Annotated in this window: 152 protein-coding genes and 2 pseudogenes; 63 read left to right on the top strand and 91 right to left on the bottom strand. The window is 71.3% G+C overall.

Annotation, left to right across the window (positions count from 1 at the left end; translation table 11 throughout):
• Nucleotides 1-139 precede the first annotated feature (139 nt).
• The gene (locus tag AB0I83_RS11165; protein ID WP_363304379.1) at nucleotides 140-2,344 is read right to left on the bottom strand and encodes a transglycosylase domain-containing protein; all 2,205 of its coding nucleotides are present in this window, start codon (nucleotides 2,342-2,344) and stop codon (nucleotides 140-142) included.
• A gap of 221 nt (nucleotides 2,345-2,565) precedes the next feature.
• Here AB0I83_RS11165 and AB0I83_RS11160 point away from each other — a divergent pair, with 221 nt between their 5' ends.
• Nucleotides 2,566-3,537: an SPFH domain-containing protein gene (locus AB0I83_RS11160; RefSeq protein ID WP_356535198.1), complete on the top strand. Its 972-nt coding sequence runs from the start codon at nucleotides 2,566-2,568 to the stop codon at nucleotides 3,535-3,537.
• On the top strand, nucleotides 3,534-3,803 hold the full coding sequence (locus AB0I83_RS11155) for a hypothetical protein (protein WP_363304377.1): 270 nt from the start codon (nucleotides 3,534-3,536) through the stop codon (nucleotides 3,801-3,803). The genes AB0I83_RS11160 and AB0I83_RS11155 overlap by 4 nt, the downstream gene beginning before the upstream one ends.
• A 42-nt stretch (nucleotides 3,804-3,845) precedes the next feature.
• On the opposite strand, the gene AB0I83_RS11150 is transcribed toward AB0I83_RS11155, so the two are convergent.
• Nucleotides 3,846-4,802: a LysR substrate-binding domain-containing protein gene (locus AB0I83_RS11150; protein WP_363304376.1), complete on the bottom strand. Its 957-nt coding sequence runs from the start codon at nucleotides 4,800-4,802 to the stop codon at nucleotides 3,846-3,848.
• Nucleotides 4,803-4,934: 132 nt separating this feature from the next.
• Between AB0I83_RS11150 and AB0I83_RS11145 the strand changes: the two genes are divergently transcribed.
• A complete protein-coding gene (locus tag AB0I83_RS11145; RefSeq protein WP_356535201.1) occupies nucleotides 4,935-5,489 on the top strand; it encodes a peroxiredoxin in 555 nt (184 codons plus the stop codon).
• A gap of 12 nt (nucleotides 5,490-5,501) precedes the next feature.
• On the top strand, nucleotides 5,502-6,035 hold the full coding sequence (locus AB0I83_RS11140) for an alkyl hydroperoxide reductase (protein ID WP_363304375.1): 534 nt from the start codon (nucleotides 5,502-5,504) through the stop codon (nucleotides 6,033-6,035).
• A gap of 83 nt (nucleotides 6,036-6,118) precedes the next feature.
• Here AB0I83_RS11140 and AB0I83_RS11135 read toward each other — a convergent pair whose 3' ends face one another.
• The 4 genes from AB0I83_RS11135 to AB0I83_RS11120 form a co-directional block, all read right to left on the bottom strand.
• Complete coding sequence (locus AB0I83_RS11135; protein ID WP_363304374.1) at nucleotides 6,119-7,510, bottom strand: AI-2E family transporter; 1,392 nt, start codon at nucleotides 7,508-7,510, stop codon at nucleotides 6,119-6,121.
• Nucleotides 7,511-7,641: 131 nt separating this feature from the next.
• Nucleotides 7,642-8,355, bottom strand: a complete 714-nt coding sequence (locus AB0I83_RS11130) for a transglycosylase SLT domain-containing protein (RefSeq protein WP_356535204.1) — start codon at nucleotides 8,353-8,355, stop codon at nucleotides 7,642-7,644.
• Nucleotides 8,356-8,746: 391 nt separating this feature from the next.
• The gene (locus AB0I83_RS11125) at nucleotides 8,747-10,069 is read right to left on the bottom strand and encodes a PhoH family protein (RefSeq protein WP_363304373.1); all 1,323 of its coding nucleotides are present in this window, start codon (nucleotides 10,067-10,069) and stop codon (nucleotides 8,747-8,749) included.
• Nucleotides 10,070-10,404: 335 nt separating this feature from the next.
• Nucleotides 10,405-11,166 carry an isoprenyl transferase gene (locus tag AB0I83_RS11120; protein ID WP_356535294.1) on the bottom strand — a complete coding sequence of 254 codons (762 nt, stop codon included), beginning with the start codon at nucleotides 11,164-11,166 and terminating at the stop codon, nucleotides 10,405-10,407.
• Nucleotides 11,167-11,421: 255 nt separating this feature from the next.
• Here AB0I83_RS11120 and mgrA point away from each other — a divergent pair, with 255 nt between their 5' ends.
• Entirely contained in the window at nucleotides 11,422-12,411 is a 990-nt protein-coding gene (gene mgrA, locus AB0I83_RS11115; RefSeq protein ID WP_356535295.1) for an L-glyceraldehyde 3-phosphate reductase, read from the top strand.
• 747 nt (nucleotides 12,412-13,158) lie between these two features.
• On the opposite strand, the gene AB0I83_RS11110 is transcribed toward mgrA, so the two are convergent.
• The 3 genes from AB0I83_RS11110 to AB0I83_RS11100 all read right to left on the bottom strand — a co-directional run bounded on the left by AB0I83_RS11110 (nucleotide 13,159) and on the right by AB0I83_RS11100 (nucleotide 15,408).
• On the bottom strand, nucleotides 13,159-13,614 hold the full coding sequence (locus AB0I83_RS11110) for a hypothetical protein (protein ID WP_356535206.1): 456 nt from the start codon (nucleotides 13,612-13,614) through the stop codon (nucleotides 13,159-13,161).
• 103 nt (nucleotides 13,615-13,717) lie between these two features.
• Nucleotides 13,718-14,536 carry a class I SAM-dependent methyltransferase gene (locus tag AB0I83_RS11105; protein WP_363304372.1) on the bottom strand — a complete coding sequence of 273 codons (819 nt, stop codon included), beginning with the start codon at nucleotides 14,534-14,536 and terminating at the stop codon, nucleotides 13,718-13,720.
• Between the two features lie 80 nt (nucleotides 14,537-14,616).
• A complete protein-coding gene (locus tag AB0I83_RS11100; RefSeq protein ID WP_363304371.1) occupies nucleotides 14,617-15,408 on the bottom strand; it encodes an A24 family peptidase in 792 nt (263 codons plus the stop codon).
• Nucleotides 15,409-15,512: 104 nt separating this feature from the next.
• Between AB0I83_RS11100 and AB0I83_RS11095 the strand changes: the two genes are divergently transcribed.
• Entirely contained in the window at nucleotides 15,513-15,911 is a 399-nt protein-coding gene (locus AB0I83_RS11095) for a DUF192 domain-containing protein (RefSeq protein ID WP_363304370.1), read from the top strand.
• Here AB0I83_RS11095 and AB0I83_RS11090 read toward each other — a convergent pair.
• The 4 genes from AB0I83_RS11090 to AB0I83_RS11075 form a co-directional block, all read right to left on the bottom strand.
• Nucleotides 15,883-16,014: a hypothetical protein gene (locus AB0I83_RS11090; protein ID WP_363304369.1), complete on the bottom strand. Its 132-nt coding sequence runs from the start codon at nucleotides 16,012-16,014 to the stop codon at nucleotides 15,883-15,885. The genes AB0I83_RS11095 and AB0I83_RS11090 overlap by 29 nt on opposite strands.
• Before the next feature lie 152 nt (nucleotides 16,015-16,166).
• The gene (locus AB0I83_RS11085) at nucleotides 16,167-17,354 is read right to left on the bottom strand and encodes a hypothetical protein (RefSeq protein ID WP_363304368.1); all 1,188 of its coding nucleotides are present in this window, start codon (nucleotides 17,352-17,354) and stop codon (nucleotides 16,167-16,169) included.
• Between the two features lie 31 nt (nucleotides 17,355-17,385).
• The gene (locus AB0I83_RS11080; protein WP_363304367.1) at nucleotides 17,386-17,829 is read right to left on the bottom strand and encodes a hypothetical protein; all 444 of its coding nucleotides are present in this window, start codon (nucleotides 17,827-17,829) and stop codon (nucleotides 17,386-17,388) included.
• A 189-nt stretch (nucleotides 17,830-18,018) separates the two neighbouring features.
• Nucleotides 18,019-18,438, bottom strand: coding sequence for a DUF6188 family protein (locus tag AB0I83_RS11075; protein WP_363304366.1), 420 nt, complete (start codon nucleotides 18,436-18,438; stop codon nucleotides 18,019-18,021).
• A gap of 297 nt (nucleotides 18,439-18,735) precedes the next feature.
• Between AB0I83_RS11075 and AB0I83_RS11070 the strand changes: the two genes are divergently transcribed.
• The 4 genes from AB0I83_RS11070 to rph all read left to right on the top strand — a co-directional run bounded on the left by AB0I83_RS11070 (nucleotide 18,736) and on the right by rph (nucleotide 25,215).
• Nucleotides 18,736-20,730 (top strand): hypothetical protein, encoded by a 1,995-nt coding sequence (locus AB0I83_RS11070; protein ID WP_363304365.1) that lies wholly within the window; start codon nucleotides 18,736-18,738, stop codon nucleotides 20,728-20,730.
• 29 nt (nucleotides 20,731-20,759) lie between these two features.
• Complete coding sequence (locus tag AB0I83_RS11065) at nucleotides 20,760-21,341, top strand: hypothetical protein (protein WP_363304364.1); 582 nt, start codon at nucleotides 20,760-20,762, stop codon at nucleotides 21,339-21,341.
• Between the two features lie 20 nt (nucleotides 21,342-21,361).
• Complete coding sequence (locus tag AB0I83_RS11060; protein WP_356535215.1) at nucleotides 21,362-21,805, top strand: DUF3592 domain-containing protein; 444 nt, start codon at nucleotides 21,362-21,364, stop codon at nucleotides 21,803-21,805.
• Nucleotides 21,806-22,617: 812 nt separating this feature from the next.
• Nucleotides 22,618-25,215 (top strand): rifamycin-inactivating phosphotransferase, encoded by a 2,598-nt coding sequence (rph, locus tag AB0I83_RS11055; RefSeq protein WP_363304363.1) that lies wholly within the window; start codon nucleotides 22,618-22,620, stop codon nucleotides 25,213-25,215.
• A gap of 49 nt (nucleotides 25,216-25,264) precedes the next feature.
• On the opposite strand, the gene AB0I83_RS11050 is transcribed toward rph, so the two are convergent.
• The 15 genes and pseudogenes from AB0I83_RS11050 to AB0I83_RS10980 all read right to left on the bottom strand — a co-directional run bounded on the left by AB0I83_RS11050 (nucleotide 25,265) and on the right by AB0I83_RS10980 (nucleotide 38,428).
• The gene (locus AB0I83_RS11050) at nucleotides 25,265-26,491 is read right to left on the bottom strand and encodes a hypothetical protein (protein WP_363304362.1); all 1,227 of its coding nucleotides are present in this window, start codon (nucleotides 26,489-26,491) and stop codon (nucleotides 25,265-25,267) included.
• Between the two features lie 68 nt (nucleotides 26,492-26,559).
• Nucleotides 26,560-27,216 carry an OmpA family protein gene (locus AB0I83_RS11045; RefSeq protein ID WP_356843440.1) on the bottom strand — a complete coding sequence of 219 codons (657 nt, stop codon included), beginning with the start codon at nucleotides 27,214-27,216 and terminating at the stop codon, nucleotides 26,560-26,562.
• An 8-nt stretch (nucleotides 27,217-27,224) separates the two neighbouring features.
• A complete protein-coding gene (locus AB0I83_RS11040; protein WP_363304361.1) occupies nucleotides 27,225-27,842 on the bottom strand; it encodes a hypothetical protein in 618 nt (205 codons plus the stop codon).
• Nucleotides 27,843-28,439 (bottom strand): annotated as a pseudogene (locus tag AB0I83_RS11035) (pilus assembly protein TadG-related protein); the annotation flags it as partial.
• Nucleotides 28,440-28,474: 35 nt separating this feature from the next.
• Nucleotides 28,475-28,699: a hypothetical protein gene (locus AB0I83_RS11030; RefSeq protein WP_363304360.1), complete on the bottom strand. Its 225-nt coding sequence runs from the start codon at nucleotides 28,697-28,699 to the stop codon at nucleotides 28,475-28,477.
• A gap of 251 nt (nucleotides 28,700-28,950) precedes the next feature.
• Nucleotides 28,951-30,012: a response regulator transcription factor gene (locus AB0I83_RS11025; protein WP_363304359.1), complete on the bottom strand. Its 1,062-nt coding sequence runs from the start codon at nucleotides 30,010-30,012 to the stop codon at nucleotides 28,951-28,953.
• Between the two features lie 82 nt (nucleotides 30,013-30,094).
• Nucleotides 30,095-31,405, bottom strand: a complete 1,311-nt coding sequence (locus AB0I83_RS11020) for a histidine kinase (protein ID WP_356843421.1) — start codon at nucleotides 31,403-31,405, stop codon at nucleotides 30,095-30,097.
• A 10-nt stretch (nucleotides 31,406-31,415) separates the two neighbouring features.
• Nucleotides 31,416-32,303: a DUF5936 domain-containing protein gene (locus AB0I83_RS11015; protein ID WP_356535222.1), complete on the bottom strand. Its 888-nt coding sequence runs from the start codon at nucleotides 32,301-32,303 to the stop codon at nucleotides 31,416-31,418.
• Between the two features lie 13 nt (nucleotides 32,304-32,316).
• Entirely contained in the window at nucleotides 32,317-33,252 is a 936-nt protein-coding gene (locus AB0I83_RS11010; protein ID WP_356843420.1) for a type II secretion system F family protein, read from the bottom strand.
• 10 nt (nucleotides 33,253-33,262) lie between these two features.
• Nucleotides 33,263-34,600, bottom strand: a complete 1,338-nt coding sequence (locus tag AB0I83_RS11005) for a CpaF family protein (protein ID WP_356843418.1) — start codon at nucleotides 34,598-34,600, stop codon at nucleotides 33,263-33,265.
• Nucleotides 34,601-34,671: 71 nt separating this feature from the next.
• Complete coding sequence (locus AB0I83_RS11000; RefSeq protein WP_363304357.1) at nucleotides 34,672-35,067, bottom strand: TadE family protein; 396 nt, start codon at nucleotides 35,065-35,067, stop codon at nucleotides 34,672-34,674.
• 4 nt (nucleotides 35,068-35,071) lie between these two features.
• Nucleotides 35,072-35,473 carry a pilus assembly protein gene (locus tag AB0I83_RS10995; RefSeq protein WP_356535226.1) on the bottom strand — a complete coding sequence of 134 codons (402 nt, stop codon included), beginning with the start codon at nucleotides 35,471-35,473 and terminating at the stop codon, nucleotides 35,072-35,074.
• Nucleotides 35,470-36,747: an AAA family ATPase gene (locus tag AB0I83_RS10990; RefSeq protein ID WP_363304356.1), complete on the bottom strand. Its 1,278-nt coding sequence runs from the start codon at nucleotides 36,745-36,747 to the stop codon at nucleotides 35,470-35,472. Before AB0I83_RS10990 ends, AB0I83_RS10995 begins: the two co-directional genes overlap by 4 nt.
• Before the next feature lie 7 nt (nucleotides 36,748-36,754).
• Nucleotides 36,755-37,459: a Flp pilus assembly protein CpaB gene (cpaB, locus tag AB0I83_RS10985; protein ID WP_356843414.1), complete on the bottom strand. Its 705-nt coding sequence runs from the start codon at nucleotides 37,457-37,459 to the stop codon at nucleotides 36,755-36,757.
• Nucleotides 37,460-37,543: 84 nt separating this feature from the next.
• Entirely contained in the window at nucleotides 37,544-38,428 is an 885-nt protein-coding gene (locus tag AB0I83_RS10980; RefSeq protein ID WP_363304355.1) for a hypothetical protein, read from the bottom strand.
• A 549-nt stretch (nucleotides 38,429-38,977) separates the two neighbouring features.
• Between AB0I83_RS10980 and AB0I83_RS10975 the strand changes: the two genes are divergently transcribed.
• The gene (locus AB0I83_RS10975; protein WP_363304354.1) at nucleotides 38,978-40,711 is read left to right on the top strand and encodes a glycoside hydrolase family 18 protein; all 1,734 of its coding nucleotides are present in this window, start codon (nucleotides 38,978-38,980) and stop codon (nucleotides 40,709-40,711) included.
• 69 nt (nucleotides 40,712-40,780) lie between these two features.
• On the opposite strand, the gene AB0I83_RS10970 is transcribed toward AB0I83_RS10975, so the two are convergent.
• The 8 genes from AB0I83_RS10970 to AB0I83_RS10935 form a co-directional block, all read right to left on the bottom strand.
• Nucleotides 40,781-41,263, bottom strand: a complete 483-nt coding sequence (locus AB0I83_RS10970) for a hypothetical protein (protein ID WP_363304353.1) — start codon at nucleotides 41,261-41,263, stop codon at nucleotides 40,781-40,783.
• A 92-nt stretch (nucleotides 41,264-41,355) separates the two neighbouring features.
• Nucleotides 41,356-43,146 (bottom strand): alpha/beta hydrolase, encoded by a 1,791-nt coding sequence (locus AB0I83_RS10965; RefSeq protein ID WP_363304352.1) that lies wholly within the window; start codon nucleotides 43,144-43,146, stop codon nucleotides 41,356-41,358.
• The gene (locus tag AB0I83_RS10960; protein ID WP_363304351.1) at nucleotides 43,143-43,559 is read right to left on the bottom strand and encodes a hypothetical protein; all 417 of its coding nucleotides are present in this window, start codon (nucleotides 43,557-43,559) and stop codon (nucleotides 43,143-43,145) included. The genes AB0I83_RS10965 and AB0I83_RS10960 overlap by 4 nt, the downstream gene beginning before the upstream one ends.
• Nucleotides 43,560-43,664: 105 nt before the next feature.
• Nucleotides 43,665-45,017 (bottom strand): Nramp family divalent metal transporter, encoded by a 1,353-nt coding sequence (locus tag AB0I83_RS10955; protein ID WP_363304350.1) that lies wholly within the window; start codon nucleotides 45,015-45,017, stop codon nucleotides 43,665-43,667.
• A gap of 94 nt (nucleotides 45,018-45,111) precedes the next feature.
• On the bottom strand, nucleotides 45,112-46,584 hold the full coding sequence (locus AB0I83_RS10950) for a gluconate:H+ symporter (protein ID WP_356535235.1): 1,473 nt from the start codon (nucleotides 46,582-46,584) through the stop codon (nucleotides 45,112-45,114).
• 168 nt (nucleotides 46,585-46,752) lie between these two features.
• A complete protein-coding gene (locus tag AB0I83_RS10945) occupies nucleotides 46,753-47,163 on the bottom strand; it encodes a RidA family protein (protein ID WP_356535236.1) in 411 nt (136 codons plus the stop codon).
• A gap of 6 nt (nucleotides 47,164-47,169) precedes the next feature.
• Nucleotides 47,170-47,928, bottom strand: coding sequence for an IclR family transcriptional regulator (locus tag AB0I83_RS10940; RefSeq protein WP_356535237.1), 759 nt, complete (start codon nucleotides 47,926-47,928; stop codon nucleotides 47,170-47,172).
• Nucleotides 47,925-49,097, bottom strand: coding sequence for a sugar kinase (locus AB0I83_RS10935; protein WP_363304349.1), 1,173 nt, complete (start codon nucleotides 49,095-49,097; stop codon nucleotides 47,925-47,927). Before AB0I83_RS10935 ends, AB0I83_RS10940 begins: the two co-directional genes overlap by 4 nt.
• Nucleotides 49,098-49,236: 139 nt before the next feature.
• Here AB0I83_RS10935 and AB0I83_RS10930 point away from each other — a divergent pair, with 139 nt between their 5' ends.
• Entirely contained in the window at nucleotides 49,237-50,634 is a 1,398-nt protein-coding gene (locus AB0I83_RS10930) for an alanine racemase (protein WP_363304348.1), read from the top strand.
• 50 nt (nucleotides 50,635-50,684) lie between these two features.
• Entirely contained in the window at nucleotides 50,685-52,307 is a 1,623-nt protein-coding gene (locus AB0I83_RS10925) for a D-aminoacylase (protein WP_363304347.1), read from the top strand.
• 18 nt (nucleotides 52,308-52,325) lie between these two features.
• Here the strand turns inward: AB0I83_RS10925 and AB0I83_RS10920 are convergent, their stop codons facing one another.
• On the bottom strand, nucleotides 52,326-53,165 hold the full coding sequence (locus AB0I83_RS10920) for a serine protease (RefSeq protein ID WP_363304346.1): 840 nt from the start codon (nucleotides 53,163-53,165) through the stop codon (nucleotides 52,326-52,328).
• A gap of 192 nt (nucleotides 53,166-53,357) precedes the next feature.
• Between AB0I83_RS10920 and AB0I83_RS10915 the strand changes: the two genes are divergently transcribed.
• From AB0I83_RS10915 to AB0I83_RS10905, 3 genes are all read left to right on the top strand, one after another.
• Nucleotides 53,358-54,176 carry an arylamine N-acetyltransferase gene (locus tag AB0I83_RS10915; protein ID WP_363304344.1) on the top strand — a complete coding sequence of 273 codons (819 nt, stop codon included), beginning with the start codon at nucleotides 53,358-53,360 and terminating at the stop codon, nucleotides 54,174-54,176.
• Nucleotides 54,177-54,416: 240 nt separating this feature from the next.
• Nucleotides 54,417-55,628, top strand: coding sequence for a pyridoxal phosphate-dependent aminotransferase (locus AB0I83_RS10910; protein ID WP_356535242.1), 1,212 nt, complete (start codon nucleotides 54,417-54,419; stop codon nucleotides 55,626-55,628).
• A gap of 91 nt (nucleotides 55,629-55,719) precedes the next feature.
• The gene (locus AB0I83_RS10905; RefSeq protein WP_356535243.1) at nucleotides 55,720-56,109 is read left to right on the top strand and encodes a hypothetical protein; all 390 of its coding nucleotides are present in this window, start codon (nucleotides 55,720-55,722) and stop codon (nucleotides 56,107-56,109) included.
• Between the two features lie 217 nt (nucleotides 56,110-56,326).
• On the opposite strand, the gene AB0I83_RS10900 is transcribed toward AB0I83_RS10905, so the two are convergent.
• A complete protein-coding gene (locus AB0I83_RS10900) occupies nucleotides 56,327-58,162 on the bottom strand; it encodes a phosphoenolpyruvate carboxykinase (GTP) (protein WP_356535244.1) in 1,836 nt (611 codons plus the stop codon).
• A gap of 207 nt (nucleotides 58,163-58,369) precedes the next feature.
• On the opposite strand from AB0I83_RS10900, the gene AB0I83_RS10895 reads away from it, so the two are divergent.
• Nucleotides 58,370-59,053: a hemolysin III family protein gene (locus tag AB0I83_RS10895; protein ID WP_356535245.1), complete on the top strand. Its 684-nt coding sequence runs from the start codon at nucleotides 58,370-58,372 to the stop codon at nucleotides 59,051-59,053.
• A 90-nt stretch (nucleotides 59,054-59,143) separates the two neighbouring features.
• Here AB0I83_RS10895 and AB0I83_RS10890 read toward each other — a convergent pair whose 3' ends face one another.
• A complete protein-coding gene (locus tag AB0I83_RS10890) occupies nucleotides 59,144-61,168 on the bottom strand; it encodes a thioredoxin domain-containing protein (RefSeq protein ID WP_363304343.1) in 2,025 nt (674 codons plus the stop codon).
• Between the two features lie 230 nt (nucleotides 61,169-61,398).
• On the opposite strand from AB0I83_RS10890, the gene AB0I83_RS10885 reads away from it, so the two are divergent.
• Together AB0I83_RS10885 and AB0I83_RS10880 are read left to right on the top strand one after the other, a co-directional pair.
• A complete protein-coding gene (locus tag AB0I83_RS10885; protein ID WP_363304342.1) occupies nucleotides 61,399-61,965 on the top strand; it encodes a Uma2 family endonuclease in 567 nt (188 codons plus the stop codon).
• A gap of 317 nt (nucleotides 61,966-62,282) precedes the next feature.
• Nucleotides 62,283-65,507, top strand: coding sequence for a tetratricopeptide repeat protein (locus tag AB0I83_RS10880; protein WP_363304341.1), 3,225 nt, complete (start codon nucleotides 62,283-62,285; stop codon nucleotides 65,505-65,507).
• A gap of 39 nt (nucleotides 65,508-65,546) precedes the next feature.
• On the opposite strand, the gene AB0I83_RS10875 is transcribed toward AB0I83_RS10880, so the two are convergent.
• Complete coding sequence (locus AB0I83_RS10875; RefSeq protein ID WP_356535249.1) at nucleotides 65,547-65,810, bottom strand: hypothetical protein; 264 nt, start codon at nucleotides 65,808-65,810, stop codon at nucleotides 65,547-65,549.
• 1 nt (nucleotide 65,811) lies between these two features.
• On the bottom strand, nucleotides 65,812-66,693 hold the full coding sequence (gene mca, locus AB0I83_RS10870; RefSeq protein ID WP_356535250.1) for a mycothiol conjugate amidase Mca: 882 nt from the start codon (nucleotides 66,691-66,693) through the stop codon (nucleotides 65,812-65,814).
• A gap of 97 nt (nucleotides 66,694-66,790) precedes the next feature.
• Between mca and AB0I83_RS10865 the strand changes: the two genes are divergently transcribed.
• Together AB0I83_RS10865 and greA are read left to right on the top strand one after the other, a co-directional pair.
• Nucleotides 66,791-67,195, top strand: a complete 405-nt coding sequence (locus AB0I83_RS10865; RefSeq protein WP_356535251.1) for a DUF4307 domain-containing protein — start codon at nucleotides 66,791-66,793, stop codon at nucleotides 67,193-67,195.
• Nucleotides 67,196-67,386: 191 nt separating this feature from the next.
• Nucleotides 67,387-67,884 (top strand): transcription elongation factor GreA, encoded by a 498-nt coding sequence (gene greA, locus AB0I83_RS10860; protein ID WP_356535252.1) that lies wholly within the window; start codon nucleotides 67,387-67,389, stop codon nucleotides 67,882-67,884.
• Nucleotides 67,885-67,949: 65 nt separating this feature from the next.
• Here the strand turns inward: greA and AB0I83_RS10855 are convergent, their stop codons facing one another.
• The 3 genes from AB0I83_RS10855 to ilvA all read right to left on the bottom strand — a co-directional run bounded on the left by AB0I83_RS10855 (nucleotide 67,950) and on the right by ilvA (nucleotide 71,216).
• Nucleotides 67,950-68,753, bottom strand: a complete 804-nt coding sequence (locus tag AB0I83_RS10855; RefSeq protein WP_356535298.1) for an ABC transporter permease — start codon at nucleotides 68,751-68,753, stop codon at nucleotides 67,950-67,952.
• A 53-nt stretch (nucleotides 68,754-68,806) separates the two neighbouring features.
• The gene (locus AB0I83_RS10850; protein ID WP_356535253.1) at nucleotides 68,807-69,811 is read right to left on the bottom strand and encodes an ATP-binding cassette domain-containing protein; all 1,005 of its coding nucleotides are present in this window, start codon (nucleotides 69,809-69,811) and stop codon (nucleotides 68,807-68,809) included.
• A gap of 175 nt (nucleotides 69,812-69,986) precedes the next feature.
• Complete coding sequence (gene ilvA / locus AB0I83_RS10845; protein ID WP_356535254.1) at nucleotides 69,987-71,216, bottom strand: threonine ammonia-lyase; 1,230 nt, start codon at nucleotides 71,214-71,216, stop codon at nucleotides 69,987-69,989.
• A gap of 157 nt (nucleotides 71,217-71,373) precedes the next feature.
• Here ilvA and AB0I83_RS10840 point away from each other — a divergent pair, with 157 nt between their 5' ends.
• Nucleotides 71,374-71,904: a MarR family transcriptional regulator gene (locus AB0I83_RS10840; protein WP_356535255.1), complete on the top strand. Its 531-nt coding sequence runs from the start codon at nucleotides 71,374-71,376 to the stop codon at nucleotides 71,902-71,904.
• A gap of 97 nt (nucleotides 71,905-72,001) precedes the next feature.
• A complete protein-coding gene (locus AB0I83_RS10835) occupies nucleotides 72,002-72,193 on the top strand; it encodes a DUF1059 domain-containing protein (protein WP_356535256.1) in 192 nt (63 codons plus the stop codon).
• 58 nt (nucleotides 72,194-72,251) lie between these two features.
• Here the strand turns inward: AB0I83_RS10835 and AB0I83_RS10830 are convergent, their stop codons facing one another.
• Nucleotides 72,252-73,397 (bottom strand): cystathionine gamma-synthase, encoded by a 1,146-nt coding sequence (locus AB0I83_RS10830; RefSeq protein ID WP_356535257.1) that lies wholly within the window; start codon nucleotides 73,395-73,397, stop codon nucleotides 72,252-72,254.
• Between the two features lie 79 nt (nucleotides 73,398-73,476).
• Between AB0I83_RS10830 and AB0I83_RS10825 the strand changes: the two genes are divergently transcribed.
• The 3 genes from AB0I83_RS10825 to msrA all read left to right on the top strand — a co-directional run bounded on the left by AB0I83_RS10825 (nucleotide 73,477) and on the right by msrA (nucleotide 75,543).
• Complete coding sequence (locus AB0I83_RS10825) at nucleotides 73,477-74,580, top strand: hypothetical protein (protein WP_356535258.1); 1,104 nt, start codon at nucleotides 73,477-73,479, stop codon at nucleotides 74,578-74,580.
• A 30-nt stretch (nucleotides 74,581-74,610) separates the two neighbouring features.
• Nucleotides 74,611-74,769, top strand: a complete 159-nt coding sequence (locus AB0I83_RS10820; protein ID WP_356535259.1) for a hypothetical protein — start codon at nucleotides 74,611-74,613, stop codon at nucleotides 74,767-74,769.
• Nucleotides 74,770-74,838: 69 nt separating this feature from the next.
• Entirely contained in the window at nucleotides 74,839-75,543 is a 705-nt protein-coding gene (gene msrA, locus AB0I83_RS10815) for a peptide-methionine (S)-S-oxide reductase MsrA (protein ID WP_356535260.1), read from the top strand.
• A gap of 68 nt (nucleotides 75,544-75,611) precedes the next feature.
• Here the strand turns inward: msrA and AB0I83_RS10810 are convergent, their stop codons facing one another.
• The 6 genes from AB0I83_RS10810 to AB0I83_RS10785 all read right to left on the bottom strand — a co-directional run bounded on the left by AB0I83_RS10810 (nucleotide 75,612) and on the right by AB0I83_RS10785 (nucleotide 82,457).
• On the bottom strand, nucleotides 75,612-76,358 hold the full coding sequence (locus AB0I83_RS10810) for a lipase (protein ID WP_363304340.1): 747 nt from the start codon (nucleotides 76,356-76,358) through the stop codon (nucleotides 75,612-75,614).
• A 268-nt stretch (nucleotides 76,359-76,626) separates the two neighbouring features.
• Nucleotides 76,627-78,006, bottom strand: coding sequence for an NADP-specific glutamate dehydrogenase (gene gdhA / locus AB0I83_RS10805; RefSeq protein ID WP_356535262.1), 1,380 nt, complete (start codon nucleotides 78,004-78,006; stop codon nucleotides 76,627-76,629).
• Between the two features lie 293 nt (nucleotides 78,007-78,299).
• Nucleotides 78,300-78,983, bottom strand: coding sequence for an ABC transporter ATP-binding protein (locus AB0I83_RS10800; protein WP_356535263.1), 684 nt, complete (start codon nucleotides 78,981-78,983; stop codon nucleotides 78,300-78,302).
• A 48-nt stretch (nucleotides 78,984-79,031) separates the two neighbouring features.
• Complete coding sequence (locus tag AB0I83_RS10795) at nucleotides 79,032-80,501, bottom strand: ABC transporter permease (RefSeq protein ID WP_363304339.1); 1,470 nt, start codon at nucleotides 80,499-80,501, stop codon at nucleotides 79,032-79,034.
• A 149-nt stretch (nucleotides 80,502-80,650) separates the two neighbouring features.
• The gene (locus AB0I83_RS10790) at nucleotides 80,651-81,919 is read right to left on the bottom strand and encodes an Ig-like domain-containing protein (protein ID WP_363304338.1); all 1,269 of its coding nucleotides are present in this window, start codon (nucleotides 81,917-81,919) and stop codon (nucleotides 80,651-80,653) included.
• Nucleotides 81,920-82,100: 181 nt separating this feature from the next.
• Nucleotides 82,101-82,457, bottom strand: coding sequence for a hypothetical protein (locus AB0I83_RS10785; protein WP_356535299.1), 357 nt, complete (start codon nucleotides 82,455-82,457; stop codon nucleotides 82,101-82,103).
• Nucleotides 82,458-82,611: 154 nt separating this feature from the next.
• Here AB0I83_RS10785 and AB0I83_RS10780 point away from each other — a divergent pair, with 154 nt between their 5' ends.
• Nucleotides 82,612-82,920, top strand: coding sequence for a hypothetical protein (locus tag AB0I83_RS10780; RefSeq protein WP_363304337.1), 309 nt, complete (start codon nucleotides 82,612-82,614; stop codon nucleotides 82,918-82,920).
• A gap of 54 nt (nucleotides 82,921-82,974) precedes the next feature.
• Here the strand turns inward: AB0I83_RS10780 and hutH are convergent, their stop codons facing one another.
• The 5 genes from hutH to AB0I83_RS10755 form a co-directional block, all read right to left on the bottom strand.
• Nucleotides 82,975-84,531, bottom strand: a complete 1,557-nt coding sequence (gene hutH / locus AB0I83_RS10775) for a histidine ammonia-lyase (RefSeq protein ID WP_356535300.1) — start codon at nucleotides 84,529-84,531, stop codon at nucleotides 82,975-82,977.
• 64 nt (nucleotides 84,532-84,595) lie between these two features.
• Nucleotides 84,596-85,762, bottom strand: coding sequence for a GGDEF domain-containing protein (locus tag AB0I83_RS10770; RefSeq protein ID WP_363304336.1), 1,167 nt, complete (start codon nucleotides 85,760-85,762; stop codon nucleotides 84,596-84,598).
• 82 nt (nucleotides 85,763-85,844) lie between these two features.
• Nucleotides 85,845-86,657 carry an enoyl-CoA hydratase-related protein gene (locus AB0I83_RS10765; protein WP_356535268.1) on the bottom strand — a complete coding sequence of 271 codons (813 nt, stop codon included), beginning with the start codon at nucleotides 86,655-86,657 and terminating at the stop codon, nucleotides 85,845-85,847.
• Between the two features lie 139 nt (nucleotides 86,658-86,796).
• Nucleotides 86,797-87,996 (bottom strand): adenylate/guanylate cyclase domain-containing protein, encoded by a 1,200-nt coding sequence (locus tag AB0I83_RS10760; RefSeq protein WP_356535269.1) that lies wholly within the window; start codon nucleotides 87,994-87,996, stop codon nucleotides 86,797-86,799.
• A 153-nt stretch (nucleotides 87,997-88,149) separates the two neighbouring features.
• Nucleotides 88,150-89,022, bottom strand: a complete 873-nt coding sequence (locus AB0I83_RS10755; RefSeq protein ID WP_356535270.1) for a biotin--[acetyl-CoA-carboxylase] ligase — start codon at nucleotides 89,020-89,022, stop codon at nucleotides 88,150-88,152.
• 173 nt (nucleotides 89,023-89,195) lie between these two features.
• On the opposite strand from AB0I83_RS10755, the gene AB0I83_RS10750 reads away from it, so the two are divergent.
• From AB0I83_RS10750 to AB0I83_RS10735, 4 genes are all read left to right on the top strand, one after another.
• Nucleotides 89,196-90,776, top strand: a complete 1,581-nt coding sequence (locus AB0I83_RS10750; protein WP_356535271.1) for an acyl-CoA carboxylase subunit beta — start codon at nucleotides 89,196-89,198, stop codon at nucleotides 90,774-90,776.
• A 14-nt stretch (nucleotides 90,777-90,790) separates the two neighbouring features.
• Nucleotides 90,791-90,997, top strand: a complete 207-nt coding sequence (locus AB0I83_RS10745; protein ID WP_356535272.1) for an acyl-CoA carboxylase epsilon subunit — start codon at nucleotides 90,791-90,793, stop codon at nucleotides 90,995-90,997.
• An 83-nt stretch (nucleotides 90,998-91,080) separates the two neighbouring features.
• The gene (locus AB0I83_RS10740; protein WP_356535273.1) at nucleotides 91,081-91,209 is read left to right on the top strand and encodes a hypothetical protein; all 129 of its coding nucleotides are present in this window, start codon (nucleotides 91,081-91,083) and stop codon (nucleotides 91,207-91,209) included.
• A 20-nt stretch (nucleotides 91,210-91,229) separates the two neighbouring features.
• A complete protein-coding gene (locus tag AB0I83_RS10735; protein WP_356535274.1) occupies nucleotides 91,230-91,841 on the top strand; it encodes a nucleoside triphosphate pyrophosphatase in 612 nt (203 codons plus the stop codon).
• A gap of 12 nt (nucleotides 91,842-91,853) precedes the next feature.
• Here the strand turns inward: AB0I83_RS10735 and AB0I83_RS10730 are convergent, their stop codons facing one another.
• On the bottom strand, nucleotides 91,854-92,294 hold the full coding sequence (locus AB0I83_RS10730; protein ID WP_356535275.1) for a hypothetical protein: 441 nt from the start codon (nucleotides 92,292-92,294) through the stop codon (nucleotides 91,854-91,856).
• A gap of 426 nt (nucleotides 92,295-92,720) precedes the next feature.
• Here AB0I83_RS10730 and AB0I83_RS10725 point away from each other — a divergent pair, with 426 nt between their 5' ends.
• Together AB0I83_RS10725 and AB0I83_RS10720 are read left to right on the top strand one after the other, a co-directional pair.
• Nucleotides 92,721-94,475, top strand: coding sequence for a biotin carboxylase N-terminal domain-containing protein (locus AB0I83_RS10725; protein ID WP_356535276.1), 1,755 nt, complete (start codon nucleotides 92,721-92,723; stop codon nucleotides 94,473-94,475).
• A gap of 93 nt (nucleotides 94,476-94,568) precedes the next feature.
• Nucleotides 94,569-95,189, top strand: coding sequence for a helix-turn-helix domain-containing protein (locus tag AB0I83_RS10720; RefSeq protein WP_356535277.1), 621 nt, complete (start codon nucleotides 94,569-94,571; stop codon nucleotides 95,187-95,189).
• Between the two features lie 42 nt (nucleotides 95,190-95,231).
• On the opposite strand, the gene AB0I83_RS10715 is transcribed toward AB0I83_RS10720, so the two are convergent.
• Nucleotides 95,232-96,203: a DeoR/GlpR family DNA-binding transcription regulator gene (locus tag AB0I83_RS10715; RefSeq protein ID WP_363304334.1), complete on the bottom strand. Its 972-nt coding sequence runs from the start codon at nucleotides 96,201-96,203 to the stop codon at nucleotides 95,232-95,234.
• 121 nt (nucleotides 96,204-96,324) lie between these two features.
• Nucleotides 96,325-97,764, bottom strand: coding sequence for an NAD(P)H-quinone dehydrogenase (locus tag AB0I83_RS10710; protein ID WP_363304332.1), 1,440 nt, complete (start codon nucleotides 97,762-97,764; stop codon nucleotides 96,325-96,327).
• 254 nt (nucleotides 97,765-98,018) lie between these two features.
• Here AB0I83_RS10710 and AB0I83_RS10705 point away from each other — a divergent pair, with 254 nt between their 5' ends.
• From AB0I83_RS10705 to AB0I83_RS10695, 3 genes are all read left to right on the top strand, one after another.
• Entirely contained in the window at nucleotides 98,019-98,456 is a 438-nt protein-coding gene (locus AB0I83_RS10705) for a gamma-glutamylcyclotransferase (RefSeq protein ID WP_356535280.1), read from the top strand.
• Nucleotides 98,457-98,559: 103 nt separating this feature from the next.
• Complete coding sequence (locus AB0I83_RS10700) at nucleotides 98,560-99,384, top strand: purine-nucleoside phosphorylase (RefSeq protein ID WP_356535281.1); 825 nt, start codon at nucleotides 98,560-98,562, stop codon at nucleotides 99,382-99,384.
• 176 nt (nucleotides 99,385-99,560) lie between these two features.
• Entirely contained in the window at nucleotides 99,561-101,204 is a 1,644-nt protein-coding gene (locus tag AB0I83_RS10695; RefSeq protein WP_363304331.1) for a phospho-sugar mutase, read from the top strand.
• 68 nt (nucleotides 101,205-101,272) lie between these two features.
• On the opposite strand, the gene AB0I83_RS10690 is transcribed toward AB0I83_RS10695, so the two are convergent.
• From AB0I83_RS10690 to AB0I83_RS10680, 3 genes are read right to left on the bottom strand one after another with little or no spacing between them, the layout of a single operon-like run.
• Entirely contained in the window at nucleotides 101,273-102,040 is a 768-nt protein-coding gene (locus AB0I83_RS10690) for an FAD:protein FMN transferase (RefSeq protein WP_363304330.1), read from the bottom strand.
• Complete coding sequence (locus AB0I83_RS10685) at nucleotides 102,033-102,455, bottom strand: FMN-binding protein (RefSeq protein ID WP_356843976.1); 423 nt, start codon at nucleotides 102,453-102,455, stop codon at nucleotides 102,033-102,035. The genes AB0I83_RS10690 and AB0I83_RS10685 overlap by 8 nt, the downstream gene beginning before the upstream one ends.
• An 11-nt stretch (nucleotides 102,456-102,466) precedes the next feature.
• The gene (locus AB0I83_RS10680) at nucleotides 102,467-103,828 is read right to left on the bottom strand and encodes a ferric reductase-like transmembrane domain-containing protein (RefSeq protein WP_363304329.1); all 1,362 of its coding nucleotides are present in this window, start codon (nucleotides 103,826-103,828) and stop codon (nucleotides 102,467-102,469) included.
• 173 nt (nucleotides 103,829-104,001) lie between these two features.
• Here AB0I83_RS10680 and AB0I83_RS10675 point away from each other — a divergent pair, with 173 nt between their 5' ends.
• Both AB0I83_RS10675 and AB0I83_RS10670 read left to right on the top strand, forming a co-directional pair.
• Nucleotides 104,002-104,736 (top strand): response regulator transcription factor, encoded by a 735-nt coding sequence (locus tag AB0I83_RS10675; RefSeq protein WP_363304328.1) that lies wholly within the window; start codon nucleotides 104,002-104,004, stop codon nucleotides 104,734-104,736.
• On the top strand, nucleotides 104,733-106,193 hold the full coding sequence (locus AB0I83_RS10670) for a HAMP domain-containing sensor histidine kinase (protein ID WP_363304327.1): 1,461 nt from the start codon (nucleotides 104,733-104,735) through the stop codon (nucleotides 106,191-106,193). Before AB0I83_RS10675 ends, AB0I83_RS10670 begins: the two co-directional genes overlap by 4 nt.
• Nucleotides 106,194-106,232: 39 nt before the next feature.
• Here the strand turns inward: AB0I83_RS10670 and AB0I83_RS10665 are convergent, their stop codons facing one another.
• Entirely contained in the window at nucleotides 106,233-106,871 is a 639-nt protein-coding gene (locus AB0I83_RS10665) for a PH domain-containing protein (RefSeq protein ID WP_363304326.1), read from the bottom strand.
• 123 nt (nucleotides 106,872-106,994) lie between these two features.
• On the opposite strand from AB0I83_RS10665, the gene deoC reads away from it, so the two are divergent.
• The 3 genes from deoC to AB0I83_RS10650 are packed head-to-tail and all read left to right on the top strand — an operon-like array spanning nucleotide 106,995 to nucleotide 110,325.
• On the top strand, nucleotides 106,995-107,942 hold the full coding sequence (gene deoC, locus AB0I83_RS10660) for a deoxyribose-phosphate aldolase (RefSeq protein ID WP_356535301.1): 948 nt from the start codon (nucleotides 106,995-106,997) through the stop codon (nucleotides 107,940-107,942).
• 6 nt (nucleotides 107,943-107,948) lie between these two features.
• A complete protein-coding gene (locus AB0I83_RS10655; protein WP_356535285.1) occupies nucleotides 107,949-109,385 on the top strand; it encodes an aldehyde dehydrogenase family protein in 1,437 nt (478 codons plus the stop codon).
• The gene (locus AB0I83_RS10650; protein WP_363304325.1) at nucleotides 109,378-110,325 is read left to right on the top strand and encodes an aldehyde dehydrogenase family protein; all 948 of its coding nucleotides are present in this window, start codon (nucleotides 109,378-109,380) and stop codon (nucleotides 110,323-110,325) included. Before AB0I83_RS10655 ends, AB0I83_RS10650 begins: the two co-directional genes overlap by 8 nt.
• A gap of 58 nt (nucleotides 110,326-110,383) precedes the next feature.
• Here AB0I83_RS10650 and AB0I83_RS10645 read toward each other — a convergent pair whose 3' ends face one another.
• On the bottom strand, nucleotides 110,384-110,809 hold the full coding sequence (locus AB0I83_RS10645; RefSeq protein ID WP_363304324.1) for a hypothetical protein: 426 nt from the start codon (nucleotides 110,807-110,809) through the stop codon (nucleotides 110,384-110,386).
• A 63-nt stretch (nucleotides 110,810-110,872) separates the two neighbouring features.
• Between AB0I83_RS10645 and AB0I83_RS10640 the strand changes: the two genes are divergently transcribed.
• Nucleotides 110,873-111,613, top strand: coding sequence for a uridine kinase (locus AB0I83_RS10640; protein ID WP_356535288.1), 741 nt, complete (start codon nucleotides 110,873-110,875; stop codon nucleotides 111,611-111,613).
• Nucleotides 111,614-111,841: 228 nt separating this feature from the next.
• On the opposite strand, the gene AB0I83_RS10635 is transcribed toward AB0I83_RS10640, so the two are convergent.
• Nucleotides 111,842-112,588: a SigE family RNA polymerase sigma factor gene (locus AB0I83_RS10635; RefSeq protein WP_356535289.1), complete on the bottom strand. Its 747-nt coding sequence runs from the start codon at nucleotides 112,586-112,588 to the stop codon at nucleotides 111,842-111,844.
• Between the two features lie 193 nt (nucleotides 112,589-112,781).
• On the opposite strand from AB0I83_RS10635, the gene afsQ1 reads away from it, so the two are divergent.
• From afsQ1 to AB0I83_RS10610, 5 genes are all read left to right on the top strand, one after another.
• Entirely contained in the window at nucleotides 112,782-113,459 is a 678-nt protein-coding gene (afsQ1, locus tag AB0I83_RS10630) for a two-component system response regulator AfsQ1 (protein ID WP_015578482.1), read from the top strand.
• A complete protein-coding gene (locus AB0I83_RS10625) occupies nucleotides 113,456-114,988 on the top strand; it encodes a HAMP domain-containing sensor histidine kinase (protein ID WP_363304323.1) in 1,533 nt (510 codons plus the stop codon). The genes afsQ1 and AB0I83_RS10625 overlap by 4 nt, the downstream gene beginning before the upstream one ends.
• On the top strand, nucleotides 114,985-115,641 hold the full coding sequence (locus AB0I83_RS10620; RefSeq protein ID WP_363304322.1) for a hypothetical protein: 657 nt from the start codon (nucleotides 114,985-114,987) through the stop codon (nucleotides 115,639-115,641). Before AB0I83_RS10625 ends, AB0I83_RS10620 begins: the two co-directional genes overlap by 4 nt.
• A 164-nt stretch (nucleotides 115,642-115,805) precedes the next feature.
• Nucleotides 115,806-116,381 carry a VanZ family protein gene (locus AB0I83_RS10615; protein ID WP_356843986.1) on the top strand — a complete coding sequence of 192 codons (576 nt, stop codon included), beginning with the start codon at nucleotides 115,806-115,808 and terminating at the stop codon, nucleotides 116,379-116,381.
• 92 nt (nucleotides 116,382-116,473) lie between these two features.
• The gene (locus AB0I83_RS10610; RefSeq protein WP_356535293.1) at nucleotides 116,474-116,677 is read left to right on the top strand and encodes a PspC domain-containing protein; all 204 of its coding nucleotides are present in this window, start codon (nucleotides 116,474-116,476) and stop codon (nucleotides 116,675-116,677) included.
• 77 nt (nucleotides 116,678-116,754) lie between these two features.
• Here the strand turns inward: AB0I83_RS10610 and AB0I83_RS10605 are convergent, their stop codons facing one another.
• Together AB0I83_RS10605 and AB0I83_RS10600 are read right to left on the bottom strand one after the other, a co-directional pair.
• Complete coding sequence (locus AB0I83_RS10605; protein ID WP_356536295.1) at nucleotides 116,755-117,057, bottom strand: hypothetical protein; 303 nt, start codon at nucleotides 117,055-117,057, stop codon at nucleotides 116,755-116,757.
• A gap of 134 nt (nucleotides 117,058-117,191) precedes the next feature.
• Complete coding sequence (locus tag AB0I83_RS10600) at nucleotides 117,192-118,379, bottom strand: adenosine deaminase (RefSeq protein WP_356536296.1); 1,188 nt, start codon at nucleotides 118,377-118,379, stop codon at nucleotides 117,192-117,194.
• A 103-nt stretch (nucleotides 118,380-118,482) separates the two neighbouring features.
• Between AB0I83_RS10600 and AB0I83_RS10595 the strand changes: the two genes are divergently transcribed.
• Complete coding sequence (locus AB0I83_RS10595) at nucleotides 118,483-119,235, top strand: alpha/beta fold hydrolase (RefSeq protein ID WP_363304321.1); 753 nt, start codon at nucleotides 118,483-118,485, stop codon at nucleotides 119,233-119,235.
• A gap of 19 nt (nucleotides 119,236-119,254) precedes the next feature.
• On the opposite strand, the gene AB0I83_RS10590 is transcribed toward AB0I83_RS10595, so the two are convergent.
• Nucleotides 119,255-120,208, bottom strand: a complete 954-nt coding sequence (locus tag AB0I83_RS10590; RefSeq protein WP_363304320.1) for a LysR family transcriptional regulator — start codon at nucleotides 120,206-120,208, stop codon at nucleotides 119,255-119,257.
• A gap of 62 nt (nucleotides 120,209-120,270) precedes the next feature.
• On the opposite strand from AB0I83_RS10590, the gene AB0I83_RS10585 reads away from it, so the two are divergent.
• The 3 genes from AB0I83_RS10585 (at nucleotide 120,271) to AB0I83_RS10575 (ending at nucleotide 123,471) form a co-directional block, all read left to right on the top strand.
• A complete protein-coding gene (locus tag AB0I83_RS10585) occupies nucleotides 120,271-121,578 on the top strand; it encodes an MFS transporter (protein ID WP_363304319.1) in 1,308 nt (435 codons plus the stop codon).
• Between the two features lie 90 nt (nucleotides 121,579-121,668).
• Nucleotides 121,669-122,385: a L,D-transpeptidase family protein gene (locus AB0I83_RS10580; protein WP_363304318.1), complete on the top strand. Its 717-nt coding sequence runs from the start codon at nucleotides 121,669-121,671 to the stop codon at nucleotides 122,383-122,385.
• 96 nt (nucleotides 122,386-122,481) lie between these two features.
• Nucleotides 122,482-123,471, top strand: a complete 990-nt coding sequence (locus AB0I83_RS10575; protein ID WP_363304317.1) for a sigma-70 family RNA polymerase sigma factor — start codon at nucleotides 122,482-122,484, stop codon at nucleotides 123,469-123,471.
• A gap of 60 nt (nucleotides 123,472-123,531) precedes the next feature.
• Here AB0I83_RS10575 and AB0I83_RS10570 read toward each other — a convergent pair whose 3' ends face one another.
• The 13 genes and pseudogenes from AB0I83_RS10570 to AB0I83_RS10510 all read right to left on the bottom strand — a co-directional run bounded on the left by AB0I83_RS10570 (nucleotide 123,532) and on the right by AB0I83_RS10510 (nucleotide 137,965).
• Nucleotides 123,532-123,876 (bottom strand): STAS domain-containing protein, encoded by a 345-nt coding sequence (locus AB0I83_RS10570; protein ID WP_363304316.1) that lies wholly within the window; start codon nucleotides 123,874-123,876, stop codon nucleotides 123,532-123,534.
• 21 nt (nucleotides 123,877-123,897) lie between these two features.
• A pseudogene (locus tag AB0I83_RS10565) lies at nucleotides 123,898-124,481 on the bottom strand (Uma2 family endonuclease).
• Between the two features lie 98 nt (nucleotides 124,482-124,579).
• Nucleotides 124,580-125,857 (bottom strand): thymidine phosphorylase, encoded by a 1,278-nt coding sequence (locus AB0I83_RS10560; protein ID WP_363304315.1) that lies wholly within the window; start codon nucleotides 125,855-125,857, stop codon nucleotides 124,580-124,582.
• A gap of 157 nt (nucleotides 125,858-126,014) precedes the next feature.
• Entirely contained in the window at nucleotides 126,015-126,413 is a 399-nt protein-coding gene (locus AB0I83_RS10555; protein ID WP_363304314.1) for a cytidine deaminase, read from the bottom strand.
• Nucleotides 126,410-127,672, bottom strand: coding sequence for an ABC transporter permease (locus AB0I83_RS10550; protein ID WP_356536306.1), 1,263 nt, complete (start codon nucleotides 127,670-127,672; stop codon nucleotides 126,410-126,412). Before AB0I83_RS10550 ends, AB0I83_RS10555 begins: the two co-directional genes overlap by 4 nt.
• Nucleotides 127,669-128,787, bottom strand: coding sequence for an ABC transporter permease (locus AB0I83_RS10545; RefSeq protein WP_363304313.1), 1,119 nt, complete (start codon nucleotides 128,785-128,787; stop codon nucleotides 127,669-127,671). The genes AB0I83_RS10550 and AB0I83_RS10545 overlap by 4 nt, the downstream gene beginning before the upstream one ends.
• Complete coding sequence (locus AB0I83_RS10540; protein ID WP_356536344.1) at nucleotides 128,784-130,370, bottom strand: ABC transporter ATP-binding protein; 1,587 nt, start codon at nucleotides 130,368-130,370, stop codon at nucleotides 128,784-128,786. Before AB0I83_RS10540 ends, AB0I83_RS10545 begins: the two co-directional genes overlap by 4 nt.
• Before the next feature lie 235 nt (nucleotides 130,371-130,605).
• Complete coding sequence (locus AB0I83_RS10535) at nucleotides 130,606-131,652, bottom strand: BMP family ABC transporter substrate-binding protein (RefSeq protein WP_363304312.1); 1,047 nt, start codon at nucleotides 131,650-131,652, stop codon at nucleotides 130,606-130,608.
• Between the two features lie 138 nt (nucleotides 131,653-131,790).
• Nucleotides 131,791-133,023 carry an amidohydrolase gene (locus tag AB0I83_RS10530; protein ID WP_363304397.1) on the bottom strand — a complete coding sequence of 411 codons (1,233 nt, stop codon included), beginning with the start codon at nucleotides 133,021-133,023 and terminating at the stop codon, nucleotides 131,791-131,793.
• A gap of 291 nt (nucleotides 133,024-133,314) precedes the next feature.
• Nucleotides 133,315-134,355: a hypothetical protein gene (locus AB0I83_RS10525; RefSeq protein WP_363304311.1), complete on the bottom strand. Its 1,041-nt coding sequence runs from the start codon at nucleotides 134,353-134,355 to the stop codon at nucleotides 133,315-133,317.
• 11 nt (nucleotides 134,356-134,366) lie between these two features.
• Entirely contained in the window at nucleotides 134,367-135,308 is a 942-nt protein-coding gene (locus AB0I83_RS10520) for an N-acetylneuraminate synthase family protein (RefSeq protein WP_363304310.1), read from the bottom strand.
• A gap of 12 nt (nucleotides 135,309-135,320) precedes the next feature.
• The gene (locus AB0I83_RS10515; protein ID WP_356536311.1) at nucleotides 135,321-136,559 is read right to left on the bottom strand and encodes an acylneuraminate cytidylyltransferase; all 1,239 of its coding nucleotides are present in this window, start codon (nucleotides 136,557-136,559) and stop codon (nucleotides 135,321-135,323) included.
• Nucleotides 136,560-136,579: 20 nt separating this feature from the next.
• Nucleotides 136,580-137,965, bottom strand: a complete 1,386-nt coding sequence (locus AB0I83_RS10510; protein ID WP_363304309.1) for a DUF6716 putative glycosyltransferase — start codon at nucleotides 137,963-137,965, stop codon at nucleotides 136,580-136,582.
• 208 nt (nucleotides 137,966-138,173) lie between these two features.
• Here AB0I83_RS10510 and AB0I83_RS10505 point away from each other — a divergent pair, with 208 nt between their 5' ends.
• Nucleotides 138,174-139,157 (top strand): glycosyltransferase family 2 protein, encoded by a 984-nt coding sequence (locus tag AB0I83_RS10505; protein WP_363304308.1) that lies wholly within the window; start codon nucleotides 138,174-138,176, stop codon nucleotides 139,155-139,157.
• The gene (locus AB0I83_RS10500) at nucleotides 139,154-140,491 is read left to right on the top strand and encodes a polysialyltransferase family glycosyltransferase (protein WP_363304307.1); all 1,338 of its coding nucleotides are present in this window, start codon (nucleotides 139,154-139,156) and stop codon (nucleotides 140,489-140,491) included. Before AB0I83_RS10505 ends, AB0I83_RS10500 begins: the two co-directional genes overlap by 4 nt.
• 32 nt (nucleotides 140,492-140,523) lie before the next feature.
• Here AB0I83_RS10500 and AB0I83_RS10495 read toward each other — a convergent pair whose 3' ends face one another.
• The 4 genes from AB0I83_RS10495 to AB0I83_RS10480 form a co-directional block, all read right to left on the bottom strand.
• Nucleotides 140,524-141,630, bottom strand: coding sequence for an acyltransferase (locus AB0I83_RS10495; protein WP_363304306.1), 1,107 nt, complete (start codon nucleotides 141,628-141,630; stop codon nucleotides 140,524-140,526).
• A 132-nt stretch (nucleotides 141,631-141,762) separates the two neighbouring features.
• On the bottom strand, nucleotides 141,763-143,112 hold the full coding sequence (locus tag AB0I83_RS10490; RefSeq protein WP_363304304.1) for a polysialyltransferase family glycosyltransferase: 1,350 nt from the start codon (nucleotides 143,110-143,112) through the stop codon (nucleotides 141,763-141,765).
• Between the two features lie 3 nt (nucleotides 143,113-143,115).
• Nucleotides 143,116-144,081 carry a glycosyltransferase family 2 protein gene (locus tag AB0I83_RS10485; RefSeq protein ID WP_356536317.1) on the bottom strand — a complete coding sequence of 322 codons (966 nt, stop codon included), beginning with the start codon at nucleotides 144,079-144,081 and terminating at the stop codon, nucleotides 143,116-143,118.
• A 148-nt stretch (nucleotides 144,082-144,229) separates the two neighbouring features.
• On the bottom strand, nucleotides 144,230-145,819 hold the full coding sequence (locus AB0I83_RS10480; RefSeq protein ID WP_363304303.1) for a methylmalonyl-CoA mutase family protein: 1,590 nt from the start codon (nucleotides 145,817-145,819) through the stop codon (nucleotides 144,230-144,232).
• A 246-nt stretch (nucleotides 145,820-146,065) separates the two neighbouring features.
• On the opposite strand from AB0I83_RS10480, the gene AB0I83_RS10475 reads away from it, so the two are divergent.
• A complete protein-coding gene (locus AB0I83_RS10475) occupies nucleotides 146,066-146,965 on the top strand; it encodes a L,D-transpeptidase family protein (RefSeq protein WP_363304396.1) in 900 nt (299 codons plus the stop codon).
• Nucleotides 146,966-147,137: 172 nt separating this feature from the next.
• Here AB0I83_RS10475 and AB0I83_RS10470 read toward each other — a convergent pair whose 3' ends face one another.
• The 5 genes from AB0I83_RS10470 to AB0I83_RS10450 form a co-directional block, all read right to left on the bottom strand.
• Nucleotides 147,138-148,229 carry a hypothetical protein gene (locus AB0I83_RS10470; RefSeq protein WP_363304302.1) on the bottom strand — a complete coding sequence of 364 codons (1,092 nt, stop codon included), beginning with the start codon at nucleotides 148,227-148,229 and terminating at the stop codon, nucleotides 147,138-147,140.
• Entirely contained in the window at nucleotides 148,229-148,909 is a 681-nt protein-coding gene (locus tag AB0I83_RS10465; protein WP_363304301.1) for an RNA polymerase sigma factor, read from the bottom strand. Before AB0I83_RS10465 ends, AB0I83_RS10470 begins: the two co-directional genes overlap by 1 nt.
• Nucleotides 148,910-149,176: 267 nt before the next feature.
• Nucleotides 149,177-149,779, bottom strand: coding sequence for a hypothetical protein (locus AB0I83_RS10460; protein WP_356536321.1), 603 nt, complete (start codon nucleotides 149,777-149,779; stop codon nucleotides 149,177-149,179).
• Nucleotides 149,780-150,304: 525 nt separating this feature from the next.
• A complete protein-coding gene (locus AB0I83_RS10455; protein ID WP_363304300.1) occupies nucleotides 150,305-151,099 on the bottom strand; it encodes a DUF4328 domain-containing protein in 795 nt (264 codons plus the stop codon).
• A 112-nt stretch (nucleotides 151,100-151,211) separates the two neighbouring features.
• Complete coding sequence (locus AB0I83_RS10450; protein WP_363304299.1) at nucleotides 151,212-152,801, bottom strand: glycoside hydrolase family 20 protein; 1,590 nt, start codon at nucleotides 152,799-152,801, stop codon at nucleotides 151,212-151,214.
• 403 nt (nucleotides 152,802-153,204) lie between these two features.
• Between AB0I83_RS10450 and AB0I83_RS10445 the strand changes: the two genes are divergently transcribed.
• The 9 genes from AB0I83_RS10445 (at nucleotide 153,205) to AB0I83_RS10405 (ending at nucleotide 160,027) form a co-directional block, all read left to right on the top strand.
• The gene (locus AB0I83_RS10445; RefSeq protein ID WP_363304298.1) at nucleotides 153,205-153,735 is read left to right on the top strand and encodes a 2-oxo-4-hydroxy-4-carboxy-5-ureidoimidazoline decarboxylase; all 531 of its coding nucleotides are present in this window, start codon (nucleotides 153,205-153,207) and stop codon (nucleotides 153,733-153,735) included.
• A 167-nt stretch (nucleotides 153,736-153,902) separates the two neighbouring features.
• Nucleotides 153,903-154,283, top strand: a complete 381-nt coding sequence (gene sdhC / locus AB0I83_RS10440; RefSeq protein WP_356536325.1) for a succinate dehydrogenase, cytochrome b556 subunit — start codon at nucleotides 153,903-153,905, stop codon at nucleotides 154,281-154,283.
• 5 nt (nucleotides 154,284-154,288) lie between these two features.
• Nucleotides 154,289-154,771, top strand: coding sequence for a succinate dehydrogenase hydrophobic membrane anchor subunit (locus AB0I83_RS10435; RefSeq protein ID WP_356536326.1), 483 nt, complete (start codon nucleotides 154,289-154,291; stop codon nucleotides 154,769-154,771).
• 29 nt (nucleotides 154,772-154,800) lie between these two features.
• Entirely contained in the window at nucleotides 154,801-156,555 is a 1,755-nt protein-coding gene (gene sdhA, locus AB0I83_RS10430) for a succinate dehydrogenase flavoprotein subunit (protein ID WP_356536327.1), read from the top strand.
• Complete coding sequence (locus tag AB0I83_RS10425) at nucleotides 156,555-157,322, top strand: succinate dehydrogenase iron-sulfur subunit (protein ID WP_356536328.1); 768 nt, start codon at nucleotides 156,555-156,557, stop codon at nucleotides 157,320-157,322. Before sdhA ends, AB0I83_RS10425 begins: the two co-directional genes overlap by 1 nt.
• Before the next feature lie 173 nt (nucleotides 157,323-157,495).
• Entirely contained in the window at nucleotides 157,496-158,089 is a 594-nt protein-coding gene (locus AB0I83_RS10420) for a hypothetical protein (protein WP_356536329.1), read from the top strand.
• Between the two features lie 298 nt (nucleotides 158,090-158,387).
• Nucleotides 158,388-158,822, top strand: a complete 435-nt coding sequence (locus tag AB0I83_RS10415; protein WP_363304297.1) for a hypothetical protein — start codon at nucleotides 158,388-158,390, stop codon at nucleotides 158,820-158,822.
• A gap of 7 nt (nucleotides 158,823-158,829) precedes the next feature.
• Nucleotides 158,830-159,267, top strand: a complete 438-nt coding sequence (locus tag AB0I83_RS10410; protein WP_363304296.1) for a DUF393 domain-containing protein — start codon at nucleotides 158,830-158,832, stop codon at nucleotides 159,265-159,267.
• Nucleotides 159,268-159,298: 31 nt separating this feature from the next.
• On the top strand, nucleotides 159,299-160,027 hold the full coding sequence (locus AB0I83_RS10405; RefSeq protein WP_363304395.1) for a TetR family transcriptional regulator: 729 nt from the start codon (nucleotides 159,299-159,301) through the stop codon (nucleotides 160,025-160,027).
• Here the strand turns inward: AB0I83_RS10405 and AB0I83_RS10400 are convergent.
• A complete protein-coding gene (locus tag AB0I83_RS10400; RefSeq protein WP_363304295.1) occupies nucleotides 160,014-161,567 on the bottom strand; it encodes an ABC transporter substrate-binding protein in 1,554 nt (517 codons plus the stop codon). The genes AB0I83_RS10405 and AB0I83_RS10400 overlap by 14 nt on opposite strands.
• Between the last annotated feature and the right edge of the window lie 564 nt (nucleotides 161,568-162,131).

Raw genomic sequence — 162,131 nt, 5'->3', positions numbered from 1 at the left:
GTTTTCTTGTTGTTTGTAGTGTCTTTATTCGTTGTGCACTGCCCACACGTATTGGGGCCCCCCCTCGGGGGCGGGGCCCCCGGACACGGGTGAGGGGGTGGGTGCCGGCCGGCACCCACCCCCTCACCCGTCGCTGCCGCTACTGGCCCAGCAGGCCCTCATCGCCCGGCCGCTCGCCGGGCGGCTGGTCCCCGCCCTCGGGATCCCTGGTCGTGCTGGGCGTTCCGCTCGGTGTTCCGGAGGGCGTCCCGCTGGGTGTCCCGGACGGAGTCGGCTCCTCGCTGGGTGTCTCGGACTGCGTCTCGGAGGGTGTCGGCTCCGCGCTCGGCGTCTCGGACGGCTCCTCGGTCTCGGACGGGGTGACCGAGGGCGTCTCCGGCACGGGCACCTCGCCGCGCTCCACGCCCCGCAGGTCGAAGGCGGCGTCCGAGCCGCCGCCCAGCGCGCCGAGGGTGTAGTCCGCCCAGATCTTGGCGGGGAACCCACCGCCGTTGGCCCGGCCGGAGTTGGCCGTACCGGTGAGGCTGACCTGGCCGCCGCCCTCCTTGGTCGACTCGCCGTACAGGGCGACGACGGTCGAGAGCTCGGGGGTGTACGCCGCGAACCAGGCCGCCTTGTTGTCCTCCGAGGTACCCGTCTTGCCCGCGGCGTCGTACGCCGAGGTGTTGGCCTCACGGCCCGAGCCGATGTCGACGACCTCGGTGAGCGCCTTCGTCACCGTGTCGGCGGACGCCCGGCTGATCGCCTGGCCGCCGGTGCCGTCGACGGGCTCCATGGTGCGGTCACGGTGGACGGCGGACTTGACGACGGTCGGGGTGACCTTCTTGCCGTGGTTGTCGAGGGTGGCGTACACCCCCGCCATGTCCCAGGTGGAGGCGTTCATGGTGCCCAGGGTGATCGCGGGGCGCTCGGGGAAGTTCTTGTCCGGCACGCCCATGGCGAGCGCGGTCTTCTTCACGGCGGCCGGGGTGACGTCGACGACCATCTGCGCGAAGACCGCGTTGATCGACTTGTCCATCGCCCTCTGGACGGTCGGGCTGTCGTAGCTGATGTCGTCCTCGTTCTGCGGGGCGAACGGGGTGTCGCTGCCGACGACCGGGCGCTTGCTGGTGCCGTCGTAGACCGTGTCGAGGCCTATCCGGTCACCGTCCTGGGTCGTCGACTCGTTCTCCAGCGCGGAGGCGAGGACGAGCGGCTTGAACGTCGAGGCGGGCTGGTAGTCCCTGCGGGTGGCGTTGGATATGTAGTGCTCGGTGGCACCGACTCCGCCGTACAGCGCGACGACCTTGCCGGTCTTCGGGTCCACGGACGTCGCACCCGCCTGGACGGTCGCGTCGACCTGGCTCTTGTCCCGGTCGAGCTGGTTCTCCAACTGCCGGTCGACCGACTTCTCGAGCTGCTTCTGCCTCTTCTTGTCGATGTTCAGGGTGATGGTCCAGCCGCCGGCCCTGCGCATCTCCTCGGTGACGCCCTGGCGCTCCATCTCCTGGTTGGCGGCCTCGACGAGGTAGCCGGTCTGTCCTTGCATGCCGGAGGCGGCCTTCGGGGCGTCCGGGACGGGGAACGTCAGCTTGTCGCGCTCCGCCCGGTCGAGCCAGCCCTCGTCGACCATGTTGTCCAGCGTGTAGGCCCAGCGCTGCTTGACGAGCTTCTTGCCGGTCGGGGAGGCGTTCGCCCAGTCGTACTGGCTGGGGGCCTGGAGCAGCGCCGCGAGGTAGGCGCCCTGGGAGACGTCGAGGTCCTTGGCGTCGACCCCGTAGTAGGCCTGTGCCGCCGCCTGGATGCCGCTCGCACCGCGTCCGTAGTACACGGTGTTGAGGTAGCCGGCGAGGATCTCGTCCTTCCTCATGCGCTGGTCGACCTTGAGCGAGATCACCAGTTCCTTGAGCTTGCGGGTGACCGTCCGGTCCTGCGTGAGGTAGTAGTTCTTCACGTACTGCTGGGTGATCGTGGAGCCGCCCTGCTTGCCCTTGCCGGTGAGCGTGTTGAGCACACCGCGGGTGGTGCCCTTGAGGTCGACGCCCTGGTCCCGGTAGAAGGACTTGTTCTCGGCGGCGACGAAGGCGTGCTGGACCTTCTTGGGCACGACGGCGAGGTCGACTATCTCCCGGTTGGCGCCGGAGCCGGTGCGGGCCAGGACCGAGCCGTCGCTGTACTTGTAGACGTTGCTCTGCTCCTGCGCCTGGGCGTTGGCCGCGGGCACGTCGACGAACAGGTAGAGCGCGGCGAAACCGCCCATCACCAGCAGGCACAGCCCGAAGAACGTGCCCAGCAACTTCCGCCAGGTGAAGAGCCGGCGTCTGCCGCCGCTCCTGGCAGCCCTGCGCGCATCCGCTCGCCCCATCGCCGTGGTGCTCCTCTTCCTCTGCTCGAACCGCTCAGGTCAGACCAGCCAGCTAACACCGAAGGCATGGACAAAAGGCAAGCGATCCGGTCTTTTCCGGACGTGACAATCAGCACCCGCTCTCCATGGAACCGACTCCCGAGGGGTGCACAAGGTTGCTGCGCACGTTAATGTGTAATCACATTGCTAGCGCGGCTTCGGCCGTACGAAACGGGGGACCCATGTCCGCACCGCACGACCTTCCCGGCACCACCGGCCCCGGCGCCGACCTGACACCGGACGCACCCGAGATGCCCGAGCCGCAGGTCAGGGAGACCACGGCGCACTCCATCCCCGGAGGCCTGGGGCTGCTGCTGACCGTCCTCGGGGTCCTCCTCGGCGTCGCCCTGTGCATCGTCGGCGGCGTCCTCGGCTCCAACGGGCACAACGGCGCCGGAGTCCCGCTCTTCGTCCTCGGACTGCTGCTCGCCATCGCGTCACTCTTCTGCATGAGCGGTGTGAAAATGGTCGCCCCGGGCGAGGCCCGGGTCATCCAGCTCTTCGGCAGGTACGCCGGCACGATCCGCGAGGACGGCCTGCGCTGGATCAACCCGCTGACGTCCAGCCGGAAGATCTCCACCCGGGTCCGCAACCACGAGACGGCCGTACTGAAGGTCAACGACGCCTACGGCAACCCGATCGAGCTCGCCGCGATCGTCGTCTGGAAGGTGGAGGACACCGCGCAGGCGCTCTTCGAGGTGGACGACTTCCTGGAGTTCGTCGCGACCCAGACCGAGGCGGCCGTCCGGCACATCGCGATCGAGTACCCGTACGACGCCCACGAGGAGGGCGGGCTCTCCCTGCGGGGCAACGCCGAGGAGATCACCGAGAAGCTCGCGGTCGAGCTCACCGCACGGGTCCAGGCGGCCGGCGTACGCATCATCGAGTCCCGCTTCAGCCACCTCGCGTACGCACCCGAGATCGCGTCGGCCATGCTCCAGCGACAGCAGGCGGGAGCGGTCGTCGCCGCACGCCAGCAGATCGTCGAGGGCGCCGTGGGCATGGTCGAGATGGCACTGACCCGAATCGCGGAGCAGGACATCGTCGAGCTCGACTCGGAGCGGAAGGCCGCGATGGTCAGCAACCTGATGGTCGTGCTCTGCGGCGACCGTGCCGCGCAGCCGGTCCTGAACACGGGCACGCTCTACCAGTGACCGACGACGAGGCCCCCTCGGCGGGCGGGGCGCCCCGGCGCGCCCGAGCCCGCAAGCAGATGCTGCTGCGGCTGGACCCCGCGGTGCACGACGCGCTGGCCCGGTGGGCCTCGGACGAGCTGCGCAGCGCGAACGCGCAGATCGAGTTCCTGCTGCGGCGGGCGCTGGCCGAGGCCGGGCGCCTGCCGGGCGGGACGGCCCCGATCCCCCGGCGGGGCCGTCCCTCGAAGTCCCCGCCCGCACAGCCGCCGGAAGCGACGGAGTGACGGTGTGGTGCGACCCCTACGGAGGCGGGCCGCACCACACCGTCACCCGGCCGCGACCCGCACCGGCAGCGCGCCCATCGCATCCCGCAGCGCGGCCGCGAACTCCTCGAACTCCTGCTGCCGCGCCGATCCCGTGCGTACGGCCAGCGCCACCCGCCGCGAGGGGGCGGGGTCGCAGAAGTACCCGGTGGACAGCGCCTCGTCGCGCCCGGTCTCCACCGTCACCGCCGTACGCGGCAGCAGGGTCACCCCGAGACCGCCCGCGACGAGCTGCACCAGGGTGGAGAGCCCGGCCGCCGTCGTCGTCACCGGTGCCCCACGGGTGCGCCCCGCCTCGCGGCAGATGTCCAGCGCCTGGTCCCGCAGGCAGTGCCCCTCGTCGAGGAGGAGCAGCGGCAGGTCGCGCAGCGTCTCGCGCGGGAGCCCGGTGCTGCCGGCGAGACGGTGCCCCTTCTCCATGACGAGCACGAAGTCCTCGTCGAAGAGCGGGAGTTCCGTGACACCGGGCACCCCGAGCGGCACGGCGAGCAGCAGGAGGTCCAGCCGCCCGGCCGCCAGCCCGTCCACCAGCGAGGAGGTCTGCTCCTCGTGCACCTGGAGCTCCAGCTCCGGGTAGCGCTCGTGGACCAGCCTGAGCACGGCGGGCAGCAGGTACGGCGCGACCGTCGGGATCACCCCGAGCCTGAGTATCCCGGTGAACGGCGCCCGCACCGCCTCGGCCTCCTCCATCAGCTCGCCCAGCGCCTCGAGCACCGCCCGGCTCCGGACCGCGAGCCGTTCCCCGGCGGGCGAGAGCAGCACCTTGCGCGTCGTACGTTCGATGAGCTGGACACCCAGTGCCACCTCCAGCGCGGACACGGCTCCGGAGAGTGCCGGCTGACTCGTACCGATTGCTGCCGCCGCGTCCCGGAAGTGCAGATGCTCCGCCACGGCCGTGAAGGCGCGCAGCTGCGAGAGGCTGGGCTGCTTGACCCTGTTCGCCTGATTTGCATACGCCACTGATAGGCACCTCCGATCATCCGGACCGAGTGTAGCTATTTCCCCGATCAATGCACTCTGTGCCAAGGTGGGAGCCGTCCAACCCCCAGGAACGCCCCCAAAAAGGGATTTCCTACGCTGCAAGGAGAGCGCGTGCTCACTGTCGGTGACAAGTTCCCCGAGTTCGACCTGACCGCTTGCGTGTCGCTTGAGAGCGGCAAGGAGTTCGAGCAGATCAACCACAAGACGTACGAGGGTCAGTGGAAGATCGTCTTCGCGTGGCCGAAGGACTTCACCTTCGTGTGCCCCACCGAGATCGCCGCCTTCGGCAAGCTGAACGAGGAGTTCGCCGACCGTGACGCCCAGGTCCTCGGCTTCTCCGGTGACTCCGAGTTCGTGCACCACGCCTGGCGCAAGGACCACCCGGACCTGACCGACCTGCCCTTCCCGATGCTGGCCGACTCGAAGCACGAGCTCATGCGTGACCTCGGCATCGAGGGCGAGGACGGCTTCGCCCAGCGCGCCGTCTTCATCGTCGACCAGAACAACGAGATCCAGTTCACGATGGTGACCGCCGGTTCCGTGGGCCGTAACCCCAAGGAGGTCCTGCGGGTCCTCGACGCCCTGCAGACCGACGAGCTCTGCCCCTGCAACTGGACCAAGGGCGAGACGACCCTCGACCCGGTCGCGCTCCTCTCGGGCGAGTGAGCTGATACCGACATGGCACTCGACGAACTGAAGTCCGCCATACCGGACTTCGCCAAGGACCTGAAGCTGAACCTCGGTTCGGTCATCGGCAACAGCGAGCTCCCGCAGCAGCAGCTCTGGGGCACCGTCCTGGCCTGCGCGATCGCCTCGCGTTCGCCGAAGGTGCTGCGCGAGCTGGAGCCGGAGGCGAAGGCGGTCCTCTCCGCCGAGGCGTACACCGCGGCGAAGTCGGCGGCGGCGATCATGGCGATGAACAACGTGTTCTACCGCACCCGCCACCTGCTGTCGGACCCCGAGTACGGCAACCTCCGTGCGGGCCTGCGGATGAACGTCATCGGCAAGCCGGGCGTGGAGAAGGTCGACTTCGAGCTGTGGTCGCTCGCCGTCTCCGCGATCAACGGCTGCGGGCAGTGCCTGGACTCGCACGAGCAGGTGCTGCGCAAGGCCGGCGTGGACCGTGAGACCATTCAGGAGGCCGTGAAAATCGCTTCGGTGATCCAGGCGGTCGGCGTGACCCGCGAAGCCGAGGCCGTGCTCGCCGAGTAGTACCCGTGTACGAGAAGGGCCCCGTGGACGACCGACCGTCCGCGGGGCCCTTCTTCATGTCCGTTCGCCGTGCCGTCCCCGCCTCACTTGGGCGGTTCCTCTCCGGAGTCCGACCGCTCGCGCGGCTCCACCGGCTCCTCGGCGGGCCGGGGGGCGACGGGCGGCGGCGTCGGGGCGACCGACACCGCCGTGGCGCCGTGCGGCCCGGGCCCGTGGAGCTGGGAGGCGCCCTGGCCGTACGAACGCAGGTAGCCGACCACCGTGTTGGTCACCGCGACCAGCGGCACGGCGACGACCGCGCCGCCGATGCCCGCGACCATGCCGCCCGCCGCGACCGAGAGGACGACGGCCAGCGGGTGGACGCGCACCGCGCGGCCGAGGATGAAGGGCTGCAGGATGTGGCCCTCGATCTGCTGCACCGCGAGCACCACGATCAGCACCATCAGCGCGGTGAAGACGCCCTGGGTGACCAGCGAGACGACCACGGCGAGTGCCCCGGAGACCACGGCGCCGACCAGTGGGATGAAGGCGAACAGGAAGATGAAGACGGCGAGCGGGACCGCCATCGGCACGTCGAGGAAGTAGATCCCGAGTCCGATGAAGATCGCGTCGATCAAGGCGACGATGACGGTGCCCCGCACATAGGCGGTCAGCGTCCGCCAGGCACGCGGCCCGGCGCCCGCGACGCCCGGGCGGGCCTGGGCGGGGACCAGCTTGAGCACCCACTGCCAGATGCGCTTTCCGTCGTAGAGCAGGAAGAGCGTCGAGAACATCGCCAGCAGGAGCCCGGTGAGGAACTCGACCATGACGGTGACGCCCTGGAGCCCGGCGGAGGTGATCTCCTCGGTGTTGGTGCCGATGGTGTCGCTGAGGTTCTTGGCGATGTCGTTGATCTGCGACTCGGTGACGTGGAACGGGCTGTCGAGGAGCCAGCGCTTCAACTCGTCGATACCGTCGCGTACCCGGTCGGAGAGCGTGTCCAGGTTGTCCATCACCTGCCATACGACGAACCAGCCGACCAGCCCCATGATGACGAAGCCGAGGACGGCGGTCACCGCGGTGGCGAGCCCGCGCGGCAGACCGACCCGCCTCAGCCGTACGACGGTGGGCTGGAGCATGGCGGTCACGAGCAGGGCGGCGACGAAGGCCAGGACGACCAGCTGCACGGCGCTGATGATGCGCATCAGCACCCAGAGCGTGCCCGCCAGGACCAGCAGCCGCCAACCGGCCTCCGCGGCGACGCGCATCCCCCAGGGGATCGCGGCCACCGGCTCGGGCTTGGCGGCGACGGAGGGGGCGTACGCCGGAGGGCGCGGCACCTGCTCGGCGGCGGCCGTGGACAGCGTGGAGGACGAGCCGCTCGCGGCGACCTCGTCCGCACGGCGTTCACCCTCGGCGCGGCGTGCTTCCAGGCGCGCCCCTATCTCGGTGAGGTCGGCACCCAGCCGCCCGAGCCAACCCGGAAGTTTCGACATGCAATTCCCCTTTCCCCCGTTCACCCCCAACACGCCCCCGGAGTGGTCCGGATCGACCGTACACGCGAGAAGCCCCGCACCGTCGGACGGTGCGGGGCTTCTCGGGGTGGTGGGTGGAACCTCTCGGGCTCCTAGTACCAGTGGTTGGCCTGCCAGAACGACCAGGCGGCACAGGGGCTGCCGTAGCGGTCGCTGTTCATGTAGCTGAGGCCCCACTTGATCTGGGTGGCGGGATTGGTCTGCCAGTCCGCCCCGGCCGAAGCCATCTTGGAGCCGGGCAGCGCCTGCATGATGCCGTAGGCACCCGAGGACGGGTTGCTCGCCTGGTAGTTCCAGCCGGACTCGCGGTCCACGATGTTGCTGAAGCACTGGAACTGGTCGGCCGGCATCATCTGACGGGCCATGGCCTGGACCTCGGCCACGCTGTAGGAGCCCTTCGCCGAGAAGGAGGTGGCGTCGCGGACGGAGGACCGGCTGGCGCGCTCGGCGTCGTCCTTCTTCTCCTTGGCCTCGCGCTCGGCCTTCACCTTGTCCTCGGCGGCCTGCTTCTTGGACTTGGCGTCCTTGGCGGCCTGGATGCGGGCCGTCTCCTCGGCAGACTTCCTGGCCGCGGCGTCCGCGGCGGACGCCTGGGCGTCCGCCTGTTGCGTCAGCGAAGCGGTCTGGACCTGGGCCTGCTGGCCCGCGGGGATGTCTGCGAGCAGCGTGGTGTCGGCTGCGGCCGCCTCGAAGTTGTTGTCGTCGACAGCGGGAGTGCTGCCCGACGCAACGCCTACGACGGCGCCTACGGTGGTTACGGCGGTGGCGGATGCCACGGCGAACCCCCGGACCGAGATCCGGCTCACACGGTTTCCCTTCCAGCATCGCCCGCATAGGTGACCTCGCGGGCGCGATCGTGCCCTCGACACTGGCCTCCCTACTGCTTCGGTCACGGGGAGGCACGGGCCCGGTGGGCAACTCCCTTGCGGGAGTGCCGCGTGGTGCTCGCGGGCGGCATACGGTCGGCAAGTGTTGAGTTGTGTGGTGCGTGGCGCCTCTGGAGGTGCCCATGTGCCGTATGCGGGGCCTGACGGAAGCAAGACTCTGCCGGACGGACACGGCGTGTTGCAATTCTGTGTTGCGTGGGAAAGGTCACACCTCGTTTGGAGCACGACTTTTTCGGAAATGACGGCGCAGCACGATGCCGCCCGGCTAAGCTCCTTCGCTCGCCGGGCGGCACCTATGGGGTGTTGCGGGTCAGATGTGCCCGTCCTCCAGCATTTCGGTCACCAGGGCGGCGATCGGGGAGCGCTCGGACCGGGTGAGCGTGATGTGCGCGAAGAGCGGATGCCCCTTCAGTTTCTCGACCACGGCGACGACTCCGTCGTAGCGGCCGACCCTGAGGTTGTCCCGTTGCGCCACGTCGTGGGTGAGCACCACCCGCGAGTTCGCCCCGATCCTGGACAACACGGTCAGCAGGACGTTCCGCTCCAGCGACTGCGCCTCGTCCACGATCACGAACGCGTCGTGGAGCGAGCGGCCCCGGATGTGGGTGAGCGGCAGGATCTCCAGCATGCCGCGCCCCAGCACCTCTTCGATGACCTCGCGGCCGGCGACCGCCGACAGCGTGTCGAAGACGGCCTGCGCCCAGGGGCTCATCTTCTCGGACTCGCTGCCGGGGAGATAGCCGAGCTCCTGTCCGCCGACCGCGTACAGCGGGCGGAAGACCATCACCTTCTTGTGCTGGCGGCGCTCCAGCACGGCCTCCAGTCCCGCACAGAGCGCCAGGGCCGACTTGCCGGTGCCCGCCCGGCCGCCCATCGACAGGATGCCGACGTCCGGGTCGAGGAGCAGGTCGAGCGCGATGCGCTGCTCGGCGCTGCGGCCGTGGATGCCGAAGGCCTCCCGGTCACCGCGTACGAGCCGGACGCTGCCCTCGGCCGTGACCCTGCCGAGGGCCTTGCCGCGTTCGGACTGGAGGACCAGTCCGGTGTGCACGGGGTGTTCGGCGGCCTCGGGGATGTAGAGGGTCTCCTCCGCGAAGAGCAGGTCGACCTGTTCGGCGGAGACGGTCAGCTCCGACATCCCGGTCCAGCCGGAGTCGGTGATGGCGAGTTCGGCGCGGTACTCCTCGGCGAGGAGGCCGACCGACGACGCCTTGATCCGGAGGGGCAGGTCCTTGGAGACGACGGTGACGTCGTACCCCTCGGCCTGCAGGTTGCGTGCGACCGCGAGAATCCGTGAGTCGTTGTCCCCCAACCGGTAGCCGGCGGGCAGTACGCCGGGGTCGGAATGGTTGAGTTCGACACGGAGCGACCCGCCCAGATCCCCGAGCGGGATCGGGGCGTCCAGGCGGCCGTACCGGACACGGAAGTCGTCCAGCAGGCGCAGTGCCTGCCGGGCGAAGTATCCGAGCTCGGGGTGGTGCCTTTTGGCCTCCAGCTCCGTGACCACGACGATCGGGAGCACGACTTCGTGCTCGTCGAACCGGGCCATGGCGTTGGGATCGGCCAGCAGGACGCTGGTGTCGAGAACGTAGGTGCGCCTGTCGGGCATGCGGCGCTTAGTGCTGGTCACCACGGAAGGACGTACCCCCTCGGACGAGGTCGGGGAGTGCGACGGAGGTCGCGGAACTTCCCAAAGGGAGAGGACGGACCGGGTTCGGCCCCGAGCGCGGGCCGGACTCCGGCCCTCCGCGTCGGCCGCGTGTGATGCGGTCCTTCGTGTGCAAAGGGCCTCCCGGGCGAGCGGCCTGGGTGCCGCTCACTTGGATGCGACGTCCGCCTGGTTGGTGACCGGACGTCGACCTGAGAGGGGTATTCCCTCGAACACGCGAAGCCATGCCCCCGCCTGCGACGAGGTGCGCCGGAGCGGGTTCTGTGCGGTCCTCACGCCCGCCGGGCGCGCCGTGTGCCTCAGGCCCCGTAGCGCCGGTGCCGTGCCGCGTAGTCGCGCAGGGCGCGCAGGAAGTCGACCTTGCGGAACGCGGGCCAGAAGACCTCGCAGAAGTAGTACTCCGAATGGGCGCTCTGCCAGAGCATGAAGCCCGACAGCCGCTGTTCCCCGCTGGTGCGGATCACGAGGTCCGGGTCGGGCTGTCCGCGGGTGTAGAGGTGCTCGGAGATGAGGTCCGTGGAGACGACCTCGGCGAGTTCCTCGAAGGTCGTGCCCTTGGCGGAGTGCTCCAGGAGCAGCGAGCGCACGGCGTCGGCGATCTCCTGGCGGCCGCCGTAGCCGACGGCGACGTTGACGATTATTCCCTCGATGCCCGCCGTGGCCTGCTCCGCCTCCTTGAGGACGGTCTGGGTCCTGGCGGGCAGCAGGTCGAGGGTGCCGACGTGGTGCAGCCGCCAGCGCCCGTCCGCGGCCAGGTTGCGCACGGTGTTCTCGATGATGCCGAGCAGGGGCGCGAGCTCCGCCTCCGGCCGGTCGAAGTTGTCCGTGGACAGGAGCCAGAGCGTGACGACCTCGACGTCGGTCTCGCTGCACCAGCCGAGAAGTTCGGAGATCTTGTCCGCTCCGGCCTGGTGCCCCTGTACGGCGGAGCCGCCGGACGCCTTCGCCCATCGCCGGTTGCCGTCGAGGATGACGCCGATGTGCTTGGGCACCTGATCGTGATCCAGGCGGCCTTCCACCCGGCGTGCGTAGAGCCCGTACACCAGGTCGCGCAAGTTCACTGAGTTCACCCTCTCGGTTCCGTACGGGCGCGAGGCCCGCGCTCCCCCTCACCGGGGGTCCGGGGCCGCCCCCCGGGGGATCGCCGTGCAGTCCGCACAGCGCGCTTCAGCGCCGCGGATCGGCAGTTCCCGAAGCGGCCACATTACTGCGGACGGGTCACGGGGGCCCAACCCGGTCTGTCACAAGTCCGTGATAAGGAGTGAAACGTGACTGATTCCCTCTCCTACCTCGCCGACTCCACCCGCTACGACTCGATGGAGTACCGCCGCACCGGCCGCAGCGGACTCAAGCTGCCCGCCGTGTCGCTCGGCCTCTGGCACAACTTCGGCGACGACCGCGCGCTCGCCACGCAGCGGGCGATCCTGCGGCGCGCCTTCGACCTGGGCGTGACGCACTTCGACCTGGCCAACAACTACGGGCCGCCGCCCGGCTCGGCCGAGCTGAACTTCGGCAAGCTCTTCCGCCAGGACTTCGCCCCGTACAGGGACGAGCTGGTCGTCTCCACGAAGGCCGGTTACGAGATGCACCCCGGCCCGTACGGGGAGTGGGGGTCCCGTAAGTACCTGCTGTCCTCGCTCGACGCGTCGCTGGGCCGGATGGGGCTCGAGTACGTCGACATCTTCTACTCGCACCGCTTCGACCCGCACACCCCGCTGGAGGAGACGATGGGGGCGCTCGCCTCCGCCGTGCACCGGGGCAAGGCGCTGTACGTCGGGGTGTCCTCCTACAACGCGGCGCAGACCGTGGAGGCCGCCCGGCTGCTGCGCGAGATGGGTGTCCCCGCCCTCATCCACCAGCCGTCCTACTCGATGGTCAACCGCTGGGTGGAGGCCGACGGGCTGCTCGACACCCTGGAAGCGGCGGGTATGGGCTGCATCTCCTTCGCGCCGCTCGCCCAGGGCCTGCTCACGGACAAGTACCTGTCGGGTATCCCGGAGGGGTCGCGCGCCAGTCAGGGCAAGTCCCTGGACCCGGGGCTGCTCTCCGACGAGATGGTGCGGCGGCTGCGCGGGCTGAACGACATCGCGCGGCGCCGTGGGCAGTCCCTGGCCCAGCTGGCGCTGAACTGGGTCCTGCGTGACAGCCGTATGACGTCGGCCCTGATCGGCGCGTCGAGCGTGGGGCAGCTGGAGCAGAACGTGGCGGCGCTCGGCGCGCCGGCGCTGACCGCCGCCGAGACGGAGGAGATCGACACCTTCGCCGTGGACACCGCGAGTACGAACATCTGGGCCAACCGGGGCTGACAGGGCCCTGCCCGGACCGGTTTCCCGGTTGCCCGGACCGGGCCTTCGCCGGCTCCTCGCAGGGGCGGCCCCGGACGCCGGACTCCGGGCACAAAAAACGGGCCGGTCCGTGGGGGGGGATACGGACCGGCCCGAGGGGGGGGTTTCCACCATAACCCTTCGTAAGTGATGTCGCATGCCACGGCGCTCGACAATCACTCTCCGAATTCTTCGGACTGCGCTGCGAGCACGGCGCGGGCCCGGTTCCCGGCCGCTTCCCGGGCTCCGGAGATCTTCGTGCGGGAAGGCCGTGTCCTGTTGACGTCCCGGGTTCGGTCCAGGACGACACGAGCCCGCACCACGACCACGAGCTGGTCGGAGACGAGCGTCCGAGCGCTTGACCGGCGGTTTCGCTCCGGGGGTGCGCTTCCGGCCGCTGACACAGCCAGCGCCGTCACCGCCTTGCCGGGGCCCGCGCCCAGGCGCGGTCCGCGGCCGAGCTCTCCGCCGGGTTCCGCACGACCGATGTGACGCGCACGGATGTGCGGACGGCCCGGTGGACCGAACGGGCCCTGCCGGACGCGGGCGGTCTCCGGGCGCCGGAGGCACCGGAGGCACCGGAGGCACCGGAGGCACCGGAGGCACCGGAGGCACCGGAGGCGCAGGTGGAACGGCTGGGCGAGGCGACGGCGGCTGTGCTGACGGCGGAGAGGCGGCCGTGGGCGGTCACGCGTGATCCGGAGCGACAGGACCTGCGGCACCCGCGGATCAGCGGCGTACGAAGCGGATCGCCAGGGTGTCTCCGCCGACGACCACGAAGTCGCCGTCCTCGCACCGGATGACGGCCTCGCGCACCTCGCCGTACTCGTCGCGCCGCTCCTGTGTGCCGATGACCGTCCACGCCCCGCCGTACGGGGGTGGAGGCAGCCGGCCCGGGGGTGCGAACTCCCACTGGCCCGCGGGCACGCACCAGTCGGGGAGGCCGGGCCAGGCGCCCGAGGTGATGTTCAGGGTGCGGTCGGAGGCACAGGTCAACAGGACCGACTGGCCGCCGTCCAGCACGAATTCGATGGCTTCCGGCTCTCCCGCCCGGCCCTCGGGCCGGTAGAACAGGCCGTGCACGGCGGTGATCCGCGCGCCCGTGAGCCAGTCGGCCTTCCCGTGGCGCGGCCGGCCGGACGGTCGGCTCAGCTCCTCGCCCGGCATTTCCCTTCCCACCGACATGACCTGCTCCTTCGTTGTGCGCTCAACCACCAGGGTCGCACTACTCATGGGTAGGACGGAGGTGCGGGTGATGTCGTTGCATCCCCGAATCGCGAGGCCGCCCTCAGGGTAGGGCCGTTGGCGCCCTTTCCGGCTTGCGCGCCTCGATCAGGAATCGGGCGCTGTGGGCGACGAACGGCCCTTCGGCCTCGATCAGCCGGTGCAGGGTGCGGAGTTGGGGCAGGTAGGCGTCCACCGTGAATCCCGGAACCATCCAGACGACCTTGCGGAGGAAGTGGACGACGGCGCCGATGTCGAGGAACTCGACGCGCAGCCGTTCGGCACGCAGGTCCGTCACCTCGAGCCCGGCGGCCTCGGCGGCCCGCCGCGCGCACTCAGGATCCCGGGCACCGCGCTCCTCCGGGGTGCGCGGGCCGAGGAAGTACTCCACGAGCTCGAACACGCTCTCCCGGCCGACCTGTTGGGAGAAGTACGTGCCACCCGGGGCCAGCACCCGGGCGATCTCGTCCCACCACGTGGTCACCGGATGCCTGCTGACCACCAGGTCGAAGGCGCCGTCGCCGAAGGGCAGCGGTGGCTCGTCGGCGTCCGCGACGACGACGGCGCCGCGCGGATGCAGCAGCGCGGTGGCGCGGGCGATGTTGGGCGGCCAGGACTCGGTGGCCACCGTCAGCGGCGGCAGCACGGGCGCGGAGGCGAGGACCTCACCTCCGCCGGTCTGGATGTCGAGCGCGGCGCGGGCGTTCGCCATCCGGTCCGCCATGGTGCGTGCGTATCCCCACGACGGGCGCTCCTCGGTGGCCCGTCCGTCGAACCACGAGAAGTCCCAGCCGTCGACGGGGACGGCGTCCGCCTCGGCGACGAGGGCGTCGAAGCGGGCGTCGGAGGCGCCGGTTCCGGGGGGCATGGCTGATCCGTTCATACCTCGGATGGTGTCAGCCGACGGCAGCACCACGCGAGTGCATATACCCGGTATCCGCACGTCCGTACGTCCGGTGACCATCAGGCGGCCAGGCCCCCGAACAGCAGACCGACCAGCGCGCCGGCGATCATGAACGGGCCGAACGGGATGCCCGTCCTGCGCCCGGCCCCGCGCAGCAGCATCAGGCCGGCCCCGTACAGGGCACCGAACAGGAACCCGGCGAAACCACCCGCGCAGAGAACGGCCCAGCCGTACCAGCCCAGTGCGACGCCCAGCGCGAGGGCGAGCTTCACGTCTCCGAATCCCATGCCGTTCGGGTTGATCAGGAAGAGCACGAGGTAGAACCCGCCGAGCGCCGCTCCGCCGAGCAGCGCCGCGATCCAGGATCCGCCGTGCTCGGGGAGCAGCGCCGCACCCCCCAGGAGCACGGCCGCGGCACCGGCCAGGGGCAGTGTCAGCCGGTCGGGGAGCCGGTGGACCCGGCGGTCGACGACGGCGAGCAGCACCGCGACGGGGGCGAGCAGCAGCCATACGACGACCTCGGGCCGGGTGCCCGTGGCGGCGGCGAGCGCCGTGCAGGCGAGCGCGGTGACGACGGGGGCGACGACTCCGGGGGCGTAGCGGCCGGGCCGGGCGGGTGGCGGGTCCGCGGGAGCGGCACCCGCGGGGAGGGAGGGGACGGGCACGGCGCAGGCCGCGCACCGGGTCGCGCCCAGCCAGCCGCCGGCGGGGCCGGTGAGCGCGTGCCCCGCCGGGCACGCGTCCCGCCAGAGCTCCTCGGGCTCGACCGAGAAGCGGTACGCGGCGCGCGGGATCAGCATCCCGGCGGCGGCGCCCCAGAGCACGGCGAGCGCAATCAGTGTGGCGTCCACAGGACCGACCCTAATCCGGCTTCCAGGGCCGGGTCTTGGGCCCTGGGGCCCACTGCGGACGGTTCCGGACCCACGCGCCGGTCCCGGGGGTACGGTCGGTGCCCATGGGGAAGTGGCGCGACGGCGGCGGGACACTGACGGTCGGGACAGGCTCGCGGGCGATGGACGTGCCGCTGCAAATAGCGGCGTCGTACCGTGCGCGGGCGCGAGGGCTGCTCGGTGTCGACGGGGTGGACGGGGTGGACGGCGCGCTGCTGATCACCCCGTGCGGGAGCGTGCACACCTTCCGGATGCGGTTCACCATCGACGTGGCCTATCTGGACCGGGAGTTCAACGTCCTCGCGGTGCGCACGATGAGACCGGGCCGGCTGGGCCTGCCCAGGCCGCGTGCCCGTCACGTCGTGGAGTCCGAGGCCGGGACGATGGAGCGGTGGGGGCTGCGGCCGGGGGCGCGCGTGCGGGTCGAGGCCGCCGCTACGGGAGTCTCGCCGCCCGCGCGGTGACGAGTGCGGCCGGGGTCCTCGGTGCGGTGCCGCCGAGGAAGTCCGCGGCGCTGATGGTGACGACGGTCGACCCGGTCCGCACGAGGTGGAGGACGAGCGGCATCGTGGCCCCCTTCCGGGCTGCCCGTCACCTGGTGGCCGGCGATTCCTGGCCGGCCTTCCGCGCGGGCGGTGCCTCGCCTCCGGTGCAGGTGGACGGCCCGTCCCCGCTCGTCGTGCGGAACCCGCCCGCGCGGGCCCGCACCGCGCCCGGCATCAGGGCGGTCCCGGCCCCAGCAGCGTCCACGCCCCGTACGCGGCGGAGCCGACGGCGAGCGCTGCGACGACGGCGGCCGGGCCCCACGGGGTGCGCAGCCGGGCCAGCGCGACGGCGGGCGGCAGGAGCAGGGGGAACGCGGGCATCATCAGGCGGGGGCGGGAGCCGAAGTATCCGGAGCCGATGAGCGAGACGACGACGATCCCGATGCCGTACACCAGCACGGGCAGCGGCTGCCTCTGCCGCACGCACAGGTACACGAGCCACGCCAAAAGGCCCAGCGCGGCGCACAGTCCCAGGGCGGCGGGGAGCGGCAGACCCGCGATGAAGCCGGCCAGTGCCCTGCCGCCGTCGATGCTGTTGCCCCACTGGGCCTGGACCTCGAAGTAGGCGAACGGGCTGCCCTGCCGCACGGCGACGAACACCACGTACGCCAGCCAGCCCAGCGGGGCGAGCAGGACCCCGAGCACCATGCGCGCGTTCCGGCGCAGCAGGCCGTCACGGCCGTCTTCCCCGTACTGCCGCAGGAGGCCGGCGGCTCCCGCGAGTGCCAGCGCGGCGACGAGGGCCGCGGCCGATGGCCGGGTCAGACCGGCGAGGACGCACAGGGCGCCCGCTCCGATCCAGCGGCCTCTGAGCACGGCGTACAGGGACCACGCGGCGAGCGCGGTGAACAGGGTCTCCGTGTACGCCATCGACTGCACGAACGCCGTCGGGTACGCGCCCCAGAGCGCGGCCAGCAGCACCCCGGCGCGCCGTCCGTGCAGCCGTGCCCCGACGGCGTAGATCCCCCAGGCGGCGAGGAGGCCGGCCAGCCAGGCGACGGTGATCCCGGCGCCCCGGACGGTGAGCGGTGTCACCGCGGCGACGGCCCGCTCCAGGGCGGGCAGGAGCGGGAAGAACGCCAGGTCGGAGTGGACGCCGCCGTCGGGCAGGGTGACCGTGTGGCCGTAGCCGTTCTCGGCGATCCGCTGGTACCAGACGGAGTCCCACCGGCCGCCGAGCAGACGCGGGGCGTCCTTCCCTGCGAGCGATGCCGACACCTGGAGGACGAGCAGCCCGACGGCCCGGACCGCCGCGTAGGCGCCCAGGGCGGGCGCGGCGGCCGTGAGCAGGGCCGTCGCGCGGTGCCGGGTGCTGCGGGTGTCGGGCGCCGCCGGGCGGGGGCGCGTCTGCTGATCGGGCATGCGGCCGATTATGGGCCCGCCGCCGAGGAGGTCACCACGCCGGGCTGGGCGGGGGCGCTCCACCCGCCCGCAGCACTTCCGGGTTCGCGGCCCGCCTGGTGCCGAGTCCCCGGCCGACCAGTGGGGCGACGGTGCGGATCAGCTTGAGCTGGGCCGAGCGCAGGACGCGTAACGTGCTGTCGTCGGACCAGCCGGTCGTGGTGGACCACTCGTACCCCGAGCCGACGACCTCGCTGGCGAAGGCGAGCTCCGTCGCCAGCAGGGCCCGCGCCCAGTCCATCGGGTCCAGTGCCTCGTTCGCGGCGAGGACTCCGTGGATCGACATGCCCCGGCGGCCGAGGTCCTGCGCACTGTCGAAGCCCATGGCCACGGCGAACTCCTCCGTGCAGCGGGCGGGGCCGCACCACTCCATCAGGCCCTGTTGCAGGAGCCGGGACTCCTCGTCGGTCAGGGTCAGTTGTTCAGCCGTGGGCACGGGTGGCCACCTTCCGGTCTCGGTCCGGCCCGGCGCCGTGGGGGGTGCGCCGGGACGGACGTCCTTCACCTGCTGCGGTGACGCTATTCGCCGGGCGGCCGGACGTCTTGGGCCCAGGGGCCCAACTAGGTTCTCCCCCAGGACCCCGGCCTCGGCCACCGACCCGGAGGGCTCGGCCCGGGGGCTGGGCTAGAGGCCCTGGTCGAGCGGGGTCAGGACGCCGGCGCCGTCGCCGCTCACCCACTCGAACGCGCCCGGCCTGCGCACACGGATCCGTATCCCGGGGTCGTCCCCCCGGACCGCGACCTGATGGCCGGTGCTGAACACGAGGCGCAGCGAGCCCGTGTGGGAGCCGGTGGCCGACAGCACGGTCGCGTCGACCAGCGCCCCGCACTCCGCCGTGACCGGCAGGCCGACCGCTCCCGGGGCGGTGGCGGGACCGTTCGTCATCCGCACGGCTCCCTCGACGGCGACCTCGGTGACCGCGCCGAGTACGAGCGCGAACCGGGGCGGATCGTTGCCCGCCGGGTCCGAGGACGCGGTCACCTGCCGCACGGGCAGCCCGCGCAGATCGAGGACCCAACGGTCCGCCGTACTCTCCTTCGTCATCACTTCCTGTCCTCCGCTCACCGGTGATCTCGCTGTCAGGCTCCCGACGCTAGCCACCGCGGCGCACAGCCGTCGTGGGCCCACGGGCCCAACCGCATGTTCCGGCGGTACCGGGACGGACGTCTGAGGAGCCGCCGTCCGGTTCGGTCCCGGTGCGCGGCAGCGCGAGCAACCCCCCTCGCCGGCCGCGAGGTTGGGCCCGTGTTTGGGGCCAGGGGCCCAGGTCGGGCACCGCTCCCCGGCCGTACGCTCACCCCCGTCAGGCAGCAGGACAGGGCGGCGGCGAGAGGGCGGACCGTGAGCGGTGGCAGCGATTGGGGAGACCGGGGCCCGGGCCGCATACCGCCGGGGCCCACCGGGGGGCAGGGCGGCTGGTTCCTCCCCCTGAGCCGTAGCTGGGCAGCCGGCGCCCTCGTCTACGTCATCACCGGGTTCCTGACGACGCGGGCACTCGTCGAGACGCTCGCCACCGACGACCGGCTGGACCAGTTCGGCTGGCGCCTCGCCCTGCTGCACCTGCCCAGCGTCCTCATCACCGTGCTGACGGTCCTGGCGAGCGCCCGCACGCTCCCCGGCCGGCTGCGCGACTCCCGCCTCTTCCACCCGCTCGGCACGCTCACCGTCCCGGTCACCGGACTCGCCTTCGGATACGCGGTGACATGGGACGTGGTGGACACCGAGGGCCTCCTGATGCCCGCGGTCGCGATGGTGACCGGCGGCGCCCTGGGCCTGGCGCTGGACCGGCTCCTGGCGGAGCGCGGCACCGGGGCCGCGCCGGCGCCGCCGGCGCGCACCCGCTCGTACGACTGGCGCGAGAGCGGTGCCACGGCCACCGAGTACCTCGGCGTCATCGTCCTCGTCGTCGCTCTCATCGGCGCCCTCGCCATGGCCGGCATCGGAGGCCGGATCGGCGAGGGGATCCGCTGCGCCATCGCCTCGCTCACCGGGGGCGGCAGCGGCTGCACGACCGGTACGGACGGCACCGCGCGGCCGAAGACCGACGCCGACTACGAACCCAAGCTCTGCCAGATCTCGAACATCTCCGACACTGCGGGCGGCAAGGTCAAGATCGGCTGGTTCGAGTGGGGCGAGGAGTACGGCTTCCAGCAGAAGGTGGCCCAGGCCAACACCGATGTTAACGAGGACGGAAAGGTCGACGAGAACGACAAGCTCGTCTACATGACGTTCACCGACGCCGCCTCGGCGGGCGTCAACGCCAGCACGCCGGGGGTCAAGCTCGGCAGCCTGGGCAAGGCGGACGTCGACATCGGCGGCGGCATCAAGATCACCAACGGAGACACCTGGGTGTTCAAGAGCGAGGCCGACGCCCAGAAGATGCGGGACGACATCGAGGAAATGAAGATGTGGGAGACCTCGATGAAGCACAGCGGCGGCTACGGCGGCGGCTGGTACTCCGGCATGAAGTGGGCGGAGAAGATGGAGGACATCGAGAAGAAGATCGGCGACAAGAAGATCTCCTACTCGACCATCGGCATCAACGTCTACGCGGACGGCGGCCTGTCCATCAAGGCCGGTGACGAGGACAAGCTGGGCGCAAAGCTCGGCGGCAAGGCCAAGTTCTCGCCGGACGTGACCATCACCAAGGACGACGTCAACGGCAACGAGTCGTACACCTACACCGCCAAGCTCGAACTGGAGGGCAAGGTGGGCGGCAACGCCGGTCCGCTCGGTGGCACGGCCGGCGCGAAGGACACCCGTACCGGGGCCGTCACCGTGACCCGCGACCAGAAGACCGGGAAGATCGTCCGGATCGACATGACCCGGACGGTCGAGAAGACCGCCACGTCCGACAAGGGCGAGGCCGGCGGCGACAACGGTCAGAAGGACAAGGACAAGCGGGGCGGCAAGGGCGGCGTCACGGACTCCTCCGGGGAGACGGGCATCGAGGTGCGTACGAACTCGGTCGTCTTCGGCAAGGAGACCGACAAGGCCACGGAGGACAAGCGCGCCGTCGCCGAGCAGTGGCTGGATGGTTCGGGCAACAACACCGCTCCGTTCGAGTACATGTTCGGTGACAGGTCTCCGGAGCAGAAGCCCACCGGGAACGACCCCTTCGAGCAGATGATGTTCCAGGACGGCCTGTCCAGCACGCTGCGGTACCTGGGTGAGACGGACGCCCAGGAGTTCGGGTTCGAGGTCTCCCTGGGTATGAGTCTGGGGTTCTCGATCTCCGACGAGCACAAGAAGGAGTCGCTGACGGAAGCGAGGTTCCTCGGAGCCCCGCAGGGCGACAAGCGCACCTACCTCCCGTACAGCTACTGCGCGCAGTGAGAGCGCGCGACCAACGCGACCAAGGGGCGATGACGTTGACGAAGTCCAAGGCGCTCGGCACGGCTGTGGCCGCCACCCTCGGCCTGGCACTGCTCGGCGGCTGCGGCGGCACCGACACCGCAGCGACCCCGGACGGCTGGGGCACGCTGGACACCAGGAGCGTGTCCGTCGGCTACCCCGAGGACCAGGGGTACGCCCCCCAGCCGGCCGCCGAGCGCGCCGAGGCGAACGCCGCCGTGGCACTGAAGGAGGAGAAGGGGCTGCGCACGGGCATGGTCTCCGTCCAGCTGGACTTCGCCACCGGCATCAGCGACGCCGGTGAGGCCGCCGCCGCGGCGGGGGCGGGGATCGGGCTGGGCACGACGCGCAAGGGCACCCGGGACGTACGTCTCGCGGGTGCGGAGAGCGCCCGCGAAGCACGCAGGATCGACTACGAGTTCACCTCGTCGGGAGAGGACGCGACCCCGGCGAAGGGAACCCGGATGACGGGGGTCGTGGTGGCCGGGGTCGACTCGAAGGACGTACCGTTCGCCATCCGGGTCAATGCGGTGAAGGGCGCCCTGAGCCCGGCTGACCTGGATACGTTCGTCAGGTCCATCACGGTCAAGTAACCACCTGCGGAGCCTCGTTCATGGACGTACTGCCCGGTGGCACGCCCACCTTCCTGCTGCTGTTCGGCCTGTTCCTCGGCGCGTTCGCGGTCCGCTCCGGCCTGCGGCTGTACCGCGTGCTGCGCCTGGTCAGGCGCGGCGAGCGGGCCGAGGGCCGGTGCTCGGACCGGCGCGTGACCGACCGGGGCTCCGGCACGGAGAACCGCTACCGCACGGAGTACGTCTTCGCCTTCCGCGCCCCGGACGGCCGCGAGGTGGAGTTCACCGACCACGCCCCGGGGCCCTTCGGCTTCGAGGTCGGCGCGCCCGTCCGCGTCTCGTACGACCCCACGGATCCGGCTGGGCGGGCGACGGTGGCGGGGCCGGGTGCGTGGGGGCCGATACTGATGCCGACGGTGTTCGCCGTGGTGCTCGGGCTGTTCTCGCTGGGGCTGCTCCTCGCGTTCGTCGCGGTGCGGTTCTGAGGGACGGCTCGCCGGCGGGTGCCGCTTCGGCAGGTGCCCGCCTCCGCGGCCGGCGCCGCCTCGGCGTCGCCGAGGCCGCCCTCAGCACGGGGTTGGGCGGGCGAGAGCCCACCCGGGAACGGCTCGCGAGAACGTCGAAGTCCGGGTCGTTCCGGTTGACCGTGGAGCATTCCCAGGCGCGGGACACGCGCTTCTTCACGCCCACGGCGCCGTGCCCCCATCGGACACGGTGCAAATGAATTCCGCGCGCGGTGCGGAGTTCACGCACGCGGAGGCTGATCGACCGGGAAGATCCCTTCTGCGGGGAGGGTGGGAACCGCCTCCGAATAAGGCACCGACGGCCGGGGCGACGGATACGTGGCCCTGCTCCGGGCCGGGGACCGACCTCTCGCCGACACGCGCGAAGCGCGGCGGCAGATGGTCCGGGACATCAAGGCCGGAAGGCCGACCACCTGCTCCAGCCTTGATCCGCGTGCCCCGGGACGGCGGCCAACGCCTGGTCCGGGATTCGTAAGGCGCGACGGCCGCCGGGAAATGGGGGCTCGCTCTCGAATCGCGCTCTCGACCTGCTCGGGCCTCGCAGAAGGGAAATAGCAAAGGCGAGGAGATCCCTCTCCTCGCCACTCTTAATTTATAGCGCACAGGGGGGCTTGCGGCAAGGCCCCCGTCATGACGCAGAATCGTCGGCCGAAGCCACAACCTGCGGAAACGAGGCACGAAGTGCGTGTGTGTTGTTGCCGACCCACGGGGGACCCGGTGATTCGATCAACCGATGCGGTGCGACGGAGCTCGGCCGGCCCGGAGGTGTCGCGGTGACGGAGACGTACGTGCGGGACCTTCGAGAGGTCGACGAGACCCAGATCGCGGCCGTCGGCGGCAAGGGCGCGCATCTGGGCGGGCTGTCGCGGATCGAGGGCATCCGCGTACCGCCGGGCTTCTGCGTGACGACCGGTGCCTTCCGCCGGATCATGGCGCAGGCGCCGTCGCTCGACGGCCGGCTCGACCGGCTGGCGCGCCTGGACCCGGACGACCGGGAGTCCATCCGCGCGCTCAGCGCGGAGATCCGCCGCACGATCGAGGAGATCACCGTCCCCGCAGATCTCGCGGAGGCGATCACCGGCGCGCTCGCCCGGCTCGGCGAGCGGGAGGCCTACGCCGTCCGGTCCAGCGGGACGGCGGAGGACCTGCCGACCGCCTCCTTCGCCGGGCAGCAGGACACGTATCTGAACGTCATGGGGCCTGCGGCGGTCCTCCAGCACGTCAGCAGGTGCTGGGCCTCGCTGTTCACCGAGCGCGCCGTGACCTACCGCCGGCGGAACGGCATCGACCACCGCTCGGTCCACATGGCCGTGGTCGTGCAGCGGATGGCCTTCCCGCACGCGGCCGGCGTCCTGTTCACCGCCGACCCCGTCACGGGCAACCGGAGGGTCGCCACCGTGGACGCCGGCTTCGGCCTCGGCGAGGCACTGGTCTCCGGCCTCGTGAACCCGGACGTCTTCAAGGTGCGGGACGGCGCAGTCGTGGCCAGGACGATCGCCTCCAAGCGGCTTGCCGTCCAAGCCCTCCCGGCGGGCGGTACGCGGGAGGTGGCGATCGACTCGCGGCGGCAGGGGGAGCCGGCTCTGACGGACGCGCAGGCCGTACGTCTCGTGCGGCTCGGACGGCGGATCGAGTCGCACTTCGGCAGCCCGCAGGACATCGAATGGTGCCTGGTCGACGACGACTTCCGGATCGTCCAGAGCCGGCCGATCACGACGCTGTTCCCCGTCCCCGAGAGCGGCGACCAGGAGAACCACGTCTACGTCTCCGTCGGTCACGGGCAGATGATGACCGACCCCATGAAGCCCCTCGGGCTCTCCATGTGGCAGCTGACGGCCATGGTGCCGATGCACGAGGCCGGCGGGCGGCTGTTCGTCGACGTCACCGCGCGCCTGGCCTCGCCCGCGAGCCGCGCCGGGCTCCTGGACGCCATGGGGAAATCCGATCCGCTGGTCAGGGACGCGCTGGAGACCGTCCTCGACCGCGACGGCTTCGTGCCGTCGCTCCCGGACGCGGGTCCCGGCGGGCCGCCGGCCGGCGCGGCGCCCGCACCGGTCGAGACCGGTCCGGCCGTCGTCACCGAACTGATCGAGCGCAGCCGGGCTTCCATCGCCGCGCTGGAGCGCGACATCGGCACGAAGACCGGGCCTGCGCTGTTCGACTTCCTGCTGGAGGCCTTCGAGGAGCACAAGCGGGTCCTCGGTGATCCGCTGAACATCCAGGTGATCATGGCGGGGATGGAGGCCACCTGGTGGCTCAACGAAAAGCTGCGGGAGTGGCTGGGCGAGAAGAACGCGGCTGACACGCTCACGCTCTCCGCCCCCGGCAACATCACGTCCGAGATGGGACTGGAGCTGCTCGACGTCGCAGACGTGATCCGCCCGTATCCCGAACTCGTGGCGTTCCTGCGGGGTGTCGAGGACGAGGGTTTCCTGGACGAGCTGGTGGAGTTCGAGGGCGGGACCGAGGCGCGTGACGCCATCGAGGCCTACCTGGACCGGTACGGCATGCGCTGCGTGGGCGAGATCGACATCACGAGACCGCGTTGGCGCGAGCGCCCCAGCACCCTCGTGCCCGTGCTCCTCGACAACATCAGGATCTTCGAGCCGGGCGCCGCCGAGCGGCGCTTCGAGCAGGGGCTGCGGAAGGCCCGGCAGAAGGAGCAGGACGTGCTGCGCCGTCTGCGGGCCCTGCCGGACGGGGAGCGGAAGGCCGACGGGACGAAGCGGATGATCGACCGGGTCCGCACCTTCATCGGGTACCGGGAGTACCCGAAGTACGGCATCGTCAGCCGCTCCTTCGTCTACAAGCGGGCCCTGCTGGAAGAGGCGGAGCGCCTCGTGCGGGCCGGCGTGCTCCCCGAGAAGGAGGACGTCTTCCACCTCACCTTCCAGGAGTTCCACGACGCCGTACGCTCCAACCAGGTGGACGACCGGCTCATCCGGCGGCGCAGGGAAGCGTTCCGCTCGTACCACCAGCTCACACCGCCCCGGGTGCTCACGTCGGACGGCGAGGCCGTCACCGGGGCGTACCACCGCGACGACGCGCCGGACGGTGCCCTGCTCGGCCTCCCGGTCTCCGCCGGGACCATCGAGGGCAGGGCCCGCGTCATCCTCGACATGGCCAAGGCCGACCTCGAGGCGGGCGACATCCTGGTCACCGCCCACACGGACCCCAGCTGGTCTCCGCTGTTCGTCGGAATCGCCGGCCTGGTGACGGAGGTGGGCGGGCTGATGACCCATGGCGCGGTGATCGCCCGGGAGTACGGCCTGCCGGCCGTCGTGGGTGTGGAGCAGGCCACCCGGCTGATCCGGGACGGACAGCGGATCCGCGTGCACGGAACCGACGGGTACGTCGAGATCCTGCCCTGAGCGACCACGCCGGGAAGCGCGTCCGCCGCGCGCGCCGAACCGTCGGAGGTCAGACGGCGGGCGAGCGGCGCCTGCCGACGTAGTACCAGGCGGCCATGACCAACACCAGGACGGCGCCGGCACCGATGCCCGCGATGCCCACCACCCGCATCGTGGAGTCCGTGCCGGCGGCCTCCGCCGGGTCGTCCAGGCCGAATCCCGCCGCCGCCGCGTCTCCGTCGTACGGCGGGCCGGGCCGCGCCGTTCCCCTGAGGTCGACCTTCAGCGTCAGGGGAACGGCGGCCGGGACCTCGGGGGAGAGCGTCACCTGGACGTAGTACCAGCCCTGGAAGCGCATCGCGCCCACCGCGTCCGTCTTGCCCGTGGAGCGGTTGGCGTACGCCGCGGGGGCCGTGCCGAGCTCCACCCCGGTGGGCTCGCCCGTGTAGCCGGTGGCGTTGCCCGCGACCTGGCCCCGCGCGGTGTTGTACAGCTCCAGGCGCAGGCCGTAGACGGAGAAGAACGTGCTGCCCGCACCGGAGTTGGCCAGCTGCGCCCGTAGGAACAACTGCTTTCCCCAGGCGACGGGTACGCGGTAGAACCGGCTCTCGCCGGGCTCGATGTCGTCACGCCACACGCCCTCGTCGACGGGCTCGGCGTCGTTGAAGCCGGTTCCTCCCCGGGCCTTGCGCGCGCTGGTGGAGCTGGGCGAGGCCGGGGCCTTCGAAGACCAGTCGGTGGGCTCCCGCTGGTCGTCCCCGCCGGACTTCAGCCCGGGCTCGGCCATGTAGGTCAGCTCGACGGGCCAGGCACCGGACGCGGAGCCGACCCGCTCCACGGTGTAGAAGTACTCCCCTGCCTCCTGGCAGCTGCGGCCACGCTCGATGCGCCGGGACGCGTACCCGGCGAGGGGGCGGGCGGTCTCGTCGCCGAACGCCAGGCTCAGGTCCGTACTGCACTTCGTGCCGCCGTCTGCCGAGGCCAGCGAGACACGGACGCCGTCGGTGAAGTCGGTCGCCGTGCCGGACGGCGGGGCGACGACGGTCGAGACGAAGGCGTCCGACGAATCGTCCAGCTGAACGCGGTAGTACTTCTTCTCGCCCGGACCGATCGTGTCCGTGTAGACGGCCGCCGGCTCGATCAGGGGGCCGTCGATGCTCGACTCCGTGCCCTTGATCGGCTTCGCGCCGGAAGCGGGGCGGTAGTCAGGAGGGCCCTCGGCGACTGCCGCTCCTGGGACGAAGCCGACGCAGAGCGCCGCCGCTCCGAGGACGGCGCCCACTCGGGACCACTGCATCTTTCCGCTCCTCGCTCCCGGCGCCGTGACCGCACCCGGCCACGGCGCCGGACCCCCGTGCGTGGGGGTCAGCTCTGCGAACCGGTGGTACGGGGGAAGGAGACCTCCACCCGGCGGTTCTTCTTACGGCCGTCTTCTGTGTCGTTACTGGCGATCGGGTACTCCTCGCCGTAGCCACGGATCTCGAAGGTGACGCTCGGGATCTTCTGGACCAGCACTCCCTGCACGGCGTTCGCCCGCTCCTTGGAGAGGACATCGCCGTGCGCCGACGAGCCGAGGTTGTCCGTGAACCCGAAGACCCGCACCTTCGGGGCGTTCTGCGTCTGGATCTCGGCGGCGATCGCGTTGATCCGGGCGGTGGCCTCGCCACTCAGCTTGGCACTGTCCTTGCCGAAGAGGACCTCGGCCTGTAGGGCGAAGGTGATGTCCGCGTTGGTGTCCTCGCGGCGTTCCTCGCCACCCATGTCCTCGACGATGGACTTGATGTCGAGCACACGCACATCACCGAGGGTCGCCCCGTCACCGAGCATCAGCCCGGGCGAGTTGGCGTCGACCTCCACGGGCGGTGACGCGCTCGGTACGGCGGTGGGGTTGTCGTCGGCGGCGGCGGTACCGGCGCCCCAGAGCGTCGAGGTGCCGAGGACGACGGCTGTCGCGGCGCAGAGTCCGATACGGGAGCGGAGTGCGCCTCGCCTTGGCACGGGGGTGCGGGAGGGTGGCTGCATGGCGGTCGTCACCCCGAGATCTTGATGGATGCGGTGGGCATGGTGGGGAGCTGGAAGTCGACGTCGGTGGTGCCTGCCGGGGGTGCCGGGAACTGAACGAAGAACGGAGCAGTCGCTCCGGGCGCGATGCCCGTCGTGAACTTCGTGCAGAGGCACCTTCCGTCCGTGTCACGAAGCGCCAGGTACCGCTTCTTCCCGGTCTGGTCCACCAAGCTGGCCCCGGCAACCGAGGCCCCGTTGCCCACCATCTCCTGTTCGTTGCCCTGCCATCCTTGTGCGGCGAACTGCTGCTGCGAGCCGTTTTTCACACTGCCCTTCACCGTGACGAACCCACCGGAGTCCCTCTGAGCCGAGTTGATGACCACATCGACGCCGTCGGGCCCCTTCACGCTGGCAAGGACCACTGACGGATCAGCGCTCTCCTCGGCATCCGGGGCCTCGGGCTTCTCCGAGGCAGAGGAGTCGGGCTTCTTCTGTCCGCCTTCAGCGTCGTCCGATCCTCCGTCACCTCCACAGGCCGTCAACACGACGGCCATGGCTACAGAGGCGGCAGCGACGGCGGCCCCCTTGAAGCGGATCCGGGTCATGGCTGCACGCATCTGCGCGTTCCTCTCGGTGACGTTCACTTACTTGTCGGCCAGGTGGACGGAGAACAGATCTGCCAGGTCAGGCAGAAGGTCGAGATTCTCAGGATCGATCTTGAAGTCTTTGCCATCGTCATCACAGACGACTTTGTACGACTTCCGGTCGTCGTCCTCGTCCGTGTCGCCGTCGTCCTTCGAGGGGCTCGGTGCGGGACTCATGTCCTCTTCCACCCGGCAGCGTGGCTCGATCACCGCTCTCGCGGTCGCTTCGGCCCTCTTCGTCTCGGTGCCGTCTATCACCGAGCTGCCGACGGTCCCGTTGGTCTTCACCGTGACCGTGTAGGACGCCTCGAACGGGTCCCAGTGACAGTCGGTCCTGGTGGCATCGTTCGCAGAGGCGAGGAGCGAGGCTGCGGCACACGACCTCCCGTCGACGTCCCGGCCGTTCAGCAGGTCGTCCCACTCGTCGAGGTCGAACACACCCGGCCAGCTCCACTCGTCGCGCGCGTCCTGCGCGGCGGCCAGCGCGGCGGCGTCGGCCGCTGTCTGGGCCTCGTTCTTCTTCATCGAGGCCTGTCCGACGGCGAAGTAGGCGAACGCGAGGAAGAGCAGGCCCGCCACCACCGCGATGTAGATGGGGAAGGCCTGCCCTGCCTCGCGCGCCTGGCGGAGGGCTACTTGGTACCGGTGATCTTGTTGATCTGTGTAGTGATCGCACCGGCGATCGCGTTGCCGAAGTTCGTCGTCATGAGCACCCCGATGATCGCCACGACCACCACGATGATGCCCAGGTACTCCACCGCGCCCTGTCCCCGGTCGGCCCGGGCCCTCATGCGCTCGACGGACGTGTTCGCCCAGACCTTGGCGTTGACGGAAGCCTTCAGCATCGGGTTGGTCATGGTGTTCCCCTCCGGTTTCGGCCGACCGGTCACCGGCCGACGCGTAAGTCCTCGTGTTGTCGTCACCGTTACCGGCTTCCTCCTGGCCGGTGCCGCTGGCGACATGAGCAACGTACGGCGGGCCGCACGGCCCCGAGCAGGGTCCCAGGGCCCAAAACCGGGCCCAAAACCCTGGTTGGGCCCGTCTCCCTGCCCGTATACCCGCCCGAATCCCGGCGAGCGCGCCCGCGCGCGGACCCGTCCTCCTCCGTTCAGCCATGGCGGCCTGCCCCCCTCGCCCCAGGTCCCGATCCCGGCGCCGTGCCGAGCCAGCGTGCGATCGCCTCGCTGCGGCTGGTGCTGTGCAGCTTGGTGAAGATCCTGTTGATGTGGTTCTTGACGGTCTTCTCGCTGATGAAACAGGTGGCGGCGATCTGGTGGTTGCTCATCCCCGACGCGATGAGTTCCATGACCTCCGCCTCCCTCGAACTCAGCCCGAACTGCTGCCTGTTGGGATCGGAGGGACGCCCGTCCCCTCCGTCAGTCGAAGACTGTGCCACAACGGGTTGCAGGTGCGAAAGGCCTTCGGGATCCACGGCAGGTCGCGGGCCCGACGGCCCGGGGTCCGCGGGCACGTGGGTGCCGTCGCCCGGCTGCACGGGACAGGCCGCGCCCACGTACGGACCACCGACTGTCAGCGCGTCCCCCAGCCCTTCGGGGAGATGCCTCGGCCCCTGCCCGGACCCTTGGCGCATATGGGCGAGGAGTGCGTTGGCGGCGGTGGCGGTGAAGTGGGGCAGGCCGTTCCTGGTGTCCCGTACCGCCTGCACCAGCTGGTCCGCCGTGAACTCGCCGTGGACCAGGTAGCCACCCGCGCCGAGTCGCAGCGCCTCGTGGACGATGTCGCTCTCACGGCTGTAGGTCAGCATCATCACGGGTGCAACCTTCACCAGGTGGGGCAGGGCGGAGATGCCGTCCACGCCGGGCATCCGGACGTCGAGCAGGACGACGTCCGGCCGGTGGCGTACCGCCGCGTCGTAGGCCTCTCGGCCGTCCACGGCCTCGGCCACGACCTCGATGTCGGGACGTCCGCTGAGCAGGACGCCGAGTCCGGCCCGGACGACCGGGTTGTCGTCGGCGACCACGACCCGCAACGGGCCCGCGGGGGGCATGTCCGGGCCGCTGGGGAACGGCGGGAGCTCCGCGGGTGCCGGGGGCTGCCCGGGTGCCTGGATTCCGGCAGAGCCGCGGTCCGTGCCGACGGGGTCGGAGTGCGGGAAGTGGTACGGGGAGGCTTGGTTCCGGCCCGGAACGCGGGGGACGTCGTCCGGCATTCTGCGGCCTCCTCTCGGATGTGGTGGGAGCGGTGGGTGGGGGACTGCGGTGCGGGGAGGCGGTGCCGGACCAGGGGCCCGTTCAGTCCGGCCGCGGCCCCAGGTCGGGTACGAGTGCGGCCAGGGGCAGTTCGAGGCGTACCTCCGTGCCCTTGGCCGCCTTGCCCCTGCCGATACGGATCCGGGCGCCGATCGACGCCGCGCGCTCGACCATGCCGACGAGCCCGAAGTGCCCGGCGCGCCTGAGGTCGTCGAGCGTGGTGCCCGCGGGCAGCCCGTCGCCGTCGTCGTACACGCTGACGCGCAGGACGTCGCCCTTGATTCCCGCGAGGACGGCGAGGTAGGTGGGGTGGGCGTGCCGGTGGGCGTTCTCCATCGCCTCGGACGCGACGGTGAGCAGCTGTCGGGCGACCACCTGCGGGACGGGGGGCACCGGGGCATCGCCCAGGGTGCGGAAGACGGTGCCGGTGCCGTAGCGGCGCATGAAGTCCGCTGCCCGCGCGCGGAGTTCGGCGATGATGTCGACGCCTCCGTCCAGGCCGGAGTCCCGGCGCAGGTCGGAGAGCAGCTCGCGGGACTCGGCGGCGGCCCGGCGGGCGGAGCGGGCCACCAGTTCGGCCTGGTGCCTGACCGTCGAGGGATCCATCCGGCCGGCGGAGTGGGCCAGGCCCTCGGCGGCCAGCGCAAGGCCGTGGAGGGTCTTGGCCACGGAGTCGTGCATCTCGCGTGCCAGCCGCTCGCGCTCGTTCTCCACGGCGACGCTGACGGCGAGCCGCGCCCGGGTCTCGGTCAGTGCCTGGCTCGCGGAGCCGACGCGGAGCATCAGGTTGCGCAGGGCCACACCGACGGCCCCGGCGAGGACGCAGAAGCCGGGCAGCAGCAGCGCGCTGGACAGGCCGGCCCCGATCTGGTCGTCGGCGCTGTAGGCGGCGGCCAGGATCAGGCTCTGCAGGGCGGCGAAGACTCCTGCCGAGCGCCAGCCGTAGAGCAGGCCGGCCAGCAGCGGGGTGCAGACGACCGCGTATCCGAGGGTCGATTCGGGTGTGGCGGTGAACAGGAGCAGGGCGCCGAAGAGCGTGTCGGCGCCGAGCAGCAGCGGGTGGCGTACGAGCAGCGGGCCGAAGCGCTCCCAGTCCCGGTAGAGGGCGTACGAGGCCACGAAGGTCACCAGCACGGCGGAGGCGACCAGCCAGCCGGCGACGCCCGGGGCGCTGTTGTCTAGCGCCTGCGGTGTGCCGATGGCGATCATGGCCAGACGGAAGAGGAACACCTGGCGGGCCAGCGCGGACAGGGCGTTGACCTGGATGGAGACCGTGGGTGCGGGGCCGGCGGGGGTGGACAGGGTGGCACGCTCGGGCTCGTCGAGTCGGCCCGGCTGAAGGAAGATGGTCATCGCCGCGCGCTCACTCCCCCGTGAGGGATCCGAGGTCGGTGTCGGATCCGAGCAGCATGGCGGCGCCCATGAGGATCATGGTGGCCGGAATCATGAAGGTGGTGACCATCAGGGTCGCCTTGGGGACGGCCTTGGCCGCCTTGCGCCGGGCGTTCTGCGCGTCGGTGCGCCGCATGTCGTTGGCGATGGCGATGAGGGTGTCCACGATCGGCGCACCGAGCTCCTCGCCCTGCTGGAGTGCGGTGACGAACATGGCGACCTGGTCGGAGTCGTTGCGCCTGCGCAGCTCTTCGAACGCCTGCCGCCGGCTGACGCCCATGTCCATCTGCCTGAGCGTGATGCGCAGTTCGTCGGACCACGGGCCCTGGTACTTCTCCGCGACCCGGTCGAGGGCCTGGCGGAAACCGAGACCGGCGGAGACGACGACGGCGAGGACGTCGAGGAAGTCGGGGAGCGTGCGGTCGATGTCGTCACGGCGCTTGCGCACCGCGGCCCAGATGCCCACCTCGCCCCAGAACAGGCCGAAGGCGATCATGAAGAGGGACATGAGGACCTTGCCGCTGCTGAGCATCGCGAAGGCGGCGAAGCCTCCGAGGGCGCTGTAGACGGCGCGGCGGGCGGCGTACCGGTCGATGGTGAGGCCGCCGGGGTTGCCGGCCATGTCGATCTTGCGGCGCTTCTCGTTGACCTTCTTTGGCCCCATGAGCCGCAGCACCAGGGGCGCCCAGCGCATACCCAGCCGGTCGATGCCCGAGCCCACCGCGGTGGTGCGTGTGGAGCCCACCTCCAGGGCGAGTGCGAGGTCACCGGGGAGCGTGGCCTCGGCCCGGTACATCCGTATGCCCTTGAAGACGCCGAACACGCTGAGGCCGACGACGAGTGCGAGCAGCAGTTCCATGCCGGGCCCCTCCTCAGATATCGATCTTGGAAATGCGGCGGATGGCGACGAAGCCGAGGGCGTAGAGGCCGAGCGAGACGATCACCGCGATCTGGCCGGCGACCGATCCGGTCATCCGGTCGAGCGCTCCGGGGAGGATCGAGTTCACCAGGAGCATCGCACCGATTCCGATGGCCGGGACGGCGTAGGCCGTGGTGTTGACCTGCGAGAGCTGGGTGCGTACCTCGCGGCGGGTCTCCTTCCGCTCCTCGAGGGTGACGGTGAGGTTGCGCAGCGAGGAGACCACCTGGCCTCCGGCCCGGTTGGAGAGGATCAGCGTCGACACGAGGACGACGAGCTCACGCGAGGGCAGTCGCCGGGCGAGTTCGTCGAGGGCGTCGTCGAGGGTGCGGCCGACGGCCAGCTGGTCCGCCACGACACGGAGCTCGTCCCCGGCGGGCGCCTCGAGTTCGTCCGCGGCCATGGCGATCGACGTACGGAGGGACAGCCCCGCCTGGGTGGCGTTGGCCAGTACCCGGGAGATCTCGGGGAGTTGGCCGATGAAGGCCTCGGTGCGCTTGGTCCGGTGCCAGTTGAGGAAGGTGTTCGCACTCCAGAGCCCGACGATCGCGGCCAGCGGACCGAAGAACGAGGCCAGGACGGAGGCCGCGATCAGCCACAGGGCGGCGACGGAGCACAGGACGTAGAAGAGGAACTCGCCCGGTGTGAGGTCGAGGCCGGTGGCGGCGAGCTTCTGCTCGATCCTCCTGCCCAGCTTCGTCCGGCGCAGCCTGCGGTCGAACCCCCGGAACCGGCGCTGCGGGCCGGGCTCGATCTGGCCCGTCGACGAAAGGCGGTCGACGAGGGCTTCGCGCTGCGCCCTGCCCGAGCTGTAGGCGTGCTGGCCCAGCACACCCAGTACGCAGCACAGCAGCGTGACGCCGATGGTGAGGAGTGCGAGGTTGTCCATGTCGGGGTACCTATCTGGCCTCTCGGGTGGCGAGATACTCGTCGGAGGGGGCGACCCCGAAGGCCTGGGGGATCGGCTGCCCCGCCATGTGGAGCCGGTCGGCGACACGGCGCGGGAGCGGGAGGGCCTGGAACTCGCCGTGGACCACGCCGTCGGCGTCCATCGGCCGGGCGTTGAAGCGGGCCACGGTGACGATCCGGTACGGGTCTCGGCCGTGCGAGTCGAGGACCGCGACCTCGGTGACCTTCCTGGTGCCGTCGGCGTGCCGGGTGAGCTGGACGATGACGTCGACGGCGCTGTTGATCTGGTCGTGCAGCGCCTCGAACGGGATCTTGATCTCGGACATCGAGGCGAGCGTCTGGAGACGCATCAGGGCGTCCTCGGCGCTGTTCGCGTGGACGGTCGCGAGCGACCCGTCGTGCCCGGTCGACATCGCCTGGAGCATGTCGAGGGACTCGCCGCCACGGACCTCACCGACGACGATCCGGTCGGGGCGCATACGCAGGGAGTTGCGGACGAGGTCCCGGATGGTGACCTGCCCCTTGCCCTCCACGTTGGCCGGGCGGGTCTCGAGGCGGATCACGTGGTTCTGCTGGAGCTGGAGTTCGGCCGAGTCCTCGATGGTCACGATGCGTTCGCCGTCCGGGATCAGCCCGGAGAGCGCGTTGAGCAGTGTGGTCTTGCCCGTGCCGGTGGCCCCGGAGACGATCACGTTGAACTTGGCCTGTACGAGTCCGGCGAGCAGCAGCAGCATCTGCTGGTCCAGGGAACCGAAGGCGATCATCTCCTGGAGCGAGAAGGAACGCGGGAAGCGGCGGATGGTGAGAGTGGCGCCCGTGAGCGAGAGCGGGGGGATGATCACGTTGACGCGCTCGCCGCTGGGCAGGCGGGCGTCGACCATCGGGTTGGCCTCGTCGACCCGCCGGTTGACGGTGGAGACGATGCGCTCGATCGTCTGCATGAGCTGCTCGTGGCTGGCGAACCGCATCGGCAGCTGCTCGACCCTGCCCGCCCGCTCGACGAAGATCTGGTCCGGGCCGTTGACCATGATCTCCGTGATGGAGGCGTCCTCCAGGAGCGGTTCGAGCACGCCGAGCCCGAGCGCCTCGTCCACGACCCGGCGGATGAGCTGGGAGCGCTCGATCGTGGAGAGGACCGGGCCCTCCCGGCTGATGATGTGGCCCAGGACGCGTTCCAGCCTGGCCCGGCGGTCGGCGGCCGCGAGCGAAGACATCTCCGCGAGGTCGATCTCCTCGAGGAGTTTCGCGCGGTAGGCGGCGACCAGATGGCCGTCCTCCCGTCCCCCTCCTCGTTCCTCGGGGGCGGTGATGCGTGCCCGCAGGCTCATGTGTGGTCACTCCTCCGGTGGGGCGGACGCGTGGGCTGGTCGCGTGCGGTGGACGCGTGCGGTCGACGGGCTCAGTCGCGTGGCATCGTGGCGGACTTCTCCACGGTCCGGTCGCCCAGCAGACCGAGGAGCACGTCCGGGATGTCGACCGTGACGCTCACCGTCACCGTCTCGCCTCCGGTCGGCGGGCCGATCCGGGCCCGCTCGGCCACCCAGCCGGTCATGGACGCCCTGCCGACGCGCTCGTAGGCGCCGTACAGCTCGTCCTGCGAGGCGGTGCGGGCGGCCGCCCTGGCGCCGGTGCCCGCCTGCTGCGCGGTGTAGGCGACCAGGCCCAGCTGGATGCCGGCCAGGCCGATGAGGATGAGCACGGGCAGGAAGCCGAGGTACTCGATCGCGGTCGAACCGCGGTCGCGGTCGCCGCCGGTCCCCGGCCGGGCCGGGCGTTGGATGCGTATCGGTGCCATGGCGTCACTTCCCTTCCGCGGCCGCGCCGGCCACCGCCGTGACCGGAACGGGCAGTTCGGCGAGGCCCGGGAAGAGGACCGGGGCCTTCAGCGTGACCGTGACCTTGACCATGTCGTCGGCCACGGGACCGCAGTCGATGCTCGCCGGTCCGTCCCAGGCGTCCGGGAGCCGTTCGTGCACCGCGGCCGCGCAACCGCCGCCGCTGCCCCCGGCGACGGCCTTGCGCACGCCCTCGTCGGCGGCGCCGCTCGCCAGGGTGAAGGTGTAGCCCACCAGGACCGCCTGCCAGAGCAGCGCGAGTGTCACCAGGATGATCGGCACCATCCCGGTGAACTCGACGATCAGCTGCCCCCGGTCGTCCCTCAGCCGCGCCCGTACGGTGCCCGCCGCTCCCGTGGTCCTCAACGCTCTCGGCCTCCCCCGCCCGCCGGGCCGCCCTTGCGCCGGCGGCCGCCGATCGAACCTCTGTCACCGCGCAGCAGGCCGCCGCGCGGTTCCGTCCCAGGGGAAGGCTTCACCAGTCCGAGCTCTCCCGCCAGGGCCCACAGGGCCTGTTTCACGGTGGAGCGTGCGTCCAGCTCGTGCATACGGCCCGAATCGACCGCGCCCTGGAGCTCCTTGAAGTTCGCCGGCACCGCCGTGGCCGCCATCCGGGTGCCGGTGATCCGCTGGATCAGCGGCGGCTGGATCTCCGTGTTGCGGTTGAAGCGGTTGACGAGTGTCACCGTCTCCTCCGCCTTGCGGATCTGGAGCCGGTCCCACATCCGTACGATGCGCTTCGCACCCCGCACGGCGACCACGTCGGGCGTGGTCACCAGCAGCGCGATGTCGGCCATCTCGACGGCGGCCGCGCTGGCGCCGTTCATCTGGCTCCCGCAGTCGATGACGACGATTCCGTAGCGCGAGCGCAGGGAGCTGACGATCTGCCGCGCGGACCGGTCGCTGACCTCCTCCCCGCGTTCGCCCTCACCGGGTGCCAGGAGCAGGGAGAGACCCGTGGTGTGCGAGAACACCGCGTCGGACAGGACCCGGGGCGATATGTCGCTGATGGCCGCCAGGTCGACGACGGAGCGCCGGAACTGCACGTCGAGGTAGGACGCGATGTCGCCGGTCTGGAGGTCCAGGTCGAGGAGTGCGGCGGAGTGCCCGGAGGCCTGTGCCGCGAGTGCCAGCTGGACGGCCACCACGGTGGCGCCGACGCCGCCCTTGGCGCCGGTCACCGTGACGACGGTGCCGCCCGGCCCGGCGAAGACGTCGGCACCGGTGCCGAGGTGACGTCGTACGCCGGTGGACCACTGCCCGGCGGCCTGGACCCGGTTGGCGAGTTCCTCGTATCCCAGTGGCAGGGTGACGAGACCACGGGCTCCGGCGTCCATGGTCGCGGCGAACAGGACCTGGCTCGCGTCCGAGGTGATCAGCACCACCCCGACGGCGGGGAAGCGCAGGGAGACCTCCCGGATCAGTTCCAGTGCGGGCACCGGGCCGATCCGCTCGTGGACCAGCACGACCTCGGGCAGTTCTTCGACGGACTCGCCCGCCAGCCGGGAGAGTGTGTCGATGAGCTGGGTCGAGTCGCCGACCGGAGCGGCCGGCTCGGCGTCGGGGAGCTGGCTGAGCAGGGTGGTCACGGACCGTGCCGCGTCGGCGTCACCGACGGCAGGGAGGATCCTCACGGTCATCCGGTCCTCACTTGTCCTTGTCGAGCGTGTAGGTGCGGTCGCCGGGACGGATCGTGCCGTCGCTGCCGGGCGCGATCAGTGCGAGGCGGACGTGCTCGGCGAAGGACTCCGCGTACGCGACCCGCTGGGTGTCGAGGGTGTTGAGCGCGAAGGTGATCGGCACGACCTCGGATGCCTGGTTCCTGTTGTCGTCGCGCGGTTCGAGCGCGGTCAGTTCGCCGACGTCCAGGACCTTGGCGTTGGAGACGATGACCTTGGACTGGGCGACCTCGCCGTCGCGCTCGCCCGCGAAGGTCGCGTAGATGTTCACCTTGTCGTCCGCGTTGATCTTGCCGGCCACCCCGGTCGCCGCGTCGATCATGATGGCGATCTCCTGCTCACCGGGACGCAGCTCAGGGCGCTCGGCCATCATGTCGGACTGCATGAGGGAGCCCTTGCGCAGTTGCGTGACGGCGATCTTGCCGTCGACGTCGTCCAGCTCCGTGACGGCGTTGACCGACAGCCAGCGTTTGGGCATGGACACCTTCTCGAACTGCCGTGAGGACAGGAGCGTGTACGGCGCGACGTCGGCCTTGAGCCGGTACGCGCCGACCTCGGGGCCGACCTTCGAGTTGACGTCGCTGATCACCGAGAGCACACCGGCGAAGGCGCCGAAGGCGCACAGGATCGACAGGAGCAGGAGTATCACGCCTCGGCGCTGGCGGGAGTTCATGGGCCGGACAACCTCGTTCGAATCGGATGCGTGGAGCAGCGGACGGAGAGAGATGCGCGGGTTCTGCGGATCGGGCCGCGGACGCTACGAGTTGGGTGGCACGGGCGTTCCGTGGCTCAGGACACCTGCGGAGTGCGTTCGGTTCTCGGGCGGGGCCAGCGGGGAGGAGCAGAAGCCGCAGCGGTCGCCGATGAGCTCCATCCCGCACCAGTGGCAGTTCTCCCGGCGTACGGAGGAGACCAGTTGGTAGATCACCGAGATGTCGGGCAGGAAGGAGGCGAATTCCACCATCTTCCCGGTCCCCCACCAGCGTGGCGAGACGGACGGCAGCGGGCACTCGTGGACGGCCTGGACCTTCCAGGCGGGTGCCAGGGTCTGCTGGACCCATTCCGAGCTCAGCTGCCCCTTGGCGAGCATCAGATGGGTGGCGAACTCCGGCCCGGACGGCGGCTCCGCGGACGGGCCGATCCTGACCAGCTCGGGGCTGGGGCCGGCCAGTACGGCGAACTGCGAGCCGGGCACCCAGGACTTCGCGTGGGTCTTGAGGCTGACGGGCACCCGGTCGAGCCTGGCCACCGAGTTCAGCAGCGCCCCTGCGTGGATGTAGTGGGCCAGCAGCCGGGCGGCCGAGGCGATCACTCCCGGGCTGAAGTCGCAGACGGACAACTGGCGTAGCTGGCGGACCAGTACGGCGACACCCAACGGCGGGAGGTCGATCCCGAGCAGGGCGATGCGATCGCTCTCCAGCACCGAGCGGATGGCGTGCAGCCTGCGTTCGTGGGCGGCGCCGATCCCCGTCGGGTAGACGACCACCACGTGGCCGTGCTGATCCAGGAGCAGGTTCACGTCGCCGATCGCGAGATCGAGGGGCTGGGCTTCGGGAGCCTGCAGCAGGGCCGCCGTGGGGGTCTGCTGATCGGTCGGCGGGAGCACCAGATCGGCGCTGGTCACTGCTATTGCGGTCGGCACGCTCTTCCCCGTTCGGCTCCGGCCTTCGTCCGAGGGGACTCCGGCCGCAATCGCTCCTGCTCCGTGCTTCTTCCCAGCACTTTAGCCACGTCATACCGGACAGAGAACAGATATCGGAACCCAGTACGAAGTCGTGCGGCACAGGCGTTCACCACGCCTCCGTACGAAATCGGATGAAAAGCAGACTCGTCAACTCCTGTATCACTGCGGAGGGTTACGTGGGTGGGTCGGGTTTGGGATCCGAAGGAATTCGTCCGCGCACGTCAGGGCGGCCCACCGGCGTATTCCCGGGCGCTTCGGGATATCCGCTCCGTCACGTTCCGGGTATCGCGGCCACCTCACCCGCGCGGGTGGATCCCGACGGCCCGGGAAGCGTCACCCGAACGTGAAAACAGGCCGGTGGGCGTCGGTCCCGTTCGACCTCGGGGCACCTTTCACACAGGTCGGGCCGCCAGAGGTCTTGACAACTCGATTGGTCTGGACCAGTTTATCGGCCAACGGTGGCCACCGTTCCCGCCAGACCCCCAACTCCCCCACCGGAGGCAGCAAGTGGAACGCTCCGCAGGCAGCAGCAGACACAGAAGGAGCCGGGTCCGGCCCGTACTCGGCGGGGCGGTCGCCGTCGTCGCGGCCGGGGCACTTGCCGTCACCGGACTCGTGAGCAGTGCACAGGCCGCGGACATCAACGTGGCCAAGAACGCCGGTTTCGAGTCGGGGCTGGCCAACTGGACCTGTTCCGGCGGCAGCGGCACCGCCGTCTCCTCCCCCGTGCACGGCGGCACCTCCTCGCTCAAGGCCACCCCGGCCGGGCAGGACAACGCCAAGTGCACGCAGACCGTGGCCGTGAAGCCCGGTTCCACCTACACGCTGACGTCCTGGGTGCAGGGCGGTTACGCCTACCTCGGGGCGAGCGGCACCGGGACCACGGACGTCTCCACCTGGACGCCCGGCTCCAGCAGCTGGACCCAGCTGAAGACCAGCTTCACCACCGGCCCCTCCACCACCTCCGTGACCGTGTACACCCACGGCTGGTACGGCCAGGCCGCCTACTTCGCGGACGACGTGACGGTGACCGGCCCCGACGGCGGTGGCGGCTCCGACCCCGAGCCCGCGATACCCGGAGCACCCGCCGGACTGACCGTGGGCGCCACCACCAGCTCGTCGGTAGCCCTGACCTGGAACGCCGTCCCGGGCGCCACCGGGTACACGGTGTACCGGGGCGGCGTGAAGGCGACCACCTCCACCGGCACCTCGGCGACGGTGACCGGGCTGAGCGCGGACACCGCGTACCAGTTCACGGTCAGTGCCACCAATGCCGCCGGTGAGTCGGTCAAGTCCGCCACGGTCAGCGGCCGTACGGCGAAGGCCACCGGCCCGGGCCCCGGCCCCTCGACCTCGGTGCCCAAGCACGCGGTGACCGGGTACTGGCAGAACTTCAACAACGGCGCGACCGTCCAGAAGCTCAGCGACGTCCCGGCGAACTACGACATCATCGCCGTCTCCTTCGCCGACGCCACGGCGACGCCCGGCGCGGTCACCTTCAACCTGGACTCGGCGGGGCTGAACGGCTACACCGTCGCCCAGTTCAAGGCCGACATCAAGGCCAAGCAGGCGGCCGGGAAGAACGTCATCATCTCCATCGGCGGTGAGAAGGGGACCATCGCGGTCAACAGCGACGCCTCCGCGACCGCCTTCGCCGACTCGGTGTACGCGCTCATCCAGGAGTACGGCTTCAACGGTGTCGACATCGACCTGGAGAACGGCCTCAACTCCACCTACATGACGAAGGCGCTGCGCTCGCTGTCCTCGAAGGCGGGCTCCGGCCTCGTCATCACGATGGCACCGCAGACCATCGACATGCAGTCGACCTCCGGTGAGTACTTCAAGACGGCGCTCAACGTCAAGGACATCCTGACCGTCGTCAACATGCAGTACTACAACAGCGGTTCGATGCTCGGCTGCGACGGCAAGGTCTACTCCCAGGGCACGGTGGACTTCCTCACCGCGCTCGCCTGCATCCAGCTGGAGGGCGGCCTCGCCCCGTCGCAGGTCGGCCTCGGCGTCCCCGCCTCCACCCGCGGCGCGGGCAGCGGCTACGTCGCCCCGTCCGTCGTGAACGCGGCCCTGGACTGCCTGGCCAAGGGCACCTCCTGCGGCTCCTTCAAGCCGAGCAGGACCTACCCGGAGCTGCGCGGCGCGATGACCTGGTCCACGAACTGGGACGCCACCGCCGGCAACGCCTGGTCCGGCGCGGTCGGCCCGCACGTCCACGGCCTGCCGTAACCCTGTTCCGCCTTCGGCCCAGCAGCGCCGCCGCTCCCCCGGCGGCGCTGCTGCGTCGGGCCGGTCGGGTCAGTAGATGCCGTTGAGGTCCGTGCCCTCGGGGGCGCGGAAGCAGCCGGAGACGACGCGCACCTGGATCGACGACTTCTTGGTCGCCGACGGGTGGTTCTTCGTGGGATCGGTGTCCACCCGCAGCTCCGCGTTGACCGCGTAGTGGTCCTTGCCTGAGTCCGCGGTCAGTTCCAGGGTCTTGGCGGCGCTGCTGTTCGGGCCGTACTCGACGATCTTCCAGCCGCGCTTGGGCAGATTCTCCTTGAGCCTCGCGAAGCCCGCGGTCAGCTCCTCGTCGGAGACCCCGAAGAGGCCCCACGGGTGGCGGGACGAGAAGAGGTGGTCGGGGTCCTCCTCGCAGGTCGACACCTGGGCCCCGGTCTCGGTCGTCCTGCCTCCCTTGATTCCGATCATGTCGAAGATCTCGCTGGAGACACCGACCGTCTTCTTCCGCGCGTCCTCGACGCCGAGGGTCGTGGGCGTGTAACCGAGGTCGTCCATGTCTTTCGCACATCCTGTCGAAACGAATGCCAGAACAAGGGTGGAGGCGAACGTGCCCGCGACGCGGCGGTGCCTCCTGCGAGTGCTGGGGGTCACTGGTCGCCTTCCACACGGGAGTAGTTTCCGGTCACGACGAGTGCCTGGTTCTTCAGGCTCTGGGAGTCGCGGTTCCAGTAGTCGCTGTGCCCGCTGGTGTCCACGTCCATCCGGTGGGCTCCGAACGACTCGTCGGAGGGCACGTTCTGTATGTATCCGGCGTTGAACGGGATGCCGTGGTACGTCTCCACGTCCCATTTGTACCCGCCGAGTCCGGCGAGCTTCCCACCGGCCGGCACGGGGTCGTTCCACGCGGCCTCGGACCACACGTGGTCCTTGCCGACGTCGAGGTCGTCCGCGTCACCGGTCATCATGCCGGGGCTGCCCGCGACCACGATGTCGTCGGCCGAGAGGTCCCCCTTGTTGGAGGCGTCACCGACGACCGTCGAACCGTAGCTGTGCCCGATGACCGTGGTGTGGCTGCCGTCCGGGCCCCCCTGTGCCGTCTCCAGGCCGTCCATGAAGGCGTTCAGCTTGGGCGAGCCGTCGTACGCCCACTGCTTCTCCATGGCCTCGGGCACGATGCTCTGCGGGGCGTCGTAGCCGAGCCAGGTGATGGTGGACACGGACTCACCGCCGGCCTCCGCGTTGGCGTCGGCCCACAGGTTCGTCATCCGGTTGATGTCGCCGCTGATGCCTTCGAGCTTCGACGTGGTGCCCGGCACGTAGACCGCCGTGTGGTCCGCGGTGTCCGGGTTGCCGTTCGCGATGACGGCCCGACCGGTCCCCTTCTCGTCGAAACCCAGCAGAAAGGCCGGTGGCAGGCTGGACGAGGGCGGGGCGTCGAAGCGCTTCTGGATCGCGTCCATGCCCTTCAGTTCGGCTGTGAGCCGCGTGCCACCGGCCTTCTCCCAGATGTCCCAGGCAGGGTTGCGGAGGACGGCGGGGTAGGTTCCGCTCGTGTTCGGGATGGTCTTCGGCGGCTCGGGGCCCAGGCTGCTCAGCTCGGTGGAGACCCGGGCGTGGGTCTCGGCGAGGACCGTACGGTTGGCGTCGTCGCGCACCGTGCTGGGGATGCCGTCGAGTGCGCCGACGGTTGCGGGGTGGAGCGTCGCGTACTCGTCGCGCTCCTCCTGGGTCAGGCCGTTCCACCACCGGGCGTTGTCGGCCGCCGATCCGCCCTTCGGGATGTCGGCGGCGTCCGCGTACTTCCCGGCAGCCTGCTGAAGCGCCTTGGTGTCCGCGGCGGCGTCGGCGAACATCTCCTCGGTGACCTCCAGGCCGCCCGTGGTCTTCAGGCGCCGCAGGACACCCGCGTACCGGCCGTCGACCTCGGCGGCGTCGCGGACCGCGCCGGCGATGCGCTCGGCGATGTCCTCGGCCTTGCCCTTGTTGGGGTCGATGCCGCCCTCCGACGAGCCGGGCAGGTACGGGACGGGAGCGCCGGGAGTCGCCGTGCCGGTGCCGGGCGCCAGGGGCACGATCGGGGAGACCGGGTAGGACACCGAGCCGTCGGGACGCACCGTGAACTTGAGCTCGCCCGCGTCCTCCAGCGCCTGCTTCAGCTTCTGCTGGGAGGGGGCCAGCTCGGCCGCCAGACCGTTGAGCGCCGTGCGTATCAGCCCGCATTCGGCGTATACGTACTGGTAGTTGCGGCTGAGCCGGGTGAGGTCGCGGAGGGCCGCGTCGGCCGTCTCGCCCGTCTGCGTCTCCCGGAGCCTGCCCAGCATCTCGTTGTCGACGCGGTCCTTGGCGGCACCGGCCCGGCTGGAGACCTTGCCCCAGCCGTCCGCCGCGTCCTCGTACTCCGAGAGCTTCGCGTCGCGCAGCTGCTTCCAGGTGATCACTTCTTCTTCACCGCGCCGAACGACTGCTCCGTCCTGACCTCCTGCTCGCCGAACTCCTTGGCCGCGGAGAGGAGCGAGCCCTTCAGCCGGGAGCTCTCCTCGCGCACGGAGGTGAGCCGCTTCTGCCAGGACGTGAGGACTTCGGTCAGCGCGGTGGTGCCGGTGAATCCCTCCGTGCCCGCGGACACGCCCTCGGACGCGGTCGCCAGTTCGGTGAGCGCGGAAGCCGAGGCGGTGTGCAGCTCACCCGCCACACCGGAGGCGCTGGTCCACGGCCCGTGCATCACCTTGAGGTCCGCCTGGCCTCCCGGCCCGCCACCGCCGGGTGGGGCGGCCGAGGCCAACGTCATCCCGGCGGGGGCGTCACCGGTGCCGGGCCCCAGCAGCGCTTCCCACTTCTCACTGAGCGCCATGCGCTCCCCCGTTCCCGACGTATGGCGGTCGTTGCAGTACGACGACCAAGCTACCGCCCCCGTCCGGACGCCCGGCAGCTCGGTACGGGGACGGGGACGGGCCTGCTACCAGGGCAGATCGCGTACCTGCTGGACGCACAGCACGACGAACAGCAGCCCCGCCGCGCCCAGCATGCCGTTGCTGAGCCAGCCGTTGCGCCATTCGCGCGGCGTCCGGGAGGAGTTGAGCAGCCACAGCAGGGTGAGGGCGAGGAACGGCATGAAGAAGGCGCCCAGCACGCCGTATCCGATGACCAGGCCGAACGGCTCGTCCAGCCAGAGCAGGGTCATCGGCGGGAAGGTCAGCCACAGCAGGTACGCGCGGAACGGCACGGAACGCTCGTGCCTGCCGACCGCCTCGCCGCCCGCAGCCGTACCGCCCGCGGTCCCCTGTTCGACGGAGCCGGCCCGCGCCGCGCGAACACGCTGCACGAAGTCGGCGAACATCAGGCTCACGCCGTGCCACACGCCGATGAGCGAGGAGAACGAGGTGGCGAAGAAGCCGACCAGGAACAGCTTCGCGGTGGCCGTGCCGAAGCGGTCCTCCAGGACCTTGCCGAGGTCGATCAGTCCGCGGTCGCCCTGGGTGAGGGCGATCTGCGAGGAGTGCAGCAGCTCGGCGCCGACGACGAGCATGGCGACGACGAAGATCCCGGTGGTGATGTAGGCGGCGCGGTTGTCGAGCCGCATCACCTTCATCCACGAGGAGTCGCTCCAGCCCTTGGCGTTCACCCAGTACCCGTACGCCGCCATGGTGATGGTGCCGCCGACCCCGCCGATCAGCCCGAGCGTGTAGACCAGCGATCCGTCCGGGAGCACGGGGAGCAGCCCCGCGAAGGAGGCGCCGGCGTCCGGGGCCACCCGGATCGCGACGTAGACCACGACGACGAACATCACGCCGATCAGGACCGTCATGACCTTCTCGAAGACGGCGTACTGGTTGAACCAGACGAAGACCAGGCCGATCAGCCCGGTGATGATCGCCCAGGTCTTCAGACCGGGCCCGTCGGGGAAGAGCGCCACGATGGGCAGGGCGCTGGAGGACATGGCCGTCGCGCCGTACACGAAGCCCCAGACGACGACGTACACCGCGAAGTAGCCCGTGGTCCAGCCGCCGAGGGTGCGCCAGCCGTCGAAGAGGGTCCGCCCGGTCGCCAGGTGCCAGCGGCCCACCGCCTCGGCGAGCGAGATCTTGACGAGGCAGCCGATCACGGCCGCCCACATGAGGGTGTAGCCGAACTTGCTCCCCGCGATGAGCGTCGCGACCAGGTCGCCGGCGCCGACGCCCGTCGCCGCGACGACGATGCCGGGGCCGATGTACTTCCAACTGGACTTCCGGGGACCGGCACCCGGTTTCCCGGCCGTCGGCCCGGTTCCCGCCCCGGGCGCTGACTCTGTGGTTCCGCTCGTCTCCGCCATGTCGATCAACGAAGCGCAAAGAAGGGGATCGCACAAGGGTGCGCGCACGCCCCGTTTCACCGTCACGGGGCGTGCGCGCCAGGAGCGGCGGACCCTAGATGACCAGGCTGAGCGCCGCCGCCACCACGAATCCGGCGACCGAGAGCACCGTCTCCAGGACCGTCCAGGACTTCAGGGTGTCCCGCTCGGAGATGCCGAAGTACTTCGAGACCATCCAGAAGCCGCCGTCGTTGACGTGGGAGGCGAAGATGGAGCCCGCGGAGATCGCCATGATGATCAGCGCGAGGTGCGCCTGCGACATGTCCTGGCCCTCGACGAGCGGGACGACGATCCCGGCGGTGGTGACGATCGCGACCGTCGCCGAGCCCTGGGCCACGCGGAGCACGACGGAGATCAGCCAGGCGAGCAGGATGACCGGCAGGCCGACGTCGTTGAAGGTGTCGGCGAGCGCGTCGGCGATGCCGCTCCCCTTCAGCACGGCGCCGAAGATGCCGCCGGCGCCGACGACCAGGAGGATGTTGCCGACCGGCTTCAGCGAGGCGGTGGAGACCGTCTCCAGGGACTTGCGGGACCAGCCGCGCCGGATGCCCAGCAGGTAGTACGCGAGCATCAGGGCGATCGTCAGGGCGACGAAGGGGTTCCCGAAGAACTCGATGACGGAGCGGAGGGTGGAGGGGTCGAGCGCGATGGAGGAGAAGGTCGCGGCGAGGATCAGCACGAGCGGGGTGCCGATGATCGCGAGTACGGTGCCGAGCGCGACGGGCCGCTCGTGCGGTGTGACGCCGGAGGCGCGCTGTTCGGCGACGACCGCGGCCTTCGACTCCTCTGCGGCCTCGACCATGTCCTGCGGCACCTCGACGAAGAGGCGCTTGCCGATCCAGGCGGCGTAGACCCAGGCGGCGAGTACGGACGGGATGCCGACGACGACGCCCATCAGGATGACCCAGCCGAGGGAGACGTTGAAGAGGCCCGCGGCGGCGACCGGTCCGGGGTGCGGGGGCAGGAACGCGTGGGTCATCGAGAGGCCGGCCAGCAGCGGCATCGCGTACAGGATGATCGACTTGCCGGAGCGCTTGGCGGCGGCGTACACGATCGGCGCGAGGACGAAGATGCCGACGTCGAAGAAGACCGGGATGCCGAAGATGAGGCCGGTGAGGCCCATGGCGAGCGGGGCCCGCTTCTCGCCGAAGAGGTTCAGCAGGCGGGTGCTCAGGACCTCGGCCCCGCCGGACACCTCGAGGATCGCGCCGAGCATCGTGCCGAGCCCGATGATGATCGCGACGTGCCCGAGGATGCCGCCCATGCCGGATTCGATGACGGACACGGCGGCGGACTTCTGGACCGTGCCGAAGAGTTCGGTGACGGAGAGACCGGCACCCAGGCCGACGGCTATGGATACGGCGAGCAGCGCGACGAACGGCTGCAACCGGACCTTGATGATCAGGAAGAGCAGGAGCACGATCCCGAGCACGGCGACGGTCAGCAGACCGGGGGTACCGCCGATCAGGAGGAGGAGCCCTCCGGTGTGGGGTGGCACCTCGGGGGCGGGGGCGGCGGCGAGCAGCATGAGCGGTCAACTCCGTTGGTGACGGGGTCCTTCGGGGCAGGGGGGAGCGCGGCACGGCGTTCCCGTACGGGACCTGTGGGACGCCGGGCCGTGCTGCGCGGTGGTGCGTGGGGTCGTGCGGATCAGGGGGTCCGCCGTCCAGGGGGGTGGGGGCGGCGGGCCGGGGGATCAGCCGAGGACGGCGAGGGCGTCGATCTCGATGAGCAGTCCGCGGGGGAGTCCGACGTAGACCGTCGTACGGGCGGAGGCCGGGGCCTTGAGGCCCTGCTCCTCGAAGTACGCGTTGTAGATGGCGTTCATCTCGGCGAAGTGGTCGACGTCGGTGAGGTAGACGCGCATCATCATCACGTCGTCCCAGCTCGCGCCGCCCTCCTCCAGGATCGCCTTGACGTTGGCGAAGGTCTGGAGGGTCTGCTCGCGCAGTGTCGGGCCCGCCGGGGTGGGCGCCTGGCCCTCGACCGCGGGCAGGAAGCCGACCTGACCGGCGACCTGGAGGATGTTCCCCTTCTTCACGCCGTGCGAGAACTTCGCGGGCGGCGCGGTGTGGGTGCTGGGGGTGAGGGAGGTCTTCTCGGTCATGACGGTTCAGGCTTTCTTGGTGGGGGTGGTGCCGGAGTACTCCCGGCTGACGGTGTCCGCGGTGCGGCGCACCAGCGGGAGCAGGGTGAGGAGTTCCTCGGCCGTGACGACCACGTTCGGCGCGGACACCGACATGGCGGCGACGACCCGGCCGTCCGCGCCCCGGATGGGGGCGCCGACGCAGTTGATGGACTCCTCGTGGCCACCGAGGTCGGTGGCCCATCCCTGTTCGCGTACGACGGCGAGCTCCTTGAGGAAGGCGCCGGCGTTCGGGACCGAACGGGACGTGTACATGGGGTAGTCGAGCCGTTCGGCGATCGCGCGCCGTTCGGGCTCGGTGAGGTCGGCGAGGAGCAGCTTGGCGACCGCGGCGACGGTGATCGCGACGGGCTTGCCGATCCGCGAGTACATCCGCACGGGGTAGCGGCTCTCGACCTTGTCGATGTAGAGGACCTCGTTCTCCTCGTACACGGCGAGGTGGACGGTGTGCCCGCACTGCTCGTTGAGCGCGACGAGGTGGCTGTGGGCGATCTCGCGCACGTCGAGGTTCTCGACGGCTTCCTGCGCGAGCGCGAAGAGCCGGGCGCCCAGGCGGTAGCGCTGGTCCTCCTGGCGGTAGACCAGGCCGTGTTCGTGGAGCGTACGGAGCAGGCGCAGCGCCGTGGACTTGTGGACGCCGAGCCGTATCGAGACCTGGCCGAGGTCGGCGGGGCCCTGGGCGAGCAGCGGCAGGATGCTCAGCGCGCGGTCGACGGTCTGGCTCATGTGACTCGTACCTCCTCGTTCGCCCCGGCGGCGAGTGTCCAGCCGGGGCCGAGACGAAGTGTGCCCCAGGCGTCGTCGTCCAGGGCCGCGAGCCGGTCGGCGTGCGCGCGGGGCGGGGGGCCGGTGAGGTCGCCGGGGACGGTGAGGACGGCGGCGGCCATGAGGTGGCCGTGGCGGGCCCTGTCCCGCACGGGCAGATCGCGCAAAGTGGCGGAGAGGAATCCGGCGGCGAAGGCGTCGCCGGCCCCGACCGCGGCGACCACGTCGACGCGGAGGGAGGGGACGGTGGTGACGGTGTCCTCCGCCGCGCCGGCGGCGCCCTCCGCCGCACCGTGGCCGGTGGCCCCTGCCGCGTCGTGGCGGGCGGCCACCCCCGTGTCGCGGCCGGTGGCCCCCGCGGTGTCGTGGCCGGCGCCGTGCGCGCCGCCACCGGTACGTGAGAAGACCGTGACGCCGTCCGCGCCCCGCTTGACGACCAGGACGTCGGGCTCGGGCAGGGCGGCGCGGATCTCCTCGGTCCCGTGGACCCCCCAGGCCTCCTCCGCCTCGTCCTCACCGACGAAGACCAGGTCGCAGCGGCGGGCGAGGTCGAGCAGCACCCGCGGGCCGGCGTGGCCGTCGCGCCACAGGCCGGGCCGGTGGTTGACGTCGAAGGAGACGAGCGGCCGGCTGTCGCGGGGGGCGGTGAGGTCGTGGAGGAGGGCCAGGCAGTCGGCGGACAGCGCCGCGGTGATGCCGGACAGGTGCAGGACGCGCCCGGAGAGGAGGTCCTCGTACGGGACGTTGTGCGGGGACATCGCGGAGGCGGCGGAGCCCGCCCGGTAGTACGCCACCTCGTGGGTGTCGGTGGCGCGGTCCGTCGCCGTGCGGAAGTAGATCCCGGTGGGGCGGTCCGGGTCTCGGCGCACCGCGGAGGTGTCGACCCCGTAGGCGGCGATCGCGTCGACGAGGTGGTCACCGAAGCCGTCGGCACCGACCCGTCCGACCCACTTCGTCCGGTGGCCGGCCGCGGCGAGCGCGCAGGCGACGTTGGACTCGGCGCCGCCGATGCCCCGGCCGAAGGAGGGGACGTCGGCGAGGCGGCCCGGCTGCGAGGGCAGGAACGTCACCATGGACTCGCCGAGGCAGACGACGTCCGCGGTGGCTGTCCTGGCTGCGGATCCGGACACGCTGGGCTCCTCATGGTCGGCCGTGGGCGCCGGTGCTCACCATTGACCCGGCATCGGCCAGGATGTTAGACAGCGTTAAGCGATATGCGCAATGGCCGTTGCAGATAATGCAACGGGTCACGTCTCCGAGGAGGATCCCTTGGCCGCCCAGCAGCCCGCCGAACAGTCCGTGACGGCACCCGCCGGTGAATCCACGACGGCGACCGCCGGTGAATCCGCTGCGGCACTCCCGGGCGGGCCCACTGCGGCACTCGCCGGCGGGCCCACGGCCGCGCTCGCCGACGAAGTGGTCGACCACCGCTTCAAGGGGCTGCCGCCCGACGCGCAGGGGCTGACGGTCGGCGCGCTGGCCGCCGAGCGCCGCAACCTCTTCACGGGCGGATTCACCACTCCGGTGCTCGCCCTGTCCGCCGAGCCGCTGGAGGTCAACCTCGCCCTCCTGGAGACGTACGCGGAGCGGCACGGACTGGCCTTCGCACCGCACGGCAAGACGTCGATGTCCCCGCAGCTGTTCGCCCGTCAGCTGGCGTACGGCGCCTGGGGCATCACCGCCGCGGTCCCCCACCAGGCACGGGTCTACCGCGCGCACGGCATCCGGCGGATCTTCCTGGCCAACGAGCTCGTCGACGCGGTGGCCCTGCGCTGGCTGGCCGGCGAGCTGGACGCCGACGCGGACTTCACGTTCGCCTGCTACGTCGACTCCGTGCGCGGCGTCGAGCTGATGGACGAGGCCCTGCGCGCGGCGGGCGCGGTGCGCCCGGTCGACGTCGTGGTGGAGCTGGGCGCGGGCCAGGGCGCCCGCACCGGCGCACGCACGGAGGAGGACTGCGCGGCCGTGGCCGACGCGGTGGCGGCGGCGTCCGCCCTGCGGCTGGTGGGCGTCGCCGGCTACGAGGGCGAGGTGCCGGACGCCTCCCCCGAGCGGGTACGCGCATGGCTGCGCCGACTCGTCGCACTGGCCGCGGACTTCGACGCCGCCGGACGCTTCGCCGCGCTCGCCGACGGCGAGAGGATCGTGGTCAGCGCCGGCGGCAGCGCCTGGTTCGACGCGGTCGCCGACGTCTTCGCCGAGATCCCCTCACTGAGCGCGCCGGTCCTCAGGCTGCTGCGCTCGGGCGCGTACGTCAGCCACGACGACGGCCACTACCGCCACCTCACCCCCTTCAACAGGATCCCCGAGGAGGGCGCGCTGCAACCCGCCTTCCGGCTCTGGGCCCAGGTCGTCTCGCGTCCCACGTCCGAGCAGGCGTTCGTCAACGCGGGCAAGCGCGACGCCGCGTACGACCTGGACCTCCCCGAGGCGCAGGTCGTGCGCTCCGCACGCGACGGCTCGGTGCGCCCCGCCACCGGTGTCTCCGTGACCGGGCTGTCCGACCAGCACGGCTGGGTGCGCACGGAGGCGGACGCCGAGCTGGAGGTCGGCGACTGGATCGGGATGGGCCTCTCGCACCCCTGTACGTCCTTCGACAAGTGGCAGCTCATCCCACTGGTGGAGGCGGACGGCACGGTCACCGACTACATCCGCACCTTCTTCTGATCGCGGCGGGAGCGGCGGAGCCCCTCCCCCACCCCGAAAGGCGACACCCCATGGACCTGGTCATCCGCGACGCCACCGTCGTAGACGGCACCGGCGCCCCCTCCTACCGCGCCGACGTGGGCGTCACGGACGGCCGGATCTCCGAGATCCGGCGCGAGGGGGGCGGCCCCCGCCCCACCGCCGCGCGCACCCTGGACGCCGACGGCCTCGCACTCTCCCCCGGCTTCACGGACATGCACGCGCACAGCGACCTCGCCCTGCTGCGCGACCCCGACCACAGCGCCAAGGCCGCCCAGGGCGTCACCCTGGAGGTCCTCGGCCAGGACGGCCTGTCGTACGCCCCCGCCGACGACCGCACCCTGGCCGAGGTGCGCCGCTCCATCGCCGGCTGGAACGGCGACGGGGGCGACATCGACTTCGACTGGCGCACCGTCGGCGGCTACCTGGACCGCCTGGACCGGAACTTCGGCGGCCAGGGCATCGCGGTCAACGCCGCCTACCTGATCCCGCAGGGCACGGTCCGGATGCTCGCCGTCGGCTGGGACGACCGCCCGGCGACCGACGCCGAGCTCGAACGCATGAGGGAGCTCGTCGCCCAGGGCATGGCCGAGGGCGCGGTCGGCATGTCGTCGGGCCTGACGTACACCCCGGGGATGTACGCGAAGGACGCCGAACTCACCGAGCTGTGCCGGGTGGTGGCCGCGCACGGCGGCTACTACTGCCCGCACCACCGCTCGTACGGAGCCGGGGCCCTCCAGGCGTACGCGGAGATGGTGCAGCTCACCCGCGACGCGGGCTGCCCCCTCCATCTCGCCCACGCCACCATGAACTTCGGCGTGAACGAGGGGAAGGCGCCCGATCTCCTCGCCCTCCTGGACGACGCGCTCGCCGACGGCGCGGACATCTCGCTGGACACCTATCCGTACACCCCCGGCTGCACGACCCTCGTGGCGATGCTGCCCAGCTGGGCGAGCGAGGGCGGGCCCGAGTCGGTCATGACCCGGCTCGCGGACGAGGCGACGGCGGAGCGGATCAGGCACCACGTGGAGGTCCTGGGATCCGACGGCTGCCACGGCGTCCCGATCGAGTGGGACAGGATCGAGATCTCCGGCGTCGGCTCACCGGAGCTGTCCGGCTACGTCGGCCGCACGGTGGCCGAATCGGCCCGGCTGCGCGGCGAGGAGCCCTGGGTGACGGCCCGCCGGGTGCTCGTGGAGGACCGCCTCGGCACGACGATCCTCCAGCACGTGGGCCACGAGGACAACGTCCGGCAGATCATGCGCCACCGGGTCCACACCGGCGGCAGCGACGGCATCCTCCAGGGCGACAAGCCGCACCCCCGCGCCTACGGCACGTTCCCCCAGTACCTCGGGCGCTACGTCAGGGAGCTGGGCATCCTCTCGCTGGAGGAGTGCGTCGCGCACCTCACGTCGAGGCCGGCCGCGCGGCTGCGCCTGCCGGACCGCGGGTACGTCCGCGAGGGCTACCGCGCCGACCTCGTCCTCTTCGACCCGGCCACGGTCGCGGCCGGGTCGACGTTCGAGAAGCCGCGCGCGCTCCCGGTGGGCATCCCGCACGTCCTCGTCGACGGCCGCTTCGTCATCGAGGACGGGAAGCGGACGTCCGTGCTGGCGGGCCGTGCGGTGCGCGGCGGCGGCCGGCCGGTGAGCTGACCGGCCACCGCCCCGTCCTCACGGCTTGGGCAGGGCGCAGCCCGTCCGGTTCAGGTCGATCTGGTTGCCGGTGCCGATGCACGGCACGATGCCGTACGTCTGCTGGGCGTAGTTGATGCCCTTGCGGACGGTCACGGTGCCGCTCTCGTCCACCTCGCACGGGTTGTTGTCCGTGCACCGCTGCCCGTCCTCGTTCCCGGTGTTGTTGACGGCGACGACCTTGCCGGTCGCGTTGTCGATCACCGGGGACCCGGACGTGCCGCCGATGGTCTGGCAGGCGGAGGTGTAGCGGACCGAGTCCTTCCAGGTCCAGGCGCCCTCCTTGAGGCGGTACGCGAACCCGTCGACGGCGCAGCTGTAGGTGCGCTTCCAGTAGCCGGAGGCGACCGTGATCGCGGTGCCCTTCACCGGGTGGGCGGCGTCGAGTTCCAGGGCCTTGATGCCGTAGGAGCTCTCGATCTGGGCGTAGGTGCGGGTCAGCTGGTACAGCGAGACGTCGGTGTCCGTCATCGTCCCGTACGCGATCTTGGAGGCCTTCAGCGTGCCGACACCGCTACCCGCGGCGTTCAGCAGGGTGAAGCTGCGGGTCGACGCCTTGTTGAGCAGGACCTCGCCGGGGCCCGGGAAGCCGGTCTCCAGGCAGTGCCCGTTGGACAGGACGAGCGCCGGGTCACCGGGCTGCGACGAGGGCGCCCGGACGACCGAGCCGGAGCAGTTGCTGAGTGCCACCGTGCCGGCGAAGGTGACCGCCTTGGCGCGGACTCCGGCCGTGTCCGTGTCCGTGGCCGCGGTGGCGGGTGCGACGCCGGCCCCGAGGAACAGGACGGAAAGAAGTGCGCCGACGAGAGGCTTGTTCATGTGGGGGTCCCCTCCAGATGCGTCTGTCACCGGAGTTCTTCCGGCTTTTGACATGCGCATGGTGTCGCATGAAGGGAGATCCAACAAGGGGCGGAAACAAGCCGCGTCCCGTGTCCACCGGGCGCCGCCCCGCGCCCCCCGCGCCGCCACCGCATCTGAGAAACCCGGGAGTTGTCTGCGTAGGGTCGGGGCATGACACTCGACCTCGACGCCTACTTCGCCCGCATCGGCTGGGCGGGGAACACGGACCGCCGCCCCACCGTGGAGGTGCTGCGGTCCGTGCACCGCGCCCACATGCTGGGCATCCCGTTCGAGAATCTGGAGCCCCTCCTCGGCAGCGCCCCCTCCCTCGCCCTCGGCGACCTGGAGGAGAAGCTCGTCCGCGGCGAGCGCGGCGGGTACTGCTACGAGCACAACACCCTCCTCGCGGCCGTCCTGACGCAGCTCGGGTTCCGGGTGACGCTGCTGACCGCCCGAGTGGTCCTGGGCGCCGCGCCCGGTGACATCCGGCCCCGTACGCACATGCTGATGCGGGTGGAGACCGAGGACGACGCCGGCTCGTGGCTCGCCGACGTCGGCTTCGGGGCGAACGGCGCGCTGCTGGAGCCGATCCGGCTCGTGGAGGACGCCGAGCTGCTCGACACGCCGCGCCGCCACCGGCTCGTCCACGCCCCGCACGACGGGCCGCTGGAGATGTGGGAACTGCAGACGGACAAGGGCGGCTACTGGGAGCCGCAGTACGAGTTCACCCTGGAGCCGTTCGAGACCCCGGACTACGACGTCATCGACTGGCACATCGCGACGAACCCGCGCTCACCGTTCCGGCAGGCGCTCTACGCACAGCGCACCCTGCCGGGCCGCCACCTGGCCCTGTCCGGGCGCACCCTGGTGGACACGGCCGACGACGGCACGGTCGAGGAGCGGGAGCTGAGCGACTCCGCCGAGGTGCTGCGGGTCCTGGCCGAGGACTTCGGCGTACGGCTCCCGGCGGGCACCGTCCTGCCGGGCTGAGACCCGGAGCGGGCACGGGGTGCGCCCGGCAGCCGTCGGCCCCGCGTGGCGCATCTCACCCGGCAGCCGCCCCGGGCCCGCATTCCAAGCCGCGACGCCGCCCCGACCGGTCGATCCCACGGTCCCCGGCCGGGGCCGCATGCCGATGGAAGAGCGGGCGCACCACCGAGGGGCCCCGGAGGGAGCAACCGGCGCGCGAACCGGGAGCAGTGCGCGAAACACGGTCGTAAGCTCGCAGACATGCAGGTCATCCAGTCCACGAAGCTCTCCGGCGTCTGTTACGAAATCCGCGGCCCCGTGCTCGAGGAAGCCATGCGGCTCGAAGCCGCAGGTCACCGCATCCTCAAGCTCAACACGGGCAACCCGGCGGCGTTCGGGTTCGAGTGCCCGCCGGAGATCCTCGAGGACATCCTGCGCAACCTCTCGGGGGCGCACGGCTACGGCGACGCGAAGGGCCTGCTGTCCGCGCGCCGCGCGGTGATGCAGCACTACCAGACCAAGGGCATCGACCTCGACGTCGAGGACGTCTACCTGGGCAACGGCGTCTCCGAGCTGATCCAGATGTCGATGCAGGCGCTGCTCGACGACGGTGACGAGGTGCTCGTGCCCGCGCCGGACTACCCGCTGTGGACGGCCTCGGTCTCACTGGCCGGCGGCACGGCGGTGCACTACCGGTGCGACGAGCAGGCCGACTGGATGCCCGACCTCGCCGACATCGAGCGGAAGATCACCGACCGCACCAAGGCGCTCGTGATCATCAACCCGAACAACCCGACCGGCGCGGTGTACGACGACGAGATGCTGCGCGGGCTGACGGACATCGCCCGGCGCCACGGCCTGGTCGTCTGCTCCGACGAGATCTACGACCGGATCCTCTACGACGGCGCGACCCACACCCCGACCGCCGCGATCGCCCCCGACCTGATGGTGCTCACCTTCAACGGGCTGTCCAAGAACTACCGGATCGCGGGGTACCGCTCCGGCTGGATGGCGGTCTGCGGCCCGAAGGCGCACGCGTCCTCGTACATCGAGGGGCTGACGATCCTGGCGAACATGCGGCTGTGCGCCAACATGCCCGCACAGCACGCGGTGGCGACGGCGCTCGGCGGCCGGCAGTCGATCAACGAGCTGGTGCTGCCGGGCGGCCGGATCCTGGAGCAGCGGGACGTGGCGTACGACCTGCTGACGCGGATCCCCGGGGTGACCTGCGTGAAGCCGAAGGGGGCGCTGTACCTCTTCCCGAGGCTCGACCCGAAGGTCTTCAAGATCAAGGACGACCGGCAGATGGTCCTCGACCTGTTGCGGGCCGAGAAGATCATGGTGGTGCAGGGCACGGGCTTCAACTGGCCGGAGCCCGATCACTTCCGGGTGGTCACCCTGCCCCCGGCCAAGGAGCTGACCGACGCCGTGACGCGTATCGGGAACTTCCTGGACGGTTACAGCCAGCCCTGACGGCCCCGGGGGCAAGCCCTGCCCGGATCGCACACAACTTTAGACTGAATCCAAGTTAGGATGGATCTACTGCACCACCAGGAGGCCATCCATGTACGAGCCGATCCGCACCAAGTCGGTCCACACCCCGGCCGACGACGCCGGCTTCCCGCACCGCACGCGCGAGGAAGAACTGGACATCCAGCTCGCCGGGCACCTGGCCGCGCTCCTCGCGGTCACCGACGAACTGCGCCTCTCCGCCATGGGCGACCGCATAGCCGGGCAGGTGGCCCGCCTCCGCGGCGCACCGCCCGCCCGGCACGCCGGACTCAGCGAGGCACCCCCCGCCACCCTCCACCGCCGCGCCCACGCCCTCGCGGGCCGGGTCCTCGTGGTCGCCGCGTCCCGCGCCGACACGGCCGTCGCGATCCTCGCGGCCGAGGCCATGGACGCGCACACCGCGGCACTGTCCGCGCCGGCCACCCTGGTCGGCACCCCCTGACGGCCCCGGTCCACGGGTCGCGAAGACGCGTGGACCGGGTGCCACACACCACCGGGCCAGGGCCCCGCAGACTTCCGCGGGCCCCCTCGCGGGCGGCCTCCCCCGGAGACGGGGCGGCACCCGGAGCCGTGAGGGGCTCCGGGTGCCGTGCCGCGGCGGGCCGTGGATTCCGCGGGTCAGGGCAGACGCCGGGACCCGGCCGCGGGGTCGGCAGGGATCAGCCCAGGCGCTGGACCAGCGCGCGGTACTCGTCCCACAGCTCCTTCGGCGTGTGGTCCCCGAACGTGTTGAGGTGCTCGGGGATCAGCGCGGCCTCCTCGCGCCAGACCTTCTTGTCGACGTCGAGCAGGAAGTCGAGGTCGGACTCGGAGAGGTCCAGGCCCTCGGTGTCCAGGGAGCCCTTGGCCGGCAGGACGCCGATCGGCGTCTCGACGCCCTCGGCCCTGCCCTCCAGCCGCTCGACGATCCACTTGAGGACGCGGCTGTTCTCACCGAAGCCGGGCCACACGAACTTGCCGGCCTCGTTCTTGCGGAACCAGTTCACGTAGTAGATCTTCGGGAGCTTCGTCTGGTCCGCCTTGTCGGCACCGACCTCGATCCAGTGCTTCATGTAGTCGCCCATGTTGTAGCCGCAGAACGGCAGCATGGCGAACGGGTCTCGGCGCAGCTCGCCGACCCTGCCCTCGGCGGCGGCGGTCTTCTCGGAGGCGACGTTGGCCCCGAGGAAGACACCGTGCTGCCAGGTGAAGGACTCGGTGACCAGCGGGACCGCCGAGGCGCGGCGGCCACCGAAGAGGATGGCCGAGATCGGCACGCCCTTCGGGTCCTCCCACTCCGGCGCGATGATCGGGCACTGCCCGGCCGGGACGGTGAAGCGGGCGTTCGGGTGGGCGGCGGGCGTGCCGGACTCCGGGGTCCAGTCGTTGCCCTTCCAGTCCGTGAGGTGCGCGGGGAGCTCCTCGGTCATGCCCTCCCACCACACGTCGCCGTCGTCGGTGAGCGCGACGTTGGTGAAGACGGAGTTGCCCCACATGGTCTTCATGGCGTTGGCGTTGGTGTGCTCGCCGGTGCCCGGCGCGACACCGAAGAAGCCGGCCTCGGGGTTGATCGCGTACAGCTGGCCGTCCTCGCCGAACCGCATCCACGCGATGTCGTCGCCGATGGTCTCGACGGTCCAGCCGGGGATCGTGGGCTCCAGCATGGCGAGGTTGGTCTTGCCGCACGCGCTGGGGAAGGCTGCCGCGATGTACGTCGGGGCCGCGCTCTCACCGTGCGGCGGCGTGAGCTTGAGGATCAGCATGTGCTCGGCGAGCCAGCCCTCGTCCCGGGCCATGACGGAGGCGATGCGCAGCGCGTAGCACTTCTTGCCGAGCAGGGCGTTGCCGCCGTATCCGGAGCCGTAGGACCAGATCTCGCGGTCCTCGGGGAAGTGCGAGATGTACTTGGTGGAGTTGCAGGGCCACGGGACGTCGGCCTCGCCGGCGGCCAGGGGGGCACCGAGGGTGTGGACGGCCTTGACGAAGAAGCCGTCGGCACCGAGCTCGTCCAGGACCTCCTGCCCCATGCGCGTCATGGTGCGCATCGAGACGGCGACGTACGCGGAGTCGGTGATCTCGACACCGATCGCGGAGAGCGGGGAGCCGACGGGGCCCATGCAGAACGGGACGACGTACATCGTGCGGCCGCGCATCGAGCCGCGGAAGACGCCGTTCTCACCCGCGAAGATCTGCCGCATCTCGGCGGGGGCCTTCCAGTGGTTGGTCGGGCCCGCGTCCTCCTCCTTCTCGGAGCAGATGAAGGTGCGGTCCTCGACGCGCGCCACGTCGGTCGGGTCGGACGCGGCGTAGTAGGAGTTGGGGCGCTTGACCGGGTCGAGTTTCGTGAAGGTGCCCCTGGCCACGAGCTCCTCGCACAGGAGCTCGTACTCGGCCTCGGAGCCGTCGCACCAGACCACACGGTCGGGCTCGGTCAGGGCGGAGATCTCGTCCACCCAGGAGACGAGCTCCTGGTGCCGGGTGGGAACAGTGAGGGGAGCCGCGATGTCGCGCGCCACGATCGCTCCTAGTCGAGAGGGTGTGTTGTCAGGCCCCGTGGGGGCTGCGACCCGGATGCTGAACCCTTCGAATCCCTCTGGCGCTCATCCGGTGCCGACCGCACTCATTTGATCATCCGACCATCGCGCCCATATGTCCAGGGGGCCGCACACGTGAGCATGGCCACTCGGATCGGTTACCTACGGAAGCGTAGGTAGCATGCGGACATGACTTCTGCCGCGCCCGCGTCCGGACCTGTAGAGCTCACCGACCCCGTACCCGTGAAACCACGGATGCGCGGCTGGCTGCACGCCGGAATGTTCCCCGCCGTCGTGATCGCGGGCATCACGCTGATCGCGCTGGCCGACAGCACGCGGGCGCGGGTGGCCTGCGCGGTGTACATCCTCAGCGCCTGCCTGCTCTTCGGGGTGAGCGCGGTCTACCACCGGGGCACGTGGGGCCCGCGCGGCGAGGCCGTGCTGCGCCGGCTCGACCACGCCAACATCTTCCTGATCATCGCGGGCACGTACACCCCGCTCACGCTCCTGCTGCTGCCCGAGTCCACCGGCCGGCCGCTCATGTGGGCGGTCTGGGGGGCCGCCGCGGCCGGGATCGCCTTCCGCGTGTTCTGGGTCGGTGCCCCGCGCTGGCTCTACACCCCGTGCTACATCGCCATGGGCTGGGCCGCGGTGTTCTTCCTGCCGGACTTCATGCGCACCGGCGGCATCGCCGTGCTGGTCCTCGTCGTCGTCGGCGGGCTGCTCTACAGCGCGGGCGGCGTCATCTACGGCCTCAAGCGGCCGAACCCGTCACCCCGCTGGTTCGGCTTCCACGAGGTGTTCCACTCACTGACGCTGGCGGCGTTCATCGTGCACTACGTCGGCATCTCGCTGGTGGCCTACCAGCAGTAGCCCCCGGTCCGCCGGTGCCCCACCGCGGTGGGTGGGAACTCGGCACGAGGAAGGGCCGGGCCGGCGGCCCGGCCCTTCCCGCTGCCGACGTCAGTCCCCCAGCTTCGAGGCCAGCTCCCCCGCGTCCGTCGTAGGCGCGTCGCACACGAAGTGGCGGCAGACGTACGCGGTCGGTACGCCGCCCACGGCCGGCCGGTCCACCAGCAGCGGGAACTCGGTGCCCGCGTCCGGGCCGTCGCCGGCCGCGACGACCGCCCCGGGGGCCCGCCCCAGCAGCGCCGTCCGGTGCAGCTCCCCGGCGACCGGCCCGGCGACCGCCACCTCGCGCGGCCCGTCCAGCAGCGCCTCGGCCACGGCTAGCCCCCAGCCGATGAACCGGGGAGCCTTGGGCCCGAGAGCCCCGACCACCCCGAGCGCCCCTTCCGCGGCCGTGCGGTGCGCCTCGGAACCGGTGTGCGCGGCGTACGAGAGCAGCGCGCCCGCCGCGGCGGTCCAACCGGCCGGGGTGGCACTGTCCGTGGGGTCCTGGGGGCGCCGGATCAGCCGCTCGGCGTCGTCGGCGGTGTCGAACAGCTGACCGCCCTCGCCGGTGAAGCGTTCCAGCACGATGTCCAGCAGGAAGCCCGCGAACTCCAGCCAGACCCCCTCGCCGGTGACCGAGGCAAGCGCGAGGAACCCCTCGGCGACGTCGCCGTAGTCCTCAAGGACTCCGGCGTTGTCGCCGGCGCGGCCGTCCTTAGACGTACGGCAGAGCCGGGCGACGTCGCCCATGTGCACCCGCACCAGCAGGTCGGCGGCCTCGGTGGCCCGCTCGACCAGGTCCGGGCGGTCGAAGTAGGCCCCGGTCTCGGCGAGCGCGGCGACCGCCAGGCCGTTCCAGGCGGCGACGACCTTGTCGTCGCGCTCGGGGCGCACCCGCAGCTCACGGGCCGTCAGGAGCCGGGCCCGTACAGCGGCGACGCGCTCGGCGTCGACAGGCTCGGCCTCGCCGGTCCGGGCGAGCCGCAGGACGGAGGAGCCCTCCTCGAAGGTGCCCTCGTCGGTCACTCCGAAGTGCTCGGCCGCGAAGGCGGCGTCCTCCTCGCCCAGTACCTCGCGCAGCTGCTCGGGCGTCCAGACGTAGAACGCGCCCTCGACGTGCCGCCCCTGGGCGTCCTCGCTGTCGGCGTCGAGCGCGGAGGCGAACCCGCCCTCGGCCGTCCGCAGCTCGCGCACCATGAAGTCGGCCGTCTCCAGGGCGACCCGGCGGGCCAGGTCCGAGCCGGTGGCCCGCCAGAGGTGGGCGTACACGCGGCACAGCAGCGCGTTGTCGTAGAGCATCTTCTCGAAGTGCGGGACCACCCACTCGCGGTCCACCGTGTAGCGGGCGAAGCCGCCGCCGAGCTGGTCGTAGATCCCGCCGTGCGCCATCGCGGCGCAGCTGTCGGCGGCCATCTGCAGGGCGCCCTCGGACCCGGTGCGGGCGTGGTGGCGCAGCAGGAACTCGATGACCATGGACGGCGGGAACTTGGGCGCGCCGCCGAACCCGCCGTGCTTCTCGTCGTAGTCCCGGGTCAGCCGCAGCAACGCCTGGGCGAGCTCCGCCTCACCGGGCAGGCCGGCCCCCTCCGGGGTCAGCGAGCGCCCCGACAGGTCGTTCACGATGCGCGCGGCCACCTCGGCGACCTCGTCACGCCGGTCCGTCCAGGCAGCCACCACCCCTTCGAGGACCTGGTGGAAGGAGGGCATGCCGTGGCGCGGCTCGGGCGGGAAGTACGTACCGAAGTAGAACGGCTCGGCGTCCGCGGTCAGAAAGACCGTCATCGGCCAGCCGCCCTGCCCGGTCGCGGCCTGCACGGCCTCCATGTACACGGCGTCGACGTCGGGGCGCTCCTCGCGGTCGACCTTGACCGGCACGAAGTTCGCGTTGAGGTAGGCGGCGAGCGCGGCGTCCTCGAACGACTCGTGGGCCATCACGTGGCACCAGTGGCAGCTGGCGTATCCGACCGACAACAGGACGGGCACGTCGCGCCGCCGCGCCTCCTCGAAGGCGTCCTGGCCCCAGGGCCACCAGTCGACGGGATTGTCAGCATGCTGAAGCAGATAAGGCGAGGTCACACCAGCCAGCCGGTTCATGCGATCCAGCCTCTCACAGCGCCTGGCGTGAGAGGCGAAACCCTCACGGGCCCTCCTCGCTCGGCCGATCTGCACCTGTGCGCCATCCCGTGGTGGGCGGCTCCGTCCCCTCATGGCCGGTGCCGGACTTCTCCCGGCGTTCCTCCGAGTCGGGCGGCCCGGACACCTCGGAACAGTGGGGTGGGCGCAGCAGTGCCGGACCTGCCAAGGCTCCTCGAAGGAGGTGCACCATGACCGCCGAAATGGTGGCGCCCGCGTGGATGCACACGCAGATCAGTGCGGAGCAGTACGACTCCTGGTCCGAGGAGCAGTGCGCCGGCATCGAGATCGTGGACGGGATGGTCGTCGTGAGCCCGAGCGCCTCCAAGCGGCACGACCGGCCGGCCCGAATCCTGGCCAATGCCCTGGACGCCGCCGCCGGCCCGGACTGGAACGCCGACACCGACTTCGACGTCCGCCTGCAGGACGTTCCCCTGACCAACCGCCGCCCGGACGTCAGCGTCTACCGGGCGGAGACCATCGACCTCACGCCCACCCGCCCCGAGCACGTACTCCTGGTCGTCGAGGTCGTATCGCCTGGCTCGGAGACGACGGACCGTATCGTGAAGTTGGACCAGTACGCCAAGTCCGGCATCCCCTTCTACTGGCGGGTCGAACAGGCCGCCACCGGCGTCCCGATCGTCTACACCTACGTCCTCGACCCCGCCACCAAGGCTTACAGGGACGGCGAGATGTTCACCGGCACGGTGAAGGCCACGGCGCCTTTCTCCATCACAGTCGATCTTGGGGACATGTAGAGAGCGGAGCTTTCGACGGTTGGCCGGTGGTGCCCGCATCGCTTTCTTCGCGGACCGATCGGGACGCTCTCCTCATCGCTGATGGAAGGCAGCCGTCCCCGGCCGCACCCGGCGAGGCAATCGTCTGGATCCGCACCGATGACGGACACGGCTCCGCGCTGATCACCGCGTTCGCAGGCAGGCCGTCCGCGCCCCCTCGTACCGCCGCTCCCCCGCCGCCTGATCGCCTCGCTCCCTCGCGCCGACGGACCGTAAGCAGGACACTGGGTGCCCACGACAAGCGGTCGGGGCGAAGTAGCGGACACCTGGGGGGACGCATGCGGGACAGCCATCGGGCGGAGGCCGAAAGGCTGTTGGTACGCGCAGTGGAGGAGGAGGTACGGCGGACGGGCGGGCGCACCGACTCCGCCGCGCTGCTGACGCGTGCGCGGGAAGCGCTCGACGCCATGGCCGCGGGCGCGGCGGAGGAGTACGCCGCGTACACGCAGGCGCTCGACGCCGCCGAGGCCGGGCGGCAGCCGCTGTCCGAGCGGTTCAGCCGGGCGGCACTCACAACGCCGTTGCTGGTCACGGGTGTCGCGGCGGCGGCCGCCTTCGGCGCGGACCTGGCGCTCGGTACCGCGACGGGTCTGGCGGCGGGGGCGGGAGCGGTGGTCGCGCTCGCCGGGACGACGGCGACGGTCGCACGGGTGACCGCGTCCCACTGGCCCGCCGCACACCACAGGGCGGGCGAGCTGAACCAGCCCGGCGGCCCCGGACAGCTGCGGTTGCAGTGGCTGACGGCCCTGGAGGTACGGGGCATCCGCCCCTTCCTCGACCAGCAGCGCATGCTGACCGCCGCGGCCCGCCCGGCGAAGAAGTCCACCGCGTCCGTGGTGGCGCAGCTGCGCGGCGGGGACCGCAGCGCGGCCGCACGCACCCGCTCACTCCTCGAACAGTCCTTCACCCATCTGCCGTCCGTGGACGGCCCGTTCGCGGGACGTCGCGGTGAACTGGCCCAGATCGCGCAGTGGGTGCACGCCGCCCGCGCCGCGACGGAGACCAGGCCGGCCGTCGTGGTGCTGCACGGTGCGCCCGGCGCCGGGCGCACCACCCTCGCCGTACGGGCCGCGCACGCGCTCAGGGACCAGTTCCGGGGGGCGTGCGTGGTGGACCTGCGGGGCGACGTGGCCGGGGAGGCCCCGCTGTCGACCCGGGACGCTCTGCTCCACCTCCTCAACCGGCTGGGCGCTCCGCGCGAGCAGCTCCTCTTCCGGGAGGGGGCGACGGCCGAACAGCAGGTGCGGCGCCTGAGCGAGCTGTACCACCAGCACCTCACCGGCACCCCGGTCACGATCGTCCTGGACGACGCCACCGACGCCGCGCAGATCCGCACGCTGCTGCCCGAGCGCTCCGACAGCCTCGTCCTCGTCACCGCCCGCGAGCGCCTCGACCTGCCCGACGACATCCCGGCACGGGTGCACCACCTGCCCGTCGGCGGCCTGGACGCCGCGGGCGCCGAGGAGTTGCTGCGCGAGACGGCGCAGGACGAGGAGGGCGGCCCGTACGACTACCCGTCGACCGAGACCGTCGTCGAGCTGTGCGGCTCGCTGCCGCTCGCCCTGCGCGTCGCGGGCTCCTCGCTCGGCGCGCGCACCCGGGCCGAGCTGGCGTCCGCCCTCGGCGCGTACGGTCCGGTCGCGCCCGTCGAGCGGGCCCTGTGGCTGCGCTACACCGACCAGCCGGAGGCGGCACGCCGGCTGCTGCGGCGCCTCGCGCTCGCCGGGCGCGCCAGCCTCGGGGCGGCTGCCGCCGCCTCGCTGCTGTCCTCGGACGAGCAGGAGGCGGGCCGGCTGCTGGAGTCCCTGGCCCGCGCCGGGCTGCTGGTCCACGTGCGCGGCGCGCGCTACCGGCTGCACGACCTCGTGCGGGACTTCGCGCTGGCCAGGCTGCTCGACGAGGAGACGGCGGCGGACCGTACCGCCGCGCAGGAGCGCCTCGTCCAGAACTACGCCGAGCTCGCCGACGCGGTGATCCGCATGGTGGACGGCAAGATGTCCACCCGCGCGGGGCAGTTCGGCTCGCACGGCTTCGGTTCGCTGGACGCGGCGCTGCGCTGGCTGGACGACGAGTCCAGCTTCATCACCTCGGCGCTGCGGCACGCGGAGGGCGTCGACCAGGGCGCGGTCCTGCACCTGCTGGGTGCCCTGTGCGACTACTGCCTGCTGCGCGGGGACCTGTACCGGCTCGGTGAGATCAGCGAGTTGACGCAGGCAGTCGACCACGGGCTCCTGGAACGGTCGGTCCAGTGGCGTACGGGCATCGCGGCCCGGCAGCTCGGCGAGCTCGACAAGGCCCGCACGACACTGTCCTCGGTCGTCGGCCTCTACCGCGAGGCGCAGAACGACGCGGGCGCCGCCCTGGCCCTGTGCTCGCTCGGCATCACGCTGCACCACCAGGGCAACCTGACGGAGGCCTCGGCCCGGCTGCGGGAGGCACTGGCACTGCAGGCCTCCCCCGAGCAGGCGGAGGACCGCGCCTGGTCACTGCACGCCCTGGCCGCCGTCGAGCGCGACCGGGCCGACCTGCCCGAGGCACTGGCCCTGCTGGACACCGCGCTGACCCTCCACCGCGAGGGCGAGTCGCTGCACGGCGAGGCCTGGTCCCACTTCCAGCTCGGCCAGGTCTGCCTGCGGATGGGCGAGGTCGCACGCGCCGAGGAGGAGCTGAACACCGCGCTCGACCTGTACGGCCGCACCCGTGACGAGCGCGGCGAGGCCTGGGCGCTGACCCAGCTGGCCCGCGCCCGGCTGATGGACGCGGACAGCGGCACACCCCCGGCGGTGGAACAGCTGCGCGAGGCCCTCGCCCGGCACCGCGGCAACGAGGACGCGCGGGGCGAGGCCTGGACGCGCTACTACCTGGGGCAGGCCCTGGAGGAGGAGGGCGACAGCGACCAGGGCGTACGCGAGTTGGAGCGGGCCCGCACGATGTTCTCCCGGATGCGGGACGTGTACGGCCTGGCGTGCGCCCGGCACCACTCGGGGCGGGTCACCCGTGACCAGCGGGCCGCGCAGACGGGCAACCTGCGCAACTCCGGCTTCGCCCGGCAGCTGCTGGTGGACGCCCGCGCCGACTTCCGCCGGATCGGGGTGCCCCACGGGGAGGCGTGGACCTGCCTGGAGCTGGCGCTGATCGACGGCGGCAACAACCGCGCGGCGCAGGCGCTGGAGCTCTGCGGCGAGGCGATCACCCTGTTCGGCTCGTACGGCGACGTCCGGGGCGGCGACTGGGCGGCGTTCCTGCGGTGCACACTGCTGCCCTACGCCTCACCGGGCGGCAGCGAGGTGGGCACGGCGGTGGCCCAGCAGGAGCTCACCGATCTGCTGGAGGCCGCCCACCCGCTGCGGGACCCCGGGCTGGAGCGCTGTGTGGAGGCGTTCGGGGTCGTGCTGAACCGCGGGATCGACCTGGACGACGGCTGGCAGGCATGGCGCCTGGGCCTGACCCCGTCCCGGCACGCCCGTGAGGTGATGGGGGTGCCGGTGGGCGTGCGTCCGTAGACGGCCGTCGAGCGGGCGGGGCCGTCGCGCCCCGCCCGGTCAGCCCTTGGCCGCGGTGCTCTTCCTGCCGTCGGCCGCCTCCGGCTTCCCGGCCCCGGACGCGGGCTCCGCCGAAGCCGGGTCGGGGGCCTCCTCGAAGTCGACCCTGCCCATGTGGCGGTTCATCGACTTCATCAGGAACCAGACCCCCACGGCGAGCGCCGCGAAGACGAGGAAGCCGAGGACGCCGGGTGTCACCTTGTTCTTGTCGAGCTCGTCGGCGGCGAACGGGACGAGCTGCGTCAGTGCCTGGGTCGCGTACATATCAGGCATTGTCGCGGATGCCCGCGAAGAGGTCGCTCTCGGGGAGGGAGGTATCGACCAGAGACTTGGCGAGCTCGTACTCCTCGGTCGGCCAGACCTCCCGCTGGATGTCCATGGGGACCCGGAACCAGCCGCCGTCCGGATCGATCTGCGTCGCGTGCGCGATCAGCGCCTTGTCGCGGATCTCGAAGAAGTCGGCGCACGGCACGTGCGTGGTCAGCGTGCGTTCGGCGCGCTCGAACTCCTTCCAGCGCTCCAGCCAGTCGCCGTACGGGGACTCAAGCCCGCGGGCCAGGAGCGCCTCGTGCAGGGCGACGGTGCGCGGCTTGTTGAAGCCCTGGTTGTAGTAGAGCTTCCGCGGCTGCCAGGCCGGGCCGAACCGCGCCTCGGGGAACCGCTCGGTGTCCGCGGCGCCGTCGAAGGCGATCATCGAGATGGTGTGGGTCTTGATGTGGTCGGGGTGCGGGTAACCGCCGTTCTCGTCGTAGGTGGTGATCACCTGCGGCCGGAACGCCCGGATCTTCGCGACTAGACGCCCCGCCGCCGTCTCGTCGTCCTCCAGCGCGAAGCAGCCCTCGGGCAGCGGCGGCAGCGGGTCGCCCTCGGGCAGACCCGAGTCGACGAAGCCGAGCCAAGCCTGCTCGACGCCCAGGATCTCCCGGGCCTCGTCCATCTCCTTCTTGCGCACCTCGTGGATGTTCGCCTCGATGTACGCGTCCCCCTGGAGCTTGGGGTTGAGAATGGATCCCCGTTCGCCGCCTGTGCAGGTGACGACCAGGACGTCCACCCCCTCGGACACGTACTTGGCCATGGTGGCCGCGCCCTTGCTCGACTCGTCGTCGGGGTGGGCGTGGACGGCCATCAGTCTCAGCTGCTCGGTCAAGACTCGGTCCTCAGTGATTGGTCGCAATGGTCGGCTTCTATAGTGACTGAACCGGGGGGTGGAAAATTCCTCGATCCCCTGTACGGGAGGAACGATCATGGCAGCGGTGCGCGAAGCCTTGCCCGACGGGCGTTACGGCAGCTCCGGGGACCAGCGCGCGGACCGCAAGCTCAAGATCGTCGGCTCGGTGCTGGGCGTCGCCTTCCTCGCCATGATCGGCTGGTTCGGCTACGACTACGTGGCGGGCCAGGACATCAGCGCCGAACTCATCAAGTCCAAGGTCGTCTCGGACGGCCGGGCCGAGGCCCATCTGGAGGTCCGCAAGGAACGGGACGCCGAGGGGCACTGCACGCTCCGTGCCCTGAGCGAGGACGGCGCGGAGGTGGGCCGCGCGGACTTCAGGTTCGACGAGCGCTCCGACCGGATCGACCGGGTCCTCTCGCTGCGCACCACCTCCAGGGCGACCGCGGTGGAGCTCATGGCGTGTACCGCCGACAGCTGACGGCATCGCGAGGCGCGCGCCGCCGGTGATGCGCACGCTCCCACGCCGACCTGCGCGGACGCGCTTGTGATCGATTACCTTCTCCCCCTTTTCGCGCGGAATTGTTAGGCTCGTTGTTTCGCCCACCCGTGGCAGCGCATGCTTGGGGTAGGGCGTTGCTTTGTATTCCCAGCACCGACGAGGAGCACCCTGTGACCCAGACCAGCGATAACGTCACCTGGCTCACGCCGGAGGCGTACAACCAGCTGAAGGCGGAGCTGGACCACCTCTCTGGTCCCGCGCGCACGGAGATCTCCGTCAAGATCGCGGCGGCCCGTGAGGAAGGTGACCTCCGTGAGAACGGCGGGTACCACGCGGCCAAGGAGGAGCAGGGCAAGATGGAGCTCCGAGTCCGCCAGCTGACCCAGCTCCTGGAGCACGCGAAGGTCGGCGAGGCCCCCGCCGACGACGGCGTGGTCGAGCCCGGCATGGTCGTGACGATCGCCTTCGACGGCGACCCGGACGACACGGTCACCTTCCTGCTCGCCTCCCGCGAGTACGCGAGCACGGACATCGAGACCTACTCCCCCCAGTCCCCGCTCGGCACGGGCGTGAACGGCAAGAGGGTGGGCGACGAAGCGGACTACGAGCTCCCGAACGGCAAGAAGGCCTCGGTGAAGATCATCTCCGCGAAGCCCTACCAGGGCTGACCCCGTGGCACACACACGGAGCCCCGGCCGCAGGCGCGGCCGGGGCTCCGTCGTGCGCAGGTGGGTCAGACGGTCGCCGAGCGGTACTTGCGGACCGCCAGGGTGCGGAAGACCACGATGATCAGCACCGACCACATCACCGAGGCGAGGATCGGGTGCTGCATGGGCCAGGCGTCCGGGGTGACGAAGCCGGGCGGCAGGTTGCCGAACAGCTCACGGCAGGCCTGCACGGTCGCGCTGAACGGATTCCACTCGGCGATGTAGCGCAGGACGGTCGGCATCTGGTTGGCGTCCACGAAGGCGTTCGAGATGAACGTCAGCGGGAAGAGCCAGATCAGCCCGCCCGAGGTGGCCGCCTCCGGGGTGCGCACGACGAGGCCGATCAGCGCGCCGATCCAGGAGAAGGCGTAGCCGAGGAGGAGCAGCAGCAGGAAGCCGAGCAGCACCTTGGCGAAGTTCTCGTGGGTCCGCCAGCCGATGATCAGCGCGACGCCGGCGAGCACGACGAGGGTGAGCGCGGTCTGCACCAGGTCGGCGAGGGTACGTCCGGTGAGGACGGCGCCCCGGGCCATCGGCAGCGACCTGAAGCGGTCGATCAGCCCCTTGTGCATGTCGTCGGCGATGCCCGCACCCGCGCCGGCGGTGGCGAAGGTGACGGTCTGGGCGAAGATCCCGGCCATCAGGAACTCGCGGTAGTCCGCGGACGAGATGGTGCTGCCGACCTTGATGGAGCCGCCGAACACATAGGTGAACAGCACCACGAACATGATGGGCTGCACCAGACCGAAGATCACCATCTCGGGGATCCTGATCATGCGGATCAGATTCCGCTTGGCGACGACCAGGGAGTCGGCGACGGACCGCCGGATCGCCCCCCGGGACTTGAGCGGCGCTACGGCCGACGTGTCCGTGACGGTGGTGGTCACCGGCCGTCCTCCTTCGGGCCCTGAGCGGCCTCGGTCGACGGGTCCTGGCCGTTCTTCTCCAGCTCGGCGGCGTGACCGGTGAGCGAGATGAAGACGTCGTCGAGAGTGGGGCGGCGCAGCCCGATGTCGTCGATCTCCACGCCGTGGGTGTCGAGGTCCCGGATGACCTCGGCGAGCAGCTTGGCGCCGCCGGTGACGGGCACGGTCAGCTTGCGGGTGTGCTCCGCGACGGCGATCTCGCCCTTGCCGTACGTGGCGAGCACCGAGCGGGCCGGCGCGATCTGGTCGGGCTGGTGGACGACCACCTCGACGCGTTCGCCGCCGGTGCGTGCCTTGAGCGCGTCGGACGTGCCGCGGGCGATCACCTTGCCGTGGTCGATGACGCAGATGTCGTGGGCGAGGTGGTCGGCCTCCTCCAGGTACTGGGTGGTCAGCAGCAGCGTCGTACCGCCGGCGACGAGCTCCTGTATGACCTCCCACAGCTGCTGCCTGTTGCGTGGGTCGAGGCCCGTGGTGGGCTCGTCCATGAACATCACCGGCGGGGAGACGACGAGCGCCGCCGCGAGGTCCAGGCGGCGGCGCATCCCTCCGGAGTACGTCTTCGCGGTGCGGTCGGCCGCGTCGGCGAGGTTGAACCGCTCCAGGAGCTCGACGGCCCGCCTCTTCGCGTCGCGGGCGCTCATCTGGTAGAGCTGCCCGACCATCTGGAGGTTCTCGCGGCCCGTGAGGTACTCGTCGACGGCCGCGAACTGGCCGGAGAGACCGATCGAGCGGCGCACCGCGTCGGGGTCCCTCACCACGTCGATCCCCGCGACGACGGCCCGCCCGCTGTCCGGCTGGAGCAGGGTCGTCAGGACACGGACGGCGGTCGTCTTGCCGGCGCCGTTGGGCCCCAGCAGGCCGAGGACCGTGCCCTCGGGCACGTCGAGGTCGACCCCGTCCAGTGCTCGTACGTCGCCGAAGGTCTTCACCAGACCTTCGGCGTGGATGGCGCCTGGCATACGCAGCTCCCCCAGTTGTCTCGCGCGACTTCCTGAGCAGAATCCTAGGGACGCGGACCCTCCCGCGGCGGTAGGACAGGACTGCTCGGCGGTGCACATTAACGCGATACATCGCGACCGACAACCGGTTTGCGGATTCGCCCCCGGGCCCCGGCCGAGCGGGTACGGCAAGCCGTCAGGACAGCACCAGATAGCCCGCCGCCCGCAGGGCGGTGGCGACCTCCTCGCAGTGCGCGGGGCCCTTGGTCTCCAGATGCAGCTCCACCTCGGCCTCGGTGAGCCCGAGCCGCGGATCGGTCCGCACGTGGATCACGTCGAGGACGTTGGCGTCCGACACCGAGAGGGTCGCGAGCAGCGCGGCCAGGGCTCCGGGGCGGTCGGTGAGCCGGAGCCGCAGGCTCAGGTAGCGGCCCGCGGCGGCCATGCCGTGGGTCAGGATGCGCTGCATCAGCAGGGGGTCCACGTTGCCGCCGGAGAGCACGGCGACGACCGGCCCCCGGAAGGCCTTCGGGTCGCTCAGCAGGGCCGCGACCGGGCTCGCCCCGGCGGGCTCGACGACCATCTTCGCGCGCTCCAGGCACAGCAGCAGGGCGCTGGAGAGCTCGTCCTCGGAGACCGTGCGCACCTCGTCCACCAGCTCCTGGACCAGCGGGAACGTGAGGTCTCCCGGGCGCCCCACCTTGATCCCGTCGGCCATGGTCTGCACCTCGTCGAGCGCCACCGGGTACCCGGCGGACAGCGAGGGCGGATAGGCGGCCGCGCCCGCCGCCTGGACCCCGACGATCCGCACGTCCGGGCGCAGCGCCTTCACCGCGACGGCGATGCCGGCCGCGAGACCGCCCCCGCCCACACCGACGACGATCGTGCGGACCTCGGGGCACTGCTCGAGGATCTCCAGGCCCACCGTGCCCTGGCCCGCGATGATGTCCGGGTGGTCGAAGGGGTGGATGAAGACGGCGCCGGTCTCCTCGGCGTACTCCTGGGCCGCGGTGAGCGTCTCGTCGACGACCTGGCCGTGGAGCCGGACCTGGGCGCCGTACTCACGGGTGGCGGCGACCTTCGGCAGGGGCGCTCCGACGGGCATGAAGACCGTTGAACGTACGCCGAGCAGCGAGGACGCGAGTGCGACACCCTGCGCATGGTTTCCGGCACTGGCGGCCACCACTCCGGCCGCCCGCTCGACGGGGCTGAGGCCCGCGATCCGCACGTACGCCCCCCGCAGTTTGAACGAGCCCGTGCGCTGGAGGTTCTCGCACTTGAGGTGCACCGGCGCCCCGACGAGGGCGCTCAGATGGCGGCTGCCCTCCATCCCGGTCGTTCTGGCCACTCCGGAGAGCATCTTCTGCGCCCCGCGGACGTCGTCGAGGATCAGCGGGGGAAAAGGGCCGGACGTACGGAAGGTCATGACAGCAAGTCTTGCAGCTCGGGGCATCCGGAGCCGTCGTATCTCATGGCGGCCTGAGGGGGTGTCCACAGGTTTGTGCAGCGCTGGTACACGTTGCCCCGTGGCCGCGTACTCTGTCCCCCACCCATCCGACACCGCACGAAGAGAGCCCCCGGCCATGCCCCCTCAGGACATGACGACTGCCGCGTCTCCTTCCGGGGGCGCCGCCCCCGGACATCCGGGAACGGACCACCTCCTCGACGCTCTCCAGCACCAGGTGGCCGTCTTCGCCCGACGTGCCGAGCAGACCCGCCTCGGCGGTGTCGGCCAGGTCCGCAACTCGATGGACCGGGCCGCCTACCTGCTGCTCAACCGGCTCGACGTGGAAGGCCCCATGGGCGTCAAGGCGCTGGCCGCGGGCATGGGGATCGACTCCTCGACCGTGACCCGCCAGGTGGCGCCGCTCGTGGACACCGGGCTCGTCAAGCGGACCTCCCATCCGGAGGACGGACGGGCCGTCGTCCTCCAGCTGTCGCCCCGCGGCCAGTCCCGCCTGGAGGAGGTCCGCGCCTCGCGGCGCGAGCTGATGTCCCAGGTGACCGGCGGCTGGAGCGAGGACGAGCGCGACACGTTCTGTGCGCTGCTGACCCGGTTCAACGCCTCGCTGGCCGCCCGGCAGGCAGCGCACCAGCCGGCCCAGGACGGCTGACGGCGCTCCCCGCGGTCCGGGCCCGTCCGACGGGCTGTACGAGGTGCCGTACGGATCTATCCTGGAAGGGCCTGCACTCGTACACGAGGAGGCCGTCATGACACGGAAGATCGCCGACTGCCGCAAGTACCCGAGCGTCTCGAACTGCTCCCTCACCATCTCCGGTGAGGAGGACGAGGTGGTCCGGGCCGCCACCGAGCACGCGGTGTCGGTCCACGAGCACAAGGACAGCCCCGAGATGCGTGAGCAGATCCGGGCCTCGCTCGATGACGAGAAGGCCGCCGCCTGACCGACGGGTGGTGCCGTCCGGAGGCCGGGAACGCTCCCGGCCTCCGGACGGCGGCGCGTCAGCCCAGTGCCTGGGTCAGGTCGGCCAGCAGGTCGTCGGCGTTCTCGATGCCGACGGACAGCCGGACCAGGTCGCCCGGTACCTCCAGCGGGGAACCGGCGGCGGAGGCGTGCGTCATGCGGCCGGGGTGCTCCAGGAGCGACTCGACGCCACCCAGCGACTCACCGAGCGTGAAGAGCTTCGCGCGGTCGCAGACCTCGACCGCGGCCTCCTCGCCACCGGCGACACGGAAGGACACCATCCCGCCGAACGCCTTCATCTGCTTGGCGGCGACCTCGTGCCCCGGGTGCTCCGGCAGCCCCGGGTAGAGGACCTGCGTCACCTTGGGGTGCCGGGTCAGCAGGTCGGCGACCTTGGTGGCGTTCTCGTCGTGCCGGTCCATGCGGACCGCGAGGGTCTTGATGCCCCGCAGCACCAGCCACGCGTCGAACGGCCCCGCGACGGCCCCCATCGCGTTCTGGTGGTACGCCAGTTCCTCGGCGAGCTCCGGGTCACCGACGACGAGCGCGCCGCCGACGACGTCCGAGTGACCGCCCATGTACTTGGTGGTCGAGTGCACCACGACGTCGGCGCCGAGCGAGAGCGGCTGCTGGAGGTAGGGGCTGGCGAAGGTGTTGTCGACGACCAGCCGCACGCCCGCCTGCCTGGCGACTCCGGCGACGGCCTCGATGTCCGTGATGCCGAGCAGCGGGTTGGACGGGGTCTCCACCCAGATCGCCTTGGTACGGGGGGTGATCGCAGCCCGCACCGCGCTCACGTCCGAGGTGTCGGCCACCGAGAACTCCACACCCCAGCGCGAGGCGACCTTCGCGAACAGCCGGAAGGTGCCGCCGTAGGCGTCGTTCGGGATGACGACGTGGTCGCCGGGTACGAGCAGTGTCCGCAGGAGGCAGTCCTCCGCGGCGAGGCCGGAGGCGAAGGCGAGCCCGCGACGGCCGCCTTCCAGGGCCGCCAGGTTCTCCTCCAGCGCGGTGCGGGTCGGATTGGCGCTGCGGCTGTACTCGTAGCCGCCGCGCAGTCCTCCGACGCCGTCCTGCTTGTACGTGGACACCTGGTAGATCGGCGGGACCACTGCGCCGGTGAGGGGATCCGCCGTGTTGCCGGCGTGGATCGCGAGGGTCTCGAAGCTGTGCTGGTCGCTCATGGGGCCCGAGCGTAGTTCGTCCGGAGGGGTGTCACGGGCCACTCGCCGCCCCGATACCCGTCCGGGGACAATGGACCGCATGGAGATTCTGTGGTTCCTGCTCGCACTGCTCATGCTCGCCGCCGTGGTCGGCCCGGTCATGCTGCGGCGCCGTGGCGGTATCCGCCAGGTCGCACCCGGTTCGCCGGACGCCGCCGACCCCGACACCTACGGCTTCGCACGCCAGGAGGAACTGGACGTCCGGATGCCCGGACCGGACCAGGACCTCCTCGACGTCCTGGACGTCGTGCAGGGGACAGGGGCCTGGCGGGCCGCCTCGCAGCTGCTGGCGGGCACGCCCAAGGAGAGCGAGATCCGCTGGCAGCGGGTGCAGGCGTTCGCCGGCGCGGCCTCGCTGGAGCTGGCGCAGCGGCCCGGTGAGGGCGGGGCGTGGCTGCGGAAGTGGCGGGCCGAGGCCCCCAAGGACGCGGGCGCCGCGGCGGTGCACGCGGAGTTCCTGGTGCAGCAGGCCTGGCGCACCGGCACGGTGGGCACCGACGACTTCCGGATCATCCTGGAGGAGGCCCGTACGGTCTGCGGCGAGGCGGCCCTGCTGGCTCCGGGCGACCCCGTGCCGTACATCGTGGAGCTGGCCGTCGCCCGTGGGCTGGGGTACACCCACGAGCAGTTCGACCAGGTCTGGGCGAAGATCATCGACCGTGCCCCGGCGCACATGGGCGCGCACATCGCGGCCCTGCACTTCTGGTGCGAGAAGTGGCACGGATCCCGCGAGGACGCCGACCACTTCGCCACCGCTGCCGCCGCCCGCGCCCCGCAGGGCTCGCTGCTCGCCGCGCTGCCGCTGTTCGCCCTGTACGAGCATCTGCCCGAGGTCAACCTGGTGCACGGTTTCTACCAGGGCACCGCGGTGACCAAGGCGGTCGGGGGCGCGATGTTCGCGGTCCACGCGGCCCGGCCCGACGACCCGATGCTCGCCCATGCCCGGCACCTGCTGGTCCTCTTCCTCGTCCGCATGGAGCGCTGGTCGGAGGCCATGAACCAGCTCGTCCACATCGACGGCCACGTGGGCGCGCTGCCCTGGACCGAGAACCCCGACCCGGCCGCCGAGTACACGGTGTACCGGGCGCTGGCGGTCGCCGGTTACGAGGCCAACGGCGGCAGCCCCGCGACGCTGCTCCACTGACCCGCCACCTCCGGATTGGACAGGCACCCCATGACACGACTGATCCCACTGGTCCTGATAGCCCTCGCCGTGTACTTCTGGCTGCGCGCGCGGAGGAAGACCGCCGCCTACATGGCCTCCTACGAGCACCCGGCCCCCGCGTCGGGCGACGGCGGCGAGCGCCGCGATCCCCCGGCCCCGGCCGCCTGAGGGGCTGGAATCCACGGCGCTCCCGCGGCGTTGTACGTACTGAACCCCGACCCCCGGAGGAGCCCCCGCATGTTCCTGAACCACCGCACCCCGCAGCTCCCCACCCGCGAGGAGGCCCTGCGCGGCCGCCCCACCCCCGAGTTCACGGTGCCGTCCCGGCACACGGTCCTCGGCAACCCGCTGACCGGCCCGTATCCGCAGGGGCTTGAGGTCGCCGACTTCGCGCTGGGCTGTTTCTGGGGTGCCGAGCGCAAGTTCTGGCAGACCGAGGGCGTCTGGACCACGCTCGTGGGCTACCAGGGCGGCTACACCGAGAACCCGTCGTACGAGGAGGCCTGCTCGGGGCTGACGGGCCACACGGAGGCGGTCCGTGTGGTGTTCGACCCGCAGGTCGTCAGTTACGCGGAGCTGTTGAAGCTCTTCTGGGAGTCCCACAACCCGACCCAGGGCTTCCGCCAGGGCAACGACGTGGGCACGCAGTACCGCTCGGCGATCTACACGCACTCCCCCGAGCAGGCGGAGGGCGCGGCCGCGTCCCGCGAGGCGTACCAGCGGGTCCTGACCGGCGCCGGCTTCCGGGAGATCACCACGGAGATCCTCCCGGCCGAGGGGCGTACCTTCTGGCCCGCGGAGGCGTACCACCAGCAGTACCTCGACAAGAACCCGGACGGCTACTGCGGAATCGGCGGCACGGGCGCCACCCTGGAGTTCCCGTCGGAGACGAACTGGGGCCGCGCCTGCCCGACCGGCATCGCGCCGGCACCGGGGGCCTGACACCCCCGCGCAGACGCACGGCGCGCCCCGCCCAGGCATCCCGGTGCCGGGGACGGGGCGCGTCCGGTTCAGGAGGCGACGAATCGCGCGATCCGGCCCAGCACGATCGTGTCCGCGAGGTACCCGATGTGGGTCTGGCAGGCCACGTTGTTGTTCGTCGCACCGCTCAGCCGGGTGCTGGTGTACGGCAGGATGACGCCGTCGCACGCCGAGTACCAGGTGGCGTACCGGGTGTCACCCGGTGTCTCGTCGCCCGAGGTGATCTGGGAGATGAACGAGGAACCCGGGTACATCTGCTGACAGGTCGTGTAGATCAGGCAGGCGCCGGCGAAGGTCGTCCCGTGGTTCGCGCCGGCGATCGAGGCGAGGTGGCTGACGCTGGTGTTGCCGCCCAGCACCTTCAGGTAGTACTGGCTGACGAGGCCGCCCATCGAGTGGTTGACGATCGCCACCTTGCTCGCGCCGGTCCTGGACTTCACGTTGTTGACGAACGTGGCCAGGCCCTGGGCGTTGGTGATGTTGTTGCCGTAGGAGTTGTACTCGTACGCGAAGAGCTTGGAGCTGGACCATCCGTTGAGCTGGAAGACGCCCATGGCGGTGACCCAGTTCGAGGCGTTGCCCGTGTACCCGTGGACGAAGACGACGGGCGTGCTCGTCGACAGCGGCTGAACGGCGGCGCCGGCCTGCGACGCCGGGGCGGCGGTGGTGCCCGCGGGCTGGGCCGCGCCGGCCGTCGACGCCGATGAGAGCAGGGTGAACGCGACCGTGACGGCCGCGAGAACGCCGAGAAGCCGGCGGGGTGAGCGACGACGCATGGAGCACTCCTGACGGGGATGCGGGGATGCGGGTGCCTGACCCGACAAGAGTCGGGGTGCGAAGCCCGCGCGCCATCGGCGAATTCACCGGCGTCGGCCGCCGCCCGGTCCTCGCGTGAGCTCCCGCGCGACGTCCACCGCGGTCAGGGCCCGCGGTGGACGTCGCCCCATGGCAGAAGGAGTACACACCGATGCGTGCACTCGCCGGGCCGTCTGCCCGCACCCCCACGGCCCGGGCCGCCAGGCCGGGCCGTGCGCGGTGGCGGGGTCAGATCAGGCCCTGTGCCAGCATCGCCTCCGCGACGATCTCGAAGCCCGCGATGTTCGCGCCCACCACGTAGTTGCCCGGGCTGCCGTACTTCTCGGCGGTCGTGTGGCAGGACTCGTGGATGTGCCGCATGATCTGCGCGAGCCGCTCCTCCGTGTGGGCGAAGGTCCACGAGTCGCGCGAGGCGTTCTGCTGCATCTCCAGGGCACTGGTGGCCACGCCGCCCGCGTTGGCCGCCTTGCCGGGTGCGAAGGCCACGCCCGCTTCCTGGAGGACGTGCACTGCCTCGGGGGTGGTGGGCATGTTGGCGCCCTCGGCGACGGCCTTCACACCGTTGCGCACGAGGGCGAGCGCGTCGGCCTCGTGCAGCTCGTTCTGGGTGGCGCACGGCAGGGCCACGTCCACGGGGACGCCCCAGACGCCGGTGCCCTCGACGTACCGCACGTGCTCACCGCGCCGCTCGGCGTACTCGGAGATCCGGCCGCGGCCCGTCTCCTTGATCTCCTTGAGCAGGTCGAGGTCGATGCCCTTCTCGTCCACCACGTAACCCCCGGAGTCCGAGCAGGTCACGACGGTCGCGCCGAGCTGCTGGGCCTTCTCGATGGCGTAGATGGCGACGTTGCCGGAACCGGAGACCGCGATGCGCTGCCCGTCGAGGGACTCGCCGCGCACGCGCAGCATCTCGGCGGTGAACAGCACGCAGCCGTATCCGGTGGCCTCGGTACGCGCCTGCGCGCCGCCCCAGCCGAGGCCCTTGCCGGTGAGCACCCCCGACTCGTAGCGGTTGGTGATCCGCTTGTACTGGCCGAAGAGGTAGCCGATCTCCCGGCCGCCGACCCCGATGTCACCGGCGGGGACGTCCGTGTACTCGCCCAGGTGGCGGTGGAGTTCGGTCATGAAGGACTGGCAGAAGCGCATGACCTCGGCGTCGGAACGACCCTTGGGGTCGAAGTCTGCGCCGCCCTTGCCGCCGCCGATCGGCATGCCGGTGAGGGCGTTCTTGAAGATCTGCTCGAAGCCCAGGAACTTCACGATCCCGAGGTTGACCGAGGGGTGGAAGCGCAGTCCGCCCTTGTACGGGCCGAGCGAGCTGGAGAACTCGACGCGGAAACCGCGGTTGACGTGGATGCCGCCGGAGTCGTCCGACCACGGCACCCGGAAGATGAGCTGGCGCTCGGGCTCGCAGATCCGCTCGATGATGCGGGCGTCGACGAGCTCGGGGCGCCGCGCGAGCACGGGGCCGAGGGTTTCGAGGACCTCGCGGACCGCCTGGTGGAATTCGAGCTCGCCCTGGTTGCGTCGCAGGATCTCCGCGTAGAGCGGCTCGATGACACGGTTCTCGGCGGTGCGCGGGATGAGTGAGTCGGAACGGGCAGGCATCTGATCAGGACCTTCCGTGGGTGGGCTCGTGCGCGTCGGCGCTCCCTGTCCCCGGAGGCGCCTGCGGCCCGTGCGGGCCGTTGCACGCGGCAAGTCTCCCAGCGGAGCCCGGTGGTGCCGGGACGACATCCACATAGTGGCCACGGTTCTCGGGCGCTAAGGGCTGCCGCTGTGCCCGCGCACCCGCTCCCCGGCGGGGCGCGGCGGTCGTGCGGCGCCCGCGCCACGAGGCCGCGCGGGTGGCGAACCTCACAGCCGGAGGAGGGCGGCTGTGAGGTTCGCGCCGCCACGGTTCAGGCCGCCGCGTTCTCCGTCACCGTGACCTTCCCCTTGCGGATGGTCGCCACCCGGGGCGCCTTGCGGGCGAGGGAGCTGTCATGAGTGACCATCACGAAGGTCAGCCCGTGCTCCCTCCACAGCCCGTCGAGCAGTTCCATGATCTCGTCGCGCATGGACTCGTCGAGGTTGCCCGTGGGTTCGTCGGCGAGCAGCACCTTGGGACGTTTCACCAGGGCCCGGGCGATGGCGACGCGCTGCTGCTGCCCGCCGGACATCTCGCCCGGCAGATGGGTGGGCCGGTCGCCCAGGCCCACCGACTCCAGTGCCTCCGCGGCGCGTTCGCGGCGGGTCCTCGCACCGAGGCCGAGGGGGACGAGCGCGGTCTCGACGTTCTCCTGGGCGGTGAGCGTGGGGATGAGGTTGAAGCTCTGGAAGACGAATCCGATGGACTCGGCTCGGACCTTGGTGAGCCGGGACTCGGGGAGCCCGGCCAGGTCCACGCCGTCGAGTTCGACGGTGCCGGCGGTGGGCCGGTCGAGTCCGCCGAGCATCTGGAGGAGCGTGGACTTGCCTCCGCCGGTCGGGCCCTGGATGACGAGTCTGCCGCCGTCCTCGATGGTCAGATCGACCCCGGCGAGCGCGTCGACGGGGTTCTTGCCGCGCATGTAGCGCTTGGTGACGCCCTTGAGCTGGTACACGTGTGGACTCCTGCTGCTACGTACGGGAAGGGGTGGGGCGGGGCGGTGTCACGCGACGCGCCGCAGCGCGTCGGCCGGCCGCAGCCGGGAGGCCCGCCAGCCGCCGAAGGCTCCCGCGACGAGTCCGCCGGCCACCGCGAGGGCGACGGCGACGAGGATCGTGGTGAGGGAGACCGGTGCGGTCAGGGCGATGTCGAGGGTCCTGGACGCGGTCTGCCGACCGGGGCCGCCGCCGCCCATGGGGCCGCCGCCCGTGCCGCCGCCTCCGCCGCCCGTGGAGCCGAGCTGGGCGGTGAGGGTGGGGCTGACGGCGGTCACCGCGTAGGCGCCGGCGAGGCCCACGGCGATACCGAGGACGCCGCCCATCAGGCCGTTGACGAGGGCTTCGCCGATGACCTGCCGGGTGACGCGTCCGCTCTTCCAGCCGAGGGCCTTGAGGGTGCCGAACTCCCGCACGCGGCGGCTGACCGCGGAGGAGGTCAGCAGACCCGCGACGAGGAAGGCCGCGACAAGGACCGCGATCGAGAGCCACTTGCCGACGCTGGAGGCCAGGTCGGAGGCGGTGGAGAGGGAACCGGACACCGTGTCGGCGAGGTCGGCGGAGGTGGTGACCGTCGTACCGGAGACGTTCTTCTGGATGGCGGCCTTGACGGTGTCGATCTGCTGGGAGTCGGCGGCCTGGACGTAGACCGTGGTGACCTTGTCCTTGGCGCCGGCGACGGTCTGCGCCTGCTTCAGCGGGATGTAGACGTTGGCTGCCGCGTCACCACTGTCCGCCGTGGAGACGCCCACGATCTTGTACCCGGTGCCGGAGACGGTGACGGTCTTGCCGACCGCGAGCTCCTTCTCCTTGGCGTAGGCGGAGTCGACCACCGCGACCTCGGCATCGGTCTCCGTGGACTTGAAGGTACGACCCTTGGTGATCTTGGAAGAGGTCAGCGGGCCGAGGCCCTGCAGGGTGACGTCGGTGCCGTACACGGTGAAGGAGTTGACGTCGAAGGAGGCGCCGCCGCCCTCGACCCGGCCCTGGGGCCGGCCTCCGCCGCCCTGGCCGCCGCCGGGGCCGCCCTGGCTCTGCCCCGAGCTCTCGCCCTGCTTGAACTCGCCGCGCTTGAACTGGCCGTCGACCTTCATCACCGTCAGGCTCAGCCCGCCGACGGCGTCCGCGACGCCGTGCTGCTCGCCCACCTTGCCGACGGTGTCGGCGGCGAGGGTCTGGAAGCCCTGGACCATGACCCGGTCCGTGCTCTGGGTCGCGTCCTCGCCGTCCTCGGCGTCGAACTCGAAGCGGGGCCGCTCGGTGCCGCCGGAACCCCGGGCGGCCGCGGCCTTGGTCACCGTCATGTCCGTGCCCAGTCCGTACAGCGATTGGAGGACCTTGTCCTGGGCCCTGCTCATGCCCGAGGAGACCGAGGTGACGATGATGACCAGCGCGATGCCGAGGGCGAGCCCCGAGGCGACGACGAGCGCCGCCTTTCTGCGGCGGCGCAGCTCGCGCCGGAGGTAGGTGAAGAACATGGCGCGAAGATATGGAGCGGGCGTGATGAGGAGTTAAGTCTCCGATGAGAGGCGGATGAGAACACCTCCGGGGCGCATACGCCGAAGGCGGCGGCCCCCGGATCGTCCGGGTGCCGCCGCCTTCGTACGGGGAAGGGGCGCGGTCAGGATCAGGCGGCGGAGTCCGCCGTCCACTCCGACCAGCTCATGTTCCAGCCGTTGAGGCCGTTGTCGGGGGCGATGGTCTTGTCCGGGGAGTTCGTCACCACGACCACGTCGCCGACCATGGAGTTGTCGAACAGCCAGGCGGCCGGCGTCTTGGAGTCGCCCGCGCCCTTCGTGTCGGACAAGCCGATACAGCCGTGACTGGTGTTGGCGCTGCCGAAGATCGACTTCGCGCCCCAGTAGTTGCCGTGGATGAACGTGCCCGACGTGGACAGCCGCATGGCGTGCGGCACGTCCTTGATGTCGTACTCGCCCTTGCCGTCGTCGTCCGTGAAGCCGACCGTCGAACCGTCCATGCGGGTCTCCTTGAACTTCTCGGAGATCACCATCTGGCCGTTGTACGTCGGGTTGTCGGAGGATCCGGCGGAGATCGGGATCGTCTTCACCGTCTTGCCGTCACGGGTGACGGTCATGGTGTGGGACTTGGCGTCCACGGTCGAGACCTGGTTGCGGCCGACCTTGAAGGTGACCGTCTTCTGCTGGACACCGACGACGCCGTCCGCGCCCTCGACGCCGTCCAGGGCCAGCTTCAGCGTGACGGTGGAACCGCCCTGCCAGTACTCCTCGGGGCGCAGGTCCAGGCGCTGGTTGTTGAACCAGTGGCCGACGACTTCCTGGCCGCTGCTCGACGTCACCTTGATGCCGTCCTGGACGGCCTTCTTGTCGGTGATCGCCTTGTTGAAGTTGATCGAGACGGGCATGCCCACGCCGACGGTGGAACCGTCCTCGGGGGTGAAGTTCCCGATGAAGCTGTTCTCGGGCGAGACCGTGGTGAAGGAGCTGTTGGCGTGTGCCGCACGGTCCTTCGAGTCGGCCGCCGTGGCGCTGATCTTGTACGTCGTCGAGCGCTCGAGCTGGCCGCTGGGCTTCCAGCTGGAGCCGTCGGCCGCGAGGGTGCCCTCGACGGCGTCGCCCTCGGCCGTGGTCATGGTGACCTCGGTCAGCTTGCCCTTGGCGACGGTGACCATCGCGGCGTTGTTGATGCTCGCGTTGGTCGCGCCGTTCTTCGGCGCGATCGTTATCTGCGCCTCGGAGGTGTCCTTGGCCGCCGCCTCGTCGACCTGCGCCTGTGACGTCTTCGAGCTGTCGGCGCTCGCACCCGTGTCGCCGCCGTCGTCGCTGCAGGCCGAAAGCACCAGCACGCCGCCGAGCAGTGCGGACGCGGCCATGAGGCCCCGGCGCCGCTTGCTGTCCGTCATCACACGCTTCTCCATCGTTGCCGATTCCCCAAGATCCCCGGACAGGTTCGCCTGGCGGCGAACACCCGTCAATGTTCCAAGAACACCCCGACCGGGCGTTCCGTTCCACATCCGTCGCGGATGTGGGGAACACCACTCATCGACGCGGTCGCGGCCGCGTCGGTTCCCGTCACCCGTGAGGAGTGCCCCGCGGGCGTCAGCGTTCCGTGTTCCCGCCACCTTCTTCGTCGTCCGTCTCATTGTCCTCGATCCCGTAGTGCGACTCGTCCCCGTCCTCTCCGGCCGCCCAGTCCTCCGCGTCGGGGTCGTAGTCGATCGTCTCGCTGCTCCAGGAGGCCTGGGCGAGCTCGACCCCGGGTACCTGGCTGACCAGGTCGAACGGATCGATCAGCGAGGCGAGCGCTTCAGCTGCGTCTTCCCTGACCGTCTGCTCGGCATGCGTGCGCTCCTCGGCCGACTCGTCGGCGGAGGCGCCGGAGGCCGTGAAATCCGCGGCGATGCTCTCCAGCGCCGTGCCGGTCAGCGCGTCCGCGTCGCTGATCTCCAGGACCATCTCCACGCGAAGCCGAACAAATGAGGGTGTCTCCGAAGTAGTCATATGCCGGAGCGTAAGGCTCTGGGGAGCCACGGCTTTCCTCCGACCCGCTGCTTTGCTTAGCATCGGCGTACGGGGGCTAACTGACGGTTGTCGCAAGGGGATCGATTCTGTGTCCATCGCTCGTCGCACGCTGCTGACCACCACAGCGGCAGGCACCCTGCTCTGTGCCCTCTGGTTCGTCCCGTCCGCCAACGCGACCGGCGGGGCCGAGGGGCCAAGTGGTTCCACCGGCTCGTCCACGGAGGCCCGACAGGCCTCCGCCACGGGGGAGTTCGCCTCCGAGGACACGCTCGCCGAGACCGGTACGGGCATCGACACGACGCCTTACCTGATCGGCGGCACGGCTTTCCTGTGCGTCGGCACGGGTTTCGTCGCCCGTTCGGTACGCCGGGGCGGCACGCCGGGCGCCGGCTTCTGAGGTGAGCGAGGGCTGCCGCACCCCGGGGGTGCGGCAGCTTTCGCGCGTACGGGCTCAGGCCAGCGGCCCGGTCACCGGCTCCACCGCGGCGACCAGCTTCCCCTCCCGTACGAAGGCGTCGGCGGCGGCGAGGTCGGGGGCGAGGAAGCGGTCCGGTCCCGGCCCCCGCACACCGGCGTCCCGCAGCGCCGTGATGGCGGCCAGTGACGCGGGGGCGGGGTTCGGACCCCCGGCGGCGCGCAGCTCGACGGCGCGGGTGGCCGCGTAGAGCTCGACGGCCACGATCCGCGCGAGGTGGTCCACGGACGTGCGGAGCTTGCGCGCCGCCGACCAGCCCATCGAGACGTGGTCCTCCTGCATGGCGGACGAGGGGATCGAGTCGACGGACGCCGGGACGGCGAGCCGCTTCATCTCGCTGACCAGGGCGGCCTGCGTGTACTGGGCGATCATCAGCCCCGAGTCGACCCCGGCGTCGTCGGCCAGGAACGGCGGCAGCCCGTGCGAGCGGTTCCTGTCCAGCAGCCGGTCCGTGCGGCGCTCGGCGATGGATCCGAGGTCCGCGGCGACGATCGCCAGGAAGTCGAGGACGTACGCGACGGGTGCGCCGTGGAAGTTGCCGTTGGACTCCACCCGCCCCTCTCCCGGCAGCACGACCGGGTTGTCGACGGCCGCGGCCAGCTCACGGTCGGCGACGAGTGCCCCGTGCGCGAGGGTGTCGCGACCGGCGCCGTTGACCTGGGGCGCGCAGCGCACGGAGTAGGCGTCCTGGACCCGGGGGGCGTCGCCCGTGACCTCGGCGTGCCGCCCCGTGAGACCGGACCCGGCGAGCACCCGCAGCATGTTCTCGGCGGAGACGCCCTGGCCCGGGTGGGGGCGGATGGCGTGCAGCTCGGGGGCGAGGACCCGGTCCGTGCCGAGCAGCGCCTCCAGGGAGAGCGCCGCGGTGATGTCCGCGCTGGTGTAGAGGTTCTTCAGGTCCGCGAGGGCCATGACGAGCATGCCGAGCATGCCGTCGGTCCCGTTGAGGAGGGCGAGGCCCTCCTTCTCGTGCAGCACGACGGGGGCGATGCCGTGCTCGGCGAGGAGTTCGCCGGCCGGACGCACGGTGCCGTCGGGGCCTTCCGCGTCGCCCTCGCCCATCAGGGTCAGGGCGCAGTGCGAGAGCGGGGCGAGGTCGCCGGAGCAGCCGAGCGAGCCGTACTCGTGGACGACGGGGGTGATGCCCGCGTTCAGCACGTCGGCCATGGTCTGCGCGACTTCGGGGCGTACGCCGGTGTGGCCGGAGGCCAGCGTCTTGAGCCGGAGGAACATCAGCGCGCGGACGACCTCGCGCTCGACCCGCGGGCCCATGCCCGCCGCGTGCGAACGGACGATGTTGCGCTGGAGCTGGACCCGCAGACCGGGGCTGATGTGCCGGCTGGCGAGCGCGCCGAAGCCGGTGGAGACGCCGTAGACCGGCTCGGGCTTGGCGGCGAGGGCGTCGATGATCCCGCGGGCGACGGAGAGTGCCTCGACGGCCGCCGCCGAGAGCTCGACCCGGGCGCCCCCGCGGGCCACGGCGACGACGTCCTCGGCGGTGGTACCGGACGTCCCCACCACGACTGTATGCATATCCATATTCAGGAGCCTACGGACTGAAAGCCGCCATGTCACCAGTGGTCCAGCGGTTGACCCCTTACCCCTCGCCCCCGGGCGGATTGCCGCGCAGCCTGCGGCGGTCGTGCGGGGACCTGGGCGGGGAGTCCGCGAGCCGGATCACGTCGCCGTCCCGGCCCGCCACCACGGGCCGCCTGGAGTGCGCCGCCTTCGCCTGGTACTGCGCGGCGTCCGCGAGCCGGAAGAGCCGGCGCGCGGACCGGACCGGGCCGATCGCGTCGCCCGTGGACGCGATCCCGCAGGCCACGCCGTCGCCGATCTCCATGGCGACCGCCCGGGCGCAGAGCTCCTCGGAGACCCGCACCACGTCGTCCGCCGGGGGACCCACGGTGAGCAGGCAGAACTCGTCCCCGCCCAGGCGCGCGGCCAGGGCCCCGGGGAGCATCGCGCCGCAGAGGGAGAGCACGGAGCCGAAACGTTCCAGCAACCGGTCGCCGACCGCGTGCCCATGGGTGTCGTTGACCGTCTTGAGGCCGTTGAGGTCGCAGACCACCAGGCTGACCACGGCTCCCTCGGCACGGTGCAGCTCCAACGCCTCGTCGAGCCGGATGTCGACGGCCCTGCGGTTCGCGAGCCCGGTCAGCGGATCGGTGAAGGCCAGCTTGCGGACCTCCTCCAGGCGCTCGGTCTGAGCGATGCCCGCCGCGACGACGGCGGCCAGCACGGTCGCGAAGTCCGCGTCGTCCCGGTCGAACACCGGCACGCCGGCCGGCCGCGCGACGTACAGCTCACCCCAGGCGCGCCCGTGCAGCACGATCGGTGCCACGACGCAGCAGCCGCGCCCCCTGCGGCGCAGCGCCGCGACCCGCTGGTGGCAGTAGGGGCGGGCACCACGGGCCGGGGCGCCCGCCCCGGGCCCGCCGTCGACGGTCTCCACCCAGGCGTCGGGTTCGCCGCCGCCTGCCCAGCGTTCGTGCAGGAACTCGGTGATCTCCGGGAACCGGTGGACGGGATAGGCCTCCTCCTCGGGGAACTCCTCCTCGCCCTCGGCCCGCTCCCCCGCGTTCACCAGGACCCGCAGCCTGCCCTGCTCGCGCTCCCACACGGAGAGGGCGGCGAAGCTGCCGCCCAGCGCCTCGCACGCCCCCGCGGCAGCCGCGTGCCACGACTCGCGCGGCGTGTAGGCCGCCGCCATCGCCTGTGCCAGCGCGACCACCGCGCGCAGTCTCGCGTCGTCACCACCCATGGCCACAGCCTATGTAGTTTTGCGATGAAATGATCAGTCGGCAGCGCTGATGATCTTCAGATCACCCGGACCGCGTCCCGGATCACTCCCCGGGCCAGCTGGGCTTCCGCTTCTCGTTGAACGCGGCGACCCCCTCGGCGCGGTCCCCGGAGAAGGCCACGGACCGCCAGGCCGCGTCCTCCACCTCGAGCCCGGCCCGCAGGTCCAGCCCGTGCCCCAGCCGCAGCGCCCGCTTCGCGGCCCGCAGCCCCACCGGGGAGTTCGCCGCGATCCGGCCGCCGAGGGCGAGCGCCTCCTCCCGGTCCCGCCCGGCGTCGACCAGCTCGTCGACGAGGCCGAGCTCCCGCGCCTCGGCAGCCTCCACCCGCCGTGCGGTGAAGACCAGCTCGGCGGCGCGGGCGGCACCGACCCGGCGGGGCAGCAGCTGGGTACCGCCACCCCCCGGGATGACGCCGACGGACACCTCGGGCAGGCCGACCACCGCCGTGCGGTCGGCGACGATGACATCGCAGGCCAGGGCCAGCTCGAACCCGCCGCCGAGCGCGAAGCCGTGCACGGCGGCGACGACCGGCATCGGGAGCTCCAGGACACCGGTGTAGGCCGCCCTGGCGGTGGGACGCTGCCGCACCAGTTCGGCGTCGGTGAAGGAGTTCCGCTCCTTGAGGTCCGCGCCCACGCAGAACGCCCGCTCGTGGCTGGAGGTGAGCACGGTCGCGCGCACCCCTTGGTCGGCGCCCAGCGCGGCGCAGGCCTCACCGATGGCGGCCGCCATGGCCGTGCTGACCGCGTTCATCGCCTTGGGCCGGTCCAGCACCAGCTCGGCCACGTGCTCCTGGCCCTCGTGCCGCCGTACGACGACGAACTCCCCGAACCTCTGCTCCGACGTGACACCCATGACTGCACCCCTCCGGTTGACGAGTTACCGGGATCCTAGGCGCGGGTACGCCGCGGGGGACCGGGCGGGGGACTGGCGGGCGGACCGAGCACGAGGGGCCGGGCCCTGGGACACGGCCGCGGGCGCGCGGCCCCGGAGGTCAGGAGGCCGGCTTGCCCCGCCGCGCCAGCAGCCACGGCTCCACCACACCCAGCCCGCGCACCGACCGCTGCCACATCGGCTGCAGCCCGAAGCGGTATGCCGGAAGCGGCTGCCCCTCCTCCGGGGCGCGGCCCTCCTTCTCCGCCAGCCGGATCCGCTCGGCCGCGGCGGCTGCCTCCTCGGATGCCTGTGCCTCGGAGGCGGGGGCGTCCCCGGTCCTGACGACCTCCTTGGCGAACGCCCCGTCCACCAGGACGGCGTCCTTCGGCGCTATCGAGGTGAGCCGGCTGGCCAGGTTCACCGTCGTACCGAACACGTCGCCCATGCGGGTCGTGACCGTGCCGAACGCCATGCCGACCCGCAGCGCGGGCATCGTGGTGTCCTGGGCCATCGCCTCGACCAGCCGGAGCGCGATCTCGCCGGCCGTGCGCGCGTCGTCGGCGGCGAAGAGGACCTCGTCGCCCAGCGTCTTGATGAGCCGTCCGCCGTGCGCGGCGACCAGGTCCGCGGAGGTCGTCTCGAAGGCCTCGACCAGCTCGCCGAGCTCCTCCTCCTCCAGGCGCCGCGTCAGCCGGGTGAAGCCGACCAGGTCGGCGAAGCCCACGGCGAGCCGCCGGTCGACCATCTCGTCGTCGTCCGCCGCCTGCACCACCCGGCCCGTGGCGGCGGCGAGCTGGCGCCGCCACACGTAGACCAGGAACTCCTGCAGCTCGGGCAGGAGCAGTTCGACCAGCGGGTACGTGACCTCGGTACGGGTCATGCCGGCCTCGGGGGGCTCGGTCAGCCCTTCGAGGAAGGAGTCGATCTGCCATTCCGCGAGCCGGGCGGTGGTCTGCCCGGTCGACCGGGCCACCTGGATCGCCATCGGCTCGCTGAGCAGTCCGGCCTCCACGAGACCGGCGAGACGGCGCAGGGCCAGCACGTCCGCCTCGGTGAGCGCCTTGGCCTGCCCGATGTCGGCGAAGCCCATGGCCCGCCAGAACCGGGAGGCCAGGTCCATGGAGACCCCGGCGGTCCTGGCCGCCTGGAAGGGCGTGTAGCGGCGGTCGGACCCCAGGATCAGGGCCTCCAGCCGGATGGCCAGCGGGTCGTCGGTCGGTTCGGCCGTGTGGTCGACCTCGTGGTGCGGTGTCGAGTGGACCGGCGGCCCGGATGAGGGCTCCGCGCCGTCGTCGGAGTTCGTGTCGTCGACGGTCACCGGCCGCCTCCTGCCCGTTCCGTGCGCACTTCCCTGCCGATCTGTCGCTGGGTCGCCTCAACGATACGGCAGGTGTGCCCTGGCTCACGTCCCCGGTCGCGCGGTTCCGCGTGCGTCCCGCGCGACATCACCCCTGCGTGCGGAGGCACCGGATCAGGTCAGGCCCCCCTCCTCCCCGCGCAGGTGGACGATGTCGCCCGCCGACACGGGCTCCTGGACGCCGTCGCCCGTGGCCAGCACCAGCCGCCCGTCACCGTCGATCGCGACGGCCTCGCCCACGACGGACCGGTCCCCCGGCAGCTCGGCCCGGACCGTGCGGTCGAGCGTGGCGCAGCCCGCCGCGTACGCCGCCTGGAGACCGGAGGCGGCGGCGTCGCCGTCCGCGTCGCGCCACTGCGCGTACCACTGCTCCAGCGACCTCAGGACGGCCCGCAGGAGTGTCTCGCGGTCGGTGGAGACCGCTCCGGCGAGCGCCAGCGATCCGGCGTGCGGGGCGGGCAGCTCGGCCGCGCGCAGCGAGACGTTGAGCCCGATGCCGATCACGACGCCGTCCCCGGCGCGCTCGGCGAGGATGCCTCCCGTCTTGCGTTCCGAGCCGTCGACGGTCACCAGGAGGTCGTTGGGCCATTTCAGTGCCATGTCGACGCCGGCCGCCTGCGCGAGGCCCGTCGCGGCGGCGACGCCGGTCAGCAGCGGCAGCCAGCCCCACCGCTCGACGGGTACGTCGCCGGGGGTCAGGTACACGGACAGGAAGATCCCCGAGCGGGGCGGCGCGGTCCAGCTGCGGTCCAGTCGGCCGCGGCCGGCGGTCTGCTCCTCGGCCACCAGCACCGCCCCCTCGGCCGGCCCTTCCCCGGCGGCGGCTCGGGCCGCGAGGTCGGAGTTGGTCGATCCGGTCGACTCGACGACGTCGAGGGAGGTCCACAGCCCGCCGGGCCTCAGCAGCCCGCGGCGCAGCGCCGAGACGTTGAGGGGCGGCCTGTCGAGGTCCGACCAGCGGTTGCGCGGCGCATCGGGAGGAGTCATGCGACCCACAGTAGGTGTGGCCAACGACGCACTGCCGAACCGTATCCGCGCCGATACGCTACGGGTCAGTAGCCAAGGCAGCCGACGAGCAGGCTGCCGTCGAGCACGTATCGGTCCAGCACCCCACTGGATGTACCAGCCGTCCCCGTGACCAGGCAGGGAGCCGCCACCCGATGTCCGAGCCGCAGAGCGACATCCACACGACCGCGGGCAAGATCGCGGACCTGCAGCGCCGTATCGAAGAGGCCACACACGCAGGTTCCGCCCGGGCCGTCGAAAAGCAGCACGCCAAGGGCAAGTTGACCGCCCGGGAGCGCGTCGAGCTCCTGCTCGACGACGGTTCCTTCGTGGAGCTCGACGAGTTCGCACGGCACCGGTCCACCAACTTCGGGATCGAGAAGAACCGTCCGTACGGTGACGGTGTCGTCACCGGGTACGGCACGGTGGACGGCCGTCCCGTCTGCGTGTACTCGCAGGACTTCACCATCTTCGGAGGGTCGCTCGGCGAGGTCTACGGCGAGAAGATCGTCAAGGTCATGGACTTCGCGCTGAAGACCGGCTGCCCGGTCGTCGGCATCAACGACGGCGGGGGGGCCCGCATCCAGGAGGGCGTCGTCGCCCTCGGCCTGTTCGCCGAGATCTTCCGCCGCAACGTGCACGCCTCGGGTGTGGTCCCGCAGATCTCCCTGATCGTCGGCCCCTGCGCGGGCGGCGCGGTCTACTCGCCCGCCATCACCGACTTCACGGTGATGGTCGACCAGACCTCGCACATGTTCATCACGGGCCCGGACGTCATCAAGACGGTCACCGGCGAGGACGTCGGCTTCGAGGAGCTGGGCGGCGCCCGCACCCACAACACGACGTCAGGTGTGGCGCACCACATGGCGGGTGACGAGAAGGACGCCATCGAGTACGTCAAGTCCCTGCTGTCCTACCTCCCGTCGAACAACCTCTCCGAGGCGCCGGCCTTCCCCGAGGAGGCAGGTCTGGAGACGACGGACGAGGACCGCGAGCTCGACGCCCTCATCCCGGACTCGGCGAACCAGCCGTACGACATGCACACCACGATCGAGCACGTGCTCGACGACGGCGAGTTCCTGGAGACGCAGGCACTGTTCGCGCCCAACATCATCACCGGCTTCGGGCGCGTCGAGGGCTACCCGGTCGGCGTCGTCGCCAACCAGCCCATGCAGTTCGCCGGCTGTCTGGACATCGACGCGAGCGAGAAGGCCGCGCGCTTCGTCCGCACGTGCGACGCCTTCAACGTGCCGGTCCTCACCTTCGTCGACGTACCCGGCTTCCTCCCCGGCGTCGACCAGGAGTACGGCGGCATCATCCGACGCGGCGCCAAGCTCATCTACGCGTACGCCGAGGCCACCGTCCCGCTGATCACGGTGATCACCCGCAAGGCCTTCGGCGGCGCCTACGACGTCATGGGCTCCAAGCACCTGGGCGCCGACCTGAACCTGGCCTGGCCGACCGCGCAGATCGCGGTCATGGGCGCACAGGGCGCGGTGAACATCCTGCACCGCCGCACGATCGCCGCGGCCGAGGACCCCGAGGCCACCCGCGCCGGGCTGATGACCGACTACGAGGACGCGCTCCTCAACCCGTACGTCGCGGCCGAGCGCGGCTACGTCGACGCGGTGATCATGCCGTCCGAGACCCGGGCACACCTCGTGAAGGGCCTGCGCCAGCTCCGGACCAAGCGCGAGTCCCTGCCGCCCAAGAAGCACGGCAACATCCCCCTCTAGCCACGGGAGCCACCATGATCAAGGTCGTACGGGGCAATCCGACCCCGGAGGAGCTCGCCGCGGCCCTCGCCGTGGTCCGGGCGCGTGCGGCAGCCGCCGCCGCCCTGCCGTCGGGCGCTCCGCTGCCGCCCGAGCAGTGGTCCGACCCGGGGCGCATCGCACGCGCGGGCGCCCTGCGGCCGGGGCCCCGCTCGTGGGCACGGACGTACTGGCCCTCCTGAGAACGGGGCCCGGCAGGCACTCCGACGGCGCTTGAGTACGCGTACTCAGGCGCCGCGGCCGTGTCCGGAGCACCATCGGACGCATGCTGTGGTCCGACCCCGAGAACAAGCCCCCGAAGGAACTGCGCGACGCCCAGGACATGTTGCGCCGCGCGGGACTGCTGCTGGCGCTGGCCATGGTCGTGGCGATGTTCGTCCTGGGCACCCGCTGAGGCCTCCGGCCCCGCCTACGATGGCGGGTATGACTGATCAGCGCCGTCTCGTGCTCGCCTCCGCCTCCCCCGCCCGTCTGGGCCTCCTGCGCCAGGCGGGCTTCGCCCCCGAGGTGATCGTCAGCGGTGTGGACGAGGACGCGATCGAAGCTCCTAGCCCGGGTGAGCTGGCGCTCGTCCTGGCCGAGGCGAAGGCCGCAGCGGTCGCGGCCCGCCCCGAGGCGTCGGGCGCGCTGGTCGTCGGCTGCGACTCGGTGCTGGAGCTGGACGGCGAGGCCTACGGCAAGCCCGCGGACGGCGAGGAGGCCACGGCCCGCTGGAAGTCGATGCGCGGCCGCTCGGGCATCCTGCGGACGGGGCACAGCGTCATCGACACGGCGACCGGCCGCACCGCGTCGGCGACCGCGTCCACCGTCGTCAGGTTCGGTGAGCCGACCGACGCCGAGGTGGCGGCGTACGTCGCCTCGGGCGAACCCCTCCACGTCGCCGGGGCGTTCACCCTGGACGGCCGCTCGGCGCCCTTCGTCGAGGCGATCGAGGGCAGCCACGGCAACGTCATCGGGCTCTCGCTGCCGCTGCTGCGCCGGCTGCTCGGTGAACTCGGCTTCTCGGTGACCGACTTGTGGGTCTGAGCGGCCCCGGCCTCAGACCGCGGCCGGGGCCCCACCGGCGTCGGCCGCACCGGCTTCCGGCTCACGCCGGTCGAACGCCACCAGGGTCAGCACGATCAGGGCCAGGACGACCATCATGAACACGAAGGCCGCCCAGCCGATCAGGCCCACCGCCAGGGCGCCCAGCACCCCGTGGACGACCGCGCAGGCGATGAGGGTGATCCTGCCGAAGCGGCCCGGACCGCGGTCGCGTATCCCGGCGAGCAGCGGTATCAGGCCGCACAGCACCAGCAGGACACCCGAGACGCCGCCCATCACCCAGGTGCCGGTGACCATGGCGTCAGGGTCCATCCCGGCGAGGGACATGCTCTGGTTGCCCGCGACCGTCGCCAGGACGCCGTTGACGAGCACGATTCCCACGGCTTCCACGAACAGAACGACCGCGGTCACGAAGGCCACCGGTCTGCGAACCAAGGCACCCACCCCCTGTTACCTGTAGTTACGAGCGATAGCGCGGACCCTACTAACCGGTAACGCTCCGGACAAGGGGTCGCACACCGCTCCCGGCCCTCCCGCCACCGCTCACGCGCCCCCGCGCGCGGGCCCGCCGTGGCCGTCGACGCGCGGGCCGTCGTGTCCGAGGCAAAGATTCCATCGGCCGTTCGTAGGGAGTCCACAAAGAAACGCCGCGCGCCGTTGAACGTACGGACAGAGACTTGGGCCACACTTCGTGGCTACTGTGCCCCTGAGGATCCCGGCGTACCGTGGTGCGACAAGGGATTTCGCGACTCGAGCAAGCCTCGAATCACACTCCGTGTGGGCAAGTTCACTATTGGGGACGGGTCGTACGGCCGTGTCGGTAGTCCCTAAACTCAGCTTGTTCTCAAGGAGGGAGCCATCGTGCGCAAGGTGCTCATCGCCAACCGTGGCGAAATCGCTGTCCGTGTTGCTCGGGCTTGCCGGGATGCCGGAATCGCGAGCGTAGCCGTCTACGCCGATCCGGACCGGGACGCTCTGCATGTGCGCGCGGCCGACGAAGCGTTCGCTCTGGGCGGTGACACCCCGGCCGCCAGCTACCTGGACATGGCCAAGGTGCTCCAGGCTGCCAAGGACTCCGGGGCGGACGCGATCCACCCGGGTTACGGATTCCTGTCGGAGAACGCCGAGTTCGCCCAGGCCGTGCTCGACGCGGGCCTGACGTGGATCGGCCCGCCGCCGCAGGCGATCCGCGACCTGGGCGACAAGGTCGCCGCCCGCCACATCGCGCAGCGTGCCGGCGCCCCGCTGGTCGCCGGCACGCCGGACCCGGTGTCGGGTTCGGCCGAGGTCGTGGACTTCGCGGAGAAGAACGGCCTGCCGGTCGCGATCAAGGCGGCCTTCGGCGGCGGCGGACGCGGCCTGAAGGTCGCCCGCACGCTGGAGGAGATCCCGGAGCTGTACGACTCCGCGGTCCGTGAGGCCGTCGCGGCGTTCGGCCGCGGCGAGTGCTTCGTCGAGCGCTACCTCGACAAGCCCCGGCACGTGGAGACCCAGTGCCTGGCCGACCAGCACGGCAACGTGGTCGTCGTCTCCACCCGCGACTGCTCGCTCCAGCGCCGCCACCAGAAGCTCGTCGAGGAGGCCCCGGCGCCCTTCCTGTCCGAGGCGCAGAACGCGGAGCTGTACGCGGCCTCCAAGGCGATCCTGAAGGAAGCCGGTTACGTCGGCGCCGGCACCGTCGAGTTCCTCGTCGGCGTGGACGGCACGATCTCCTTCCTCGAGGTCAACACCCGCCTCCAGGTGGAGCACCCGGTCACCGAGGAGGTCACCGGCCTCGACCTGGTCCGCGAGATGTTCCGCATCGCCGACGGCGAGGAGCTCGGTTACGGCGACCCCGCCGTGCGGGGCCACTCCTTCGAGTTCCGGATCAACGGCGAGGACCCGGGCCGCGGCTTCCTGCCCGCCCCCGGCACCGTCACCCTGTTCGCACCGCCCACCGGCCCCGGCGTCCGCCTGGACGCGGGTGTGGAGACCGGCAGTGTCATCGGACCGGCGTGGGACTCCCTGCTGGCGAAGCTGATCGTGACCGGCGCGACCCGCGAGCAGGCCCTCCAGCGTGCCGCGCGTGCCCTGGCCGAGTTCACCGTCGAGGGCATGGCGACCGCCATCCCCTTCCACCGCGCGGTCGTCTCCGACCCGGCGTTCACCTCGGACCCCTTCCGGGTCCACACCAGGTGGATCGAGACGGAGTTCGTCAACGACATCAAGCCCTTCACGGTGCCCGCGGACCAGGACGCCGACGAGGAGTCCGGCCGCGAGACCGTGGTCGTCGAGGTCGGCGGCAAGCGCCTCGAGGTGTCCCTGCCGTCCTCGCTCGGCATGAGCCTGGCCCGCACCGGCCTCGCGGCCGGGGCCAAGCCGAAGCGCCGCGCGGCGAAGAAGTCCGGCTCGGCGGCCTCCGGCGACACCCTCGCCTCCCCCATGCAGGGCACGATCGTCAAGATCGCGGTCGAGGAGGGCCAGGAGGTCAAGGAGGGCGACCTCATCGTCGTACTCGAAGCGATGAAGATGGAGCAGCCCCTCAACGCCCACCGCTCCGGCACCGTCAAGGGCCTGGCGGCCGAGGTGGGGACGTCCATCTCCTCGGGCGCGGCGATCTGCGAGATCAAGGACTGACCGTCCGATCGTCTCTTCCCACCGGGGGCCCGGCATCCGCCGGGCCCCCGGTGGCATCCTGGGACGCGGGGCGGACACCAGGAGGACAGGGCGATGGCGATGAGCACGGCACCGACACCGGCCAGGCCGATGCGCGCCGACGCACGCCGCAACTACGACCGGCTGCTGGGTGAAGCCCGCGTGTCCTTCGCGGCGCACGGCACGGACGCGTCGCTGGAGGACGTCGCCCGGCGGGCGGGCGTGGGCATCGGGACGCTCTACCGGCACTTCCCCAATCGCCACGCGCTGATGAACGCGGTGTTCCAGGACGCCCTGACCGAGCTGCTCGACCGCTCCGGCGAACTGGCACACGCCGAACAGCCGTGCTCGGCACTGGTGGAGTGGCTGGGTGCGATCGTCACTCATGCGGGTGAGTACCGAGGCCTGGCACAGGCACTCATGTCGGCGTCCGCGGACGAGACCTCGGCCCTGACGTCATGCCACGTGCCGTTGCGTCAGGCGGGCGCGCGACTGCTCGCGCGGGCCCAGAGCAGCGGTTCGGTACGGGCCGACGTGTCGATCGACGACCTGCTGCAGCTGACGAACGCGATCGCGCTGGCTGCGGAGCAGACCCCGGCGGACCCGGCCCTGGCCGAACGCCTGCTGCGGCTCACACTCCGCGGCCTGAAGGCGGACCCGGCCGGCCCGGCGCGGTCGCCTGCTCCCGGCGGCTGAGGACGCCTTCCGGACGCCCCGCCGGACTGCCGCCGCCCGGTCCTATCTGCGCCGCAGGTCGGCGACTCGGCCCACCGGCCCGTCCGCGAGTGCCGCGGCGCTCCGCAGCTGCGCACCGTGGCCCGCCGGCCCCCCGTGACCGCCCTGGGTCCGCCGCTGGCCCGGCAGCGGCATCTCCTGACGGGGCTGCCGCCCCGGTGGCAGGGCGTCGCCGCCGGCAGCGGCTTCCGCACCGGGGCCCGCCACCGTGATCTCCACCCCCTGGTCGGCCAGGGCCTGCATCTCCGTGGCGGCCCGCTCGTCGTGGGCCGGCGGCTCGTCCGTCACCAGACGGGTGATCAGCTCCGTGGGCACCGTCTGGAACATGGTGTCGGAGCCGAGCTTCGTGTGGTCGGCCAGGACCACCACCTCCGCGGCGGCCTGCACCAGTGCCCGGTCCACGCTCGCGGAGAGCATGTTGGACGTGGACAGTCCGCGCTCCGCGGTCAGCCCGCTCCCGGACAGGAAGGCCCGGGTGACCCGCAGCCCGTGGAGGGACTGCTCGGCCCCGCTGCCCACGAGGGCGTAGTTGCTCCCCCGCAGCGTGCCTCCGGTCATGACCACTTCCACCCGGTTGGCATGGGCCAACGCCTGGGCTACGAGCAGCGAGTTGGTGACCACGGTCAGGCCGGGCACACGCGCGAGCCGGCGGGCCAGCTCCTGCGTGGTGGTTCCGGCGCCGACCACGATGGCCTCGCCCTCACCGACCAGGCCGGCCGCCATGTCGGCGATGGCGGTCTTCTCCGCGGTCGCGAGATGGGATTTCTGCGGGAAGCCGGACTCACGCGTGAAACCACCCGGCAGGACCGCACCGCCGTGCCGGCGGTCGAGGAGTCCTTCTGCCTCCAGTGCGCGCACGTCCCGTCGCACGGTCACTTCGGAGGTCTGGACGACGCGGGCGAGCTCACGGAGCGATACCGCACCGTTGGCACGCACCATTTCGAGGATCAGTTGACGACGTTCTGCAGCGAACACGAAACTGACAGTAACCTGGCCGTGCGTTGCTTTTCAGCAGTTTGCGCCGAATAAGGGAAGTTGTACATAGGCGGGGCCCCTCGGTGGTATAGGGGCCCCGCCTGTGTACGTACGGTGCGCGCTACGCCTCGCCGTCGGCCTTGCGGGTGTGCAGCTGCCGGGCCACCTCGGCGATCGTTCCCGACAGGGAGGGGTACACGGTGAAGGCGTTCGCGATCTGCTCCACCGTCAGGTTGTTGTCGACCGCGAGCGCGATCGGGTGGATCAGCTCACTGGCCCGCGGCGCGACCACGCAGCCGCCGACCACGATGCCGGTGCCCGGGCGGCAGAGGATCTTGACGAAGCCGTCCCGGATGCCCTGCATCTTCGCGCGCGGGTTGCGCAGCAGCGGCAGCTTCACCACACGGGCGTCGATCTTGCCGGAGTCGACGTCGGCCTGGCTGTAGCCGACGGTGGCGATCTCCGGGTCGGTGAAGACGTTCGCGGAGACCGTCTTCAGGTTCAGCGGGGCCACCGCGTCACCGAGGAAGTGGTACATCGCGATCCGGCCCTGCATCGCGGCGACCGAGGCCAGCGCGAAGATCCCGGTGACGTCACCGGCCGCGTACACGCCGGGGGCGCTGGTGCGGGAGACCCGGTCGGTACGGATGTGCCCGGAGTCCTTGAGCTGGACCCCGGACTCCTCCAGGCCCATGCCCGCGGTGTTCGGGATCGCGCCGACCGCCATGAGGCAGTGCGTACCCGAGATGACGCGGCCGTCGGCCAGCGTGACCTCGACCCGGTCGCCGACGCGCTTGGCGGACTGGGCGCGGGACCGGGCCATGACGTTCATGCCGCGGCGCCGGAAGACGTCCTCCAGGACAGCCGCCGCGTCCGGGTCCTCGCCCGGGAGCACCCGGTCGCGGGAGGACACCAGGGTCACGCGCGAGCCGAGCGCCTGGTAGGCACCGGCGAACTCGGCGCCGGTGACACCGGATCCGACCACGATGAGCTCCTCGGGGAGCTCGTCCAGGTCGTAGACCTGGGTCCAGTTCAGGATGCGCTCACCGTCGGGCTGGGCGTCCGGGATCTCCCGGGGGTGTCCACCGGTCGCGATCAGGACGGCGTCGGCGGTGAGCTGCTCCTCGGACCCGTCGGCGGCGGTCACCACCACCTGGCGGGACCCGTCCGCGGCCTGGAGACCGTCGAGCCGGCCGCGTCCGCGCATGACCCTGGCACCCGTGCGGGTGACGGAGGCGGTGATGTCGTGGGACTGGGCGAGCGCGAGGCGCTTCACCCGCCGGTTGACCTTGCCGAGGTCGACGCCGACCACCCGCGCCGCCTGCTCTATGTGGGGGGTGTCGTCGGCGACGATGATGCCCAGCTCCTCGTAGGAGGAGTCGAAGGTGGTCATCACCTCGGCCGTGGCGATCAGGGTCTTCGAGGGCACGCAGTCGGTGAGTACCGACGCACCGCCGAGGCCGTCGCAGTCGACGACGGTCACCTCGGCGCCGAGCTGGGCGCCCACCAGTGCCGCCTCGTAGCCGCCGGGGCCGCCGCCGATGATCACGATCCGGGTCACGAAAAGTCCGCCTCGCGTGGAGTCGTCCCGCGGCCGTCCGCCTCCCCGGCCGGGGGCCCGGGGGATCGCCCCGGCGTATGCAGTACGTAGTTCATTGTCCCGCACGCGCCAAGCTGCTTCGCCCCGGGGCCCTCCATACGGGCGCACCCCTGGCCGGGCCACCGTTCGACGGCCTCCCACCGGCCCCCGGCGGCGGACGGCCTTCCGCCCCCGGAACCGTCAAACCCCGCGCCACCTCCCGTACCCTCGACCCCATGTCGCTCTACGCCGCGTACGCCGGCAACCTCGACGCGAGGCTGATGACGCGCCGCGCTCCGCACTCCCCGCTGCGCAGCACGGGCTGGCTCAACGGCTGGCGGCTGACGTTCGGCGGCGAGCAGATGGGCTGGGAGGGTGCGCTGGCCACGGTGGTGGAGGCTCCGCGTTCCCAGGTCTTCGTGGCGCTGTACGACCTGGCGCCGATGGACGAGGACTCCATGGACCGCTGGGAGGGTGTCGGTCTCGACATCTACCGGCGGATGCGGGTGCGCGTCCACACGCTGGACGGCGAGGAGGCCGCCTGGATGTACGTCCTCAACGGCTACGAGGGCGGGCTGCCCTCGGCCAGGTACCTCGGCGAGATCGCGGACGCCGCCGAGTCCGCCGGCGCACCCCACGACTATGTGATGAACCTCCGCAAGCGCCCCTGCTGAGCCCGGCCCCGACCCGCTTCTGTACGAAAGTACGAAGAGGACCGGCCAGACTCTTCACGGCCGCATCTACGCGCGTAGGGATTCAGCGGTTACCCTCGTCCGCGTGAACGCATCTGTTATTCCGGACCACATCCAGGGCGACCCGCACGCCGCCGCCGCAGACGCCGCCGCCCGCCTGCGCGAGCTGACCGGCGCCGAGACCCACGACGTCGCCCTCGTGATGGGCTCCGGGTGGGCCCCCGCCGGCGATGCGCTCGGCGTACCGGAGGCCGAGTTCCCGGTCACCGCGCTGCCCGGCTTCCCGGCCCCCGCGGTGGAGGGGCACGGCGGCACGATCCGCTCGTACCTGATCGGCGGGAAGCGCGTCCTGGTCTTCCTCGGCCGCACGCACTACTACGAGGGCCGGGGCGTCGCCGCGGTCGCGCACGGTGTGCGTACGGCGGTGGCCGCGGGCTGCCGGACCGTGGTCCTGACCAACGGCTGCGGCGGGCTGCGCGAGGGCATGCGCCCCGGCCAGCCGGTCCTCATCAGCGACCACATCAACCTCACGGCGGCCTCGCCGATCGTGGGGGCGAACTTCGTCGACCTGACCGACCTGTACTCGCCGCGGCTGCGCGCCCTGTGCAAGGACATCGACGGGACCCTCGAAGAGGGCGTGTACGTGCAGTTCCCCGGCCCGCACTACGAGACCCCGGCCGAGATCGGCATGGTCCGGACCATGGGTGGCGACCTGGTCGGCATGTCGACGGTCCTGGAGGCCATCGCCGCACGTGAGGCGGGTGCGGAGGTGCTGGGCATCTCCCTGGTCACGAACCTGGCCGCGGGCCTGAGCGGGGAACCCCTCAACCACGAGGAGGTCCTCCAGGCCGGCCGCGACTCGGCCACCCGGATGGGCTCGCTGCTGGCACGGGTGCTCGACCGGATCTGATCCGGACCGGCCCCGGCGGCGTTCGGGCCGCGGGGGCTCCGGGGGCGGAGCCCCCGGTTCCGGGCAGGCGCCGGCCGGGGAACAGCCCCGCGCGGCGGCCCACCCGGCCCCGCACAGCCCCGCCCGCCCCGCCCCGCCCCGCGACAACCGCACCGCACCGCAGAAAGGCGGACACCGTGCAGCACGACGACCTCGTCACACGGGCCAGGACCTGGCTCGCCGAGGACCCGGACCCCGAGACCCGCGCGGAGCTCGCCGGGCTCATCGACGCCGGTGACCTCACCGCGCTCGCCGACCGCTTCGCGGGCACGCTCCAGTTCGGCACGGCGGGCCTGCGCGGCGAGATCGGCGCCGGCCCGATGCGTATGAACCGGTCGGTCGTCATCCGTGCCGCCGCCGGGCTCGCCGCCTATCTGAAGGCCCGGGGACGCTCCGGCGGACTCGTCGTCATCGGCTACGACGCCCGCTACAAATCGGCCGACTTCGCCCGGGACACCGCTGCGGTGATGACGGGGGCCGGAATGCGCGCGGCCGTGCTGCCCCGCCCGCTGCCCACCCCCGTCCTCGCGTACGCCATACGGCACCTCGGGGCCGTGGCGGGCGTGGAGGTCACGGCCAGCCACAACCCCCCGCGCGACAACGGCTACAAGGTCTATCTGGGCGACGGCTCGCAGATCGTGTCCCCGGCGGACGTGGAGATCGCGGCGGAGATCGAGGCGGTCGGGCCGCTCGGCGGGGTGACGCGCCCGGAGTCCGGCTGGGAGATCCTCGGCGAAGATGTTCTGGACGCCTACCTCGCCCGTACGGACGCCGTCCTCAGCCCCGGTTCGCCCCGGACCGCCCGGACCGTCTACACCGCCATGCACGGCGTCGGCACCTCCGTACTGACCGCGGCCTTCGCACGGGCGGGCTTCCCCGAGCCGGTGCTGGTGGCCGAACAGGCCGATCCCGATCCGGCGTTCCCCACCGTCGCCTTCCCGAACCCGGAAGAGCCCGGCGCGATGGATCTCGCCTTCGCGACCGCGCGCCGGGCCCGTCCGGACATCGTCGTCGCCAACGACCCGGACGCCGACCGCTGCGCCGTCGCCGTGCCCGACCCGGCGGCCGGGGGCGGCTGGCGGATGCTGCGCGGCGACGAGGTCGGCGCGCTGCTCGCCGCGCACCTGGTGGACCGGGGCGTGACGGGTGTCTTCGCCGAGTCGATCGTGTCCTCCTCGCTGCTGGGCCGCATCGCCGGGAAGGCGGGCCTCGGCCACGAGGAGACGCTGACGGGCTTCAAGTGGATCGCCCGTGTCGACGGCCTGCGGTACGGATACGAGGAGGCGCTGGGGTACTGCGTCGACCCGGACGGCGTCCGCGACAAGGACGGGATCACGGCCGCCCTGCTGATCACCGAACTGGCCTCCGCGCTCAAGGAGAAGGGCCGCACCCTCCTGGACCTGCTCGACGACCTCGCCGTCGAACACGGGCTGCACGCGACGGACCAGCTGTCGGTCCGGGTCGAGGACCTCTCGGTCATCGCCGACGCGATGCGGCGCCTGCGCGAGAACCCGCCGACCGCCCTGGCGGGCCTGCCCGTCACCTCCGCCGAGGACCTCTCACGGGGCACGGACGCGCTGCCGCCGACCGACGGGCTGCGCTACCACCTGACAGGCGCCAGGGTCGTCGTCCGCCCGAGCGGCACCGAGCCCAAGCTCAAGTGCTACCTGGAGGTCGTCGTCCCGGTGGGCTCGGCGGACGAACTTCCGGCTGCCGCCGCGAAGGGCGCGGAACTGCTGGCCGGCATCAAGCGCGACCTTGCGGTGGCGGCGGGGATCTGACCGGACACCGGCACGCGGCCGCGTGACCGGGGGCTTCCGCCGCACGCGGGGTCACGCTCCCTCCCGCGTCACGATCCGTACCGGCGGAATCCCGATGTCCGGCGTTCCTGGCCGTCGGGCAGGACCACGAGGGCCTCGTAGCCGTCCAGTGCCTCGACCCAGGCCGGTGCGCCGGCGCCTCTGGCGAACGCCGCGGTGGCGTAGGTGTCGGTCAGCGTCAGGCCGGGTCCGACGAGGGTGACGGCGGCGAGCGCGGTGGCGGGCGCACCGCTGTGCGGATCGATGATGTGGGCGCCGCGTTCGGATGTTCCGGAGGTGGCGACCGCCATGTCGTGGTGGGCGGTGACGACGGTGACGAGCTCGCCGGGGCGCAGGGGGTGGGCGATGCCCACGCGCCACGGGGTGCCCGGGGCCGCCCGGCCCCGGAGCTGTATGTCGCCGCCGCCGTTGACGCAGGTGTTGCGGGCGCCGGCTTCCCGGAGGAGTCGGGACGCCGCCTCGGTGGCCCAGCCCTTGACGAGTCCGGAGGGGTCGAGCGTCCCCGCGGGGGTGATGCTGAACCAACCGTCGCTGGCCCTGGTGGCATGTGCGCACAGGGACAGGACCTCCTGGACCTCGGGCGGGCAGTCCTCGGGCCGGATCTCGCCGCGGCCCAGACGGCTGACGCAGCTGTCCGGCCGGTAGGTGGAGAACACGGCATCGACCTGGTGGAGGTGGTGCACCGCCTCGGCGAGAGCGCCTCGGACCGCGGCGGTCGGCTCGTCCCGTACGTCGAACGAGAAGACGGTGCCCATGACGTGCTCGACGTGGCGCAGCCCGGGTGCGGTGTCAGGCATGGGCCTGGTCCAGGGCGCTCTGGAGGGACTGCGTGTAGCCCTGGCTCGTGTAGCTGGCACCGGAGACCGCGTCGATGTGCGCGCTCTGGGCGCCGATGGCCTCCTGGGTGAGCCGGGGCAGCGCGAAGGAGGAAATCTCCTGGTCTCGTCCGTTCCCGTCCGGGGACCTGAGCACCTTGACCGAGGTGATCCTCCCCTTGTCGAGGGTCGCGGCGACCTGCACGGTCCCGTACCGGGTGTCCACCGGATCGCCGGTGAACGTGCCCGTCCCCGGGGCCGCGCCCGCCGGGGTGTGCGCGGCGGTGGGGGGACGGGGAGCCGGGTCGGTGAGGGCGGGGAGCTGGTGGGGCTTGAGTGCGAGCAGGGCGACCACGAGGCCGCTGAGAGCGGTGGTGGCGAGGACGGCTCGGCGCATGGCGGTTCTCCTCAGAACGCGAACGACTCGTGGTGGATGCGCCGTGCCGGGACACCCGCGTCGCGCAGCGCCTGGACGGCGGTCCGTGTCATGCCGGGCGGACCGCAGAGATAGACGTCGTGCGCGGACAGGTCCGGCACCAGATCGCTCAGGCGCCGGGCGGTGAGGGGCGAGGAGTACCCGGCCGGTCCGTCGACGACGTAGTGCACGGCCGCCCCTCGGCGGGCCGCTATCGCGTCGAGTTCACCGCGCAGGACGAGGTCGTCGGCGCGGCGTGCCCGGTGGACGAGGGTCACCTGGCCGGGCAGGGTCTCGAAGAGGGGGCGCAGGGGCGTGATGCCGACCCCACCGGCCAGGAGCAGCACCTTCGGAGCGGTGCGGCGGTTCGCGGTGAAGGCCCCGTAGGGCCCCTCGGCCCACACCCGGGTGCCGGGCTTCAGGCGGGCGAGTGCGGCGCTGTGTCCGCCCGCGGTCTTCACGGTGATGCGCAGGTGGTGCGGGTGCGCGGGTGCAGAGAGGGAGTACGGGTTGGCGGTCCACCACAGGCCGCGGGCCAGGAAGCGCCAGCGCAGGAACTGTCCCGGCTCGCCGCCCAGTTCGTCGAGGTGGTCGCCCGCGAGGTGGACGGAGACCACGCCGGGCGCTTCGGGGTGGACCGCGGCGACCCGCAGGTGGTGACGGAGTCCGCGCCGGACGGGCACGGCGAACCGGTACCAGGCCAGCAGCGCGGTGACACCGAGGAACAGGGCGTACCAGGCGATCTGGGCGAGGCGGTTGCCCACGAAGTCCGCGCCGTCGGAGAGCTGGTGGCCGAAGGTGAGGAACACGGCCAGGTAGGTGGCGAAGTGCAGGTAGTGCCAGGTCTCGTAGCTCATCCTGCGGCGGGCGGCGCGGGCCGAGAGGATCGCGGTGGCCAGGAACAGCAGGAAGCCGGCCGTGCCCTTGAGGAGGTCCGGGTAGTGGAGGACGAGCGTGGAGGTCTGATCGACCACGTTCGTGTGGGAGGTCAGGGAGTAGCCCCAGATGATCAGCAGGGTGTGGGCGAGCGCGAGTGAGACGGTGCAGCGCCCGCCCCAGGCGTGCCAGCGGGCGAGCCGGTCGGTGCCGATGCTGTGGTCCAGGAGCGGTATGCGGGCCATCAGGCCCAGCAGCACGGCACAGGCGTAGCCGGCCAGGAGGCCGGTGATGCGTCCCGCGCCGGTGAGCCAGCCCGCCGGGCCGACCACCGAGCTCGTGTCGCTCCACCAGAGGGCGAGCACCCCGGCGGCGCCCGCCCAGATCACCAGGGGCGCCAGGACGGGCACGACGCTGCGGCGCGGGCTCCGGTGGCGCATCCCGCCCTTCGCGTACGTGGTGGTGTGCGTGGTGGTCATGGAGTTCCTCCGGACGGGACTCGGTTCCGGCGATTGGGCGGTCAGCCTCACAGCCCGACCTCTGAGTACCTTCTGAAACCGCCCCTGCCGGCCTGCCCCGGCGCCGATTCAGAGGAAACTCAGAGATTCGGCTCCCCTTTCCGCGGCCTGCGCCGGGGGATGCTGGGAGGACCATGGAAGAGCCGCGTACGACACCGCTTCTGCACCGCCCCGACGGACAACCCGTGCGGATCCTCGTCGTCGACGACGAACCCGATGTCACCGACGTCCTGGCCGGAGTCATGACCGGCGAGGGCTGGCAGGTCCACACCGCTGCCGACGGTGCCACCGCGCTCGCGACGGCTCGTGACTTCCGCCCCGACGCCGTGGTCCTGGACTGGATGCTGCCCGACATGGACGGTCTGAGGGTGCTGCGCGGCCTTCGGCGTGAGGCGCCCCACGTGTGCGTGCTGTTCCTGACCGCCCGCGACGCCGTGGAGGACCGCATCGCCGGTATCACCGCGGGCGGCGACGACTACGTCACCAAGCCCTACAGCCTGGAAGAGGTCCTGGCCCGGATGCGCGGGCTGCTGCGGCGGGCCGGAATGGCTGCGGAACCGGGCACGAACCGGCTCACCGTCGGTGACCTCACCATGGACGAGGAGGCCAGGGAGGTCAGGCGTGCCGGAGCCACGATCGACCTGTCCCGGACCGAGTTCGAACTCCTGCGGTTCCTGATGCGCAATCCTCGCCGGGTGCTGTCGAAGGAACAGATCCTCGACCGGGTCTGGGCCTACGACTTCGGCGGCCGTGCCCATGTCGTCGAGCTCTACATCAGCTATCTGCGCAAGAAGATCGACGCCGGACGCGCGCCGATGATCCACACCGTGCGCGGAGTCGGCTACGTGCTCAAGCCGGAGTCCTCGTGAGGCGCCCACCGCCGCGCACCCTGCGCGGTCAGCTCACCACCGGGCTCGTGGTACTGCTCGCGCTCGCCTGCTGCGCGGTCGGTGTCGCCACCACCATCGCTCTGCGCGGCTTCCTGATGGGGCGCCTCGACGAGCAGCTCGCCGCGTCCGGCGGGCGGTTCGCCGCCAGCCTGGAACATGAGGCGGAGCCCGACGCCGACAACCGCTCCGACACCCGCGGGCAGGCCGAGTACACCTTCGGCGCCCGCGTCCTGGACGGCACCGTCACCCAGGCGGCCGTCGTCGACGACGCCACCGCCCGCCCCCTCCGGCTCACGCCGGGGGACCGCCGCACCCTGACGGGAGTCCCCGTGGACGGGAACGGGCACAGCGTCCACCTGTCCGCCTCCGCGGGCAGGTACCGCGTCATGGCTGTGCGGGGCGACGACCGGGACACCCTGATCACCGGTCTTCCGCTGCACCCGGTGGAAGAGACCGTGCACCGCCTCGCGGCCGTCGAGGCGCTGCTGTTCGGCGCCGCTGTCGTGGCCACCGGCATCGCCGGGGCCCTGTGGGTGCGGATCTCCCTGCGCCCCCTGCGACGGGTCACGGCCCGTGCGGCGGAGGTGGCGGGCCTGCCGCTCGCCAGCGGTGAGGTGGCCATGCCGGGGCCTCTTACCGACACGGACCCGCGCACCGAGGTCGGTCAGGTGGGCACCGCCCTCAACCACATGCTCGGCCACGTCGAGGAGGCCCTCACCAGCCGCCAGGCCAGCGAGGAACGCCTTCGGCACTTCGCCGCCGACGCGAGCCACGAACTGCGTACCCCGGTGGCCAACATCCGGGGCCACGCGGAACTCGCCCTGCGCCACCGGGGCCCTGTCCCCGCTGAGGTCCGCCATGCCCTGGACCGCATCAGCGTCGAGTCACGGCGGATGACCCGCCTCGTCGACGACCTGCTCCTGCTCGCCCGTCTGGACGCCGGCCGCCCCCTCGAACACGAACCGGTGGACCTGACCCTGCTCATCCTGAACGCGGCCGACGACGCGCGCGCCGCCGGTCCCTCCCACCACTGGCTCCTCGACCTCCCGGAAGAACCCGTCAGCGTGACCGGGGACGCCCACCGCCTACAGCAGGCCATCGGCAACCTGCTCGCCAACGCCCGCACCCACACCCCTCCCGGTACCGACGTGGTCGTCACCCTCACCACCGATCGGACCGGTGTCCACGTGGAGGTGAGTGACAACGGGCCGGGCATCCCGGCAGAGCTGCGGTCCGAGGTCTTCGGACGCTTCGTCCGGGCCGACCACGCCCGCTCCCGCAGCACGGGCAGCACGGGTCTGGGCCTCGCCATCGTCCACGCGGTCGTCACCGCCCACGGCGGGACGGCCACCGTCACCAGCGGCCAGGGGCGCACGACCTTCCGCATCGTGCTCCCCGCCGACGGCGTCCGGCGCACCGACGGGGCGAGCCCGTGACACGCCTCGCGCAGCGCCGCCCGGGCCGGTCCTCGGCGGTCAGCCGATCGCCAACAGCACCACGAGCAGCACGGCGCCGACGGCGGCCGGGGCGATCACCTCGTACGCCCAGCGCACCGACGCGGTCGTCGTGGCCTTATCGGGGTGGGCGGCGGCGCGCTCGGCGAGTTCCCGCAGGTCGCCGACCGTCTGATCGGCCGCTGCGGTGCGGGCCTGGGAGTCTCGGACGTCGGCGTGCGCGGAGGTCCGGCCGTACGGGTCGTCGTGGGCCCGCTGGGTGGCCTTCCTCGCCGCCCGCTTGCGCTCGCGGAGCGACACCGGGACCGCCCACAGCTGGTACTTGTCACCACCGTGGGTGAACACCTCGCTGGAGTAGGCGGCGCGCACGGTGGAGACGTCCTTCCAGGGCAGCACGATCGTCCGGAACGGGTTGCGGATCCGGATCCGCTCCTCGTCGGCGAACACCGCGGGCCGCAGCGTGAACGCCACGATCAGCGGGATCACCGTCAGCAGCGCGGCCAGCGCCAGCCACGGCACCCGCCCCTCGCCCCGGAACACCGCGTCCACGCCGAGCCAGCCGGTCAGCAGGATCAACAGCGCTCCGCCGACCAGTCCGGCACCGGACCTGAAGATCCGGTCGGAGTAGGCGGGCTCGGCGGGGGGTGTGGGGCTCGTCATGGTCCCGATTCTGCCTGAAGCGGGGCCGGGGGCGCGGCCCGGCCTCACCGGACCGCGGACGGTCCGGAAAGAGGTGGGCACTGTACAGGTCGCTACGCGCGTAGATATGCTCATGTGGTGACCATGCCCACCACTGCTCCCCCCTTCGCCGACGCGACGGCGTCCGACAGTGCGCTGCGCCGCTTCCTGCACGGGCTGCCCGGCGTCGACACCGTCGGCCTCGAAGCGCGCGCCGCCGCTCTAGGCACCCGATCGATCAAGACGACCGCCAAGGCGTACGCCATCGATCTCGCCATCTCGATGATCGACCTGACGACGCTGGAAGGCTCGGACACCCCGGGAAAGGTCCGGGCTCTGGCCGCCAAGGCCGTCAACCCCGACCCGACCGACCGCACGACTCCGCGCACCGCGGCCGTCTGCGTCTATCCCGACATGGCGGCGACCGCCGTCGCCGCGCTCGCCGGTTCCGGGGTGAAGGTGGCGTCCGTCGCGACGGCCTTCCCCGCCGGACGCGCCGCGCTCGAGGTCAAGCTCGCGGACGTCCGCGACGCCGTGGCGGCCGGGGCCGACGAGATCGACATGGTGATCGACCGCGGGGCGTTCCTCTCCGGCCGCTACCTCAAGGTGTACGAGGAGATCGTCGCCGTGAAGGCCGCGTGCGGTTCCGCGCGGCTCAAGGTGATCTTCGAGACCGGCGAGCTGTCGACGTACGACAACATCCGCCGGGCCTCCTGGCTCGGGATGCTGGCCGGCGCGGACTTCATCAAGACGTCGACCGGCAAGGTCGCCACCAACGCCACCCCCGCGAACACCCTGCTGATGCTGGAGGCCGTGCGCGACTTCCGGGAGCAGAGCGGTGTGCAGATCGGCGTGAAGCCCGCGGGCGGCATCCGCACCACCAAGGACGCGCTGAAGTTCCTGGTCCTGGTGAACGAGACCGCGGGTGAGGACTGGCTGGACAACCACTGGTTCCGCTTCGGAGCCTCAAGCCTGCTGAACGACCTGCTGATGCAGCGCCAGAAGCTCAGCACCGGCCGTTACTCCGGCCCCGATTACGTGACGGTGGACTGATACGCCATGGCATCCGCATTCGACTACGCACCGGCTCCGGAGTCCCGCTCCGTCGTCGACATCGCCCCCTCGTACGGCCTGTTCATCGACGGCGAGTTCACCGAGGCCGCCGACGGCAAGGTCTTCAAGACGGTCAGCCCGTCCACGGAGGAGGTGCTCTCCGAGGTCGCCCGCGCGGGCGCCGAGGACGTGGACCGGGCCGTGAAGGCGGCCCGCAAGGCCTTCGAGAAGTGGTCGGCGCTGCCCGGTTCCGAGCGCGCCAAGTACCTCTTCCGGATCGCCCGGATCATCCAGGAGCGCTCGCGCGAGCTGGCCGTCCTGGAGACCCTGGACAACGGCAAGCCGATCAGGGAGACCCGCGACGCGGACCTTCCCCTGGTCGCCGCGCACTTCTTCTACTACGCGGGCTGGGCCGACAAGCTGGACCACGCGGGGTACGGGGCGGACCCGCGCCCGCTCGGGGTGGCCGGCCAGATCATCCCGTGGAACTTCCCGCTGCTGATGCTGGCCTGGAAGATCGCCCCGGCGCTCGCCACCGGCAACACCGTGGTGCTGAAGCCGGCGGAGACGACACCGCTGTCCGCGCTGTTCTTCGCCGACATCTGCCGCCAGGCGGGCCTGCCGAAGGGCGTCGTTAACATCCTCACGGGGTACGGCGACGCCGGCGAGGCCCTGGTGTCGCACCCCGACGTGAACAAGGTCGCCTTCACCGGATCCACCGCGGTCGGCAAGGCCATCGCCCGGCAGATCGCCGGCACCGACAAGAAGGCCACGCTCGAACTGGGCGGCAAGGGCGCCAACATCGTCTTCGACGACGCCCCCGTCGACCAGGCCGTCGAGGGCATCGTCACCGGCATCTTCTTCAACCAGGGCCAGGTCTGCTGCGCGGGCTCGCGGCTCCTCGTGCAGGAGTCCGTGCACGACGAGGTGCTGCACGCGCTCAAGCGCCGGCTGTCGACGCTCCGGCTCGGCGATCCGCTGGACAAGAACACCGACATCGGCGCGATCAACTCCGCGGAGCAGCTCGCCCGGATCAGCGCGCTCGTCGAGACCGGCGAGGCGGAGGGCGCCGAGCGGTGGTCCGCACCGTGCGAGCTGCCGTCCGCCGGGTACTGGTTCGCACCGACCCTCTTCACCGGTGTCACCCAGGCGCACACGGTCGCCCGCGACGAGATCTTCGGCCCGGTGCTGTCGGTGCTGACCTTCCGTACGCCGGACGAGGCAGTCGCCAAGGCCAACAACAGCCAGTACGGCCTGTCCGCGGGCATCTGGACGGAGAAGGGCTCCCGCATCCTCGCGGTGGCCGGCAAGCTCCGCGCGGGTGTCGTGTGGGCCAACACGTTCAACAAGTTCGACCCGACCTCGCCGTTCGGCGGATACAAGGAGTCGGGCTTCGGCCGCGAGGGCGGCCGTCATGGTCTGGAGGCCTACCTCGATGTCTGACGGGCGACTGAGCGTCTTCAAGACCTACAAGCTGTACGTCGGGGGCAAGTTCCCCCGCTCCGAGAGCGGCCGGGTGTACGAGGTGACGGACTCCAAGGGCAAGTGGCTGGCGAACGCCCCCCAGTCCTCCCGCAAGGACGCCCGTGACGCGGTGGTGGCCGCGCGCAAGGCGTTCGGCGGCTGGTCGGGCGCGACGGCGTACAACCGCGGCCAGATCCTCTACCGCGTCGCCGAGATGCTGGAGGGTCGCCGGGACCAGTTCGTCCGGGAGGTGGCGGAAGCGGAGGGACTGTCGAAGTCCAGGGCCGCGGCCGCCGTCGACGCGGCGGTGGACCGCTGGGTCTGGTACGCGGGCTGGACGGACAAGATCGGCCAGGTCGTGGGCGGGGCGAACCCGGTCGCGGGCCCGTTCTTCAACCTGTCCACCCCTGAGCCGACGGGTGTCGTCGCGGTACTGGCCCCGCAGGAGTCGTCGTTTCTGGGCCTGGTGTCGGTGGTCGCCCCGGTGATCGCCACGGGCAACACCGCGGTCGTGGTCGCCTCGGCGGACGCGCCGCTGCCCGCGCTCTCGCTGGGCGAGGTCCTCGCGACCTCGGACCTGCCCGGCGGTGTGGTGAACATCCTGTCCGGGAGGACCGCGGAACTCGCGGCCCCGCTGGCGTCCCACCAGGACGTCAACGCCATCGACCTCACGGGCGCCGACGCCGGCCTGGCGAAGGAACTGGAGATCGCGGCGGCGGACAACCTGAAGCGCGTCTTCCGTCTGCCCGTCGCCCAGCGGCGCCCCGGGAAGGGGGCGCAGGGCGATGACCGTCCACAGGCTGTGGGCGGCGCGGACTGGTCGGCCGATCCCGGCACCCACCGGCTGACGGCCTTCCTCGAGACCAAGACCGTCTGGCACCCGACGGGTGCCCTGGGGGCCTCCGGCTCCTCCTACTGACGTCAGACACGCCGTGGGGCCGCCTTCCGGGCGGCCCCACACGCGCGCGTACGGCGGATCAGCCGGTGACCAGGCCGGTCACCTCGCCGACGACGGGGAGATCGCCGAGCGCGGCACCGCTGGTCAGCGGGTCGGTCACGATGGCGGTGGTCACCGGCTTGAAGTCGGCGATCTGGGTGCCCACCGCGTTGTCCAGCGGGTCCACGCCCGTCCCGGCCAGCGGGTCGAGCTGGAGGTCGGTGACGGGCTTGACCGCGCCGGCGAGCCCGTAGCCGAGCGCGCTGGTCAGCGCCGGCGACGCCGCCTCACCGAGCGCCCCCAGGGTGCTGTCCGCGGTGTCGGCGCCGGTGGCGGGCGGGGCGGGCAGCGGCGCGGCCTGGGCCGCCGCACCTCCCGCGCCGAGGGCCGCGCCCAGCGCGGTGAGGGTCAGACCGGCACGCAGCAGAGCGCGTTTCCGGGGCTTGGACAGTGCATGACGTGCCATTTTTTCCCACCTGATCAGGACGTGTCGGGTAATCATCCGTGCGCGCAGAGTAGTTGAGGTGTGATGCTCGATACCAACAGGACCTCCCGGGGATCCCCTGCGCGGGTCAATGCCTCACACTTCTGTTCTGTGAGTTCCCAACCGATCCCCACGCGCGTCGTACTGCTCGCCGGTCCGTCCGGCTCCGGCAAGTCCTCCCTCGCGGCCCGCAGCGGTCTCCCGGTGCTGCGCCTGGACGACTTCTACAAGGAGGGAAACGATCCGACACTGCCCCGGGTCACCGGCAGTGCGGACATCGACTGGGACTCCGCCCTGTCCTGGGACGCGGACGGCGCCGTCGAGGCAGTGGCCGAACTGTGCCGCACCGGGCGTACGGACGTCCCGGTGTACGACATCTCCACGAGCGCGCGGGTCGGCCACGAGATCCTCGACATCGAACGCACGCCCCTGTTCGTCGCCGAGGGGATCTTCGCCGCCGACATCGTGGAGCGCTGCCAGGAACTCGGCCTGCTCGCCGACGCGCTGTGCCTGCGCGGGCGGCCGTCCACGACGTTCCGGCGGCGGCTGCTGCGTGACCTGCGGGAGGGCCGGAAGTCGGTGCCCTTCCTGCTGCGGCGCGGGTGGCGGCTGATGCGGGCCGAGCGCCGGATAGTGGCCCGGCAGACCGCCATGGGCGCGTACCCCTGCGCCAGGCAGGAGGCGCTGGGCCGGCTCGCGGCCGCCGCGGCGGGGCGCTGCCGCGCGCCTCGGAGCCGGCAGCGGGGCCAGGACGTGTCGGCCGCCCGGGACCTCGGGGTTCGGTAGCGCCCGACCCCTTGGGAGAACGCGCGAACGGCCCTCTGCGGGGTACCGGGGCCGTCGTCGTGGCGGGACGCGTCGGCCTTCGTCCTCGTCGTACGGCAACGCGGCGGGGGCGGACAAGACCCCCCGGCCCGTCCGCCCCCGCTGCGTACCACCCCCGTACCGCCGCTTCCCCCGAAGTGGCGGCGTTTTCCCCCGTGTCCCCCCGTTTTCCCCGTGTCCCCCTCAGCCTCAGGCCACCAGCTCGCCGAAGGACTCCTCCTCGTCACGGCCGAAGCTGAGGACCTCGTCCTCACGCAGCCGGCGGAGCGACCGCCAGATGCTCGACTTCACCGTGCCGACACTGATGTCGAGGATGGACGCGATCTCCGGGTCCGTGCGGCCCTCGTAGTAGCGGAGGACCAGCATCGTGCGCTGGAGTTCGGGCAGTCGCGCGAGCGCCTGCCAGAGCACCGCCCGCAGTTCCGTGCCCCGCATCGCGTCCGTGTCGCCCACCGTCTCCGGCAGCTCCTCGGTCGGGTACTCGTTCAGCTTGCGCCTGCGCCATGCGCTGATGTGCAGGTTGGTCATGGTGCGGCGGAGGTATCCGCCGACGGCCGCCTTGTCGCTGATCCTGTCCCACGCCCGGTACGTCGAGAAGAGGGCGCTCTGCAGCAGGTCCTCGGCCTCGAACCGGTCGCCGGTCAGGTGGTAGGCGGTGGCGTACAGGGAGGCGCGGCGCTCCTGGACGTAGGCCGTGAACGCCGTTTCGGCGTCATCGGCCTGTGCCGGGATCCTCCGCTCCCCCGTGACCTCCCCGTACGCGTTTCCCCCGTTGCCCCCCGTGGTCGCGTCAACCATCGTCAGGTGCGACGAGTGCTGACGCCCGGCGCCACGAGTACACCCCCGTGCTCCGGCGCCGGACTTCTCCGGGCTCCTCCCGACGTCGTGGAGGCGTGTGGCAACTGCGCTTGAGGTGGTGCTGTGCAGTGCGTTCATGTGGCGCCCCCCATCGGTGGAGTCCGTTCGCCCCGTGTGCCATTGAGCTTGCCGGGGCAGTTTCATGGCGCTGTCCCCCGACTGTCACAGGGCTGTCACAGGGGCTGTCGCAGGGCGCGTCGGCCGACCTCGGCGAGGATCAGGTCGGGGGGATTGTCGAAACGTGGCAGCACCATGGGCCAGAATGGCCCTCGTGCCTTTCCTGTTGCTGATCGAGGACGACGACGCCATCCGCACGGCCCTCGAACTCTCGCTGTCTCGCCAGGGCCACCGTGTGGCCACCGCGGCGACGGGAGAGGACGGCCTTGAGCTGCTCCGGGAGCAGCGGCCCGACCTGGTCGTGCTGGACGTGATGCTGCCCGGGATCGACGGTTTCGAGGTGTGCCGGCGTATCCGGCGCACCGACCAGCTGCCGATCATTCTGCTGACCGCGCGCAGCGACGACATCGACGTCGTGGTGGGACTCGAGTCCGGCGCGGACGACTACGTGGTGAAACCCGTGCAGGGCCGGGTGCTCGACGCCCGTATCCGCGCGGTCCTGCGGCGCGGGGAGAGGGAGTCGACCGACTCGGCGACCTTCGGGAGCGTGGTCATCGACCGTTCGGCGATGACCGTCACGAAGAACGGGGAGGACCTGCAGCTCACGCCGACCGAGCTGCGTCTCCTGCTCGAACTGAGCCGCAGGCCCGGACAGGCCTTGTCCAGGCAGCAGTTGCTGCGCCTGGTGTGGGAGCACGACTATCTCGGCGACTCGCGGCTGGTGGACGCCTGTGTGCAGCGGCTGCGGGCGAAGGTGGAGGACGTTCCGTCGTCGCCGACCCTGATCCGCACCGTGCGCGGGGTCGGGTACCGGCTGGACTCGCCTCAGTGAGCGATTCCGCGAAACGTTCCGTACTCGCGGGTCTTCGCTGGACCAGCCTGCGGCTGCGGCTGCTCGTCGTGTTCGCGCTGGTGGCTCTGACGGCCGCGGTGTCCGCCTCCGGCATCGCGTACTGGCTCAACCGTGAGGCGGTGCTGACCCGCACCCAGGACTCCGCGCTCGGCGACTTCCGCCGGCAGATGCAGAACCGGGCGGCGTCGCTGCCGCTGGAGCCCCCGTCGGAGGATCTACGGGACGCCGCCGAGCAGATGGCGAGCAGCGGCCCCGGCTACCACGTGCTGCTGGTCGGCACGAGTGACGGCAAACCGGTCACCGGATCGTCGGACACCGACTCCTTCACCAAGATCGACGTGCCCGCCTCGCTGCAGAGGCAGGTGAACAAGAAGCAGCCGCTGACGTCGACCAACACGCATGAGTACCACCTGTTCTGGCAGCGTACGACCATCGGCGGCACTCCCTACCTGGTGGCCGGGACGAAGATCATCGGCGGTGGTCCGGCCGGCTACATGCTGAAGTCGCTGGACCAGGAGCGCGCCGACCTCAATTCGCTCGCCTGGTCACTGGGTATCGCCACGGCGCTGGCCCTCGTCGGCTCGGCGCTCCTCGCGCAGGCCTCCGCGACGACCGTACTGCGACCGGTGCAACGGCTCGGCGACGCGGCCCGCAAGCTCGGCGAGGGAAAGCTCGACACCCGTCTCGTGGTGTCCGGTACGGACGAACTCGCCGATCTCTCCCACACGTTCAACAAGGCCGCCGGCTCCCTGGAGAAGAAGGTCGCCGACATGACCGCGCGGGAGGAGTCGAGCCGCAGGTTCGTCGCCGACATGTCGCACGAGCTGCGCACCCCGCTGACGGCGATCACGGCGGTCGCCGAGGTGCTGGAGGACGAGGCGGACAGCCTCGACCCGATGATCGCCCCGGCCGTGCACCTGGTGGTGAGCGAGACCCGGCGGCTGAACGACCTGGTCGAGAACCTCATGGAGGTCACCCGCTTCGACGCGGGTACGGCCCGGCTCGTCCTGGACACGGTCGACGTCGCCGACCAGGTGACCGCCTGCATAGACGCGCGCGCCTGGCTGGACGCGGTCGACCTGGACGCGGAGCGCGGCATCATGGTGCGGCTCGATCCGCGCCGGCTCGACGTGATCCTGGCGAACCTGATCGGCAACGCCCTGAAGCACGGCGGGTCACCGGTGCGGGTGTCGGTGCGGACCGACGAGGACGATCTGGTCATCGAGGTGCGCGACCACGGTCCGGGCATCCCCGAGGACGTCCTGCCGCACGTGTTCGACCGCTTCTACAAGGCGAGCGCGTCAAGGCCGCGCTCCGAGGGCAGCGGTCTCGGCCTGTCCATCGCGCTGGAGAACGCGCACATCCACGGCGGTGGCATCGCCGCCTCGAACCTGCCGGACGGCGAGGGCGCGGTGTTCGTGCTGCGGCTCCCGCGCGACGCCGAGGGGCTGACCGGCACTCCGGAGCACGACGATCCGGACCGCGACGAGAAGGGCGGCGCGAAGTGACGCGCAGCGAGCGGGCGTACGGCGCACCGCGCCGGGTGCGTCGGAAGGGCGTACGCCGCCGGGCCGCCGCCGCGCTGGCGACCGCTTGGACGTGCGCGGCGCTGGCCTCGGGCTGCGGGATCCGGAGCACCTCGGTGCCGGTCGACGCAGGGGCCGCGCCGTCCCGGATGCCGTGCCGCACAGCGGCGGCGGAGGCGACCACGCCGCCGCCCGGTGGGGTGTCGATGCGGATCTATCTGGTCTGCGCCTCCCAGCTCGCGACGGTGGAGCGCACGGCCGAGTTCGACGAGTCGCGTTCCGACCGGCTCCTGATCGCCCAGGCTCTGCTGAACCAGCTGGAGCGCGAGCCGTCGGCCGACGAGCGGCGGGCCGGCTTCTCCAGCGACGTACCGCTGGGGCTGCGGGCCTCCGATGCGCGCGAGGGCGACCCGAAGCGCACGCTGCGCCTCAGTGAACAGCCGGAGGACCTCCCCGCGGAGGCGCTCGCCCAGGTGGTGTGCTCGTTCGCGGAGAGCGAGGGGATCGGCTCGGCGGGTGGCTCGGTGCTGCTGGGCGGGCCTGGGAACTACGCTCCGCGGGGCTACCTGTGCACGTCGGAGACGAAGACCCGCCCCGCGGAAGTGCCCACGCTGGGCGCGGTCGAGCTCCCCTGAGGCGGTGAGGACCGGCGCCCGCGCCGGACCGTGGCCCCGCCCGCGCCTCTGCCCCTGCCGGCGCCGCCGGGTCCGCCGGGTCCGCCGTTGGTGCTTCTCGTGCTTCTCGTCACAGAGGCTTCCCCGGACGTGGCGGAACCGATCCTGCCGGTCGTGGCGTCTCGGTGTACGTGCGTCACAGTTCGGACGGCCGAGCCGTCATCCACTTCCGCGCTGCGGGGCTAGTGCTCCTCGTCGCGCATCTCCTGTTCGTCTGCTGGCTGACGTTGCGCCCGCTGGACGTGCCCTGGGTAACGGCGGCGAATCTTCAGCCGTTCGCCGGGATCGAGGCGGACCTGGCCATGGGCCCGGCCGAGGCGGGGCGCCGCATCGGCGAGGGACTGCTGCTGCTGGCACCGCTGGGCGTACTGCTGCCGATGGCCGGGGGCCGGCTGCTGGTCTCCCCGTGGGCGTCCCTGGCCCGTACGGTCGCCGCCGGCTCGCTGATCTCGACGGCCATCGAGCTGGGGCAGACGGGAGTGCCCGGCCAGGTCGTCGACGTCGACTCACTGCTGCTGAACACCGTCGGTGTCGCACTGGCCCATCTGCTGGTCGTCCCGCTGTGCCGGGCGCGGCTGCGCCGGGGCAACCGGGCGGGCGCCGGGGACCTGTCCCGGATCGGGGACGGCACCCGGACCTTCCGCGGCGAGGCCCCTCAGGGGTCGACCCCGACGATTACCGGGGTCGGCATCGCCCCGTAGAGGGATGCTTTGCACCCCTTCGCGGGGTGACTATGGAGGTACCGGGAGCGCGACGGAGCAGCTCCCCGAGACGCTTCGCGAAGGAGCCCACCATGGCCGCACTTGCCCGCCCCCGCGACGGACGCATGATCGGTGGAGTGTGCGCGGCGCTGGCACGGCGCTTCGGCACCTCCGCAGGGACGATGCGTGTGATCTTCCTGGTCTCGTGCCTGCTCCCCGGCCCGCAGTTCCTGCTCTACCTGGCGCTGTGGATTCTGCTTCCGGAGGAGAAGCCCTCGGCCACGACGGCCTGGTGACCGTCTGGACCACGGGGAGAAGACATGTGGGGCGCACACCCGGTCCGGGTGTGCGCCCCACATGTGTGCGCGGGCGGTCAGCCGCCGATCGGCAGGGCACCGGTCAGCCCCCCGGCGGGGAGACCGCCGAGCAGGTTCGTACCGGGTGCCGACAGGTCGTTGCTGCCGCCGCGCTGCTGCTGGTGGTCGAGGAGCCCGCCGGCCGCCTTCTGCACGGCGGGCAGCGCGTCGGTCACGGAGTCGAGCGCGACACCGGCGGGCAGGGCCGCGGCCGCGGCGTCGACGGGCACGGCGACGGCGGACGCACTGCCCGCGCCGGCTGCGGCGAAAGCGGCGCCGAGAGCGGCGACACCGAGGGTCCTGACAGCGGAGTTCTTCATATGGGATTCATCCTTGGGGAAGGGGATGTGAGCGGCTCTGCAACGTAGTCAGCTCCTCACCGCTTCCGCAAACATGCCGGAACACGGAAAACGGCCGGGACCGAATGATCCCGGCCGTTCCCCTTTCGGCTGCGTCAGCCCGCCACCGACGAAGAAGCGCTGGTGACAGCTGTCTGACGGAAGAGCCACTCCGACTTGAGCTCCGCGTATCCGGGCTTCACCACATCGTTGATCATCGCCAGACGTTCATCGAAAGGAATGAACGCTGATTTCATCGCATTGACTGTGAACCACTGCATGTCGTCGAGCGTGTATCCGAATGTATCGACCAGCCGCTCGAATTCCTGGCTCATGCTCGTACCGCTCATCAGCCTGTTGTCCGTGTTCACGGTGGCGCGGAAATGCAGCTTCCGCAGCAGCCCGATGGGGTGCTCGGCGTACGAGGCGGCGGCCCCGGTCTGCAGGTTGGAGGTCGGGCAGAGCTCCAGCGGGATGCGCTTGTCGCGTACGTAGGAGGCGAGGCGGCCGAGGGTCACGCTGCCGTCGTCGGCGATCTCGATGTCGTCGATGATGCGCACACCGTGGCCGAGCCGGTCCGCGCCGCACCACTGCAGGGCCTGCCAGATGGACGGCAGCCCGAAGGCCTCGCCCGCGTGGATGGTGAAGTGGTTGTTCTCGCGCTTCAGGTACTCGAACGCGTCCAGGTGCCGGGTGGGAGGGAAGCCCGCCTCGGCGCCCGCGATGTCGAAGCCGACGACCCCGAGGTCGCGGTAGCGGTTGGCGAGTTCGGCGATCTCCAGGGCGCGGGCGGCGTGCCGCATGGCGGTGAGCAGGGCACCGACGCGGATGCGGTGGCCGTTCTCGCGGGCCCTGCGCTCCCCCTCGCGGAAGCCGTCGTTGACCGCCTCGACGACCTCCTCCAGCGTCAGCCCCTCCGTGAGGTGCTGCTCGGGCGCGTACCGCACCTCGGCGTAGACGACACCGTCCTCCGCGAGATCCTCGGCGCACTCCGCGGCGACCCGGAACAGCGCGTCACGGGTCTGCATGACGGCACAGGTGTGGGCGAAGGTCTCCAGGTAGCGCTCCAGCGAACCGGAGTCGGCCGCCTCACGGAACCAGATGCCCAGCTTGTCGGGCTCGGTCTCGGGGAGCGCGTCGATGAGGGCGCCTCCCGTGCCCTTGAGACCCTGGGAGCTCTGCGCCCGCGCCAGTTCGATGATGGTGCCGGGGCGAAGGCCGCCGTCGAGGTGGTCGTGGAGCAGCACCTTCGGCGCGCGGCGGATCTGGTCGGGACCGGGGACATTCGGGGTCTGGCTCGTCATTCGGGCACTCTAGCGCCTACGCGCGTAGATTGCCGAGTGCCGATACGTAACAGTGACCGCGAAGCCAGGTGGAGTACACCTGCCCTTCTGAGACTGTTCTGTCATGGCACAGCGCGCACTTCCCCTGCCTGCAGCCAGGCTGGGACGGGCCGTCCACACGGCCGGAGCAACTTCCGAGATCAGCGGCGTGGTCCTGCTGCTCCCCGACGGCCGGAGCGATTCCCGGCGCCGGCCGTCACCCCTGTCCTACGCGGCGCAGCTGCCACTGGCCAGGACGCTGGCCAGAGCGGGCGGCGGGGACGGGCTCGCGGTGCACGTCGTGCGCTACCGAAGCCACGGCTGGAACGCGGGTGCCGATCCGGCGGCCGACGCGCAGTGGGCGGCCGACGAGGTCGTACGCCTCTACGGCGACGTCCCCGTCTGCCTCGTCGGGCACGGGATGGGGGGCCGGGCCGCCCTGCGCGGCGCGGGGCACTCCGCCGTCAACTCCGTGCTGGCGATGGCCCCCTGGCTCCCGGAGCGGGCCGACCCCGAGCCGGTGAAGCACCTGGCGGGGCGCCGGGTGCTGATCGTGCACGGCACGAACGACGCCCGGTCGAATCCGGAGCTCTCCTACCGGCTGGCCGAGCGTGCGAAGAAGTCCAACCGGGACACCTGCCGGTTCGAGGTCCACTCGGACGGGCACGCCCTGCGCCAGCACCGGTCGGAGGTGATGGCACTGGCCTCGGACTTCATCCGGGGTTCGCTGTTCGCCCGGTCGTACGCCCGGCCGGTCGCCGACGCCTTCGCAGCTCCCCCGCCGCTGGGGCTGCGGATGCCGCTCGCGGCGGGGTTCGGGCGGTCGCTGAGGCACTGAGGACGCGGCCCGCGCCGGATCAGTCGGGCAACAGGCTGCCCCGGCGCGACAGCAGGAAGTGTTTGAAGGCGGCCACGGGCGGCGTGTCGGGGTGGCCGTCCAGCCAGGCGACCCCGATCTCACGGACCGCGCGCGGCGCCGTGACGGTCAGTTCGACCACGCCCGGCCTGGCGACGGCGGGCGGCGGGAGCAGTGCGACACCGAGCCCGGCCGCGACCAGACCGCGCAGGGTCTCCGCCTCCTCGCCCTCGAACGCGATCCGCGGGGTGAATCCGGCCTCGCCGCACAGGTCGTCCGTGATCCGCCGCAGCCCGTACCCGGGTTCGAGGGTGACGAACGTTTCGTCGGCGGCCTCGGCCAGGCGCACCCGGCGACGGCCCGCGAGCCGGTGGTCGTCGGGGACGACGAGGCGCAGCCGCTGCTGGTCCAGCCGCCGGGCGACGAGGTCCGGGGCGTCCGGGACGGGCGAGGTGAGGCAGAGGTCGAGCCCGCCGGCCCGGAGCCGGTCGATCATCGCCTCGCCGTAGTTCTGTACGAGCTGGAAGCGGACCCGGGGGTGGTCGGCGCGGAAGGCGCGGATCAGGGCGGGCACCGTCTCGGACCCCATGGTGTGCAGGAAGCCGAAGGCGACCCTGCCCGCGGCCGGGTCGGCGTCGGCGCGCACCGAGTCGGCCGCCTTCTCGACCTCGGCCAGGGCGCGTTCGGCGGAGCCGAGGAAGGTGCGGCCCGCGGGGGTGAGCGAGACCGTGCGGCCGCGGCGGGCGAAGAGGGCGACACCCAGGTCCTGTTCGAGCCTCACCATGGCGCGGGACAGCGTGGACTGCGGTACGCCGAGCTCGTGCGCGGCCCGTGTGACGTGCTCGTGCCGGGCCACCGCCTCGAAGTACGCCAGTCGGGGCGCGAGCACGGCGCGGATGTCTTCTTCGTAACTGCTCGGTGACACCCGAGGCTTTGAGCTGTGTTGATGCGCCATGGGAACGATTATGAGGGTTTCGTGCATTGGACGCATGAAACCGGCCGGTCTACGTTCGACCCATGCCTCCTGCCAGTACCGGGGCGTCCACCATCGTGCTGGACGCCGCCGCTCCGTCGTCTCCCGCCGCCGTCTCCCCCACCGCCCCGGACCGCCTCGCACCGGGTGGTCCGGGCTACCGCCGGATGAGCTTCGCGCTCTTCGCCGCGGGGATCGCGACCTTCGCCCTCCTCTACTCCACCCAGGCGCTGCTGCCGGCCGTCTCGACGTCCTTCGGCGCGACGGCCGGCCAGGCGAGCTGGACGGTCTCCGCGGCGACCGGGGCGCTGGCGCTGTGCGTCCTGCCGCTGAGCGCGCTCTCGGAGCGATTCGGGCGGCGCCAGATGATGACGGCCTCCCTGGCGGTCGCCGTGGTGATCGGGCTGCTCGTGCCCTTCGCACCGTCGCTGGGCTGGCTGATCGCCCTGCGCGCGGTGCAGGGCGCCGCGCTGGCGGGGCTCCCCGCCTCCGCGATGGCGTACCTGGCCGAGGAGGTGCGGCCCAAGGCCCTGGTGGCCGCGATCGGGCTCTTCGTGGCGGGCAACAGCGTCGGCGGCATGAGCGGCCGCATCCTGGCCGGCTGGATCGCCCAGCTCTGGGGCTGGCGCGCGGCGCTCGGCGCCATCGGACTGCTGGCGGTGGCCTGCGCGGTGGTCTTCCACTTCATGATCCCCGCCGCGCGGCACTTCAGCCCGGCCTCTCTCAACCCGAGGGCGCTGGCGAAGACCGTCACCGGCCACCTCTCCGACCCGCTGCTGCGCCGGCTGTACGCGATCGGCGCACTGTTCATGACGGTGTTCGGCGCGGTCTACACCGTCATCGGCTACCGGCTCGTCGACGAGCCCTTCGGCCTTCCGCAGGGCATCGTCGGTTCGGTCTTCCTGGTCTACCTCGTCGGCACGCTCTCCTCGGCCGCCGCGGGCAGGCTGGTCGCCCGGCTGGGCCGCCGGGGCGCGCTCTACCTCGCCGTGTCCACGACGGCGGCGGGCCTGCTGCTCTCGCTCGCCGACCAGCTGGCGGCGGTGCTGGCCGGCCTCGTCCTGATCACGGCCGGATTCTTCGCCGGCCACGCGGTCGCCTCGTCCTCGGTGAGCCGTACGGCGACGACCGGCCGGGCCCAGGCCTCGGCGCTCTACCAGTCCGCGTACTACCTCGGCTCCAGCGCCGGCGGCACGCTCGGCGCCGTCGCCTTCCACGCCGGGGGCTGGGCCGGCACGGTCACCCTGGGCGTCCTCGCCGTGCTCGGTGTCCTGTCGATCACCCTGTTCGGCACCCGGGCGGCGAGGACCGAACGCCTCCGGGCCGGCACCGTGGCGGCTGTGCGGAACTGAGACCTTCCACCGCACAACCGCCGCTCCCCGGCGCACGTCCAACAAGCGGAGTCACTTTCCGCGGACGAACGCGAAGGGGAGCAGGCGCACATGGGAATCATGGAGAAGACAGACAGCGTACGGGCGCGGCGCGGGGTGGTCCTGTCGGTCGCGGGCCTGGTGGCGGCACCGGCCCTGGTCCTGGGCACCGGGACGAGCGCGCAGGCGGCGTCCTGCACCTCGCCCGCCGGGCCGTACCAGAAGCAGGTCGAGAAGTACCTGAAGCGGCCCGTCGACGGGCGGCAGTCCACGGCGGACTGCACGGCCGTCAGGTCGTTCCAGGTGTCGAAGGGCATCACCCCGGCGGTCGGGTACGCGGGCCCGGTCACCTGGCGCACGATGAAGACGATCACCGCGCAGAAGGCGGCCGGCAAGAACCCGAACGCGGCGAAGAACTGCCCCACCAACAAGGGGCGGATAGCCTGCGTGGACCTCACCAGGCAGCTCAGCTGGATCCAGGACGGGTCCAAGCTGAAGTTCGGCCCCGTACCGGTGCGGACGGGGCGCAACGGGGACGAGACCCGGACCGGCGCGAAGAAGGTCTACTGGCGCAACATCGACCACTGGTCGACGCTCTACGACGTCAGCATGCCGTACGCCCAGTTCTTCGACGGCGGGCAGGCGTTCCACTCGGTCACCAAGTCCATGTACAACAACCCGGGATCGGCGGGCTGCGTCAACATGCGGCCGGCGGACGCGAAGACGTACTGGAGCCTCCTGAAGAACGGCGACGACGTCCACGTGTACGGACGCAAGCCCGGCACCTGAGCAGCGGTTCGCCCACTTCCACCCCCGTTGTCAGTGCCCTGCGGTAGCTTCCACAGTGCCGGGTGATCGGCGTCACAGCGCAACAGGGGTGGAGCGATGGGTGATCTGACAGCGGCGGCTGACGTCGACAGCCGTCTGGAGGGACACCGGGTCGAGCTGACCGGGTACTGCTACCGGATGCTCGGCTCGGCGTTCGAGGCGGAGGACGCAGTCCAGGACACGCTGGTCCGCGCCTGGCGGAACTTCGACAAGTTCGAGGGCCGTTCCTCCCTGCGCTCCTGGCTGTACCGGATCGCGACGAACGTCTGCCTTGACATGCTCAACGCGGGCAACAAGCGGGCCAGGCCGGTGGATCTGACCGGCCCCACCCCCCTCGCCCAGGCGGCGCTGAACCCCCGGCCCGAGAACACCTGGCTGGAGCCGATGCCCGACGGTCGCGTCCTGCCCTCGGTGGCCGACCCCGCCGAGGCCGCCGTGGCCCGTGAGTCGGTCCGCCTCGCGTTCGTCGCGGCGCTCCAGCACCTGCCGCCCAAGCAGCGTGCGGTGCTCATCCTGCGCGAGGTCCTGGCCTGGAGGGCGAGCGAGGTCGCGGAACTCCTCGACACCACGGTCGCCTCGGTCAACAGCGCCCTGCAGCGGGCCCGTGCGACGCTCGCGGACACGGAGGGCAGCGCACCGGACACGGCGAACCCCCTGGACGAGGAGCAGCGCAAGCTGCTGGACCGCTACGTGGCGGCGTTCGAGGGATACGACATGGCGGCGCTGACGGCGCTGCTCCATGAGGACGCCGTGATGACCATGCCGCCGTTCGACCTCTGGCTGCGGGGGCACGACGACATCACGGGATTCATGCTCAGCATCGGCGCGGCCTGCGCGGGCTCCCGGCTGGTGGCGACCCAGGCCAACGGGACCCCGGCCTTCGCCCACTACAAGCCGGATCCGGACGGGCCGGGATTCGTCCCGTGGGCCGTGCAGGTCATCGACATCTCGGACGGTGCCATCACCGGGATGCACTGCTTCCTGGACACCCCGCGCTGGTTCCCGCTGTTCGGGCTCCCCGACCACCTGGACGCGGACGCGGTGTGAGGACCACCCGGCCGGTGGTGACGGGCCGGGCCCTGCGGTCGGTGGGTGACTGGGCGTCGGTCACTCCGGGGCCGCCCGCACGTTGCCCACGACGTCGGCCAGCCCCACCAGGTCGAGCAACGCCCCGAGTTCGCCCGGGACGTCGAGCAGGCGCAGCTCGACGCCACCGGCCCGGCGTGCGACGAGCCCCAGCCGGGCTATCGCCTCGACCAGGGTCAGATCGGAGTGCGTCACCCCGCCCACGTCGCAGTCGATCACCGCGACCCCGGGAGCGCGGGTCAACAGCGTCTCCAGCTCGGCGCAGAGCGCCGGCACATCGGCGCGGGTGACCCGGCCGGTGACGACGAGGGTGTTCGGTTTCAAGGCATCCACAGCACAGAGACCGGTGGGACGCCCGAAACTCATCGGCCCGGGAAGCCGTGTGTCTCAGCCGACCGGGAACATCCCGGTGTCCAGATCCAGCCCGAACGGCTTCGGCAGCGTCAGCGTCCCGCCGTACTCGACCGCTTCCAGGAGCCGGTAGGTGCCGTCGCTCGGCTCCCCGTACAGGGTGGCGGTGGGGCGGCCGGTGTGCCACGGGTCGAGGAGGAGGAACAGTGCGCCTTCGCGTACCCGTGCGTCTTGCCGATGCGGTCGTGGTTGGCGTTGGCCGGCGACGTGATCTCCACGACGAGCCGGACGTCCTCCGCCGGTACGCGATTGCCCGGCCCGGACGCGACCGCCCGGGGCAGCACGACGAGATCGGGGATGTACAGCCCGGCCCGCCCGGGTACGGAGACGCCGAGCGTCTGGTAGATCCCCCAGTCCTCCGGGATGACGGAGTAGAGCCTGCGCTGGAGCAGCTCAGCAGTGGTGTTGTGGTCCTTGGACGGCGGTGGCGACACGGTGACGATCCCCTCGATGATCTCCACCTTGCAGCCCTCGGGTGCGTCCGTGTCCTCCCAGATACGGACGAGGTCGTCCCAGTCCTGGCCGTGGCCCGGCCCGGGATCGACGGTGAGTGCGCTCATGGCGGTCTCCTCTTATCGGTGCGTCACCGGGTCCAGCATGCCGAACGGGACCGGTGGTGGTCCACCGGTCCCGTTCACCCGAAAGAGAAAGCCGCAGGTCAGGCGATACGTTCCCGCACCACCGGCGTGGCGGTGAAGGCCGTGCCGGACGGGGCGATGTCGTACGAGCCGGGCAGCGCCTTGAGGGCGTACTCGAACTTCTCGGGGGTGTCCGTGTGGAGGGTCAGCAGCGGCTGCCCCTCGGTCACCGTGTCGCCGGGCTTGGCGTGCAGCTCGACGCCCGCACCGGCCTGCACCGGGTCCTCCTTGCGGGCTCGGCCCGCGCCGAGGCGCCAGGCGGCGACGCCGACGTCGTAGGCGTCCAGCCGGGTCAGCACGCCCGAGGACGGGGCGGTGATGACGTGCTGCTCGCGCGCGACCGGGAGCTCCGCGTCGGGGTCGCCGCCCTGGGCGGAGATCATGCGCCGCCAGACGTCCATGGCGGAGCCGTCGGCGAGGGCCTTCTCCGGATCGGCGTCCTTGAGCCCGGCGGCGTCGAGCATCTCGCGGGCGAGCGCCAGGGTCAGGTCGATCACGTCCTTCGGGCCACCGCCCGCGAGTACCTCGACGGACTCGCGTACCTCCAGGGCGTTGCCCGCGGTGAGGCCCAGCGGGGTCGCCATGTCGGTGAGCAGCGCGACGGTGCGTACGCCGCTGTCGGTGCCCAGCGCGACCATGGTGGAGGCCAGTTCGCGGGCGTCCTCGATCGTCTTCATGAAGGCGCCGGAGCCGACCTTGACGTCCAGGACGAGCGCGCCGGTGCCCTCGGCGATCTTCTTGGACATGATCGAGCTGGCGATGAGCGGGATCGCCTCGACGGTGCCGGTGACGTCGCGCAGCGCGTACAGCTTCTTGTCGGCGGGGGCGAGGCCGTCGCCCGCCGCGCAGATCACGGCGCCGGTGGTGCCGAGGACGTCGAGCATCTCGGCGTTGGAGATGTGGGCGCGCCAGCCGGGGATGGACTCCAGCTTGTCCAGGGTGCCGCCGGTGTGGCCGAGGCCCCGGCCGCTGAGCTGCGGCACGGCGGCGCCGCACGCGGCGACCAGCGGGGCGAGGGGCAGCGTGATCTTGTCGCCGACGCCACCGGTGGAGTGCTTGTCGGTGGTGGGGCGGGAGAGCGCGCCGAAGTCCATCCGCTCGCCGGAGGCGATCATCGCGGCGGTCCAGCGGGCGATCTCCGTGCGGTTCATGCCGTTCAGCAGGATCGCCATGGCCAGTGCGGACATCTGCTCGTCGGCGACCTCGCCGCGGGTGTACGCGTCGATGACCCAGTCGATCTGCTCGGGGCTGAGCTCGCCGCGGTCCCGCTTGGTGCGGATGACGGAGATGGCGTCCATGGGAGGGGAGTCCTTCCGGCCGGAGGGTGGGCGAGAGTCCCGTTGACTCTACGCGCATAGAGAGGGAACGTTCCGCCGCTCCGTTCCCCCGGCGGGCCGGTGGGCCGGCAGGGCCACGCGGAACGGGCGGCGAAGGGAACGGAGCGGCGGCGGGGCGTCAGCCCAGGTGCTGCGGGCCGAACGACTGCGGCAGCATCTCGTCGAGCGTACGCAGACCGTCCGGGGTCTCCAGGACGAGCTCGGGCCCGCCGAACTCGTACAGCAGCTGGCGGCAGCGCCCGCACGGCACGAGCACCGCGCCCGTACCGTCCACGCAGCTGAAGTGGGTCAGCCGGCCCCCGCCCGTGGCGGCCAGCTGCGAGACGAGGCCGCACTCGGCGCACAGGCCGATGCCGTACGAGGCGTTCTCGACGTTGCACCCGGTGATCACGCGACCGTCGTCGACGAGGGCCGCCGCACCGACCGGGTAGTGCGAGTACGGGGCGTACGCCCTGGACATGGCGTCCCGGGCGGCCTCGCGCAGTGCTTGCCAGTCGACGTCCGCGGGGGCCGTCACTTGCCCTCGCCCTTGCGGTAAGGCACGCCGTCCGCCTTGGGCATGCGCAGCCGCTGCGCGGACAGGGCGAGCACCAGCAGCGTCGTGACGTACGGGGCGGCGTCGACGAACTGGCTCGGGACCTGGTCCGTCAGTCCGTACCAGGCGAACAGCAGACCGGAGATGACCGCCGAGACGAGCGCGGCCAGGTACTTCTTCCGGTACAGCTGCCAGAACACGACGATCACCAGCAGGATGGCCAGGAGCAGCAGCATCGCGTGGACGTTCTCCGCGCCGCCGCGCAGCTTGAGGCTGTCGGTGAAGCCGAAGAGGCCGGCGCCCAGAGCCATGCCGCCCGGCATCCAGTTACCGAAGATCATCGCGGCGAGACCGATGTAGCCGCGGCCGCCGGTCTGGCCCTCCTGGTAGATGCTCGTGGCGACGATGGCCAGGAAGGCACCGCCGAGTCCGGCCAGACCGCCCGAGATCGTCACGGCGATGTACTTGTACTTGTAGACGTTGACGCCGAGGGTCTCGGCCGCCACCGGGCTCTCGCCGCAGGAGCGGAGCCGCAGACCGAAGGCCGTGCGCCACAGCACGAACCAGGTGACGGGGATGAGCAGCAGGGCGACGACGGTCAGCAGCGACAGGCCGGTGACCAGGCCGCCGATGATGCCGGCGAGGTCGGAGACGAAGAACCAGTGGTGTTGCTGGAGGTCCTGCATCCAGTCCGACAGCCCTGGAACGGTGATCTTGTCGATCTCCTCCAGCCGCGGTGACTGCTTGGAGGAACCGCCGGGTTCCTCGGCGAAGGTGAAGTTGGAGAGGTAGCGGGTGACCCCGACGGCGAGGATGTTGATGGCCACACCGGAGACGATGTGGTTCACGCCGAAGGTGACGGTGATGACGGCGTGCAGCAGGCCGCCGAGCGCGCCGCCGATGATGCCGAACAGGACGCCCACCCACGGGCCCCACTGGAAACCGGCCCAGGCTCCGAACCAGGTACCGAGGATCATCATGCCCTCGAGGCCGATGTTGACGACACCCGCGCGCTCGGCCCACAGACCGCCGAGGCCGGCCAGGCCGATCGGGACGGCGAGCTCCAGTGCGCCCCTCACCTGGCCGACGGACGTCACGTCGTTCGCGCCGCTGATCAGCCGGACCAGCGAGACGAGGGCGAGCGCACCGGCGATGATCAGCAGGACGACGGGCAGGGAGAGCTTGCGTCGGCCGCCGCCCTTTCGGGGGGCGACGCGTGCGGCGCGGACTTCGGTGCTCACAGGGCCGCCTCCTTCTCGGTGGTGAGGGCGTGGCCGGCTGCGAGTTCCTCGCCGACCTTCTGCTGCTGGCGGCGGGTCCCGTAACGCCGGACGAGCTCGTAGCTGACGACGACCGAGATCACGATCAGGCCCTGCATGATCGTGGCGATCTCCTTCTCGAAGCCGAACTGGTCGAGGGGGGACGACGCCTTGTCCAGGAACGCGATCAGCACCGCGCTGAGGGCGATGCCCACCGGGTGGTTGCGGCCGAGCAGGGCGATGGTGATGCCGGTGAAGCCGAGGCCCACGGGGAAGTCGAGGCTGTAGGTGTGGGTGTCGCCCAGCAGCGTCGGCATGCCGACGAGACCGGCGATCGCGCCGGAGATCAGCATCGAGGTGAGGATCATCTTCTTCGCGTCCACACCGGACGCCTGGGCGGCGCTCTCGCTGGCGCCCGTGGCACGGAGGTCGAAGCCGAACCGGGTGCGGTTCAGGACGAGCCAGTAGACGAGACCGCAGCCGGCCGCGACGAAGGTGAAGCCGTAGATCTCACCGGCGTCGGGGCTCAGGGACACGCCCGGGAACCAGCCGGCCTCCGGGATCTCGCCCGTCGTCAGGTTGTTGGAGCCCGTGGCCTGGTCGCCGAAGTTCTTCGGCAGGATCAGCCAGGCGATCAACGAGGTGGAGATGGAGTTGAGCATGATCGTCGCGACGACCTCACTCACCCCGCGGGTGGTCTTGAGGATGCCCGCGATGCCCGCCCAGAACGCGCCGACCAGCATGGCCACGATCACGATCAGGGCGATCTGGAACGGCCCGGGGAGGCTGACGCTCGCGCCCACCAGGGCGGCCACCATCGCCGCGAGACGGTACTGGCCGTCGACGCCGATGTTGAACAGGTTCATCCGGAAACCGACCGCGACCGCGAGCGCGGCGAGGTAGTACGTACCTGCCTGGTTGATGATCAGGACCTGTACGTCGCTGTACGACACCTGCTCGAACAGGAGGCCGTACAGCTCGAAGGGGTCGCGGTTCGAGACGAGCAGCACCAGGGTGCTGAGCGCGAACGCGACCACCAGGGCGAGCGCCGGGCCGGCGAAGCCCAGGATCAGCCGGTCCTTGTCGAATTTCTTCATCGGGCCTCGTCCTCCGGTGCTGCGTCGAGGTGACCGGCGGCGGCGCCGGTCATGGCCGAGCCCAGTTCCTCGGGTGTGATGGTGGCGGGGTCGGCGTCCGCGACGAGCTGTCCGCGGTACATGACGCGCAGGGTGTCGGAGAGCCCGATCAGCTCGTCCAGGTCCGCCGAGATGAGTAGGACGGCGAGGCCTTCACGACGCGCCTCGCGGATCTGGTCCCAGATCTGCGCCTGGGCGCCGACGTCCACCCCCCGGGTGGGGTGGGCGGCGATCAGGAGCTTCGGGCTGTGGCTCATCTCGCGGCCGACGATCAGCTTCTGCTGGTTTCCGCCGGAGAGGGAGGCGGCCGTGACCTCGATGCCCGGGGTACGGACGTCGTACTCGCGCACGATCCGCTCGGTGTCGGCGCGGGCCGCCCTGGGGTCGAGCAGCCAGCCCTTGCTGTTGGGCTTCTCGGTGACGTGGCCGAGGATGCGGTTCTCCCAGAGCGGGGCGTCCAGCAGCACTCCGTGCCGGTGGCGGTCCTCGGGGATGTAGCCGATGCCGCGCTCACGCCTCTTGCGCGTGGGAGCGCCGGAGATGTCGTCGGCGTCCAGCGTGATGACGCCGCTGTCCGGGCTCCGCATACCGATGAGCGTCTCGATCAGCTCGGTCTGGCCGTTGCCCTCGACGCCGGCGATGCCGAGGACCTCACCCTTGTGGATCGTGAAGCCGACGTCGGACAGGACGTCGCGCACGACGCCGTCCGGGTCGGTCAGGCTGAGGGAGAGGTCGGCGACGCGCAGCATCGGGACGTCCGTCACCGTGGACTCGCGGGTCTCCGGCGAGGGGAGCTCGCTCCCGACCATCAGCTCGGCGAGCTGCTTGGTCGTGGTGTTCGCGGGGTCGGCGGTGCCCACCGTCGTACCGCGCCGGATCACCGTGATCTCGTCGGCGACGGAGAGGACCTCTCCGAGCTTGTGCGAGATGAAGATGACGGTGAGGCCCTCGGCCTTGAGCTCGCGGAGGTTCGCGAAGAGCGCGTCCACCTCCTGCGGGACCAGCACGGCGGTCGGCTCGTCCAGGATGAGGATGCGGGCGCCGCGGTAGAGGACCTTGAGGATCTCCACGCGCTGGCGGTCGGCGACCCCGAGGTCCTCGACGAGCGCGTCGGGCCTCACCCCGAGGCCGTACGCGTCGGAGATCTCCTTGATCTTCCTGCGCGCGGAGGACCCGATGCCGTGCAGCTTCTCGCCGCCGAGGACGACGTTCTCCAGGACGGTGAAGTTGTCGGCGAGCATGAAGTGCTGGTGGACCATGCCGATGCCGCGCGCGATGGCGTCACCGGGGTTGCCGAACGAGACCTGCTCGCCGTCCACCGCGATGGTGCCCTCGTCCGGCTTCTGCATGCCGTAGAGGATCTTCATCAGGGTGGACTTTCCGGCGCCGTTCTCACCTACGAGGGCGTGGACCGTTCCCTTGCGTACGGTGATGCCGATGTCGTGGTTGGCCACGACGCCGGGGAAGCGCTTGGTGATGCCGTGCAGTTCTACGGCAGGGGGACTGCTGGACGCGTTGATGACGCACTCTCCTTGGCCGGACAGGAGCGGGAGCACAGGGGCAGGGGGCGGGGTGAAGTTATCGCGCCTGAGGGCTGTCTACACGCGTAGCGCTGCCGAATCGTAAAGCGTAGGCGCACGGCACGGCCCGAACGCGGGTCCGGGGCCTGTGCGAGCAGGGCACTGCGACGGGCACAACTTCTTCGATGAGCACCCCACGGGCCCGGAGCGAAGGTGCGCGCTCCGGGCCCACGGGAAACCGGCGTGACGACCGGAATCGTTACGGGGTCGTCTTGACGGTGATCTTGCCGTCGATGATTTCCTTCTTCGCCTCGTCCACCGCGGCGATGACCTCGGTCATCTTGGTGAAGGCCGGGTTGGACATGGCCAGGCCGACGCCGTCCTTGGCGAGGCCGTAGCGGATCTCACCGGACTGGGGCTTGTCGTCCTGGACGGACTTGATCAGGTTGAAGACGGAGTCCTCGACGTCCTTGGTGACCGACGTCAGGATCGACTCCTTGTAGGCCGCGAGGCCCTCCTGCTTGTACTGGTCGGAGTCGACGCCGATGTTCCACTTGCCCGCCTTGGAGACGGCCTCGATCGCACCGGAACCGGCCAGACCGGCGGCCGAGTAGACCACGTCGGCGCCCTTGTCGAGCTGCCCCTGGGCGGCGGCCTTGCCGAGGTCGGGCTTGGAGAAGCCGTCGAAGTTCGGCGGCTGCGTCAGGTACTGGGGGACGACCTTGACCGTGGCGTCGGTGTCCTTGACGCCCTGCTCGAAGCCGGCCTGGAACTTCTTGATCAGCGGGGTCTCGACACCGCCGATGAAGCCGACCGTCTTGGTCTTGGTGACCTTGGCGGCGGCGACACCCGCGAGGTAGGAGCCCTGCTCCTCGTTGAAGACGATGTTGGCGATGTTGTCGCCGGTGACCGAGGCGTCGTCGATGATGCCGAAGGTGATCTTCGGGAACTTCGGCGCGACCTTCTTGATGGCCGGCGCATAGGCGAAGCCGACACCGATCACCGGGTTGTTGCCGGCACGGGCCAGCGAGGTGAGGCGCTGGACCTTGTCCGCGTCCGACTCACCCTCGGAGGGCTCGGCCTCGGTGCCCTTGACGCCGAGGTCCTTCTCGGCCTTGGCCAGACCCGCGTAGGCGGCGTCGTTGAACGACTGGTCGCCGCGGCCGCCGATGTCGTACGCGATGGCCGTCTTGTTGTCCTTGGAGTCGGACGCGCTGTCCGACGACGAGTCGCCACACGCGCTCACGCTCAGCGCGAGTGCCGCGGACATGACGCCCACGGTGGCAATCCTGGTGATCCGGCGCAAGGGAAGGCTCCTTCAAACCTGACCGAAGCGCCTCTTCCGGCGCTGGTTTCGCGGCGATCGTAACGCGCGTAGATGTCAGATAAGGACCTGTACGGAAGCTGTTATCGGATCGTCGCGAACAGGAGGTGTCCTGTCCGGTTACGAGCCGTTGCGGTCCAGCAACGCGGCGGCGGTGAACAGCTCCACCCCTACGGTGATCGCCTCCTCGTCCACGTCGAAGTTACCGCGGTGCAGGTCCAGGCCCCTGGTGTCCCCCGGGGTGCGCACACCGAGCCTGGCCATGGCCCCCGGGACCCGTTCCAGGTACCAGGAGAAGTCCTCTCCGCCCAGGCTCTGTTCGGTGTCCTCGATCGCATACGATCCGCGGCGGACCGTCATCGCGGCGTCGAGGAGGCCGATGGACTCCGCGTCGTTCACCACCGGCGGGACGCCGCGGATGTAGTCGATCACCGTCTTGGCCCGGTGCATTCCGGCCACCTCGTCGACCGCCGCGTGCACCATGTCGGGCACCTGCCGCCAGGTGTCCAGGTCCAGGCAGCGCACGGTGCCGGACAGCTCTGCGTGTTGCGGGATGACGTTGGGCGCGTGCCCCGTCTCCAGACGGCCCCAGGTGACGGCGAGCCCGGCCCTGGCATCGACCCGCCGGGCGAGCAGCGCGGGGACGTCGGTGGCCACCCGGGCCACGGCGGTGACGAGGTCGGTGGTCAGGTGCGGCCGGGCGGTGTGCCCGCCGGGGCCGTCGAGGGTGATCTCCAGACGGTCGCACGCGGAGGTGATCGCCCCGATCCGCAGGCCGATCTTCCCCACGTCCACCTTCGGGTCGCAGTGCACCCCGATGATGCGCCCCACACCGTCGAGCACGCCGGCCTCGATCGCGTCCGCCGCACCGCCGGGCAGCACCTCCTCGGCGGGCTGGAAGATCAGCCGCACGGGGTGCGGCAGCAGCCCCTGCCGGTCGAGGGCGGTGAGCACGAGCCCGGCGCCGAGCACGGTCGTGGTGTGCACGTCGTGCCCGCAGGCGTGCGCCCGGTCGGGCACCGTGGACCGGTAGGGGACGCCGGCCTTGGTGTCCGGGATCGGCAGCGCGTCGATGTCCCCGCGCAGTGCCAGCATCGGCGTCACGCCGTCCCACTCGCCCACGTCGCAGACGAGCCCGGTGCCCATCGCGAGCACCCTGGGCTCCAGCCCGGCCCGCTCCAGCCGCGCCTTGACGGCGGCCGTGGTGCGGAACTCCTGGTTGCCGAGCTCGGGGTGCATGTGGAGGTCACGCCGGAAGGCGATCAGCTCGGCACGCAGCTCGTCGGACAGGGAGCCGGGCAGGACGGCTCCCCCTGGCAGCTGGCCTTGGGCGTGGGGCACGCGGGTCTTCAACTGGTTCACCCAGTCAAGGGTAGGCCCCCCGGGCCCTCAACTGGCTGGAGATCACCAAAAGTTCAGCCGCTCAGGGGAACAAAAGAGGCGTTGCGGGGTGTGACGGACTCGCGTGATGGGTAAACTCGCCCGCTTTTCCACTGTCGTACGAGTGGAGCGCGAGCCGAGAGGCGCGGCGCGGGTCACCGCAGGCTCCCGCCCGGTGGCGGTCGCCGGTGCCGCTCGGGTCCGTCCGCCGGCGGACGGACCGGTGCCGGTCAAAATACGCCACCTCCGCCCGGCCCTCGTCCTCTATCCCTCCGCGACCGCCGTCACCCGCCAGGGCGCCAGCCGCTGCACGTCCCGGGCCGTCGCCGTGACCCCGCTCAGGAAGCCCTGCGCGCGCGGGGAGGCCGTGTCGCGCAGCCACTCGGGCGCTATGTCGCACACCGCGACCTTCACGCCGGTGCCGGCCAGGGCCAGCGGCAGGGTGTGCACCACCGTGGACGGGAAGCTCAGGACCGTGTGGCCGATGGGGCCCCGGCGGGCGATGAGTTCCAGGGGAAGGTCCGGGCGGACGATCTCCAGTCCGGTGGCGGCCTCCAGGGCGTGGAGCTTGTCCGCGGACTCGCGCCGGTGGGCGAAGTAGCGGGTCGCGCCGTGGGCACGGGCCAGGGTGGCGACCGCCTCCTGGTACGGCACCGGGTCCACGACGCCCGTCTCCACCAGGGAGGTGCCGACCAGGTCGGCGCCCTTGGTGATGAGGGGCGGGCCGAACCGCTCCCTGGTCCAGGCGAAGGTGTTCGCCGTGACCTCGATACCGCCGGGCGCCTCCACGGGCATGGCGGTGAACACCTCGACCGTGCGGGACGCCGACGGGGTGAAGCTGCGGCGGGCGGCAGAGGTGACAGGGGCGAGGAGCAGCTCGCGCGGCCCTCCGCTCCCCCGCCGGTGCCAGCGCACCAGACGCTCGCCGCGCGCCAGCTGGGCGACGAACTCCATGGTGGCCGTGCCGTCGTCGACCACCGTGATCCGGCGGGCGCGGACCAGGCCGAGGAGCAGTTGCACGTACCGGGAGAACGGGTCCCCGATGACGATGCGGTCGGCCCTGCGGATCAGGCCGGTCAGCGCCCGCAAGGCCTTCAGGGGCGCGCCGGCCTCCCCGCGCGCCTCCTGCCAGCGGACGGTCATGCCCTCGTCGCGGGCCAGCTCCGCCATCCTGCGCAGCTGTCCGCGCGACATCGGGTCGACCGGGGGGAGGACGACGACCGTGGTGTCGGGTCCTCCCCGGGCGTGGGTCCACTCCAGGACGTTCAGGAGCTGGACCGGGCTCTCGACGAAGGCGAGGTTCACCGGTCGGCCCGTCAGACCGCGACCGGCTCGGCGGCCGGCGCGTTCTCGTTCTCGCTCTCGGCGACGACGCCCGCGACCCGGCGGAGCTTCTTCATCGGGCCGAGCTCCGACTCGTACACCTTCTTGACGCCGTCACCGAGGGACGCCTCGATGGTGCGGATGTCGCGGACCAGGCGCGTGAGGCCCTGCGGCTCGACGGAGGCGGCCTGGTCGGAGCCCCACATCGCGCGGTCCAGGGTGATGTGGCGCTCGACGAACGCGGCGCCGAGCGCGACGGCGGCGAGGGTCGTCTGGAGGCCGGTCTCGTGGCCGCTGTAGCCGATCGGCACGTTCGGGAACTCCTGCTGCAGGGTGTTGATGACCCGCAGGTTGAGCTCCTCGGCCTTCGCCGGGTACGTCGAAGTGGCGTGGCAGAGCAGGATGTTGTCGCTGCCCAGGACCTCGACGGCGTGACGGATCTGCTTGGGCGTCGACATGCCGGTGGAGAGGATGACCGTGCGGCCGGTGCCGCGCAGGGCGCGCAGGAGCTCGTCGTCGGTCAGGGAGGCGGAGGCGACCTTGTGCGCGGGGACGTCGAACTTCTCCAGGAAGGCGACGGCCTCGGTGTCCCACGGGGAGGCGAACCAGTCGATGCCGCGCTCGGCGCAGTGCTCGGCGATGGCGGTGTACTCGGCCTCGCCGAACTCGACGCGGTGGCGGTAGTCGATGTAGGTCATCCGGCCCCAGGGGGTGTCGCGCTCGATGTCCCACTGGTCGCGCGGGGTGCAGATCTCGGGGGTGCGCTTCTGGAACTTGACGGCGTCGCAGCCCGCTTCGGCCGCCACGTCGATGAGCGCGAGGGCGTTGTCGAGGTCGCCGTTGTGGTTGATGCCGATCTCACCCGTGACGTAGACGGGGTGGCCGGGTCCGGCGGTGCGGGTGCCGAAGGTGCGCAGGCGGGAGGTGCTCGTCATGGTGGTGCTTCCTTACCGGGTGGGGGTGTCGGGGGAGTCGGTCGTGAGGGTGGGGCCGAGGAGCCAGGCCGCGATCTCGCGGATGGCCCCGGAACCACCGGGGTTGGTGGTCACGGCACGCGCGGCGGCGCGCACCGGGTCGTGGGCGCTCGCGACGGCGACGGGCCAGCCCGCCAGGCCGAAGCAGGCCAGGTCGTTGACGTCGTTGCCGACGTAGAGCACGCGGTCAGGAGCGATGGACTGCTCCTCGCACCACTGCTTGAGTGCCAGGTCCTTGCGGTCGATGCCGTGCAGGACGGGGACCTGGAGTTTGCGGGCGCGGGCGGCGACGACCGGGTTCTGCTCCGTGGAGAGGATCAGCAGCGGTACGCCGGCCCGTCGCAGGGCCGCGATGCCGAGGCCGTCACCGCGGTGCACGGCGACGGTCTCGCGGCCGTCCGAGTCGATGAGGACGCGGTCGTCGGTCTGCGTGCCGTCGAAGTCGAGGACGACTGCGTCGATGTCCGCCCGGGTGGGCAGCGGCGAGGGGTCCAGGACCGGCGCGAGGGCGCGGGCGCGGGCCAGGTCGTGCGGGTCGTCGATCTCCAGGACCCGGGCGGGGTCGGTGTGCACGAGCGCCGTGCGGCCGAAGAAGCGGTGGCGGTGGGTACGGAAGCCCTCGACGTCCATGGCGTACGCCGCGCCGGTCTCCAGGTGGTCCTGGGGCCGGTCCTGGCGGCGGGGGCGTACGGCCTTGTCGTGGTTGACGCCGTGGGGGCCGTCCTCGCCCGCGCCGCCGTCGCGCCACACGAAGCCGTGGAAGGGGGCCACGGTGACGGCGGTGTCGGCTCCGTCGCGGGCGACCGCGGCGGCGACGCCGTCGATGTCCTCGCGTGTGACGAAGGGGCTCGTGCACTGGACGAGGAGCACCACGTCGGCCTTCCGGCCGTGTGCCGTCGCCTCGTAGGCGTGCAGGGCGTGCAGGACCGCGTCCTCGCTGGTCGCCTTGTCCCCGGCGATGGCGGCGGGGCGCTGTACGCAGTGCAGCCGGCCCGGCTCCCCCAGCGCATCGGCCGCGGACCGGGCCGCGTCGGCGACGGCCGGGTCGTCGGTGGTGACGACGACGTCCGTGACCTCGGGCGAGGCGAGGCAGGCGCGGACGGCCCTGGCGACGAGCGGTACGCCGCCCACCCGGGCGAGGTTCTTGGCCGGCACGCCCTTGGATCCGCCACGGGCGGGGATGACGGCGAGCACGGTCGGGGGCGGGGTCATGGAGGCTCCTGGTTCGGTGGTCACAGCTCGCCCATCCGGCGGATCACGGGGGCGACCCGCTGGACGCCGTGGCGGTAGGCGCCGCGCGCCGCGTTGCGTACGGTCTCGCGCACCGCCCCCCGGACCCGTCCCGTCCCCTTCGGCGCGACGGCACCCGGCAGCGGGTGCCCGTCGGGGCCGAGGTGGTGGCGGGCGAGGATGCCGGGGAGGTAACCGGGGGCGGTGGCCGGGGTGTAGTAGGGCGTGAGGCGGGGAAGCGGGCCGGCCGCGAGCAGGGTGCCGACCCGGGCACGGGCGGTGTCGTAGGCGGCCTCGTAGGAGCCGTCGGCGGCGACCCCCTGGCCGGTCAGCCACTCCTCGTCGGGCCGGGGGCTCAGGCCTCCGTCGAGGTGGTCCCAGGACGTGATCAGTCCGGATCCGACGAAGTGGTGGTTGCCGAGCGCCTCGCGCACACCGAGGTCGGAGAGGACCGCCGTCGGGATGCGCCGGTGCAGGGATTCGAGGGCGGCGGTCGACGACACCGTGACCAGCAGGTCGGTGCGGTCCAGGACCTCGCCCATGTGCCCGTAGACGAGGCGGAGGTTGGGCGGGAGCCCGCCCGGAATCCGCTCCGCCAGGCGCTGGTAGGGCAGTTCCTCGATGTGCGTGGTGTGCTCGCCGGGCTTCGAGCGCAGCTTCAGCAGCACTTCCCGGTGGGGGTGCAGCCGGGCGTGCTCGACGAGCCGGCGCAGCAGGTAGGTGCGCTCGGCGCGGGACGCCGGCACCGAGGGCTGGGCGGCGAACACGACGGTGTCGCGGCCCTCCCGCGCCCGGTACGGCTCTCCGCCGAGGAACGGCAGGGCCGCCTCGGTGACGGACGACGCGTCGGCTCCGACCCCCTCGTACACCGCGCGGAACCGCGCCGCGTCGTGGCGGGAGTTGGCGAGCACGACGTCCGCGCCGTGGCGCAGCAGCAGCCCGTCCGCGAGCTTCTCGTAGACGACCCCGACATAGCCCGTGACGACGACCGGCCTGCGGGGCAGGTCCAGCGCGGCCAGGCCGTGCAGTGCCGCCTGCACCGCGCCGCCGACGAGGGCGAGCACCACGACGTCGTAGGCCTCGTCCCGCACGGTGTGCAGGAACTCGACGGCCGTCACCTCGCGCACCCGGCCGGTGTCGACGCCGACCTCGCCCACTTCGGCGAGTTGCCGGGGTGTCGGGGTGGCCCGGCCGCGCAGCAGCAGCCCGCTGATCTCGACGGGGCGCTGCGCCGCACCGGACTCCGTGGCCCCGGACAGGCGGCGCGCGGTGAGCGCGCCCCATTTCCACCGGGTGTCGGAGTCGGCGAGTACGGCTATGCGGAGCGCCGTGCTGCCGGCTGCTGGGCTGACGGCCGGGGCGGCCGTTTCTTCGGTTCGATGGGGCACGTCGTAAAAGCTAGGAAGCCATTCCGATCCGCGGCCCAACGCGATGGCAACAGATGGTTAACAGCCGGTCGACGATTGGGTATTCGGCCCCCGAACACGGCCGACGGGCCTCGCGTGGAAACCGGTTCACTCCATCGCCCTTCTTCGTTCACCTGGCGTACCCGTGGGCGACAAGGCGAATGCCGGGGCCGCCTCTAACGTGACGCGGGTGGTCAAGCTCTCCGTCGTCGTGCCGTTCCACAACGTGCGCGCATACGCCTCAGACACACTCGCGAGCCTGCGGTCCAACGCCCGCGAGGACTTCGAGTTCATCCTCGTCGACGACTGTTCGACCGACGGGACGGCGGAACTCCTGCGCCGGGCCCGGGACGACATCGAGGGGGTGGTCGTCCGCCGGCACGAGCGGAACCAGGGGCTGGCCACGGCCCGCAACACCGGTCTGGACGCGGCCCGTGGGGAGTACATCGCCTTCCTGGACGGCGACGACTGGCTCGCACCCGGCCACTACACGGAGCTCCTCGCCCGGACCGAGGCGCTGGGCTGCTCCTTCGTGCGCACCGACCACGTCCAGGTCGACGGCGTCTCCCGCACGGTGCGCCGCGTCCCGCACGGTCCGCGCGACGTGGTGGGCGACCCCAGGGCGGCGATCCTCCCCGCGACCAGGACCACCTCGGTGGACTACGCGTTCGCGTGGGCCGGGCTCTACCACCGCGACCTGCTGGACCGTGGACTGCTGCGTTTCACCGACGGCCTCCGCACCGCCGAGGACCGGCCCTGGATCTGGCGGCTGCACCGGGAGGCGGAGTCGTTCGCGGTGCTGGGGACACTGGGCCATTTCTACCGGCGGGGAGTCCCCACCTCCCTCACCCGGATCGGCGACGAACGCCAACTCGATTTCATTCGCGCGTACGACCAGGTCCTGTCCGAGACGGCGGCGGACCGCGACGCGGAGAAACTGCTGCCGAAAGCGGTGCGGACCTATTGCGCCGTCATTTCCCATCACGTCGGTTCCGTCGGGAAATTCGAACCGCCGGTCGCCCGCACCCTGAAATCACTCGGCGCTGCGGCACTCGGAAGAATGCCTCGGAGGCTTCTGGACGAGTGCCTCGAATCCATGGACCCCGAACGGGCGGCCCTGTTGCGCGGACTGCGCCGCCGGGCCACCAATACCGGCGAGGCGGCTGCCGCGTGAACACCCAGGTCTTCCTCGCGACGACCGTGCACGGCACGGCCGTGCTCGCGGCCGCACTCGACGCCGGCTGCTTCGGACCCGCCGGCCGCCGCGTCCTCCTGCTCGCCGAGTCCACCGCGATCCCGGAGGCGGCTCCCCCGGTGGACTCGGCGCCCGGCTTCGGACGGCTGCGCGACCGGTTCGACGAGGTCCTCTCGTGGAACGACGCCGTCTTCCCGCTGCACCCGGGCGGCTGGACCCCGCGCGCCGACGACGTACCCCTGTGGGAACGCCATCTGCGACGCCTCTGGGCCCTGGGCGACGACGGGGTCGAACTGGTGCTGCCCGCTCCGGACTCGGCCCCCGCCCTGGCGGTCGCCCAGGTCTTCACCGGTTCGCCGATCACGGTGTACGCCGACGGCTTGAACGCGTACGGCCCGACCGGCGGCAAACTCGACCCGCTGATCGGGACCCGCGTCCGGGAGCTCCTGCACCCTGACCTGCTCCCCGGCCTGAAGCCGCTGCTGCTGGGCGAGTTCGGCGTCGCCCTCCGCCCGCTGCCCGCCGCCGCCCTGCTGAAGGTCTGGGGCGAACTGGCGGACGCCGCACCCGACGTGTCCGCTCCCGAGGGCGCCGTACTGCTGCTGCTCTCCGGGGCCGGGGCGCTTCCCGACGCCGAGGAGGCGGATCTCCAGCTGCGGATGATCCGCGACACGGCCGCGCTCGGCCACACCCGTCTCGTGCTCCAGCCCCACCCCGGCACCCCCGCGTCGCGTACCCGGGCGCTCCGGGCGGAGGCCGCGCGCCTGGGCGTCGAGATGACCGTGGCCGGCCAGGGACCGGCCGGTGCCCCGGTCCTGGCGGAGGTGCTCCACGAGCGGCTGCGCCCCGCGCTCGTCGTGGGCTCCTTCTCGACCGCCCTGCTCACCGCGGCGACGTTCTACGGCCTGCCCGTCGCCAGGACCGGGACCGGGACGCTCCTGGAACGCCTCACCCCGTACGAGATCCCCGCCAGGATGCCGGTGACGATCACCGACGCCCTGCTGCCCGGCCTCGGTGAGCCCGGCGCGGCCGAGGGGACGCGGCCGGACGGGGCCGCCGTGGCGAAGGCGCTCGGCGGTCTGGTCGAGGCGGTCGCCTTCGCCATGCAGCCGCGTGTCCGCCCCGACCTCCGCCCGGCCGCCGAGCGCTATCTGTCCGACCATCTCGACTCCCGGACCTGGCGCTACTTCAGGCGCCGCCGCCTGGGCACGCTCGCACTCCCCGGCGTCGTCCCGGCCCGGCTGGCGTTCGTCCGCAGGAACGCCACGCTCCGCCGGCTTGCCCGCCGCGCCCGCGCCCTGAGGCGACGCTGACCCTCCGCACCGTTGCGGCCGGCCGACCCGCCTCAGCCCAGGAGGCGGGTCAGGCCCAGGCGGGTCCAGAGGAGGGCCGCCGCGAAGGAGAGCGCCGTGGTGGCAGCGGTGACGACGACGGCCAGCGCGGCGGCCGCCGGGAGGCTCAGGTCGGCGTCCACCAGCGCGTCGGTGAGGACGCCCAGCACCAGGACGTGGATCATGTACGCGCCGAACGAGGCCGCCGAGAGGCGGGCCAGGACCGGGCGCAGGCGCTCCGGGACGTGCAGGCGGTGCAGTGCGAGCAGCACGCCGCCGCTGAACAGGGCGACCAGGACGCTCGCGTACGGGATCGCGTAGTGCACCCCGTGCTGGTAGGCAACGATCGCCGCCAGGGCCGCGGCCGCCGGGAGCAGCCAGAACGGGCGCCGCCCGCCGGACGTGCTGCCGGGCAGCGCGAGGAGCAGGGCGCCCAGCACGGCGTAGACCAGCTGGTACGGGCCGAACCCCCAGCCGAAGCGGGGCAGTTCCAGGCCGGTGGCCCCGGCCAGGTCGCCGGACAGGCCGGGGGCTGCCCCGAGGACGAGCAGCGCTGCCCCGAGGCCCCAGGGTCGCTTGCCGGCCCTCACCAGGACGACGAAGGCCAGGAGCATGATCACGGGGATGTAGGCGTACAGGTACCAGAGGTGGTAGGCCGGACGGACCGAGGCGAGAAGCGAGTCGAGGACCAGCTCACCCGCCGGGCCGTCGTTGGTGCCGCGCAGCCGGCCCCATGCCACGTAGAGCACCGTCCAGACGGCGAGCGGCACCACGATCCGCACGATCCGCCGCCACAGCTGCCTGCCGTCCCGGACCGGGGCGCCGACGAGGACGACCCATCCGGCGATCGCGAAGAACAGCGGTACGGCGAAGCGCCCCGCCGAGTCCGCCACCAGGCCGGCCCAGTAGGTGCCGGGCCCGTTCGACGCCTCGCGGCCCGCGGTGTTCACGAACGCGGAGCCCGTGTGACACAGGATGACGCCCACGGAGCAGAGCAGCCGGATCAGATCGATGTCGTACCGGTGCTCGCGGGAAGGACCCGGCTCGGGGGTGGACGGCGCGGCGGAGGCCGGTGGGCGGGCCCGGGAGGGGGAGGCAGAGGCTGAGGCAGAGAAGGGCATGGTTCCTCGCAGGCTACGAACGCTCGGGCGCGGGATGAACTCCGGCCGGATGAACAGTCACCTCGACCGCGAGGTCCGGGGCGTGAACGTCCGGCCCACCGGCCGCCGGGGTGCGTGCCCCCGGCGGCCGGGTCAGAAGCCGAGGCTGCCGCGGGTACGCCGTACGGTGCGGCGCAGCCGGATCGCCGCCCCGCGCGGGCCACCGCCGCCGGGCAGGGTGAGCTTCTCCAGGCGGCGGCGCTTGAAGTAGTGCCGCGTACCGCCGTCGAGGTGGTCCCGCAGCCATGCCTCGGCCTCGGCACGGAGCGCGGGGTGGAGGCCGGCCTGCATGCAGTAGCCGACCGTCCGGACCAGGGGCGCGAGGGTGGCCGGTGCGGTGGCCGGAAGCGCGGGCACGGTTTCGCCGTCCTGCTCGTCCAGGTCGGGCACCAGGTGGTCGACGATGGTCAGCGGGACGCGGTTGCTGTTCTCGTAGGGGGTGATGCGGTCCAGCACCAGGCGGGTGCCGACGCGGGCGACGGGGATGCCGTAGTACACGGCCGCGGTGAACATCGCGGTCGAGAAGCAGCCGACGACGAGGGTGGGCGCGCACCGCTCGTAGAGGGTCTCGGCGAGCAACGGACCGTCCGGTGTGGTCAGTCGCACCCCCAGCGCGGCCGCGGCGTCGTCCAGCGCCCGTGAGTAGCGGGCCGGTGCGGTGGGGTGGGGCTTGAAGAGCACGGAGGTGTGGCCGGCCCGTGCGACGCCGCGGAGCATGCGGACGTGCAGGTCCTCCTCCTCCTCGGCCGTGAGGATGTCCAAGGCCGCGAGGTACTGGCCGAGGAGCACCGCGGTGGGGGCCTCGGTCGCGGCGGCCACCAGCCGCCGGTCACCCGACGCCGCCGTGGCGATCTCATCGAGAACCTCGCGGAAGGCCTCGTTCGGCACGAGTTCGGGCTCCACACCGGACTCGGCCAGGAGCAGCGGGCGGAGACCGGGTACGAGGTCGAGGTGGAGCACCCGTTGGACACGGCAGGCGATGGAGCGGGGCAGCTTGTTACGGGTGGGGCCGTAGCTCATCAGCCCGTCCGCGTAGACGTGCAGGGCGCTCTCGGCGAAGATCGCGGCGAGCGCGCGGGCCGGGTTGACCTGGATGGACTCGACCGCGAGTTCCACCGGGCCGGTGGCGTCCAGTCCCCACGCGAGGCGGAAGGCGCGCTGCCACAGCTCGGTCTCCTCGGCGCGCGGACCCCAGCCGCTCGGGTGGTGGGGGCTGATGGCGTCGTTCCAGTCGACGACCGAGTCGAAGCGGGCGGCGATGCCTCCGTAGCCGCGCATCTCCTCCAGCCGGAGGGCGGTCTCGGGGACCGGCGCGTTGTTGGAGACGAGCAGGATCCGGTGGCTGTCCCGGCCGGGTCCGAACTGGCCGGCGTCCAGCGCCGCCGCGAGCGTGGCAGCCCCGTAGAGGGTCGATACCTGGAAGATCTGGGTGCGCGTGGGCATGGGTCAGGCGGCCTTCTGCTTGTCACGCAGGCGGTTGAGCAGGATGCTGCGCCTGGTGTCCATCGTCGTCAGGGTCTCGTCGAGCACGTGCTGCGGCATGCGGCGCAGCGCGGCGGCCGACTCGTCACGCAGGCGGCGGGCCGTCGCGGGTTCGTACGCGTCCGCCTTCTCGTTGTGGAAGGCGATCATCGCGCAGTAGGTGCGGACCGCCTTGGGGAGCAGCAGCTCCGCGTCCGGGTCCCCGCCGATCTCGTCGATCAGCGTGTCGTAGGCGGGGAAGAAGTCCAGTTGGCGGGAGTCCTGGATCTGCGTCAGGGAGGTGGTGACACCGCGCCGGTAGAAGACGCCGTACAGGTTCAGCGCCGCGCAGGTACGGGCCCGCAGGTGCAGCTGCCAGATCCACAGCCGGTCCTCGGCGGTACGCAGCCGGGTGGCGAACCGGTGGCCGCCGTCCTCGAAGAGCCGCCGGTGGTACACGCCCGCCCAGACGAACGGGTAGTCGACCATCGTCTCCCACCCGGGCGAGGCGATGCCCTCCCGGGGATCGAGCACGGTGTCCCGCAACCGGGCCGGCGCACGGCGTACGACACGGCTGGTGCCGGTGACCTGTACGTGGTCGGTACGGGCGAAGTCGCAGTCCAGCCCGGCGGCTGCGTGCAGCAGCCGGTCCAGGTGCCCCGGTGCGTACCAGTCGTCGCCGTCCAGGAAGGTGACGAAGTCGCCGCGGGCTGCGTCGATGCCGCTGTTGCGGGCCGCGGAGATGCCCACGTTGCTCTCGTGGCGGATGACCTCGGCCTGCGGGAGTCTGTCGGCCCAGCGGTCGATGACGGCCGGTGTGTCGTCCGTGGAGCAGTCGTCGACCAGCAGGAACTCGATGTCCGGGCCGGTGTTGCGGGCGAGACTGCCCAGCGTCGTGTCGACGAAGGCGCCGACGTTGTGGCAGGGAACGACAACGGACAGTTTCGGCACGCGGGCCCTCACCTTCGATCTTGGTCCGCCCACGCTAGTGAGACAGGTGAAGGGGAGGGTGTCGCACGACCCGACGAACGGTGAACTCTGGGCGTCCTCGGGGTGACCCCGGCCGGGCGTTCCCGGAGTGGCCCGCCGGCCCGGTCGTTCAGAACGCGTCCGTCGGCACGTACGCGCCCCAGACCTCCCGCAGCGCGTCGCACACCTCGCCGACCGTGGCCCGGGCCCTGAGCGCGTCCTTCATCGGGTACATCACGTTCGCCGCCCCCGCGTCGTCCTCCGCCGCCCTCCGCAGTTCCGCGAGCGCCGCGTCCACCGCCCCCTGGTCCCGCTCGGCCCGGAGCCCCGCCAGGCGGGCGGCCTGCTGGGCCTCGATCGCCGGGTCGACACGGAGGGGCTCGTACGGCTCCTCCTCGTCGAGCCGGAAGCGGTTGACGCCGACGACGACCCGCTCACCGCTGTCCGTCTCCTGGGCGATGCGGTAGGCACTGCGCTCGATCTCGCCCTTCTGGAAACCGCGCTCGATGGCTTCGACCGCGCCGCCCATGTCCTCGACCTTGAGCATCAGTTCCAGTGCCGCGGCCTCGACGTCGTCGGTCATCCTCTCCACGACGTAACTGCCGGCGAACGGGTCGACCGTGGCGGTCACGTCCGTCTCGTACGCCAGGACCTGCTGGGTGCGCAGCGCGAGGCGGGCGGACTTGTCGGTGGGGAGTGCGATCGCCTCGTCGAAGGAGTTGGTGTGCAGCGACTGTGTGCCGCCGAGGACCGCGCCCAGGCCCTGTACGGCGACCCGCACGAGATTGACCTCGGGCTGCTGGGCGGTGAGCTGGACGCCCGCGGTCTGGGTGTGGAAGCGCAGCATCAGGGACTTGGGGTTCTTCGCGCCGAACTCCTCCCGCATCACCTTCGCCCAGATCCGTCGCGCGGCGCGGAACTTGGCGACCTCCTCGATGATCGTCGTACGGGCGACGAAGAAGAAGGAGAGCCGGGGGGCGAAGTCGTCGACGTCCATCCCGGCCGCGACGGCGGTACGGACGTACTCGATGCCGTCCGCGAGCGTGAACGCGATCTCCTGCGCGGGCGAGGCACCCGCCTCGGCCATGTGGTAGCCGGAGATCGAGATGGTGTTCCACTTCGGGATCTCGGCCCGGCAGTACCTGAAGATGTCGGCGATCAGCCGCAGCGAGGGCTTGGGCGGGAAGATGTACGTGCCCCGGGCGATGTACTCCTTGAGCACGTCGTTCTGGATGGTCCCCGTCAGCCGGTCGGCGGGCACCCCCTGCTCCTCGGCGACCAGTTGGTAGAGCAGGAGGAGGATCGAGGCGGGGGCGTTGATGGTCATCGACGTGGAGACCTCGCCCAGCGGGATCCCGCCGAACAGGACGCGCATGTCGTCGATCGAGTCGATCGCGACGCCGACCTTGCCCACCTCGCCGGAGGAGATGGGGGCGTCCGAGTCGTGTCCCATCTGGGTGGGCAGGTCGAAGGCGACGGACAGGCCCGTCGTGCCGTCGGCGATCAGCTGCTTGTAACGGGCGTTGGACTCGGTGGCGGTACCGAACCCCGCGTACTGCCGCATCGTCCACGGCCGGCCCGTGTACATGGTGGGGTGGACACCACGGGTGAAGGGGAACTCCCCCGGGGCGCCCAGCTTCTCCTCGGCCCGCCAGCCGTCGAGCGCCTCCGGCCCGTACACCGGCTCGATGGGCAGTCCCGACTCGGACTCACGCGTCATGCGCTGTGCCTCCCACTCAAGCTGATCACTCGATCCGTCTCTCGGTGACAGCAACGTCGCGGCCGACTCCGGCGGCGGTGCCGCGGCCTGCGGGAGCCCTCCACCGGGACCTTGCTCACAGCGCACGTCCCGGCCGGGGGCGCCCCTCCCATCATGCGCAGGATTCGGCAACCGGGCAGGGCGGGAATCCGTCTCACGAGACGTCCGCGCCACGCGGACGTCCGTGGGCGAGCCAGGGGGCCGATGATGGGACGTGCACGGGCGGGCAGCCGGGCGGGCGGGGCGCGTACGTCGCGCACTTCCGCAGCGGCGGCCATCGGCGTACTCGCGCTGGCCGGTCTGACGGCGGGCTGCAGGATCGAGACCACGGCGCCCGACGGGCCCGCGACCGGGAGGGCCGCACCCGGGACCGGCGCACCCGCCCCGGACGACGCCAAGCCGAGCGGCGGCCCGTCCCGCACGACACCGCCGGCGACCTCGGCGGGCACACCGGGCCCCCGGCCGTCGCCGCGCCCCCGGACCCTGATGTCCGTCGGCGACCGGAGCGAGCGGGTACGGGAACTGCAGGCCAGGCTGCGCCTGACCGGCCACTTCGACCGCAACCCCACGGGCTACTACGGGGCCGTCACCGCGGCGTCGGTGCGTTCCTTCCAGGACCGGCGGGGGCTGCCCCGCACGGGCGCCACCGACACCGTGACGTGGCAGCGGCTGCTGGCGACGACGAGGAAACCGACCGCGAAGGAGCTGCGCCCGCCGACCGAGAGGCCGGTGGCCGCACCCGACCCACGCTGTATGACGGGCCGGGTCCTGTGCGTCAGCAAGAACAGCCGCACGCTGTCCTGGATGATCGACGGCCGGGTCGTCTCGTCGATGGACGTACGGTTCGGCTCCCAGTACACACCCACCCGGGACGGCGCCTTCTCGGTCTACTGGAAGTCCCGCCATCACGTGTCCACGCTCTACGACACCCCCATGCCGTACGCGATGTTCTTCAGCGGGGGCCAGGCGGTGCACTTCTCGCCGGACTTCGCGGCCCGCGGCTACGGCGGAGCGTCGCACGGATGCGTGAACGTGCGGGACGAGGGGAAGATCTCGTCGCTCTTCGCCCAGGTGAGGAACGGCGACAAGGTCGTCGTCTACTGGTAGCCGCGAGGTTCGGGGGCGCGGGCGGGACCGGGGGAACGTGTCCCGCCCGCGCCGGATGCGCTGAGCCGAAGGTACGGGGGGAACCCCGGCTCTTTGCGCGGCCGATGACCAGTCGGCACTCACTACTGCGTCGTGATGCCGAAGAACGTTACAGCCGGTGCGTTCGTGCAGGTCAGCGACGCGTGGAGGCTGCCGGCGACGAGCTCGGGGACGCCGCGGGACGCAGGCCGGCCCCGGCCTGGGGAGCGCTCTTCGGGTCCTTGGCGTCCTGCGCGTCCTGGGCGTCCCGCGTGAGGAAGCTGATCGAGGGGAGAGGGCCTCCGGCGTTCCCGCCGTCGCCCGCGCCGTCGTCCTGGCTCTCGTCGGTCCTACCGCCGCTGCCGCCGTCACGGTCGTCCGCCGCCAGGACGCGGTCGCAGAAGCGGTCGAGATTGCGTTCACCGTCCGCAAGTTCGAGCAGCCGCCGCTCCTGCTCCTTGCTCAGGGCGTCGGCGCGGTAGTCACGGCACGCCCGGACGGACTTCGCGAGCATCTCGGCCGCGGAACCTCCGGGTACGCCGGGGGCCTCCGGGCCGGTCGTACCGTCGCGGCCGGTACCGCCGTCCCGGTCGCCGGCCTCCGGGCCGGTCGTACCGTCACCGCCCGGCGTACCGGACGCCTCGCCGCCGGCCGGCCCCTCGTCCGTGCCGTCGGGCTCGTCCGAAGCCGCCGGGGGGCTGGGCACTTCGGGTGCTCCGGACGCCGGGGGCGAAGGCCGCGGCGCGTCGGGCTCCTCGGCCCCCATCTCCTCGGGGGACGCCGCAGCCGAGACGGACGAGGCCGGAAGCGGTGAGCCGTGGCCGCCGAACGGCGCCGGGAGCATGCCCGCGCCCCCCGCGACCGCCACCCCGCCGAGCGCGCACCCCGCGAGCGAGACGGCCAGGCCGAGGCGCACCGGACGGGTCCAGCGCGGACGCCGGAGCGGCGTGGCGGACGCCGCCCCGATCCGTACGGTGTGCAGCGAGTCCCGCGTCCCGGCGGCCGTGGCGGTGCGGGCCGCTCCGGCCCGCTTCCGGCTCCCGGACGCCTCGCGGAAGGCGGACATCACCGCCGCCTCACCGGGGAGTTCACCGCCGGACGGGTCAGGGGTACGCACCGCGCGCAGGGCGGCCTCCAGCCGCGCCAGCTCCGTCCTGGTGTGATCGTCGACGGGCTCGACGGGCTCGCCGCGGAGCAGTTTCTCCGCCGCGTCCGCGTCAAGCCACTCATGCTGCTCGTCGGCCATCACATGTCCTTCTGCGTCCACGGACGCGAATGCGTCACACCGGCGGGCGCCGCCGCTTCCTGACGGGCCGGGCGCTGCGCGGGTACGGCGCCCAGTTCGTTGGCCGCCGGAATCTCGTCGTCCGTGCCCTGGCCCGCCCCGACGAGCTCGGCGAGCCTCTTCAGACCGCGGTGGGCGGCGGTACGCACCGCACCGGGACGCTTGCCCAGCGCCTCGGCCGCGCTCTTGGCGTCGAGACCCATCACGACGCGCAGCACGACCGCCTCGGCCTGGTCCTGCGGCAGCTGCGCGATGAGGGACATGGCGCGTCCGGTGCCCAGCGACTCCAGCGCCTCGCCGGCCGTGTCGGAGTCGGCCGCCTCACCGGCCAGTTCGCTCTCGTCACCACTGATCGCGGGGCGCCTGCCCCGCATCCGGATGTGGTCGAGTGAGCGGTTGCGCGCTATCCGGGCCGCCCAACCGCGGAACCGGTCGGCGTCCCCGCTGAACCGGTCCAGGTCACGGGCTATCTGCAGCCATGACTCGGACGCCACGTCCTCGGCGTCCGGTTCACCGACCAGCGTGCGTATGTAGCCCAGCAGCCGCGGGTGCACGGCGCGGTACACAGTCCGGAAGGCGTCCTCGTCCCCGTCCTGTGCCGCGAGCACCGCGGCGGTCAGCTCCGCGTCGTCCCCCAGCACTCCCTCAACCCGCCCTGCTGATCCGAATCGCAGCTGGTCACCACTGCCGCGCGTCCCTGCGCGAATCAGCACGCTACGTGGTCGGACGGTGCGCCGTCCATGACTTGTACAACCCGCAACTGTCTCCTGACGCAGCGCGGTGTGACAGAAAACGCACCCACGGCGCTGAGATGAGTACGGGGCCGTCCTGCGGCCCTGTGGAAGACGGCCGGGGCCTCTCCTGTGGGGGGTGGCGGCCCCGGTCGTCGTCCCCCTCCCCTCATGACGTCACGCCGGGGACACGTCCCCGGACCGCGCGCGAGCACGCCGCGACGCCACCGCGCGCAGCACCCGTCGCCCCTCGGCCGACAGGTCCAGGACCCGGCGCAGGCCCGTCGCGCCGCCCACCGTCCCGTCTGTCTCGGCGAGGGTCTCCAGGATCTCGGTCTGGCGGAGCAGTTCGCGGGCGACGAGCGGCCCGTGGCCCGCGGCCCCGCCCGCCCGGTACAGCTCCAGCTCCTGCGCACCGTCCGCCGGGAAGTCCAACTCCCGGTGGACGTCGAGAGCGAGGAGCGAGCAGGCGTCCGCCCAGGCCCTCAGCGGTCCGGCAGCGAAGTCCCGTGGCGCGGCGCCGAGCAGTGCGCGGATCCGGGCGGCCGTGCCGTCGCCGTCCGCGGTCCCGCCGGCCGGGGCGGCACGTTCCAGCGCCGCGTGCACGGCGTCGAGACGGGCCGCCCATTGCGCACCGCTCTCGCAGCTCGCCCAGAGCGGGCGCAGTGGTTCCGGATCGCCCCCGTCCTCCGGCGGTGGAAGACAGCGGTCCAGACAGGCGAGTCCACTCGCCGCCAAACCCCGTTCATCGGCACGAGCGATCTGCTCCAGCAGAGTCATCGACGCCCTCCCTCGGTCTCGGCCGCCTCAGCCGCTCCGTGACGAGCGCCGTGCTGCCTGTTACCGCGTACAGCGCCGGATGGCCGAAAAGCGTCACTCAGTCGACGGGGAAGACCACGCCGGGGTTCGGCCGGACGGGCGACGGATGCCCAGACGGTCCGGTAATGCGGAGAAAAATTCGTCGGCCGAGCTCTCCGGCCGCTCGATACGCAGCAGTTCGAGCACGGGGCCTTCGAGTGGCCCGCGGCCGGATTCAGCCGCCCATGGGACCGCCCGCGCCGGGTCGGTGAGCGCGGCCATGCTGCCGAGGGCCGGCCGGGGTGGCACCAGACCGGCCGGCCGTCCGCGCGGTACTCCCGCAGCGCCGGCAGGTCTCGCGCGTCCGGCAGCGCCGGGTGTTCCAGGAGCGGCCCACCGCTGCGGCCCACCAGGTACGAGCCCCCGCAGACCCACGTCGCGCTCCCCCGCGGTCCGGGCTGCCACGCTGCCCGCCGGACACCGCGAGAGGGCGCGAAACCGGTCGGTTCAGTCCGGGACCGGGCCGGCCGACGGCGCCGCGGAGAGCGGGTGAGGGCCGAGTGCGGCACGCTCGCACTGCATCCGGGTCAGCTCGCGTACGAAGACGATGGCCAGGACGGCGGCGACGATGTCGAGCGCGTCGGCGGACATGACCAGCGTGACGGCGTCCGTGAGCTCACCGGGCAGCACGGCCCGTTCGTAGTTCTTGGACACGACCCAGCTGAAGGCCGCCGAGCCGATGTACACGGCCCACCAGAGGTTGAGCGGCGCTTTCGAGACCGTGCGCCGACCACCGTCGCCGTAGTGCTGCGCACTCGCCTCCCAGATGCCGCCGGCGACCCTGCGCGGCAGCCAGATGTTGGCGACGGGGACGAACCAGGCGCCGATGGCCCAGCCCGGCCGCATGGGCTGCAGACCGGCGTCGAACACCTCCGCGTTGAGCCGCAGACGGTGGAACCAGATGATGAAGACGACCCCGGTGGCCGGCGTGACGAGACCCTGCAGACCCCCGGCGATCCCGTAGACGGCCTCGGCGCGGGTGACCGGGTCGGCGTCGTACGTCGCCGCGCCACCGAGGGCGGCGAACTCGCCCCGGACGTTCAGACCCGCCGCGAGCGCGACCACGTCGGTCGCGATGACGACCGCGAGCAGGACGACGGCCGCCCTGCCGAGCCCGACGGGCGAGCGCAGGTCCCGGAGCCCCGTCGGTCCGTTCGGGTGCGCCGGACGGTTCGCCGCGCAGACGGGGCAGCGCCCGTCCGCGGATGCCGCCGGTCTCGCACCGCAGTCGGTGCACAGCATGGATGGACCCCCCGGGGTTCGGATGCGGAACGTACGAGCCGCACACCCCTCCCCGGGTGTGCGGCCGACGGAACCTATCCCTTGCCCCCTGCGATGTCCAAGGAGTTGCGGATCACTTCGACGAATCGACCTTGTCGGCAAGCGCCTTGAAGTCGGTCCAGGTCAGCTCGGGCTTCCCCGGGTCCCAGAGCTTCTGGGAGACCGCGTTGAGCGGCATCCGGATACCGGCGGCCACCTGTGCCTGCGTCTGCGCGTTCGGGAAGTCGCCCCAGACCGCGAACCGGCCGCCGAGGATCTGCTTCGACCAGCGCTCGGCGACCGGCTCGGTGCCGCGCAGGACGAGGGGGGTCCACTGCTCGTAGATCCGCTTGCCCGTCGGGTACACGAAGTCGTTGGGCTCCCCGAGCACGTAGTAGAGGTACTCGTCGTTGAGGTTGATCACCTTGCGGCCCTCGGCCAGGTAGTCCTGGGGCGGCCGGGCGCCGATCTCCTTGCCCGTCCAGTACTCGACCTCGATGCCCTTGTCCCCGGTGACGCTCCCGCCGCTGAAGAAGCCGTCGTTCCACGCCTTGGGAATCTTCTCCGCCTTGCGGATGACGGCGGCGCGGTCGTTCAGCCAGCCCTCCGTCAGGTCCTGGACGGTGGCGTCGGCGCCGTACTTCTTCCGCGCCGCCGCCGCGAGCTGCGGATAGGAGGCCTGCGGGTCGCTCACCGTCAGCGCCTGGTACTCGTCCGCCCCGACGTGGAACCAGCCGCCGGGGAAGAGCTCGGCGTACTCCTGGAGCAGGTCGTCGACGATCTTCGCCGACTCCGGCTCGGAGATGTCGATGGCCCCCTTCCGCGCCACGCCCTGGGTGTCCCGCAGTTGCAGGTCGGGGTGCGCGCGCAGGACGGCGCCCAGGTGTCCCGGGGAGTCGATCTCGCCGACGACGGTGATGTGCAGGCTCTGCGCCAGCTCCACGATCCGGCGGACCTCGGCCTTGGTCAGGTGCTCCTGGGAGACGACCTCGGGGTGGGTGTCGGACTCGATCCGGAAGGCCTGGTCGTCGGAGAAGTGCAGTCCGAGCTGGTTGAGCTTGAGGTCGGCCATCTCGCGCAGCCGGTCCTCGATCCAGCCCGCGGAGTAGTGCTTGCGCGCTATGTCGAGGTTGAGTCCGCGCTGCGGCCGGTCCGGGGTGTCGCGCACGACGCCTTCGGGCACGGTGTCGTCGGCGCTCAGCGACTGCTTGAGGGTGCGGGTCCCGTAGAAGACGCCGGCCTGCCCGGGACCGCTGATCGTGACCCGGCCGTCCGCGGTCTTCAGGGTGTACGACTCCGGGTCGCCCTTGTCCGAGGACGAGAGCGCCAGCTCGATGTCGCCGGCCCGGGCGGACTTCTCGCCCCGGTAGCCGATCTTCAGCTCCTTGGCGAGGAGCTTCGCCTCGTCGGCGAGCCCGGGATCGGTGACGACGACCGCGCTGTCGCCGGCGGGCTTCCAGCCAGGGCCGCGTGCGGGGGTGTGCTCGCGCACCGCGGGTATGGACCGCGGCGTCGTGGAGAGCGGGTAGCTGCGGGTCGGGGAGGGCGAGGTGGGCGCCGAGGCCGCCCCTCCGCTCCGGGTACCGGGGTCGGAGCTGTCGGGCCAGACGACGACGGTGAGCGTGACGGCGGCTGCCGCCGCGACGGCCGCACCGGCCACCAGGGTTCCGCGTGAGGGCGACATAGGTCAGAATCCTCCGGATCGGGGGAGAAACAGATTAAAGATGTTGAGAAGGTCGGGCATTCCCCCCGCGCGTTCGTCCATCAAGCGTTCCGAAACTCTCCCGTACGGGTGAATTTCTCGCATCCTTCGACTGCCCGTCGCTCGGTCTCGTTAGCGTTACCGCACATCGGTCCCAGTCGTCACTTCCGCCCCACACGCAACCTCGTCACCCTCCGTTCCCTCTCCAGGGTCACAGATGCCATTCGTCCGAGGAGTACCGCTGTCCAGGTCCAGCGAGTCCCACGCCGGCCTGCCGAAAGCTCCGCAGCAGGCAGGGCGGGCAGCCGTACCCGTCCAGGTCCAGAGCCCCGCTCCGGCTCCGCGAGCCGCGCCGGACCACGGCCCTGTTCCGGGACCAGTCTCGGTGAGCGGTGGCGGGAGTGCCCACTCGAGCGGGCTCGGCCTGTTCAACACCTGGCCCCGCGCGCTCGCCGAATCAGCCCTGCTGGAGTGCTGCGGAAGCCGCCGGTGGGCGCTGCGGGTGGCCGCCCACCGGCCCTACCAGGACCTGGACACCCTGCTCGCCGCCTCCGACGAGGCGGGGTACGACCTCGCGCCCTCCGACATCGCCGAAGCGCTCGCCGCGGAGAGCGCCCCGTGCCTGCACCACGCCGCGCCCCGCGCCGCCCACCTGGCGCTGCGCGCCGCGCACGCCGCGTACGAGAGCCGGTTCGGCCACGTCTTCGTCGTCTGCCTCGACGGGCTGCGGCCCTCCCAGCACGTCGACCAGGTGCTGGCCGCGATCCGCACCCGGCTGGCGCACGAACCGGACGAGGAGCGGTCCCTGACCGCGGAGGAGATGCGGCGACTCGCCCGGGGCCGCATCATCGAGCTGGTGGCGGAGGCCGGGCTGTCACCCGTCCCGGTCACCCCGGCGGCGAACGACCCCCGCTAGCCCGTTTGTGGCTGTTCCCTTGCCACTTTGATCACACCGACGGGCCCCGCCGCCATGGAACCGACAAAGCGTCGCTACGATGGCCGGGGCCGGTGGACCGTACCTGGCCGGGTCAGACCGACAGTCAAGCCGGCCGACCCCAATCCCCGCTCCCGGAGGGTTCTTCCGTGCCGGCTGGAACGCTGTACCGCGGCCGGGAAGGCATGTGGTCCTGGGTGGCTCATCGAGTCACCGGTGTCCTCATTTTCTTCTTCCTGTTCGTACACGTCCTGGACACCGCTCTCGTGCGTGTCTCCCCCGAGGCGTACGACGACGTCGTGGCCACATACAAGACACCGATCGTCGCGCTGCTCGAGTACGGCCTGGTGGCCGCCATCCTCTTCCACGCGCTGAACGGTCTCCGCATCGTCGCCGTCGACTTCTGGGCCAAGGGCCCGCGCTACCAGAAGCAGATGCTCTGGACCGTCCTCGGTATCTGGATCGTGCTGATGGTCGGGGCCCTGTACCCCGTCCTCGGCCACGCCGTACGTGAAGTCTTCGGGAGCTGAGGCACATGTCCACCGAGACACCTTCGTCTTCCGCGATCGGTGACGTGGAGGGCGTGAGCCTCTTCGACTCCGACAACCCGGCCCCGGTGATCGAGCCCCCGCGTCAGCGCACGGGCAAGACCCCCAAGGGTTCGCGCACCAACTTCGAGATGTACGCCTGGCTCTTCATGCGCCTGTCGGGCATCGTGCTGGTCGTTCTCGTCATCGGCCACCTGCTGATCCAGCTGGTGCTCGACGGCGGCGTGTCCAAGATCGGCTTCGCCTTCGTGGCGGGCCGCTGGGCCTCGCCGTTCTGGCAGGTCTGGGACCTGGCGATGCTGTGGCTCGCCATGCTCCACGGCGCCAACGGCCTCCGTACGGTCATCAACGACTACGCCGAACGGGACACCACCCGCTTCTGGCTGAAGATGCTCCTGTACACCGCCACGGTGTTCACCGTCCTGCTGGGCACGCTGGTGATCTTCACCTTCGACCCGAACATCCGCTAGGCGCCGGGACAGAGGGACCAGAGGAAACCATGCAGATCCACAAGTACGACACCGTCATCGTCGGCGCCGGCGGCGCCGGCATGCGCGCGGCCATCGAGTCGACGAAGCGCAGCCGCACCGCCGTGCTGACGAAGCTCTACCCCACCCGCTCCCACACGGGCGCGGCGCAGGGCGGCATGGCCGCCGCGCTCGCCAACGTGGAGGAGGACAACTGGGAGTGGCACACCTTCGACACGATCAAGGGCGGCGACTACCTGGTCGACCAGGACGCCGCCGAGATCCTCGCGAAGGAGGCCATCGACGCCGTCCTCGACCTGGAGAAGATGGGCCTGCCGTTCAACCGGACGCCCGAGGGCCGCATCGACCAGCGCCGCTTCGGCGGTCACACGCGCAGCCACGGCGAGGCTCCGGTCCGCCGGTCCTGCTACGCCTCGGACCGCACCGGCCACATGATCCTCCAGACGCTCTACCAGAACTGCGTCAAGGAGGGCGTGGAGTTCTTCAACGAGTTCTACGTCCTGGACCTCCTGCTCCAGGACGTGGACGGGGTCAAGAAGTCCGCGGGCGTCGTCGCCTACGAGCTGGCGACCGGCGAGATCCACGTCTTCCAGGCGAAGTCGATCATCTTCGCCTCCGGCGGCACCGGCAAGTTCTTCAAGGTGACCTCCAACGCCCACACCCTGACCGGTGACGGCCAGGCCGCCGCGTACCGCCGCGGTCTGCCGCTGGAGGACATGGAGTTCTTCCAGTTCCACCCGACGGGCATCTGGCGCATGGGCATCCTGCTGACGGAGGGCGCCCGTGGTGAGGGCGGCATCCTCCGCAACAAGGACGGCGAGCGCTTCATGGAGAAGTACGCGCCGGTCATGAAGGACCTCGCGTCCCGTGACGTCGTGTCCCGCTCCATCTACACGGAGATCCGTGAGGGCCGCGGCTGCGGTCCCGAGGGCGACCACGTCTACCTCGACCTCACCCACCTCCCGCCGGAGCAGCTGGACGCTAAGCTCCCGGACATCACCGAGTTCGCGCGTACGTACCTCGGTATCGAGCCCTACACGGACCCGATCCCGATCCAGCCGACCGCGCACTACGCCATGGGCGGCATCCCGACCAACGTCGAGGGCGAGGTGCTGGCCGACAACACCACCGTCGTCCCGGGCCTGTACGCCGCCGGCGAGGTCGCCTGCGTCTCGGTGCACGGCGCCAACCGCCTCGGCACCAACTCGCTGCTCGACATCAACGTCTTCGGACGCCGGTCGGGCATCGCCGCCGCCGAGTACTCCGCGAAGAACGACTTCGTCGAACTCCCGGAGAACCCGGCGCAGCTGGTGGAGGCCCAGGTCGAGCGGCTGCGCAGCTCGACGGGCACCGAGCGCGTCGCCACGCTCCGTCTGGAGCTGCAGGAGTGCATGGACGCCAACGTGATGGTGTTCCGCACCGAGCAGACGATCAAGACCGCGGTCGACAAGATCGCCGAGCTGCGGGCGCGCTACCTCGACGTGTCCATCCAGGACAAGGGCCGGCGGTTCAACACCGACCTGCTGGAGGCCGTCGAGCTGGGCAACCTGCTCGACCTGGCCGAGGTCATGGCGACCTCCGCGCTGGCCCGCAAGGAGTCCCGCGGCGGTCACTACCGCGAGGACTTCCCGAACCGCGACGACGTCAACTTCATGCGCCACACCATGGCGTACCGCGAGGTCGCGGACGACGGCACCGAGTCGATCCGACTCGACTACAAGCCGGTCGTCACGACCCGCTACCAGCCGATGGAGCGTAAGTACTGATGGCTACCCCGACCCTGGAAAAGACCGACAAGGCCGAGGCCGGATTCGGCGACACCCCGTACATCACGGCCACGTTCCGGATCCGCCGGTTCAACCCGGAGGTCTCGGACGAGGTCCAGTGGCAGGACTTCCAGATCTCGATCGACCCGAAGGAGCGTGTTCTCGACGCCCTTCACAAGATCAAGTGGGAGCTGGACGGCACCCTGACCTTCCGCCGTTCCTGCGCGCACGGCATCTGCGGTTCGGACGCGATGCGGATCAACGGCAAGAACAGGCTCGCCTGCAAGACGCTGATCAAGGACATCAACCCGGACAAGCCGATCACGGTCGAGGCCATCAAGGGCCTCACGGTCCTCAAGGACCTCGTGGTCGACATGGACCCGTTCTTCCAGGCGTACCGCGACGTCATGCCCTTCCTCGTCACCAAGGGCAACGAGCCGACACGCGAGCGCCTGCAGTCCGCCGAGGACCGTGAGCGCTTCGACGACACCACCAAGTGCATCCTGTGCGCCGCGTGCACGTCCTCGTGCCCGGTGTTCTGGAACGACGGCCAGTACTTCGGCCCGGCGGCCATCGTCAACGCGCACCGCTTCATCTTCGACTCGCGTGACGAGGCCGGGGAGCAGCGGCTGGAGATCCTCAACGACCGTGACGGCGTGTGGCGTTGCCGCACCACGTTCAACTGCACGGACGCCTGCCCGCGTGGCATCGAGGTCACCAAGGCGATCCAGGAAGTGAAGCGCGCCCTGATCACTCGTCGCTTCTGACACACGCGTCACCTCTGAAGGCCCTGTCGCCGCACGGACCGTGCGGCGACAGGGCCTTCTGGTGCGTCGGGGCGGGCCGGGGCGGTACGGTCGAGCGGAGCCGTGACCGGCTCGCTTCTCCCGACGCACCACGGCACGGGAGCAGATGGTGATGAGGGAGAACGGGGAACGCTGTGAGCGATCCGAATCCGTACGCGGACGACTCATACAAGTGGGGCCCGCCCCAGCCACCGGGCAACCCGCCCACGATGCCGGACGGCCAGGCCTACGGCTATCCCGCGCCGGGCTCGACTCCGGCGTACGGCTACCCGCAGCCGCTGCCCGAGTCCGCTGCCCAGCCCGGCCCCGGCTACGGCTACCCCGGTCAGGGGCAGCCGACGGCACCCGGCTTCAACCTGCCCGCGCAGTACGGGGGGACGGGCGGGGTGCCGATGCTCTCCTTCGGTGACATCACGGTGATGAACGACGGCATCGTGACACCCTCCGGCACGATGCCGCTCAAGGGCGCGGTGTGGACGGCGACGGACATGTCGCGCACGGAGGAGAAGATCCCGACGGTGGGCATCGTGCTGGCGATCGTCTTCGCGCTGTTCTGCCTGATCGGCCTGCTCTTCCTCCTGATGAAGGAGAAGCGCACGACCGGCTTCATCCAAATCACCGTCACCAGCGCGGGCCGGCACCACTCCACGATGATTCCGGCGACCGGCCCCGAGACCTTCCAGATGGTCATGGCCCAGGTCAACACCGCACGCTCGATGAGCGCCTGAGACCGCGGGGGCCCCGCAGGGGCCGCCCGCACCTGTCGCACGACCGCCGTCGCGGCCCTGAGCCGCACCCGGCCCGCGCCGGGGACCGCCCACCGGTCCCCGGCTTTCGTGTCCCCTACGGTTCTCTCCGGGGGCCGCCAGGAGGCTCCTGCCGCCGGGACGCCTCGCCGTCAGGACGGCCGGGTCGCACCCCGCTCCAGAGTGTTCCCGCATCGCGCGAACACCACTTGAACGTGTTCAAAATCAGGTCTACAGTCATGACATCGGCATTTTGAACACGTTCAAGGGAGGGTGGGGCATGGACCTCACTGTGCTCGCGTACGTCATCTACCTGCTCATCAGCGTGGCACTCACCGTCTGGGTCGCCCGCACGCTCAGCCACAACGGCAAGGTCTTCCTCGCCGACGTGCTCCAAGGCAACGAGAAGCTCGCCGAAGCCGTCAACCACCTTCTGGTGGTCGGCTTCTACCTGGTGAACCTGGGCTTCGTGACCCTGTACCTGAAGAACGCCGACGGGGTCGCCGACGCCCGGCAGCTCTTCGAGGCCCTGTCGGTGAAGATCGGCGTGGTCCTGCTCATCCTGGGCGGGATGCACCTGAGCAACGTCTACGTCCTCAGCAGGATCCGCCGTCGTGGCCTGATGGAGCGCGAACAGACCCCGCCGGTACCGCCGCAGGGCTGGGCCGGCCCGGGCGCACAGGGGCCCTGGGCGGCTCCCGTCGCCGGGAAGTGAGCGGAACGTGGCACACCCCTCTCCGGCCGGAGCCCCGGTCCGCCGGCTCACCGTGCTCTACGACGGCGGGTGTCCGCTCTGCGTCCATCTGCGGCAGTGGCTGGGGAAGCAGCGGCAACTCGTGCCCCTCGACCTCGTCCCGGCCGGCTCGCGGGAGGCGCGGCAGCGCTTCCCAGGGCTCGACCACGCGGGAACGCTCACCGAGATCACTGTGGTCGGGGACGGGGGCCAGGTCTACCGGGGCACCTCCGCCTGGATCGTCTGCCTCTGGGCCCTGGCCGAGCACCGGCCCAAGGCCCACTGGCTGACCACCCCCGCGGGCCGACCGCTCGCCCGGGCCACGGTGCTGGCCGCGGCGAAGTACCGGTCCGTCACCGCGAGGCCGTGCGGCTCCCCGGACGGAGCGTGCGGGCTGCCGGACCCGGCGGGCGGATCCCCCGGATAGCCTTGGTCGTGTGGTGAAGGAAGAGAAGAACGTGGCAGAGGCGAACACGGCCGGTCCCGGCAGGGCCGACGGGGCCTCGAAGGCCCCGAAGAGCGAGCAGACCCGCACGCTGATCCTGGAGACCGCGCTCCGGCTCTTCGAGGAGCGCGGGTACGACAAGACCACGATGCGGGCGATCGCCCAGGAGGCGGGCGTCTCCGTCGGGAACGCCTACTACTACTTCTCGTCGAAGGAACACCTGGTCCAGGGCTTCTACGACCGGATCGCAACCGAGCACGAGGCGGCCGTCCAGCCGGTCCTGGCAGGCGAGACCGACCTCACCGAACGCATCAGGGGAGTACTGCTCGGCTGGCTGGACGTGGCCGAGCAGTACCACCGCTTCGCCGCCCAGTTCTTCAAGAACGCCGCCGACCCGGAGAGCCCGCTCTCCCCGTTCTCGGAGGATTCCGTCGCCGCCCGCGAGGCCGCGATCTCCATCCACCGGCGGTGCCTGGCCGGGTCGAGCACCAAGCGGGACCCGGAACTGGACCAGTTGCTCCCGCAGTTGATGTGGCTGATGCAGATGGGGCTGGTGCTGTTCTGGGTCTACGACCGGACCGAGGACACCGAGCGCAGTCGCCGGCTCGTGGAGCGCACCGCGCCCCTCGCCGCACGGGCCATCGCGCTCTCCCGCTTCCGGGTGCTGCGACCGCTCGTACGGCAGATCCACGAGGTGCTGGTGGAGTTCATGCCCGGCGCCCCGGACGTCAGATCCAGCTGAGCTCCCACAGCCGCCAGATGCCGGTGCCGTCCGAGAGGTACTGGGAACCGGACACCTCGGACGTGGCGACGACGTAGTCCTTCTTCTGCCACAGCGGGATCAGCGGCACGTCCTCACCGACCAGCTGCTGGAGCTCCTTGAAGTCGGCGGAGGTGCGGCCGCGGTCGCTGTACTGCTGGGTGGCCGCGATCAGCGCGTCCATCTTCTCGCTGGCGTAGCCGTTGTGCAGGCTGCTGTCCCGGCCGACGAGCGGCTGGCTGAAGGTGTCGGAGTCCGGGAAGTCGGGGAGCCACCCGATCGTGTAGGCGTCGTACTCACCCGCCGCGTAGGCCTTCTGGAAGGCCTGCCACTCCACGGCCTTCTCGGTGACCTCGAACAGCCCGTCCTTCTCCAGCTGGCGGACCAGTTCGGCGCTCTCCGCCTTGTTCGCGTCGTCGTCGCGGTGGGCGAAGGTGATGGGCAGCGGAATCCGCACGCCCGCCTCCTGCATGAGCGCCCTCGCCCGCTTCGGATCGGGCTGGGGGTAGGCGTCGAAGAAGGGGGTGCTGTGCCCGATGTAGCCCTGGGGGATCAGCGAGTAGAGCGGCTCCACGGTGCTGTGGTAGACGTCGCCGACCAGCGGCCCGCGGTCGATGATCCACGCGAGGGCCTGGCGGACCCGCTTGTCCGCGAGTGGCGAGTCGTCGCGGACGTTGAAGACGAGGTTGCGGATCTCGGCGCTGTCCGCCTCGGTGACGCGCTGCTCGGTGGCGCCGGGGTCGAGCTCGGCGAGCTTGTCGGCGGGCAGCTGACGGTGCGTGACGTCCACGTCGCCGGCCTGCCAGGCGGCCTGCAGCTGGTCGGATCCCTCGAAGTAGCGGATGTCGACCGGCACCCCGGTCCTCTTCAGGGCGCCCCTGTAGGCCGGGTTGGGCACGAGCTCGGCCCGGACCCCGGGCTCGTAGGACTTCAGGACGTACGGCCCCGAGCCGTCGACCTGGTTGCCGGTGCGGAGCTTGTCCTTCGGGTAAGCGCCGGGGTCGACGATGGACCCGGCCCCCGTGGCGAGCTTCTGCGGGAACGTCGCGTCACGCGCCGAGAGGTTGAACGTGATGGTCCGCCCCTCGGTCACCACCGAGCCGAGGGTGGGGAAGAGTACCGAAGGACCGACGTCCGCCTCGATCTTGAGCATGCGGTCGAAGGAGTACTTGACGTCCGCCGCTGTGACCTTGCGGCCGCTCGTGAACGTCAGGTCGTCCCGCAGCCTGCACTGGTAGGTCTGGAGCTTCTGACCGAGGAACCCGCAGCTCTCGGCGGCGTCCGGCTCGGGCACGATGGCCCCCGACCTGAAGGTCATCAGGGACTGGTAGAGGTTGCTGTAGATCGCCCAGGACCCGGCGTCGTACGCTCCGGCCGGGTCGAGTGAGGTCACCTCGTCCGATGTGCCGACCTTGATGGAGTCCTCGTTCACCTCGTCCGAGGGGAGCAGGTGCCAGGCGCCGAATCCGACGATGGCCAGTACCGCGATTACCGCGAGAATCCGTATCCGGATCGACCGCATGTGCCGTGCTCTCCCTTACCCGCCCCACCTCGGCCGATGTGCAGGAATCGCGCACATCGCCGCATGTTCGCGCTCACCCAATCACACGATATTCACATCCGGAAGAGCAGAAGGGGGCGCCCGGCGCCACTTGTCGGCTTATAGGGGTTATGAGGTGCATCCGCCGCGGCCGCTCCGACCGCGAGTGGGCGCCGGCACCTCCGGACACCGGCGGACGAGCCGGCCGACACGCCGACCCTCGCGCACGCATGGGGCGAGTCACGTGCGGATCCTGGGCGGGAAGGGCGCGGCCTTCCCGCCCGGGATCCCGCGCAACGACGCCGGTCACGACGGGCGTCCCGGGGCGGCGCGGGACCGCCGCGCGCCTACCCCGTGACGGAGGGCGACTATCTCTCCACACGCCTCCCGAAAATCTATGGCGGTCGAGGTAGACATTGGACGGTGGCGTGGCTATGGTTTTTCTCGTAGCCGAGATCGAGCAGGGCCTGGCAGACACGAACTGCCGGTCAGCGGTATCGAAGTTGCAGTTCGCAGGACGGTGCGGTGGTGGAGTTCCGAAGCCAG

It is taken from the genome of Streptomyces sp. NPDC049970, assembly GCF_040660235.1.
Taxonomy (GTDB): Bacteria; Actinomycetota; Actinomycetes; order Streptomycetales; family Streptomycetaceae; genus Streptomyces.
This window is presented reverse-complemented; position numbering and strand designations above follow the sequence as displayed.

What these genes read in the sequence shown, in the direction of transcription:
- AB0I83_RS11165 (WP_363304379.1), bottom strand. Translation starts at nt 2,344, where the DNA reads ATGGGGCGAGCGGATGCGCGCAGGGCTGCCAGGAGCGGCGGCAGACGC.
- AB0I83_RS11160 (WP_356535198.1), top strand. Translation starts at nt 2,566, where the DNA reads ATGTCCGCACCGCACGACCTTCCCGGCACCACCGGCCCCGGCGCCGAC.
- AB0I83_RS11140 (WP_363304375.1), top strand. Translation starts at nt 5,502, where the DNA reads ATGGCACTCGACGAACTGAAGTCCGCCATACCGGACTTCGCCAAGGAC.
- AB0I83_RS11135 (WP_363304374.1), bottom strand. Translation starts at nt 7,510, where the DNA reads ATGTCGAAACTTCCGGGTTGGCTCGGGCGGCTGGGTGCCGACCTCACC.
- mgrA (WP_356535295.1), top strand. Translation starts at nt 11,422, where the DNA reads ATGGAGTACCGCCGCACCGGCCGCAGCGGACTCAAGCTGCCCGCCGTG.
- AB0I83_RS11110 (WP_356535206.1), bottom strand. Translation starts at nt 13,614, where the DNA reads ATGTCGGTGGGAAGGGAAATGCCGGGCGAGGAGCTGAGCCGACCGTCC.
- AB0I83_RS11105 (WP_363304372.1), bottom strand. Translation starts at nt 14,536, where the DNA reads ATGAACGGATCAGCCATGCCCCCCGGAACCGGCGCCTCCGACGCCCGC.
- AB0I83_RS11095 (WP_363304370.1), top strand. Translation starts at nt 15,513, where the DNA reads ATGGGGAAGTGGCGCGACGGCGGCGGGACACTGACGGTCGGGACAGGC.
- AB0I83_RS11090 (WP_363304369.1), bottom strand. Translation starts at nt 16,014, where the DNA reads ATGCCGCTCGTCCTCCACCTCGTGCGGACCGGGTCGACCGTCGTCACC.
- AB0I83_RS11085 (WP_363304368.1), bottom strand. Translation starts at nt 17,354, where the DNA reads ATGCCCGATCAGCAGACGCGCCCCCGCCCGGCGGCGCCCGACACCCGC.
- AB0I83_RS11075 (WP_363304366.1), bottom strand. Translation starts at nt 18,438, where the DNA reads ATGACGAAGGAGAGTACGGCGGACCGTTGGGTCCTCGATCTGCGCGGG.
- AB0I83_RS11065 (WP_363304364.1), top strand. Translation starts at nt 20,760, where the DNA reads ATGACGTTGACGAAGTCCAAGGCGCTCGGCACGGCTGTGGCCGCCACC.
- AB0I83_RS11060 (WP_356535215.1), top strand. Translation starts at nt 21,362, where the DNA reads ATGGACGTACTGCCCGGTGGCACGCCCACCTTCCTGCTGCTGTTCGGC.
- AB0I83_RS11050 (WP_363304362.1), bottom strand. Translation starts at nt 26,491, where the DNA reads ATGCAGTGGTCCCGAGTGGGCGCCGTCCTCGGAGCGGCGGCGCTCTGC.
- AB0I83_RS11045 (WP_356843440.1), bottom strand. Translation starts at nt 27,216, where the DNA reads ATGCAGCCACCCTCCCGCACCCCCGTGCCAAGGCGAGGCGCACTCCGC.
- AB0I83_RS11030 (WP_363304360.1), bottom strand. Translation starts at nt 28,699, where the DNA reads ATGACCAACCCGATGCTGAAGGCTTCCGTCAACGCCAAGGTCTGGGCG.
- AB0I83_RS11025 (WP_363304359.1), bottom strand. Translation starts at nt 30,012, where the DNA reads ATGCCGGACGACGTCCCCCGCGTTCCGGGCCGGAACCAAGCCTCCCCG.
- AB0I83_RS11020 (WP_356843421.1), bottom strand. Translation starts at nt 31,405, where the DNA reads ATGACCATCTTCCTTCAGCCGGGCCGACTCGACGAGCCCGAGCGTGCC.
- AB0I83_RS11015 (WP_356535222.1), bottom strand. Translation starts at nt 32,303, where the DNA reads ATGGAACTGCTGCTCGCACTCGTCGTCGGCCTCAGCGTGTTCGGCGTC.
- AB0I83_RS11010 (WP_356843420.1), bottom strand. Translation starts at nt 33,252, where the DNA reads ATGGACAACCTCGCACTCCTCACCATCGGCGTCACGCTGCTGTGCTGC.
- AB0I83_RS11005 (WP_356843418.1), bottom strand. Translation starts at nt 34,600, where the DNA reads ATGAGCCTGCGGGCACGCATCACCGCCCCCGAGGAACGAGGAGGGGGA.
- AB0I83_RS11000 (WP_363304357.1), bottom strand. Translation starts at nt 35,067, where the DNA reads ATGGCACCGATACGCATCCAACGCCCGGCCCGGCCGGGGACCGGCGGC.
- AB0I83_RS10990 (WP_363304356.1), bottom strand. Translation starts at nt 36,747, where the DNA reads ATGACCGTGAGGATCCTCCCTGCCGTCGGTGACGCCGACGCGGCACGG.
- cpaB (WP_356843414.1), bottom strand. Translation starts at nt 37,459, where the DNA reads ATGAACTCCCGCCAGCGCCGAGGCGTGATACTCCTGCTCCTGTCGATC.
- AB0I83_RS10970 (WP_363304353.1), bottom strand. Translation starts at nt 41,263, where the DNA reads ATGGACGACCTCGGTTACACGCCCACGACCCTCGGCGTCGAGGACGCG.
- AB0I83_RS10960 (WP_363304351.1), bottom strand. Translation starts at nt 43,559, where the DNA reads ATGGCGCTCAGTGAGAAGTGGGAAGCGCTGCTGGGGCCCGGCACCGGT.
- AB0I83_RS10955 (WP_363304350.1), bottom strand. Translation starts at nt 45,017, where the DNA reads ATGGCGGAGACGAGCGGAACCACAGAGTCAGCGCCCGGGGCGGGAACC.
- AB0I83_RS10950 (WP_356535235.1), bottom strand. Translation starts at nt 46,584, where the DNA reads ATGCTGCTCGCCGCCGCCCCCGCCCCCGAGGTGCCACCCCACACCGGA.
- AB0I83_RS10945 (WP_356535236.1), bottom strand. Translation starts at nt 47,163, where the DNA reads ATGACCGAGAAGACCTCCCTCACCCCCAGCACCCACACCGCGCCGCCC.
- AB0I83_RS10940 (WP_356535237.1), bottom strand. Translation starts at nt 47,928, where the DNA reads ATGAGCCAGACCGTCGACCGCGCGCTGAGCATCCTGCCGCTGCTCGCC.
- AB0I83_RS10925 (WP_363304347.1), top strand. Translation starts at nt 50,685, where the DNA reads ATGGACCTGGTCATCCGCGACGCCACCGTCGTAGACGGCACCGGCGCC.
- AB0I83_RS10920 (WP_363304346.1), bottom strand. Translation starts at nt 53,165, where the DNA reads ATGAACAAGCCTCTCGTCGGCGCACTTCTTTCCGTCCTGTTCCTCGGG.
- AB0I83_RS10915 (WP_363304344.1), top strand. Translation starts at nt 53,358, where the DNA reads ATGACACTCGACCTCGACGCCTACTTCGCCCGCATCGGCTGGGCGGGG.
- AB0I83_RS10910 (WP_356535242.1), top strand. Translation starts at nt 54,417, where the DNA reads ATGCAGGTCATCCAGTCCACGAAGCTCTCCGGCGTCTGTTACGAAATC.
- AB0I83_RS10905 (WP_356535243.1), top strand. Translation starts at nt 55,720, where the DNA reads ATGTACGAGCCGATCCGCACCAAGTCGGTCCACACCCCGGCCGACGAC.
- AB0I83_RS10895 (WP_356535245.1), top strand. Translation starts at nt 58,370, where the DNA reads ATGACTTCTGCCGCGCCCGCGTCCGGACCTGTAGAGCTCACCGACCCC.
- AB0I83_RS10890 (WP_363304343.1), bottom strand. Translation starts at nt 61,168, where the DNA reads ATGAACCGGCTGGCTGGTGTGACCTCGCCTTATCTGCTTCAGCATGCT.
- AB0I83_RS10885 (WP_363304342.1), top strand. Translation starts at nt 61,399, where the DNA reads ATGACCGCCGAAATGGTGGCGCCCGCGTGGATGCACACGCAGATCAGT.
- AB0I83_RS10880 (WP_363304341.1), top strand. Translation starts at nt 62,283, where the DNA reads ATGCGGGACAGCCATCGGGCGGAGGCCGAAAGGCTGTTGGTACGCGCA.
- AB0I83_RS10875 (WP_356535249.1), bottom strand. Translation starts at nt 65,810, where the DNA reads ATGTACGCGACCCAGGCACTGACGCAGCTCGTCCCGTTCGCCGCCGAC.
- AB0I83_RS10865 (WP_356535251.1), top strand. Translation starts at nt 66,791, where the DNA reads ATGGCAGCGGTGCGCGAAGCCTTGCCCGACGGGCGTTACGGCAGCTCC.
- AB0I83_RS10850 (WP_356535253.1), bottom strand. Translation starts at nt 69,811, where the DNA reads ATGCCAGGCGCCATCCACGCCGAAGGTCTGGTGAAGACCTTCGGCGAC.
- ilvA (WP_356535254.1), bottom strand. Translation starts at nt 71,216, where the DNA reads ATGACCTTCCGTACGTCCGGCCCTTTTCCCCCGCTGATCCTCGACGAC.
- AB0I83_RS10840 (WP_356535255.1), top strand. Translation starts at nt 71,374, where the DNA reads ATGCCCCCTCAGGACATGACGACTGCCGCGTCTCCTTCCGGGGGCGCC.
- AB0I83_RS10835 (WP_356535256.1), top strand. Translation starts at nt 72,002, where the DNA reads ATGACACGGAAGATCGCCGACTGCCGCAAGTACCCGAGCGTCTCGAAC.
- AB0I83_RS10830 (WP_356535257.1), bottom strand. Translation starts at nt 73,397, where the DNA reads ATGAGCGACCAGCACAGCTTCGAGACCCTCGCGATCCACGCCGGCAAC.
- AB0I83_RS10825 (WP_356535258.1), top strand. Translation starts at nt 73,477, where the DNA reads ATGGAGATTCTGTGGTTCCTGCTCGCACTGCTCATGCTCGCCGCCGTG.
- AB0I83_RS10820 (WP_356535259.1), top strand. Translation starts at nt 74,611, where the DNA reads ATGACACGACTGATCCCACTGGTCCTGATAGCCCTCGCCGTGTACTTC.
- msrA (WP_356535260.1), top strand. Translation starts at nt 74,839, where the DNA reads ATGTTCCTGAACCACCGCACCCCGCAGCTCCCCACCCGCGAGGAGGCC.
- AB0I83_RS10810 (WP_363304340.1), bottom strand. Translation starts at nt 76,358, where the DNA reads ATGCGTCGTCGCTCACCCCGCCGGCTTCTCGGCGTTCTCGCGGCCGTC.
- gdhA (WP_356535262.1), bottom strand. Translation starts at nt 78,006, where the DNA reads ATGCCTGCCCGTTCCGACTCACTCATCCCGCGCACCGCCGAGAACCGT.
- AB0I83_RS10795 (WP_363304339.1), bottom strand. Translation starts at nt 80,501, where the DNA reads ATGTTCTTCACCTACCTCCGGCGCGAGCTGCGCCGCCGCAGAAAGGCG.
- AB0I83_RS10790 (WP_363304338.1), bottom strand. Translation starts at nt 81,919, where the DNA reads ATGGAGAAGCGTGTGATGACGGACAGCAAGCGGCGCCGGGGCCTCATG.
- AB0I83_RS10785 (WP_356535299.1), bottom strand. Translation starts at nt 82,457, where the DNA reads ATGGTCCTGGAGATCAGCGACGCGGACGCGCTGACCGGCACGGCGCTG.
- hutH (WP_356535300.1), bottom strand. Translation starts at nt 84,531, where the DNA reads ATGCATACAGTCGTGGTGGGGACGTCCGGTACCACCGCCGAGGACGTC.
- AB0I83_RS10770 (WP_363304336.1), bottom strand. Translation starts at nt 85,762, where the DNA reads ATGGGTGGTGACGACGCGAGACTGCGCGCGGTGGTCGCGCTGGCACAG.
- AB0I83_RS10765 (WP_356535268.1), bottom strand. Translation starts at nt 86,657, where the DNA reads ATGGGTGTCACGTCGGAGCAGAGGTTCGGGGAGTTCGTCGTCGTACGG.
- AB0I83_RS10755 (WP_356535270.1), bottom strand. Translation starts at nt 89,022, where the DNA reads ATGACTCCTCCCGATGCGCCGCGCAACCGCTGGTCGGACCTCGACAGG.
- AB0I83_RS10750 (WP_356535271.1), top strand. Translation starts at nt 89,196, where the DNA reads ATGTCCGAGCCGCAGAGCGACATCCACACGACCGCGGGCAAGATCGCG.
- AB0I83_RS10745 (WP_356535272.1), top strand. Translation starts at nt 90,791, where the DNA reads ATGATCAAGGTCGTACGGGGCAATCCGACCCCGGAGGAGCTCGCCGCG.
- AB0I83_RS10740 (WP_356535273.1), top strand. Translation starts at nt 91,081, where the DNA reads ATGCTGTGGTCCGACCCCGAGAACAAGCCCCCGAAGGAACTGCGCGAC.
- AB0I83_RS10735 (WP_356535274.1), top strand. Translation starts at nt 91,230, where the DNA reads ATGGCGGGTATGACTGATCAGCGCCGTCTCGTGCTCGCCTCCGCCTCC.
- AB0I83_RS10720 (WP_356535277.1), top strand. Translation starts at nt 94,569, where the DNA reads ATGGCGATGAGCACGGCACCGACACCGGCCAGGCCGATGCGCGCCGAC.
- AB0I83_RS10705 (WP_356535280.1), top strand. Translation starts at nt 98,019, where the DNA reads ATGTCGCTCTACGCCGCGTACGCCGGCAACCTCGACGCGAGGCTGATG.
- AB0I83_RS10690 (WP_363304330.1), bottom strand. Translation starts at nt 102,040, where the DNA reads ATGCCTGACACCGCACCCGGGCTGCGCCACGTCGAGCACGTCATGGGC.
- AB0I83_RS10685 (WP_356843976.1), bottom strand. Translation starts at nt 102,455, where the DNA reads ATGCGCCGAGCCGTCCTCGCCACCACCGCTCTCAGCGGCCTCGTGGTC.
- AB0I83_RS10680 (WP_363304329.1), bottom strand. Translation starts at nt 103,828, where the DNA reads ATGACCACCACGCACACCACCACGTACGCGAAGGGCGGGATGCGCCAC.
- AB0I83_RS10675 (WP_363304328.1), top strand. Translation starts at nt 104,002, where the DNA reads ATGGAAGAGCCGCGTACGACACCGCTTCTGCACCGCCCCGACGGACAA.
- AB0I83_RS10665 (WP_363304326.1), bottom strand. Translation starts at nt 106,871, where the DNA reads ATGACGAGCCCCACACCCCCCGCCGAGCCCGCCTACTCCGACCGGATC.
- deoC (WP_356535301.1), top strand. Translation starts at nt 106,995, where the DNA reads ATGCCCACCACTGCTCCCCCCTTCGCCGACGCGACGGCGTCCGACAGT.
- AB0I83_RS10655 (WP_356535285.1), top strand. Translation starts at nt 107,949, where the DNA reads ATGGCATCCGCATTCGACTACGCACCGGCTCCGGAGTCCCGCTCCGTC.
- AB0I83_RS10650 (WP_363304325.1), top strand. Translation starts at nt 109,378, where the DNA reads ATGTCTGACGGGCGACTGAGCGTCTTCAAGACCTACAAGCTGTACGTC.
- AB0I83_RS10645 (WP_363304324.1), bottom strand. Translation starts at nt 110,809, where the DNA reads ATGGCACGTCATGCACTGTCCAAGCCCCGGAAACGCGCTCTGCTGCGT.
- AB0I83_RS10640 (WP_356535288.1), top strand. Translation starts at nt 110,873, where the DNA reads ATGCTCGATACCAACAGGACCTCCCGGGGATCCCCTGCGCGGGTCAAT.
- AB0I83_RS10635 (WP_356535289.1), bottom strand. Translation starts at nt 112,588, where the DNA reads ATGAACGCACTGCACAGCACCACCTCAAGCGCAGTTGCCACACGCCTC.
- AB0I83_RS10610 (WP_356535293.1), top strand. Translation starts at nt 116,474, where the DNA reads ATGGCCGCACTTGCCCGCCCCCGCGACGGACGCATGATCGGTGGAGTG.
- AB0I83_RS10605 (WP_356536295.1), bottom strand. Translation starts at nt 117,057, where the DNA reads ATGAAGAACTCCGCTGTCAGGACCCTCGGTGTCGCCGCTCTCGGCGCC.
- AB0I83_RS10600 (WP_356536296.1), bottom strand. Translation starts at nt 118,379, where the DNA reads ATGACGAGCCAGACCCCGAATGTCCCCGGTCCCGACCAGATCCGCCGC.
- AB0I83_RS10595 (WP_363304321.1), top strand. Translation starts at nt 118,483, where the DNA reads ATGGCACAGCGCGCACTTCCCCTGCCTGCAGCCAGGCTGGGACGGGCC.
- AB0I83_RS10590 (WP_363304320.1), bottom strand. Translation starts at nt 120,208, where the DNA reads ATGGCGCATCAACACAGCTCAAAGCCTCGGGTGTCACCGAGCAGTTAC.
- AB0I83_RS10585 (WP_363304319.1), top strand. Translation starts at nt 120,271, where the DNA reads ATGCCTCCTGCCAGTACCGGGGCGTCCACCATCGTGCTGGACGCCGCC.
- AB0I83_RS10580 (WP_363304318.1), top strand. Translation starts at nt 121,669, where the DNA reads ATGGGAATCATGGAGAAGACAGACAGCGTACGGGCGCGGCGCGGGGTG.
- AB0I83_RS10575 (WP_363304317.1), top strand. Translation starts at nt 122,482, where the DNA reads ATGGGTGATCTGACAGCGGCGGCTGACGTCGACAGCCGTCTGGAGGGA.
- AB0I83_RS10570 (WP_363304316.1), bottom strand. Translation starts at nt 123,876, where the DNA reads ATGAGTTTCGGGCGTCCCACCGGTCTCTGTGCTGTGGATGCCTTGAAA.
- AB0I83_RS10560 (WP_363304315.1), bottom strand. Translation starts at nt 125,857, where the DNA reads ATGGACGCCATCTCCGTCATCCGCACCAAGCGGGACCGCGGCGAGCTC.
- AB0I83_RS10545 (WP_363304313.1), bottom strand. Translation starts at nt 128,787, where the DNA reads ATGAAGAAATTCGACAAGGACCGGCTGATCCTGGGCTTCGCCGGCCCG.
- AB0I83_RS10520 (WP_363304310.1), bottom strand. Translation starts at nt 135,308, where the DNA reads ATGACGAGCACCTCCCGCCTGCGCACCTTCGGCACCCGCACCGCCGGA.
- AB0I83_RS10515 (WP_356536311.1), bottom strand. Translation starts at nt 136,559, where the DNA reads ATGACCCCGCCCCCGACCGTGCTCGCCGTCATCCCCGCCCGTGGCGGA.
- AB0I83_RS10495 (WP_363304306.1), bottom strand. Translation starts at nt 141,630, where the DNA reads ATGCCCTTCTCTGCCTCAGCCTCTGCCTCCCCCTCCCGGGCCCGCCCA.
- AB0I83_RS10490 (WP_363304304.1), bottom strand. Translation starts at nt 143,112, where the DNA reads ATGCCCACGCGCACCCAGATCTTCCAGGTATCGACCCTCTACGGGGCT.
- AB0I83_RS10480 (WP_363304303.1), bottom strand. Translation starts at nt 145,819, where the DNA reads ATGACGCGTGAGTCCGAGTCGGGACTGCCCATCGAGCCGGTGTACGGG.
- AB0I83_RS10475 (WP_363304396.1), top strand. Translation starts at nt 146,066, where the DNA reads ATGGGACGTGCACGGGCGGGCAGCCGGGCGGGCGGGGCGCGTACGTCG.
- AB0I83_RS10470 (WP_363304302.1), bottom strand. Translation starts at nt 148,229, where the DNA reads ATGGCCGACGAGCAGCATGAGTGGCTTGACGCGGACGCGGCGGAGAAA.
- AB0I83_RS10460 (WP_356536321.1), bottom strand. Translation starts at nt 149,779, where the DNA reads ATGACTCTGCTGGAGCAGATCGCTCGTGCCGATGAACGGGGTTTGGCG.
- AB0I83_RS10455 (WP_363304300.1), bottom strand. Translation starts at nt 151,099, where the DNA reads ATGCTGTGCACCGACTGCGGTGCGAGACCGGCGGCATCCGCGGACGGG.
- AB0I83_RS10450 (WP_363304299.1), bottom strand. Translation starts at nt 152,801, where the DNA reads ATGTCGCCCTCACGCGGAACCCTGGTGGCCGGTGCGGCCGTCGCGGCG.
- AB0I83_RS10435 (WP_356536326.1), top strand. Translation starts at nt 154,289, where the DNA reads ATGTCCACCGAGACACCTTCGTCTTCCGCGATCGGTGACGTGGAGGGC.
- sdhA (WP_356536327.1), top strand. Translation starts at nt 154,801, where the DNA reads ATGCAGATCCACAAGTACGACACCGTCATCGTCGGCGCCGGCGGCGCC.
- AB0I83_RS10425 (WP_356536328.1), top strand. Translation starts at nt 156,555, where the DNA reads ATGGCTACCCCGACCCTGGAAAAGACCGACAAGGCCGAGGCCGGATTC.
- AB0I83_RS10415 (WP_363304297.1), top strand. Translation starts at nt 158,388, where the DNA reads ATGGACCTCACTGTGCTCGCGTACGTCATCTACCTGCTCATCAGCGTG.
- AB0I83_RS10400 (WP_363304295.1), bottom strand. Translation starts at nt 161,567, where the DNA reads ATGCGGTCGATCCGGATACGGATTCTCGCGGTAATCGCGGTACTGGCC.